The sequence below is a fragment of the Kitasatospora sp. NPDC036993 genome, from assembly GCF_055607525.1.
Map to the genome: position 1 here is coordinate 1 of NZ_JBVJRP010000015.1, position 216,023 is coordinate 216,023.

Here is a 216,023-nt window from a genome sequence, read left to right on the forward strand (position 1 = left end):
GGTGGCGGTGGAGCCGGTGAAGTGGATCCCGGCCAGCGCGGGGTGCCTGAGCGCGACCTCGGAGACGGCCAGGCCGTCGCCGGTCACCATGTTGACGACGCCCTTGGGCAGGCCGGCCTCCTCCAGCAGCCGCATCAGCAGGTGCGCGGAGAACTGCTGGGTCGGGGACGGCTTCCAGAGCACCACGTTGCCCATCAGCGCGGGCGCGGTCGGCAGGTTGCCGGCGATCGCTGTGAAGTTGAACGGGGTGATCGCGTAGACGAAGCCCTCCAGCGGGCGGTGGTCGCTGCGGTTCCACACGCCTTCCGAGGAGAGCGGCTGCTCGGCCATGATCTGGCGGGCGAAGTGCACGTTGAAGCGCAGGAAGTCGACCAGCTCGCAGGGGGTGTCGATCTCGGCCTGCTGGGCGGTCTTGGACTGGCCGAGCATGGTGGCGGCGGCCAGGGTCTCGCGCCAGGGGCCGGCCAGCAGGTCGGCGGCCTTGAGGAAGATCGCGGCGCGGGAGTCGAAGGAGAGCGCCTGCCAGGCCGGGGCCGCGGCCAGGGCGGTGTCGATGGCGTCCTGCGCGTCGGCCTGGGTGGCGTTGCGCAGGGTGCCGAGCCTGGCCGCGTGGTTGTGCGGCTGGACGACGTGGATCTCGGTGCCGCCGCCCATCCGGCGCTCACCGTTGATCGTCATGGTCAGCCGGACCGGCTCCTGGCCGCCCAGCTCCTTCAGCTTGGCCTCCAGACGAGCCCGTTCCGGGCTCCCGGGGGCGTAGCTGTGGACCGGCTCGTTCACCGGCGCGGGGACCTGGGTCACAGCGTCCATAGAGCGCACGCTCTCCTTCGGGGTTCTTCGGCCGCGCGGGCCGTCTGTGCGGAGGGAAGGGGGGTGGGTGGGATTGCGGGGGCTGGCACTACAGCGCCACGACCCAGCCACCGTCGACCGTCAGGGTGTGGCCGGTGACGTAGGAGGAGGCGTGGGAGGCCAGGAAGACGACCGCACCACCGAGGTCGCCCGGCTCTCCGACCCTGCCGAGCGGGATGTGGTCGCGGACGATCTGGTCCTCGACCTCGGGGGTGGGCAGCAGGTCGGAGGTCATGCCGGTGCGCATGTAGCCGGGGGCGATGGAGTTGACCCGGATGCCGTGCGGCCCCCACTCGTACGCCATGTTCCTGGTGACCTGCACGACGGCGGCCTTGGAGGCGTCGTACACCGAGGAGCGCGTACCGTCCACGACCAGGCCACCGATGGAGGAGAGGTTGATGATGCGTCCGCCGCCGCGTCGGCTCATCGTCCGGGCGGCGCGCTGCGCGGTGAAGTAGGTGCCGCGGAGGTTGACCGAGAGGGTGAGGTCGAACTCCTCCGGGGTGGCCTCCAGCGCTGAGTTGCGCAGTGACACGCCGGCATTGTTGACGAGGACGTCCGGGCTGTCGCCGTTGGCCTCCAGCGTGTCGAAGGCGGCATCGATGCTCGCCCTGGAGGTGACGTCCAGTTCCAGCGGGGCGCAGTCCACGCCCTGCTCGCGCAGGCGGTCGCAGGCGGTCGCGGAGGCCTCCGGGCTGACGTCCGAGGCGATCACCCGGGCCCCGGACCGGCCCAGTGCCAGGCACTGTGCCAGGCCCAGGCCGCCGGAGGCGCCGGTGACCAGGACCGTCTCGCCGGTGAGGGAGAAGAGGGAGTGCAGAGTCGCTTCGCTGCCCCGCATGGGGTCCTTCCTAGAGTCCGTAGTCGGTGAGGATGGTGACGATCTGCTGGGAGTCGTGCAGCACGTGCTCGCGGATGTGGGCGTCGGCGGTGGTGGCGTCGCCCTGGGCGATGGCCTCGGCGAGCGGACGGTGGTCGACACCGGTCCAGTCGGGGGTCTGCACCGCCTTCGAGCAGAAGTACCACTGGCGCAGTGCGAGGTTGAAGTGGATCTCGGCGGTGGTGATCAGGTAGTCGTTGCGGGTCATCCGGTAGAGGCTGCGGTGGAACGCCGCGTCCAGATCGATGCACTCCTGGAGTTCCGTGGTGCCGAACTGCTGTTCGGCGAGAGCGAGCAGTTCGTCCTTCTCCGCCTTGGAGCCGCGGGCGCAGGCCAGGGTGGCGGCCAGGCCTTCGAGCTGGAGTCTCAGCTCCATGACGGAGCGGGAGTCCTTCAGCGCGATGTCGGTGGCGAACGTTCCGCTGCGCGGAAAGATCACGACGAGCTGCTCGAACTCCAGCCTCCGGATCGCCTCCCGCACCGGCGAGGCCCCGAATCCGAGGCTGCTGCACAGCTCCGCTTCGCTGAGCCGCTCGCCGGGCATGATCTCGCATCTCACCAGCCGCGAGCGCAGGGCCGCGTGGGCCGACGCGCTGAGCAGGTTCGCTCCGATCTCGGCCTTGGCCGCGTGCTTGCCAGGGGCGTACGCAGGACGCACTGTGTTCAACTCTCTCTGTGGGTGGCGCCGCCGGCCTGCCCGGTGGCGCCACCGATGGATGACTCGGAAAGGCTATTCGCCGACGGCGCGCGCCCGCTGTGGCTGCTCTTCCGGACGATCCGCCAACAGGTCGTCGATCACCGTCGAGATCCCGTTCTCCACAGTGCAGGCGTAGTCGCCGACGGAGTACTCGCCGCCGAGCACGTCGACCACCTTGAGTCGGACGCCGTTGACGCTGAGCGCGCTCCCCAGCTCGATCTCGGCAGGGCCCCAGCACTTCCGCTGAAGGACGAAGTCCTTGGAGGTGTCGCGGGAGATGATCTCGAAGGTCTTGAAACCCGGGCCGTTGGCCTCCGGAAGGGCGTGCACCTGGAGGTGCGGGAACATCGACATATCGGCCCACGCCTCGTTGGAGTACCCCTCATCGGGCGCCATCGAGATGTCGAGGATCAGCTCGCCCGCGCGCCGCACCGTCCCGGCCACCCGGCTTGCGGAGTCGGTGAGTTGGATCTCCCCGAAGTGCTTGGGGTACCCCCACACCTCCCGGCCGAAGGCCACGCTCCAGGGCTGGTCCTCGTACTCGAAGTAGTAGTTCACACCGACGTGGTCCCGGTAGCGCACCGGAATGACGACACCGGAGTCGTAGAAGGCACCCGGAGTCGCGTTGGCGAAGTCCGCGATCTGCACCACGAACCGGTCGTCGGCGAGCTCGAAGGGAGTGGGCTCCAGCAGTTCCCGCAGATTGTCGGCGTCGCCCTTGCAGTACACCGAGAGGCTGCGCAGGTTCTCCGACCGGTAGGGCTGGTCGCCGCTGGGATATCCGAGGTAGGTGAAGAAGTCCCGGACGTCGTAGTTCTGCTTCATCGTCAACTCCAATAGGCGGAATGCGGTCAGTCCCGGCCGGCTTCGTGGATCCGGCGGAGGAACGTCTTCAACTCCGGGGTACGGGGGTGGTCGAAGATCTGCTCCGGGGGTCCCTCCTCCAGGATCGATCCCTGGTGGAGAAAGCAGATCTTGGAGGAGATCTCCCGGGCGAAGGACATCTCGTGGGTGGTCATCATCATGGTGATGCCGTCACCGGCCAGTTCGCGGACCAGGTTCAGCACCTCGATCACCAGCTCCGGGTCGAGCGCGGAGGTGATCTCGTCCAGCAGCAGCACCTCGGGGCGCATCAGCATGGCGCGGGCGATGGCCACCCGCTGCTGCTGGCCGCCCGAGAGCTGGTCGGAGTAGGCGTCGGCCTTCTCTCGCAGCCCGACCCGTTCCAGCATCACCCGGGCGTCGGCCTCCGCCCGTTCCTTGGAGGCGATGCCCGCCCGGACGGGGGTGAGGGTGCAGTTGCGCAGCACCGTCATGTGCGGGAAGAGGTTGTAGCTCTGAAAGACGATGCCCACCCGGCGGCGCAGCCTGACCAGGTCCACGCCCTCGCCCGAGATGACGTCTCCGGCGAGCGAGATGCGGCCGCCCTGGATGGCTTCGAGTCCGTTGACACAGCGCAGCAGGGTGGACTTGCCGGAGCCCGAGGCCCCGATGAGGGTGACCACGTCGTGTCTGGCGACGGCGAGGTCCACCTCGTTGAGGACGGTGTGGTCGCCATACCGCTTGGTGACCCGGTCGAGCAGGACAAAGGGGTCCGTCATGGTTCAGACTCTCTTCAGCTTTGTGCCGGAGCGGACCAGCAGGTAGTCGACGAAGCGGGTCTGCGGGATGGTGATGAGGACGAAGACGAAGCACACCGCAGTCACGGCGGAGAGGTTGAAGTCGTTCGCCGAGTAGATCTTGGCTTGGCTGAAGGCGTCGATGATTCCGACGACGATCACCAGTGCGGTGTCCTTCTGCAGCCCGATGAACTGGCTCAGCATCGGCGCGGCGATGTTCCTGGCCATCTGCGGCAGGATCACGAACCGGTAGACGTCCGGCTGGGAGAGCCCCATGGAGAGCGCCGCCGAGGTCTGGCCCTTGTTGATGGACTCGATGCCGGCCCGGTACAGCTCGGCGTTGTAGGCGCTGTACGTCAACGCCAGCGCCACGATCGCGTAGACGATCGGGTCACCCTTGCTGAGCACCGGCACGTCGGTGAGCGGCAGGCCGAAGCAGACCAGATAGATCAACACCACCGAGGGGATGCCGCGGAAGACGTCGATGTAGGCGACGGACAGCACGCGGACCGGCCAGAAGCCCTTGCCGGGGAGCAGCCGCCCGACGGCCAGCACCAGTCCGAACAGCATGGCCAGCAGTTGGGCGCCGACGGCGATCTCGATGTTGATGACCAGCGCCTGGAAGACGTCGCCGAGGCTTTTGGTCATGAAGGAGATGTTGAAGAAGGTCTTCTGTACCGCGCCGTCGTTGGTGAAGACCATGAGTCCCACCAGTGCGGCGACGGCGACGAATCCGGTCAGACCCAGCGAGGAGATCGAGGCGTCCCTGGACCGCGAGGCGGCGACCCGCGCCTCGGCGTACCTTTCCTCCTGCCACTCATGCTCCGAGTTCTTGCTGCGGCTGTACGCGAGGAGGAAGGGCCCGCCCAACACCAGGAGCGGGAGGACGGCCCCGAGCAGCAGGTGCGGCAGCTGGGAGCGGGTGACCGCGGTGCCCACGAACTGGTAGCACAGTACGGTCGCCAGCAGGACGAGGACCGCCGCGGCGCCGAGGTACCCGGAGGTGGCCAGCGGGGCGGCGGGAGCTGACTCCGAGGCTGCTGTCTCCGCTCCGGCAGCCCCCGCTCTCGTAGCGGATGCTCTGGTGGTCATGGTCAGACGCTCCAGTCGGGCAGCTGCCGGGGGTCCCCGCCGAGGATCGGGTTGAGCCACTTCTTCATGATCGCGTCCAGGGTTCCGTCCTTCTTCATGTCGGCGAGGATCCGGTTGACCACCTCCGCGTTGGGCGAGCCCTTGGAGAACAGCGCGGCCACGTTGCCGCCGACCGGGTACCTGCCGATCACTTCGAGCCTGCCGTCCGAGTTGGCGGCCCTCGGCATGACGGTGGCGGTGTCGTTCAGCGCCGCGTCGATCTGGCCCGCCAGTACCGCGTTGAAGAGGTCGTCGTTGGAGTTGAACACCCGTACCTGCTTGGGCTTCAGGGTGCTGTTCACGTACTCCAGTTGTACCGACCCGGCCAGCACGCCGACCGTCGCGCCCTGGACCGAGGAGCTGGTCAGGCCGGAGCCCTTCTTGACCAGGACGCCCGTCTCGTAGGTGTTGTAGGGGGTGGAGAAGTCCACCGCCCGGCGCCGCTCGGGGGTGTCGTAGATGTCCCAGAGGGCGAAGTCGAAGTTGGACGCCTTGGCGGTCACCAGCGCTTCGAAGGAGGCGTTGACCAGTTTGACCTTCTTGAGCCCTGCCCGGTTGGCGATCTCCGCGTCCAGGCAGTACATGTAGCCACCGTTGACGGACTCGAGCGTGTTCCCGCGATAGCCGGCCGGGTAGGGAAGCGAGGCAGCCACCGTCAGCGCGCCGCTCTCACGGGTGTCCATCGTGTGCACCGTCGGATTGTCGGTGATCTCGCACTCGCCGAAGGGGTGTCCCCCCTTGGCGTTCCCCGAATCCTGCGTGCTTGAGCAGCCGGTAAGGGCGAACAGCCCGGCGGCCAGCGCGGCGGCGCTTGCGCGCCAGAGCGATTTCTTCACTGGAACCTCGTCTCATAGGCCGTCTCGGCGGCACCGGAGCAACCGGCGCAGAGCCCCCCGACATCGCTGGAATTCCACTGGCATGTCAGTGATGTGAGCTAGAGGCTACCGAACGCCCACCCGCTTGACCAGAACCGGAACACAATCTTCCGAAAGCCGTTTCTCATCGCGCCGGGCGCTCGGACGGGGGCTGGCCCGTGCCCGGCCGCCGGCATGCTCCGCGGCCGCACGCCGGGGCGTCCGAAGCGCCGCCGCGCCAGGGCTCAGACGGATTCCGCCAAGCCGGTCAGCCGCAGTTCGCGCTGGGCGCGCTGGTAGGAGGTGGTGCGGCCGAGACGTAGCATGCGGGCCGCGGCGGGCAGCATCCCCACCTCGACGACGTCACCAGGGGTGACCTGGCCGACCAGGAGGCCGTCGGCCTCGATGGCGAGGTCACCACTGCTGCTGCGCGAGCCGCCGGTCCCGAAGGTCCGAAGGCGTGGCGCGGAGGCGGGAGGGCGTCCCTGAAGGGAGGCCGGTCCGGTCACGCCGGCGGGATCGGACCGAGGTAGGTGCCTCCGGAGGCGTCGATGGTCTGGCCGGTCACCCAGCGGCCCTGCGGGCCCGCCAGGAAACCCACGACGTCCGCGACGTCCTCCGGCCGGCCGATCCGGCCCAGGGCGGTGATCGACTCCAGCCCCGCCATCGCCTCCGGGGCGCTCGTCCACGCGGACGTCATGTCCGTGAGGATCACGCCGGGGTTGACGGTGTTCACGGTGATCCCGCGCCGGCCGAACTCGTTGGCGAGCGGTGCGGCGAGGGCCGCCAGCGCCGTCTTGCTGAGGGTGTAGCCGATCTGGAGGGGCGAGGCGACCCGGGCGGCCGCCGAGGCCACGTTCACGATCCGCCCGCCGTCCCGCAGCAGCGGCAGGGCCCGCTGGATCACGAAGACCGGCGTGCGCACGTTGACCGCCATCACCCGGTCGAACTCCTCCTCGGTGATCTGCCCGATCGAACCGGCCAGGTGGATGCCCGCGTTGTTGACCAGGACGTCCAGGCCGTCCTCGCCATGCTTCGCCAGTCCGGCCGTGAGGCCCTCGAACAGCCGGTCCAGCGCGCCGCTCGCACCGAACCGGGCCCGCACCGCGAACGCCCGGCCGCCGGACCCGGCGATCAGCTCCACGGTCTGCGCGGCGGCCTCCTCGTCGCCGCCGTAGTGCACCGCGACCAGCGCCCCGTCGGCGGCGAGCCGCAGCGCGACCGCCCGCCCGATCCCGCGCGACCCGCCCGTCACCAGTGCCGTCCTGCCGTCCGGTCCGCCCATGGCCGCCGCTCCCTCGTACCGCCCCGTACCGGCCCCGGCCGAATCCGGGCCCGGGTTGTCACGACCCGATGCCGGACAACCCCTCATGCATGCCCGGTACGGGAAGACCGATACCACCCGGCAGCGCGGCCACCGGGGCCGCCGCCGCTCCGGGCGCGGGGCACACAGCGCCTCCACCGCCGGGTCGCCGCCTGCCGCGTAGCGTGCGGGGCACGCCTCGGCCTCTCGGACTGGGCGGTGTCGGCCGGTGCCGAAGCCCTGGCCAGCGGCCACGCGAAGCAACGCTGGCCTCGACGCGTCGACCGGGGCCGCGCACATGGCGGGCAGCGGGATCGCGGTGGGCTTGGCGGACGTTGTCCTCGCCGTCTGGGACGGCCGGCCCGCCCGCGGGTATGGTGGGACAGCGGACGTTGTGGAGTACGCGCGACGGTCCGGCGTTCCTGTCCGGGTTCTGTGGCCCGAGGGTGCGGCAAGGCAGGTAGTCCTCCCCGCGTTCGCGGGGGTCAGCCGTGGCCCATCGTTGAGGCTGACGACGTCCGTCAGTCCTCCCCGCACTCGCGGGGGTCAGCCGGAGCAGTACCTCGGCCTACTCGACGCCCTGATGCCTCCCCAGCGCCCCTGGGGGTCAGCCGAACGCGCACCGCCGCTACACCAAGCACCGCGCGCCTTCCCCGCACTCGCGGGGGTCAGCCGGTGACGGCGGTAGCGGGCAGCTCTGCCCGTGTGTCCTCCCGGCATCCGCCGGGGTCAGCCGTGCAGTTCCAGGTCGTGACCGTTGAAGGTGGCTTCCCCGCGTCGGTGGGGGTCAGCCGATTCCCTTCGCCAAGGGCGGCTTCACCACCAGGGCCTCCCCGCACCCGCGGGGGTCAGCCGCCGCCGTGGCGGCGTGTCAGGTCCACGGGTCGGAACACATCCAGTGCCGGCCCGTGGTCCAGCCGAGGAGGAGCCGGCCCTTGCCCTCGCTCGCCGAGCCGCCGGCGGCCGCCTGGCCGAGGCCGGTCAGGGCTCGGGCGAGGCGGGCGGCGACGTGGGCGGGGTGGCGGGCCAGTTCCTCGTACAGTCCGGCGATGGTCCGTTCCTGTGACTCGACGGCGCACAGCGAGAGTTGGAACACCAGGTGCCGCCACGCGTACGCGGCGTCCTTGATCACCGGCCGGGGGCGCGGGTTGCCCTGGATGCGGGCCGTCTTGCGGCAGACCGTGGCGAAGCTGCGCCGGGCGAGGTCCTCCCAGCCGGGGCTCGGGCTGATGCCGACCCGGGCGACCAGGGTGGCCAGGTTGTGGGTGGTGAGGATCTGGGCCTGCTCGATGACCATCCCGTTGGCGGTGACCGACCACTCCGGGCCCGTCCCGGCGCGCCGGGCGCACAGTTCGGCGAACCGGCCCGGCCCCGCCTCCCCCGACTCCCGCAGCGCCGCGTAGTCGATGCCGTAGTACCGCTCGTACAGCGTGCCCTCCAGCAGGTCCGCCGCCACGCCCGCCGCGGCGACGAACTTCGGGCTGAAAGCGCCCATGAAGATGTCCGCCGCCAGTTCCTCCACCAGCGGCGCGTCGGTCCCGGACTGGCGGGCGAGGACGGCGAGTTCGCGTACCAGCGAGTTGGGCAGGAGCGTGCCGGGGAACGCCTGGACGGCCAGTTCGCCGAGCCGGCGCAGTGCGGCGCGCGCGGGCCCGCGGCCGTCCTCGTCGGCGCGGTGGGCGGCGACCGCCCGTACCCAGGGCAGTTCGTCGACCCGCACCTGCGAGGCGAGGTTCAGCAGGAGCAGCGAGCGGCGGTTGCGGAACGCCCGGTAGTTGGCGGCGGCGAGGGTGCGCAGCGCCGCGTCCGGATGGGCCTCGGCACTGGTGGCGGCGACGAGTTGGGGCACCAGTTCGGCCAGCACTTCCGCCGAGGGCACGACGCCGCGCTCGACGAGCGTGCCGATCGGGGCGCTCAGGGTCGCCTCCACGACGTGGCGGACCGCCGCGGGCACGACCGCGCCCACGGGCAGTCCGGTCTCCTCGGCCTCCTCGACCGTGACGTCGGCGACCAGCGGCCCGACCTCGGCCGCGCCCACCTCCTGGGGTTGCGTCGCGAGTCGGCGCAGCACGAGTTGGGCGAGGTCGTGGTGGGAGGGCAGGGCCGTCTGGACGGCGTGACGGGCGCGCAGGTCGCTGTGCGCGGCCGAGCCGGGGCGGCCGCGGCGGCGCAGCATGGAGTCCACCGCGTGCCGCAGCAGTCCCCGGCGGCGTGCGTCCAGCGCCCGGCCGGCGACGGCTTCCGCGAGGGCGCCGCGCAGGATGCCGAGGTTCTCCTTCGGGCTGCGGTGCCTGGTGCAGCGCGTGTGGGCCGCGGCCAGTTCCTCGTACTGGTGCAGGAGCAGCGCGCCGCGCTTCCGCCAGCTTCCGCCGGGCAGGCGTTCCGGCAACCGTCCGGTGTCGTCGGCCGCCTCCAGCCAGTGGGTGAGCAGCCGGTCGGCGAACGGCTGCCAGACGGCGAGCGCTTCGCGCTGTGTCTCGACGGCGGTGTTCGGCCGTCGGCTGACGAGGGTGGTGACGGCGTCGCCGACGGTGCGCCGGTGCACGGCCTCCGGGTCCGGCGGGGGCAGGGCGGCGGGCCGGGGTGTGAAGCGGAGCCGGGCGGCGAAGGGTTCGAGGGTGTCGAGGAGGTCGAGCGCGGCGGCCGTGTCCCCGGCCCGGAGCAGCCAGGAGACCGTCAGCAGTGCCGCCTCCTCGGGCACGGTCACCTCGTAGCAGCCGGTGTCGAGGAGGTCGTTCAGCCGGGCCAGGCCGGGTTCGGTGAGGCAGTGGGCGAAGAGCGCCGCGCGTTCGGCCGGCACCCCGGCGAGGGCCGCGGCCTCGCGCTCGTACGGCTGGAGCGGCCCTTCGGCGCTCGCGGCGGAGGTGGCGAACCCGCCCCGGACGACCTCGGGTGTCACCCAGGCGGGCAGCCCGGCCACGGGGGTGCGCGAGCCGACGGTGAGCCGCCCGTCGGCGGCCCCTGCGAGCACGGCGCGCCAGCGGTCGGCGCGGGCCTCGGCGCGGCGCCGGGTGTCGACGTCGGCGTGGGTCAGTGAGGTGAGGAGCGCCCGGGCCAGCTGGTGCCGCGGGTGGGCCGGGACCGTCCCGGGTGCCCCGGCTCCGGTGGGGTGCTGCTGGTCAGCGTCGTCGTCCATAAGCCGACGTGGCAGGTTCCGCCCCTGCGCCCTCCGGGGTCAGAGCCCGGTGCTCTGCTGCTGAGCTACACGTCGTTGACGTGAGAGTAGACGGTCGGCGCGCGGCCGCACAACGCGATTCCGCCGGACGGGACTGCCGGGGCGCCCCGGGAAATGCCGCAGGAACGGCGCCCGGGCCCATTCACCGGAATCAGCCCGGGCACGGGCAGATCACCGCCGGCCTACCGCGAGGGCCCGGGGGGGCGATTTCCCCCGGGCGGCCCGGATATCAGGCCTTTTCGAGGTAGAACTTCTCGTGCCCGCCGCCGTTCGCGTTGACCTGGCCGTTCACCGTCCCCCCGGGGCCGGTGGCGGTGGTCACCCCGTTGTCGGTCACCAGGCGCAGGAAAATGCCCGGAAAGGCACCCGACTCGAAGGAGAAGGAACCGTCGGCCTGGGTGCGGAGGTTGAACTTCTCGTAGGGAAAGGCACCGTACTGGCAGTTGACGACCCCTCCCCCGGCCATGTTGGCGGGGACCCCGGTGCCGTCCAACCGCAGGAACACGTTCGGGAAGGCCGCCGACTCGAAGGCGTACGAGCCGTCGGCCTGCGGCCGGACCTTGTACGCCGTCCAGGGACCGCTGCCGTACTGACAGTTGACCTTGCCGCCGCCGGGGCCGGTGAAGCTGGTCACCCCGGTGCCGTCCATGCGCAGGTAGATGTTCGGGAAGAACGTCGACTGGATCGTGATCGGTGCGTCTCCGAGCTTTGCGAGGTCAGCCGCCGACAGGGGCATGATGGCCTCTCCTTTCGTCTGGGCGTTTCACGGACGAACCGAAGCAGCGCCGCCGCCGACAGCCTTTGCGGCGCTGGATGAACACCGGGCCTGAGGGATGCGTCGGGTTCGGCATGTACGCCGTCGAAATGGCAAGGGGTTTCCGGGACGAGACGTGCGGGCACGCCGACTCTGCGAGCCGATTCCCGTGAGAAGAAACCCCGCCCCCCACCACCATGCACGACAGGACGGCATTGCGGCCGCCATTCGTGTTTCCCCGCCCCGCCCCCTCGTTTCTTTCCTGCTGCAGCAGGCCCGAAACTCACTGTATTTCCACGGGCACAACCTGTCTAGACGCAGTGCTTCGGCAATACCGCCCGGGCCCGGCGCCGACCCGCGGAATACTCCTTGACCTGGGATGACCGGCTCGCCGGAGAAGCGATTCCGACCACCGGGCCGGACCGCTCGCCGGTCCCGTCGAGAACGGCACCGGCGAGAACGGCACCGGAAGAACGGCACCGGCGAGCGCGGGGCCAGGTGCTACCGGCCGCCGGCCGCCGACTTCATGTAGGAGGTCCAGATCCGGGTCGGCACCGCCGAGTCGGGAGTGTCCGGCGCGGCTCCGCCCAGACCCTCCAGTGACAGCAGCTTCATGTCCTTCAGGTCCGCCCGGAACACGGTGACCGCCGTCGCCAGCTGCCCGTTGTAGCCGACCATCCACCCCGCCGTACGGTCCGGGGTGCTCCCCGGCTTGGCGGCCAGGCCCTGGCCGGCCTCCGCCACCGGCCTGGCGGCGCCGTCGCGCACCGAACCCTTGAGCGCCGCGTCCACCTCTCCCGCCACCGCGGCCGTCAGCACCTGGGCGGAGGCGGGCAGTTGCAGCGGGAGCGGCACGCCGTTGCGGGAGATCCCGAGCACCGAGTACGGGTCGGTGTGGCTGCCGCCCGCCGCGAAGGCGGCGTACGCGTCGGCGGCGCGGATCGCGCTGGGGGTGGAGTTGCCGACCCCGAGGGCCGGGACCAGTTCGCCCACGCTGCCCGGGAGCAGGCCGAGGTCCGTGGCGGTCTTCTGCACCTGGTCCAGGCCGACGTCCATGCCGAGCTGCATCAGCGGCCCGTTGACGGACTGCTCCACCGCGCCGCGCAGGGTGACCGGGCCCCAGTTGCGCTTGCCGTCGTTGGCGGTCTTGACGATTTTCCCGTCCCGCCCCCAGTACGGCCCTTCCGGCGTCATCACGTTCACGCCGTTGTCGCCGTTGTACGTCGTGGTGGGCGTCACCGGGGTGCGCTTGCCGCCCCGTTCCCGTTGCACGCCCTGACCGAGCCCGGCGGCGTACACCAGCGGGGTGAAGGCCGAACCGATCGGCACCGTGGTGGTGTTGGCGGTGTTGAAGCCCTGTTTCAGGTAGTCGACACCGCCGTAGAGCGCGACGATCCGGCCGTCGGGGGTGACCGAGGCGGCACCGACCTTCAGGAACTTGTCGGCCTCGCGGCCCTCCGGGTCGATCCCCGCGGTGCCCTCCTTCACGGCCGCGGCCAGGGCGTCGACCTTCGGCTTCTCGAAGGTGGTGCGGATCTGGTGGCCGCCCAGGTCGAACTGGGCCGGGGTGATGCCGCTGTGGGTCTCCACGTACGAGCGGGCCGTGTCCACCAGGTACCCGATCTGGCCGCTCAGGCCCGCCGACTTCGGCTGCGCCCTCGGCTCGGGGAACACCGTGTACCGGGCGCGCTCGGCGGCGGAGAGCTTGCCGACCTCCACCATCCGGTCCAGGGTCCAGGACCACCGCTCCTCGGCGCGCTTGCGGTTCTCCGCGCTGATCGCCGGGTCGTACTGTCCGGCGCCCTTCAACACGGCGGCCAGGAAGGCGCCTTCACTCGGGTCGAGCTGGGAGACGTCCTTGCCGTAGTACGCCGCGGCGGCGCGCTCGATGCCGTAACTGCCGCGCCCGAACCAGCTGGTGTTCAGGTAGCCGGCCAGGATGTCCTGCTTGCTCATCCGGTCGTCCAGCTTGATCGCGATGACGATCTCGCTGAGCTTGCGGGACATGTCCTGACGCTGGTTCAGGTAGATGTTCTTGACGTACTGCTGGGTGATGGTCGAACCGCCCTGGGTGTCACCACCCGTCACCATCTGAACGACGGCGCGGCCGATCCCGGTCACGGAGATGCCCGGGTCGGTGTAGAAGGTCGCGTTCTCGGCCGCCAGCACCGCCCACTGCACCGGCTCCGGAACCTGGCCGAGCGGCACCTCCTGACGGTTGGTCGGGCCGATCCGCGCCATCTCGGTGCCGTCCGCCCAGTAGTAGACGTTGTTCTGCTGGGTGGCGAAGGAGTTCAGGTCCTCCGGGACCGGGGTGTTCACGAAGAACCAGACCAGCCAGCCCGTGAGCACCGACATCGCGACACCACCCACCAGCAGCAGCTGGCGCCAGGACGGGAGCCAGCGGCGCAGCCCGCGCCGTTCGCCGCGCGGGTAGTCGATCCGCAGCGACGGGCGCCGCCACCGGATCCGCCACCCGAGCGGACGCCCTAACGATCGCCACCCCCGGCGCGTGGGCTTCTCCTCCTCGGCCCCGCCGTCTTGCTGAGCACGCACAGTCCGGTCTCCGATTCGCTCGTGGGACTGACCCTCCGTCCACGTAGACGCCATGAGAACGTCAGTACGTAGGCCTCGAACCGGTGTGATCATGGTCATATCCATGTGCCATCGAGGCCGACCGCCCAGGTCCGGACGGGTACGGCGGACGACGGACACAACCGACGACAGGCACAGCCGACGACCGGCACAGCCGACGACGGGCACGGCCGACCGCCAGAATGTCGCCATGAGGATGATCCAGACCGCGCTCGGCGCACTGCTGCTCCTGCTGATCGTCGGCAGCATCCTGCGCACGCTGGTCGTTCCGCGCGGGCTCTACTCGGCGCTGGTGATGCGGCTCTGGCGGGGACTGCGCCGGCTGCTGCGGCTGTTCGCCATGCCGGTCGGGGGCTACCACGCACAGGACCGGGCACTCACCTGGCTGGCACCGCTGGTGCTGCTGGGCATGCTCGGGGTGTGGCTCAGCGGCATGCTGACCGCCTACACCCTGCTGCTGCACGGCACCTCCGAGCTGAGCTGGTCGGTGTCCGTGCGCGAGGCCGGGTCCAGCCTGTTCACCCTCGGCTTCGCCAGCGGCGAGCGGCTCCAGCTCTCCGCGATCGACTTCCTGGCCGCGGCCAGCGGCCCGCTGGTGGTCGCCCTCCAGATCTCCTACCTGCCGACCCTCTACGCCGCCTACCAGCGCCGCGAGACCGAGGTGACGCTGCTCCAGTCCCGGGCCGGCGAACCCGCGTGGGGCCCCGAGCTGCTCGCCCGCCAGTCCCTGGTGGACACCGAGACCGCGCTCCCCCAGCTCTACCGGGACTGGGAGCGGCTGGCCGCCGACATCGGCGAGAGCCACTCCAACTACCCGGTGCTGCTCTCCTTCCGCTCCCCCCAGCCCAACCGCAGCTGGGTGGTCGGGCTGATCGCCGTGATGGACGCCGCCGCCCTCCACCTGGCGCTCTGCCCCCGCTCGGCCCCGCCCGAGGCCCGGCTGGTGCTCCGGGCCGGCTTCACCGCGCTGCGCGACATCGCCCGCGCCCTGCGGTTCGACTTCGACCCGGACCCCGACCCGGACGTCCCGATCCGGCTGACCTACGCCGAGTACCTGGGCGCCGTCGCGATGATCACCGCGGCCGGTTTCCCGCACGAGCGCCCGGTCGAGGACGCCTGGGCGCACTTCCGCGGCTGGCGGGTCAACTACGAGGCGCTGGCGTACGAGATGGCCCGGCGCGGCGACGCCGTCCCCGCCCTGTGGACCGGCCCGCGCGACTTCCGCTCCCCGGTCGTCCCGCCGGCCCGCCCCACCGACCGCCGCCCGTCCTCGGACCGTCCGCCGCTGCCGGACTGAGGCGGATGACGCGGCTGGGCCCGGTGCCGGATGCTCCTCCGCACCGGGCCCAGCCGCGTCACGCGCGCGTCGTCCGCTCGGACGGACCTGCTCAGACGGCCACCGTCGCACCGGTGGCCAGTGACCGCTCGGCGGCGGAGAGGATCTCCACCACCCGCAGGCCGAAGTCGGCCCCGCAGGGGTGCGGCTCGCCGGAGGCGGCCGAGGCCCGCAGGGCGTCCAGCGCCCGGTGCAGCGCCGCGACCGGGCCCTCGCCCCGCTCGGGCAGGTGCACCACGCCGTGCTCGCCGCGCAGCTCCATGCCCGTCCCGCCCGCCGCGAGCGGGGCGGTGAGGCTGAGCGCGAGGGTGCTGGAGGCACCGCCGGCGTGCCGCACCACCAGGTGCACGGTGTCCAGCGGGCCGAGCGCCGCCGTCACGTGCGCGGCGTCGCCCAGCACCGGCAGCAGGACGGACAGGGCGTGCGGGCCGACGTCCCACAGCGCGCCCTTCTCCACCCGCCACGGCGAGGCCGCGTACGGGCTGGTGCTGCCGGGTGCGAACACCGAGCCGAGCCAGTCCGAGCGGCCGGTGAACCAGCCGCCGAGTTCCGCCTGCCGCTCGATCCACGGGATCTGGTCGCCGCCGAAGCGCACGGTGAAGAAGACCACCGAGGCGACCGCGTGCTTGCGCACCGCCTCGGCCACCGCCCTCGCGTCCGGCACGGTCAGTGCGACCGGCTTGTCCAGCAGCAGGTGGCAGCCGGCCTCGGCGGCCCGGACCGCGAGGCCCGCCTGCACGGTCGGGGGCAGCGCGATGGAGACGGCGTCCACCTCGGCCAGCAGCCGGTCGAGGTCGGCGTACCCGGGCACGCCGTGGGCCGCGCCCAGTGCCTCGGCCGCCTCCGGCCGACGGCCCCAGACGCCGGTGAACTCCAGCCCGGGGTGCTCGGCCAGGACGGGCGCGTGCACCCGCTCCGCCCAGGGGCCGGTGCCCAGCAGTCCGATCCGCACGACGATGTCTCCGTTCTCCGGTGAGCGGGGTGAGAGGGGTTGATCAGGTTGCCGGGTTCAGCTCTGGACGCGGACCAGGGTGAAACCGTCGTAGCCCTTGCTGCCGACCGTCTGCACCGAGGTGGCAGTGACGCGCGGCTCGGCCGCGATCAGCTCGTGCACCGCCCGGGTGCCGATCACCGCCGGGTCGTCGCTGTCCGCGTCGGCGACCGCGCCGCCGCGCACCACGTTGTCGACGACGATCAGCGAGCCGGGCGCGGTCAGCTGGAGCGCCCGGCGGAAGTACTCCGGGTTGCTCGGCTTGTCCGCGTCGATGAAGACCAGGTCGAAGGGCTCCACGCCCTGCTCCACCAGCCCGGCCAGGGAGTCGGCGGCCCGGCCCAGCCGCACCTCGGCGACGCCGTCCAGCCCTGCGGCCTTCAGGTTGCCCCGGGCGACCTCGGCGTGCCGGGGGTCGAGCTCCAGGGTGATCAGGGTGCCGTCGGCGGGCAGCGCCCGGCCCAGCCAGATGGTGCTGTAGCCGCCGAGCGTGCCGACCTCCAGGATGCGCCTGGCGCCCTGGATCAGCGCCAGCAGGTGCAGCAGCTTGCCCTGGTTGGGTGCGACCGCGATCTTGGGCAGCCCGGCTTCGTCGGCGGCGGCCAGGGCGCCCGCCAGCACCGGGTCGTGCCCGACCAACGTCTCGGCGAAGTACGCGTCCACGGCATCCCACGTCGGCTGCGAAGCCATCGGGCCCTCCAGAGTGCAAGATCGGCAGGTACCCGGCCGATGCTACTCCGAGGGCCCGAGGGCACCGCGACGGTCACTGAGGGTCACTGTGGACGACCTCGGGGCCACCGGTCAGTCGGTGACCGGCTCCTTGGCGCCGGCAGCGGCCTTGGCCGCCTCCTCCGCCTCCAGCTTGGCGTGCGTCTTGGCGGCCCGGCGCTTCATGATCCAGGCCGACAGCAGGCCGATCACCAGGGCCGCGCCCAGGCCCGCCCAGGAGAACCGGGACAGCCACGGCTCGATCTTCTTGCCGACCTTGTAGATGAGCAGCGTCGTACCGCCGGCCCAGACGATGCCGCCCAGCACGTTGGCGATCAGGAACTTCCAGTACGGCATCTTCAGCGCGCCCGCGAGCGGTCCGGCGAAGATGCGCAACAGGGCGATGAAGCGGCCGAAGAAGACCGCCCACATGCCCCACTTCTGGAAGGAGCGCTCGGCGGTGGCCAGGTGCGACGGCCCGAAGTGCTTGGGGAACCTGCGTCCCAGCTTCTCGAAGAGCGGCTTTCCACCCTTGCGCCCGATCGAGTAGCCGATCGAGTCTCCGATGATCGCGCCGAGGATCGCGACGATCGCGACGCCCCACGGGCTCACCACACCCTTGACGGCCATCAGGGAAGCCGTGACCAGGGCGATCTCGCCGGGCAGGGGAATGCCCAGCGACTCCAGCCCGATGATCAGACCGACCACGGCGTACACCGCTGTCGGCGGAATCCCCTCGATCCAGGCGTCGATGTGCAAGGCCAGTCCCTCCGTGGCAGGACGGGACCGGCCGTGCTCCCCCTGGAGCCGCGGCCGGTCCCGGCAGTTCGTCCGATGGCGGCAACGACGCCGCTCCCCCTCAGGGCAGGGTAACGTGCCGGGCGGCCTGTCCCCCTGGCCGCTCACCCGTGGTTACGACGTGCGGCCGGGTGCCATGGTTCCAGTCGGACCAGCGTTTCCTCAAGATTCGGCAAAACGCAGTGCGATGACCGACGGGCGCTGCTTGATCCGGCGCGCGAACGGCAGCAGGGCGCTCAGCGGCCGGCGCCCGCCCTGGGGGTACACCTCGCGCACGTCGGTGACCGCGGGGTGGGCGCCGGCCAGCTTGCCGCGCTCGTCCGCGTCCATGCCGAACGGCATCGGCGGCGCCTGGTAGTACCGGTCCCGCAGCTTGCCCTCGACGGCCCGCCGGCTGAACCAGCGCGGCACCGCGTCCAGCACCAGGGCCCCGCCGGGGAAGCGCTCGGCGCAGGCCGCGATCAGGTCGCGGACCTCCTGCGGCCGCAGGTACATCAGCAGCCCTTCGGCGGCGATCAGCACCCCGTTCGCCGGATCCACCTCGTCCATCCAGCCCGGGTCGGTGGCCGAGCGGGCGACGATCCGGTGCCGCTCGTCCGGCGGCAGCAGCCGCTCGCGCAGCGCGGCGGTCTCCGGCAGGTCCACCGACAGCCAGTTCGCCCGGCCGTTGTCGACCCGCCAGGCCTGCGTCTCCAGGCCGTCCCCGAGCCCGACCACGGTGCCGCGCGGGTGGCGGGCCAGGAAGTCGGCCACCTCACGGTCGAAGCAGCCCGCCCGCAGCGCCTGGAGCTGGCTCACCAGCGCGCTCTCCCCGAACCGCGCCGCGAACGGGTAGTCGATCCGGCCCACCAGCTCGACCGCCTTCGGATCCGGCAGCACGCTGTCGGGCCGCCGTGCCTCCACCGCCCGGTGCCACAGCGTCCACAGCGCCGTCTCCGGCACCGGCCCCAGCTCCGGCCGCTCCCCGCCGCCACTCATCGCTCACTCCTCCGGAGGTGTTCCCGTCGCGTTCCCGTCATGGGCATGAACCCGCCGATTCTGACACCCCGTCCGCACCTCCCGTTCCGCCGACGCGCCGACCGACACGTACGGCGGCGGCAGCTCCGGGAGCCGCGCGGCCCGCGCCCGGCACCGACGAACCCACGGATCGGAATCCGGCAGAATGACGGCCATGGCCGAAATCCGGAACACCAGGACGACAGCCGCCGAGTCCAAGCCCCCGCTGACGGCCCACCCCCTCGTCGAACGAGTCACGCGGGAGGCGACGCAAGCGGCCTGATGTGTCATCAAAGTCAGATTCTCCTGACAGGCGCCAGGTTCTCGGTTCACCATGGACACCCCTGCAAATCTCGCGACCCGTGCAGAGAGTGGGCCGGCATGTCGCTACGGTTCATCGCAAAGGACCCGAACTCGCCGGACGGCGACTCGCCGACGGTGTGGGTGGACGAGGAGAACAACGACCTGGTGTTCCAGGGTTGGAAGGCCGACGCCACCACCATGGCCGAATGCCGGAAGGTCGGCAACATCCCGGACCACGAAGGTGTGTTCCGAGTGCCCGCGCGTCTTGCGCAGGCGATCAGGGAGGCTTGCGATGTCGCAGAACGGAACACGGATTGACGAGTTGCTGAGGCGTACTCGGCAATCTGCCGTCCACCTGGAGATGCGGGACGGCTACATGCAGGAAGATCCGGCCCTCCATGCCTGGCGGGCCGGGCATCGGCTCGACCCCGACGACCGGGCATCCTGGTGGCGGCCGTGGCTGGACGTGATCGCCGAGGCGACCGGCCGAGGCGTCCGGATCCGGCGCGCTCGGATCGTCTCCGAGCCGGTGAGCGAGTACATCCGGTACGAGTACGACGTGACGTTCCCGAACGTTGCGGCAGGTGAACAGGTCCGCTGGCTGCCGAGGCGCGATGCATCGACTCTCGCGCTGCCCGGCAACGACTTCTGGTTGTTCGACGGCAGGCTGGTCCGCTGGGGCCACTTCTCCGGCGACGGGGACTCCCTGGGTGGCGAACTGACCGAGGACCCAGCGGCGGCCCGGCTCTGCGCCGAGTCGTTCGACGCGGTGTGGGACCGGGCCGTCCCACACGACGAGTACAGCGTCTGACCAACGGCGAGAAGGCACTGAACAGCGGATCCATCACCCATGTCATACACGCCGTCGTCAAGCGTTGTCGCCGCCCGCAAGGCCGTGGCCTCACGTCTCCGAGATCTCCGAAAGGACGCCGGCCTCACGGGCAAGGGGCTTTCGGAACTGTGCCGCTGGAATCCGTCCAAGACCTCTCGTCTTCAGGACGGGAAGGCTGCGCCGTCCGAGGCCGACATTCGGGCCTGGTGTCATGCCTGCGATGCTGACGACCAGACGGATGAACTCATCGCGGCGTCCCGGGCCGCCGATTCCATGTACGTCGAGTGGCGGCGAATGGAGCGTTCCGGGCTCCGTCAGGCCCAGGATTCGGTATTCGGTCTCTACCAACGCACGCGATCGTTTCGTGTCTACGCCAGCCGAGTTGTGCCGGGCATGGTCCAAACCCGTGCCTACACGACGGCGGTCCTCGACGCCGTGCAGCGGTCCCGCGTCACGCTGGATGACGTAGCGGCGGCAGTGGACGCCCGCATGGAGCGCCAGCGGATGCTGTTCTCGGGCGGACGGACTTTCGCACTGATTGTCGAAGAAGGCGTCCTGCGGAGTGCCGTGTGCGACTCGGACACCATGACCGGCCAGCTCGGACACCTGATCACGATGAGCAAGCTGGCGACCGTCAGCCTCGGCGTGATCCCCCTGACGACGGACCGCAACCGGTCGCCGGCTGAGGACTTCTACATGTTTGACGATGTCCAGACCTCAGTCGAACTCGTCTCCGGCTACCTGAGATTGACGCAACCGAACGAGGTCTCCATGTACGCCCGAGCCTTCAATGAGCTGTCAGCCATGGCCGTGTACGGGGTGAATGCCCGCGCGTTGATCACATCGGCGATCAACGCTCTCCGGTGATCCGCTCGCAATAAGTCGCAAGCTTCTGGAGGGTGGCTCACTCGGCTCTCTAACGTCTGATCCGTAGCCGCCCGAACCGAGCGGAGGGAGACGGCGATGAGCGTGCCGCGAGTAGCGCAGGCCTCCGAGCTCCAGCCCCGCCAGGGGCAGGCTCCTGCAAGGCAGTGCGCCACCGAAGAGAGAGGTACGAACCATGGCCGTTGCGCTCGAAACGCCCACGGAGACCAAGTTCCGCGACCCCCGCGCGCTCCTCAACGCGGTCCGGCCGTACGTCAAGGAGCTGACGTACAACGTGTTCGAGGGGCCCGGCAACACCGGAGACCTGTACGACCGGGAGATCGCGCTGTTGCTCCGCGACAACACCATGGTTCGCAACATGGCTGAGCGGATCCTGGACAACGCCATCGCGTACACGATCACCGCCATGGAACACCCGGAGGTGCACCTGGGCGTCGGCAAGGTCGTGGACACGGGAGTGCACCAGCTCCTGTTGGACACGCCCGTGTACTTCGCCATCTGCGCGGCGTACAACGCCGGGCAGTACAAGCACCACGCCCCGCTGATCCAGCGACGCGGCGACGGCATCGTGATCCGTACCGCCGAGTTCCTGCGCGGCAACGGCTTCGACGCTGACGAGGAGCTGTGGGCGATCGACGGGGCGAACTGTTCCCCGTGCGACGACAAGGTGCCCGACAGCCACTGATCGGGCGCCAGGGTGCCGCCGCCCCTCCCCGGGGCAGCGGCACCGACCCGCCAACTCCTCTTCAAGGGAAGTCCGTTGCCCGCACAGCATGACATCGAATCCGAGCGCGAGCTCTGGGACACGTACGCATCCGGGATCAAGGACGACGTGTTCGACGCCGGGCCCGATCTCCGCTGGACCCAGTACGCCGGCCACGGGCCCGGCCCGGAACTGCTCGGGTCACCGGCCAGTGCCCTGGAGCTCGGCTGCGGCACCGGGCGTGCGCTGGCCGCGCTGGCGGAGCAGGGTGTGAAGGTGACGGGTGTGGATCTCTCGCCGGTCATGGTCGCGAGGGCCGCCGAGCGTTGGGGACCTGCCGGGGTGCGGGTCCACTGTGCCGAGGTGCTGAACTACCTCGGCAGCACCGACGAAACGTGGGACGCGGTGTACTCGGTGTTCGGAGCGGTCTGGTTCACGGACCCGCTGAGGCTGCTCCCCCTGATCGCCGCCCGGCTCAATCCCGGTGGCGTCCTGGTCTTCTCCCAGCCGCCCGCCATCCCGGGTGCCTACGGCCCGCAGGGCATGTACAAGGGTGGCTTCGCCGGGAGGGCTCTCTACACGTACCGCTACTCCTACACGCCGCGCAGGTGGGCCGGTCTGCTGCTGCGGAGCGGGTTCGATTCGGCGGAGGCCCGCGTGCTCGACGCCCCGACCGACGGGCACATCGGAACGCTGATCGTCTCGGCCGGGACGCCGGGCCCCTCGGGAGGGCTCAGCCGATGCTGAAGGCGCCGTCCGGCGGGGGCGGGGAGTCGGTGGCGTCGGCGTCCGTGACCGGGGCGGTGCGGCCGACCAGGGCGGCCAGGTCGTCGCCCTCGGTGAGGCGGGCCGGGAAGATGTCGCCCGCGAGCAGCCGGGTCAGCTCGGCCACCGGCAGCGGCGCCGTCGATCCGGCCAGCAGGATGTTGCCGTACCGGCGGCCGCGCAGCACCGGGGCCTCCGCCACCAGGCAGACGTACGGGAAAACCGCCCGCACCGTCGCCGCCTGGGCCTTGGCGAAGGCCAGCGGCGGGCCGTCCGCCAGGTTCGCCGCGTAGCAGCCGCCGGGGCGCAGCGCGGCCGCCGCCAGCCGCAGGAACTCGGCCGAGGTGAGGTGGGCGGGGGTGCGCGAGCCGTGGAAGACGTCGGCGATCACCAGGTCCTGCGAGCCGGCCGGAGCGTCGGCGAGGGCCGCCCTGGCGTCGCCGACGGTCGCGGTGATGTCGGCGCCGGGGCCCTGCCAGGGCAGGTGCCCGGCGACCAGGTCGAGCAGTGGTCCGTCCACCTCCGCGACCCGCTGCCGGGAGCCGGGGCGGGTGGCGACCAGGTAGCGGGGCAGGGTGAGCGCGCCGCCGCCGAGGTGCAGCACGTCCAGCGGCTGACCGGCGGGGGCGAGGGCGTCGGCGAGGTGGCCGAGGCGCCGGGTGTACTCGAACTCCAGGTGGGTGGGGTCGGCGAGGTCCACGTAGGACTGCGGGGTGCCGTCCAGGGTGAGCAGCCAGCCACCGTCCCGGTCGAGGTCGGGCATGAGCTTGGCGAAGCCGAGGTCGGTCTGCCGGCCGACCGGCACCGGCTCGTCGTGCCCCTCATGGCCGGGCGAGTCGTCCGCGTCGTGCCCCTCGTGCCTGTCCGAGTCGTGCGAGTCGTCCGAGTCGTGCCCCGAGGTCACGCGTGCTCCCCGACCGGCCGCACGTCCAGGTACGCCGCGAGCCAGTCGTCCAGCTCGGCGAAGACCCGGGTGCGGGCCTTCTCGCCGGACAGCACGAGGTCGTGCATGCCGCCCTCGATCCGGACGATGGTGACGTGCCGCCCCAGCCGCGGCCCCTGCGCGGCGATGTCGTCGGCGCGCAGCACGGCGTCGGCGTGGTGCAGCGCGTTGTGCCACTTGGTGGTGGAGACGGACCTGGTCGAGGCCATCAGCAGCACCGGCACGTCGATCCCCAGGCCCCGGTGCAGCCGCCGGTGGCCCTGGTGGATCGCCGACAGCCATCCCGCGTACAGCGGGAAGCTCTCGGGGCGCTTGAGGGTGAGGTCGAAGTCCCACTCGCCCTGGTGGTCCTTGTGCAGGCTGTGGGTGTAGTGGGGGTTGAGCGCGGACGGCAGGACCCGGGTCGGCGCCAGTCGCCCGAGCGCGGTGACGGCGGGCCCGCCGAGCGTGCGGACCGCGGGCGCGGCCGGCATCGACAGGAACGGGCTGTTCAGGAACAGCCCGTCCACCAGCCCGCGCCCGGCGCGCCGGCCCGCCCACAGCGCGCCGATCAGGCCGCCGGTGGAGTGCCCGTTGAGCAGCAGCTGCCGGTGCCCGTCGGTCTCCCGGATGATCCGGACCGCCGCGTCGATCTCCTCGTCGTACTCGGCGAGGTCGCGCACGAAGTTCGGCGACTGGTGGGGGCGCAGCGAGCGCCCGTACTTGCGCAGGTCGAGGGCGTAGAAGGAGAACCCGAGCGCGGTGTAGTGGTCCGCGAGGTTGGTCTGGAAGAAGTAGTCGTTGTACCCGTGGACGTAGAGCACGGCCCGTTCCGCCCCGGGCACGAGCCTGCGCACGAGCGTCGCGCACACGGCCCCCTCCTCGTCCGGCCGCAGCGTCAGTTCGGCCGCCTCGTAGGGGGCACCCAGGATGTCTTCACGGAACTCCATGGACCCGACTGTACTGGCTCCGCCCTGCTCCGCCCCGGCGCCGCCGACCTGCTGGGATGTGATGATCGCAATGCTTTCGACTCCGGTCGGGGCGGGCTCCCTGGTGCGCACCGGCGCGGGGTGGCCGCCCGCGCCTCCTGGCAGCTCCCTCGTGCGCCTGCTGTGCGCCGGTGGTTGTGTGGAACGCTTCCCGGACAGACCAGGCGAGTTGGGGAGTTTGCATGCAGCACGGGCATTCCGATCCGTCGCTCTACCGTTCGGCGGCCGAGGCGATCGCCGCGCCGCCGGAGCGGCTGGCGTACGTGGCCGGGTTCGACCGGTCGGGGCAGCAGCCGGACGCGTTGCTCAGCGTCGACACCGATCCGGCTTCGGCGAGCTACGGGAAGGTGCTGAACTTCGCCGAACTGCCGACACTGGGCGACGAGTTGCACCACTTCGGGTGGAACGCCTGCTCCAGCGCCCTCGCCCACGCCTGCCACGAGAACCCGGAGCGGCGCTACCTGCTGCTGCCCGGGCTGCGCTCCTCCCGGCTGCACGTGCTGGACACCCGCCCCGACCCGGTGCGCCCGCACCTGGTGAAGACGATCGAGGCGAAGGAGCTCGCCGCCAAGGCCGGCTACTCGCGCCCGCACACCCTGCACTGCGGTCCCGACGGCGTGTTCCTCTCCTGCCTGGGCAGCGCCGAGGGCGACGACGGCCCGGGCGGGGTGGCGCTCCTCGACCACACCACCTTCGAGGTGCTGCGCGCCTGGGAGACCGAGCGCGGCCCGCAGAACTTCGCGTACGACGTCTGGTGGCACCTGGGCACCAACGTGGGCATCACCAGCGAGTGGGGCACCCCGTGGATGGTCGAGGACGGGGTGGTGCCCGACCTCCTGCTCGGCCGCAAGTACGGGCACGCGCTGCACTTCTGGGAGCTGGACTCCGGGCGCCACCTCCAGCGGGTGGACCTGGGCGACCAGTACCAGATGGTGCTGGAGCTGCGCCCGGCGCACGACCCGCAGGCGGAGTGGGGCTTCGCCGGGGTGGTCACCAACGTCGAGGACCTCTCCTCCTCGGTCTGGCTCTGGTACCGGGACGGGCCGGCGTTCACCGCGCGCAAGGTGATCGAGATCCCCGCCGAACCGGCCAAGGCCGAGGACCTGCCGCCCGCGCTGCAACCGTTCGGCGCGGTGCCGCCGCTGGTCACCGACATCAACCTGTCGGTGGACGACCGCTGGCTGTACGTCTCCGCGTGGGGCACCGGCGAGCTGTTCCAGTACGACGTCTCGGACCCGTTCCACCCCCGGCTGGCCGACTCCGTGCGGCTCGGCGGGATCGTCGCCCGCACCCCGCACCCCGCCGAGCCGGACCGTCCGCTGAGCGGGGCGCCGCAGATGGTGGAGATCAGCCGGGACGGCCGCCGGGTGTACCTCACCAACTCGCTCTACGGCGCCTGGGACGACCAGTTCTACCCGGACGGCATCGAGCCCTGGATGGTCAAGCTGGACGCCGACCCGGAGGCCGGCGGGCTGAGCGTCGACGAGCGCTTCTTCCCGCACGGCGCCGACTTCCGGGGCCTGCGCGTCCACCAGACCCACCTGGCGGGCGGCGACGCCTCCTCCGACTCCTACTGCTTCCGCTGAGCGCCCGGGGCCGGACACCGCACCGGACACCGGGCCGGCCTCACCGGAACAGCGCCTGGTCGAACCGCACCTGCGTCGGCGGCAGCCCCGCCGCCGCCAGCCGGGTGCGGACGGAGCCGACCATGCCGACCGGGCCGGTCACGCAGGCCAGGTGCTCGCGCCAGTCGCCGGCCGCCGCCACGGTGTCGGCGAGTTCGCCGACGGTGACCGGGGTGACGCTCAACCACGGCTTGTGCGAGCCGAGTTCGGCGAGCGCCCGCCAGTCGTAGAGGTCCGCGCGGTCCCTGGCACCGACGAACAGGTGGACCCGGCGGCCGGTCGGCCGGTGGGCGGCCTGCTGCTCGACGATCGCCTTCATCGGGGCGAGGCCGGTGCCTCCCGCGACCAGCAGCAGGTCGCGGGCGTCGCCGTCGGGCAGCAGGCTGCCGCGCGGCGGGCCGAGGCGCAGCCGGTCGCCGACCCCGGTGTGCTCGACCAGCGCGGCGCTGACCCCGCCGGGGCCGGTGCGGCGGACGTGGAGCTCCAGCTCGTTGTCGGCGCGCGGGGCGCAGCCCATCGAATACTGCCGCCAGGTGTGCGGCAGCGCCGGGTGCTCGACGGTGCCGTACTGCCCGGCCAGGTACGGGTACGGCTCGCCGGTGCGCACCCGCAGCACGGCGAGGTCGGGACGGCGGCGCTCGTGGCCGGTCACCACGGCGTGCCAGTACGGGGGTTCGGTGAGCGCCGAGTCGGCGCCGGCGACCATCGCGCCGACGGCGAAGCGCAGCATCCGCACCCAGGCGCCCTCCAGCTCCTCGGTCCAGCGTTCGCCGGCCCGGTGCCGGACGGCCGCGCACAGAGCCTCCTCGAAGGCCTCGTAGTGCACCGGCCGGACGCCCAGCTTCCGGTGGTCCCGGCCGAGTTGTCGCAGTGTCTGCTCCAGTTCGGCGGGGCGGTCGAGGTGGTCGATCAGGTGGTGGAAGATCCGTTCCAGGTGGAGCTGCTGGAACTCCATGGAGGCGGGGAAGAGCGGGCGCAGATAGGGGCGGTGGCTGAACATCACCGCGTAGAGGTGGTCGATCAGGTCGGCGAGCGGGGAGATCAGGTCGAGGTCGCGCCGGATCAGGTGCTGGTCGGCGGCGCCGTCGTAGCCGCCGTCCTCGCCGTACGCCCCGTGCGCGCCGTACCCGAAGTCGCCGCCGGCCGAGGCGGACGGGGCGAGGAGTTGGCGTCGCAGGCGCATCGCGTGATGGCGGGCGATCAGGCGGTCGTACTCGGCGGTGGCGGGAGAGACGGCGGTGGCGGTGCCAGTGCTCATGCTGCTGCTGTTGTCCATGTCCCGCCCAGTGAACTGCCGACCCGTCGAGCGCGAGAAGGGCCGATCGCCCCGGACGGACCCGGGACCTTCGACCCCTTGCGGATGTGACGGTCGTTACGCGACGGTGTTCGGCCGCCGCCGCGCGCGGCAGGGCCGACGAATCCGCCCGGAACGCCGGAAACCGGTGGTGACGCGGGCGCCGCAACCGATGCCAGGGCCGGCCGCGGGACCGACGGAAGGGTGCCCCACGTCCCGGCGCTCTCCGCCACCAGGACCCGGGGCACCGCCGTCAGGCTCCGGCCCGGCGCGCCTCCCGACGTTCCAGCCGCCGCTGCCGGCCCTGGCGCAGCGGCTGGTCGGGCAGCCACCCGAAGGTGAGGCAGGCCCCGACCACTCCGAGCATCATCCCGATCAGGAATCCGCCCAGGTTGGAGGTGACCCAGCTGGCCAGCGAGGCCAGCACGGCGAGGATGGAGTAGAACAGCCGCTGAGCCGGGTTGAACAGGATCAGCAGGCCGCACAGCAGCATCACCGCCGGCACCAGGTACCCGGCCATCCCTGCCACCCCGATGTGCAGGATGACGGGCAACGGGGCCTTCAGGGTGAACAGGACCTCGGCGCCGCCGAGCGTGACCAGCAGCCCGCCCCAGAACGGCCGCCCGCCCCGCCAGTCGCGCTTGACCGGGCGTGCGGCCGGGTCGGCGGCGGGGGATGCCTCGGCCTGGACGGGCGTGGCCGCCGTCCCCTCGGCCGCCACCTCCTCGGCCCGTGCCGCGGCGCCCTCGCCGGTGCCGGCCGGTTCCGGTACGGACTCCTTCACGGTCAGCAGCCCGTGGAGCTGAAGCTCAGCCGCAGGTTGGGCAGTTTGAACCCGACGGCGGTGCTCGCGTAGTTGTGCTGGTTCAGGTGGGTCAGCGTGACGTGGTCGGCCTGCTGGCCGAAGACGCCGGGGTTGCCCTTGCCGACGGGGCCGGCCTTGGTGAAGGTGCTGGCGTCGCCGCCGATCTCGATGTTCCTGAACTCCGCGTCACCGGACAGCAGGTCGGAGTCGGTGGTGAGGTCGGAGGCGGTGACGGGGGTCGCGCCGTCGCCCGCGTGGATCACCAGGTTGATGCCGCCGAGGTCGACGCTCTGGCACAGGTTGGTGATCTCGGCCTTCTTGATCGCCGACACCGCGACCAGCACCTGGCCGCCGGTGGAGCCGGCGTTGGGGCTGTCGGGGATCATCGAGTCCAGCGAGCCGAACTGGGCGAAGCCCTCGCCGTCCAGCTTGTCGGCGGTGATGGTGAACGGCATGCCGGAGATGGAGAACTGGGCGGCGAGCACGCCCTGGGCGGTGAGCGCCATCAGGACGCCCCCGGCCGCGACGGCCGGTACGGCCATCAGGGCGGTCCGCTTCATCCGTACCCGGCCCCTTCTCGGCCCGCTCGGCGTCTGTGGGGTGTCGGCCGCCGCGGCGGCGTCCTCGGACATGGCCATGTGTGCTCCCTGTGGGTGGGTGGGTGTGCAGGCACTGGCACGTTGTCCTGGCGCGGACAGCGTTCCCCGCACCGGCCGGGCCGTCCGCCCCTCGGCAGCGGGGCACGTCCGGTCGGCACGCGGTGGGTAACTGGGAAGCTACTGCCCGGTATTGGCCGGGTCAATACGGGTGCACGGAGGATCTTCACCAATCCGCGACCCGCTTCGGCCAGTCCCTCACCCCCAGCCGCTCGGCCGCCTCCGCCGGGCCGAGGAAGGGCGACAGGCAGAACATGCTCAACACCGGCAGGAGGTCCAGGAGTTGTTCGGTCCGGCCGGAGTCGATCCACCGGTAGACCGCGCTGTACACGCCGCCCACCACGGCGTCCACCACCTCCTTGGACTCCAGCCCGCCGGGCAGTTGGGGCACCTCGGCGAAGAACGCCCGGAACCTGGTGAGCAGTTGGGCCCGCGCACGCCGACCGGCCGGCCCGACCGCCTCGACCTCGATCACCGCCATCGTGGCGAACGCGGGCGTTCCCGCGAGCAGTTGGAGCATCACACCGAGCCCCTTCCGGACGGCCCGGCACCAGTCCTGCTCGGCCGCGAAGGCCACCGTCATCCGCTGCACCACCACCCCGGTGCCGTATCGGTGCGCGGCCAGGAAGGCGTCCTCCTTGCCGCTGAACAGCTCGTAGAAGACCGGCCTGGTCACGCCCGCGGCACGGCAGATGTCGCTGATCGTGGCGTGCTGGTAGCCGCGTTCGGCGACGGTCCGCACCAGCCCGTCCAGCAGCCGCTCGCGCTGGGTCGCGGCGACCACGCCCGCGGGCAGCCGGCGCGGCCCCGGCTTGATCGAGCGGGCCGGGTCACGGCCGGTCCTGGCACCCGGCAGCAGGACCACGTCGACTCCGCGGGGGTACTTCCGATCCATCACCAACTCCTGTGTGCTGTCTTGACATTGACGGAAGACCGGGTTTACAACACTGACAGGTTTCCAACCGGCGGGCGAGCAGGCCCCCGCCGGCCGGAACCTCCGGGGGCTCCGTCGGCCCGGGGCGAGAGCCCAGGCCACGGGACCACGGCGGCGCGGGCTCGCGACGGTGGCAGCCGTCCATGCGCCCGCGCGGCACCGCACGTCCCCGACCGAACGGCGCGGTGCCGCGGTGTTCCACGCCGCCGTCCGTACGCAAGGCCGTACCACCGCACCGCCGCACGCCGATCACCGCGTGCGTCGCACCGCCGTACGCCCACCCTCGCGTACGTCCGCACCGCCGTACAGCCGTACCGCACCGCCGTACCGCACGGACGGGCCCGTGGCGCCGGGCCCGCCCGCCCCTCGGCCTGCGCCGAAACCTCCGGTACGACACTTCCGGTACGACACCTCCGGCATCCTCTGCCCCTCCCCCGTCGTGCACACCACCACACCCGCACGTCGGGATTCCCCCACCCGTCCAACGGACGGAGAGAGGTACCCTCATGCGCATCCGTCGCACCCTCGCCACCGCCGCCCTCGCCACCCTCGCCCTCACCGGCGCGGCCGTGGCACCCGCCCAGGCCGCCGGCGCGGTCCTGACCACCGGCAGCCCGACCGGCCCGGCCGTCGCAGTCGGCGACGTGCTGACCGCCAACCTGGTCTCCGGCTCCTTCGCGACCTTCTACAACAGCGCCACCGGGACGAGCGGCATCAAGTGTGCCGCCTCCGCCTTCTCGGCGACCGTCACCTCCAACCCGGCCGCCCCCGGCAGCGCCGTCGAGCGGCTCGACGCCCAGACCTTCGGCTCCTGCACCTCCAACGTCCTGGGCGTCACGGGCGTCAAGAGCATCACCGTCACCAACCTGCCGTGGACCAACACGGTCAGCGACGCCCCGGGCAACCCGGTCAAGCTCACCCCCGGCACGTCCGGCGCGATGGGCACCACCGTGGTGCTCAGCACCATCCTGGGCAGCGTCAACTGCAACTACCAGAGCGCCACCGGGATCAACGGCACCACCTCGAACACCGGCAACACCATCGGCTTCGCCGGCCAGCCGTTCGCCCTGGTCTCCGGCCCGAGCCTGTGCTTCGCGACCGGCTACTTCAGCGCCACCTACGGCCCGGTCGTCGACAGCAGCGTCGCCGGCAGCCCGCTCCTGTTCGTCAACTGACGCCCGGACGCGCCTGAGGGCCCACCAGGCTCGCCAGACCCACCCGGCGTCACCGGGCCCGCCCTGACGACGGCGGCGTACGGCACCCGCACCGGGCCGTACGCCGCTCCGCCGCACCCGACCCCCACCACCGCCCGGGGCCCCGACGCCCACCCCCGAGACAGCGAAGTGACCGGCCGGTAGGGTGGCGCCGCACGCGGACGGCGAACCGGAACGGGGCAGGCGGATGAGCAGCAGCGACGGGCACGGCACGGGCTTCTTCACCTCGGTGGCGGACGCCGCCGACCAGCTGGCCGCCACCGGCTACCTGGCCTCCCCCGCCGTGGCCACCACCGTCTTCCTCGCCGACCGGCTCGGCAAGCCGCTGCTGGTCGAGGGCCCCGCCGGGGTCGGCAAGACCGAACTCGCCAAGGCGGTGGCCGCGATCGGCGACGCCCGCCTCGTCCGGCTCCAGTGCTACGAGGGCATCGACGAGGCCCGCGCGCTCTACGAGTGGAACCACGCCAAGCAACTGCTGCGGATCACCGCCGGCCGCGACGAGGGCTGGCAGGAGGCCCGCACCGACATCTTCGGCGAGGAGTTCCTGCTCACCCGCCCGCTGCTCACCGCGATCCGCGGCGAGGAGCCCACGGTGCTGCTGATCGACGAGATGGACAAGGCCGACGTCGAGGTGGAGGCGCTGCTGCTGGAGGTGCTCAGCGACTTCCAGGTCACCGTCCCCGAACTGGGCACCATCACCGCGAGCCGCCGCCCCTTCGTCCTGCTCACCTCGAACGCCACCCGCGAGCTCTCCGAGGCGCTGCGCCGCCGCTGCCTCTTCCTCCACCTCGGCTACCCCGAGGCCGAGCTGGAGCGCCGGATCGTCCGGCTCAAGGTGCCGGGACTGGACGCGACGCTGGCCGAGTCGCTGGTCAGGGTCGTCGGCGCGCTGCGCGCGATGGAGCTGCGCAAGGCGCCGTCCGTCGCCGAGACCATCGACTGGGCCCGCACCCTGCTGGCCCTCGGCGCCGACACCCTGGACGAGACGGTCGTCCGGGACACCCTCGGGGTGATCCTCAAGCACCAGGACGACGTCCGCAAGGCCGCCCACAAGCTCACCCTCGCATGACCGCCCCGGCCCCGGCGGACACCGCCGCCCGGCTCACCGGCCTGGTCCGCGCCCTGCGCGGGCACGGCCTGCGGATCGGCCCGGCCGAGACGGTCGACGCCGCCGCCGTCCTGGACGTCCTCGGCTTCACCGACCGCGAGCGGATACGGGCCGGCCTGGCCGCCGCCCTGCTGCGCGCGGAGAGCCAGCGCACGGTCTTCGACGCCTCCTTCGACCTGTTCTTCCCGCTCGGCGTCGGCACCCCCGAGGCCGTCCGGGCCGATCCGCCGCCCGTCCCCGACAACCCGGAACCGCCGCGCTTCGGCCGCCCTGACCCGCTGCGCGAGCAGCTGCGCGACCGCCTCGCCGCCGCCCTGGCCGCCGACGACCGGGCCGCCCAGGCCCGGCTGGCCGGCGAGGTGGTGGAGGCCTTCGGCCGGTACGGCGCCCCCGGCACCGACGGCACCGACGGCTGGTCCGCCCAGCAGGCGCTCGGCCGGCTCGCCCCGGAGACGCTGCTCGCCCGCGTCCTCGCCGCGCTGCGCGATCGCCAGGGCGCCCAGGACCTCTCCGACCGGGTGCTCGCCGACGAGATCCGCCGCCGGATCAGGGACTTCCGCGCGATGACCGCCGGCGAAGCCCGCCGCCGGGTCGCCGAACTGCGCGGCCCCGAGCGGATCGCCGAACGCGCCGTCGCCCCCACCGCCGACCTGGTCGACTTCCTCTACGCCGGCCGCGACCAACTCGCCGAACTGCGCCGCACCGTCCACCCGCTGGCCCGCAAGCTCGCCACCCGGCTGGCCGCCCGGCGCCGCCGCGCCGCCCGCGGCGAGATCGACCTGCGCCGCACCCTGCGCCGCTCGCTGACCACCGGCGGGGTGCCGCTGCGCCCCGCGTACCGGCTCCGCCGCCCGGCCCGCCCCGAGCTGGTGCTGCTGTGCGACGTCTCGGGATCGGTGGCGGGCTTCGCCGACTTCACCATGCTGCTGGTGCGGGCGATGAGCGAACAGTTCGGCAAGGTCCGGGTGTTCGCCTTCGTCAACCGCACCGCCGAGGTCACCGGCCTGCTGCGCGGCGGGGACGACCCGGCCCGCCTGGCCGCCCGGATCCTCACCGAGGCGAAGGTGACGGGCTACCACGGCAACAGCGACTACGGCACCGCGCTCGGCGAGTTCGCCGAGCGCCACCTGGACGCCGTCGGCCCGCGCACCTGCGTCCTGGTCCTCGGCGACGCCCGCACCAACCAGCGCGACCCGAACCCGGACGCGCTGCGCCGGATCGCCGGCCGGGCCCGCCGGGTGTTCTGGCTCAATCCCGAACAGCCCTCGCTCTGGGCGACCGGCGACTCCGCCGCGCTCGCCTACGCGGGCGTGGTGGAGATGCACTCCTGCCGCAACGCCCGCCGGCTCGGCGAGCTGATCGGCCGCCTGCTGCCGGTCTGACGCCGGGCCCCGGGCACCGGGCCGGACACCAGGCACCAAGCGGCGGGCACCGCCCTGCGCGGGGCGGTGCCCGCCACCGGCTACTCCGCCAGCTGCGCCAGGAAGTCCAGCAGCGCCTCGGTGACCTCGGCCGGACGCTCCTGCTGCGTCCAGTGCCCGGTGTCCGGCAGCCGGACGTGCCGGTGCAGCCTCGGCGTCAGGTTCTTCAGCAGGTACTCGACCGCCTCCGGCGCGATCATCGCGTTCACCAGGTCCTGCTCGCCGACCACGTACAGCGCGGGCACGTCGATCCGCTGACCGACGAACGCCGTCATCAGCTCGCTGTTCCGGTCGATGTTGCGGTACCAGTTGAGGCCCCCGGTGAAGGCGCGCTCGCCGTGCCGGGCGTAGTCGGCGGCGAACGCGTCGAGGTCCGCGTCGGTGAGCCAGTCCGGCAGGTGGTCCGGCTCCGGGATGGTGTCCAGCAGGGTCTTCCCCTCGGGGACGACCCACGGCCGCGGCTCGCCGCCGGGCTGGAGGCCGCAGAGGACGCGCCGCAGGCTGGACTTCACGTCGGCCCCCAGCTCGGCGTCGGCGCGGCCCGGCTCCTGGAAGTAGATCTGGTAGAAGCCGTCGCCGAAGTTCTCCCGGGCGGCCGACAGGGTGCCGGGCCCGGCCGGCAGCGGCGGCACGCTCAGCCCGGCCACCCCGCGCACCAGGTCCGGCCGCAGCGCCGCGGCGGCCCAGGCCACCGGCGCGCCCCAGTCGTGCCCGACCACGACCGCCCGCTCCTCGCCCAGCGCGCCGATCAGCGCGACCGCGTCGCCGACCAGGTGCAGCAGGGTGTAGGCGTCCACCCGCTCGGGCTGCTCGCTGCGGGCGTACCCGCGCTGGTCCGGCGCGACGACCCGGTAGCCGGCCTCGGCGAGCGGCGCGAACTGGTGCCGCCAGGAGTACCAGCTCTCCGGGAAGCCGTGCAGCAGCAGGACCAGCGGCCCCTCGCCCTGCTCCGCGTAGTGCAGCCGGACGCCGTTCACCTCGGCCTCGCCGTGCTTGATCGCGTCGTTCAACTCACAACTCCCCATCCGGTGAAGACATCCGTTCACCCCGACCCTGCCCGGCTCACCGCCTCCGGAATCCCGTCGGCGGCCGGAGTCCGAAGCGGCCCAGGTCGGAAGACGGCCGGGGCCGGAGTCGGCCCGCCGCCCGGAACGGCCGAGGCCGCCCCGGAACCTCCCGGGGCGGTCTCGGACCGAGCGGATCCGACGCGGGATCAGTTCACGGTGTAGCTGTACGGGATCGCCGCGAGCACCGAACCGGTGGTGTTCAGGACGTTGTTGGCGGTGGCCACGCCGGTCGGTCCCGACACCAGGTACAGCACGCCCCTGACCGTGCTGCCCTTCGGGCCGGCCGGGGTCAGCGTCACCTGGAGCGAGCCGGTGGCACCGGGCGCGACGGTCACCGGGGTGGCGGCCGGGGCCGAGGCGTTCACCGCGGCGGCGTACGGGTCACCGGTGCTGGAGGTCAGCGCCGGGTCGAAGGCCTGGGTGTGCGCGGTGGCCGTGAGGGTGGAGGTGCCGGCCGGCGCGCCGCCGGTGCCGAACGGGCCGATCTGCTGGACGAAGGTGGTCCAGTTCCCGGGGACGACCGGCTGCTCGGCGGTGCCGTTGTCGGTCGCGACCGAGATGGCCGAGCCGTCCTGGGCCTTCTTCAGGTCGCCGAACAGGTCCGGCGATCCCGCGGTGGCGCTCAGCTCGATCTGCGCCGGTGTCGAGGACGCCGCCACGGCCTTGAGCCGGTCGGTGCCCGGCGGCACCAGGAAGGACGGCACCGTGGAGCTGAGGGTCAGTGGCAGGGCGACGGTCGCCGAGGAGCCCTGCGGCACCAGCGGCAGGTCCGCCCTGCGGTCCAGCCGGCCGTCGGCCGCGATCCGCTGGGTCGCGACGGTGTTGTTGGTGTAGTCCACCCGCACGGTGACCGGCTTGCCGACGGCCAGCCCGGTGCGCACGTCGTTCGGCAGCCCGGCCGCCGTGGCCTGGTTCCGGTCGAACGCGACGGTGCCGGTGAAGTCCTGGGCGAGCTCCTGGCCGCTGACCGGGCCGAGCACGTTCAGGACGAACCGCCAGCGGCCGGCGGCCGGCTTGACCGCGGTGGCCGAGACGCCGTCACCGGTGCCGGTCAGCTGCCCCTGGGCGTCGAACAGCCCGTTGCCCTCGATGTCGACCGGGGTGCCGTTCGGGCTGATCAGCGCGCCCTGCATGAGCAGCTTCGAGTCCTTGCCGACGGTCAGGCCGACCCGCAGGTCCTGCCGGCCCTTCGGGACGTCGAAGGCGTACGAGAAGCTCTGCGTCGGCGAGGCGTTGCGGGCGTTGCCACCGGTGACGGTGCCGGTGAAGGTGCCCGTGCCCTGGTTCACCGGGACGAGGCTGCGCAGCGCCACCGGGACGCTGGTGGTGCTGCCGTCGGAGCCGGAGACCAGGACGGCCTCGCTGGAGTCGCCGCTGGCGGCCGGGGTGGTGAGCCGGACCTTGAGGGTCTTGGTCTGGCCCGGCTTCAGGTCGGTGGTGCCCGGGCTCACGGCGCCGGCCGGTACCGCGCGCTGGGTGGCGGTGCCCAGCTGGACGGCTCCGCCGTAACCGGCCTGGCCCGCCGGGGTGTAGAGGACCGCCGTCCACTCGCCGGCCACCGGGTGCGGGACGTCCACCAGGCCGAAGTTCGCCGGGGTGGCGCCGCCCTGCGGGCGGGTGTTGGTCTCGAAGCGGCCCGAGGGGTCGAGCAGCGTCATCCGGACCACCGGGCCGTTGGTGACCGGGTTGGGCGCGCCCTGCCAGGCGATCGAGGCCGCGAGGCGGTCGGCGCCGGCCGGCACGGTGAACTTCACCTGCTTCTGCACCCAGTCCGTGCCGTTGGTCGCGTACTTGAAGGTGTCCTTCGAGGACGGGTCCAGCTGGACGGTCTGCCGGTTGCTCGACTGCGGGACGAAGCCGCGGGTCGTGGCGCTGACCGTCCGGGTGGTGTCACCGGTGTTGGTGACGGTCACGTCGGCGGTGTGGGTCGAGCCGGGGGCGCCGGCGATGTCGATCTGCCCGGTGGTGACCAGGACGGTCTTCGCGCCGTCGGTGCCGTCCCCGCCGGCGTAGCCGCGGGCGGCCTCGACGGCGGCGCGGACGTTCAGCAGGCCCGCGCCCTGCTCCTCGGCTGGGACGCCGAGGTCGGTGGCGGTGCCGGTGAGGAACTTCTTCACCAGCGCCGGGGCCGGCGAGTCGCCGCCGTGGGTGTCGCGGTAGGCCTGGATCACCAGGGCCGCGGCGCCGGTGACGAACGGGGCCGACTGGCTGGTGCCGCCGAACGGCTGGATCGGTGTGGGCTTGCCGTTGTAGCCCGTGCAGTCGGTGTACCTGCTCGGGTCCGGCGTGCAGAGCGCCCAGTCCGACTCGCCCGGCGCGACCAGGTCGACCGTCCGGCCGGCCTGGGTGAAGCCGCCCGAGGAGAGCGCGGAGATCCGGTTGTCGCTCCAGGTCCTGTTCGAGAACCGGGAGGCCGCGTAACCGGTCTGCTGGTAGTTCTGGTTGTCGGTGGAGGCGCCGACCGCGATCACGTACGGGTCGGTGGCCGGGGTGCCGATCGTGCCGCTGATCCCGGCGTCGCCGGTGGAGACCGCGACGGTGACCCCGGCCTTGGCGGCCTGCTCGTTGAAGAGCGAGATGGTGTCGTGCGCGCCGCTGTCCGGGGTGACGTTGCCGCCGAAGGACTCGTTCAGCACGTCCACGTGGGCGACCCGCACCGCGTAGTCGATCGACTGGAGGATCGAGGAGTTGGCCATCATCTCGCCGCCGGCCTTCAGCGCGACCAGGTCGGCGTCCGGGGCGAGGCCGCGGATGCGGATGGTGCAGCCGGCCGGGAGCGGCTGCGAGGAGTTCACGAACTGGGAGACGTCGTAGACCTGACGGCCCTGGGCGATGACCGCCGAGGCGTCGCCGAAGGCCTCCGCCGCGCCGGTCGGCGCGTTCCAGCCGTCGCCCGCGAAGTCCTGGAAGTCGACCACGGCGTGGGAGCCGTCGGCCCGGATGAAGTCCGGGTTGTCCGGGTCCAGTCCGTCGGCGATGTAGGCGACCTTGACGCCCTTGCCGGTGGCCAGGTCCTCGACGCCGGGCTTGCCGTTGCCGGTGACGGCCCGGGTCGAGTAGAGGCCCTCGGGCTCCAGCAGCGGCTTGGCCGGGTCGGAGGGGCAGACCGTGTTGGTCGCGTTCTCCTCACCGCCCTGGCTGTTGCCGACCAGCCCGTTGCCGTTCTGACCGTTGCCGTTCTGACCGTTGCTGCCCGAAACGGCCTGCGGGGCGGCGTCGGCCTTGGCCGCCCCGGTACCGGCGGCGTCCTTGGCCGCCTTCGCCTTGCCCGCGCCCGCCGGGGCGACCTGGACCTGGGTGTCCGCCACCACGGCGGAGACCGCCGGGTCCGCCTGGAGCCGGTCCCGCAGCGCGGGGCTGACGGTGGCGGAGAAGGCGTTGCCGACCACGAAGCTCTTGATGTCGGTGCCGCCGGCCGCCCTGACCTGCTTCAGCAGCGGTGCCTGCGCGTCGGCGGTCTTCTGCTGCCGGGCGCCGAGGTGGCCGTGGTCGGCCGGGGCCTCCGCGATCTGGTCCTTCAGGATCACGATCACCGGCACCGGGGCTTCCGCGGACGCCGTCGGGGCGTTCCGCGGTGCGGGGGCCGGAGCCGCGCCCGCGGCCGTCCCGAGGCTCAGGACCATGGACGCGGCGGTGATGGTGACGGCACTTGCTAGCTGGGTTTTCCGCCAGCCGATCATATAAATCCTCTCGTCAGATGACAGCTGACGCATTCCAACGCACCTGAGAGGATCACGACAAGGGGGTAAATCCCCATCAGAAAGTAAAGTTGACCATCAGTCAGTAAAATCCACGAAGGAAATCGGGCCGAATCCGCATCTTTCAGCCGATCGGCCCTTTCCGCGCCCGGCCGCTCCCCTGGTCGGCACCCGGCCGACCGGTCAGTACCCGGCCAGCCGCTCCTGGGCGTCCGCCAGGTCCTCGTCGGTGGGCGCGTCGTCCTGGGTCAGCCGGTGGCGCCAGTAGCCGGTGAAGTCGATGGACGCCTTCGGCACCCCGCGCTCCTCGACCAGGTGACGACGCAGCGCCCGGACGGCTCCCGCCTCGCCGGCCAGCCAGGCGAACGGCCGGCCCGCGGGCAGCCCGGCGGACCTGACGGCGCCTGCCAGCACGGTGCCGGGGGCGGCCCCGTCGCGGTGCAGCCAGTGCACGACGAGGCCGTCCCCGCCCTCCAGCGGCTGCCGCTCGGCCTCGTCCGCGACCTCGACGTACGCCAGCGCCGGCACCCCGGCGGGCAGTGCCGCGACCAGCGTCGCGATCGCGGGCAGCGCGGTCTCGTCCCCGGCCAGCAGCACCCAGTCGGCCGCCGCCGCGGCCTCGGCGAACGGCACCGGCGGGGCGTACAGCGCGGAGGGGCCGACCATGCCGAGCCGGTCCCCGGGCGCGGCCCGCAGCGCCCAGGCGGTGGCCGGTCCCGTGCCGCCGTGCAGCACGAAGTCGATCTCCACCAGCCGGCTGCCGGGGTGCCGGTGACGCAGGGTGAAGCTGCGCAGCAGCGGGCGCTCGGCCTCGGGGACGGCCAGGTAGGCCCGGTACCAGCCCATCGGGTCGTCCTGCCGGGCGGGCAGCACCGGCTCGCGCTGCCCGGGGCACGGGAAGCAGAGCTTGAGCTGCTGGTCGGGGGCGGTACCGACGGTGTCGGGCAGCTCGTCGGCGGCGAAGGTGATCCGCGTGGTGCGCGGCGTGATCCGGCGGACCTCGACGACCTCGGCGAAGGTGACGGGCAATGTCATCGCGAAACTCCTTCGGTTGGTAACCTTACGGCATAAAGAGTTGCCGCCGCGGCGATACTTTACGCCATAAGGAGATGCCGGATGACCGTCTACGCCGGGCAGGGCGACGCCCATCGCTCGCTCGCCCTGCTCTGGGGTGCGCCCGAGGAACCGCGCACCGGACGCAGCGGCCCCAGGCCGGGTCTGAGTGTGGACGCGATCGTGTCCGCCGCCGTCGCGGTGGCCGACGCCGAGGGCATGGCCGCGCTGTCGATGCGCGCCGTGGGCGAGCGGCTCGGCCGCACCGCGATGGCGCTGTACACCTACGTGCCGGGCAAGGCCGAACTGCTCGACCTGATGCACGACCGGGCACTCGCCGAACTCCCCACCGGGCAACCGCCGGCGGCCGGCTGGCGGGAGTCCGTCACCGCCTGGGCCGAGGGCCTGTACGCCTGCTATCTGCGCCACCCCTGGGTGCTCCAGGTCTCACAGGCCCGCCCGGTCCTCGGCCCGGCCGAACTCGCCGCGATGGAGGCGCTGTTGGGCGCGTTGCGACCGGCCGCACTGGCGCCGCCGCGGCTGCGCGGGGCGGTCGCCGCGCTCTGGCAGTTCGTCCGCGGCCTGGCCGCCACCACCGCGGACGCGCGCGGCGCGGCGGCCGCGACCGGCGTCACCGACGAGGAGTGGTGGTCCGCCCGGTCCGCCCGGCTGGCCGAGCTGGCACCGGACTTCGCGGAGCGCTTCCCGCTGCTCGTGGCCCTGCGGAGCGAGGGCGGCGGCGCCCCGGAGGACACCCACCGGGAGGCCTTCCGCACCGGCCTCGCCGTCCTGCTCGACGGCATCGAAGCGGGGGCCCCACAAAGGGCCTGAGCACGGGCCTGCGAAGGAGCCTGAGCACGGGACGGGCCCGGCCGTGTGGGTGACACACGACCGGGCCCCGCCGCGTCCACCCGCTCACTCGTGGGCGCGGCCGCGGGCGTAGGTGTACGAGGCCAGCAGGATCCGCCAGGCCACCTCGATCTCGTCCCGGTCGCGCGGGCCGAAGAGCAGCAGGGTGTTCTGGATCGGGTGCGGGATCCCCCAGCCCGCGTCGGTGACGTGCTTCTTGGTCGCCGGGGGCAGGGTGAGGTGCACGCTGCCGTCCTGCGGCGGGTGCTGGTGGGCGAACTCCCGGCTCTGCCGGATGAAGGCGTCGTCGGGCCCGGTGCCGAACTCGGGGGCCAGGTGGATGGCGCGGGCCTCGGGGTAGGGCACGTGGGTCGGGGCGAGGTAGACGCCGCTGAGCGACCGCATCCGCTGCCAGAACTCCTCCTGAAGCGGCGTCGGGGCGATCTGGTCGAGCTGACCGTGGGGCACCGGGCCGCGGGTGCGGGGGGCCGGTCCGGGGCGGTCGGGAAGGTTCAGCAGGGACATCGCTTTCCTTTCGTCATTACGACATCGAACAGTTCTCGGCTACGCTCTGGGCATGGAGGAGAAGCTTTCGAACGCTCCCGCACTGGTGGAGGGGGCCGTCGCCCTGCCGGTCATCGACCGGCTGCTGCGCGTCTCACGCCAGGCCGAGCTGCGCTTCGGTCGCACGTGCTCCCGCTTCGGGCTTCAGGCCTGGGAGTTCGACGTGCTCACCACGCTGCGCACCCAGGCGCCGGTCCACGAGATGTGCCCGGGCAACATCGCCGACCGGCTGCTCATCTCGAACAGCACCATGACCAACCGCGTCAACCGGCTGGAGCAGGCCGGTCTGGTCGAGCGCCGGCTGAGCCCGGAGAACCGGCGGATCGTGATCGTCCGGCTCACCGACAAGGGCCGCGAGGTCGTCGACCAGGTGATCGCCGCCCGGAAGCAGACCGAGCGCGAGGTGCTCGGCAGCGGGCTCTCCGAGGAGGAGGCCGGCCAGCTGTCCGCGCTCCTCGGCAAGCTCGACACGGCGCTCGTCAGCCACGACGCGTGAGCTCCAGGCGCTGGTAGCGCCTGCCGTGGTAGATCAGCGGCTCGCCGGGGGCGGTGCGCACGTCGAGCACGTCGAGCAGCAGGACGCTGTGGTCCCCCGCGTCGACGGTGCGCGCCCGCCGGCACCGGACGGCGGCGAGGGCGCCCGGCAGCACCGGGGCCAGGCCCTCGGCGTACTCGAAGCCGGTACCGGCGAACTTGTCGTCCGCGGACGTCGCGAACCGCTCGGCCACCGGCCGCTGTCCGGCCGCCAGCACGTTGATCGCGACCGGCCCCGCCCCGGCGAACAGCCGGTACGAGCGCGAGGACTTGGCCTGGCAGACCAGCATCATCGGCGGGTCGAGCGACACCGACGTGACGGAGGTGGCGGCGAAGCCGTAGGGCGTGCCGTCGGGCCCGGTCGTCGTCACCACGCACACGCCGCCGGCCAGCGCGGCCATGGCGTCCTTGAAGTGCGACCTCAGGTCGTCGGACGGCGCGAGCAGCGATTCCCGGCTCATCGCCCGGCTCCCGCCAGGGCGGGCACGCCCGCCTCCAGCCAGCGGCCGTCGGGGCGGCCGAAGACGGCGGTGCCGTCCGCTCGGCGGGCGTAGACCTCGCGGCCCTGCCGCAGGGTGCGCTCGACGCGGCCGGTGAAGGTCCAGCCCTCGTAGGCGGACCAGCCGACCTTGGCGTACGCCTCGTCGGCGCGCAGCCACCAGTTGGTGTCGGCGGAGACGAGGACGAGGTCCGCGTCGTGGCCCTCGGTGAGGGCGCCCTTGCGGCCTTCCAGCCCGAAGAGCCGGGCCGGGCCCTCCGCCATGACCCGCACGGCGATCGTCAGGGCCTGCTCGGCGTCGCCGCCAGGGAGGCGCCGGCGCAGCCCGGTGAGCAGCGCGGGGAAGAGCTCCTGCACCCCGGGCAGCCCCGGCGGGGCGTCGGGGGCTGGCAGCGCCTTGTCGGTGAGGGCGTGCGGGGCGTGGTCGCTCCCGACACTGGCGACCTCGCCGCGGATGACGGCCTGCCAGAGCCTGTCCTGGTCGGCCTGGTCCCTGATGGCGGGGCTGAGCCGGATGCGCGGGCCGAGGCGCAGCGTGTCCTCGGTGGTGAAGGAGAGGTGGTGCCCGGTGACCTCGAAGGTGATCGGGATCCCGGCCGCGCCCGCCGCGGTGAGCAGGTCGGCCTCCTCCTTGCTGGACACGTGCAGGACGTGCACGTCGGTGCGGTGCCTGCGGGCGAGTTCGATGAGCTTGGCGACGGCGACGATGCCGCCGCTGCGCGGCCGGTGGGCCTCGTACGAGCGGTAGGCCAGGGGTTCGCCCTGCCACTGGTCGAGGAGGGCGAAGACGTCGTCGTCCTCGGCGTGGAAGAGCAGCCGCAGGTTCTTCGCGGCGGCGAGCCGGAAGAGGTCGTCCAGCCTGGCGGGGTCGCGCAGGACGTGCGGCGCGGTGTGGTGGCCGGTCAGGAAGGCCTTGGCGGAGGTCGCCTCGCGCGGGGTGAAGTCGTCGAGGAGCGTGACCTCGTCCGGGTTGACTCCGGCGTGGAAGCGGTAGTCGACCAGGCTGGTGCCCTCGATCAGGGCGTGCTTGGCGTGGGCGTCGGCGGGGGTGAAGGTGGCGGGCCTGGTGTTGGGCATGTCGATGACGGTGGTGACACCGCCCGCGACGGCCGCCCGCGAGCCGTTCGCCCACTCCTCCTTGCCGGTGAGGCCGGGAGTTCGGAAGTGCACGTGGGAGTCGATGAGGCCGGGCAGCACGTACCGGCCGGAGGCGTCGACCGTCTCGCGGGCCTCGGCGGGCGCGCCGGGCGCCAGGACGGCGGCGATCCGCCCGTCGCGCACGGCGAGGTCGGCGCGGGTGGCCCGGCGGCCGTCGACGAGCGTGCCGCCCCGGACGAGGAGGTCGTAGGCCGGGGTGGGGTTCACAGGGTCCACAGGGTTCACAGGGTCCACGGGGTGCTCACCAGCTCCCTTGCGAGGTCGTTCGTCGGTCCCATGAGCGCCACGGCGCGGGCGTCGCGGGCCATCCGGTTGATGGGGTTGGAGATCACGTAGCCGGCGCTGCCGAGCAGCCGGGCGAGGGTCTGCACGACCTCCTCGGCGACCTCGGCGGCGAAGATCTTGCTGTGCAGGGTGACGGCGCCCGGGTCGGGGGCGTCGCACCGCCCGGCCCGTTCGACCAGTGCGCGCGCGGCCTCGATCCGGGTGCGGACCTCGGCGAGCCGGAAGCGCAGGCCCTGGTGGTCGAGCAGGCCGCGCTTGCGGGCGGCCGCGAAGGCGTGGTCCCAGGCGGCCTCGGCGATGCCGACGGCGACCGCGCCCAGCGTCGCGCCGGACTGGCGGACGCCGGCGATGACGCGGTTGGCGCCGTCGCGCGGGCCCAGCATGGCGTCCGCGGGCACCACGCAGTCCTCCAGCTCGATGAAGCCGGTCGCCGAGGCGCGCATGCCGACCAGGTCGAGGCCGGTGTCCGGGGTGATGCCGGGGGTGTCGGCGGGGATGAGGAAGAAGCTCTGGCCCGAGGAGCCGTAGACCTCGCCGTCGTCCTCCACCCGGGTGGTCTGGGCGAGCACGAGGTAGACGTCGGCGAGGCCGGCGCCGGTGGTGAAGGCCTTGCCGCCGCTGATCGACCAGCTGCCGTCGGGCCGTTCCTCGGCGACGGTGGCGAGGTTGCGCTTGGCGGCGCCCGCCCCGGACTCGCTCCAGGCGGAGGCCGCCAGCCACTCGCCGGAGGCGAGCCTGGGCAGCAGCTCGCGCTGCTGCCCGTCGGTGCCCCACTCGACGATGCGGCTGGAGACGGCCAGGTGCTGGAAGACGATGATGGCGGTGGAGGGGTCGTGGCGGGCGATCTCGGCGACGCGCCGGTTGACCGCCAGCTGCGCGGCCCCGGCGCCCCCGAGGTGGGTGGGCGCCACCAGGCCGGTGACGTCGGAGGCGCGGACGGCCGCCAGCACCTCGGGGAACGGCCGGCCCTCCCGGTCGGCCGCCGTCGCGTGCTCGGCGAGGGTGGCGAGCAGACTCTCGCGGCCGGTCGCCGCGGTGTCGCCCAGCCCGGCGGTGGGCAGTTCAGCGGTGGGCATGGGAGAGCGCCTCCTTCTGGGCGTAGGGCCGAAGCCGTTCGAGGGTGAGCGAGCCGGTGAACTCCACCGACTTCTGGGCGACGCTCACCCAGGCGAGGGTGTCCGCGGGGGTGTTGCCGGTGACCGCGGCGCGCACGGCGGTGGTGCCGCCCGCCGTGCGGACGGTGAGCGGCTCGCCGGGGGCGGCGGCGCTGCCGGCCAGCGTGTACGGGACGGTGCCGGCCATCTTGCTCGCCGCGCCGAGGCAGACCGCGCCGGTCAGCGCGATGGTGGGGTGCCAGCCGGGCACGGAGATCGGGCGGGCGGCGATGGTGCCGTCGCCGTCGGGCAGCAGCGCCGCGATCTTCGGGAAGGCCCCGCCGCGGGGCAGCCCGTAGACGTCGGCGGCGGCGCTGCGGATCTGCTGGAGGACCTCGAACAGGTGCGGGTCGTCGGTGAAGAGCTCGTCGGCGTCGCGCACCCCGAGGTCGGCCGCGTTGACGAAGACGTACGGGTTGCTCACCGACACACAGCTCGCGGTGATGCTGCCGTCCTCGTAGACGAGCGAGGTGGTGGGCCCGCCGCCGTGGGTGAGGGCGTCCAGGCAGACCGCCGGGTGGTGCATGAAGTGGGCGGTGAAGGTGGCGCGGTCGCGCTCGCAGTCGTCGACCTCGCACACCACGTGGTCGCCGTTGTTGAGGACGTTGACCCGCACCCGGTGGCCGGGGGCGAGCCGGTGCACCCAGCCGAGCCGGCTGGCGGCCATCACCGAGGAGAGCACCGAGTGGCCGCAGCTGCCGTGGAAGTCGAAGCGGGGCTCGGGCCCCGGCATGACCTGCACGAAGCGGTAGTCGATGTCGAACAGGGGGTGCGCGGAGGGGGCGATGAGCGCGATCTTGGTGATCTTCTCCAGGCCGTGGCCCAGCTCCGCGAGGTGGCGTACGGCCTCGCGCAGCGCGGGCTCCAGCTCCTCCGGGCGCTCGGGCAGCCCGTCGGCGGGCAGGGCGAGGGTGGGGCTGGGGCTGCCCTTGGCGTAGGCGATCTGGGCCTGCATCACGCCGCCTCCCTCACCGGGAGCGCGCCGGTGCGCGGGGTGCCGAGCTGCTCGCGCCAGATCTGGTGGACCATCAGCGACCAGATGGCCAGCGCGCTGGTGTCGCTGGGGCGCTCGATCTGGCTGCTGATGAGGTTCTGCACGGCGGTGGCGTCGAGCTGTCCCCCGGCGCGCAGCGCGGCGGGCGACAGGGTCTCCCTGGCGTGGTCGAGCAGCGCCTCGCCGGGGCGCAGCATCGCGGTGATGGGCAGGGTGAAGGGCTGCTTGGGCCGGTTGAGGACGGAGTCGGGCAGCAGTCCGCGGGCCGCCTGGTACAGGGCCCGCTTGCCCTCCTGGCCGCGGACCCGGAACTCCTCGGGCAGGCCGAGGGCGAACCGGGTGACGGCGGGCTGGCAGAACGGCAGCCGGACCTCCACCGAGCTGGCCATGGACAGGTGGTCGACGCGGCGCAGGTGGTAGGCGGGCAGCCGTTCGTCGACCTCGAAGGCGGTGATGGCCGCCAGCCGGTCGCCGGTCTCGCCGTACTTCTTGCCGAGGGTGTCGCGCAGGGTGTCGTACGCGCCGCCGTGCTGCGCCAGGTAGGCGCGGTAGTCGTCGGTGTAGAGCGACCGGCGCAGTTCGCCCGGGATCGCGGCGAGGGCTTCGAGGTAGTTGTGGGCCCAGTCGCCCTCGCCGTCGAGGAGGGCCTGTTTGATGCGCCCGTACCCGCCGAAGATCTCGTCGGCGGCGTCGCCGGTGACGGCGACCTTGAAGCCGGCGTCGCGCACGGCCTGGAAGAGGAGGTAGGTGCTGATCGAGATGGGGTCGGCGTTGGGCTGGCCGAGGTGCCAGACCACGTCGTGCAGCAGCTCGGGGAAGCGGGCCGGGTCGGCCTCGACCTGGTGGTACCTGGTGCCGTGGCGCTCGGCGACCTCGCGGGCGAAGTGCCGCTCGTCGAAGGGCCAGTCGCCCTGGTAGGCGATGTTGAAGCTGGTGAGGTCGGACACGGTCTCGGCGAGGAGCGCGGTGACCAGGCTGGAGTCGAGGCCGCCGCTGGTGATCGCGGAGATCGGCACGTCGGCCAGGGCCAGCAGCCGCGTCTGCTCGCGCAGCACCTCCTGGAGCCGGGCTCCCGCGCTCTCCAGGTCGCCGAACCGCTCGTCGGAGGTGGCGTCGGCGCGGCGGACGGTGCGCAGCCCGCCGGCGGCGGTGAAGGAGGCGGTGGTGGCGCGGGGCAGGACCTGCACCGAGTCGACCATCGTCTGTTCGCCGAAGGGGGTCTTGCTGGCGAGGTAGGCGTCGAGGCCGGGCAGCCACGGGTCCCAGCTGATGCCCGGCAGCGAGAGCAGGGCGGGCAGTTCGGAGGAGAAGTGGAACGTGCCGCGCTGCCGGTCCCACCGGTAGTAGAGCGGTTTCATCCCGGCCTGGTCGGTGGCGAGCACCAGGGTGGGCTCGTGGTGCAGGTCGAGGACGGCGACGGCGAACATGCCGTCGAGGTGCTCGGCGAAGCCCTCGCCGTAGTGGTCGTAGAGCGCCGGGAGGATGCTGCCGTCGCAGTGGTCGTGGAAGGTGTAGCCGAACGACCGCAGCCGGGCGCGGAGTTCGTGGTGGTTGTAGATCTCGCCGTTGAAGACGACCTTGATGCGGTCGCCCAGGGTGTAGGGCTGGTCGCCGTGGTCGAGGTCCATGATGGCCAGTCGGTTGTTGCCGAGCGCCCAGTCGTCGCCCGCGGCCAGGTACTGCGCGTCGGGGCCGCCGTGCCGCTGGAGCAGTGCGACCGTGCGCAGGTGGTTCGCGGAGTGCTCTCCGCCGAAGTGTCCGTATATCCGGCACATGGCTGTGGGTTACCTCACTTCACATCAGGGGAGACGCCGGCGGCGTGGTACAGCGCCGGATCGAAGGGGGTGGGCCCGCCGCAGGTGGTGAACGGCTCGGCGTCGGGGCCCGTGTGGGGGTTGCGGGCGCCGTGCGGAATTCCGGGGGGCGCGTACAGGACGTCGCCGGGGAGCACGTCGTTCCACTGGTCGTGCATGTAGAGCTGTCCGGCGCCTTCGACGGCGATGAACGCCTCTTCGCTCTCGGGGTGGATGTGCACGTTGAAGGTCTGGCCGGGCTGCTGGACACCGCAGTGCAGGCACAGCCGCGCGGAGCCGCTGCCGGGCCAGAACACGAAGTTCATGACCGCGCCCTCGCCCTCGGTGGGGGCCTCGCCGATGCCGGAGAAGCCGCGCAGCTGGGAATCGCTGTCGGTGAGGGCGCCGGCGGTCTTGGGGGACGCGCCCTCGGGCTCGCCGCCGGCGAGCTTGCTGCGCCAGACGTAGGCGGTCAGGCCCTCGGCTCCGGCGGTGAGTTCGAGCGTGCGGCCGGTGGGCGAGTAGAGCGCGGAGGTGCGGCGCAGCCCGGTGCGCGCGCTGCCGACGTCGCCGTGGCCGGATCCGGCGAACACGACGACGACGTTCTCCTCCTCGAAGGACCAGCCCTGCCGCCAGACGGCGTTCGGGGCGACCTCGACGACGTTGAGCCTGACCTTCCGTGCGCCGATCGCCGGCCCCACGGGCTCCGCGACCCGGCCCCAGTCGAACGCCGAGAATGCGAATTCCTCGCGACGGATTATCGCGCCCTTGACAGTTTCGGCACTCACGCCGAGCCTCCTTGTAATCGACCGGACTCGAACTTCCCTTTACTCGGGCTGGCCCTGGAGAATCTAGGTGGAGGGACGGTGGAACGCCAAGGAAAATCGCGTGCGGCCAAGATTTCTCCCCGCACGCGAAGGGCCGACCGCCCCCTCGGCCGAAATGTCTCCCGGCGCAATGCGCGGTTCACCCGCGGACACGCGAAAAGGGCCGCCCCCCGCAATGCGGGGGGCGGCCCTGCCTGCTGACGCCGGCGACTAATCGGGGATAACCGAGAGGGCGGTGTCGACGATGGCCGCGAGTTGCTTCTCGTCCGGCATCGAAATACTCATGACGCGCAACGCCTGAACCATGGCCGTGAGGAATCCGGCGAGGGAATCGACATCGGCTTCGGCGGAGATCTCGCCGGCCGCCCTGGCGGCGTGGAGGGCGGCGGCGAAGGCGCCCTTGAGCGCCTCGATCGCGTCGCGGGCGATCCGGGCGGCGCCCGGGTCGTGCGGGACGCGTTCGACCACGGCGCTCACCAGCAGGCAGCCGGGCCGCTCGGGGGCGCCGAGCGACTGGGCGATCCGGTCGAGCAGCAGATCCCGGACGGCCTGCCGGAACGGGACGCTGCGCAGCAGTTGGGCCTGGAGGTCGTGCGTCGTGAGCTTCACGTAGTGCCGCAGGGCCCGCTCGTACAGCTGCTGCTTGCTGCCGAACGCGGCGTAGAGCGAGCCCTTGCCCAGGCCGGTGACGGCGCACAGGCCCTGGACGGAGGTGGCCTCGTAGCCCTGGCGCCAGAACAGCTCCATGGCAGCGCTCAGCGCCTCGTCCGTGTCAAAGCCTCGGGGTCGAGCCATGCCGTGGAGCGTAGGTGGTTGTGGACCGATCGGTCAACCAAGTCCCTTGGCAGAGCGGGCATTCAGGACCGGAGCGGCTGGTTCGCGCCAATTTTCTGTACCGACCGGTCCACCTCGGTGACGTCTTGACAGCGGGCGACGACGCTGCGATAGCGTACATTCCCACATCGAACAGTTCGTCATTGAACGCTGACTGTCCGCCGGCCCACCCCTCACCACACCCACGAGGAGCCCCACCATGTCCGACGTCGTCCGCCGCGCCTCCGTCAGCAGCGAGCTGGCCCAGAAGATCATCCAGGCCGCCGCCACCGCCGCGCTCGCCGGCGACAAGCGCTTCGGCATCTCCGTCGTGGACGAGAGCGGCCACCTGAAGGCCTTCCTCCGCCAGGACGGCGCCAAGCTCATCACCCTCCAGGTCTCGCAGGACAAGGCCTACACCGCCGTCGCCTCCCAGCTCTCCACCGAGCAGTGGTCGGAGAACCTCAGGAAGGACGAGGTCATCGGCAACGGCGCGCCCACCGGCATCGCCCGCCTGGTCGCCCTCGGCGGCGGGCTGCCGATCGTGGTCGACGGCGAGGTCGTCGGCGCGATCGGCGTCTCCGGCGGCCACTGGACCGACGACGTCAAGATCGCCGAGGCGGGCCTCGCCGTCCTGGGCTGACCACCCCGTCCGCCCCGCCCACCGGCCTCTCCCCGCACCCCCGTCGGGGAGAGGCCCCCCGCCCCGCCTCCGGTCGGACCCACTTCCCGCCCTCGCGCCCTTCCTCCGGGAGAAGTCGCCATGCCCATCGCCCTGTTCATCCTGGGCCTCACCATCTTCGGCCTCGGCACCACCGAGTTCATGATCGCCGGCCTGCTCCCCGAGCTGGCCGAATCCTTCGATGTGACGGTCCCCCAGGCGGGCCACCTCATCTCGCTCTTCGCCATCGGCGTGACCGTCGGCGCCCCGCTGATCACCATGCTGGCCTCGCGCGTCCCCCGCAAGGCCACCCTGGTCACCCTGCTGGTGGTCTTCCTGGCCGGCGAGCTGGTCGCCGCGACCGCGCAGAGCTACGGCGTGCTGATGGCCGCCCGCCTCATCACCGCCGTCGCCCACGGGGCGTTCTTCGGCATCGGCGCCGTCGTCGCCGCCTCGCTGGTGGAGCCGGCCAAGCGCGCCCGCGCCATCGCCATCATGTTCGGCGGCCTGACCATCGCCACCATCGCCGGCGCCCCGCTCGGCGCGTTCCTCGGCCAGCACTTCGGCTGGCGCGCCCCCTTCTGGGCGGTCTTCGCCATCGGCGCCGTCGGCCTCCTCGGCGTCATCACCCTCATCCCGCACCAGCCGCGCGAGGAGGGTGCGAACCTGCGCGCCGAACTCGCCGCCTTCCGCCGCGTCAACGTGTGGCTGGCCCTGGCCACCACCCTGCTCAGCCAGGCCGCGCTGTTCGCCGCGTACACCTACGTCACCCCGCTGCTCACCGACATCACCGGCTTCGGCGAGGGCGCCGTGCCGCTCCTGCTGACCCTCTTCGGCGTCGGCACGTTCTGCGGCAGCTGGCTCGGCGGCAAGTTCGCCGACCGCAACCTGATGCGCACCCTGTGGACCGGCATGATCCTGCTCGGCGGGATGCTGCTGCTCTTCCAGGTCTCCGCACACAACAAGATCGCCATGGTCGTCACCCTCGCGGCCTTCGGCATCGCCAGCTTCCTGATCAACCCCGGCCTCCAGACCCGGGTGATGAACGAAGCCGGCGAGGCCCCCTCGCTGGCCAGCGCCGGCAACATCTCGGCCTTCAACATCGGCAACGCGGTGGGCCCGTGGGCCGCCGGCCTGGCCATCACCGGCGGGCACGGCTACCTCGCCCCCGCCTGGGTCGGCGTGGCCTTCGCGGCCGCCGCCCTGGTCGCCGCACTGGCCTCCACCGCGCGCGACGCCTCCGCCCGCCGCACCGCCGGCGCGGCCGGGCCGGCCTCGGCGCCCGCCCCGGCCGAGGCGGCCGTCGCCGCCGCGCCCGCGGGCCGGCAGTGATCCCGTCCCGCCCCTGAGACCGCCCCGGCCGACGTCCCAGGACCGCCCCAGCCCGAACCATCGGAAGGAACTCCCGTGCCCGTCGTCAACATCGCCCTCTGGAAGGGCAACACCACCGACCAGCGCCGCGAGCTCGTCGCCGAGCTCACCGACTCCGTCGCCCGCATCGCCGACTGCCCCAAGGAGGCCGTCACCGTCATCCTCACCGAGGTCGAGAAGGACCACTGGGGCAAGGGCGGCGTGCTCGCGAGCGAACTCTAGAGCCGCATCCGCGGCGAGGTGACGCGCCGTCCGGGAGCCCGAGGGCAGGCCCCGGGGCGGCGCGGCTGCCGCCGGGGCGTCCCGGCGGCGGAAACGAGCGACCGACGACAACGACGGCATCGACGACGAGGAACAGCGCCCGTGGCGCCCCCCGAGACGGCCCCCGGCCGACCAAGGAGAAGAACGATGGAGCAAGCCAGCGGCGGCGCGGCAGCGCCGACGGTGCGACCGGGCGACCCCCGCTACCCCGTGCTCACCAGCGGCATCAACCAGCGCTGGCGGGCCACCCCCGGCCGGATCCGGCTGCCCCGCACCACCGCCGAGACCGTCGCGGCGGTCCAGGACGCGGTGGACGCGGACGCCCGCCTGTCGGTGCGCAGCGGCGGGCACTGCTTCGAGGACTTCGTCTTCCACCCCGACGTCGAGGCGCTGCTCGACATGTCCGCGATGAACGCCGTCGGGTACGACGAGGAGCACCGCGCCTTCTCGGTCGGCCCCGGGGCCCGGCTGCTCGACGTCTACGAGGCCCTCTTCCTGGGCTGGGGCGTGACCGTGCCGGGCGGGGTGTGCGCCACCGTCGGCGCCGGCGGGCACGTGGCGGGCGGCGGCTACGGCCTGCTGTCCCGCTCGCTCGGCCTGGTCGTCGACCACCTCCACGGCGTCGAGGTCGTCGTCGTGGACGCCGCCGGCCGGGCCCGCGCGGTCGTGGCGACCCGCGAGGACTCCGGGGCGCTCGGCGACCTGTGGTGGGCGCACACCGGCGGGGGCGGCGGCAGCCTCGGCATCGTGACCCGCTACCTCTTCCGCAGCCGTACGGCCCGGGGCCGGGCGCCCTCCGACGCGCTGCCGCAGCCGCCCGCCGAGGTGCTGGTGAGCGCGGTCGCCCTGCCCTGGGACCGGCTGACCCCGCGGGGCTTCGCCGGGCTGCTCGGCGCGTACGGCGCCTGGCACCAGGAGCACGCCGCCCCCGGCTCCCCCGAGACCGCCCTGGGCAGCCTGCTGATGCTCAACCACCACGCCAACGGCTCGGTCGGCCTGCTCACCCAGGTCGACGCCACCGCGCCCGGCGCGGAGAAGCTCCTCACCGGCTACCTCGACCGGCTCGCCGACGCCGCGGGCGTCCGGCCGCAGCCCGTCCACGGCCCGGTCGGCGAGTTCGGCCCGATGCCCGAACTGCTGCGCCCCAAGCGACTGCCGTGGCTCACCGCCGCCCGCTACATCGGCACCAACACCCCGGTCCTCAACGACCCGACGCTGCGCGGCAAGCACAAGTCGGCGTACGCGCGCACCGCCCTGACCGAGGAGCAGCTGCACACCGTGCACGCCCACCTCACCCGCGTCTCCCCCGGCACGCGCCCCAACCCGCAGTTCATGCTGGTGGCGATGTCCTACGGCGGCGAGATCGCCGCCACCGCGCCCGGCGCCACGGCGGTCGCCCAGCGCGACTCCGCGTACAAGCTGCTCTACCAGGCGTTCTGGACCGACCCCGAGGACGACGCGGCCAACGTGGCCCGGGTGCGGGAGCTGTACCGCGACGTGTACGCGCGGACCGGCGGGGTGCCCGTGCCGGGGCCGCGCTCGGACGGCGCGTACGTCAACTACCCGGACGCGGACCTGGGCGACCCCGGACACAACACCTCGGGCGTCCCGTGGTCCGCCCTCTACTTCAAGGACAACTACCCGCGGCTCCAGGCGGCCAAGGCGCAGTGGGACCCGGGCGACCGGTTCCGGCACGCCCAGTCGATCGGACTGCCGTCATGACCGGGCGCACCTCCGTGCTGATCGCGGGCGGCGGGCCGGTCGGGATGCTGCTCGCCGCCGAACTCGGCCTCTGGGGCGTCGAAGCCGTCGTCGTCGAACCCCACCCGCACACCCAGGACACCCCCCGCGCGGGCACCCTGCACGCGCGCAGCGTCCAGTCGCTGCTGCGCCGCGGCCACCTGCGGCTGCGCGGCCGGGGCAGCCTGGAGGAGGAGCGGGAGACGTCGTTCCACTTCGGCGGCGCGCCGATCCTGCGGATCGCCACCCCGACCGCCGAGGGCCCGCCGATCCACGGGCAGTCGCAGGCCGCCCTGGAACAGGCCTTCGAGACGCGCGCCCTGGAGCTGGGCGCCGTGGTCCGGCGCGGCCACCGCTTCAGCGCCCTGCGGCAGGACCGTGGCGGGGTGACGGCGACCGTCGAGGGCCCCGACGGCCCGTACGAGCTGACCGCCGACTACCTGGTGGGCTGCGACGGTGCGCGCAGCGACGTGCGGCGCGCGGCCGGCTTCGCCTGCACGACCCACGAGGCGACCTTCGCCGCGATCGTGGGCCTGGTGCGGCTGCGCGACCCGTACGCCGTGCCGCCCGGCTGGACGCACACCGCCGAGGGCTGGCTGCTCGCCAACGTGAACCCGGCGGGCCACAGCCGCGTCATCACCCACGACTTCCGGCTGCCGCTGCCCGCACGCGGCTCCCGCGCCACGCTGGAGGAGCTCCAGGGCACCCTCTCGCGCATCCTCGGCCGGCCGGTCGCCCTCGGCGACCCGGCGTACCTGGACCGCTTCAGCGACTTCACCCGCGTCGCCGACCGCTACCGCGCCGGCCGGGTGCTGCTGGCGGGCGACGCCGCGCACGTGCACGCCCCGCTGGGCGGCCAGGGGCTCAACACCGGTCTCCAGGACGCCTTCAACCTCGGCTGGAAGCTGGCCCTGGTCGCCCGCGGGGACGCGGACGGGCGCCTGCTGGACAGCTACGACACCGAGCGCAGGCCCGTCGCCGAGGCCGTCGTCGCCAACACCCGGGTGCAGGCGGCCGTGATGCGGCCCGGGCCCGAGAACGACCACCTGCGCGAGTTCACCGCCCGGATGTTCCGGCACCCGGACGTCAACCGCGAGGCCGCCGACGTCATCAGCGGCCAGGGCATCGCGTACGGGCCCGGGGGCGCGGCGGACCCCGCGGTGGGGCGGTTCCTGCCGAACCTGGCGCTGCGCACGCCCCACGGCCCGCGGACGGTGGCCGAACTGCTCACGCCGGGACGGCCGCTGGTGCTGCTGCGGCCCGAGGTCGCCGACGCGCTGGAGCCGGTGGCGGCCGGCTGGGGCGAGCGGGTGTCGACGCTGCGCGTCGATCCCGAACCGGACTCGGCCGAGCTGCGCCTGGGCACGGGCGCGCCGGTGCCGTGGAGCGCCCTGGTGTGCCGCCCGGACGGCTACCTCGTCTGGCGAGCGGACCGGGCTGCCGGGGATGCCGGAGCGGCTGGGGCTTCCACGGCCGACGGCGCGGGGCTGCGGGAGGCGCTGGAGGGCTGGTTCGGGCCACTGCACGACCGCGTCGAGGTCTGAACGGCGAGCGTCTGAACAGCGAGTCCCTGGACGGGAGTTCGCCCGTTGCGGCACCGGGGGTGCCGCAACGGGCGGCGGCTCAGTCCTTGCGCCCCGTCCTGGCCTGGGACGCCAGGATGCCCCGCTCCAGACCGCTGAGCAGCTCGTCCAGGACACGCAGCCCCTGACGCGGGACGTGCTGGAGGGCCGCGCGCTGGATCCGTGCGGTCTCGGCCGCGAGGCGGTCGGCGATCGTCCGGCCCGCCTCGGTGAGCTGGACGCGCAGGGCCCTGCGGTCCTGCGGCTCCTGACAGCGCAGCACGAGCCCGGCCTGCTCCAGGCGGTCGATGCGCGCGGTGATGCCACCCGAGGTGAGCTTCACCCCGCGGGCCAGTCTGCTGGCCGACATGCCCTCCTCCCTGCCGCACTCGCGCAGCAGGACGAGCACCTCCACGTCGCGGCTGCGCAGCCCGTAGTCCGCGCAGAGGGTGATCAACACGTTCTGGTGGGCCTGCACGATGGACGTCAGCCGGCCGAAGACGCCGCCGGGCGTGACGGACTGGACGGCCGGGGAAGCGGAGGCGGGGAGCACCCGATGCAGGCCTGAGTGGTCTACCGGTGGTGCGTTCATGAGTGTTTCCGTCAGTCCTCTCTTGAATGGTCTACCGGTGTCGGGGGGAACGGGCTGCGGGCAGCCCGGCCGGCACGGTACGGACCGTGCCGGCCGTGTCCTCGTTGCGTACGGACTCACTGTGGAACCGCTGACGGGGCGCGCCGGGGCCGAGGTGGACCCGGTGCGCCCGGCGGCGCGGGTGCGCCGGAACTCCGCGAGGGCGCCGCCGCGGTGTTCCGGCGTCACCCGCACGCGCGGGTCAGTCGGCGAAGGCGCCGACGAGGTCGGCGGTGAAGCGGACCTGGCCGTCCTGCACGGCCGTGATCCGCCTCCCCCCGGCCGCCTGACCGGCCCGCCGCGGTCCGGACCCGAGCGGGGCGGTGGCGATGGTGCAGGGGGCGTCGAGCTCGACGAACCGGTGGAAGGTGCAGTCGAGGCTTCTGACGGTGCCGCCGGCCGCCTGGTGACATGCCTCCAGCAGCAGCACGCCGGGCACGTGGTCGACGGGGTGGTCGAAGTAGATCGGGTGGCCCGGGTCGACCCGCAGCCGCCGGCCGCCGTCGGCGCCGGGAGCGCCGAGCACGACGTCCCCCGCCCGGCGACGGCCGGTACCGGCGCACGGCGCGGGACCGGGAACGGGTACGGCCTGCGCCATCGCGGCCTCGGCATCGGCGTGCGCACCGCGCACCCGCTGGTACACGGCCCTGGACTGGACGGCGAACCGCGCCTCGGCCGTGGCGACCCGCACGGCGCCCCAGCTGATGTCCACGCGCAGGGACAGGGTCGCCGGACGCCTGCCGCGGTACGACAGGTCGAAACAGCGGACCCCCAGCTCCAGTTCGGGGCCGCGGTCGATGCCGGCGTACGCGGCGTCGTCGACCTCGTAGCGGAGGTGGTCCCAGATCAGCTGGTGTCCCGGCGGCACCTCGTAGGCGGCGTGACACAGCAGCGGGAAGGTCTGCCGGACGGTCTCGCAGAGCAGGAGCGGGTCGAAGTCGGACCCGACCCGGTAGAGCGGGTGCTCCTGCGGACGCCGGGCCCGGATCCGGAAGGCGTCGGGCCCCGTCCGCTGCCAACGGGTGAGGTACACCTCGTCGGAGCGCAACTTGTGCACCTGCCAGGGTTCGACGGGGACGGCTGTACAGACGGCGCCGGCGAGGACGGCAGCCGTGGTGCGGAGATGGCCGGCGTCCATGGGGCGGTAGCGGTCGAGTTCCTCGCATACAGACAAGAGGGTCCCCCTACGAAAGGCCCGGGGGCGTTCGACCCCGAGGCGCGATAGTTCATGTGTAACATAGAGAGCGTTCGGTATGTAGAGGGTTTCTCGTAGAGACCATGACAGGCAGATGAGCACGCGCATGCGCAGAGGGCACAAGCACGAGCAGGCCTTGAAGACACGGGCGGCACTGGTCCGCGCCGCGGCCGAGGTCTTCGACCAGGTCGGCTACCACGGCGCGGGAATCAACCGGATCCTGACCACGGCGGGCCTGACCTCCGGAGCGATGTACTTCCACTTCAAGTCCAAGGAGGATCTGGCCCGGGCCGTCATGCTGGAGCAGGCCAGCGACCTGCGGCTCCCCGAGGAACCCCGCGGCCTGCAACAGCTCGTGGACGTCACGCTGACCCTCGCCGCGGAGTTGCAGAGCAACACGCTGCTGCGGGCCGGGGTCCGCCTGGCGGTCGACCAGAGCGGTCTCGCCCAGAGCGACGACTCGGCGTACGACTGGTGGGCGGAGCGCTTCCACCGCGAACTCGTGGTGGCCCGCGAACGGGGCGAGCTGCGCGAGGAGGCCGACGAGCGGGAGTTCGCGGAGGTGCTGGTGGTCGCGTTCACCGGCACGCAGCTGAAGTCGCAGATCTCGGCGGGCTGGTCCGACCTGCCCGAACGCATCGTCTCCCTGTGGCGCTACCTGCTGCCCGGAGTCGCCTCCGCCGACGCGCTGGCCTCCGTCCGCGTCGACCCGAAGCGGAGCCTGGATCCGGTGTGACGCCCCGCCCGGTGCCACCGGCTCACCGGCCGGCCTCCGGCACCACGGCAGTACCACGACGGCGCTGCCGGCCTCGGGACGGTCGGCAGCGCCGTGAGAGGCGCCGTCAGCCCCGCCGGGCGGCGGGGAAGGCCAGCAGGGCACCGAGCACCAGCAGGGTCGCGTACCCGGCGGTCTCGTGGGCCGACGGCACCAGGAACCGGACGAATCCGAACAGCCGGAAGCCGCCGGTCCAGCCGGACAGCAGACCGGAGGCGCCGCCCGCGATCAACACGAAACCGAGGTAGCCGAGCAGGGTCTTCATGCCCCCGAGCCTAGGAAGCGGCCCCCGGTCGGGCATCCGACTTTCGGCGCGGGCCGGCGCCACCAAAGTCGTCCGCCGGCGGCCCGCCCCTTCGCGGACCCGCCCGCCGCGAGCGCGTCCGCCGTGAACTCCCGCCCCGCGCCGAGGCTCCGGACGGAGCAGCACGCCCGGCGGCCCGGCGACGGCCCGGGTACGTTCGCGGTGTGCTCCCCACGCGCATCCAGCAGAAGCCGTCTTCCGTCACCGCCGCCGCGGCCGGCGCCGCCGCCTGCGCCCTCGCGCTCGCCGTCGCCGCCCCGGCCGCCGTCGCCCAGGCCGCCGTCACCCAGGATTCCGTCCCCGCCGTGGGCGGGGAGCGGCTCGGCCGCCCGGCCGTCCAGGTCGCGCCGCTGGCCGGGGCGCCCGCACTGCCCGCCGAGCTGACCGGGCGATCCTGGCTGGTCGCCGACGCGGCCACCGGCGAGGTGCTCGCCGCCCGCGACGCCCACCTGCCGCTGCCCCCGGCCAGCACGCTCAAGATGCTGTTCGCGGACACCGTGCTGCCCAAGTTCGACCGCTCGGCGGAGCACCGGGTCACCACCACCGAACTCGCCGAACTCGGCACCGGCAGCAGCCTGGTCGGCGTCAAGGAGAACCTGCCGTACCGGGTCGAGGACCTCTGGCGGGGCGTCTTCCTCAGCTCCGGCAACGACGCCGTCCACGTCCTCGCCCACATGAACGGCGGCATCCAGCGGACCGTCGGCGAGATGCAGGACCGCGCCCGGGCGCTCCAGGCCCGCGACACCAAGGTCGTCTCCCCCGACGGCTACGACATGGACGGCCAGGTCTCCTCCGCCTACGACCTCACGCTGTTCGCCCGGGCCGGGCTGCGCAACGCGGACTTCCGCTCCTACTGCGCCACCCGCACCGCGCGCTTCCCCGGCGGGCTCGACAAACTCACCGGCCAGCGCACCAGCTTCGACATCGCCAACACCGACCGGCTGCTCGGCAAGTACCCGGGCCTGATCGGCGTCAAGAACGGCTACACCACCAACGCGGGCGCCACCTTCACCGGGGCCGCCGAACGCGACGGCCGCACCCTGCTGGTGACGGTGATGCACCCGGAGGCCCAGGGCAAGGTCTACGACGAGGCGGCCAGCCTGCTGGACTGGGGCTTCGCGGCGGCCGGGAAGGTCCAGCCGGTCGGCAGGCTGGTCGACGAGGCCGTCCCGCCCTCCCCCGCGGCGACGCCCGGGGCACCGGCGCAGGCGGAGGCCGACGAGCAACTGCCGCCCTGGTCCCGCCCGCCGGTGACCGGCGGCTCCGGCTCCGGCCTCGCCCCCGCCGTCTGGTCCGCCGCCGTCCTCGGCACCGCCCTCGCCGCCTGGGTCACCGCCCGCACGGCCGCCCGCCGCCGCACCGCACCCGCCAGGACCGCCCCCGCCCCGGCGTACCACGGGGGCGGCGCGACCGCCCTCGGCGGCGCCAGTGGCATCGGCGGCGGCCGGCGCCGCCTCACCCGCCGCGCCCGCGCCCTGCTCCGCGGCGCCCGTACCGTCCGGCACCGCGGGCCCCGGCCGCCGCGCTGACCGGCCGGCCGGACCGGGCACCGCGCGCCCTCTAGACTTCCGGCCATGACCACGCCCGACCCCTCCCCCGCCGCGGACCGGCTCGCCCGGATCGTGCGGCTCTCCGCCGGGAGCTACCTGCTCGTCACCACGTACAAGAAGGACGGCACCGCCGTGCCGACCCCGGTGTGGGTGGTGCGCGACGGGGAGGCGCTCGGCGTCTGGACCGTCGCGGACTCCTGGAAGGTCAGGCGGATCCGCAACCGCGCCGACGTGCTGGCCGGGCCCTGCGACGTCAAGGGCCGCCCCACCGGCGAGCAGTACCCCGCCACCGCCGAGATCCTCGGCCCCGAGCGCACCGCCGCCTACCGGACCCTGCTGCGCCAGAAGTACGGCCTGCTCGGCGTGCTCACCCTGCTCGGCAGCCGGCTGCGCCGGGGCGAGCGCGGCACCGTCGGCATCCGGATCACCCTGGCGGACTGACTACGGGTGCGGGTTCGCCAGCACACTGGGCAGCCCGACGAACTCCGACTCCGGCCCGAACCGCTCCTCCAGCCCGTCCGCCAGAGCGTTCAGCGCGGCCGCGCCGTCGCCCTGGAAGGAGGATCCGTGCATGACCGCCAGGGTGCGCGGACGCAGCTCGGCGAGTGAGCGCAGCGAGGCCGCGGCCGCCGTCAGGCAGGAGGTCTGGCGGAAGAGCCGCTCGGATTCCAGGGCCGGTTCGACCAGGTCGGCCTGTCCGCGGCGGGCGCCTGACATGCCGGGGGTGTCCCCGTTTCGGCGCAGCCGCGCGCCCGGTGGTCCGGCTGGGGAGCGCCCCCGCAGGACCTGCCGCCGGGCGTGGCAGGCTGGCGGCCATGGAACAGAACGAGGCCGCGCCGCCGCCCCTGCTGGTGGTGGACGGCGCGAACGTGGTCGGCTCCGTGCCGGACGGCTGGTGGCGGGACCGGCGGGGCGCCGCCGAGCGGCTGCGGGACGCCCTGGTCCCGCTCACCGCCCGGGGCCTGCCCGAGCTGCCGGGGCCGCTGGAGGTGGCCCTGGTGGTCGAGGGCGTCGCCCGGGGCGTCGCCGGGGTGCCCGGGGTTCGGGTGGTCGAGGCGAGCGGCAGCGGGGACGACCGGATCGTGGAGCTGGTCCGCGCCGCCCGTACCGAGCACCCGGAGCGGGCCTGCGTGGTCGCCACCGCCGACCGCGAACTGCGCTCCAGGGTCGGCGTGTTGGGAGCCACCGTGACCGGGCCGCGCAGTGTGCGGCCCTGATCCGTGATCAGGCCAGGGCGGCGCCGGCGACGTGATCGCCGCTCTCCAGCAGCGGGATCAGTGCGAAGGACGCGTCGCTGAGGCCTCCGAAGGTGTGGCGGTGCGGGCCGGGAGCGGTGTGGCCGGTGGCGTAGCCGGCCAGGTTCCAGGTGTAGACCGGGACGGCCGCGGGGACGGGGGCGAACGGGTCACCACCCGACCGTCCGGCCTGCTCGTCGGTCACCACGACCACCCGGTCGTGCTCCCGGTAGCGCTTGAGCACGGCGGCGGCGGTGCGGGTGCCGCCCAGTGCGCGGAAGTGCCCCAGGGTCTCCAGCACCGACGGGCCGGGGACGACCGGCCAGCTGCCGCTGCCGAACTGGACCAGGTCCGCCCGCTCGGCCCGCATGGCCAGCGCGGTGCCGAAGACGGCGGCCGTGTCCGCCCGGTTGAGCCGGGTGCGGGCCGACGGCAGGTCGAACATCGAGTCCGAGCGGTCGACCAGCACCAGGGTGCGGCCGGGCAGTGCGGGCACCCTCGCCAGCGAGTGGCCGAGGGCGGTCTCCAGCGCCTCGGCCCAGCGGGGCGACGGCGCGGCCCGGTGGGCGGCCAGGAAGCGGAACGGGAACTGCCGGGAGCGCCGCACCTCCCCCGGGTCGGCGATCCGGCGGGCCACCTCCGCAGCCACCTCGTCACGGACCCCGGCCTGGTCGAAGGTGCGCAGGTTGCGCACCAACGCCATCGGGCCCATCGAGGGGATGACGGCCTCCCAGACGGCGGCGTCCAGCGGGCCCTGCAGCCAGCCGGCCAGGGCCTCCCAGGTCATCCCGGCCTCGGCCAGGCGCCGGGCGCCGCCGGGCCCGGTGACCAGCGCGCGGCGGTCGGCCGGCGGGACGCCGAGCAGCGCGTGGTGGGCGCTCAGCAGGTGCTCACCGGCGGGCGGCAGGGCGCGGTCCGGGTGGTGGCGGCGGTCCAGGGCGTACCGGAACAGCGGGCCCTGCCAGGGCTTGGCCGGGTCGGGCGCGGGGTGGGTGAGCTCCAGGACGTCGCCGAAGCGGACGGCGTGCGACGGGGTGTCGTACTTCAGCAGGGCGCGGCCGGTGTAGAGCCGGCGGACGGCGTCGCCGATGCCCCGGCGCAGCGGCTGGGGCAGCCGGCGCCCGTACCTGGTGATCCAGTGGGACAGCAACTCGCCCGGCTCATCCGGGCGTTGGAGCACCGCGTCGACGGCCTGCCGGGAGTACCCGGCGGCACCGGCGGCGGCCCTGGCGTGGACGAACTCGACGGCCCCGGCCAGCGCCGCGGTACGGATGTGGGCCTCGGTGCGCATCCGGCGCAGCAGACCGAGCGTCCCCCCGGGGTCGCTCACCGCGTGCTCGCGGATCAGCCGCAGGTAGCGCTCGTCGCGGTCGGCGGCCGACTCGTAGAAGCTCGCCTGGCCGGACAGGTGGGAGACCGCGAGCAGGAACAGCTCCGACTTCGGTTCCCTGACGTAGCCGGTGCCGCCCTGGTGGTTGGCGACGCCCCGGCGGCGGACGACCGGCGGCGGTGGCGAGCGCAGGTGCCGGATCTCGGGGACCGGCCACAGGCTGTCGGTGGCGAGCGGGAAGGACCGCCCGCGCCTGGTGAGTCCCGGTAGTTCTCGCTGGATCTCGGCCCTGGTGTCGGCCTTGGTCCGTTGGCGGTTGAACCGGGTCATGCAGAGGTCCCCCTGGTGGGCGGTCGGACTGGGCCGGGACAGGACGGGCTGAGAGGGGCGGGGCGCGGGTGGGGGCGCGCGGGCCGGAGCGGGCGCCTCCCGGGATCAGAAGTGGCACCGGTGGCACTTGTTTTCGTCAGGAAGTAACCGGGGCCGGGCGCATCGGGAGGCGCCGTCCCGGACGCTACCGGTCGGGCCGCGGTCCGTCATCCGATTATTCGCGCGGGATTCCGGAGCGGGATTCCGGAGCGGGACTTCGGTGCGGGACTTCGGTGCGGGACTTCGGTGCGGGACTTCGGAACGTACGGGAACCGATCGCGGTGCCCGTCCGACTGCTGGAGGGTGAGTGCGAAGTCGCCGGGTGTCCGGCCGTTGAGTGTGCTGGCGGGATTCCTCCTGTTGCTGGTGGTGGTGTTCGTGGTGGCCTACGGGGTGGGCCGGCAGGTGGGGCCGGTGTCGCCGGGCCTGCGGCCGGGGAACGGCGGCGGCGCGTCGCCGGGGATGGGTGGGCACGACATGGGCGGGATGCGATGAGTGCGGTCACCGAGCCCGTGGTCGCCACCGATCTGGCGGTCGGCGGGATGACCTGCGCCGCCTGCGTGGGCCGGGTGGAGAAGCGGCTGGCCCGGATCGAGGGGGTGAGCGCCGGGGTGAACCTGGCGACCGGACGGGCCCGGGTGCTGCACCCGGCGGGAGTGCCGGTCGCGGAGCTGGTGGCCGCGGTCGAGCGGGCCGGCTACACCGCCGAGCCGCTGCCCGCGGGCGCGCCGGTCGGTGTGGCCGCGGAGGAGCCGGACGAGCGGTGGCGGCTGCTGGTGACGGCCCTGTTGGCCGTCCCGGTGCTGGTGCTGTCGATGGTGCCGTCGGCGCAGTTCACCGCCTGGCAGTGGGTCTGCTTCGCGCTGGCCGTCCCGGTGGTGACCTGGGGGTCGGCCGGCTTCCACCGCAGGGCCTGGCAGGGGCTGCGGCACGCGGCGGCGACCATGGACACCCTGGTCAGCCTGGGCGTGGTGGCCTCCTTCGGCTGGTCGGCGTACGCGCTCTTCCTCGGCGGGGCCGGCGATCCGGACATGCGGATGCCGTTCTCACTGACGGCCGACGGCGGTGGCGCCGCGCACGTGTACCTGGAGGCGGCGGTCGGCGTGCCGCTGTTCGTCCTGGCCGGGCGGCTGCTGGAGGGCCGGGTGCGCCGGCGCAGCGGTTCCGCGCTGCGGGCGCTGGCGGAGCTGGGCGCCAAACAGGTGTGCCTGCGGACGGCGGACGGCCGGGAGCACCTGGCACCGATCGAACTGCTGCTGCCCGGGCAGGAGTTCGTGGTGCGGCCGGGCGAGCGGGTGGCCACCGACGGGGTGGTCGTCGAGGGCGGCTCGGCGCTCGACCTGAGCCTGCTGACCGGGGAGAGCATGCCGGTCGAGGTGGGCCCCGGGGACCGGGTGGCGGGCGCGACGGTGAACGTCGGCGGTGCGCTGGTGGTCCGGGCCACCGCGGTCGGCGCGGACACCCAGCTGGCCAGGATCACCGCGCTGGTGGCGGAGGCCCAGGCCGGCAAGGCGCGGGCGCAGCGGCTGGCGGACGCGGTGGCCGGGGTGTTCGTGCCCTGCGTGCTGGCGGTGGCGGCGAGCGTGCTGGGCTTCTGGCTGGGCGCGGGCGCGGCCCCGCAGGCGGCGGTGACGGCGGCGGTCGCGGTGCTGGTGGTCGCCTGCCCGTGCGCGCTCGGGCTGGCGACGCCGACGGCGCTGCTGGCGGCCACCGGGCGGGGCGCGGAGCTGGGCGTGCTGGTGCGCGGCCCCGAGGTGCTGGAGAGCCTGCGCCGGGTGGACACCGTGGTGATGGACAAGACCGGGACGCTGACCACCGGCCGGATGGAGCTGGCGGTCGTCACCACGGCCGAGGGCGTGGCCGAGGACGAGGCGCTGCGGTTCGCCGGCGCGGTGGAGCACCGCTCCGAGCACCCGATCGGCCGGGCCGTCGCGGAGGCGGCGCGCGAGCGCTGCGGGCCGCTGCCCGCCGTGGACGGCTTCCGGGCCGCCACCGGGCTCGGGGTGTCCGGAACGGTCGGGGGCCGGGCCGTCCGGGTGGTACGCCCCGACGACACCGTCCTGCCGCCGGCCCTCGCCGAGGCCGTCGACCGGGCCGGGCAGGCGGGCCGCACGGCCGTCGTGGTCGAGCTGGACGGGCGGCCGACAGCCGTCCTCGCGGTCGGCGACACGCTGCGCTCCGGCAGCTGGCGAGCACTCCACCAGCTGCGCGGACTGGGCCTGGAGACCGTGCTGCTGACCGGGGACGGCCCCGGCGCGGCCCGGGCGGTGGCCGCCGAGCTGGGTATCGAACGGGTGCACGCCTCGGCCTCGCCCGAGCTCAAGGCCGCGGTGGTGGCGGACCTGCGGGCCGCCGGGCGGACGGTGGCGGTGGTCGGCGACGGCGTCAACGACGCGGTGGCGCTGGCCTCGGCGGACCTCGGGGTGGCGCTGGCCTCCGGCAGCGACGCCGCGATCGGCGCGGCCGGGCTGACCCTGGTGCGCGGCGACATCGAGGCGGTGGTGGACGCCGTACGGCTGGCGAGGCAGACCCTGGCGACCATCAGGGCCAACCTGCTCTGGGCCTTCGGCTACAACCTGGTGCTGATCCCGCTGGCGGCGGTCGGGCTGCTCAACCCGATGCTGGCGGCGGTCGCGATGTCGCTCAGCTCGCTGCTCGTGGTGGGCAACAGTCTGCGGCTGCGCACCTGGGAGCCGAGGCGGGCGAAGCGCCGGGGAGGACGTCGATGAGGGTGTCGGAGCGGTTCAAGGTGGCCGGCCCGCCGGTCGGGGCGGCGGCGCTGGCGCTGGTCCTGCTCACCGGGTGGACGGCGGTCGGCGGGGCCGGCCGGGCCCGCCAGGTGGAGGCCGGGCCCGGCTGGGTGCTACTGCCGACGGCGGGCGCGGCCCCCGCGACGGCGGCCTTCTTCACGATCCGCAACCCGGGCGACGTGCCGGACGAACTGGCCGGCGCCACATGGGAGTTCGGTGGCCGGATCACCCCGAAGCGGCACCTCCACCAGGGTGCGGCGGGCCGCTGGGAGCCGGCCGCGGCCCTGCCGGTGCCGGGCCGCGGCGAGCTGCGGATGACGCCGGAGGACGCGGACCTGATGATCGCCGACCCGCCGCCGCTGCGGGCCGGCCAGTGGGTGGAGTTCACCCTCACCTTCCGGCACAGCCCGCCGCTGCGGCTCGGCGCCCGGGTGCTGCCGGCGGCCGAGCGGCCGCGCTGACCGGTCCGGGGGCTGACCAGGAGCCGGACGGCCCGGACGCCGGACGGCATGGACGGCGGACGGCCCGGAGCCGTCGCTCAGGAGGGGCCCTCGCCGAGGGTCTCCTCCACCGCCCGGCGCGGGGTGGCCGCGCCGGGCGGGCCGTAGCCGGTGCGCAGCACCAGCTGGACGTGGCTCGGCCCGGCGGCCGGGTCGCGCAGCGCCCAGCGGGTGTCCGGCCACTCGATCGCCTGGTGCCAGACGGTGAGCCGGACGCCGTGCAGCGTGGCCAGCAGCCAGACCCGCTCCAGCGCCTGCCCGGTGCGCAGCCAGTCCAGCGGGCCGTCGCCGGGGGTGGAGAGGGTGCACAGCTGGGGCAGCGCCTCGAAGCGCCGGGAGGGCTGCGCGGACAGCTCCGGCGGGTGGCCGGCGAACTCGCGCATCGGCACCCGGGCGTCGTGGTCCTGCGGGCCGAGCGCGGCCCGCGGGATGCCGTCCTCGGCGGTGCCGTCGTCGGTCCGCAGCCAGCCGCGGGACTCCGCGGTGCGGGCCGGGTCGGCGGCGTTGCGGCGTTCGGCCTCGGCGGTGAGCGCCTGCACCCGCCGTACGCCCTCCTCCTCCAGCGCGGCCAGCGCGACGCCCTCCTCGCGGGCGGCGTCGATCAGCTCGCCGATCACCGCCTCGGGCACGTCGCGCTGGGTGAAGGGCTCCCGGCTGGAGTGCCGGGCGGCGATGGCCGGGTAGAGGTCCCGGCCGAAGGGCGTGAGGGCGGCGGCCGGGCGGGAGAGGTCGAGCACGGCGAGCAGCTCGGGCTCGGCGACGTCCGGGAGCAGCCGGACCAGCGGTTCGCGGTCCAGCTGCCCGGCCGCCACCCGCAGGTTGAACACGGCCGCGCCGACCGCGACGTGCACCCCGGCGCCGACCGGGTCGGCCAGCGGTACGGTGCGCCCGGTGTCGGCGTACACGGCGAGCCCGCGCCCGTCCGGGGTCGGCACGAAGCGCCAGGGCTGGCTGTTGTGCAGCGACGGCGCCGCGCCGCCGGCGGTGGCGAGCAGGCGCAGGTCGGCTTCGGTGAGCATCTGGGTGAGGGCCGGGTCGAGCGTCATGGCGATCCACTCCTTCAACCGCGGGGCTTCTTCAACCGCGGGGCTTCGGCTTCGATCGCGGGGCCCGGCCGCACAGGCCCTGAGGTCCCGTGCTTCCGAGGGTGCGCGCCCGGCCCCGGTGGGCGGCAGGGCCCAAGGGCCTGTTCCCGGACTCCCCGGCCCGGGGGAGGACGGGCCCCCAGTGGGCCCGTCCGGTGGATCGTGACGGGGGTGGATCCACCGGACGGGCCGTCCGTCACCCGTGCGGGACGACCGCGACGGGAGCTTCGGCGTGGTGCAGGACGGCGTGCGCGACCCGGCCCACCCGGGGGCCGAAATCGATCTGGCGGCGGCCCCGGCCGACCACCACCAGGGCGGCGCCGGCCGAGGCCTCGACCAGGGCACGGGCGGCGCCCAGCTGCACGTCCTCGACGACCTCGACGTCCGGGTGCCGCTCGCGCGGCTCGGCCAGGGCGAGCGTGAGCAGCTTGGCCTCCAGCGCCTCCAGCTGGCCGAGCTCGGCCGCGGGGACGGCGCCGCCCGCGTAGCCGAACACCGGCGGCAGGTCCCAGCCGTGCACCGCCCGGACCCGGGCGCCGCGCAGGGCCGCCTCGCGGAAGGCGAAGTCGAGCACCTCGGCCTCGGGGTCGTGGGCGTCGACGCCGACCACGATCTCGGCCGCGCGAGCCTCGTCCGCCGTCCCGGCTTCGCGCACCACGACCACCGGCACGCTGCTGCGCCCGGCCACCGACATGCTGACGGAGCCGAGCAGCAGCCCGGTGAAGCCGCCGCGGCCGCGCGAGCCGAGCACCAGCAGCTCCGCGTCCGCGGCGGCGGCCACCAGACCGTCCACCGGCGCGTCCAGGACGGCGTCGGTCTCCACGGTCAGGCCGGGGTGCAGGCCGCGGATCTCCTCGGCGGCCTCGGTGAGGGTGCGGCGGACGGCCTCGGGCAGGTCGTCCGGCTCGGCGAAGGACGACACCCCGTCGGTCAGCCACGGCCAGGCGTGCACCAGGTGCAGCGTGGCGCCCCGGCGCGCCGCCTCGGCGGCGGCCCAGTGGGCGGCCGCGGCGCTCTGCGGCGAGCCGTCGACCCCGGCCAGCACGGTTGACGTCATGAGTCTTCCTCCACACTGTCGACACGCTGTCGACGCTCGGCGGTTCGGTGCGGGCCGCGGTGCGCTCTGACGCCCCGTCCGCTCGCCCCCAGCCTGGCAGCCGCCCGCGGCCCGGCGGGAGGGGCCTCAGGACCCTCCGGGACGGGACGAAAGGCCCGCCCGACGGAGCCTACGGCCGACCCCGCCGTCCCCACCCCCGACACGTGGGCACTACCGTGAACACGGCAATCCCGCTGGTCGGACGGCGCCCGGGCCGGACGGTGCGGCGGGGAGCCGCCGTCCGCGGGGCGGATGCGGCGCGTCCGGAGGACGGACGGGCCGGTCAGGGCAGGACGACGAGGAGGACAGCGGTGGGCGGAGCGGACGGCAGCGCGGCGGGTGGCGGCGCGCGGATGCCACGGCTGCGCCTGGACGAGCTGCTGGGGGAGCTCCAGTGGCGGATCGACGCGGCGCGCGGCACCCAGAACCGGGTGCACAACCTGCTGGAGGCGGTGCTGGCGGTCGGGCGTGAGCTGGACCTGGCGCAGGCGCTGCACCGGATCGTGGAGGCCGCCGCCGACCTGGTGGACGCCCGGTACGGGGCGCTCGGCGTGATCGGCCCCGACGGGCACACGCTGTCGCAGTTCCTGACGGTGGGCCTGTCGGAGGAGGAGATGGCCGAGATCGGCCCGCCGCCGTCGGGCCGGGGCATCCTGGGCGAGCTGATCCGCGAGCCGCAGCCGCTGCGCTGCCCGGTGCTGTCGGACCACCCGGCCTCGGTCGGCTTCCCGCCGAACCACCCGCCGATGCACACCTTCCTGGGGGTGCCGGTGCGGGTGCACGGCGAGGTGTTCGGCAACCTCTACCTGACCGACAAGCGCGGCGGGCTGGACTTCGACGAGGACGACGAGGCGGTGATCTCGACCCTGGCGGTCGCGGCCGGCGTGGCGATCGACAACGCCCGGCTGTACGAGGAGGCGCAGCTGCGCCAGCGCTGGCTGCGGGCCAGCACCGAGATCACCCGCAGCCTGCTGTCGGGGGCGCCGCGGCTGGAGGTCGTCGAACTGATCGCCCGCCGGGCCCGGGAGATCTCGGGCGCCGAGCTGGCGGACGTCTCGGTGGCGCTGGCGGGCCCGGAGGAGCGGGCCGAGGAGCTGACCGTGGAGGTGGCGCTGGGCGGCACACCGTCCGCCCGGCTGGGGGTGACGGTGCCGGTGGACGGCACGCTGTCCGGCGCCGCGTACGCCTCGGGTTCGCCGGCCACCAGCGACGAGCTGGCCTGCGACCCCCGGTTCTCGGCCGGCCCGGCGGGCCGCTTCGACGGGCTGGGCGCGGCGGTGGCGGTGCCGCTGGGCACCGGGGCCGGGTACGGGCGGGGCGTGCTGCTGCTGGCCAGGGCGCAGGGGCAGCCGGCCTTCGGCCCCGAGGAGACCGGCCCGCTGCTGGGCTTCGCCGACCAGGCCGCGCTGGCCCTGGAGCTGGCCGAACGGCGGCGCGACGCCGAGCAGTTGAACCTGCTGGAGGACCGCGACCGGATCGCCAGGGACCTGCACGACCTGGCGATCCAGCGGCTGTTCGCGACCGGGATGACGCTGCAGAGCGCGGGCCGGCTGATCGAGAGCCGGGCCGCCGCGGACCGGGTGGCCAGGGCGGTGGCCGACCTGGACGAGACCATCAAGATCATCCGCTCGACCATCTTCGGCCTGCGCGCCCACAGCGAGCCCGACCGCGGGCTGCGCGCCCGGGCCTCCCGGGTGGTCACCGAGGCCCAGGGGCCGCTCGGTTTCGCGCCGCGGCTGAGCATGGAGGGCCTGCTGGACACCGACGTGCCGCAGGAGCTGGCCGGGCACGTGGTCGCCGTCCTGGCCGAGGCGCTCAGCAACGCGGTCCGGCACGCCGGGGCGTCCCGGGTCGAGGTGACGCTGCGCGCCGTGGCCGGCCGGGTCGCGCTGACCGTGACGGACGACGGCGTGGGGGTGCCCGAGGGCGGGCGGCGCAGCGGGCTGCGCAACCTGGCCGAGCGCGCCGAGCGGGTGGGCGGCGACTTCACCGTGGAGCCGGCCGAGGGCGGCGGCACCCGGCTGGCGTGGGAGGCCCCGATCGGGTCCTGAGGCCTCCGCACCCAGGGGCCCTCGGGGGGCGGGCGCTCCTCAGGCCCGCAGGGCGCGCCGCTGTCGAAGAAGGACAGGTCAGCAGGGGAAACGGTGACGGCCGGCTCAGTCATGACGCCAATTTTAGGTCGGGTGACCTATATTTGCCTCCATGAGCACCGAACCCGTTGCCGACGGCCTGCCCGTGCCCCCGTCCGCCCCCGCCGTCAGGCTCGCACAGGACCTCGTCCCGCACGACCGATTCGCGCACGACCGCCTCGTCCACGACCCCGAAGGCCCCGTGCTGCTGGTCGGCGGCTACGGCACCGTCGGCACCGAACTCGCCCGACTCGCCTCCCCCGACTGGCCGTTGCTGCTGACCGGCCGCTCCGAGCAGCGCGGCGCCGCCCTCGCCGCCCAGCTGGACGACGCCGCCGCCCGGCGCTGGGACCTCGCCGACCCCGAGCCGTTCACCGCCGCCGTGCGCGCGGTGGTCGGCGTGGTCAACGACCCGGACGACCGGGTGCTGCGGGCCGCCGTCCGCGCGGGCGTCCCGTACGTGGACGTCACCCGCTGGACCGCCCGGCTCCAGCGCGCCGCCACGCTCACCGCGCTGCTGCGCCCGACGGCCCCGGTGCTGCTCTCCTCCGCCTGGATGGGCGGGGTGACCAGCCTGGTCGCCGCCGCCCTGGCCGAGCGCCTCGGCGGGGCCGAGCAGGTGGAGACCGCCATCCGCTGGGACCTCGCGGACCGGGCCGGCGCCGACTCGGTCGAGTTCATGGACCGCCTCGGGCTCGACTACGAGGTGGTCCAGGACGGCCTGCGCCGCTCCGTCGCCCCGCTCAGCCGCCCGCGCACCGTCCGGATCGGCGACACCCCGACCCTGGTGGCCGGGATCGACACCCCCGAGCAGTTCACCCTCCCGCTCACCCTCGGCGCCACCACCGCCGCCACCCGGATCGGCTTCAGCTCCCGCTCCTCCACCACCGCCCTGCTGGCCGCCCGGCGCGCCGGGCTCTTCCGCTGGGGCCGCGGCGAGCGCTGGGAGCCGGCCCGCCGCGCGCTGCTCTACTCCCCCGGCGAGGGCGGCACCGCCCGGCTGCGCACCGACGTCGGCAACGGCGGGCGCGTGCTCACCGCCACCGTCGAGGACCGGGCCGGCCAGGCCCACCTCACCGCCGTCGGCGCCCTGCTGGCGCTGCGCCGGGCGCTCGGCGCGGACGGCGCCCCGCCGCCGCCCGCCGGGGTGTGCTTCCCCGAGCAGACCCCGGTCCCCGAGCGGGTGCCGGCGGACCTGGCGGCGCTGGGCGTCACGGTCGCGGTCGCCGAAGGGCGGCGCGGCGTCGGGGCCGCGGCATGAGCGGCGTCCGGGGCCTGAGCGGCAAGGGCGCCCAGCGGCGGGAGCAACTGCTCGACACGGCGGAGGAGTTGCTGGTCACCGCGGGCGGCACCGAACTCTCCATGCGAGCGGTGGCCACCGCGGCGGGCGTCCGCCTCGGCCATCTCCAGCACTACTTCCCGACCCACGCCGAGCTGGTGGCCGCCGTACTGGACCGCGTCCTCGCCCGTTCGGTGGAGCGCCTCGCCCCGCTGCTCGACCCGGCCCGCGAGGAGGACGCGCTGGTCCGCGAGATCCTCGCCGACCAGGAGGACCCGCGGCTGGTCCGGCTGTTCGCCGAACTGTGGGCCCTGGCCGCCCGCGACGCCTCGGTGGCCGGCGCCGTCCAGGCCTTCTACACCCGCTACCGGGAGCTGGTCGCCGCCTTCCTGGCCGAACGCCACCCGGCCCTCGGCGAGGAGGAACGGCACGCCCGCGCCCGGGTGTTCATCATGCTGGTCGAGGGCGCCTCGCTCTTCCGCTCCGGCCTGGCCGGCACCCGGGACGAGGCCGCGGACGCCGAACTCCTGCGCACCGCGCGGGCGTTGCTGGGGCCGTGAGGAGGCTCCGGCGGGGCCGGCTCAGCTCAGGCAGCGGCCGATGACCAGTTCGGGGCGGATCCGGATGCGGACCGTGCCGCCCGGGTCGGCCGCCTTGCCGGCCGGGCGGACCTGGGCGCGGCCGAGGACGGTGACGAACCAGCCGGAGCCATCCCGGCCGTCCACCTCGTCGGCCTCGAAGGCGATCACGGCGCCGTCGACCGCGCGGGCCAGTTCGGAGCCGGCCGGGGCCGAGAGCAGGACGCCGCCGTGGGCCAGCCGGAAGGGCACCGGGAGGACGGCCGGGAGGGCGTCGACGGTGTAGACCACCCGGCCCACGGCGGCCCGGCCCAGCAGTTCCAGGGCCCGCTTCCGGTCGAGTTCACGGAGTCCGGGAAAGTCGGGACGGTCGTACGAGGAGGGCCGGGGGGACGGGACGCGGTCGCGGTTCATGCGAGCGATGCTCGCCCGGGCCCGGGGCCGGTCGCGAGGGCCGATGGTCCCGGCGGGGCCCGGGCGGGGGCCCCGTCCGGCAGGTCTTCGGCCCCGGGTCCTGAGCCCGGGGCCGAAGGCCCGTTCGGCCCCGGACGGAGCCGAACGGCAGGGGTCAGTACCGGCCGGAGCGCAGCACGGAGGGCTGGGCGGCGGCGGTCTGACGCAGCTCGGTGGCGATCAGGGCGGCCTGCACCCGCCGCTCGACGCCCAGCTTGGCGAGCAGCCGCGAGACGTGGTTCTTGACGGTCTTCTCGGCGAGGTAGAGCCGCTCACCGATCTGCCGGTTGGTCAGACCCTCCCCGATGAGTTCGAGGACCTCCTGCTCGCGCGTGGTCAGGCCGGGCCCTGTGGTGACCGGCTGGGCCGGCTCGGCGTCGCTGCGCAGGCGGTTGAGCAGCCGGGTCGCGGCGCCGGGGTCGAGCATCGAGCGGCCGGAGGCGACGGTCCGGACCGCGGCGACCAGGTCGGTCCCGCTGATCTGCTTGAGCACGTACCCGGCGGCGCCCGCCATCACGGCGTCCAGCAGCGCCTCCTCGTCGTCGAAGGAGGTCAGCATCAGGCAGGCCAGCCCGGGCATCCGCGAGCGCAGCTCGCGGCAGACCGAGACGCCGTCGCCGTCGCCCAGCCGGACGTCCAGCACGGCCACGTCGGGCCGCAGCGCGGGCACCCGGACGAGCGCCTGCTCGGCCGTCGCCGCCTCCCCGACCACCTCCAGGTCCGGCTCACCGTCCAGCAGGTCGTGCACCCCGCGGCGCACCACCTCGTGGTCGTCCAGCAGGAACACCCGGACCGGCGCCGGGGCTCCGGCACCCTCCGTCTTGGTCGCCATCACGCGGCTCCACCTTCGTCACCCCCGCACACTCCCAGCGGGGCCCAGGGCATCATCCCCCGGCCCCGGCCGCGAACCCAGGGCCCAACGGCCCCATTCGGACCGGGCCACAGTGCCCGGGGAGCCGGGGCGCGGGCGCCCTCAGCGCCCCTGGCGCCGTACGTTGCCCAGCCCCACCAGCAGGAAGGCGAGCGCGACGCCCACCCCGCAGACCGCCGCGAGCGCCACCCTGGGCACCACGGCACCGCCGCCCGAGAGCAGGATCGCCACCGCCCCGAGCGAGGCGACGGCCGCGCCGACCACCAGCCAGCCGGCCAGGGCCAGCGTCGGCGGCCGGTCGGAGCGCGGGGCGGGCCCGGCGTCCAGGGCCTCCCAGCGGGCCGCCGTCTCCCGCACCTCGCGGTACCGGTCGAACAGGGCCCGCAGCCGCAGCGCCGCGCCGCCGACCAGTCCGGCGAGCGCGATCTGCGCGGCGGGCCGCCAGTCCGCCACGACGAGCAGCAGCCCGCCCGCCAGCGCGAGCCCGGCCCACCAGAGCACACAGGCCGCGGCGGCCGTACGGGTGGAGCGGGGCCGGTCGGCGCCGGCCTGGAGGTCGGCGATGGCGGGCAGGTACCAGACACAGCCGCTCGCGGTGAGGGCGGCGGTGCCGATGGCGAGAACGGTGTGGTTCACGACCCGGCCTTCCTGGTCACGAAGGGGTGGGAGAAGGGGGGCCGTCCCCGCCCGCCCGGGGGCAACGGTGGGCGGGGACGGCGTTCGGGGGGAGCGGCCTCAGCCGCCCGCGCCGGGTGGGCCGGCGGGCCCGGACGGCCCCGCGGGCAGGTCGGCGGCCGCCGCCGCCCGCGCCCGGTCCGCCCGGCTCAGCGGCCGGTCGTACTTCGCCGGCTCCACGTCGCCCAGGTGCTTGGCGGGCTCGCCGCTGTGCACCAGCACGTCCTGGGCCGCGATGTCCGGGTGGTGGAGGTCGAAGGCCGGGGACTCGGAGCGGATCCGCGGCAGCTTGACGAAGTTGTGCCGGGGCGGCGGGCAGGAGGTCGCCCACTCCAGCGAGCGGCCCCAGCCCCACGGGTCGTCCTCGGTGACCTTCCCGCCGTACTTGGCGGTCTTCCAGACGTTGTAGAGGAACGGCAGGATCGACAGGCCGAGCAGGAACGAGCCGATGGTCGAGACCGTGTTCAGGGTGGTGAAGCCGTCCGACGCCAGGTAGTCGGCGTAGCGGCGGGGCATGCCCTCGGCACCCAGCCAGTGCTGGACCAGGAAGGTGCTGTGGAAGCCGACGGTCAGGGTCCAGAAGGTGATCCTGCCGAGCCGCTCGTCGAGCTTCTTGCCGGTCATCTTCGGCCACCAGAAGTGGAAGCCGGCGAACATCGCGTAGACCACGGTGCCGAACAGCGTGTAGTGGAAGTGCGCGACCACGAAGTACGAGTCGGAGACGTGGAAGTCGATCGGCGGGGCCGCGAGCAGCACGCCGGTCAGGCCGCCGAACAGGAAGGTGACCAGGAAGCCGACCGTCCAGAGCATCGGGGTCTCGAAACTCAGTGAGCCCTTCCACATGGTGCCGACCCAGTTGAAGAACTTCACTCCGGTCGGGACGGCGATCAGGAACGTCATGAAGGAGAAGAACGGCAGCAGGACCTGTCCTGTGACGTACATGTGGTGCGCCCACACCGTCACCGACAGGCCGGCGATGGCCACCGTCGCGGCGATCAGGCCGGAGTAGCCGAACATCGGCTTGCGGCTGAAGACCGGGATGACCTCCGAGACGATCCCGAAGAACGGCAGCGCCAGGATGTACACCTCCGGATGCCCGAAGAACCAGAACAGGTGCTGCCAGAGCATCGCCCCGCCGTTGGCGGGGTCGAAGACGTGTGAGCCGAACTTGCGGTCGCACTCCAGCGCCAGCAGCGCGGCGGCCAGCACCGGGAAGACCAGCAGCACCAGCACCGAGGTGAGCAGCACGTTCCAGCAGAAGATGGACATCCGGAACATGGTCATTCCGGGTGCGCGCATGCAGATGATGGTGACGATGAAGTTGACGGCGCCGAAGATGCTGCCGAAGCCGGACAGCGTCACGCCCATGATCCACATGTCCGAGCCGACGCCGGGCGAGTGGATCGCGTCGGACAGCGGCGCGTAGAGGAACCAGCCGAAGTCGGCGGCGCCCTGCGGGGTCGCGAAACCGGCCGCGGCGATCAGCGAGCCGAACATGAACAGCCAGTAGGACAGCATGTTCAGGCGCGGGAAGGCGACGTCGGGGGCGCCGATCTGGAGCGGCATGATCCAGTTGGCGAAGCCGGTGAACAACGGCATCGCGAACAGCAGCAGCATCACCGAGCCGTGCATGGTGAAGGCCTGGTTGAACTGTTCGTTGGAGAGGATCTGCGTTCCGGGCCGGGCCAGTTCGGCGCGCATGACCAGGGCGAGGATGCCCCCGATCAGGAAGAACGCGAACGAGGACACCAGGTACATGGTGCCGATCGTCTTGTGGTCGGTGGTGGTCAGCAGCCTGACCAGGGCCGAACCGGGCCGCCTGGCCCTGACCGCCGCGGCCGGAAGGGCCGTCGGCGGTGAGGTGGGGTCGCCCTGTGCCTGAGTGGCGCTCAAGGACGCACTCCTTCGGAACATCGTGCGGATGGATGGCGATCCATGATCCGAACTGGCCGCCCCCGCACCCCAGGGCCGTTGGGCCCGGCCGTCCCGGGCCGCTGGGCCCGAGTTCCCCGGCCCCCGCCGGGACTTCCCGACCGGGCGCCCAGGGACCTCCTGACCCGCCGTCGGGTGCCCGACCCCCGGCCCGCGTCCGCTCGGGCCGCGCTCACCGCGGCGCGGAGCCCCGGTCGAGAACCGCCGGAACGCCTCCCTCCCCACGGCGCCGGACGCCCGCCCGGCGGCTCCCCGCGCACCGTTCGTCCAGCGGGCGCGGCCGGCCGCCGTCACTCCGTCCGATCGCCCCCGCCGAGGCCCTGGACCTGCTCGGACGGATCGTCGGCACCGGCCGGACCGGCGCCGACCGCGCCGCCGCCCTCGGCCTGCTCGCCGACCTGGAGGAGCTGCTGCGCCGTCAGTAGCCCCGGGCGTCCAGCCGGGCGAGCTGCCCGCGCTCCAGCGCCGCGTACACCGTGCCGTCCGGGGCGACGGCGATGCCGTGGGGCTCGGCGCCCTCGCCCGGGACGGGGTGGCCGTCCAGCCGCCCGTCCGGGGTGAGCACCCCGATCCGCCCGGCGCCCCACTCGGTGAACCAGAGCCGGCCGTCCGGCCCGGCCGCGATCGCGTGCGGCCTGGCCGAGCGGTCGGCCAGCGGGTGCTCCGTCACCTCGCCGTCCACGGTGATCCGCCCGACCAGCCCGCCGCCGATGCCGACGTACCAGAGCGCCCCGTCCGCCCCCGCGGTGATGCCGACGGGCGCGGTGCCCCCGGTCGGCAGCCGGTGGACGGTCACGTCGCCGTCCGTCCCGATCCGGGCCACCGCGTCGGCCTGGTTGAGGGTGCACCACAGGGCGCCGTCCGGGCCCGCGGTGATCAGCGACGGGAAGGCCCCGGCGAGCGGCAGCGGGTACTCCGTCACCTCGCCGTCCACGGTGATCCGCCCGACCCGGTCCGCGTTCAGCTCGGTGAACCAGAGCGCTCCGTCGGGCCCGGCGGCCACCCCGTACGGCCCGGCCCCCGCCTCGGCCACCTCGATCAGTTCCATCCGACCCCTCCCCCAGCTATTGCGACTATTGTCGCGTTAATGATCCTTCCACGCCCGCCGCACCGACGGCAACCGACAATCGGGCGGCGCCCTCCTACTCCCCCGCCTCCACCGCCCGCCCCGGGTCGGCGCGCAGGACCGAGATGACGCCCACTCCGGCCGCGCAGACCGGGACGGCGAGCAGGGCGCCGATGATCCCGGCGATCCCGGAGCCGGCCACCACGGCGACCATGATGGTGGCCGGGTGCAGCTCCACCGTGCGGCTCTGGATGACCGGCTGGAGGACGTTGCCCTCGATCAGCTGCACCGCGAGGACCACCCCGAGCGCCCAGAGCGCCGTGCCGAGGCCGCCGTCGGCGAGGGCCACCAGGACGGCCACCGTGCCGGACAGGAAGGCGCCGACGAACGGGATGTAGGCGCCCATGAAGACCAGCGCGCCCAGCCCAGGCGCGCCCGGCACCCCCAGGGCGACCAGGCCGATGGTGATGAAGCTCGCGTCGATCAGGGCGATCATCGTGGTGCCGCGCATGAACCCGGCCATCGCGTCGAACGCCCGCTCCGCGCAGGCGATCACGGTCGCGGCGCTGCGCTCGGGCAGGTAGGAGCGGATGGCGTCGCCGGTACGGTGGCCGTCCCTGAGGAAGAAGAACACCAGGGCGAGCGACAGCACCCCGCCGGCGATCAGCTGGGTGAGCAGGCCGAGCCCGGAGAGCACCCCGTTGGTGAGCGTGGACACCAGCGAATTGGTCTCGCCCTTGGCGTTGCTCAGCGCGTGCTGGATCTTCGCCCCGAGCGGGCCCAGCCAGTCGGCCAGCCGCTCCCCGGCCTCCTGGAGCGAGGAGGCGATCTGCGGGGCGCTGTGCACCAGGGAGTTGACCAGCAGCGCGATCACCCCGCCGACGGCGGCGACCAGCACCGTGCAGGTCAGCCCGGCGGCCAGGCCCCGCCCGACGCCCCGGCGCACCAGCCACGGCACCACCGGGTAGAGCAGTGAGGCCCCGAGCAGCGCCAGCACGAACGGCACGGTGGCGGCCCGCAGTTCGACCAGCGCGAAGACCACCAGTGAGGCGACGGCGAGCAGCAGGATCACCGCCACCGACCACGCCGCCGCCTGCCGCAGGCCCGGCGGCAGCATCAGGTACGGCCTGCGGTGGTCCGGCCGCCGCTGCTCGCCGGGCGCGCGTTCCACGGACACGGCCACCTCCGCCAGGGTCGTCGACGATTGGGAACCGACCCAGCTCAGCAGAGGTTCGGGGGGCCCGCCCGCCGGATCGGCCGCGAGCACCCGAACGGGTTACCCGACCGCCTCGACCCGTACCACGCCGCCCCCGCCGGCCCCCGCGAAGGCCAGCACCCGCTGCGCCTCGGCCTCCGCCGCCTGCCGGTCGGCCCGGCCCAGCGGCGCGAACGGCACGACGGTCACCTCCTGGTCGCCGGCCAGGCGCCAGGTGCCGGCGACCAGCCCGTCCACCAGCAGCGTCCCGTGCACGATCCCGTTCTGGGTCATCACCCGGCCCCGGTGCTCCTCGGACAGCACCCGGGTGCGGTCGGCGTGCGAGAGCAGCAGGTTGTCGAACGGGGCGACCAGCCGCACCGGCGCCGGGGTGTCCGCGTCCGGCCTGGGCGCCTCGGGCAGGTCGTACAGCTGCCGCCCCTGCTCGTCCCGGAACGCCGCCAGGTCCGGCGCGAGCCGCCGCAGCACCGGGGCGAGGCCGGCCAGGCCGCACCACTTGCGCAGGTCGGCGGCGGAGGCCGGACCGAAGGCGGCGAGGTAGCGCCGCACCAGCTCGTCCTGGCCGGACGAGGGGTCGAGCGGGCGGCCGAGCCAGGCCTCGGCGGTGGTGTGGGCGGCCGGGCCGCCGCGCCCCCACAGCCCGCGCGGCGGGACCTGCACCAGCGGCAGCCGGCAGCGGGCGGCCTGGGCGAGCGCGGCCGGGTCGCGGTCGGGGCGGCTCGCGGCGAGCAGCGCGCCGAGCTGCTGGAAGGTGCGGGGCTCCTCCTCGACCAGGGTGCGGGCCTCGGCGGCGAGCGCGTCCAGGTCCAGCCCGGTGAGCGGTTTGCCGTAGGTGGTGCGCAGCGCCTGGTCGAGCATCGGCTGGAGCAGCGGGCGCAGCGTCAGGCAGTCCTCGGCGGTGACCAGGTGGATGGTGCCGCGCTGGAGGGCGATCCTGACCACCGCCCGCTGCTCGATCAGTGTGCTCAGCTGCTCGGGCGTGAAGCCGTCGATCCGGGCGAGCAGGCCGAGGTAGGGCGGCTGGGGCGCCGCCTGGGCCTGGAGCCCGCCGAGGTGGTGGACCAGCGCGGCGGGCGCCAGGTGGCCGCGCGTGAGCAGGTGCTGGCGGGCCAGCAGGGCCCGGCCGAGCGCCCGCCGGCCCAGGACCGGTCCGCTCACCGGCCGCCGTCCAGCACCGAGCGCAGCACACCGATCCGGTTGGAGGTGAGGGAGGCGACGCCGGTGTCGCGCAGCCGGCGCATGGTGCGGCGCAGGTCGACGGTCCAGGTGGAGACGGCGAGCCCGCGGTCCGCCGCGGCGGCGGTGAAGTCGGGGGTGACCAGGCCGAACGGCGGGTTGAGGTAGCGCGGGCGCAGGTCGTCCAGCAGGGCCCGTACGGGCATCCCCGGCTGCTTCCAGGTGAGCGCGATCTCGGCGTCCGGGCTCAGCTCGCGCACCGCGAGCATGGCGGTGGTGGGGCCGCAGAAGGCGACCAGCCCTTCGGCGCCGAGTCCGGCGACCACCGACCAGGCGGCGGCGACCGGCCCCGCGTCGTCCAGGTCGATCAGCAGCCGGCGGCCTTCGGCGTCGGCCACCGCCTTGAGCGCCTCGGCCAGGGTGGGGACGGCGAGCGGGCCCTGCCGCAGCTCCTCCAGCTGTTCGGCGGTGACCCGGTCGATCGCCCGCGGGTCGCCCCAGAGACGCTCCAGGGTGCGGTCGTGCAGCAGCACGGGCACCCGGTCGCGGGTGAGCCGGACGTCCACCTCGACGGCGTCCGCCCCGGCGGCGAGCGCGGACTCGACGGAGGGCACGGTGTTCTCGCGGAAGCGGTACGGGTCGCCGCGGTGGGCGACGGCGAGGGGCTTGACGAGGGGCCGGCCGAGCGGCTGGGCGACGGCGTTCATCGGATCCTTCCCGAGAGCCAGGGGGTGAGGCTGTGGACTCCGACGCCCTCGCGGTAGCTCGGCTCCCCGGGGACGGTGACGACCAGCGTGGTGGACGGCGGGAAGGTGCGCACCCGGATGTGCACCAGGTCGGACCAGACGGCGTTCAGGAAGCCGGGGACGCGGTCGCGGTCGACGTCGAAGGCGATGCCCTCGACCGTCACGGCGACCTCGTCGTGGGTGAACAGCCGGACGGTGACGGCGGGGCTGCCGTCGAACTCCAGCAGCGCCTCGTGCGGGATGTCGTCCAGCTGTTCCCATCCCTGACCGCCCGGGCCGCCGGGCCCGTCCGGGCCGACCAGCCCGGCGAAGGTCCGGTCGCGGCCGATGTCGTGCTGGGCGCGGACGGTGCGGCCGTGCCGCCCGGCCACGGCCTCGATGGCGGTCACGGCGCTCTGGGTGGTCGGCAGGTGCGGGGGTGTCATCCGGTCCTCTCGCTTCGGCTTCGGGCGGTTCGGCTTCGGGTCGTTCGGCTTCGGGCTGTTCGGCTTCGTCCGGCGCGTCCGCGGACGCCCGGGTGGGCCCTCAGCGCCGTTCGATCATCACGTTGGTGGACTTGATGACCGCCGTCGCGGGCGCGCCGGGGACCAGGTTGAGCTCCTCCGCCGACTCCCGGCTGATCAGCGACACCACCCGGAACGGACCGGCCTGGACCTCCACCTGCGCCGCCACGTCGCCGAGCACCACGTCGGTGACGATCCCGGGGAAGCGGTTGCGGGCCGAGGACGGCCGGCCCTCGGCCTCGGCGGTCTCCGGCCTGGCCAGCTCCCGGGCGAAGGCGGCCAGCTCGGCGCCCGGGATGATCCGGTGGCCGTGCTCGTCCCGCGCGGCGGCGACCCGCCCGGCGTCCACCCAGCGCCGCATGGTGTCGGCGCTGACGCCGAGCAGCGCCGCGGCCTCGCCGATGCGGTACGGGTTGGCCGGCGCGTCGGGCTGGCCCATGTGCGTCTCCTGACGGTGGTTCGGGGTCGGAGGGCAGGTGCCCCCGCGCCATCCTGCCGTACCGGTGGCGCGGGCGGGAACGCGAGGGCGGCCGGCGCCGCCGGTGGCCGTCACGGTTCGCCGAAGAGGTCCCGCCGCACCGCGTCCCCCGCGGTCAGCACCGCCCCGGCGAGGATCGCGCCGCCGCCCGCTGTCCCGGCCCGCACCTCGGTGCTCAGCGGGGAGAGCTCGGCCAGCCGGCGCTCGACCCGGCCGGCCAGCTCGGGCCCGCCGGCCCGGCCGATCTCGCCGCCGAGCACCACGCAGCCGGGGTCCAGCACCACGCAGACGCTCGCCGCGCCGATCGCGACCCGCTCGGCCAGCCGGTCCAGGAACTCCTCGCCCGCCGGGCCGGCGGCCAGGGCGGCCCGGACGGCGGCCTCGGCGGCGGGCGCGTCCCCGGCGCGGCCGACGGGCAGCCCGTGGGCGCGGGCCAGCGCGCAGATCGCGGCGCTGCCGGCCAGGTCGTGGAAGCCGCCCTCGCAGCTGTCGGCGCTGGGCAGGCCGACGGTCCCGGGGACGGGCAGGAAGCAGATCTCGCCGGTGCCGCCGGAGAAGCCCCGGCGCAGCCGCCCGTCCAGGATGACGGCGGCGCCGACGCTGTGGCCGAGCCAGAGCAGGACGAAGGTGTCGCGGTCGCGCGCGGCACCGACCCGGTACTCGGCCCTCCCGGCCAGGTTGACCTCGTTCTCCAGGATCACCTCGGTGCCGGGCAGCTCGCGCAGCGCGCCGAGCAGTCCGGTGTGCCAGCCGGGGAGCTTGCCGGTGTTCCGCAGCCGCCCGGTGGCCGGGTCGACCAGGCCGGGAGCGCCGACCGCGACGGTGTGCAGCCGGTCGACGCCGACGCCGCGCGCGGTCTCCAGCAGAGTGGCGACGATCGTGCCCGCGGTGTCCGGCCCGCCGCCGTCCTCGACCGGGACCTCGGCGGTGGCGAGGCTGCGCCCGGCCAGGTCGGCGACGACCAGGCTGACGCCGCCGGAGCGGACGTCGAAGGCGGCGATGTGGGCCCGGGAGGCGACCAGCGCGTAGAGCCTGGCGTTGGGGCCGCGCCGCTGCTCGCCGCGCTCCCCGACGACGGCCACCAGGCCGGTGCGCTGGAGGCGTTCGAGCAGGTCGGCGACGGTCGGCCGGGACAGGCCGGTGAGGTCGCGCAGCTCGGTCGCGGTCAGGGGGCCCTGTTCGAGCAGGAGGTTGAGCGCCAGCCGGTCGTTGATCGCCCGGGCGGTGCTCGGCGTTGCCGTACGCGCGGTGGTCATGGAGGTTCATCCTTCCAGAGTGTTTCTATCAGGTTCCCTTCCTGATAATTTATCGCCATCAACAGGGCACTGTCGCGCCCCCACCGCGCGACCGGGAGGGAACACCGAATGAGCGGGACCACCGCACCACCGCCGCCGGAGCCGCTGACCGCACCGCGCCGGGCCCGGGCGAGCATCGCCCTGGTCTTCTGCGTCCACGGGGCCGTCAGCGGCAGCTTCGTCACCCGCATCCCGTGGATCCAGGACCGCCTCGACCTCTCCACCGGCCAGCTCGGTCTGGCCCTGGTCATGCCCGCCGTCGGCTCCTCCCTCGCCATGCCGCTGGCCGGCCGCTTCGTGCACCGCTACGGCGGCCGGGCCGCGGTGCGCGGACTGATCTCGCTCTGGTGCCTCGCCCTCGCCCTGCCCGCGCTCGCCCCCTCGCTGCCGGTGCTGTGCGCGGTGCTGCTGGTGTACGGCGCCACCGCCGGGATGGCGGACGTCGCGATGAACGCGCAGGGCGTGGAGGTCGAGGAGCGGCTCGGCCGCTCGATCATGTCCGGCCTGCACGGGATGTGGAGCGCGGGCGGCCTGCTGGCCTCCGGCTTCGGCATCCTCGCCGCCCACCTGGACCTGGACGCCAGGATCCAGCTGGCCGTCACCGCGCTGGTGCTGCTCGCCCTCGCCCAGCCCGTCTGCCGCGGCCTGCCCGACATCCGGGCGCACGAGGGCGCGGAGGAGCCGCCCCGGTTCGCGCTGCCGCCGCGCAGCTCGCTGGTGATCGGGCTGGTCGGCTTCTGCGCGGTGTTCGCCGAGGGCGCCTCGATGGACTGGAGCGGTGTCTACCTGCGGGACGTCACCGGCGCCTCGGCCACCGTCGCCGCCGCCTCGTACACCGCCTTCTCCCTCACCATGGCCGTCAGCCGGCTCGCCGGGGACGCGGCGATCCGCCGCCTCGGGGCCGTCCGCACCACCCGCATCGGCGGCGCCGTCGCCACCGTCGGCGGCCTGCTGGTGGTCGCCGCCGACAGCCCGGCGCTGGCCATCCCCGGGTTCGCCCTGATCGGCGTCGGCATCGCGGTGATCGTCCCGCTCGCCTTCGCCGCGGCCGGCCGGATCGGCACCAACCCCAGCCAGGCCATCGCGGGCGTCGCCACCGTCACCTACACCTCGGGCCTGGTCGCCCCCGCGATCATCGGCGCGCTCGCCCAGGCCACCTCGCTGACCGTCTCCTTCGGCCTGGTCACCGCCCTCGCCTGCGCCCTGCTGCTGAGTGCCGGGGCGCTGCGGCTGGCCGAACGGAATTCCACCGGGGAGAACGTGACCGCAATGTCACCGGAAAAGCCTTCCGGAAAAGATCTCTCTTCGATATGATCGTGAATTCCCGAGGGAATTCCCCGCTAAGGTCTCGAACCGCCGGGCGCAGCCGCGCCCGGCGGTTTTTCCGTGCCCCCGACTCCGTGCCCCCGTTTCCGTACCCCCGCGAGAGGGATTCCCCGTGTGCTACGACCCGGACGCCGCCCCGCCCGCCTTCAGCCCCGCCCTGTGGCCCCTGGCCGAGGCCGCCCCACTCACCCTGACCTCGGCCGACGGCACCGAATTCGGCGCCTTCCTGGCCCGCCCCGAGGTCGCCACCGGACCGGGCGTACTCGTCCTGCCGGACAACCGGGGCCTCTCCCCGTTCTACCGGCACACCGCCGCCCGGCTCGCCGAACAGGGCCACCCGGCCCTCGTCCTCGACTATTACGGACGCACCGCCGGAGCCTTCCCGGAAAAGCGTCCGGCGGAATTCGGCGAACTGCCCGGCCTGCTCCCCCACCTGCTCGCGCTCACCCCCGGGGGCCTGGACGCCGACCTCACCGCCGCGCTGGAGCGGCTGCGCGCCGTCGGGCCGGCCGAGGTGGTCGCGCTCGGCTTCTGCTTCGGCGGGCGGCAGGCCTTCCGCGCCGCCGCCCCGCGCTTCGGCCTGGCCGGCGCGGTCGGCTACTACGGCTACCCGGACACCCTCGCCGGCGCCCCGGGGCCCACCCAGCTGGCAGGGGAGCTGACCGCCCCCGTCCTCGCGTTCTGGGGCGGCGCCGACGAGCACATCCCGGCCGCCGCCGTCGCGGCCTTCGACGCGGCGCTCACCGCCGCCGGCTGCCCGCACGAGTTCGTCAGCTATCCGGGTGCACCGCACAACTTCTTCGAGCACGCCGCGGTCGAACACGCCGGGGCGGCCCTGGACTCGTGGCAACGTCTGCTGCGCTTTCTCGCCCGGCCGCACTGACCCGCCGCCCGAGCGCACTCAATCCCCCCTTTCACGGAGGTCGACCCGATGTCCCGTCGAACCCGCCTCTCCGCCATCACGGCACTCACCGCCGCCGTCCTCGCCACCGCCGCGGTGGCCCTCACCGCCCCGCCCGCCGCCGCGGCCGACTTCGGCCCCGCCGAGATCCGCACCGGCGGCTACCCGGGGCCGGACGACCTCTGCCTGGAGGTCGCCGACTGGCGCGTCGACGACGGCGCCCCGGTCCGGATCTGGACCTGTACCGGCGGCGACAACCAGAAGTGGACCCAGACCGACCGGGGCTGGATCAACCAGCACAGCGGCAAGTGCCTGGAGATCCCGGCCTTCAGCACCACCTGGGGCACCCAGGCCGACCAGTGGACCTGCAACGGCGGCGACAACCAGAAGTGGAGCGACCCGCCCGCCAGTCACCCCGGCACCCCGCGCCGGATCGTGAACGGCCACAGCGGCCTGGTGCTCGACGTCGCCGGCGGCCGTCTCGCCGACGGCACCCCGGTGATCCAGTGGGAGTACCAGGCCGGCGCCAACCAGTTCTGGCACTACAACCCGGCGAAGGACCCGTACAGCTGAGCCGCCGCCCGGGCCGGGGCAGGGGCCGCGCGCGGGCACCGGTTACGCTTCGGCGGTGTCCGAGCCCGATGCCGCCCCCGCACCTCCCGCCGCGACCCGGCCGCCCGCCGGCGCGCCGCGTTCACCGTGGTGGCGGTTCGCGCTGCTGGTGGCGGTGCTCGCGGCGACGGCCGGGTCGCTGCTGCTGTGGAGCCCGACGCAACTGCTGTCCGACGGGCCGGCGGACCGGATGCCGGCGTACTGGTCCGGCCCGCTGTTCGCGCTGGTCTACGCGGTGGGGACGCTCGCCTTCGTGCCCCGGCCGGCGCTGAACGCGGCGGCCGGGCTGCTGCTCGGCATCCAGCAGGGCGTGGCGCTGGCGGTGCTCGGCACCACGCTCGGCGCCGCCCTCGCCTTCGCGCTCGGCCGGGGCCTCGGCCGCGACGCGCTCCGCCCGTACCTGCGCGGGAAGGTGCTCGGCTCGCTGGACCGGCGGTTCACCGAACAGGGCTTCCGCAGCGTGCTGGTGCTGCGGCTGCTGCCCGGCATGCCGTTCCAGGCGGCCAACTACGGCGCGGCGTTCTCCGGGGTCCGCTTCCTGCCCTTCGTGGCCGCCACCGCGGTCGGTGTGGTGCCGACCACGGCGGTGTACGTCACGGCGGCGGCCAGCGCGGGCCGGCCCGGCTCGGCGGCGTTCCTGCTGTCGGCGGGGGTGATCGCGCTGCTGGTGCTGGGCAGCGTGGTGGGGCTCTGGCGGACGGCCCGGGCCCGCGGCCGGGCTGCGGCGGGCTGAACCACCCCACCGGCCCGGCGCCGCAAAATCGTTCGCGCCCCCGGTCACGGGAGGCCAGGATGGCGCGCATGACCGGACTCGACCCGCGGGTGGACCCGCCGATGACGGCCGACGAGGCCGCCACCCTGACCGCCTTCCTCGACTACCACCGCGGCACGCTCGCGCTCAAGTGCGCGGGCCTGACCGACGACCAGCTGCGACTGCGCTCCGTCCCGCCGTCCAACCTCTCGCTGCTGGGCCTGGTCCGGCACATGGCGGAGGTGGAGCAGTACTGGTTCCAGTCCGTCCTGCTCGGCCGGGAGATCACCGACCACTACTGGAAGCCGGAGAACGAGGACGGCGACTTCGACGACGTCGACACCGCCGACGCGGCGGCCGACTTCGCCGTCTGGCAGGCCGAGATCGAGGCCGCCCGCCGCGCGGTCGACGGCCTTCCGCTGGACACCGTCGGCAAGAACCCTCGCCGCGGGCAGCCGGTGACGCTGCGCTGGATCCTCGCCCACATGGTCGAGGAGTACGCGCGACACAACGGCCACGCGGATCTTCTGCGCGAGTTGGTCGACGGCTCGACCGGCGAGTGAACCGACGGGTGAAATCGTTTCCGCATTGTTGACAGAAGGTCAATTACCCGGTGACCGCGACCGATAAGGTCAACGCGCGCAACCGTACGGTGCGGCGCCGCGTCAGTGAGGAGTGCCCGGGTTCGCCCGGGTTTCCGGCGCGGCACGACTCGTACGGGGGTCGCGAGCGGGCACGGGACCGGTGAACAGTGCGATACTCGGACAGTTCCGACGAGTGGATGACGTGTCAAGAACGGCACCCACCCCCGGGGGACCAGGACGGGACGAGGCAGGGAGGCGCGGCATGGGAGCACTTCGCGACGAGCACCACAACGGGTGGCTGATGCCCTCGGGACACTACCCGGCCGCGGTGTACGACGACGAGTGGGTCGACCAGGAGACGGTTCCGGCCGCCCCCGCGCCCACGAAGATCGTCTCCCTGCGGCCGACGGGGTTCGAGGCGGCCCGGACGGTCGGTGAGCACATCCGGGCGAGCACCCCGGTGGTCATGGACCTCACCGAGATGGCGGAGGCCGAGGCCAAGCGCATGGTCGACTTCGCCTCCGGACTGATCTTCGGCACCCAGGGCGGCATCGAGCGGATCGCCAAGAGGGTCTTCCTGCTCACCCCTGCCGACGTCGAGGTCATGGTGATCGACCGCCCGATGGACGACACCGGCTTCTACAACCAGAGCTGAGCCGCCGCCCCGCGGCCGACAGCGGCAACCCCCGGAACCGGGGACGGTACACCCACCGTCTCCGGTTTTTTGCCGCCCTCCCGCCGCGACCCCACGCATCACCTGAGATCCCAGGCGCATGAATGAGACATGGATGTCTCACATGAACTATAATCGGCGCATGGCCACCGATCGCGACACCGTCCTGGAAGCCGCCGTCGGTGTGCTCTCCCGCCGCCCGACCGCCCACCTGGACGAGATCGCGCGCGCCGCCGGCATCAGCCGCGCCACGCTGCACCGGCTCTTCCCCGGTCGCGACGCGCTGATCCGCGAGGTCGGCCTGCTCGGGCTGCGCCGGTTCGCCGCCGCCCTGGACACCGCCGAGGTCGAGGAGGGCGACGCCGAGGCGGCGCTGCGCCGCCTGGTGGACGCCGCCGTCCCGGACGCCATGCTCTGCGCCTTCCTGGCCGGCGAGAACCAGCTCTACGAGCACGACGACATCAACGACCTCTGGGAGGTCCAGATCGCCCGGCTGCACGCGCTCTTCCTGCGCGGTCAGCAGCAGGGCGTGTTCCGCATCGAGCTGAGCGCCGCCTGGCTGAGCGAGGCCTTCTTCGACCTGGTGGCCGGCGTCGGCTGGTCCATCCAGGACGGCCGGCTCGCCCCGCGCGACGCCGCCTTCTCGCTCGCCGAGCTGTTCCTCGGCGGCGCGCTGCGCAGACCGGACGCCCGCACCACCACCCCCGTTCCATCCGTCCCCGTTCCCACCACCCACAGCACCGCCGACCACAGGCCGGACACCGATAAACCATGAACACCCTGACCGCCCGCCAGCGCTGGACCGGCCTCGCCGTCCTCGTCCTGGCCGTGACCGTGGTCGCCCTGGACGCGACCGTGCTCTCCCTCGCCATCCCGTCGATCAGCGAGACGCTGCGCCCCAGCGGCACCCAGCTGCTCTGGATCGGCGACTCCTACTCCTTCGTGCTGGCCGGACTGCTGGTCAGCATGGGCGCCCTGAGCGACCGGATCGGCCGCAAGAAGCTGCTGCTGGCCGGGTCCGCCGCCTTCGGCGTCGCCTCGCTGCTGGCCGCCTACGCGCCGAGCCCGGGCTGGCTGATCCTGGCCCGCGCGCTGCTCGGCGTCGCCGGGGCGACGATCATGCCCTCCACGCTCTCGCTGATCCGCAGCCTCTTCCCCGACGACCGGGAGCGGGCCACCGCGATCGGCATCTGGGGCGCGGCCGCCACCGCCGGCGCCGCGCTCGGGCCCGTGGTCGGCGGGGTGCTGCTGGAACACTTCTGGTGGGGCTCGGTGTTCCTGCTGAACATCCCGGTGCTGATCCTGCTGCTGGTGTTCGGCGCCTGGCTGCTGCCGGAGTCCAGGGACCCGAAGCCCGGCCGCTGGGACGTGCTGAGCGTGCTGCTGTCGCTGGCCGGTGTGATCGGCGTGGTCTACGCGATCAAGGAGGCCGCCGCGCACGGCGTGGACCGCTGGGACGTACCGGTCACCTTCGTGCTGGGCGCCGCCGCGCTGTTCGTCTTCGTCCGCCGCCAGCTGCGGCTGGAGACCCCGCTGCTCGACGTCAGGCTCTTCCGCGACCGGCGGTTCACCGCGGCCGTCTCGGCCTCGCTGATCTCCCTGGTCGGGCTCTCCGGCGTGATCTTCGTGGTCTCCCAGTACCTCCAGCTGGTCCGCGGCTACCAGCCGCTCCAGGCGGGCCTGGCCGAGCTGCCGGCCTTCGCCGGCTCGGTGGCCGGTGGCCTGCTGACCGCCCGGATCGCCCGGCGCTTCGGCGCCCGCAGGGCGCTGACCGCCTGTCTGCTCGCCATGGGCCTGGGCGTCGGCGCGCTGGGCTGGCTCCAGCAGGACACCACCTACCTGCTGCTGGCCGTGTCCTTCCTGGTGGTCGGAACGGCCGAGGGCGTGGTCTACACGCTCGGCGCCGACCTGGTGCTGGGTACCGCGCCCGCCGACAAGGCCGGCGCCGCCTCGGCGGTCTCCGAGACCGCGTACGAGCTGGGCACCGCGCTCGGCATCGCGCTGGTCGGCTCGGTGGTCGGCACGATCTACGCCGGCGGGCTGGTCGTCCCAGCCGGGGCCTCGGCGGAGACCGCGGCCCGGGCCGGCGAGTCCCTCGGGGCCGCCGTGGAGACGGCGAACGGGCTGCCGGCCGACCTGGCGCAGCCGCTGCTGGCGAGCGCGAGGGACGTCTTCGTGCACGGCATGAACAGCGCCGGGCTGCTCGCCGGGGCCCTGCTGGTCGGCGCGGCCGTCCTGGCCTGGCGCCTGCTGCGCGGCCTGTCCGCGCCGACGGCGGCGGAGCCGGTCGAGGTCGAGGTCGCCGCACCGGAGAAGGCCGACGCGTAGCCGGGACTTGAGAAGACCCGGAGGCCCGGAAACCCGGAAACCCTGAGAACGGCCGTTCCCCCGGAGGGAACGGCCGTTCTCGTTCACGGAGCGTTCGTTCTCTACGAGGCCCCGAAGGGGAGTTCCAGCTCGGCCCAGACCACCTTGCCGTCCCGGGTGAGCCGGCTGCCCCAGCGCTGGGCCAGCTCGCTGACCAGGAACATCCCGCGCCCGCCCTCGTCCTGCTCGGCGAAGGGGCGCAGCTGCGGCGCCTGCCCGCCGGCGTCGGCGACCTCCACGGTGAGCACCCGGTCGCGGAACAGCCGCAGCCGGCGCGGGGCGTCGGCGTGCAGCAGGGCGTTCGTGACCAGTTCGCTGACCAGCAGTTCGGCGTAGTCGGTGAGCGCGGCCAGGCCCCAGGCGTCCAGGGTGGCGCGGGTGAAGCGGCGGGCCGTGCCGGGCAGCCGGCCGCCGCCGCTGAGCGGCAGGGTGGCGATCCGGTCGGCGGGCAGCGGCAGCACCCGGGCCATGATCATCGCGATGTCGTCCTCGGTGCCGTCGGTGACCAGCGCCCCGAGCACGGCGTCGCAGCTCTCCTCCAGGGTCCGGCCCGGCCCGGACAGGGTGCGGGCGAGCCGGTCGATCCCGGCGTCCAGGTCCTGGCCGCGCCGCTCGACAAGGCCGTCGGTGTAGAGCGCGACCATGCCGCCCTCGGGGATGGTGAACTCGATCGACTCGAAGGCCACCCCGCCGACGCCCAGCGGCACCCCCGGCGGCACGTCCACGACGGCGGCGGTGCCGTCGGGGGCGACCCGCACCGGCGGCAGGTGCCCGGCCGAGGCGACCTGGACGGTGTGCTCCAGCGGGTCGTACACCGCGCAGATACAGGTGGCGAACTGGCCCTCGCCGATTCCCGAGGCGGTCTCGTCCAGCCGGGTGAGGACCTGCTCGGGCGGCATGTCGAGGGTGGCCAGGGTCCTGGCGACGGTGCGCAGCTGGCCCATCGTGGCGGCGGCCCTGATGCCGTGGCCCATCACGTCGCCGACCACCAGGGCGACCCGCCCGCAGGACAGCGGCACCACGTCGAACCAGTCGCCGCCGACCTCGCTGACCACGCTGCTGGGCAGGTAGCGGTAGGCGATCTCCAGGCCGAGGGTGCGGTGCACCTCCTGCGGCAGCAGGCTGCGCTGGAGGGTGAGCGCGGTCTCCCGCTCGCGCCGGTAGAGCCGGGCGTTGTCGAGCGCCAGCGCGGTGCGGGCGACGAGTTCCTCGGCGAGGGCGACGTCGGCGGCGGTGAACGGCTCGGGGTTGCGCATCCGGATGAACTCGGAGCCGCCGAGCACCATGCCCCGGGCGGTGATCGGCACCATCAGGTACGAGTGGATGCCCGCCGCCATCCCGGGCGCCACCCGGTCCTCGCTGGCCACCAGTCCGCGCAGCGCCTCCTCGTCCACGTGGGCGCGCAGCAGCGGCTTCCCGCTGCGCAGGCACTGGACGTAGCTGCGGTCGGGTGAGTACTCGGAGGTTTCGCCGACGATGTCCACGGCGCTCGCGAGGCCGGTCTCGTAGGACTCCCCGACGGCGACGGCGCGCAGCGTGATGGTCTTGTCGGAGGGGATCGCGGTGGGCTCGGCGCCGCGCAGCACCGGTTCCAGCAGGTCGACGGTGGCGAAGTCGGCGAACTTCGGGACGACGGCCTCGATCAGTTCCTCGGCGGTGCGCTGGAGGTCGAGGGTGGTGCCGATCCTGGCGGTCGCCTCGGCGATGGTGGCGAGCCGCTCCTGGGCCTTGGCGGCGCGGGCCTCGGCCTGGAAGCGCTCGGTGACGTCGATGATCGAGGAGCAGACCCCGAAGATCCGGCCGGTGGAGTCCTCCAGCCGGAAGTAGGAGGCGGACCAGGCACGGTCCCGCGTGGGGTCGCCGGGGACCCGGCCGTGCGAGCGGGCGTCCACCACGGGTCTGCCGGTCTTCAGCACCTGGCGCATGATCTGTTCGATCTCGCTGCTGTTGATGCCGGGGAGCACCGCCGATATCCGGCGGCCGAGGTGGGCGGCCACCGGCACGCCGTTCATCAGGGCCAGCGACTCGTTGATCCGGACGTAGCGCAGCCCGGTGTCGTAGACGGCCATGCCGATCGGTGAGCGGTCGAAGACGCCGTCCAGCACCGCGAGGTCGGCCTCCACGGCGTGCAGGGCGCGGGTGTCGGAGGCGGTGGCGAGCAGCAGCAGGGTGCCGGCCGGGCCGGCGATGGGGTAGGTGCGGAACTCCAGGTCGACCTTGTGTCCGTCGCGGTGGCGCACCGGGAACACGCCGGACCACCCGGGGCCTTCCATGATCCGCTGGAACAGGCCGAGCACCTCGGTGCGGTCGGACTCGTCGGTGAGCAGCCGGGCGGCGTGGCTGCCGACGGCCTCCTCGGCGGGGTAGCCGAGCAGGGCCTCGGCGTCCTCGCTCCAGTGCAGGATCAGTCCGTCGTCCTGGAGCAGGGCCGTCGCGAGCGGGACGAGGCGGTGGCCTTCGGGACGTTCGCCCCCGGGGCGTGCGGGGTCGTCGCCCGGTGCCGGGCCGGCGGCGTCGGTCGCGTCCCACTCGTGTCCGTGCATGATCAGGCAGCACCCCGGTTCGGCTCGTGCCCGGCCGGGTGGGCCTCGCGGTCGGTGCCGGCCGGGGTTCTTCTCCAGACTGCACGGACATCGGCCGCCCGGCGACCCCTTGGTCAGGGGGCGTCCGGCCGCTCCGGGTGTACGGGCGTCATGGGCGTACCGGCCGCAGCGTACTCTCCAGAACGCCCGCCCACTGCCGGATCACCCCGGAACGTCGGTGGCTGTCGTCGGTGAGCAGGTTGGCGAGGCCGAGACCGCGGGCGAGGTCCAGCGTGGCCTGCACCGATTCGCGCACTCCGGGGCGGCTCTCGTCGGCGTCCAGGAACTCCACGGCGGCCCGGTGGGCCTCCCTCCCGACGTGTCCTTCCAGGGCGACGATCCGCTCGCGCAGAGCCTCCTCGGTGGCTGCGGCGGTCCACAGGTGCAGGGCGGCCCGGAACAGCGGGCCCGTGTAGAGGCGCACGATCATGTCGACGACGGCCCCGGTGCGGTCGGGCCCGGCGGCCGGCAGCGCGTCCGCGTGGGCGCGGACGGCGGCCAGCCGCTCGGCGGTGACGTGCTCGACGGCCGCGGTGAAGAGGCCCTCGCGGGTCGGGAAGTGGTGCTGGGCCGCGCCCCGGGAGACCCCGGCCCGCTCGGCGACCACGGTGACGGTGGAGCCGTGCCAGCCGAGTTCGGCCAGGCAGTCCACGGCCGCCGCGAGCAGCCGGGCCCTGGTCGCTCGGCTGCGGTCCTGCTGGGGGGTGCGACTGGCGGGGTGGCTGGTCATGGCGGCGGGCGGTTCCTGTTCCGGTCGGGGCGCGGCGGGTTCCGGTCGGCGCGCGGCGGGAGGATCCGCCGCGGCGGGAAGATCCTCACAGACGCGCGCCGGTCTTCGACCGCCGGGGCGGCCCCGGCCGGTCAGCGGACGGCGGCGCGCCCGGCCTCGCGGGCGCGCAGTTCGCGGCGGAGGATCTTGCCGGCCGCGGACTTGGGGACGGCGTCCACGAACTCCACCGCGCGGACCTTCTTGTACGGGGCGACCTGTCCGGCGACGTACCCGGCGACCTCCTCCTCGGTCAGGGCGCTGCCCGGGGCGCGGACCACGAAGGCCTTGGGGCACTCGGTGCCCTCGGCGTCCGGGACGCCGATCACGGCGGCGTCGGTGATCTGCGGGTGGCCGAGCAGCACGGCCTCCAGTTCGGCGGGGGCGACCTGGTAGCCCTTGTACTTGATCAGCTCCTTGACCCGGTCGACGATGTGCAGGTAGCCGCGCTCGTCCACGAAGCCGACGTCGCCGGTGTGCAGCCAGCCCTCGGCGTCGACCACCGCGGCGGTCTCGGAGGGGCGGCCGAAGTAGCCCTTCATCACCTGGGGGCCGCGGATCAGCAGCTCGCCGCGCTCGCCGGGCCCGAGGTCGCCGTCGGTGCCGTCCAGGGCGGTGACCCGCAGCTCGGTGGAGGGGACCATCCGGCCGACCGAGCCGGGCGACGGGTCGCTCTCCTGCGGGGAGACGATGTGGCTGACCGGGGAGAGTTCGGTCATGCCGTAGCCCTGGAGCAGGTGCGGGAGGCCGAGGCGCCGGGCGCAGGCGTCGGCGAGTTCTCGGTCCAGCGGGGCGGCGGCGCACAGCAGGTACTCGACCGAGGAGAGGTCGTACTCGTCCACGATCGGGTGCCTGGCCAGCGCGAGGGCGATCGGCGGGGCCACCACCAGGGCCTGGACCCGGTGTTCCTGGATCGTGCGGCAGAACTGCTCCAGGTCGAAGCGGGGCAGCACGACCACGGTGGCGCCGCAGCGCAGCGGCTGGTTGAGCAGCGCGGCCAGGCCGTAGATGTGGAAGAACGGCAGGACGGCGAGCACCCGTTCGCCCTCGGCGGGGTGGTAGAGGGCGTCGCACTGGGCGAGGTTGGTGGCGATCGAGCGGTGGGTGAGCATCACGCCCTTGGGCAGGCCGGTGGTGCCGCTGGAGTACGGCAGCACGGCGATGTCCTGCGCCGGGTCGATGGCGACCTCGGGGGCGGGGCCGGTGGCGGCGAGCAGGTCGGTGAGCGAGCGGTGGCCCTCGGCGCCGTCCAGAAGGATGATCTCGGCCAGCGGGCGGCCCTGTTCGGCGAGCAGTTCGGCGGCCGCACGGGCGGTCGAGAGGAAACGGGCGACGGTGACCAGCCAGCGGGCGCCGCTGTCGCGCAGTTGCCCGGCCAGGTCGGTGGGAGTGGCGAAGGAGGAGACGGTGGTGATGGTGGCGCCGGCCCTGGTCGCGCCGTAGTAGGCCATCGGATAGGCGGTCGAGTTGGGGCTGAAGAGGGCGACGACGTCACCGCGGCGCACGCCTGTCTCGGCCAGCCCGGCGGCCACCCGCTCGACGGCGGCGGCGAGTTGGGCGTGGCTGACCTGCGCTCCGGTGACGCCGTCGATCAGGGCCGGCCGGTCTCCGTACCGGGATGCGGCGCCGAGCACCGCCTCGTGGATGGGCAGGTCGACCACGGGGACGTCGGGGAACTCGCTTCGGAACACCAAGGTGAGCCTCCAGTAAGGAAGTTGACGTGGCAACAAAACCGGTGCGCGTTTCGGTGCGGGGCGCGTTCAGGAGCATACGGACAGTCAGGGGTCTGGCTCGGCCATTGTGGGGAACCGGGGGCGGGGCACGGGGTGGCGCGGTTGCTCCCGGGGGGCGCCCGATCGGAGGGCGCGCACCACGGCCACCCGCCCCCCGGACCGGCCCCGCCCCTGGAGCACCCCCACCGTACGGCCTCTCCCTCCGCCGCTTCCCCCGCCTCTTCCCCGGCGCTGCCCCGGGCCCGGTCCCCGGGCGCGCCGGTACCGGCCGGCTCGGTCACCGTCCGCCACGGCGCCGGTCCACCACGGCGCCGGTGCGACGGGCCGCCGGGGACTCCGTCCGGGTGTTCCCGGAGCGGGACTCCCCGGACGCGCCGGTCCCCGGCGGCGCTCCGGCCGCCGCACCGGCCATAAGGGCGGCACCGTGCCGCTCGCTCACCCGTCCGCCGGCCGGCGGCTCAGTACGACTTCGGCAGCCCGAGGGTGTGCTGGGCGACGTAGTTGAGCACCATCTCCCGGCTGACCGGGGCGACCCGCCCGACCCGGGTGGCGGCCAGCAGCGCGCCGAGCCCGTACTCCTGGGTCAGGCCGTTGCCGCCGAGGGTCTGCACCGCCTGGTCGACGGTACGGGCGGCGGCCTCCCCGGCGGCGTACTTGGCCATGTTGGCGGCCTCCCCTGCGGCCAGGTCCTCGCCCGCGTCGTAGAGCAGTCCGGCCTTCTGGGTCATCAGCCGGGCCAGCTCGATCTCCACCGCGCACTGGGCGAGCGGGTGGGACAGGCCCTGGTGGGCGCCGATCGGGGTGGACCAGACGGTGCGGGTCTTCGCGTACTCGACGGCCTTGCCGAGGGCCTGGCGGGCGAGGCCGAGCGAGAACGCGGCGGTGAGGACGCGCTCGGGGTTGAGGCCGGCGAACAGCTGGAGCAGGCCCGCGTTCTCGTCGCCGACCAGGGCGTCGGCGGGCAGCCGCACGTCGTCCAGGAACACCTGGAACTGCTTCTCGGGGGCGACGAGTTCCATCGGGATCGCCCGGTACTCGAAGCCGGGGGTGTCGCGCGGGACGACGAACAGGCAGGGCTTCAGCTTGCCGGTGCGGCCCCCACCGGTGTCCGCAGTCTCCGTACGGGCCACGAACAGCACCGCGTCGCAGTGGTCGATGCCGGAGACGAAGACCTTGCGGCCGGTCAGCAGCCAGTCCTCGCCGTCCCTGCGGGCGACGGTGGATATCCGGTGGGAGTTGGACCCGGCGTCCGGTTCGGTGATGCCGAAGGCCATCCTGCGGCTGCCGTCGGCCAGGCCGGGCAGCCAGTGGCGCTTCTGCTCCTCGGTGCCGTAACGGGCGATCACGGTGCCGCAGATCGCCGGGGAGACGATGAGCAGCAGCAGCGGGCAGCCGGCGGTGCCGAGTTCCTCCAGGACGATCGCGAGGTCGGTGATGCCGCCGCCCCCGCCGCCGTACTCGGCCGGCAGGTTGACGCCGAGGTAGCCGGCCCTGCCGGCGTCCGCCCACAGTTCGTCGGCGGGCTCCCCGGCCCTGGCCTTGGCGAGGTAGTAGGCGGAGCCGTAGCGGCGGCCGAGGTCGCCGACGGCCCGGCGCAGGGCCTGGCGTTCGGGGGTCTCCAGGAGCTGACTGCCGATGGTGGACATGGCGGGTCCTTCCTCAGGCTTCGGTGGGCCGGACGACAGCCAGCAGGGTGCCGGTTTCGACCTGCCGGCCGGGGGTGACGCGCAGTTCGACGAGGGTGCCGTCGGCGGGGGCGGCGACGCGGTGCTCCATCTTCATCGCCTCCAGGACCAGCAGCGGCCGGCCGGCGGTGACGGCGTCCCCGACGGCGGCGGTGACCCGGACGACGGTGCCGGGCATCGGGGCGAGCAGCGCGCCGGGGTCGGTGCGGACGACGGGGTCGGGGAAGCGCGGCAGGGCGGTGAGCGCGGTGCCGCCGGCCGGGGTGTCGACGTGCACCCGGTCGCCGTACCGGGCGACGCGGTAGGTGCGCCGCAGGCCGCCCTCGGACAGCACCACCCGGTCCGGCGCGGCCTCGACGAGTTCGGTGTCCGGGTGGTCCTCGGCCGCCAGGCCGGTGCGGGTGAGCCGGTAGCGGACGGCCGTCTCGGTGCCGTCCGCGGCCCGGTAGCGCCTGAGCTGCGGCTGGGAGGGCAGGTTGCGCCAGCCGGAGGGGAAGGCGCCGCGGCGGGCGGCGGCGTCGGCGAGGGCGGCGGCCAGCGCGGCGCGCCCGACGCCCTCGGTGTCCGGGGCGGTGAGTCCGGCCGCGTGTTCGGCCAGAAAACCGGTGTGCAGGTCCGCGGCCAGGAAGGCCGGGTGGCGCAGCGCGCGGACCAGCAGGTCCCGGTTGGTGGCCGGGCCGTGGATGCGGGCGCGGGCGAGCGCGTCGGCGAGCCGGCGGGCGGCGGCCGCGCGGGTGGGCGCCCAGGCGATCACCTTGGCGAGCATCGCGTCGTAGTGCGGGGTGATCTCGCCGCCGGCCGCCACCCCGGAGTCCAGCCGCAGCCCGGCGCCGGTGAACTCCTGGTACGGGGAGGTGAGTTCGAGGCGGTGCAGGGTGCCGGTGGCGGGCTGCCAGTCCTTGGCCGGGTCCTCGGCGTAGAGCCTGGCCTCGATCGCGTGGCCACGGGGTGCCGGGGGCTCGGGCGGCAGCCGCTCCCCCTCGGCGACGGCGAGTTGCAGGGCCACCAGGTCCAGTCCGGTGACCGCCTCGGTGACCGGGTGTTCGACCTGGAGTCGGGTGTTCATCTCCAGGAAGGCGAACCGGTCGTCCCCGGTGAGCAGGAACTCGGCGGTGCCCGCGCCGACGTAGCCGATCGCCTTGGCGGCCTGGCCGGCAGCGGCGTGCAGCGCGGCGCGCACCTGGGCCGGCAGGCCGGGCGCGGGGGCCTCCTCGATCACCTTCTGGTGCCGCCGTTGCAGCGAGCAGTCCCGGTCGCCGACCGTCCAGACGGTGCCGTGGGCGTCGGCCAGCAGCTGGACCTCGACGTGCCGCCCGGCGGGCAGGTAGCGCTCGCAGAACACCTCGTCCGAGCCGAAGGCCTTGGCCGCCTCGGCGCGGGCGGCCGCCAGTGCGCCGGGCAGGTCGGCCAGGCTCCGGACGACGCGCATGCCCCGGCCGCCGCCGCCCGCCGCGGCCTTGACGAGCAGCGGCAGGTCGGCCTCGGTGGGCTCGGTGAGGGCGCCCAGCACCGGCACCCCGGCCTCGGCCATCAGCCGCTTGGCGGCGGTCTTGGAGCCCATCGCGGCGATCGCGGCGGGTGGCGGGCCGACCCAGACCAGGCCCGCGTCCAGGACGGCCCGCGCGAACCCGGCGTCCTCGGAGAGGAAGCCGTAGCCGGGGTGGACGGCGTCGGCCCCGGCGGCGAGGGCGGCCCGGACGATCAGGTCGGCGCGCAGGTAGGTGTCGGCGGGAGCGGCGCCGGGCAGCCGGACGGCGGCGTCGGCCTCGCGCACGTGCGGGGCGGCCGCGTCCGGGTCGGAGTGGACGGCGGTGGTCGCGATGCCGAGCTCCCGGCAGGTGCGGAAGACCCGGCGGGCGATCTCGCCCCGGTTGGCGACCAGCAGGTTGGTGATCGGGGCCTTGGAAGTCATCGTCGGGGTTCCCTCACAGTCGGAAGACGCCGTAGCCGCGCGCGCCCTCGACCGGCGCGTTGTGGACCGCGGACAGGCAGAGGCCGAGCACCGTACGGGTGTCGCGCGGGTCGATCACGCCGTCGTCGTAGAGCCGGCCGGAGAGGAACACCGGCAGCGACTCGGCCTCGATCTGCTGCTCGACCATCGCGCGGACCGCCGCGTCCGCGTCCTCGTCGTACGGCCGGCCCTTCGCCGCGGCGGACTGCCGGGCGACGATCGACAGCACCCCGGCGAGCTGCTGCGGGCCCATCACCGCGGACTTGGCGCTCGGCCAGGAGAACAGGAAGCGCGGTTCGTACGCCCGGCCGCACATGCCGTAGTGCCCGGCGCCGTAGGAGGCGCCCATCAGCACGGACAGGTGCGGGACGGTGGAGTTGGCGACCGCGTTGATCATCATCGCGCCGTGCTTGATGATGCCGCCCTGCTCGTAGTCCTTGCCGACCATGTAGCCGGTGGTGTTGTGCAGGAAGAGCAGCGGGGTGTTCCGCTGGTTGGCCAGCTGGATGAACTGGGCGGCCTTCTGGGACTCCTGGCTGAACAGCACGCCCTGGGCGTTGGCCAGGATGCCGACCGGGTAGCCGTGGAGGCGGGCCCAGCCGGTGGCCAGGCTGGTGCCGTAGAGCGGCTTGAACTCGTCGAAGTCGGAGCCGTCGACGATCCTGGCGATCACCTCGCGCGGGTCGAAGGGCACCTTGAGGTCGCCGGGGACGATGCCCAGCAGCTCCTCCTCGTCGTACTCCGGCGGCCGGGCCAGCGGGTCAGGGCCGGGGCCGGGCCTGCGGTGGTCGAGCCGGGCGACGATCCGGCGGGCGATCCGCAGCGCGTCCGGCTCGTCCGCCGCGACGTGGTCGGCCAGTCCGGAGACGCGGGCGTGCATCTCGGCGCCGCCGAGCGACTCGTCGTCGGCCTCCTCGCCGGTGGCCATCCTCACCAGCGGCGGGCCGCCGAGGAAGACCTTGGCGCGGTCCTTGACCAGCACGGTGTGGTCGGACATGCCGGGCACGTAGGCGCCGCCCGCGGTGGAGTTGCCGAACACCACGGCCACGGTGGGGATGCCGGCGGCGGACAGCCGGGTGAGGTCGCGGAACAGCGCGCCGCCGGGGATGAAGATCTCCTTCTGGCTGGGCAGGTCGGCGCCGCCGGACTCGACCAGGCTGACCAGCGGAAGGCGGTTCCGCAGCGCGATCTCGTTGGCCCGCAGCGCCTTTCGCAGGGTCCACGGGTTGCTGGCGCCGCCGCGCACCGTCGGGTCGTTGGCGGTGATCACGCACTCGACGCCCTCGACCGTGCCGATGCCGGTGACCAGGGCCGCGCCGACCGGGTACTCGCTCCCCCAGGCGGCCAGCGGGGACAGCTCCAGGAACGGGGAGTCCTGGTCGACCAGCAGCTCGATCCGCTCGCGGGCCGGCAGTTTGCCGCGCTCGCGGTGGCGCTCCAGGTACGTGGGGCCGCCGCCCGCCAGCGCCTTGGCGTGCTCGGTGCCGAGGTCGGCGAGCTTGGCGAGCATCGCGGCCCGGTGCTCGGCGTGCTCGGGCCCGGCCGGGTCGACGCGGCTGGTCAGGACGGTCACAGCAGGACCTCCGGGATGTCGAGGTGGCGGGCCCGCAGCCACTCCCCGAGGGCCTTGGCCTGCGGGTCGAAGCGGTGCCGGGCGGCGACGCCTTCGCCGAGCAGACCGGTGATGGTGAAGTTGACCGCGCGCAGGTTCGGCAGCAGGTGCCGGGTGACGGGCAACTCGGCCGCCTCGGGCAGCAGTTCGCGCAGCGTCTCGACGGTGAGGGCGTGCGCCAGCCAGCGCCAGCCGTCCTCGGAGCGGGCCCAGAGGCCGAGGTTGGCGTCGCCGCCCTTGTCGCCGCTGCGGGCGCCGGCCACCAGGCCGATCGGGGCCCGGCGGGTGGGGCCGGCCGGCAGCGGTTCGGGCAGTTCGGCGTCCACCGGGTGGGCCTGGGCGGTGACGGGCGGCGGCGGTACGGCGATCCGGCGGCCGTCCGCCAGGACGGCGGTGTGCTCGACGACCTTGGCGTCGATGTGCGCGGTGCTGAACACCCCGTACGGCGCGCCCGGCCCCGGCGGGGCGGTGAGATGGAAGCCCGGGTATCCGGCCAGCCCCAACTCCACGGCCGCCTTGCCGAGTTCGCGCCCGACCCGGGCCGGGTCCGGATCCCGGGCGGCCAGCCGGAGCAGGGCGGAGGCGGCCTCCTCGGTCGGGGCGTCCGGGTGGTCGGTGCGGGCCAGCGTCCAGCGCAGTTCGGCGGGGCGGGAGCCGGGCGGCAGCGCGTCGGCGAACTGCCGCCGCACCAGGGCGGCCTTGGCCTCGATGTCCAGGCCGGTGAGGACGAACACCACCTCGTTGAGGTGGCCGCCGAGCCGGTTGAGGCCCGCCTTCAGGGTGGGCGGCGGGGCCTCACCGCGCACGCCGTCGATCCGGACCCGGTCCTGGCCCTCCCCGGTGAGCCGCACGGTGTCCAGCCGGGCCGTGACGTCCGGGCCGAGGTAGTGCGATCCGCCGGTCTCGTACAGGAGTTGGGCGGTGACGGTGCCGATGGTGACGGCGCCTCCGGTGCCCGGGTGCTTGGTGATCACGCTGGAGCCGTCGGCGTGCAGTTCGGCGAGCGGGAAGCCCGGCCGGGTGACGTCGTGCTCGCGGAAGAAGGCGTAGTTGCCGCCGGTCGCCTGGGCGCCGCACTCCAGGACGTGCCCGGCCACCACGGCGCCGGCCAGCGCGTCCAGGTCTTCCGGGGTCCAGCCGAAGCGGGCGATCCCGGGGCCGACGACCAGCGCCGCGTCCGTGACCCGGCCGGTCACCACCACGTCGGCGCCGCCCGCCAGGCAGGCCGCGACGCCGAACCCGCCGAGGTAGGCGTTGGCGGCCAGCAGGCCCTTCGGCAGGCCGAGTTCGGCCCGCCGCGGGAGCAGGTCGTCGCCCTCCACGTGGGCGACGGCCGCCTCGATGCCGAGCCGCCCGGCCAGGGCGCGCAGCTCCTCGGCGAGCCGGGCCGGGTTGAGCCCGCCCGCGTTGACCACGATCTTCACGTCGCGCTCGCGGGCCAGGCCGAGGCACTCCTCCATCTGCCGCAGGAAGGTCCTGGCGTAGCCGAGCGAGGGGTCCTTGAGGCGGTCGCGGGCGAGGATCAGCATGGTCAGCTCGGCGAGGTAGTCCCCGGTGAGCACGTCCAGCGGTCCGCCGGTGAGCATCTCCCGCATCGCGGCGAAGCGGTCCCCGTAGAACCCCGAGGCGTTGCCGATCCGCAGTACCGCGTCGTCGCGCGCCAATGCGCCTCCCCTGCCGATGAGTTGGGCGTACCCTCGGACGGGTTGCGCCGGGCAGCAGCGTGGCACCGGCGACAGAAATAAGCAATCACGCCTGCTTGTTTTCCCCCGGCGACCGCCCGGCCGTGCCTAGGGTGGCGATCATGACGGACTCGTACGCCGATCCGGGCACTCCGGATCACCGAAGCGCGGCACGCTACCTGTGGTGGCTGACCATCAGTCAGCGCCGGCGGGTCGCGGGCGGCGCGCTGCTCGGCACCCTCTGGATGGTCTGCCTGATGCTGCCGCCGTACCTCATGCAGCGCGCCATCGACGACGGGCTCCAGCCGGGGAGGACGGGCGTCCTGGCCGGCTGGGTGGCCGCTCTGCTCGGCGTCGCGGTGCTCAACGCCTGGCTGGGCATCATGCGCCACCGCACCATGACCCGGGTGCGGATGGACGCCACCTTCCGGACGGTCAAGGTCGTGGTCGCGCACGCCACCCGGCTGGGGGCGGCCCTGCCCCGGAAGGTCTCGGTCGGCGAGGTGGTCAGCATCGGGACGGGCGACGTCGCGCAGATCAGCCGGACGCTGACGATCACAGGACCGGGCGTCGGCGCCGTCATCGCCTACCTCGTGGCGGCCGCACTGCTGCTGTCGGTCTCCGTCCTGCTCGCCGTCGTCGTCCTGCTCGGGGTGCCGCTGCTCGCGCTGGTGATCGGGCCGCTGCTGGAGCGGCTCCAGGGCGCGGAGTCGAGGTACCGCGAGCAACAGGGCGTGCTGACGGCCAGGATCGCGGACATCGTCGGCGGCATGCGCGTCCTCAACGGCATCGGCGGCAAGGAGCTGCTGGCCGGCCGCTACGTCGACGGTTCGCGGAGCCTGCGGGCCGAGGGCTACCGGGTCGGCGCCGTGACCAGCTGGATCCAGGCCCTCTCGGTCGGCCTGCCCGCCCTCTTCCTCGCCCTGGTGACCTGGCTGGCCGCCCGGATGGCCGCCGAGGGCACCATCACGGTCGGCACGCTGGTCGCCGTCTACGGCTACGCCGCCGTCCTGGTGGTGCCGGTCGCCTCCTTCATCGAGGGCGGGTACGACCTCACCAGGGGCCTGGTGGCCGCCGGGCGGGTCGTCCGGGTGCTCGACCTGGCACCCGCCGTCGAGGACGCCGCGACCGTCCGCCCGGCTCCCGCCGGCCCGTCGGCGCTGCACGACCCCGACAGCGGGGTGGCGGTGGCCCCCGGGCAGTTGACCGCGATCGTCAGCGCCCGCCCGGCCGAGTCCGCCGCCGTGGTCGACCGGCTCGGCCGGTACAGCGCGTCCGCCGCCACCTGGGGAGGCGTTCCGCTCGCGGACGTCGCCCTGGCCGAGGTCCGCGGCCGGATCGTGGTGGCGGACAACGACGCCGACCTCTTCTCCGGCCCGCTGCGCACGGTGGTCGGGGGCCGGACCGAGCACACCGACGCGTCCATCGCCCGGGCCGTCCGGGACGCCGCCGCACAGGACGTCGTGCAGGCGCTGCCCGACGGTCTCGACACACCCGTCGAGGCCCGGGGCAGCAACCTCTCCGGCGGGCAGCGCCAGCGGCTGCGGCTCGTCCGCGCCCTGCTCGCCGACCCCGAGGTGCTGCTGCTGGTCGAGCCCACCTCCGCCGTGGACGCCCACACCGAGGCCGCCATGGCCGCCGGGCTGCACCGGGCCAGGGCCGGGCGCACCACCGCCCTCACCTCGACCTCCCCCGTCCTGCTGGAGCGGGCCGACACCGTCTGCTACCTCGCCGACGGCCGCCTGGTGGCCGCCGGCCCGCACCGGGCGCTGCTCGCGTCGGAGCCCGGCTACCGCGCGCTGGTGGCCCGCGGCGGCGACGGACCCGACGCCACCGCGTCCGCCCACTCCGAGGAGGCCGCCCGATGACCGCCCCCACCGAGACCGCCCGCGGGCTCCCGGTCGCCGGGGCCGCCGAGGCCCGCCGTGCCGCCGTGCGCCTGGTGCGCGAGGACGGCCGCGCGGTCGTCGCGATGCTGGCCCTCAACGGGCTCGCCGCGGCGGCCGGGCTGGGCGGGCCCTGGCTGCTCGGCAGAATCGTCGACGACGCCAGGGCCGGGGCCGGAACCGGCCACGTCGACCGGCTCGCCCTGGGCATCCTCTGCTTCGCCCTGGCGCAGCTGCTGCTGGGCCGCTTCGCCCGGTACGCCGGGTACCGCTTCGGCGAGCGGACCCTGGCCCGGATCCGCGAACGGTTCGTCGAGCGGGCCCTCGCCCTGCCCGCCTCGGTGGTCGAACGCGCGGGCACCGGCGACCTGATGACCCGTGGCACCGCCGACGTCGCCACCGTCGGCACCACCCTGCGCGACGCCGCGCCCGAGGTCTCCGTCGCCCTCGTCCAGGTCGTCCTCATCCTGGCCGCCATGCTCGCGGTCGACCTGCCGCTGGGCGTCTGCGGGGTGCTCTGCCTGTCCGGGATCTGGTTCGCCACCCGCTGGTACCTGCGCCGCGCCCACACCGGCTACCTCGCCGAGGGCGCCGCCGACTCCGCGCTCGCCGAGGTGCTCGGCTCCACCGCCGCCGGGGCCAGGACGGTCGAGGCGCTGGGCCTGGAGGAGCGCCGGATCGCCGCCGCCGCCGAGGCGATCGAGAACTGCCGGGCCGCCCGCACCCACACGCTCAACCTGCGCAGCGTGCTCTTCCCTGTGGTCGAGTTCTCGTACGTCGCCCCGGTCGCGGGCATCCTGCTGATCGGCGGCGCCCTGCGCGGCACCGGCGCGGTCGGCATCGGAGCGGTCGTCTCCTGCGCCCTCTACGTCTGGCAGCTCGCCGAGCCGATGGACAAGGCCCTGCTCTGGCTCGACCAGCTCCAGCGCAGCAACGCCTCCTTCGCCAGGGTCGAGGGCGTCGGCCGGATCGACGCGCCGGTCGTGACCGGTGGCGCGCGGCCCGCCGACGACCGGATCGACGTGGTCGGCGTCCGGTACGCCTACCAGGGGGAACGGGACGTCCTGCACGGCGTCGACCTGACGGTCCGCCCCGGCGAGCGACTGGCCGTGGTCGGCCCCTCGGGTGCCGGAAAGTCCACCCTGGGCCGGCTGCTGGCCGGAGCCGAGGTGCCGCGCACCGGCCGGGTGACGGTCGGGCGGGTCCCCGTCGCCGAGCTGGACCCGGCACAGCTGCGCCGCCACGTCGTCCTGGTCTCCCAGGAGCACCACGTCTTCCTCGGCACCGTCCGGGACAACCTCGGGATGGCCGCGCCCACCGCCGGCGACCAGGAGCTGCGGGCGGCGCTGGCCGCCGTCGGCGGCGACTGGGTGGACGAGCTGCCGGACGGGCTGGACACCGGACTCGGCGCCGGAGGGCACCGCCCGGACGCCCAGCAGGCCCAGCAACTCGCCCTGGCCCGCGTGGTCCTGGCCGATCCGCACACGGTGATCCTGGACGAGGCGACCTCGCTGCTCGACCCGGCCACGGCCCGGCACACCGAGCGCTCCCTGGCGGCCGTGCTCAGGGGCCGCACCGTGATCGCCATCGCCCACCGCCTGCACACCGCGCACGACGCGGACCGGGTCGCGGTGATGGACGGCGGCCGGGTGACCGAACTGGGCAGCCACGACGAGCTGTTGGCGGCCGACGGCGGCTACGCGGCGCTGTGGAGGTCCTGGCACGGCGGCTGAGGGCGCGGCCCGGCGGGTCCGGTTGCCGCACGCCGCCCGGCCCCGCGGGTCCGGTCACACCGGGCCGGCCAGCGTCTCGATCGGGTCCGCGGCCCACGGATCGGGCTCGCGGCCCACGGATCGGGCTCGCGGGTGAGGCTCGCCAGTTCCTCGGGCGGTTCGCTCCCGTCCCGGACGGCGGCCACGTAGGCCCTGGCCTCCCGCAGGCCCAGCCGCGGGGCCCGCCGGCGCAGGTGCCGCATGGCGGCGGCCGGCCCGGCACCGTCCGCGAGGCGCCGGACGTCCGCGGCGAGGGGGTCGGGCGGTCGGATGCCCCTGACCCGCCTGAGGTAGTCCTCCTCCCAGTCGTCCCGCCACTCGGTGCCGGGGACGAAGTGGATGCTCCCGTCCTCCCGGTCGACCAGGCAGGGGCCGCCGAGGAGGGTCCCGCGCAGGGCGGGGTCGCGAGCGCCCTGCCGAGGTCCAGTGGACGAGCCAGCCGACCGACCGCTCCTCGACGGCGTACGCGGCCAGCTTCGGGATCCGCCGCGCCCACGCCCAGCCCGGCCGCTCGCGCTCCAGACAGGACTCGACCAGCTCGACCGCTCGCTCCCGGGAGATCACGCCGCCCATTCTTCACCCCCGGTCAACCGGGATTCCGGCCCCTTCCGTGCTCGGTCCGCCGGCGCGGGAGCGCGCGCGTCGGCGGCCGTTCACCCCCGGGCGGGACGCCGTACAGATGCCGGTCGCCATACCCCTGACCTGCGAAGAAACAGGTGTTCGGAGCACAGGAAGTGTGTGCACGACAGCCATTGACCCGGAGTCAGGGATTCCGAAAGGATGCGCGACCATGACTACTACGCGCGTAAACCTTCTGTCGAGACGGTTGATCGCCCCGCTGCGCTGGGCGGCCCTGCTGTCGCTGCTGGTCTCGGTCGGAGTGTTCTTCGCCGGCGCCGGCGAGGCCCAGGCGGCGCCCTCGTGCGCGGTGCTCTCCACCGGTGCCGCGCCGCAGGCGAGCGCCGCCGTCCGCTCCGCCTGCGGGCTGATCGGCACCCCGTACTCGTGGGGCGGCGGCCACGGCGGGCAGCCCGGCCCGACGTACGGCCTCTGCGACCCCGCCAACGGCGCGCCCGACGACTGCCACGTCCGCGGCCTGGACTGCTCCGGCCTGGTCCGCTACGCCTACGACCTGGCCGTCGGCGAGGACGTCATCAACGGCACCACCCGGACCCAGTGGCCGACCTCCCGGGCGGTCGCCCGCTACTACCGGGCGGACGGCACCGCACCGCTGCTCCCCGGCGACCTGGTGTACTTCGGCAACACCGCCTCCACCATCCACCACGTCGCGATGTACCTCGGGCAGGGCTGGATCGTCGAGGCCCCGTACTCCGGCGGCTACGTCCGGGTGGCGGCGCTCTCCTCGCACGGCGACTACTACGGCGCCATCCGGCTGTACGGCCCCGGCAACTCCGGCACGACGCCGCCCACGCCCCCGTCGGGCGACGGCAGGTACTGGGTGGACACCTACGCCAACGCGCCGGTGTACGGCTCCCCGGCCTCCACCACCGGCACCGGGACCCTGTACCAGGGGACGAACTACGTCTACTGCAAGGCCTGGGGCCGCGAGGCGTCGAACGGCTCCGGCTACAACCACTGGTGGCTGAAGACCGACCCCGACGCGGGCCCCGGCGGCCAGTGGGTCTCCGCCCTCTACCTGTCCCGCTGGGGCAACGACACCGCCAAGGACAACAACGGCACCACCATCCCGAACTGCCCGGGCGGCGGCACCCCGCCCGCCACCGGCAAGTTCTGGGTCGACACCTACGCCAACGCGAACGTCTACCCCTCGCCGACCTCCACCTCCGCCAGCGGAACGCTGTACCAGGGGACGAACTACGTCTACTGCAAGGCCTGGGGCCGCGAGATGTCGAACGGCTCCGGCTACAACCACTGGTGGCTGAAGACCGACCCCGACGCGGGCCCCGGCGGCCAGTGGGTCTCCGCCCTCTACCTGTCCCGGTGGGGCAACGACACCGCCAAGGACAACAACGGCACCACCATCCCGAACTGCTAGGTCCGCCCGCATGCCGCCCCGGGCCGGTCGCGCGGACCGATCAGGATTCGAGAAGCGCCCGGCCCGGGTGCGCGCCTAGCGTTGCAGTCATGAACGAGATCACCATTCACTGGACCTTCCTCCCGCACACCGACCCCGAGGCCTCCCTCGCCTTCTACCGCGACCTGCTCGGCTTCGAGGTGCGCAGCGACGTCGGCGGCGGCCCGATGCGCTGGATCACCGTCGGCCCCGCCGGCCAGCCCGACGTCTCCCTGGTGCTGGAGCCGGCCTCCGCCGACCCGGGCCGCACCGAGGAGGAGCAGCGGACCATCACCGAGATGATGGCCAAGGGCACCTACGCCCGGCTCGTCCTGGGCACCCCCGACCTGGACGGCGTCTACGACCGGCTGAAGTCCGGCGGCGCCGAGCTGGTCCAGGAGCCGACCCGGCAGCCGTACGGCGTCCGGGACTGCGCGTTCCGCGACCCGGCGGGCAACATGGTCCGCTTCAACGAGGTGCGCTGACCCTCGCCGGTACCGGGCCCGTCCTGCCCGCCGCCGGACGTGCGCGAACCTGTTCGACCCCGGCCGGAAATGGTTGGATCGGGGGGTTCGAGCACACCGACGGCGGCCGGACCGGGCGGGCCCACCGGTCCACCACCTGTCCCAGAGAACCGCCGAGAGCCAGGGAGCGAAGAGAACGATGCCCAAGCGGACGGACGCGCAGCCGCACGTCGCCGACAGCCACGACCTGATCCGCGTGCACGGCGCCCGCGAGAACAACCTCAAGGACGTCAGCGTCGACCTCCCCAAGCGCCGGCTGACGGTGTTCACCGGGGTGTCCGGCTCGGGCAAGAGCTCCCTGGTCTTCGACACCGTCGCCGCCGAGTCCCAGCGGCTGATCAACGAGACCTACAGCGCCTTCGTCCAGGGCTTCATGCCCACCCTGGCCCGCCCCGAGGTGGACGTCCTCGAGGGCCTCACCACCGCGATCATCGTCGACCAGCAGCGGATGGGCGCCGACCCGCGCTCCACCGTCGGCACCGCCACCGACGCCAACGCGATGCTGCGCATCCTGTTCAGCCGCCTCGGCACCCCGCACATCGGCTCCCCCAAGGCGTTCTCCTTCAACGTCCCGTCGATCAGCGGCGCCGGCGCCGTCACCGTCGAGCGCGGCGGCAAGACGGTCAAGGAGCGGCGCAGCTTCAGCATCACCGGCGGGATGTGCCCGCGCTGCGAGGGCCGCGGCAGCGTCTCCGACATCGACCTCACCCAGCTCTTCGACGACGGCAAGTCGATCTCCGAGGGCGCGATCACCATCCCCGGCTGGAAGACCGACAGCTGGTGGACGGTCGGCGTGTACGCCAACTCCGGCTTCCTCGACCCGGACAAGCCGATCCGCAGGTACACGAAGAAGGAGATGCAGGACTTCCTGTACCGGGAGCCGACCAAGGTCAAGGTCAACGGCGTCAACCTCACCTACGAGGGCCTGATCCCCAAGATCCAGAAGTCCATGCTGGCCAAGGACAAGGACGCGCTCCAGCCGCACATCCGGGCCTTCGTGGAGCGCGCCGTCACCTTCACCGCCTGCCCCGACTGCGGCGGCACCCGGCTCAGCGAGGCCGCCCGCTCGTCCAGGATCGCGGGCGTCAGCATCGCCGACGCCTGCGCGATGCAGATCAGCGACCTCGCCGCCTGGGTCGCCGGCCTCGACGAGCCCTCGGTGGCACCGCTGCTCGGCACGCTCCGCCAGGCCCTCGACTCCTTCGTGGAGATCGGCCTCGGCTACCTCTCGCTCGACCGCCCCTCCGGCACCCTCTCCGGCGGCGAGGCGCAGCGGGTCAAGATGATCCGCCACCTCGGCTCCTCGCTCACCGACACCACGTACGTCTTCGACGAGCCCACCACCGGCCTGCACCCGCACGACATCGAGCGGATGAACCGGCTGCTGCTGCGCCTGCGGGACAAGGGCAACACGGTGCTGGTGGTGGAGCACAAGCCGCAGACCATCGCGATCGCCGACCACGTGGTGGATCTCGGCCCCGGGGCCGGCGCGGCGGGCGGCACGGTCTGCTACCAGGGCGACGTCGAGGGGCTGCGCACCAGCGGCACGGTGACCGGCCGCCACCTGTCCGACCGGACGGCGCTGCGCGGGACGGTGCGCGAGCCCACCGGCCGGCTGGAGATCCGCGGCGCGAGCACCCACAACCTGCGGAACGTGGACGTGGACGTCCCGCTCGGGGTGCTCACCGTGGTGACGGGGGTGGCGGGCTCCGGGAAGAGCTCGCTGATCCACGGGTCGCTGTGCCGACCGTCGGGGGCCGGGAACGAGGGCGTGGTCTCCGTCGACCAGGGCGCGATCAAGGGCTCCCGGCGCAGCAACCCGGCCACCTACACCGGGCTGCTCGACCCGATCCGCAAGGCCTTCGCCAAGGCCAACGGCGTGAAGCCGGCCCTGTTCAGCGCGAACTCCGAGGGCGCCTGCCCGACCTGCAACGGCGCCGGGGTGGTCTTCACCGACCTGGCGATGATGGCCGGGGTGGCCACCACCTGCGAGGACTGCGAGGGCAAGCGGTACCAGCCGGCGGTGCTGGAGTACCACCTGGGCGGGCGGGACATCGCCGAGGTGCTGGCGATGTCGGTGACCGAGGCGGAGGAGTTCTTCGGCTCGGGCGAGGCGAAGCTCCCGGCCGCGCACCGCGTCCTGGAGCGGCTCGCGGACGTCGGGCTCGGCTACCTCAGCCTCGGCCAGCCGCTCACCACGCTCTCCGGCGGCGAGCGGCAGCGGCTCAAGCTGGCCACCCACATGGCGGACAAGGGCGGTGTCTACGTCCTGGACGAGCCGACCACGGGGCTGCACCTGGCCGACGTCGAGCAGCTGCTCGGGCTGCTGGACCGGCTGGTCGAGTCCGGGAAGTCGGTGATCGTGATCGAGCACCACCCGGCGGTGATGGCGCACGCCGACTGGATCATCGACCTGGGCCCCGGCGCCGGGCACGACGGCGGGCTGGTGGTCTTCGAGGGCACCCCGGCCGAGCTGGTCGCCGCGCGGTCCACGCTGACCGGCGAGGCGCTGGCCCGGTACGTGGGCTGAAGCCGCGCGTGGGCTGAGCCGTACGTGGGCTGAGCCGAGGGCTCTCCCGGCGGGCCGGTCAGTCCAGCGGGAGGGCCATCTCCAGGATGCGCACCGAGGCGTCCAGCACGTACGGCGTCGCCTCCCCGGTGTACGCGAACCCGCGCCGCAGGTAGAAGGCGGCGGCGCGGGGGTTCGCCTCGTGCACCCCGAGCAGCAGCCGCCCGGCGCCCCGGACCCGCGCCCAGGCGAGCACCGTGTCCAGCAGGGCGTCGGCGACGCCGCGCTCGCGGCCGCGGTGTGCCGGGTCCACCCAGACGCCGATGACGTCCAGCGCGGAGGCCTGGACCCGGTTCGGGGCGGACAGCATGGTGGCGACCCACTCCCCCGCGGTGTCCACCGCGACCAGGCCGAGCCGGTCGGGCTCGTTGACCCAGTCGCACCGGGCCCGCCACTCGCCCTCGCCGTGGCGGGTCGCGGTCTCGTGGGTCTCGCCGAACGCGAGCGGTGTGTCGAGGAGTTGGGCCAGCCGCACCTTCCGCAGCCGCTGCCAGTCGGCGCGCCCGATCCGCTCGATCCTGCACTCCATCGCTTCGGCTCCCCCGTCGCACGGCACTGCCTCCGCCGCCGGTGATCACCGGCGGCGGAGGCAGGATATCCGGGGCGCCGGTCACGGCTTGATGCGGACCACCTGCGGGTCGTGGTCGCTGGCCTGCTGGGCGAACTCGGCGTTGATGTGCACCACGTCGTACTTGGCGTAGCCGACCTCGGGACTGACCAGGATGTGGTCCAGCACCTGCGAGTTGCCCTGGTAGACGTACGAGTACTGCTCGGTCTCCGGCAGCTCGTTCACCAGGTCGCGCAGCACGCCGTCCTTGGTGAGCGCGGCCAGCGCGGGCGAGAACTGGTAGTCGTTGAAGTCGCCGAGGGAGACGACCCTGGCCTCCTTGTCGGCGGCCAGCAGCTTGGCGACGAAGGCCTGCTCGATGGTGGCCTGCTTGATCCGCTGCACCTCGGAGCCGCGGGTCGGCTGCTGGAAGCGACTGTCGATGCCCTGGTCGCCACCCTTGCTGTTGAAGTGGTTGGCGATCACGAAGACCTTCTTGCCGCGGAAGGAGAACTGGCCGACCAGCGGCTTGCGGCTGGTGGTCCAGGCCTCGTCGTTCGGCTCGATCCGGCCGGGCGAGGCGGTCAGCGCGGTGCTCGCGCCGGTGCCGGTCACGCCGACGGCGGTGGTGGCGTCGCCGCCGGGGATGTCGGTGAAGGACACCCGCTGCGGGTTGAACAGGAAGACCTGGCGGATGTTGCCGCCGGGCTCGCCGCCGTCCTTGCCGTCCTGCGGGTCGACCGAGCGCCAGTCGTAGGCCGGGCCGCCGGCCGCCCTGATGGCGGCGACGAACTTGGCGACGGTCCGGCTCGCGTCCACCGTGCCGTCGTTCGTGGCCCCGTTGTCGTCCTGGATCTCCTCCAGGGCGACGATGTCGGGCGAGCGCAGGTTGGTGACGACGCCCTGGGCCAGCTCGGCGAACTTGGCGTCCGGGTTGCCCGGGGCCAGGTTCTCCACGTTGTAGGTGGCGAGGGTGAGTTCGCGGTCGGCCGGCTGGGCGGTGACCTCGCGCTGGAGGTGGTTGTCCTTCAGGGCGCCCATGGTGCCGGCGACCAGGGTGTAGCCGCCGAAGTTGTTGTAGTCCAGCGGGCCCGCGGTGGTGCCGGTCAGCTCGTCGCCGACGTTGGCCACCGGGAACGGCTGCTGGCCGACCGGGGCCTGCTGCTGGATCATCAGGCGGCCGACGTTTGGCTCGCGGTAGGACTCGTACAGCACGCCGCCGCGCTTGCTGCGCTGGTCCTGCTTGTCGGCGGCGACCCACAGCTCGTTGTACTTGTCGGTCGCCTGGACCACCCGGACGTCCTTGACCTGGACGAGCATGCCCTCCAGGGACTCGTAGAAGTCCAGGGCGTACTTCTCCGGGTCGAGCGCCACGGCGTCGATGGAGCCGTCCGCGGCGGCCGGCGGGGCGTAGGTGCCGGGGATGTTGCGGGTGTCCACGGTGACCGGGGCGGGCAGCGGGTTGCCGGCCGACAGCACCGTGATGCCGGGGGCGGTGATCTCGGTGATGGACTGCGAGCCGCCGCCGAAGTTCGGATAGTACTCGGTGACCTTGCCGCTCACCAGCACCGAGTCGCCGGCCTTCACGGTCGGGTTGCCGCCGGTGAAGACGAAGACGCCCTCGCTGGTGGCCGGGTCGGCGTCCGGGTTCGGGTCCTGGATCCAGAAGCCCTTGGAGCTGCCGTAGGCGCGCACGCCGGTGACGATGCCGGGCACGCCGGTGACGGGCTTGCCGGCCTGCGGGGATATCCGGGTGCCGCCCTGGACGTCGTGGATGCGCAGCGGGCCGGCCTCGGTCGGGGCGGGGGTGGCCGCGGCGGCGTTCGCCACCGGCAGCGGGACGAGCACCAGCGAGGCGGCCAGCGAAGCCGGGATCAGGGCGGCGCGCAGCAGGGCTCTGCGGGGGCGGGGAGCGGAGGCGGTGGTCACCGGGGCAGGACTCCTAGCTCCGTCGTGCGGCACTGGTGGCGCGCGACGGTCCGGGCGGAGGCGCGAACGGGCGCGCGCTACTCGCGGAGAGGGAAAGCGGAGGACGGACACCCGCCCCCCGCGGCGCCCCTCAAGATACGCGCGTAGAAAATGCCCCGACAAGACCCTGCCGGTGAACTGTCGGTTCCTCGCAGGTGACGTGACCTCCGGTCAGGCCGGGCCGCTCACAGCCCGCTCCCAGCGGACTCCCAGGAAGCCTCGATCCGCTCGACGACCAGCTCGCACAGCTCGTGGGTGCGCAGCGCGTCGTGGGCGTCCAGGGTGTGCCCGGCGCGGACGGCGGCCAGGAAGGCGAGCACGCACTGCTCGATGCCGCGCTGACGGGCCACCGGCACCCAGTCCCCGCGGCGGCGGACGGTCGGCTGGCCGCGGTGGTCGATCACCTCGGCGAGGTTGTGCACCTCGCGCTTGGAGTCGCCGCCGGAGACCTCCAGCACCTCCTCGGTGGAGCCGGAGACCCGGTTCATGATGCCGAGCGCGGTGAACCCGTCCCCGCCGAGGGTCAGCACCACGTGCTCGACCAGTCCGTCGCGGCTGCGGGAGCGGACGTCCACGTGCTCGATCTCGCCGGGGGCCAGGAAGCGCAGCACGTCCACGACGTGGATGAAGTCGTCGTACACCAGGGTGCGGGCGGTCTCGGCCAGGCCCTCGCGGTTCTTCCGCAGCACGATCAGGTCGCGCGGGCGCTCCCTGGCCTGGGCGTAGCCGGGCGCGTGGCGGCGGTTGAAGCCGACCATCAGCGAGCGGCCGGTGCGGTCGGCCAGGTCGACCAGCCGGCGGGCGCCGTCCAGGGTGTAGTCGAGCGGCTTGTCCACGTAGACGTCCACGCCCGCGGTGAGCAGCTGCTCGACGATCGGGACGTGCTGGTCGGTGGCGGCGTGCACGAAGGCGGCCCTGATGCCGCTGCCGATCAGCGCGCCGAGGTCGGTGAAGCGGTGTCCGGGCGCGATCCGGTGGGTCTCGCCGAGGCGGTCCAGCTTGGCCGCGTCCCTGGTCATCAGCCGCAGGTCCAGCCCGGGCAGGGCGGCGAGCACCGGCAGGTAGGCCTTCTGGGCGATGTCGCCGAGGCCGATCACCCCGACCGGGAGCGGGGTCTCGGTCGTTGCGCTCGCGTTCATCGGGTGCCTCCTGCCGGTGGGATGGTCGTACGGGTACACCCTAGAGGGCGGGCCGATCGGCCCGGCGGTCGGCGGCGCGACGGTCGGCGGCCCGGAGGAAGGCCGCGCCCGCCGGGAGCAACGGGGGCAGCGGGGCGGCGGCCGGGTGCCAAGGCGCCTCGTACTCCCAGCAGACCCAGGCGTCCGGCGGCAGCAGGCGCAGGCAGTCGGCGATCGGCAGGACGCCGGCGCCGAGCGGGAGCGGGGTGCGGTCCTGGGGGTCGGCGATGTCCTTGACCTGCACGTGGCCGAGGTACGGGGCGAGCGCCGCGTGGCTCCCGGCGGGGGTCTCGCCGGCCAGGTGGGTGTGCATCAGGTCCCACAGGGCGCCGACGGCCGGGTGGGCGACCCGGGCCAGCAGCCCGGCCACCGCCCGGCCGCCCCGGTGGGAGTCGTGGGTCTCGACGAGCACCCGCACGCCCAGCCGCCCCGCCTCCTCGGCGACGTCCGCGAGCCGCCGGGCGGCCCGGTCGTCGGCCTCGGCGCGCGGGCCGTCGCCGCCGCGCGGGAAGACCCGGACGGCGCCCGCGCCGAGGTCGGCGGCGAGCCGCAGGTGGGTGCGGAGCGAGCCGGTCACCGGGGCGTCCGGGCCCGGGGCGGCGACGCCCACGTAGGAGGCGAGCGCGAGGGGGGTGAGGCCGTGGGCGCGCATGGTGCGGGCGGCCTCCCCGCGCTCCCCCCGGGTCATCGCCGGGTGGACGGACTCGCCCTCGGCGCACCGCAGTTCGAGCCCGTCCCAGCCGTGGCCGGCGGCGAGCCCGGCGGCCTCGGCCAGCGGGAGCCCGGGGACGCCGAGCGTGGAGTAGGCGAGCGGCATGGCGGCTCCGTGAGGTGTCGGGCGGCCCGGGGCGGGCCGGGCCAAGGATATATTCAAGCTGAGACAAAGTCCTGACCAGCCACCCGGGCCCGGTCAGGTCCGAGGAGCGCGCGATGCCCACGAGCCGCACCCCCGCCACCGCCACGACGCAGACCGTCGCCCAGGTGAACCAGACCGTCCTGCTGGAGGTGCTGCGGCGGCACGGCACGCTGTCCCGGCAGCGGCTGGCCGCCGAGAGCGGGCTGAGCACCGCGACCGTGCACCGGCTGGTGGAGGTACTGCGCGCCGAGGGGCTGGTGGAGGTGGAGACGGAACGGGCGCCGTCCGGTGGCGGCCGGCCGCCGCAGCTGATCCGGTACAACGCCCGCGCGCAGACCGTGCTGGCGGTCGCGGTGCGCCCGCGCCGGATCGTCGGGGTGGTGGCCGCCCTGGACGGCACGGTGCTGCACGAGGCCGAGCACCACTGGGAGTTCGCCGGCTCGGACCGGCCGCGGGAGATCGCGTCCGCCGACCTGACCGGCCCGCTGCTCGCGCTGGTGGACGGGCTGCGGGACTGGGCCGGGCGGCACGCGGGGGCTCCCCGCGCCCTCGTCACCGGCGTGCCCGGAGTGGTCAGGGACCGCACCGGGCTGGTGGAGTTCGCGCCCGCGCTGGACTGGCCGGGGCTGCGGCTGGGCGTGCTGCTCCAGGAGCGCTACGGCGTCCCGGTGGCGGTCGAGAGCAACGTCAACCTGGTCGCGCTGGCCGTGCGGCAGTCGCCGGCCGCGGCCGGTGTGAGCGACCTGGCGGCCGTCGTGGTGGGCATCGAGGTCGGCGCCGGGATCGTGCTGGACGGCCGGCTGCACCGCGGCCGGCTGGGGGCGGCCGGGGCGCTCGGCCATCTGATGTCCGGGCACGCGGCGCTGGACCGGCCGCTCGGGCGGACCGGCGACACCCAGGCGGGGATCGGCGACCACGCGGTGGACCGGCGGATCACCGAGGCCGGCCTGACGGTGTCCGGCACCCCGGCGGAGCGGGTGGCCGGGCTGTTCCGGCTGGGCCGGGAGGGCGATCCGGCGGCGGTCCGGCTGATCGGCGAACTCACCGACGACCTGGCGCTGCTGGTCGCCAACCTGAGCGTGGTGCTCGCGCCGGAGCTGATCGCCCTCGGCGGGCGGCTGTTCTGGGAGAGCGGGGGCGAGCTGCCCGCCGCGATCGAGAGCCGGCTGCAGGGACGGGTGCCGGTGCTGCCGCGCCTGGTGGTCGTGCACAGCACCACCACCGAGCTGGTCGGCGCGGCCGCCGCCGCGGTCCGGCTCGCGGACGGGGCGACCTTCATCACCCGGTGAGCGGGCCGACCCACCCTCGTCACTATTTCTCACTGTGATAGAAACTCCTCGTGCGCCAGAGTTCCGGCGCGTGCGCCAGCGACCCGAGGAGAACCGGATGCCCACCGCCGCCTTCGCGATGGACCCGGAGCGCTTCCCCGACGTGTACGGCCCGGAGGCCCGCGCCCGGGTCGCCGCCCACGCCGGGCTGACGGCCGACCCGGCCTCGCCCCACGGGGTGTGGAGCGCCGAACGGCTGGCCGCCGCACCGGAGGCACTGCGCGACGTCGAGGTGCTGTTCACCGGCTGGGGCGGCCCGGTCCTGGACGCCGCCGCCCTGGCCGGGCTCCCCCGCCTGCGACTGGTGCTCTACGCCGCGGGATCGGTGCGCCGGATCGCCGGCGAGGCGTTCTGGGCCACGGGCATCCCGATCGTCACCGCCGCGCACGCCAACGCCGTCCCGGTCGCGGAGTTCACCGTCGCCCAGATCGTCTACGCGCTCAAGGGCGGCTGGCGCCACGTCCTCGCCGCCAGGGCCGCCCGCGCCGCCGTCCCGGCCGCCCGCACCCCGGGCGGGTACGGCTCCACCGTCGGCGTCCTGTCGCTCGGCGCGGCCGGCCGGCTGGTCTGCGAGATGCTGCGCGGCTACGACGTGCGGGTCCTCGCGCACGACCCGTACGCCCCGGTGCCGCCCGGGGTGCGGGCCGTCGGCCCGGACGAACTCTTCGCCACCGCCGACGTGGTGAGCGTGCACACCCCGCTGCTGCCCGAGACCCGCGGACTCGTCGGGCGGCGGCTGCTGGAGTCGATGAAGCCCGGCGCCACACTGGTCAACACCTCGCGCGGAGCCGTCCTGGACGAGCCCGCACTGCTCGCGGTCCTCGCCGAGCGCCCCGACCTCTTCGCCGTGCTCGACGTCACCGACCCCGAGCCGCCGCTGCCGGACTCGCCGCTGTTCACCCTGCCCAACGTGGTCGTCACCCCCCACCTGGCCGGCAGCCGGGGGCTGGAGCGCCGCCGCCTCGGCGACCTGGTGGTCGACGAGTTCGAGCGCTGGCTGCGCGGAGCCCCGCTGCGCCGGGCACTCGACCCGCACACCTACGAACGGATGGCCTGACCCGTGCCGAAGCCCCGCAACCCCGACGTGGTGGTCGTCCTGACGGACCAGCAGACCGCCGACGCGATGAGCGCCGCGGGCAACCCGTACCTGCGCACCCCCGCGATGGACTCGCTGGCCGCCGCCGGCACCCGCTACCCCCACGCCTACTGCGCCCAGCCGCTCTGCACCCCGTCCAGGGCCAGCCTGATGACCGGCCGCCTGCCCAGCACGGTCGGCGTCACCGGCAACACCGGCGGCCCCGAGGACCCGCTGCTCGGACGGCTGTTCACCGAGGCCGGGTACGACTGCGGCTACGGCGGCAAGTGGCACCTGCCGGAGCTCGACCTGCCCGAGGGCCGGGGCTTCCGCCGGATCCACCCGGCGGGCGGGGACGACGCCGGACTGGCCCGCGCCGCCGCCGAGTTCGTCCGCGCCCCGCGCGAGCGGCCGTTCCTGCTGGTCGCCTCCTTCCTGGAGCCGCACGGCATCTGCGAGTGGGCCCGCGGCCAGGACCCGCGCACCGGCCCGCTCCCGCCCGCGCCGCCCGTCGCCGAACTCCCGCCGCTGCCCGCCAACTTCCCGGTCGGGCCGTACGATCCGGCACTGCCCAGGCTCGCCCGGCAGGCCCAGCCGCACACCCATCCGACGGCCGAGTGGCGGGAGGACGACTGGCGCCGCTACCGGCACGCCTACTACGCGCTCGTGGAGCGGGTGGACCGGCACGTCGGACAGCTGCTGGCGGCGCTGGAAGGGCGGGGCAGGGAGACGGTGGTGGTGTTCGGCTCCGACCACGGCGACGGCGCGGGCGCCCACCGCTGGAACCAGAAGTGGGCGCTGTACGAGGAGTGCGTACGGGTGCCGCTGGTGGTCACCGGTCCCGGGGTGGCCGCCGGCGCGGTCGACGAACGGCTGGTCGCGGTCGGCCTCGACCTGATCCCGACGCTCTGCGACCTGGCCGGCATCGCCGCGCCCGAGGGCCTGCCGGGCCGCAGCGTCCGCGCGGCGCGCCCGCACACCAGCGTGGTGGTCGAGACCCGCTGGGAGATCCCCGGCTTCAACAACGCCCTGGGACGGATGGTCCGCGCCGGACGGCACAAGTACGTCTGCTACGCCTGGGGCGACCACCGGGAGCAGCTGTTCGACCTCGCCGCCGACCCCGGCGAGCTGGTCAACCTCGCGGTGGACGCCCGGCACGCGGCGCTGCTCGACCGGTTCAGGGACCTGCTGGCCCGGCACTGCGCCGGCGTCGCCGACCCGTTCGCGCGCTTCGTCCCGCGGGCCGGGCGCTGACGAGGGGGCCGGCCCCCTCGTCGGCTCCGGGGAGCTACGGCCGGACGGCGATCAGCTCCCGCCCGCGCAGCGTGTAGAGCACCCCGTGCTCGTCCGCGGCCAGCCGGGCGCCGCTGTACCACTCGGCGTCCAGATCGACCAGCACGGTGGCGGCCAGGGTGTCGCGGTCCAGCCGGAACAGGGAGCGCTCGCTGACCCCGTACAGGACCCCGCCGAGGGCCAGCAGGCGCGGGTTGGCGCCGACCGCCGGGCCCAGGTCGGCGCGCCGCCCGACCGTCGGAACGAACCCGGGCCGCCGCGAGCCGCGCAGGTCGACGGTGAACGCCCGGCCGTTCACGGTCAGGCCGTACAGGGTGTGCCCGTGCACCGCCAGGCTGCTGACGCCCGCGCCGAGGTCGGTCGCGGTGCGCCACAGCTCGCGCCCGGCCACCGGGTCCCAGGCGGCCAGGTCGCCGCGCGGGCCGGTCGGCCTGGCGTTGTCGCCGCCGAGGAACGCCTGCCCCTGCCCGGCGGCCACGGCGCGGACCAGCTGCCCGGGGCCGAGCGGGTCGGTGTGCACGGCCGGCCGGCCGCTGCCGGGGCGGTAGGTGACGAAGGAGCCGCCGCCGGTGGTGTCGGCCTGGACGCCGAGCAGCAGCAGGCCGCTGTCCGGGTCCCTGCGGATCACCTGCGGGCGGTTCTGCTCCTGGGGCAGCGCGGCCTCCTGCACGGGCGCCCGGTCCGCCCCCGGCCGGTAGCGCCAGATGCCCTGCGAGGAGTAGACGGCCAGGTAGAGGGTGCCGTCGTCGAGGACCACGGTGTCCTTGGCCTCGCCCGGCACCGGGAGCTTGCGGACGGTTCGCGCCGTCAGGTCGTGCAGGGCGACCGAGCCGTTGCCGCCGACGTACACCCGCCCGGCGCGGGCCGCCACCGACATCCCGAGCTGGGCGGCGGCGGGCGCGCCCGCCTCGACCAGGTCCCGGGTGGCGACGGCGCCGGTGCCGAGGTCCAGGGTCCACACGGTGCCGCCCTCGGTGACCCCGGCCAGGGTGTCGCCGAGCCGGCCGAGGCCCCAGGAGTTGCCGTCGGGTACGGGCACCGCGAGCCGGTCCAGGGCGCCGGTGGCGAGGTCGTGGCGCCACAGCACGCCGTGCTCGGTGGAGGTGAACCAGAGGGTGTCGCCGCGCCGCTGGAAGTTGGTGACGCTCTTGGTGCCGGGGACGGCGAAGGCGCGCAGCACCCGGTGGCCCGCCGGGTCGAGGAGCGCCACGTGGGCGGGCGCGCCCTCGGTGGACACCGCCAGCAGGTCGTCGCCGAGGACGGTGATCCGGCGGATGATCGTGTCGCCGCGCAGGTCGGGCGGGGTGATGTCGGTGACGGCGCCGGTGGCCCGCTCGACGGCGTACAGGGTCGCCCCGGCCGCTCCGCCGCCGCCCGCCAGGTTGCTGCCGACGCCGAGGTAGGCGTGGGTCGCGGTGGCGGCGACGGCGCGGCCCTGGGTGGCGTTCGGCGCCGGGGAGGCGACCTCGGTGACGGCGCCGGTGTCCGGAGCCCAGGCGTACAGGCCGGGGCCGGCGGCCCTGTCCTTCTGGCGTCCGGTCGCGTAGACCGTGCCGTCGGGCGCGACCGCCACGTCGCGGACGTCGGCGCCGGGGACGTTGCCGAGCGCGGTCAGCGTGCCGTCGTAGCGGTAGAGGTTGGCCGCGCCGGGGGCGTCGGTGACGCCGAGGTGGAGCACGCCGGCGTGGGCGGCCGAGCCCTGGACGAAGTTGCCGGTCGGCAGCTCGACGGTGGTGGTGACCCGGCCGGTCGGCAGGTGGTAGCCGATCACCCTGGCGGGCGCGAGGTTGCGCGAGCCGATCCACAGGGTGTCGCCGATCAGGGTCGCGCTCATCAGCGGGAAGTCGGTGTTCCCCGGGCCGAGTCCGGTGACCCGGGGGCCGGGCGGCGGGCCGGCGGCGGTGACCGCGGTGGTGGCCGCGGCGGTCGGGCCGAGCGCCGAGAGCGCGGCCACCGCGCCGGTGCCGAGCAGGAGTCGGCGGCGCGAGGGGTTGACGGCAGGCATGGGGCTCCAGAGTCCGGTCATGGGCGGGGCGTGGGGCGGGGCGTGGGGCGTGTCGTGGGGAGGGGTGGGGCAAGGGGCAGCGGGCCGGGGGCGCCGGCGGCCGCCAGCAGCTCCCGGGTGTACGGGTGGGCGGGGGCGGCGAACAGCTCGGCGGCGGGCGCCCGTTCGACCACCCGGCCCCGGCGCAGCACCAGTACCTCGTCGCACAGGTGGCGGACCAGCGCCAGGTCGTGCGAGATGAACACCAGCCCGATGCCGGTCCGTTCGCGCAGTTCGGCGAAGAGGTTGAGGATCTGCGCCTGGACCGAGACGTCCAGTGCGGAGGTCGGCTCGTCGGCGACCAGCACCCGCGGGCCGACGGCCAGGGCCCGTGCGATCGCGACCCGTTGGCGCTGGCCGCCGGAGAGCCGGTGCGGTCTGGCGTCGAGCACCGCCTCCGGCAGGCCGACCAGCTCGCACAGCCCGCGCGGGTCCCGGTCCCGCAGCCCGTGGGTCACCAGCGGTTCGGCCAGCGCCTCGCGCACCGTCATCCGGGGGCTGAGCGAGGCGTACGGGTCCTGGAAGACGAGCTGCACCCGGCGCCGCAGCTCGCGCTCCTCGGCGCGGCCGGCCCCGGCCCAGGAGCGGCCGTCCACCCGTACCGTCCCGGCCTGCGGGCGCACCAGCCCGAGCAGTGCCCGGGCCAGGGTGGACTTCCCCGACCCGGACTCGCCGATCACCCCGACCGCCCGGCCGGGCGCGGCGCTCAGGCTCACGCCGTCCAGTGCCGGGGGGCGGCGGCGGCCGTAGCGGACGGTGAGGTCCTCGGCGACCAGGACGGGCTCGGCGGCCGGCCCCTCCGGTCGCTTCTCGCTCTTCTGACGTTCCGTCACCACTACTTGGTTCACCGGGAGATGGCAGGCGAAGCCGGCCGCGCCGGTGCCGGTCCACTCCGGCGCCGAGGTGGCGCAGCGGGCCTCGGCGGCGGCGCAGCGCGGGGCGAAGGCGCAGCCTCCCGGCGCCTCCCCGGCCGCCGGCGGGCGCCCGCCGATGACGGTGAGCGGCACGCCGGTCGGGCCGTCCATCCGGGGCACGCCGGCCAGCAGCCCGGCGGTGTACCGGTGCCGGGGTCCGGCCAACAGGCCCGTAGTGGGGCCGCGTTCGACGATCCGGCCCGCGTACATCACCTGGACGGTGTCGCAGCTGCGGGCCACCACGCCGAGGTCGTGGGTGATCAGCAGGACGGCCGTGCCGGTCTCGTCGCGCAGCCGGACCAGCAGGTCGAGGATCTCCACCCGGGTGCTCGGGTCGAGCGCCGTGGTCGGCTCGTCGGCGATCAGCAGCTGCGGGCGGTTGGCCATCGCCATGGCGATCAGCACCCGCTGGCGCATGCCTCCGGAGAACTCGTGCGGCCGGTCCCGGTAGCGGCGGGCGGACTCGGCGATGCCGACCAGGTCGAGGAGTCCGAGCGCCCGGGCGCGGGCCTCGCGGCGGCTCGCGCCGTGCACCAGGGCGGCCTCGGCGAGCTGGCGGCCGACCGGCATCCGGGGGTTGAGGTGGGCCAGCGGGTCCTGGAAGACCATGCCGATGCGCCGCCCGCGCACCGCGCGCACGGCGGGCTCGGGCAGGGCGAGCAGGTCGGTGCCGTCGAACCGGACGGTGCCGCCGGTGGTGCGGCAGCCCGGTGGCAGCATCCGGTTGACGGCCAGCGCGGTGAGGGTCTTGCCCGAGCCGGACTCGCCGACCAGGCCGAGGATCTCGCCGGGCCGCACGGTGAAGTCCACGCCGCGCACCGCTTCGCCGCCGCCCGCCGTGACGCGCAGGCCGCGCACCTCCAGCAGCGGCGTGCCGGTCGCCGGTGCGGCACCGGTCGGGGCCTTGACGGCATCGGTCGTGGTCACCGCAGTCTCTCCCGGTTGAACGAGTCGGCGAGCAGGGTCAGGCCGAACACCAGCAGGCCGAGCAGGACGACCGGCGTCAGGGCGTAACCCGGGTGCAGGAACAGGTACTTGGAGCCGGTGTTGATCATCGTGCCGAGCGAGGGGGCGGGCGGCTGGATGCCGAGCCCGAGCACGCTCAGGCCGCCCTCGGTCTTGACCGCGTGCGCCATCGCCACGGCCAGCAGCGCGGTCGTGGCGTCGACGACGTTCGGCAGCACGTGGCGGCGCAGGATCCGGCCGCGCGGCACGCCGAGCACCCGGGCCGCCACCACGTGGTCGCGGGCGAGCTGGCCGAGCAGCGCCGCCCGCGCCTGGCGCCCGAAGGAGGGCAGCGCGCTCAGCACGATGGTGGCCACCACGGTGCCCGTCCCGGGGCGCACCAGCAGGGCGAGCGCGAGTCCGAGCAGCACCCCGTGCAGGCCGAGCAGCAGGTCGAACAGCCGCTGGACGGCCTCGCCGAGCAGCCGGTTCAGGCCGCCGAGCAGGCCCAGCGCGGTGCCGAGCACGGCCGCCGCGGGTACCGCCAGCAGGCAGACCAGCAGCTCGGTGCGGATGCCGGCCAGCGCCCGGGCGAGCAGGTCCCGCCCGACCTCGTCGGTGCCCAGCAGGTGGGCGGCCGACGGTCCGGCCAGGGCGTCCTGGCTCTGCCGGTACGGGTCCGCGGCCAGCAGCGGGCCGAGCAGTCCCAGCAGCACCACCAGCAGGACGAGGAGCGCGCCGGTGCGCCCGCGCCGGGTGCGCAGCGCGGCCGGGAGCGCGGGCGGGCGCAGCCGTCGGCCGCGGGCGGGGGCGGTGGTGGCGGTCACCGGTCCTCCCCGGTGCCGGCGCGGGCGATCCGCGGGTCGAGCCGGCCGACGAGCAGCTCCGAGCCGAGCTGCACGAGGACGGCGACCGCGACGGCGAGCATGATCAGGGTCTGGGCGACGGGGTAGTCCCGCTGGTTGATGGCGTCCAGCAGCAGCTGGCCGAGGCCGTGCCGGGCGAAGAGCTGTTCGGCGACCACCGCGCCGCCCAGCAGCTCACCCAGGTGCAGGCCGAACTCGACGCAGAACGGGGCCAGGCTGTTGGGCAGCACGTGGCGTGCCAGGACCCGCCGGGGCGAGGCCCCCTTGGCGACGGCGGTCAGCACGAACTCCTCCTGACGGGTGCGGCGCAGCTCGGTGGCGAGCAGCCGGGCCAGCACCGCCGAGCCCGGCAGCGCGAGCGCGACGGCGGGCAGCGCGAGGTACTGGACGGCGAGGTCAGGCGCGGCGAACAGGTCCCGCTCGCCCCCGGCGGGCAGCAGCCGCAGCAGCACCGCGAAGACGAGGACGAACAGCACGGCGGTGACGTACACCGGCAGCGCGAGCAGGGCGGTGGCCAGCGGGTCGAGCACCCTGGCCAGGCGCCCGCGGCGCTCGGAGGCCAGGGCGACGCCCAGCAGCAGGCCGAGGACCAGCATCAGCAGCCCGGCGGCGAGGGCGAGCTGGACGGTGCTGCCGACGCTCTGGCCGATCAGGCGGGTGACCGGTTCCCGGTAGTGGAAGGAGCTGCCGGGGTCGCCGGTGAGCAGCCCGTGCAGCCAGCCCAGGTACTGGACGGGCATCGGCCGGTCCACGCCGAGGCTGTCGGCGAGCCGGTCGCGCTGCTCCTGGTCGGCCTCGGCGCCGAGCGCGGCGGACACCGGGTCGCCGGGGGCGAGGCGGAGCAGCAGGAACACGGCGACGGAGGCGAGCCAGAGCGTGGCCAGCGCTCCGGCCGCCTTTCTGGTCCAGTAGGGCACGGGGGGCTCCGGGTGGTGGGGACGGCGGGTTCGCCGGCCCCGGACGGTGGGGGGCGTCCGGGGACGGCGCTCGTGAGGGCGCGTCAGGCGGTGCGCCGGGTGTCGTCGAGCCGCAGGTAGCCGAGCGCGCTGGTGGCCACGCCGCGGACGGAGGAGGCGAGGGCGTAGGTCTCCCAGGCGTGCGCGAGGGTGATGTGGAAGGACTCGGCGAGCAGGTACTCGGACAGTTCGTGGTTGACGTCGGCCCTGGACTGCTCGTCGGCGGCGGCGAAGGCGCGGGACTGGAGGTCGGCGTAGGCGGGGTCGGTGACGTGCGAGGTGTTCCGGCCGACCTGGAGGGGCCCCGAGACGGTGATCCCGCTCAGCGGGGAGACGCTGACCATGCCGTGGTTGGCGATGAACAGCCCCTCCAGCGTGCCCTGCTGGATCTTCGGCTGGAGCGCGGCGTTGTCCATCAGCTGGACGTCGACGCCGAACCCGGCCTGTTCCAGGTCGTACTTGACCAGTTCCACGAGGGAGGCGAAGACCGGCGAGCTCGCGGCGGTGAGCGGCACCCGGGTGCCCTCCGCGCCGGCCTCCCTGAGTAGTCCGCGGGCCTTCTCCGGGTCGTGCGGGTAGCGGGTGACCTGGTCGGGGGTGACGCCGGGGGTGTGGGAGGGCCAGGGCAGGCTGCTCGCCTCGGCGTGGCCGCCGTACACCTGGGCGACGATGCGGTCGCGGTCCACCGCGTACTGGAGGGCCTGGCGCACCCGGCGGTCGTCGAAGGGCCTGCTGGTGACGTTCACCCCGAGGAACGCCTGCTGGTACGAGGACCTGGCGGACTGCACGGTGAAGGCCGGGTTCCCGGCCAGCACCTTGAGGTCGCGCCCGGGCACCGCGCCGATCAGGTGGGACTGCCCCGACTGGAGGGCGGACAGCGCGGCCTGGCTGCTGGTCACCGAGCGGACGGTGATCCGCTCGAGGTGCGGCCGGCCGCTCTGCCAGTAGTGGTCGTTGCGGGCCAGGTCGAGCTGGTTGCCGCCCTTGAACGCCTGCCAGGTGAACGGCCCGGTGCCGTTGACCTTCTCAGCGGCCTTGCCGTCCACGTAACTGCGGGAGTCCACCACGGGGTTGAAGGCGAGCGCGTCGAACAGGTTGCTGGTGGGCTTGGCGAGGGTGAGGGTGACCTCGTGCGGGGCGCTCGCCCTGATGTCGGCGAGCCGTTCCAGCAGCGGCTTGACCTGGGAGGTCTTGGCCGCGCCGGTGAGCGAGAAGACGACGTCGTCCGGGCTGAGCGGGCGGCCGTCGTGGAAGGTGACGTCCTCGCGGAGCTTGAGCACCAGCTTGGTCCGGTCGGCGTTCCACTCCCAGGCGGTGGCGAGCCAGGGCACCGGCTGGAGGGTCTGCGGGTCGAGGTCGACCAGCCGGTCCAGCACCAGGTTGACGAAGACCGGGGTGTCCGGGCCGCGGTGGAGCAGCTGGGTGGGGTCGGGGGCGGCGCCGTAGACGATCTGGAGGTCCGGCGCGGTGGTGGTGGCGGAGGCCGCGGCCCCGCCGGCGGCGTCCTCGGTGGCCGAGCGGCAGCCCGCCGCCAGCAGGACCGCTCCGGCGCTCAGGCCGAGGAAGCCTCTTCGGGGCAGGCCGGTGGGACGGGCTGCGTCGCTCATGGTGGTGCTACCTCTTCGGTTCTCGGGTTCCGGGGTGGGTGGTCGCGGGTCAGTACCTGGTCACGACGACGCTGTCGCTCCAGGCCACCACGTCGGGGCCGCCGGTCGGGTAGGGGATGTTCTTGGCCGGGTTCCAGTTGGCCCGGTAGATGCCGGTCTTGAAGTACGGCGACTGGTTCTGGTGGTAGTTGTTGAGGCCGGTGTGGGCGCCGACCTGGACGCCGTCCCGGAACACGGTGACGGCGCCGGGGGTGGTGTCGGTGGACCAGGTGATGTCGAAGGCCCACTGGTTCCAGTGCCCGAACTGCACGGCGCCGAGCGGGATCACCGCCTCCTGGACGGTGCTGGGGTCGGACAGCCAGTGCACCTTGAGCCGCCAGCTGCCGTCCTTGACGGTCAGGGCGATCGGCGGCTTGGTGTCGCTGCCGTCGGCGAGCGGGTAGCCGTGCCACTGGGCGAGGATCGTCTCGGTGGAGGTCGGCACCCAGTCGGCGGGCAGGTAGTCGGCGAGGGCGAAGCGGTAGCTGCCCCAGCCGAGGGAGTTGACGGCGACCTCGGAGCGGTAGGAGGCGCCGTCGTTCGGCACGCTGAAGCGGGCGGCCTGGCCGGTGCCGCCGGCGGGGGCGGGGGCCACGGTGATGCTGCCGTTGCCGTCGATGCGCTGGCGGGTCCAGGCGGAGACGGTGCCGGACTCGAAGCCGTCGGCGAAGACGTCGACGGACGCGGTGACGGGGGCGCCGGGGGCGGCCTGGGCGGAGGTGGCGTGCGCGGGGGCGGCGGCGGTCACGGCCAGGGCGGCGGTGAGCGCGGCGGCGGCGAGGCGGCCGGAGAGGCGGGACATCGTGGTTCTCCTTCTCGGGTTCGGGGCTGATCGACCGGGGGTGACGGCCGGTTGACCGGTTGCGCGGTCAGCCGGCCCGGCGACAGGAGCCGGCCGGTCCCACCCAGGTCGGGCTGGACCAGGCCCACTGGTCGTTCAGCTGTCGTACCCGGACGTGGTAGAAGTCCCCGTCGCCGCCCGGGCGTTCGTCGGTCAGCTCGAAGTCGGCGGCCGTCTCGTGCTCGGGCACGGCCCGGTCGAAGCGGTAGGCGCCGGAGACGAACCCGCCGGTGAAGCCGGTCCGCGCGCCCTCCAGGAGTTCGCCGACGGCGTGGACCGTCTCGACGCCGTTCACGACGGCGACCAGCCGGGTGCGGGCGTCGCCCTCGATCCGCAGCGAGAAGCCCTGGGTGCTGTCGGTGGCGGTGTTGGGGTTGCCGTCGGTGACCGTCCACAGCCGGACCTCGCCCGGCCCGCCGCGCTCCCACCGGGACGGCCGGTAGGTGTCCGGCTCGGCCTCGGCCGGCGCGACCGTCTCCGGGCCGCGCAGGCGGGGCTGGACGTCCAGCAGCCGCCCGCCCTCGACCCGCAGGGTGACGTCCCACCGCACCGGTTCGCCGCGCCGGCCCCAGCCGACGGCGAAGCCCAGGGTGCCGGTGAAGGCGTCCGACGCCCGTGCGCCGGCCAGCAGTTCGGGGCGGCTGACCCGGTGCAGCGGCACGCCGTTGCGCAGCACCTCCACGTGGTCGAGGGCGTCCCTGCCCCGCACCGTCACCCGGATCCGGCGCCGGTCGGCGGAGCCGGTCACGGCGCCCATCGGCGCGCCGTTGACGGAGGTGGCGAGCAGGATGCGGTCGCCGGTGATCGCGTAGGTGCGGCGCTGCTGGACGGCCGTCCAGATCCCGTCGCGGGTCAGCTCGGGGGCCCAGACGGCGACCCGGCCGTGCCCGTGGCTGCCGGGGAAGGCGCTGTGGTGGTCGGTGGAGCCGATCAGCCCGAAGCGGTGGCCCAGGCGCAGGCCGTGGACGGCCGTCCCGGCGGCGGCGCGCGGGCCCATGGTGTGCAGGTAGCCGCGCGGCGCCTCGTCGGACTCGGCGCAGCCGTGCATCGACACCATCTCCACCACCGGGGCGAACTCCTCGGTGTAGGAGGCCCAGTCGATGCCGCGGCGGGCCGGCCCGTAGCCGATGTGGTGCGGCAGCGCCCAGGTGCGGACGCCCTCGGCGGCGAGCCCGCGCAGCCGGGCGCGCAGTGCGTCCAGGTCGGCCGCCCTGATGATCTCGCCGCGCGGGCCGTCGAAGTACACGCAGTGGTCGCCGTACGCGAGGCTGTGCCACTCGAAGGACTGGAAGGTGACGAAGCGGCCGTCCTCGTGGGCGGCGGCGGTGACGTCCTGGACGTGGTCCCAGAGCCGGGCCAGCCGGGCGAAGCCCTCGGTGTGGTAGTCGACCAGGCTCGCCAGCTCGGGGGTGCGCTCGGGCAGGTCGTGCCACCAGCCGTGGCCGGTGACGCTGGCGAAGTCGAGCTGGAGCCGGGCGTTGGCGTAGGCGTCCTCGATGCTCCCGTGGCCGTAGCTGATGCCGCAGTGGTTGTGGAGGTCGCCGACGTACAGGCCCAGGCCTGCGTAGCCGGGCGCGTCGGTGGTGGGGGCGGTCATCGGGGCGGGGGCTTCCTCGGGTCGTGGTCGCGGAGGTCGGGGCTCCGGGCGACTCTGGGCGGTCCGGTCGACCCAGGGCATTTGATCGACTATGAGAAGAAGCTAGCCGCGATCTCCGGGGGCGGGTCAAGGGTCGACCATGCGGTGTCGTGCGATCGCCATCGGGCGAAACATGACCTTCACAGAAGACCAGCAGGTGGAGAGGGGGGATTCCTGGTCAGCGAGGCGGCCAGGGCGCCGCGGGGTCGGCTCAGACTTTTGATCGATCTGATAGAAACTCCCGGAGATACCTCCCGAGGTACCTCCCGACATCCCCACCCGACATCCCCTCCCGAAGAACGGCCGAACGATGCCGCACCCCGCCCTGCCCGCCGCACCCGACCTCGGCGCCTCCCTCCTCGTCCGCGCCCCCGAACGCCCCGAACCCGGCTACTGGGCCGGCTGCCCGAGCGTCCGCTACGAACCGGACCACGACCGCTTCCTGCTCACCTACCGCGAGCGCCGCCCGCGCGGCGCCGCCGGCGGGCCCGACCGGGGCTGGCGCTGCGCCGTCGCCGAGAGCCCCGACGGCATCGCCTTCCGCGACCTGTGGTCCGTCCGCAGCGACGAACTGGGCTCCCCCTCGATGGAACGCCTCGCCCTGCTGCGCCGCCCGGACGGCTACCTGCTCCACCTCAGCTACGTCGACCCGGCCGACAACCGCTGGCGCGTCGACGCCCTCACCGCCGACGCCCCCGAGTCCTTCGACCTCGCCACCCGCACCCCCGTGCTCACCGCCGCGACCACCGGCACCGAGGGCGTCAAGGACCCGTACCTGCTCGAAACCGGCGCCGGCGTCCACCTGTTCTCCACCGTCTCCCGCGCCCGCCCGTTCACCTCCGAGGAGCAGGCCCGCGCCCACGCCACCGCCGACATCCACACCACCGGCCTCACCGTCCAGCCCACCGCGCTCGCCGTCTCCCCCGAAGGGCTGCGCTTCACCGCCCCGCAGGGCCGCGCCGCCGAGGTCCTGGACGTCGGCCCGGCCGGGGCCTGGGACGGCTACGAGTCCCGGATCACCACCGTCCTCCCCGACGGCCAGGGCGGCTGGCTGGCGCTCTACGACGGCTCGGCGGAGGCCGCCGGCAACTACGAGGAGCGCTGCGGCCTGGCCGCCTCCGCCGACCTGCGCGCCTGGCACCGCCTCACCCCGGACGGCCCCTGGCTGGACGTCCGGTACGCCGACCTGGTCTCCGCCCGCGGCCGCTGGTACCTGTACTACGAGCAGAGCCGCCCGGACGGCGCCCACGAACTGCGGGTAGCCGTGCTGGACGAGTTCGCCGGAGTCCGCCCCGACGGCGGCCCGGCGGCGGCCCGTAGCCGCTGACAGCCCGCCGGAGCCATACGGAACCGGGTCAGGCGCTCGCGGCGGCCGCCTCGGCGAGCGAGTCGAGGACCGGCCGGATCAGCGGGTGCCCGTCGGCACCGGCCCGGACGGCCGCGAACACCCGGCGGGTGGCGAGCTCGCTGTCCACCGGGCGCACCGCGACCTGCCCGAGGTCGACGCCGCGCAGCGCCGAACGAGGCACCAGGGCCACGCCGAGGCCCGCCGAGGCGAGCGCGACCACGGCCCTGAAGTCGTCCGAGGAGTGCAGCAGCCGGGGCTGGAACCCGGCGTGCTCGCAGGCCAGCAGGACCACGTCGTGGCACGGGTTGCCCGGGTACGGCCCGATCCACGGCTCGTCGGCCAGCGCGGCGACGGCCAGCGGGCCGGACTCGGCGGCCAGCCGGTGACCGAGCGGCAGCACGGCCTCGAAGGGCTCGGCGTACAGTGCCACCCTGGTCAGCCGGGCGTCGTCGGCCCGTGGGGCGCCCCGGTACTCGACGGCGACCGCGAGGTCCGCCCGGCCCTCCAGGACCATCGGCAGGCTGGCGTCGCCCTCGGCGTCCAGCACCTTGAGCCGCACGCCGGGGGCGCGCCCGGCGAGCAGACCGACCGCCGGGGCGAGCACGGAGGCGATCGCGGTCGCGAAGGAGGCGACGGTGACCTCCCCGGAGACGCCCGCGCTGTACGCGGCGAGGTCGGCCTCGGCGCGCTCCAGCTGGGCGAGCACCACGTCGGCGTGGCCGAGCAGGATCTCCCCGGCGGCGGTCAGCCGCACGCCCCGGCCCTCCCGGGCGAGCAGGTGGTGGCCGGTCTCCTGCTCCAGGGCGGCCAGCTGCTGGGAGACCGCGGAGGGGGTCAGGTAGAGGGCGGCCGCCGCGGCGGTCACGGTGCGGTGGTCCGCCACGGCCCGCAGGGTCCGCAGCCGTCGTGCGTCGATCACGGTCCAATTCTGCCAGCGCGGCGCGGCGGACCGGCCCGGGCCCGGCGGGCTTGAGCAGGCGGGCGGGCCCGGCGGGCTTGAGCAGGCGGGCGGGGGCAGGCGCACCGGCGGTTCCGGCCGGAGCTACGACCGGTGGCGTATTTCCGGCCGAGATCGTTCCCGGTCGTTGACCACCCGCCGGGGCCGGCGCTTGGCTCTTCCCACCGGGCCGGCTGGGGCCGTGGGCCCGGGACCGTCACCAGGGGAGGACGATCCATGACCACCGCACGCACCCGCCGCCGGCTCGCCCGCACCGCCGCCGTCCTGCTCGCCACCGCCGTGGCCGGCGCCGCGATGCCCGCCGCCCAGGCCAAGCCGCCCAAGGGCGACACCGCCCGGGTCAGCGAGGGCGCCAAGGGCGAGGCGCTGGACGGCGCCTCCCTCGCGCTGGGGCTGAGCGGCGACGGCCGCTACGCCCTGTTCTCCTCGGCCGCGACCAACCTGCTGCCGGGCGGGGCCGGGGCCGTGGGCGACGTCTACGTCCGGGACCTGCGCAACGGCCACACCGAGCGGATCAGCGTCGCCCCCGACGGCTCCGCGCTGGACGCCGGCAGCAACGACGCGGCGATCAGCGGCAACGGCCGGTACGTGGTGTTCTCCAGCTACGCCGGCAACGTGGTGGCCGGGCAGCCGAAGCACCCCTCCGACGTCTTCGTCCGGGACCGCTGGACCGGCCGCACCGAACTGGTCACCACGGGCGACGGCAGCTCGGGCGCGGGCGACGACCAGAGCGGCCGCAACGCCTTCAACGCCGCCGTCAGCTGGGACGGCCGCTACGTGGCCTACTCCTCCGACCGCACCGACCTCGCCCCTGGCGTGCACCGCGGCAAGTTCAACGTCTTCGTCACCGACCGCTGGGCCCACACCACCCGGGTGGTCAGCACCGGCGCGGACGGCACCCCGGCCGACAACAACTCCTACCGTCCGACGATCAGCGCGGACGGCAGCGTCATCGGCTTCACCTCGCGGGCCGGCAACCTGCTCCCGGCCGACCGGACCCCGCCCGCCTCCCCGGCCGCGGCCGGCACCGACGGCTCCGCGGCCACCGGCCCCGGCAACACCGCCGACGGCTCAGCCGACACCGCCGAGGCCGCGCAGGCCGCCCGGACCACCGCCGACCACGCCGGGCCGGCCGCCATCCGCGCCTACCCGTACTACGTCTGGAACGCCCGGACCGGAAGGATCACCGGCGCCAGCTACGACGAGGCCGGCGAGCTCACCGGCAGCGGCAACGACGCCCGAGTCAGCCCCTCCGGCCGCTACGCGCTCTACACCGTCTTCGCGGAGGGCGGCCGGCCCGGCTCGCACGGCCTCCACCAGGACGTCTACGTCCGTGAGCTGGCCACCGGCACGTCCACCAAGGTCGGCAAGCCGCTGTCCGGCGCCGCCGGCCTGGACTCCTCCTACGACCCGGCGATGTCGCTCACCGACCGCTGGGTGTACTTCACCTCCGACGTCACCGACCTGGTGCCGGGCGACACCAACGGGCAGGCCGACATCTTCCGCACCGAGCTGTCGACCGGGCGCACCGAGCGGGTCACCCTCACCCAGGACGGCTCGCAGAGCACCACGTCCGCGTTCTTCCCGCAGGTCGACGCCTTCGACACCACGCTGCTGTTCAGCGCAGAGGACGGCAACCTGGTGCCGGACGTCGCGAACACCACCACGGACGTCTTCCGGCGCCGCCTGTGACGCCTTGGCCCCCCGACGCCCTGCCTCCCCGACTCCCTTGCGGCATACGCCCGTTGGCGTATTTCCCGAACCGGATCACCCCCGGCCGTTGACCCTCCGGCCCTCCCGGCGGTTGGCTCTGCGGAAGCCCGCCGCCGGGAGGGAGTCCGGCCGGGCGATCCCAGGGGAGGACGACCCATGACCACCGCACGCACCCGCAGACGGCTCGCCCGTACCGCCGCCGTCCTGCTGGCCACCGCCGTGGCCGTGGCCGCGATGCCCGCCGCCCAGGCCAAACCGCCCAAGGGCGACCCCGCCCGGGTCAGCGAGACCACCAAGGGCGAGCAGCTCGACGGCTACTCGTCGGGGCTCGGGCTGAGCGAGGACGGCCGCTCCGCCCTGTTCCGCTCGGCCGCCACCAACCTGCTGCCCGAGCCGGGTACGCCGAACTCCGACGAGGTCTACGTCCGGAACCTGCGCAACGGGCACGTCGAGCGGATCAGCGTCGCCCCCGACGGCTCTCGGCTGAACGCCCCCACCGCCGACGCCTCGATCAGCGGCGACGGCCGCTACGTGGCCTTCAGCACCAGCGCCACCAACGTGCTGCCCGGGCAGGCGGCGCACCAGAGCGACGTCTTCGTCCGGGACCGCTGGACCGGCCGCACCGAGCTGGTCACCGCCGGCGGCGTGCCCGGCGCCGGCGACCAGAGCCTGTTCAACGCCACGAGCCCCAGCATCAGCCGGGACGGCCGGTACGTCGCCTACGTCTCCAACCGCTCCGACCTCGTCCCCGACCCGAACGTGCGGCGCGGCAAGAACAACATCTACGTCACCGACCGCTGGACCCGCACCAGCCGGCTGGTCACCGTCGGCGCGGACGGGGATCCCGCGAGCGACAACTCCTCCGAGCCGTCGATCAGCGCGGACGGCGCCACCATCGCCTTCACCTCCAGAGCCGGGAACCTGCTCCCGGACGACCCCGCCACCAGCGGCCCGGGATCCGCCGATCCGGGCTCCACCGACCCCGGGTCCGGCCCCGGCACCGAGCCGGGCACCGGGTCGCCCGAGCTCGCGAGCGGGCCCCGCTACTACTCCTCCTACGTCTGGAAGGCCGACACCGGCAGGATCGCCGTCGCCAGCCTGGACGGCACCGGGCAGCGGGCGGGCAGCCGCTACGGCCGGATCAGCCCGGACGGCCGCTACGCCGTCTACAGCCTCGCCGTGCGGAACAGCGGGCTGCCGGGCCACGGCAGCGTCCGGCTGGACGTGTACATCCACGAGTTGGCCACCGGCAAGGTCACCAAGATCAACACCGGCCTGCCGGACACCTTCGCGAACGGCTCCGCGTCCGGCGCCGTCATGTCGGCCGACGGCCGCTGGGTCTACTTCGACTCCTACGCCGACAACCTCGTCCCCGGCGACACCAACCAGGCCACCGACCTGTTCCGGCACGACCTGTGGACCGGCCGGGTCGAGCGGATCAGCCTCACCCGGGACGGCGGGCAGAGCGACACCCCTTCCTACGACCCGTTCGTGGACGCCACCGGCAGCACCGTGATCTTCGACGCCCTCGACGGCAACCTGGTGCCGGAGGACACCAACACGCTGCTGGACGTCTACCTGCGCCACCTGTGACACCGGCCTGACTCCCCTGCGGGGAAAGGCCGTTGACGCCTCCCCCCGCAGTCACGCACTCGTCGGACGGTTCTCGGCCGGAGGTACGAACAGTGGCGTATTTCCGGCCGGGAACGCATTGACCGAACACGCTCACGACGCTTGGCTCGTCCCTGACCGGGCCGCGGGGGCCATGGGCCCGGGACCGTCACCAGGGGAGGACGATCCATGACCACCGCACCCACCCGCCGCCGGCTCGCCAGGGCCGCCGCCGTCCTGGCGGCCACCGCCGTGGCCGTGGCCGCGATGCCCGCCGCCCAGGCCAAGCCGCCCAAGGGCGACACCGCCCGGGTCAGCGAGACCACCAAGGGCGAGCAACTCACCGGCCACTCGTCCGCCCTCGGGCTGAGCGACGACGGCCGCTCCGCCCTGTTCCGCTCGGCCGCCACCAACCTGCTGCCGAACCCGGACACCCCGAACACGTACGAGATCTACGTCCGCAACCTGCGCAACGGGCACGTCGAACGGGTCAGCGTCGCCGACGACGGCTCCGCGCTGAACGCCTCCACCACGGAAGCCTCGATCAGCGGCGACGGCCGCTACGTGGCCTTCAGCACCGGCGCCACCAACGTCGTCCCCGGGCAGCCGGCGCACCAGAGCGACGTCTTCGTCCACGACCGCCGGACCGGCAGCACCGAGCTGGTCACCGCCGCGGCCGTGCCGAGCGCCGACGACCAGACCATCCGAGGCGCCGTGCACCCCAGCATCAGCCGGGACGGCCGCTACGTCGCCTACGCCTCCAACCGCACCGACCTCGTCCCCGACCCGAACGTGCGGCGCGGCAAGAAGAACATCTACGTCACCGACCGCTGGACCGGCACCACCCGGCTGGTCACCGTCGGCGCGGACGGCGGGCCCGCCGACAACCACTCCCTCAGCCCGACGATCAGCGCGGACGGCTCCACCGTCACCTTCACCTCCCGGGCCTACAACCTGCTCCCGCGCCCCGAGCCGGCCCCCGTAACCGATCCCGCGCCCGACGCGGAGACGCCCGACGCCAGGCCCCTGCTCGAACGCGGGCCCCGCTACGACGCCGTCTACGCCTGGAACGCCGACACCGGCACGATCATCGGCGCCAGCCTGGACGCCACCGGGAAGCTCTTCGGCACCTGGGACGCCCGGATCAGCCCGGACGGCCGCTTCGCCCTCTACAGCGTCCCCGCCTACGAGGTGCCGATGCCGCCGCACCGCGCCAAACCGCTGCGCGTGTACGCCCACGAGCTGGCCACCGGCAAGGTCACCAGGATCGACACCGGCCTGCCGGGCACCACGTCCACGGAACACTCGTTCGCTGCCGCCATGACGGGCGACGGCCGCTGGGTCTACTTCCGCTCCACCGCCGACAACCTCGTCCCCGGCGACACCAACGGCGTCAGCGACGTGTTCCGCCGCGACCTGTGGACCGGCCGGATCGAACGCGTCAGCCTCACCCGGGACGGCGAACAGAGCAACGCCCCCGCCGAGAACCCGTACGTGGACGACTCCGGCGACACGGTCGTCTTCGACGCCGAGGACGGCAACCTGGTCCCCGGGGACACCAACGCCGCCACGGACGTCTTCCTGCGCCGCCTGTGACATTCGCCGACTCCCTCACGTGGAAAGGTCGTTGACGCATCCACCCGCCGTCCCGCACCCGTCGGCGGGTTCTCGGCCGGAGGTACGAACAGTGGCGTATTTCCGGCCGGGAACGCATTGACCGAACACGCTCACGACGCTTGGCTCTTGCCCAGCCCGGGCCGCGGGGGTCGAAGGCCCGGGACCGTCACCAGGGGAGGACGATCCATGACCACCGCACCCACCCGCCGCCGGCTCGCCAGGGCCGCCGCCGTCCTGCTGGCCACCGCCGTGGCCGGCGCCGCGATGCCCGCCGCCCAGGCCAAACCGCCCAAAGGCGACACCGCCCGGATCAGCGAGACCGCCAAGGGCGCACAGCTCAACGGCGCGTCGAGTGCGCTCGGGCTGAGCGACGACGGCCGCTTCGCGCTGTTCACCTCGGCCGCGACCGACCTGCTGCCCGGGCCCGGCACCCCGAACACGGACGAGATCTACGTCCGGGACCTGCGCAACGGCCACGTCGAGCGGATCAGCGTCGCCGCCGACGGCTCCCGGCTCAACGCCCCCACCACGGACGCCTCGATCAGCGGCGACGGCCGCTACGTGGCCTTCACCACCGCCGCCACCAACGTGGTGCCCGGCCAGGTGGCGCACGACAGCGACCTCTTCGTCCGCGACCGGTGGACGGGGCGCACCGAGCTGATCGCCACGGACGGCAACTCCACCAGTCCGAGCCTGAGCCGGGACGGCCGTCACCTCGCCTACGTCTCCACTCGCACCGATCCCGACCCCGAGCTGAACCGGCCCCACTCCGACGTCTTCGTCACCGACCGCCGGACCCGCACCACCCGGCTGGTCTCGGCCGGAGCGGACGGCGGCGCCACCGACGATTCCTCCTACAACCCGACGATCAGCGCGGACGGCTCCACCATCGGTTTCAGTTCCCGAGCCCACAACCTGCTCCCGGACGCCCCGGCCGTGACCGACCCCGGCGAGACCACCGCCGACGCAGCGGCCCCGGGGCTGGCCCAGCCCCGCTTCTACCCGTACTACGTCTGGAAGGCAGGCACCGGCAGGACCTCCGGCGCCAGCCTGGACGACGAGGGCTACCTGCGCGGCGTCGGCGTCGGCGCCCGGATCAGCCCCGACGGCCGCTACGCGCTCTACCTCGTACCGGCCTTCGGCTCCGGGCAGCCCGGTTCGCCCCGCCTCCGGATGGACGTGTACACCCGCGAACTGGCCACCGGCACGCTCACCCGGATCAACACCGGCCTGCCCGGCACCGCGACCACCGGCCACTCCTTCGCCCCCGTCATGACGGCCGACGGCCGCTGGGTCTACTTCGAATCCCTCGCCGACAACCTCGTCCCCGGCGACACCAACGGTGTCAGCGACGTGTTCCGCCGCGAGCTGCGGACCGGCCGGATCGAACGGGTCAGCCTCACCAGGGACGGCGAGCAGGGCAACGCCCCCGCCGAGAACCCGTACGTGGACGCCGGCGGCGACACGGTCGTCTTCGACGGCGGGGACGGCAACCTGGTGCCCGGCGACACCAACGCCGCCAAGGACGTCTTTCTGCGCCGCCTGTGACGGCCCGGCAGCCTGACGGCAGGATGGCCTGATTCTCTTTCCGCATACGCCCGTTGACGTATTTTCCGCCGAGATCACCCGCGGACGTTGACCCCGGGCCCTCCCGACGATTGGCTCTGCCGAAAGCCCGTCGCCGGGAGGGAGCCCGGCCGGGTGATCGGAGGGGAAGACCTTATGACACGCACCATCCGCAACCGGTGGCCGGCCGGCGCCGCCGGCGCGCTGGCCGCGGCCGCCCTGCTCGCCGTCACCGCCGCGCCCGCCCAGGCCGCCCCGCTGCCGCGCGGCACCGTCCAGGTGAGCACCGGGGTGAACGGCGCCGCGCCCGACAACCAGTCCTTCGGCCTGGGCGTCAACGCGAACGGCCGCTACGCGCTGTTCAGCTCGTGGGCGACGAACCTGGTGTCCCAGCCCGCCCGGGGCGGCCGCGACGTCTACCTGAAGGACCTGCGGACCAACCGTGTCGAGCGGGTCAGCCTGGCGGACTCGGGCGAGGGACAGGCCGGCTGGTCCGAGGAGGCCGCGATCAACGCCGACGGCCGCTACGTCGCCTTCGTGAGCAACGGCGAGGACGTGGTGCCCGGCATGCAGGTCAGGGGCCGCACCGAGGTGTACGTCCGGGACCGGCGGACCGGCCGCACCGAGCTGGTCAGCGGCGGGCTCACCTCCACCGATCCCGACCGGTTCCACTACTCCTACGCGCCCTCGATCAGCGCCGACGGCCGGTACGTCGCCTTCGTGTCCTCCCGGAAGGACCTGGACCCGACCGTCGTGGACCCCGAGCCCGAGCCGGAACCCGAGCCCTCGCTCGCCAGGCCCTACACCTGGAAGCTCAACATCTACCTCACCGACCGCCGGACCCACACCACCCGGCTGATCTCGCGCGACGCGGCCGGCAAGCCCGGCGAGAGCACCTCCTTCCACCCGAAGCTCAGCGCGGACGGCCGCACCATCGGCTTCGGCTCCCTCTCGGACCTGCTGCCGCCCGAGCAGCCCCCGGCCGCCGCGCCGGCCGCCGGGACCGCCGACGTGGACCTGCCCCCGGGCGCCGAGAAGTACCTGCCCGCCGGGGCGCAGCCGAGCCTGGCCCGCCCGACGAGTGCCGTCTACTACACGTACGACGTGCCCTCGGGGAAGCTCTCGCCCGCGAGCTTCGACGTCGGCGGCTCGCTCGCCTACGCGGCCTTCGACGCCACGATCAGCCCCGACGGGCGGCGCGCGGTCTACGCCCTGTCCGAGCCGGGCGGCTCGACCGGCGGCCACCGCTCCCACACCGTGCTGCACGTCCGGGACCTGCGGACGGGCGTCGTGACGAAGGTCAGTGCCGGTCTGCCCGGCACCAGTTCGGTCGGTTCCTCCGGCCACGGCTCGATCACCGCCGACAACCGCTGGCTCTACTTCGAGTCCGCCGCCGACAACCTGGTGGCGGGCCCGCAGCACCCGGGCTGGGACGTCTACCGCCAGGACCTGCGCACCGGTCGCACCGAGCGGGTCGCCACCGCGCCGGACGGCTCGTTCGGCAACGGCTCCTCGAAGCAGCCGTTCGTGTCGGCCAACGGCAGGACCGTGGTGTTCGAATCGTCCAGCGGCAACCTGGTCGCCGGCACCGACGTCCCGGCGGCCGAGGGCTACCAGGTCTTCGCCAAGCCGGCCCGGAGCCACCACGGCGTCGCCGACGACCAGGGCCTCGCCGACGACCAGGGCGAGAACGAGGACGACTGACCGGCCCGCGCCGCCCGGGAACCACGACGGGGGCGGGACGTCGGCCTGGGCCGGCGTCCCGCCCCCGCGGTGGGAGGGTGGGGCAGGTGGTCGGTGGGCCGTGTGGCAGGGCGGATCGATTCGCCTCCGCCGCACGGCGGTGGTGAGCCCGTGGGCCGGTCCGGTTCCGAGCGGTCCGGCCCACGGGCGGTCTGGTCGGGCCTGGGGCGGCCCTGGGTGGGAGGGTCAGCCCTCCATCGCGGCGCGCGCGTCCACGAAGGCCGCGACGGCGCGCTCGACGTCCTCGGTGGAGTGCGCCGCGGACAGCTGCACCCGGATCCTGGCCTTGCCGTGCGGCACCACCGGGTAGGAGAAGCCGATCACGTACACGCCGCGCTCCAGCAGCAGCTCGGCGAGCCGGCCGGCCACCGCCGCGTCACCGATCATCACCGGGGCGATCGGGTGGTCGCCGGGCAGGATCTCGAAGCCGGCCTCGGTCATCTTCGTCCGGAACAGCGCGGTGTTGGCCGCCAGCCGCTCGCGCAGCTCGTTGGACTTCTCGACCAGGTCGAGCACCTTGAGCGAGGCGGCCGCGATCACCGGGGCCAGCGAGTTGGAGAACAGGTACGGGCGGGAGCGCTGGCGCAGCAGGGCGACGATCTCCCTGCGGGCCGCGACGTAGCCGCCGGAGGCGCCGCCGAGGGCCTTGCCGAGGGTGCCGGTGATGATGTCCACGCGGTCCGTCACGCCGTGCAGTTCGGGGGTGCCGCGGCCACCCGCGCCGACGAAGCCGACGGCGTGCGAGTCGTCCACCATGACCATGGCGTCGTAGCGGTCGGCCAGGTCGCAGATCTCGCGCAGCGGGGCGACGTAGCCGTCCATCGAGAAGACGCCGTCGGTGACGATCAGCCGGCGGCGGGCGTCCTGGGTGTCCTGGAGCTGCTTCTCCAGGTCGGCCAGGTCGCGGTTGGCGTAGCGGTGGCGGCGGGCCTTGCTGAGCCGGATGCCGTCGATGATGCTGGCGTGGTTCAGCGCGTCGGAGATGACGGCGTCGCGGTCGTCCAGCAGGGTCTCGAAGACACCGCCGTTGGCGTCGAAGCAGGAGGAGTAGAGGATCGTGTCCTCCTGGCCGAGGAAGGCCGAGAGGCGGTCCTCCAGCTCCTTGTGGACGTCCTGGGTGCCGCAGATGAAGCGGACCGAGGCCATTCCGTAGCCCCAGCGGTCCAGCGCGTCCTTGGCGGCGGCGAGCACCTCGGGGTGGTCGGCCAGGCCGAGGTAGTTGTTGGCGCAGAAGTTCAGCACCTCGCCCGGGCGGCCGCCGGCGGTGACGGTGACCGCGGCGCTCTGCGGGCTGCCGATCACCCGCTCGGGCTTGAACAGACCCGCCTCGCGGATCTCGTCCAGGGTGGCGGCGACGTCGGCACGCACGTTGTCGAACACTGCGGGTCTCCTTGGCAGTTCGGCGGGAGCGGTTCGGGCGGGAGCGGTTCGGCGGGGTTCAGGCGGGCGGGTTCGGCGGGCGGGGTCCGGCGGGCCGGGGCTCGGACCGGGCGGGGTTCAGGCCGTCCAGTCGAGGATGATCTTGCCGCAGTTGCCGCTCGCGGCGTCGTCGAACGCGGCCTCGTAGTCGGCGGCGGCGTAGCGGCCGGTGATCACCGGGCTGAGGTCCAGGCCGCCCTCCAGCAGCACGGACATCGCGTACCAGGTCTCGAACATCTCGCGGCCGTAGATGCCCTTGATGGTGATCATCGAGGTGACGATCGAGGCCCAGTCCACCGGGAACTGCTCGGCGGGCAGGCCGAGCATGGCGATCTTCCCGCCGTGGGTCATGTTGGCGATCATCGACTGCATCGCCTCGGGGCGGCCGGACATCTCCAGGCCGACGTCGAAGCCCTCGCGCAGGCCGAGCTTCTGCTGGCCCTCCTCGATGGTGTGCTGGGAGACGTCGAGCGCCAGCGTCACGCCGACCTCGCGGGCCAGGTCGAGGCGGTACGACGAGACGTCGGTGATCATCACGTTGCGGGCGCCGGCGTGCTTGGCGACGGCGGCGGCCATGATGCCGATCGGTCCCGCGCCGGTGACCAGCACGTCCTCGCCGATCAGCGGGAAGGACAGCGCGGTGTGCACGGCGTTGCCGAACGGGTCGAAGATCGCGGCCACGTCCAGGTCGACCGGCACCCGGTGCACCCAGACGTTGGAGGCGGGCAGCGCCACGTACTCGGCGAAGGCACCGTCCCGGTTGACGCCCAGGCCGACGGTATTGCGGCACAGGTGGCGGCGGCCGGCCAGGCAGTTGCGGCACTTGCCGCAGACCAGGTGGCCCTCGCCGCTGACCAGGTCGCCGACCGTGATGTCCGCGACGCCGGCGCCGATCTCGGCGACCTCGCCGACGAACTCGTGACCGAGCACCAGCGGGGTCCTGATGGTCTGCTGCGCCCAGCCGTCCCACTTGCGGATGTGCAGGTCGGTGCCGCAGATGCCGGTCCGCAGCACCTTGATCAGCACCTCGCCGGGGCCGATCTCGGGCATGGGGACGTCCATCAGCCAGAGCCCGGGCTCGGCCTGCTGCTTGACGAGTGCCTTCACGGCGGGCTCCTGACGTGCGGGTGGGACGGCCCGCGGGTGCGGGCAGGCCGAAGGGGCCCGGTTGGGCCGCTCCTGACGGGCGCGCACTCCGGACAGGCAGAAATCTGCCTGGTGGGGGCGGGTGCGGTCCATCGAGGAATTCTTAACGGCGGCCGCAGCTGGGCTGAACGATCGTGCCCGAGCAGCGGCCGGCGGCGGGCGCGGCGTGCCGGTGCTCACCCGTCCGGCCGAGCGCGGGGCGGCCCTCGCGACACCGCCCGCCGGCCGTCCCCGGGTGCTTGACGCCCGGGGTGCCCGGCCACGGTCCGCCAGCGGGGCGCGGCACCCGGCTGACGGTGCTCCCGTTCGGGTCAGCCCGGCGCCGACCCGCGCGCGGCCGCCCGGCCCCGGTGCTTACGGTGACGACGCTCCCCCCGCGGCCCCGTGGAGAGGCGCTCCGGCCCCGCCGAGCAGCACGCCGGGGCCCTTCGCCAAGGGGCCGTCCGCCCCAGAGAGGCCCCTCCGCCGATGACCGACACCCGACGGCCGCGCCCGGCCGTTCCCTGCTCCCCGCGCGTCCCCCGCCCGCCGCACACCGCCGTCCCCCGCTCCGTACGGGTGGCCTCGGCCGCCCTCGCGCTGGCCGGCCTGCTCGCCGTCTCCGCCTGTTCCGGGGACTCCAAGCCCGCCCGGCCCGCCGCCGGCGCCGCGGTCACCGCCGAACCGGCCGCGCTCAGCCCGTCCCCCACGCAGGGCGGCAGCCCGTCCGGCGGGGTGGTGGCCCTCACCCCGGCCGTCCAGGCGAAGCTGGACGCCGCGATCAAGCAGGTGATGAGCCAGGTCTCCATCCCCGGCGTGATCGTCGGCTACACCACCCCCGACGGCAGCTACCAGCGCACCTTCGGCGTCGCCGACAAGGCCGCGGGGACGGCGATGTCCCCCGACCTGTACATGCGGATCGGCAGCGTGACCAAGACCTTCACCACGACCGGCATCCTGCGGCTCGTGGACCAGGGCAAGCTGGGCCTGGACGACCCGGTCTCCAAGTACGTCCGGAACGTGCCCGGCGGCGACGGGATCACCCTCCGCCAGCTCGGCGAGATGCGCAGCGGCCTCTTCAACTACACCCTGGACTCCGGCTTCCAGCAGGCGTTCTTCAGCGACCCGAGCCGCCCGTTCACCCCGGACCAGCTGCTCGGGTACGCGTTCAAGCACCCGGCGAACTTCTCCCCGGGCAGCAGCTACGAGTACTCCAACACCAACCTGATCCTGCTCGGCCTGGTCGTCGAGAAGGTCGGCGGGCAGCCGCTCCAGGACTTCCTGACGCAGCAGGTGTTCACCCCGGCCGGGCTCACCAAGACCAGCCTGCCGACCGACGCGGCCTTCCCCGACCCGCACGCCCACGGCTACACCAACCAGACGCTCAGCGGCCAGGTCGAGGACTCCACCACCTGGAACCCGTCCTGGGGCTGGGCCGCCGGCGCCGCGATCTCCACCGTCGCCGACCTCCAGACCTGGGCCAAGGTGCTGGCCACCGGTGAGCCGCTGCTCAAGCCCGCCACCCAGGCGGAGCGGCTCAAGACCGTGCCCGTCGGGCCCGACCCCGACCTCGGCTACGGCTTCGGGGTGTTCGACACGCACGGCTGGATCGGCCACAACGGCTCGCTGCCCGGGTACGAGAGCGTGGTGCTCTACCTGCCGCAGGCGAAGGCCAGTCTGGCCATCCTGCTCAACACCGACATCACCCACGACGGTTCGGAGCCCTCGACGTTCCTGGCCCGGGCGATCACCCGGATCGTCTCGCCGGACAACGTCTACACGCTGCCCACCCCACCCGGCTCGGGCTCGCCCACCGCCTCCCCGTCCCCGTCCCCGTCGCCGTCGGTCTCGCCCACGGCCTCCCCCACGCCGCTGGTCTCCCCCACAACCTCCCCCACCGCGACCGGTACCGTCACGCCGCACCTCTCCTGAACCCGGGAGCACCGCGCGAGGCCCGGCCCGGACGACCGGGCCGGGCCTCGCGGCGCGCCGTCGAGTCCCCGGCGTCGACTCCCCGGCTTCAACTCCCCAGCACCCTGGCCAGGTCGTACGAGACCGGCTCCTCCAGCTGCGCGGAGGTACAGCTCTCCGGCGTGCGGTCCGGCCGCCAGCGGCGGAACTGCGCGGTGTGCCGGAACCGGGTGCCCTCCATGTGGTCGTAGGCGACCTCGACCACCCGCTCGGGGCGCAGCGCGATCCAGGACAGGTCCTTGCCGCCGGTCCAGCGGCTGACCGCGCCGGGCAGCCGGCCCTCGGCGTGCGCGGCCTCGTCCGCCCAGCCGCCCCAGGGGTGCCTGGCGATGTCGTCCATCCGCAACGGGGCCAGCTCCTCGGCGAGTTCGCGCCGGCGGGCCATCGGGAAGGCCGCGCAGACACCGACGTGCTGGAGCCTGCCCCCGTCGTCGAAGATGCCGAGCAGCAGCGAGCCGACCACCGGGCCACTCTTGTGCTCGCGGTAGCCGGCCACCACGCAGTCGGCGGTGCGCTCGTGCTTGATCTTGTACATGGTCCGCTCCCCCGGCCGGTACGGCTGGTCCAGCGGTTTGGCCACCACGCCGTCCAGCCCGGCGCCCTCGAACTCGGCGAACCAGGTGCCGGCGAGGTCGAGGCCGGTGGTGGCGGGGGCGGTGAACACCGGGTCCGAGGCGTCCGCGAGCGCGGCCTCCAGCGCCGGGCGGCGCACCGACAGCGGCTCGTCCAGCAGCGAGTCGTCACCGAGGGCGAGCAGGTCGAAGGCGACGAAGGAGGCCGGGGTCCGCTCGGCGAGCAGCTTCACCCGGCTCGCGGCCGGGTGGATCCGCTCCAGCAGTTCCTCGAAGCGCAGCCGGCCGTCCCGGGCGATCACCACCTCGCCGTCCAGCACGCAGCGCGGCGGCAGCTCCCGCCGGAACGCCTCGACCAGCTCGGGGAAGTACCTGGTCAGCGGCTTGCCGGTGCGGCTGCCGAGCTCCACCTCGTCGCCGTCGCGGAACACGATGGAGCGGAAGCCGTCCCACTTGGCCTCGTACTGCATTCCGGGCGGGATCCTGGCCACCGACTTGGCGAGCATCGGCGCCACCGGCGGCATCACGGGCAGGTCCATGGGTCCGATGGTCGCCCCGATGGCCTCGGGGCGCGCGTCGGGCGCGCGGCGCCTAGCGTGAGGGGCATGGGCTCAGCCGTGGAACTGGATGTCGCCGGGCGCACCGTCCGGCTGTCGAACCCGGACAAGGTGTACTACCCCGAGCGCGGCTTCACCAAGCTGGATGTCGCCCGGTACTACCTGGCCGTCGCCGACGGGGTGCTGCGCGGGCTGCGTGACCGGCCGACCACCCTGCAGCGCTTCCCGGACGGGGTGGACGGCGAGTTCTTCTACCAGAAGCGCGCGCCCAAGGGCCTGCCGGAGTGGCTGCCCACCGCCCGGATCGCGTTCCCCAGCGGCCGCTCCGCCGACGAGATCTGCCCCACCGAACCGGCCGCCGTGCTGTGGGCGGCCAACCTCGGCTGCCTCACCTTCCACCCCTGGCCGGTGCGGCGCTCCGACACCGATCACATCGACGAGCTGCGGATCGACCTCGACCCGCAGCCCGGCACCGACTTCCACGACGCCGTCCGGGCCGCCCACGAACTGCGCGCCCTGCTGGAGGAGCACGGGCTGCGGGGCTGGCCCAAGTCCTCCGGCGGGCGCGGCCTGCACGTGTACGTGCCGCTGGCGCCCGAGTGGACCTTCACCGACGGACGGCACGCGGTGATCGCGCTCGGCCGGGTCCTGGAGCAGCGGATGCCGGGGAAGGTCACCACCGCCTGGTGGAAGGAGGAGCGCGGCGAGCGGATCTTCGTCGACTACAACCAGATGGCGCGCGACCGCACCATCGCCTCCGCCTACTCGCTGCGCGCCCGCCCCCGGGCCACCGCCTCCGCCCCGCTGCGCTGGACGGAACTGGACGACGCCGCCCCCGAGGACTTCGACCTGCGCACCGTCCCCGCCCGGTTCGCCGAACTCGGCGACCTGAACGCGGAGATGGACGACCGGGCGTACCGGCTGGAGGGCCTGCTGGAGCTGTACGGGAAGCAGCTGCGCGACGAGGGCCTCGGCGAACTCCCCTACCCGCCCGACCACCCCAAGGCGGCCGGCGAGCCCACCCGCGTCCAGCCGAGCCGCGCCAGGAGGACCGACCGGCCGGGCCGCGCGAAGGAGGAGTAGCGCCGTACGGCCGGCCTCAGCTCCGCGCGCCCGCCGGGGCCAGCCCGGCGACGATGCGGACGGCCTCGGCGATCTGCCCGTCCGTCAGGTCGCCGCGGGCGGTGAGCCGCAGCCGGGAGATGCCGTCCGGGACGGACGGCGGGCGGAAGCAGCCGACGGCGAGGCCCGCCCGGCGGCAGTCGGCGGCCCAGGCGACGGCGGCCTCGGGGCCCGGGGCGCGGACGGAGACCACCGCGGCCTGGGGGTCGCAGCTGTGCAGGCCGGCGGCGGTGAGCTGCCGGGCCAGGGTGCGGGCGACCTCGCGGGCGCGCTCGGCGCGGGCGGGCTCGGCGCGCAGCAGCCGCAGGGCGGCGAGGGCTGCGCCGGCGGCGGCCGGGGCGAGGCCGGTGTCGAAGATGAAGGTGCGGGCGGTCTCGGTGAGGTGGCGGATCACCCGGCGCGGGCCGAGCACGGCGCCGCCCTGCGAGCCGAGCGACTTGGAGAGGGTGACGGTGGCGACGGTGTCCGGCTGCCCGGCGAGCCCGGCCGCCGCGAGCGCCCCGGTGCCGCCGGGGCCGAGCACGCCGAGCCCGTGGGCGTCGTCCACCAGCAGGGCGGCGCCGTGCGCGCGGGCGGCGGCGGACAGCTCGGGCAGCGGGGCCGCGTCCCCGTCCACCGAGAACACCGAGTCGGTGACCACCAGCGCCCGCGGCCGGGCCCGCCCGGCGAGCGCCTCGGCGACCGCCGACGGGTCAGCGTGCGGGGTGCGGTGGACGTCGGCGCGGGAGAGCCGGCAGCCGTCGATCAGCGAGGCGTGGTTGTAGGCGTCGGAGACGATCAGGGTGTCGGGGTCGGTGAGCGCGGTCAGCGCCGCGAGGTTGGCCGTGTACCCGGAGGAGAACACCAGCGCGGCCTCCACCCCGCAGAACTCGGCCAGCTCCTCCTCCAGTTCGGTGTGCAGCGCGGTCGTCCCGGTCACCAGGCGCGACCCCGTCGACCCGCCGCCCCAGCGCAGCGCCGCGTCCGCCGCCGCCCGGGTCACCACCGGATGCCTGGTCAGCCCCAGGTAGTCGTTCCCCGCGAGGTCCAGCACCCCGTCCTCCGCCGCCCGGCTGCGCAGCGTCCGCGTCAGCCCGGCCTCGGCCCGCATCGCGGCCGTCTCGTCGAGCCAGTCGAACACCTGCGCCGGAGCGAGGACGGAGGGGCGCGGCTCGGCCGCGAGCGGATGGTTCATGCCCGGCACTCTGGCACGGCCTTCGAACCGGGATCAATGTGCCGCTCGGCACAGGATCGGCACGTCCGGCTGGCCGGTCACCACAAGAGGGCCACCCGCCCGCCGCGGCCCCGGGCTTTGCCCGGGGTGGCGGCGAGCAGGCAAGATAGCCGGGTGACCCTCCTTGATCTGATGCCGAAGCCCGCCACCCCCGACGCGCTGTACGAGACGTTCGCAGCCTGGACGGAGGAGCGGGGGATCACGCTGTACCCGGCGCAGGAGGAGGCGCTGATCGAGCTGGTGTCGGGGAACAACGTGATCCTCGCGACGCCGACCGGGTCGGGCAAGAGCCTGGTGGCGGCGGGGGCGCACTTCGCGGCGCTGGCCGAGGGGCAGCGGACCTTCTACACCGCCCCGATCAAGGCGCTGGTCTCGGAGAAGTTCTTCGACCTGGTGAAGATGTTCGGCACCGAGCAGGTCGGCATGATGACCGGCGACGCGAGCGTGAACCCGACCGCGCCGATCATCTGCTGCACCGCCGAGGTGCTCGCCCAGATCGCGCTGCGCGACGGCGCCAAGGCGGACATCGGCCAGGTGGTCATGGACGAGTTCCACTTCTACGCCGAGCCGGACCGCGGCTGGGCCTGGCAGATCCCGCTGCTGGAGCTGCCGCAGGCGCAGTTCCTGCTGATGTCGGCGACGCTGGGCGACGTCCGCCGCTTCGAGGAGGACCTGACCCGCCGCACCGGCCGTCCGACCACGGTGGTGCGCAACGCGACCCGCCCGGTGCCGCTGTTCTACGAGTACCGCCGCACCACGATGCACGACACCCTGGAGGAGCTGCTCCAGACCGGCCAGGCCCCCGTCTACGTCGTGCACTTCACGCAGAAGGAGGCGGTGGAGCGGGCCCAGTCGCTGATGAGCATCAACATGTGCTCGAAGGCGGAGAAGGAGGCCATCGCCGATCTGATCGGCGGCTTCCGCTTCACCACCAAGTTCGGCCGCAACCTGTCCCGTTACGTGCGCCACGGCATCGGCGTGCACCACGCGGGCATGCTGCCGAAGTACCGCCGGCTGGTGGAACGCCTCGCCCAGGCGGGCCTGTTGAAGGTGATCTGCGGCACCGACACGCTCGGCGTCGGCGTCAATGTGCCGATCCGCACGGTGCTGTTCACCGCCCTGTCCAAGTACGACGGACAGCGGGTGCGCATCCTGCGCGCCCGTGAGTTCCACCAGATCGCCGGCCGGGCGGGCCGGGCCGGCTTCGACACCGTCGGCCAGGTGGTGGCGCAGGCGCCGGAGCACGTGATCGAGAACGACAAGGCGATCGCGAAGGCCGGGGACGACCCGAAGAAGAAGCGCAAGGTGGTGCGCAAGAAGGCCCCGGAGGGCTTCGTCGGCTGGACGGAGGAGACCTTCGAGAGGCTGATCGGCGCCGACCCGGAGCCGCTGGTCTCCCGGTTCAAGGTCAGCCACGCGATGCTGCTGTCGGTGATCGGCCGCCCGGGCAACGCCTTCGAGGCGATGCGCAAGCTGCTGACCGACAACCACGAGGACCGGGCCGCGCAGCGCCGCCACATCCGCACCGCGATCGCCATCTACCGCTCGCTGCTGCAGGGCGGCGTGGTGGAGCGGCTGCCCGAGCCGGACGCGGAGGGCCGGATCGTCCGCCTCACCCTGGACCTCCAGGAGAACTTCGCGCTCAACCAGCCGCTGTCCACCTTCGCGCTGGCCTCCTTCGAACTGCTCGACCCGGCCTCGCCCTCGCACTCGATGGACGTGATCTCGGTCGTCGAGGCGACCCTCGACGACCCGCGCCAGATCCTCGCCGCGCAGCAGAACAAGGCGCGCGGCGAGGCCGTCGGCGAGATGAAGCGGGACGGCATCGAGTACGAGGAGCGGATGGAGCGGCTCCAGGAGATCACCTACCCGAAGCCGCTGGAGGAGCTGCTCACCCACGCCTACGAGGTGTACCGCACGGCGCACCCGTGGATCGGCGACCACCAGCTCCAGCCCAAGTCCGTGGTCCGCGACCTGTACGAGCGGGCGATGACGTTCTCGGACTACGTCGGCTTCTACGAGCTGGCCCGCACCGAGGGCATCGTGCTGCGCTACCTGGCCGGCGCGTACAAGGCGCTGGAGCAGACCGTCCCCGAGGACGTGAAGACCGACGACCTCAAGGACGTCATCGCCTGGCTCGGCGAGCTGGTCCGCCAGGTCGACTCCAGCCTGCTGGACGAGTGGGAGCAGCTGGCCAACCCGACCGAGCCGCAGGCCGCCGAGGTGTCGCTGGACGACAGGCCGGCGCCGGTCACCGCCAACGCCCGCGCCTTCCGGGTGCTGGTGCGCAACGAGCTGTTCCGCCGGGTCGAGCTGTGCGCGCTGGAGCACTACGAGGAGCTCGGCTCCCTGGACGGCGAGTACGGCTGGGACGCGGACCGCTGGGCGGACGCCATGGACGGGTACTGGGAGGAGTACGACGACCTCGGCACCGGCCCGAACGCGCGCGGCCCGAAGATGCTGATCATCGAGGAGGAGGACTCCTCCTGGCGGGTCCGGCAGATCTTCGACGACCCGGAGGGCGACCACGACTGGGGCATCAGCGCCGAGGTCGACCTGTACGGCTCGGACGAGGAGGGCCGGGCGGTGCTGCGGGTGACCTCGGTGGACCGGCTCGGCGGCTGAGCCCGGGCGGACGCCGTGACTCCCCCGGGGAGTCACGGCGTCCGCGGGTCACATCCAGACGAAGGGCGAGCCCGCCGCGTAGGAGAGCGCCCTGGTGGCCTCGTCCAGGTTCTGCTCGCTGCCCGGCCCCGTACCGGTGGGCGCCGTGACCGGCGTGGTCGGCGCCCCGGTGCCGCCCGTGGCGGAGCCCGCGGGACGGCCGTCGCCCGGCCGCGAGCTGGTGACCGTCACGTAGTGGCCGACCGCCTCGATCCGCGGCTCGCCGCCCGCCTTGGCCCCCGCGGCCTGGGCGGGGGCGGTGGAGGCGTCGGCGAGGATGAAGGCGACCGCGCCGGGCTTGGCCCGCAGGGCGTCGGCGGCCTTGGCGGCGGAGGCCTGGTCGGGGAAGCGCAGCAGGGTGACGCTGCTGAGCACCGGGCGGTCCTGGCCGGTGAAGCTGACGGTCAGGTAGGCCTGGCAGCCGCTGTCCTTCAGCGGGTCCTGGGCGCGGTCCTGGAGCACCTCGACGCAGTTCTCGCCCTGCCGGACGCCGTTGCGCCGCGCCTTGTAGGCGCCGACCTCGACCGGCCGCTGGGCGGGGAAGAGGTTGTCGACGTTGAGGGCCCCGGGGTCGGTGGGCGGCGGCGGGGCGCCCACCACCCGCGGCGTCTTCTCGGAGTCCTTGGTGGACGGGCCGAGCCCGGGTATGTAGTCGCCGGGCATCGGGCGGGTGATGATCCATCCGCCGGCGGTGACCACACCGACCACGGCGACCCAGCCGACCGCCCGACGTGCCGTCAACCGCCGTCCCCGTCTGCGGCCCGTCCCACCGTCGGTGCCGGCGCCCCCGCCGACCCGCTGCCCTGCCCGGCCGTCCCGGCCCTCTCCCGGAGTCGGGGTGCGCTCCCCCTGCGTGGTCATGGCGCAGATTCTAAGCACCCCTCGGGTGGCGTGGATCACTGGGTCGGGGGTTGTGGATCACCGATGGACCACGGGCGTCCCGGCATCCACGGACGCCACCTTCCTACTCATCGGTAACCGGATGCCGGGGTTCCCGTCAAGCGCGTGACCAGCGGCGGAGCCGTGACCTTCGACACTGTGGCAATCGGCACATCCTCGCGCCGATCTTCTGGCGGATTTGCTCTGGCGCCGCCCGATCGCCACCAGGCAGGATCGCCCCATGGATCTGCTCGATACCCTGACCGCCAAGGGCCTGCGCGGCGAAGTCCCGACCCGCGAGGAGGCCCTCGCCGTCCTCGCCACCACCGACGACGAGCTGCTCGACGTGGTCGCGGCGGCCGGCAAGGTGCGCCGCCGCTGGTTCGGCCGCCGGGTCAAGCTCAACTACCTGGTGAACCTCAAGAGCGGGCTCTGCCCGGAGGACTGCTCCTACTGCTCGCAGCGGCTCGGGTCCAAGGCCGAGATCCTCAAGTACACCTGGCTCAAGCCGGACCAGGCCGCCGACGCCGCCCGCGCCGGGGTGGCCGGCGGTGCCAAGCGGGTCTGCCTGGTCGCCAGCGGCCGCGGCCCGACGGACCGTGACATCGACCGGGTCACCGACACCATGGCCGCCATCAGGGACGCCGACCCCGAGGTCGAGATCTGCGTCTGCCTCGGCCTGCTCTCCGACAACCAGGCGGAGCGGCTCAAGGCGGCCGGCGCCGACGCCTACAACCACAACCTCAACACCTCCGAGGGCACCTACGGGACCATCACCAGCACCCACACCTACGCGGACCGGGTGGACACCGTGCAGAAGGCCCACGGAGCGGGCCTGTCCGCCTGCTCCGGCCTGATCGCCGGCATGGGCGAGAGCGACGAGGACCTGGTCGACGTGGTGTTCGCGCTGCGCGAGCTGGGCTCGGACTCCGTCCCGGTCAACTTCCTGATCCCGTTCGAGGGCACCCCGCTCGCCAAGGAGTGGAACCTCACCCCGCAGCGCTGCCTGCGCATCCTGGCGATGGTCCGCTTCGTCAACCCGGACACCGAGGTGCGGATCGCGGGCGGGCGCGAGGTGCACCTGCGCTCGATGCAGCCGCTCGGCCTGCACATCGCCAACTCCATCTTCCTCGGGGACTACCTGACCAGCGAGGGCCAGGCCGGCCAGACCGACCTCGACATGATCAAGGACGCCGGCTTCGACGTCGAGGGCGCCGGCGAGGCCACCCTGCCGCGCCACCGCGCGGACGTCGCCGAGGCGGCGCAGACGGCGGGCGGCTGTGGCAGCGGGGCCTCGGCCTGCGGCAGCGCGGCATCGGTGTCGGCATCGGCCTGCGGCAGCGGCGGCGGCTGCGGGCCGTGCGGCGGCCACGCGCACGCCGCGCCGGAGGCCGCCGTCCCGGAGAGCGCCGACGACGAGCTCCGCGGCGACCTCGTCAAGGTCCGCCGCCGCGGCGCCGGCACCCGACTCGCCCCCAACGCCTGACCGTTCCACCGTTCTGGAGAGTCACCCACCATGTCCCAGCCGTCCGCGGCCGCCCTGCTCGCCCTCGACCGCGCCCACGTGTGGCACCCGTACGGGCCGATGCCCGGCACCGTCACCCCGTACGTGGTCGAGTCCGCCTCGGGGGTGCGGCTGCGCCTGGCCGAGCCCGTCGCCGGCGGGCAGCGCGAGCTGGTCGACGGGATGTCGTCCTGGTGGGCGGCGATCCACGGCTACCGGCACCCGGTGCTGGACGAGGCCGTGCGCGACCAGCTGGGGCGGATGAGCCACGTGATGTTCGGCGGGCTCACCCACGAGCCCGCCGTCCGGCTGGCCGCGACGCTGGTGGAGATCACCCCGGGGCCGCTGCAACACGTCTTCCTCGCCGACTCGGGCTCGGTGGCCGTCGAGGTCGCGATGAAGATGTGCCTCCAGTACTGGCAGTCCGTCGGGCGGCCGGCCAAGCGCCGGCTGCTCACCTGGCGCGGCGGCTACCACGGGGACACCTTCCACCCGATGTCGGTGTGCGACCCGGACGGCGGGATGCACCACCTGTGGGGCGGGGTGCTGCCCGGGCAGCTCTTCGCCCCGGAGCCGCCGGCCGGGTTCGACGCGCCGCTCGATCCCGAATACGCCGCGCGGTTCGAGGAGTTGATGGCCCGGCACGCCGACGAGCTGGCCGCCGTCATCGTCGAGCCGGTGGTCCAGGGCGCGGGCGGGATGCGCTTCCACTCGCCCGCCTACCTGCGGATGCTGCGCGAACTGTGCGACCGGTACGGGGTGTTGCTCGTCTTCGACGAGATCGCCACCGGATTCGGGCGCAGCGGCGCACTGTTCGCCGCCGACCACGCGGGCGTCTCGCCGGACGTGATGTGCCTGGGCAAGGCGCTGACCGGCGGCTACCTGACGCTGGCCGCCACGCTGTGCACGAGCGAGGTCGCGGACGGGATCAGCCGCGGCGAGGTGCCGGTGCTCGCGCACGGGCCGACGTTCATGGGCAACCCGCTGGCCTGCGCGGCGGCCAACGCCTCGCTGGAGCTGCTGCTCGGGCAGGACTGGTCGACGGAGGTCAAGCGCGTCGGGACCGGGCTGGCCGAGGGCCTCGCGGCGGCCGCGGACCTCCCCGGCGTGCACGACGTACGGGTCCGGGGGGCCATCGGCGTCGTGCAGTTGGACCACCCGGTGAACGTCCCCGCGGCGACCGAGGCGGCCGCCCGCGCGGGCGTCTGGCTGCGGCCGTTCCGGGACCTGATCTACACCATGCCGCCCTATGTGACGGAGGACGAGGACGTGGCACGGATCGCCGCCGCCGTGACCGCCGCGGCGGTGGCCGGATGAGCGCGCGCATCCTGTTCGTGACGGGGACGAACACGGACGTCGGCAAGACGGTCGCCACCGCCGCCGTCGCCGCGGTGGCGCTGCGGGCCGGCCGGAAGGTCGCCGCGCTCAAGCCGGGGCAGACCGGCGTCTCCCCGGGCGAGCCCGGCGACGCGGCCGAAGTCCGGCGACTGGCAGGCGATCTGACGTTCCGTGAACTGGTGCGCTACCCGGAGCCGCTGGCGCCCGACACGGCCGCCCGGCGGGCCGGCATGGCGTACCTCTCCCCCGCCGAGGTGGTCGGGGCCGTCGCCGAGCTGGCTTCCACGCACGACCTGGTACTCGTGGAGGGCGCGGGCGGGCTGCTGGTCCGCTACGACGACGAGGGCCGCACGCTCGCCGACCAGGTGCGCGCCGTACTGGACGCCGGGCTGCCGGCCGAGGTGCTGCTGATCGCCTCCGCCGGGCTCGGCACTCTCAACATCGTCTCCCTCACGGCGGAGGCCCTGGCGGCCCGTGAACTGCCGCTCACGGGCGTCGTGGTCGGCTCCTGGCCCGATTCGCCGGGCCTCGCCGAGCGCTGCAACCTCGCGGACCTGCCCCGCTCCGCCGGCGCCCCGCTGCTCGGCGCGCTGCCCGAACGGGCCGGCGGCGCCGAGGACTTCGCGGACCTCGCCGCCACCGCGCTGGCCCCCGCGCTCGGCGGCACCTGGAACGCCGAGCACTTCGCGCAGGCCCACCGGGCCGTTTCGGCCCCGCTTCGCTCGAAGGGGTGATCCCGGCTTCCGGCCCTGTCGGAAGCCGGGACGGCTCAATACCGTTCCTTCCATGACAGACGGGCTCACCGCAGACGAGGCCCTGCGGGCCTTGGCCGCCCTGGAGGCGGCGTGGAAGGACGACGACGAGGCGCTCTCCGCCCTGGCGGCGGGCAGCCCCGGTGAACGGCCGCTGCCGGCACTGGTCGCCGCGTACGGCGAACACGCGATGGACACCCTGATGGCGCTGGCCTTCGGGCTGCGCAGCACCATGAGCGACGAGGAGCTCGCCGAGATCTCCGACGCGGTCAGCTCCAACATCGGCGCCCGGATGAGCGCCCTGCTCACCCAGACCCTGAAGGCCTGGGGCACCCTCGCCCCCTCGGAGGACCTCTCGGTGACGAAGATCATCGCCCACACGGTGATCGACGCGATGCGGGCCGTCACCGAGGATCCCAGCAAGACCGAGGTGCTGCCGCTGCTGGCCACCTTCCGCAGCTACGCCCTCAACGGCACCTGAGCAGAAGGAGTTTCGGTGCGGGCTTCGAGTCACCTCGAAGCCCGCACCGCCGTGTCCGCGCTCTCTCAGGCGCTTGAACTCCTGCCCTGCGAGCATGAACGCACGTCCACCGGCCCTGCCCCTCCGGCACCGGTCAGCCCTCGCCGGCCTGCTTCGCGGCCGGGCGGGGACGCAGCAGGGCCGCGGCCATGAGTGCGGTGCCCGCCAGGCCGATCGCCGCGATCACCGCCACCGCGGTGAAGCCCCGGTCGTAGGCCTGCCGTGCCGACCGCAGCACCGCGTCGGCGGTCAGGGACGGCAGGTGCGTCACGACGTCCTCCGCCGCGGCGAACGACTCCCCGGCCCTGGCCTGCTGCTCCGCGGAGAGGCCCGGCACGTCGGGCAGGCCGGTGCGGTACACGGCGGTCAGGACGGCCCCGAGGACGGCGACGCCGAGCCCGGCGCCGAGTTCGAAGGACGTCTCCTGGATCGCGGCCGCCTCCCCGGACCGCTCGGGTTGCGCGGCGCCCATGATGGAGTCGGCGCCCAGGGTCATGACGATGCCGGCGCCGTACCCGGCGGCGAGCAGCGGGACGAGGAGTACGCCGTAGTGCCCCGCGTCGCCGACGGCCGCGATGGCGGCGCACGCGAGGGCGAAGAGGGAGAGTGCTCCGGTGAGGGCCCAGCGGTTGCCCCACCGGTTCGCCGCCCAGGGGGCCGTGACCGCGCCGAGGGCGTTGGCGCCGGCCAGCGGCATCAGCGCGAGCCCGGCGCGCACCGGCGAGTACCCGCCCACCTGCTGGAGCCACTGGGTGAGGAAGAACAGCAGGGCGACATAGCTGCCGAAGCAGCCGATGACACACAGCGTGGCCGTGCTGAAGCGGCGTTCACGGAAGAGGGTGAAGTCCAGCAACGGCTCCCGGATGCGCCGTTGGCGTCGTACGAAGGCGTAGAGCAGGACGCCGCCGGCGAGGGCCAGGAGGACGATGACGGCGCTCACCCCCGCGTGCTCGCCGGCCTGCTTGAGCGCGTAGACCACGGCGGCCAGGCCGGTGACGGACAGCGCGACGCTGGTGACGTCCCAGCGGCGGGGTTCGGGGTTGCGTGACTCGGGGATGACGCGGACGCCGACGGCCAGGATGACGACGATGACGGGGACGTTGATGAGGAACACCGCTCCCCAGCCCCACTTCTCGGTGACCAGGCCACCGGCCAGTGGACCGATCGTGGCCCCGACGCTGTGCGCGGAGGTCCAGATGCCGAGCGCCATGGCGCGTTCGCGGTCGTCCGTGAAGACGACCCGGATGATCGCCACCGTGGACGCCATGATCATCGCCGCGCCGACGCCCAGTGCGGCCCGCGCGGCGATGAGTTGTGCGGTCGAGGTCGCGAACGCGGCCGCCGCGGAGGCGAGACCGAAGGCGAGGAAGCCGCTGAGCACCATCCGGCGCCGGCCGATGCGGTCGCCGAGGGTGCCGCAGGTCACCAGGAGGGCGGCCAGGGTCAGCGAGTAGACGTCGACGATCCACAGCAGCTGGGCCGGGCTCGGTTCGAGGTCCCGGCTCAGGCTCGGCACCGCGACGTGCAGGACGGTGAGGTCGATGCCGCACAGGAAGAGGCTCCCCGACACCACGGCCAGCACCAGCCACCGCTGCCGCGCGGGAAGGGCCGGTCCGCCCGGCTGCCCCGAGTCCGTCGAATGCCCCGCACGCTCTTTCCCGGCGGCTCGTCCGGCCGCGACGGGGGCCTTGCTCTCTGTCATAGTCTCAGCTTCCGGAAGTACCGACGCGGGCCGCAAGTACGGTCTTTTGTGTCCCCTGGTGCCACGCTGTATACCAATGGAGGTCAGGTGCGTTCCAACGTCGAAGAATCCTCGGACGACTGCGCGGTCGAGTTCGCCATGGAGCTCCTCGGCGGCCGGTGGAAGCTGGCCATTCTCAAGCAACTGGTCTCGGGAACCCACCGGTTCGGCGAACTGCGGCGCGCCCTGCCGGGTGTCACCCAGCGCATGCTGACCCGCCAGCTCCGGGAGCTGGAGGCGGACGGGCTGGTGGAACGGACGGTGTACCGGGAGGTGCCCCCTCGGGTCGAGTACGCGCTCACCGACGCCGGCCACACGCTGGACTCCATCACGGAGCAGCTGGACACGTGGGGCCGCTGGTACCGCGACACGGTGCGCGGTGCGGTGCCGTCCGGTCCCGGCGGGTCCGCCTGACCGTGGCGCGGTGGGCGGACGCCGGGACCGGACGGCTCTCACCGGGTGCGGCGGGGCTGCTCAGAACTCCGCGAGGTTCTGCCGCAGGGTGTGGCCGGGGGTGTACGTGCTCCGGGTCAGCCCGCGGCGCTGGAGCGCGGGCACGAGTCCGTCGGTGACATCGGCGACCCAGTGGCGGTTCAGCCGCAGTACCGGCGTCGTCAGCATGAAGCCGTCCCCTCCGACCTCCTCCATGACCTCCCCCATCCGCTGCGCCACCTGGTCGGGTGTGCCGATGAGTTCCACCGAGGAGACCAGCCCGCCGGCGGCGTCCAGCACCAGTTCCCGCAGCGTCTTGCCGCTGCCCCACTGCTGGAGCTGGTCCAGTGAACCCTGCTCGCCATTGGTCTTCAGCCGGTACGGCAGGGGCTCGTCGAGGTCGAACCGGGCGAAGTCGATCTCCGTGAGCGCGGAGGTCTCGGCGAGGATGTCGTGGATGAACTGGGGCGACGAGATCATCCGCTCGTACTTGGCCCGTGCGTCCTGCTCCGTCTCGCCGAGCGTGGGCGTCACGCAGAACAGGACCTTGACCTCGTCGGGGTCACGGCCGGCCGCTTCGGCGTGTTTGCGCACGTCGTCCCTGAACTCCTTCATCCCCTCCACCCCGTTGGCGATGGCGATGACCGAGTCGGCGTTGCGCGCGGCGAAGACCCGGCCCCGGGGCGAGGCCCCGGCCTGCACGAACGCGGGCCGGTGCTGCGGGGAGGGCACGGTGTTCAACGGACCCCGCACGCTGAAGTGTTCGCCCTTGAAGTGGATCGGCCGGACCTTGGTGTGGTCGGCGTAGATCCCCTTCTCCCGGTCGAGTACGACGGCGTCCTCGTCCCAGGAGGCGAAGAGCTGCCGGACGACGTCGACGTACTCGTCGGCCATGGCGTAGCGGACGTCCCGTGACGGCAGCTTCTCCAGTCCGAAGTTCCGCGCGGCCAGGTCCTCGGCGCTGGTGACGATGTTCCAGCCGAAGCGCCCGCCGAGCATGCTGTCCATCGTCGAGGAGAGGCGCGCGGTCATGAACGGCGGGTACGCCAGGGTCGACAGGGTCGCGACGATTCCCAGGTGGGACGTGGCGAGGCCCATCGCGACGGCCAGCGGGACCGGGTCGTGCTTCGGGACGACCATGCCCTGCCGCAGTGCCCGCTCGGCGGAACCGCCGTAGCTCTCCGGGACCATCAGCTTGTCCTCGATGATCACGTAGTCGAAGCAGGCCCGTTCGAGCGCCTGGGCCACCTCCGTGTGGAACTTTCCGTCCCAGGGTGAGCCTCCGGTGCCGAAGGGGCCCTGCCAGTCGTCCGGGGTGAAGTTGAAGATACAGGCGAGGTGGAACTTCCGGGTCACGGCTGCTTCCCTTCGGGATGTGCGGCGGGTCGGCGCTGCGGGTCCGGACGGCGGCGGTCCGGGCGGGTCCGGGCGAGGAGCAGCCCGTCGCCGTCGCGCACCATGGCCGTCGCCTCGTCCACGACGTGGCGCAGCAGCTTCTCCCCGAGGCCCGCGTCGGCGCCGGAGGTCGAGGACAGGACTCCGCGGTTGGTGGTCCGTCCGACGTCGACGGGGTGCAGGTAGACACCCGCTCGAGGCGGATCGTCGTGGTCGGGGCGCTCGTCGGTGACGAGGTCGGGTCGCAGGTGGAGCATGAGGCTCGTCTCGGTGACGCCCGCGTGCTCGGCGTGCCAGCCGGGGAACCGGGGGACTTCCGCGTCGGTCCAGGTGTCCCTGACCAGGCTCCACCAGCTGAACGCGAAGACCTCCGTGCTGTCCAACAGGCCCTGCTCGCGCACCTGGTCCAGCGCCTCGAAGAGGAACGGTTCGTTCTCGTAGTGCCCGTTGACCACGATCAGCCGGGCCATGGGCAGCGCCGACAGCGCGGTGAGCGTCTCGCGCAGGAAGCGGACGAGGGTGTCGCCGGCCACGTAGACCGTGCCGGGAAAGTGGAGCCCGCCGCCGCTCTGGGGCAGGGACCGCGCGCCGACGGCCTGCGCGGGCAGGGTGAACGCGTCGAGTTCCTTCGCGATCCCGGTGGCGAACGCCTCCGCGAGGATCAGGTCGACGGACAGCGGCAGGTGCGGCCCGTGCTGCTCGATCGCCCCGATGGGCCACACGACGGTGCGTCCGCGCACGGTGTCGGCGACCTGGGCGCTGGTCAGGTCGGTGAGCAGCCGGGGGCCGGAGGGTCGGGCGGTCATATCGCCACCTCCTGAGGTGCGCCCTGAGGTGCGCCCTGAGGTGCCTCCCGGGTCGCTTCCGGCAGGAGCGGGGCGGCGGCGGAGGAGCCGATGAGGTCCCGGGTCTCCGCCACGATGCGTTCGAGCGTCTCGTACATGTCGGTGTGCAGCGCCGAGTAGACCTGGACCACGTTCGCTCCGACGCTGAGGTAGTCGGCCACGTCGCGGCCGCTGCTCACTCCTCCGCAGCCCATGACGGGCAACTCGACGCCTCTCCTGCGCAGTTGCCAGAGGGCGGCGAGGACGAGCGGTTTGAGGCCGGGGCCGGAGTACCCGAAGACGCCGTTCAGTTCGAGCCCCCCGGTCGCGGGGGACACGGCCGCGCCGCCGATGGTGTCGCTGAGGGTGACGGCATCGGCTCCGCCCTCGATGGCGGCGTGCACCCGGCCCTGGAGCCCCTCGCCGACGGCCAGCTTGACGGAGATCGGCAGCGCCGTCCTGCCCCGGGTCTCGGAGGTGTAGGCGTAGACCCGGTCGGGGTTGTCGTCCTCCAGCCCCTCCTCCTCGTTGAGGCAGGAGATGCCGAGTTCCAGGGCCCGGCAGCCGGTCGCCTCGACGTCCTTGGCCAGGGCGGCGAGTTCGGCCGGGGTGTCGGCGTGCAGGGAGGCGATGACGGGCAGCCGGTCCTCGGCGAACGAACGCAGCACGCCCAGCCAGTGGTTGACCGGCCGCTTGGAGTAGGTGGTGCTGTTCAGCAGCCCGACGGGCAGCCGGATGATCCGCTCGTCGAGGCCTTGCGGCGGGTTGGGGTGGATGGTCTTGGTGACGACGGCTCCGGCGCCCCGCTCGACGAGTCGGCGGATGTTGCGCTCCTGGTCCGTCAGCAGTCCGGATCCGACGATCACGGGGTTGGCCAGCGGCAGGCCTAGGATCGACGCGTCGGGCACTCGATGTCTCCGTCCGTCGGTGGGGCAGGTGGGGGTGTGCCGGCGGGTGCCGGTCAGGCGACGAGGCTCGCGCCGATGGCCTCGCGCTGGCGCTCCGTGGCGGCGAGCACGGCGTCGATGAGCAGCGCCGGCTTCTCGGTGAACTCGTCGAAGTCGATGGTCTGGACGAAGCCGACCCGGTGCAGGCCCTTCAGGAGGTGGCTCGCGGAGTCGACGAAGGGCTGCTTGGTGATCAGGACGATGGGACGCCCCAGGGCCGTGGCCCAGCCGAGTTCGACGTGGGTGCCGTCCGTGCGTCGCAGGGTGCCGTCCTCCAGTACCGGCAGGACGGGCACGAAGACGTCGCACTTCTTCATCCAGCGCAAGTCGCGCACGGAGACCTGCTCCGGGGTGAACGACGCGGTCTCGGCCCCGAACTTCTCCACGAGGTGCGCCGAGAAGACGTTCGCTCCGTTGTCCCGGACGGCGTCGATCGCCGTGGTGATCGCGTCCTGCAGGTGGCCGACGAAACCGTTCTCCAGGATGGCGTGCTGGATCGGTCCGCCGACGAAGACGTCGAGCCCCGTGAGCAGGCCGGACTGTCGCGCGGGCGTCGCTTCGGCGCGCGTGCCGGGCTTCGTTTCCATGACGGTGTCTCTCCTCGTTCGTTCGGGGTGGGTGTGCCCTGCATCGGGCACGGTGGTGTGCGGTGGGGCGGGCCGCGCGGGCGGGCCAGGCGTACCGGCGTCGCGGGCGTCGGCGATCGGTGCGTACCGGCCGCGGTGGTACAGCAGGCGCTGTGGTGACTCGGCCGGCGCCTCGGGTCGGATGCGACAAGCTCTCCAGGCGCCACTCCGGCGATGGATCTGCGAGTCTGCCTCAGCTGATTGATCCCGACAACATCCATCGCTTTTCTGACAAAGATCCTGCCATCATTGCGGCGTGATGAACGATTCAGACGTCAGTGACGACCTTGACCAGCGCATCGTGGCAGCGCTCCAGATCAACCCCCGCGCCGGAGTCGCAGAGTTGGGGCGCATCCTCGGCGACCACGAGCGCACGGTGGCACGGCGCATCCAGCGGCTCCTGAGCACGGGGACCATCCGCTGCACGGCCGACTACGACCCCCTGTACAGCGGACGGGGACACTCCGTGCACCTTCGGCTGCGGACCGCGATGGGTTGTCTGGAAACCATCCCTCAACGATTGGCAAAGCTCCCCGGGGTGCTTAACGTCGCCGCTGTGAGCGGAGGGGCCGGCCTGTGGTGCCACCTGCTCGTGGAGGGACGGCCACGCCTGCCCTCCCTGCCGCTGGAGGAAGTACCCGGTCTCCCCGAAACCACGGTGCTCAGCTCACACATCACACTGCGCTCGTTCCGAACCGAGGCCGAGTGGCACGCCCCTGTCCTGGCCGAGGAGGAGGAGAAGCGCTTGCGGGCAAGCCTGGTCCAGCCCTTGCCCGGACCCGCACCCCGGCACGACCTCACGCCCACCGACCGCCGCGTCGCCGATGCCCTGACGAGGAACGCCCGCATCAGCCTCACCGATCTCGGCAGGGACCTCGGCTTCTCCACCGCCACGGCGGGGCGGCGGGTGGCCTCCCTGCTGGAGCGCCGGGTGCTGCGGCTGCGCACCGTCGCCGACCCGGCCTTCCTGGGCCGCCCCGTGGAGGCACGGGTACGGCTGAAGGTCCATCCGGCGGGCATCGAAGTCGTCGGTACCGCCCTGTCCCGATGTCCCGAGGTGTCCTTCTGCGCAGCGGTGACGGGGTGTCACAGCATCCTGGCCGACGTGTGCGTCGAGGACGAGACCAGCCTGTACCGCTTCGTCGTCGACACGATCGGAGCGCTACCGCACATCCTCGACTGCGACACGGAGATCCTCACCCGCGTCTCCGGACCCGGATCCGCTGTGCCCGACGCGCCCTGAGGAGCCGTGCCTCCCCCTCCCCCTGCCAGCCGCGACCACGGGAGCCCTCTCTTGGCCATGCCGCCGAAATCCACGACGACCAAGCACCTCTTCGTCACCGGGGGTGTCGCCTCCTCGCTCGGCAAGGGGCTCACCGCCTCCAGCCTGGGCATGCTGCTGAAGGCCCGCGGCCTGCGCGTGACGATGCAGAAGCTCGACCCGTACCTCAACGTGGACCCGGGCACCATGAACCCGTTCCAGCACGGCGAGGTGTTCGTCACCGACGACGGCGCCGAGACCGACCTCGACATCGGCCACTACGAGCGCTTCCTCGACCGTGACCTGGACGGCACCGCCAACGTCACCACCGGCCAGGTCTACTCGACCGTGATCGCCAAGGAGCGCCGCGGCGAGTACCTGGGCGAAACCGTCCAGGTCATCCCGCACATCACCAACGAGATCAAGCACCGCGTCCGGTGCGTGGCGACGGACGCGGTGGACGTCGTCATCACCGAGGTCGGCGGCACCGTCGGCGACATCGAGTCGCTGCCGTTCCTGGAGACCGTCCGCCAGGTCCGCCACGAGGTCGGCCGGAACAACGTCTTCGTCGTGCACATCTCCCTGCTGCCCTACATCGGCCCCTCGGGCGAGCTGAAGACCAAGCCCACCCAGCACTCCGTCGCCGCCCTGCGCAACATCGGCATCCAGCCCGACGCGATCGTGCTGCGCGCCGACCGCGAGGTCCCGCAGGCGATCAAGCACAAGATCTCGATGATGTGCGACGTGGACGAGGCCGCCGTGGTCGCCTGCCCCGACGCCCGCTCGATCTACGACATCCCCAAGATGCTGCACGCCGAGGGCCTGGACGCCTACGTGGTGCGCCGCCTGGACCTGCCGTTCCGCGACGTCGACTGGACCACCTGGGACGACCTGCTGGACCGCGTCCACAACCCCGATCACGAGATCCTCCTCGCGCTGGTCGGCAAGTACGTCGACCTGCCCGACGCCTACCTGTCGGTCACCGAGGCGCTGCGCGCCGGCGGATTCGCCAACAGGGCCGGCGTGAGGATCAAGTGGGTCGCCTCCGACGACTGCGAGACCCCGGCCGGCGCCGAGGCCCGGCTCGGCGACGTCGACGGCATCTGCATCCCCGGCGGCTTCGGCGACCGCGGCGTCAACGGCAAGGTCGGCGCCATCACCTACGCCCGCGAGAACAAGATCCCGCTGCTCGGCCTCTGCCTCGGCCTCCAGTGCGTCGTCATCGAGGCCGCGCGCAGCCTGGCCGGCCTGCCGGACGCCAACTCCACCGAGTTCGACCCGGCCACCGCCCACCCGGTCGTCTCCACCATGGCCGAGCAGCTGGCCGTCCTCGACGGCAAGGGCGACCTGGGCGGCACCATGCGCCTGGGCCTGTACCCGGCCAAGCTCGCCGAGGACTCCATCGTGCGCGAGGTCTACGGCGGCCAGGAGTACGTCGAGGAGCGCCACCGCCACCGCTACGAGGTCAACAACGCCTACCGCGCGGACCTGGAGAAGACCGGCCTGGTGTTCTCCGGCCTCTCACCCAAGGGCGACCTGGTCGAGTACGTCGAGTACCCGCGCGAGGTGCACCCCTACCTGGTCGCCACCCAGGCCCACCCGGAACTGCGCTCCCGCCCCACCCGCCCGCACCCGCTCTTCACCGGGCTGGTGAAGGCGGCCGTCGAACGCCTCACCGGCCGCCACCGACTCGAAGCGCAGTCGACGTGCCCGCCTCGAAGCGGGGAGGAGCCCGGTCTCCGCCACCTCTGACGGCCCGCACCGGGCCGAACGCCGTTGACCGGGACAGCAGTTCGTCCGCCGCCCCGGCCGTCGGAGACTGCGGCGCACCCGGCACCACGGCAGCCGACCGAACAGGCTCCGGCGGGACGTCGTACACCGCTTGCCGGCCTCCGGGTCGTCAGCGGCCGTCAGCGACCAGGAAGCGCCCGGAGTTCCAGTGCAGCCGGGCCGGGCCGCCGGTCGGCCAGTCGTGGTTGAGGCGGCGGCGGTCGCGGCCGAGCGCGCCGAGGCCGCGCGGTCGCAGGGTGCCGGCGGTCAGGCCGGTGGCCTCGTCGGCGGTCACCGGCATGATCGTCACGTACTGGGCGTCGTCCCCGCCCATCCAGTCGACGACCTCGGTGAAGATCCAGACGAACCGCTGCGAACAGTCCCGGCAGCGCCGCAGGTTGACCGCGAAGCGCGAACCGTCCACCACCGCCGTCTCGTGCTCGAACCCCACCTGCTGCCGCCGCCACACCGCCTGCTCGTCCTCGCCGTAGCACTTCGCGCAGCCGAACTCCGCCATCGGCCTACCCATCGGTCGACTCCCTGTCCCGCGACGTCCCGGTCGCGGCCCATGATGCCCGCAGAGCCCCGGAGGCGGCTGGGCTGTCACTCTGACCGGTGAACAATTCACAGTGAGTTCCCGCACCGTTGGCGCCCGGAGGTGGATCCCGCGCACGCCGGTTGACGGCCGCGCCGCCGTCGCCGCCCGGGCCTTCCGGCGCCCGGGCCCGCGGCGCTCAGCCGGGCCGCAGCGTCGCGGTGGCGATCTCCAGGAAGTCGCGCAGCACCCTCTCCCGCCGGTCCGCGCGGGCGACCAGGCAGGTCACGATCCCGGGGGCGTCCGTGACGGGCCGGTGGGAGGTCGGGGCGGGTGCCATCCGCTCAGCCGAACTCCAGCAGGACGGCCGGGAGCGCGGCCTCCCGCACCTGGGCGCGTGGCAGGGTGAGCCCGAAGTGGCGGCCGATCACCTCCAGGCTCGTCCGGTGGAGGTCGTCGCCCGCACGGTCGTGGTCGGGCACTCCGGCGGCGGCCGGCTCGGCTGCCAGGGCCGCGGCGGTGGCCGGCTCGCCATCCACGCCGTCGGAGCCCCAGCTGCGGTCCCCGCCGTAGGCGATCGACTGGGATTCCGCGAGCCAAGTGAGTGCGTCCGTCATGATGATCATCCTGCCGCACTCGCCGCCCGTTCGGTATTGCGAACGATCCGGCGGTGCGCCGAACCACCCGGGCCGCTCAGTGCCAGAGCCCCCACGCGGCCGGCCGGGCCGTCTCGGCGAGGTGGCGGTGCTGCTCGGCCCGGTACTGGAGCACCAGCACCGAGCGCACCGGCTCGCCGGCCACGGCGGTGTAGCTGTGCGGCAGCGAGGCGTCGAAGCCGATGTAGTCGCCCGGGCCGAGCTCGACCTCCTGGCGCCCCGCCCGCACCCGCAGCCGGCCGGCCTGGACGACGGTGTGCTCGGTCCCGCTGTGGCCGCCGGAGATCTGGGTGCCGTCGGTGCGCACCACCTGGTCGTACAGCTCGAACACCGCGTCCCCGGACTCGATCCGGCGCAGCGGGCGCAGGTCCACGCCCCGTCCGCTGAGCACCTCGGCCTCGGCCGCGCGCACCACCGTGACCTCGCCGGCCGGCCTGGCCTCGACCAGGTCGGAGATCGGCACGCCGAGCACCCGGGAGAGCCCGAGCACGGTCTCCAGGGTGGGATTGCCCGCCCCCGACTCCAGCTGGGAGAGCGTCGCCTTGCCGACCCCGGCCCGCCGGGACAGCTCGGACAGCGACAGTCCGCGCTGGGCCCGCACCCGCTTCAGGTTGGCGGCCAGGACGCCCCGGACGGATTCCTCGGCATCGTTCACGCTCGAACCTCTTCTCTCCCGGCATTGTTCGATATACCGTACGGGACGCACACCGACGGACGGGGCAGCGTAGCGAAGCACCGCGCTTCCCCCACCCTCACCAGGAGACCGCAGTGACCGAGCCCGCCGAGACCATCAAGTACCGGAAGAACGGCCTGACCCGCGGCGTCACGGACGAACTCGCCGCGAGCATGACGCAGGGCTGGGCCGACACCGAGCGCACCGCCCTGGAGCCGATCCCGCAGGCCGCGCACACCGCCCGCCGCCGCGCGGAGCTGTCCGCCGCCTTCCCTGGCGAGCTGCTGGTGGTCCCGGCGGGCAACCCCAAGGTGCGGGCCAACGACACCGACTACCCGTTCCGCCCCTCCTCCGACTACGCCTACCTGACCGGCGACCAGTCCGAGGACGCCGTCCTGGTGCTCACCCCGGCCGGGGACAGCGGCCACGAGGCCGTGCTCTACCTGCGCGACCGCTCGCGCACCGACAACGGCGAGTTCTGGCTGGACAACCACGGCGAGCTGTGGGACGGCCGCCGCAACAGCCTGACCGAGAGCGAGCGGCTGTTCGGCCTGCCCTGCCGGGACGTCCGCACCGTCCGCGCCGACCTGCGCGCCGCTACCGGCCCGGCCCGCGTGCTGCGCCGCCACGACGCGGGAGTGGAGGCGGCCCTCGCCGACCGGGCGGTCGCCGAGCGGGACGCGGAGTTCGAGGTCTTCCTGTCCGGACTGCGCCTGGTCAAGGACGAGTTCGAGATCGAGGAGCTGCGCTTCGCCTGCGCCGCCACCGCCCGCGGCTTCGAGGACGTGGTGCGCGTGCTGGGCACCGACTCCGCGACCTCCGAGCGGCTGATCGAGGGCACTTTCTTCGTCCGCGCCCGGATCGAGGGCAACAGCGTGGGCTACAGCACCATCGCCGCGGCCGGCCCGCACGCCACCACCCTGCACTGGGTGCGCAACAACGGCCACGCCAGGCCCGGCGACCTGCTGCTGCTCGACGCGGGCGTGGAGACCGACCACCTCTACACCGCCGACGTCACCCGCACCCTGCCGGTCAGCGGCCGCTTCACCGACCTCCAGCGCAAGGTCTACGACGCCGTGTACGCGGCCCAGGAGGCCGGCATCGCCGCGGTGAAGCCCGGCGGGCGGTTCCGCGACTTCCACCACGCCGCCCAGCGCGAGCTGGCCGAACACCTCACCGCCTGGGGCCTGTTCGGCGACCTGAGCGCGGACAAGGTGTACGAGCTGGGCCTGCACCGGCGCTTCACCCTGGCCGGCACCGGCCACATGCTGGGCATCGACGTCCACGACTGCGCCCACTCCCGCACCGAGGAGCACGTCGACGGCCCGCTGGAGCCCGGCATGGTGCTCACCGTCGAGCCCGGCATCTACTTCCAGGAGAACGACCTGACGGTGCCGGAGGAGTACCGGGGCATCGGGGCGCGGATCGAGGACGACATCCTCGTCACCGAGGACGGCAACGAGAACCTCTCCGCCGGCCTCCCCCGCCGCTCCGACGAGGTCGAGGCCTGGCTGGCCCGGCTGCGCGGCTGAACACCGCTCTCTCCCACGGTGGTTGCTCCCGTCCTGACGGGGACGGGAGCAACCGCCGCGGCGGCCGTCAGGCGGGCAGCGGCTTGAGCCAGCGGCTCCACCGCGGCTCCGGGTGGCAGCCGGCCGCCTGCCAGGTGCGGTGGCCGAGCGCGTTGTCGTCCAGCACCATGGCGTCGGCGCGCCGCGCGATCCGATCGGTCATGCGGGCCTGTCTGGGGCGTGTCTGACAATTGGCGTCGGATCAGGGCGCGGCGTTGGGGTGCGTGCATCGCAAGGCGGAGGTGGGGGCACCTCCCGGCCGAAGGCTGGGGGCGGAGCCACTGCGGTGGGGGCACCTCCCGGCCGCCAGGCTGGGGGCCATTGGCGACCGACGACAACGCGGCGAGGTGCGTGCCCTGGGGGTACCTCCCGGCCGAAGGCTGGGGGCGCGTCGCGCACCCGGCGGGAATTGTCAGACACGCCCCAGCAGCCGCCCCCGCCACACCGCCGGGAATTCCACGGCCCGGGCGGGCCTCCCCCGATGTGACGTACCGTCAGCCGAGCCGCCACACCGTGGTGGTCTTGACCGCGGTGTCCTCCAGGTCCGCGACCACCGGCACCTGGTAGGCCGCGACCGCGGTGAACCTGTCCCGGGGCAGGTAGGCCCGGCCGGGGTCGCCGACGATGACGGTCGCGCCGCGAGCGACGGCCCGCTCCAGGAAGGGCAGGAAGCGGGCGGCCATGGCCCGTTCGTAGAAGACGTCCCCCGCGAGCACCACCTCGGCCGGACCGCCGTCGCCGTCCACCAGGTCCACCAGGGCGCCCTCCACCCGCACCCCGTTCGCCTCGGCGTTCACGCCGATCGCGGCCACCGCGTAGGCGTCGATCTCGGCGGCGCGCACCTCGGTCGCCCCGCGCAGCGCGGCGGCCACCCCGACCAGTCCGGAGCCGGCCGCGACGTCCAGCACCCGGCGGCCGGCCACCAGTTCGGGATGGTCCAGCACGTAGCGGGCGACCGCCACCCCGCCCGCCCAGGCGAAGGCCCAGAACGGCGGCGGCAGCCCGGCCCGCCCGCGCTCCCGCTCGGTGGTCTCCCACAGGGCGATGGCGTCCTCGGCCATGTACAGGCTGATCTCGGGCACGAAGGGGACGGGCTTCAGCTCGGTCTCCCGCCGGACGAAGGCGAGGTCCTCGACGGGCTGAAGAGTACGCAGCTCACTCGGCATGCCCCGCAGCATAGGGCCCGCGCGGGGGTGTCCACGCCCGCCCGGCCGCCCGCTCCGTCGCCCGCCCCGCCTCCCGGCATGGCTCCCGGCATGACGGCGCGTCGGGTTCAACGCCGCTCGTCCACCACGCGCTTGATCTTCCCGACCGAGCGCTCCAGCGTGTACGGGTCCACCACCTCGGCCGCGACGGTGATCCCGACCCCGTCCTTCACCGCGCCGACGATCGCCGCCCGCGCCGCCTCCCGCAGCTCGGTGGAGGCGTCCGGCCTGGCCTCGACCCGGACGGTCATGTGGTCGAGCCGCCCCTGCCGGCCGAGCCGCAGCTGGAAGTGCGGCGCGACACCGGGGGTGCGCAGCAGGATCTCCTCGATCTGGGTCGGGAAGACGTTCACCCCGCGCAGGATGATCATGTCGTCGCTGCGGCCGGTGACCTTCTCCATCCGCCGGAAGGCCGGCCGAGCGGTGCCGGGCAGCAGCCGGCTGAGGTCGCGGGTGCGGTAGCGGACGACCGGCAGCGCCTCCTTGGTGAGCGAGGTGAAGACCAGTTCGCCGCCCTCGCCGTCGGGGAGCACCTCGTCGGTGAACGGGTCGACGACCTCCGGGTAGAAGTGGTCCTCCCAGATGTGCAGCCCGTCCTTGGTCTCCACGCACTCCTGGGCGATGCCGGGGCCGACCACCTCGGAGAGGCCGTAGATGTCGACGGCGTGCAGGTCGAGCCGCTCCTCGATCTCGCGCCGCATCTCCTCCGTCCAGGGCTCGGCCCCGAAGATGCCCACCCGGAGCGAGGTGCCGCGCGGGTCCACGCCCTGCTTCTCGAACTCGTCCAGCAGGGTCAGCAGGTAGGACGGGGTGACCATGATGATCTCGGGCTCGAAGTCCAGGATCAGCCGGACCTGGCGGGCCGTCATGCCGCCGGAGGCCGGGATGACGGTGCAGCCTGCCCGCTCGGCGCCGTAGTGGGCGCCCAGGCCGCCGGTGAACAGCCCGTAGCCGTAGGCGATGTGCACCTTGTGGCCGGGCCGGCCGCCGGCCGCGCGGATCGAGCGGGCGACCACGTCGGCCCACATCGAGAGGTCGTCGTCGGTGTAGCCGACCACGGTCGGCAGTCCGGTGGTGCCGCTGGAGGCGTGGATCCTGCGGACCCGCTCCATCGGGACGGCGAACATGCCGAAGGGGTAGCCCTCGCGCAGGTCGGCCTTGGTCGTGAAGGGGAAGCGGGCGAGGTCGGCGAGGCTGCGGCAGTCCTCCGGGCCGACTCCGGCGGCGTCGAACTTGCGGCGGTACAGCTCGACGTTGTCGTACGCGTGCCGCAGGGTGGCCCGCAGCCGGGTGAGCTGGTGGGCGCGCAGTTCGTCCGGGCCCATCCGCTCACCGGCGTCCAGGAGCTCGGGCGGGATCGGCTCCCCGAGGCGCCTGCGCGGGACGGGTGCGGTGCCGGTCATCGTCGCTCCTTCGCTGCTCTGCCCGATCGGAGCCACCTACCGATCGTTCGGTCAGGCTCGTCGGGCTCCATTGATCCAGTACCCGAACCAGCTGTCAAGGGATCGCACCAGCCTTCCGGAATGTGAACTTCCGGCCACTTCACGGTGCCCTCACCCCGACAGCTTGGCTGTCCGATATGAAAATCATTACCGAAGTTTGACTTGCTCACGCCCCTTCCCACCTCGAACGCGTGGTTCAGTGGTGCGGTTTCTGCCCGAGCCCGGTTACCGCCCGAGCCCGGCCGCTGCCCGAGCCCCCGGAGTGATCACCGTGCCCACGACCCCTGCCCTGGTCAGCGCGCTGCGCGAGCTCGGCGAACGGCCCGCCGTCGTCGCCGACGGGCGCGCGATCAGCGGCATCGGCCTGCTGCTCGGCGTCTCCCCGCCGGGCGGCCTGCCCCGGGCCCTCGCCCAGCGCGTCGCCGAGCACGCCACGCTGCCGCCCTCCGCCACCCGGGCCGCCGAGCAGCGGCTGCGCTACTGGGCCGGCGTCCTCGGCACGCCCCCGATCCGCCACACCGTGCTGCACCCGGTCACCGACCTCGCCGTCGACCTCGCCCTCGCCACCCTGCTGGCCGGCGGCACCGTCCACTGCGGGGACCCCGACCAGCACCCCGACCAGCAGCTCGCCGCCGTCGCCGCCAGCCGCAGCACCCACCTCAGCCTGCCCTCCGCACTGCTCTGGCGGCTCGGCCGGCAGCCCGGCCTCGCCGCCCACGACCTCGCCGCGCTACGCCTGGTCCTGCACATCGGCCCCGAACCCCGCCAGGAGGACGTGTACGCCGCCGTCGACGCGCTCGGCGCCGTCCTCGCCCACGTCCGCGCCCCCGACAGCAACGCCGAGGCCGCCGACCGCCGGCTGCGCGCCGACGCCGAGAGCGCCTCCGCCGCCGCCTGGAAGCACGGCATCGGCGTCACCGCCGAGCAGGTCCACGCGTTCGGCGCCCACCTCGACCGGGCCGTACTCACCACCCTGCTGCACACCCTCCAGCAGGCCGGCGTGCTCACCGACCCCGGGCGCGGCCACCCCGGGGCCGAACTCCTGGCCACCGCCATGGTCACCCCCGCCCAGCGCCCCCGGGTCAGCCACTGGCTGGACGCGCTCGCCCGGCGCGGCCTGATCACCCGCCAGGACGGCGGGGCCCAGGGCCCGGTCTTCCGCGGCGGGCCCGGGCCCGGCACCGCCGAGGTCCGGCAGGCCTGGCGCCCGGCCGTCGAGGCCTGGGACGACGGGCTCGGCCCGGCCGCCGCCCTGGACCGGGTCCGGCGCGGCGCGCTGCGGCTGCCCGGGCTGATCACCGGCCAGGAGGCGCCCCGGGCGGCCGCCACCCCGGTCCGCTGGGCCGCCGCCCGCGGCTTCCTCGGCGCCGCCCTCGGCGCGATGGTGCGCGGCACCGCCGAGGCCCACGCCGGGCCCGTCCCGCTGCGTGTCCTCGAACTCGGCGCCGAGGACTCCGAGACCGCCGTCGCCCGTGCCCTCTCCGCCGGGCCGCCCCGTCAGCACACCGAGCACCACCGCGCCCCCGACGGCGGCCGCTACGACCTCGTGGTCGCCACCGCGGCCGCGACCGGGCGGCCGGAGGAGGTGGTGCCCGCGCTGGTCCGCCGGCTCGCCCCCGGCGGCCGGCTGCTGCTGCTCGCGCCCACCGCCGAACAGCTCGACCTGCTGATCACCGGCGACGTCGGCGGCGGCATCGCCCACCCGGCCGCGCAGTGGCGGGCGGCGCTCACGGCCGCCGGCTGCCCGACGGTGCTCACCCTGCCGGAGGACGGACACCCGATGGGCCTGCTGGGGCAACGGCTGTTCGCGGCCCGGGTGAACTGAGCGCCCGGGTGCGCTGAGGCCCGGGTCGACTGAGCGCCCGGGGCGGGCCGACTGCGGGCGCGGGGGCGGGGCGGGCTGGCTACGATCAAGGGCATGACCGCTTCCGCACGTCCGGCTCCGCCCTCCCACGGCTCGCTCGGATCCATCGGCTCCATCGGCTCCATCGGCTCGGTGCTGTCGATCGGTTCGGTCGGCTCGGTGCTCTCCATCGGTTCGGCCGGATCCGTCCTCTCGATCGGTTCGGCCGGATCCGTGCTGTCCATCGGTTCGGCCGGGTCCGTCCTCTCCATCGGCAGTCTGCTGTCCATCGGCTCCGTCGGCGCGGCCTGTTTCGCCTTCGGCGCCCTGACGGCCGGCTCCCGGCGCGGCCTCGGCTCACTGCCGGCGGAGCGCTCCCGCCGGTCGGTGCGGTCCCCGCGGCCCGGGCGCGGGCCGACCGTGGCCAGGCGGTGAAGCCCGGGTCACGCACCGCCACCCGATCCGTACCATTTCGATACCGAAGCCGGGATGAGCTGCGAAGATCCTCGCCGCCCGGGCCCGTCCCCGGGTAGGCTCCCGCATGTCCTCCGGCCCTCGCGCAGGCGGCCCCCTGCCGCCCTGCCGCGTTCTCCGGGGGCGCTCCCCCGCGGGCCATTCGGTGGGCACCGCGCACTCGACACCGCGCGCCAGGGCAGTCGCGCGAACGGCGAAGGGCATCGCATTGGCGGATCGGCTCACCGGAGGAGACTCCTCGCTGCTGCGGCGGATCAACGCGGCGGTCACGCTTCGGGCGCTGCGGAACGGCCACTCCGTGACCCTCACCCAGCTCGTCGGCGAGACCGGGCTCTCCCGCCCGACGGTCGAGGGCGTGATCGAGGGCCTGGTCGAGACCGGGCTGGTCGCCGAGGTCGAGCAGCCGAGGGAGGACGGCCAGCCGGGCACCGGCCGCCGGGGCCGCCCGGCCCGCTGGTTCCGCTTCCGCGCCGAGGCCGGACACATCCTCGGCATCGAGATCGGCGTCCATGACATCCGGGTCATCCTGGCCGACCTCACCGGCGAGGTGGTGGGCAGTCACTTCAAGCCGGTGGACGAGACCCTGGAGGCCGAGGACCGGCTCGCCGCCGTCCGCACCGCCGTCGCCGAGGTGCTGCGCAAGGCCGGCATCTCCCGCGACAACCTGTGGTCGGTCGGCATCGGCACCCCCGGCATCGTGGACCGCGAGGGCACCATCCAGCTGGGCACCGCGATGGCCGGCTGGACCGGACTCGACCTCGGCGCCAAGCTGCGGCGCTCCTTCCGCTGCCCGGTCCTGATCGAGAACGACGCCAACCTGGCCGCCATCGCCGAGCACTGGCAGGGCTCGGCGGTCGGCGCCGACGACGTCGTCTTCGTGATGGCCGGCCTCAGCCCGGGCGCCGGGTCCCTGATCGGCGGCAGGCTGCACCGCGGTTTCGGCGGCGCGGCCGGCGAGATCGGCGCCCTGCACCTGCTCGGCCAGGAGGTCACCCCCGAGCGCCTGCTGTCCACCACCGGAAAGCCGCTCAACCCGCTGGACGAGGCCGCCGTGGCCCGCGTCCTGCGGCTGGCCAGGGAGGGCGACGAGATCGCCAAGGTCGCCATGGACCGCTTCCTCACCCGCCTCGTCCAGGGCGTCGCCGCGCTCGTCCTGGCCATCGACCCGCAGCTGGTGGTCATCGGCGGCTGGGCGGCCGGCCTCGACGGCGTCCTGGGCCCGCTGCGCGAACGCCTGGCCCAGTTCACCCTGCGCGCCCCGGAGGTCGCCCTCGCGGCCCTCGGTTCCGAGGTGGTGGCGATGGGCGCCCTGCGCGTCGCCCTCGACCACGTCGAGGAGCAGCTCTTCGCCGTCGACCCGCCCCGGGCGTAGCCGCGCGACCCGCGGGGCGCTTCGCCGCCCCGCGGACTCATCCCCACGGGCGACGCTCCGCCACATCGAGCGCCCGGCCGGAGGCCCGCCGCCGCCGCGTCCTCCCGCGGCCCGCCCTCGGGAACGGCGACCACGCCGTCCGGTCGACGGCAAAGGCCCGGACGCCGATCGGCGCCCGGGCCTCGACCTGAGGGTTTCCGGAAAATGGTTCAGGGGGCGGTGCCTCGGACTGTGACGCCTCGGACCGCCGTACTTCGCGAAGCCGTACTTCAGGAAGTCGGCTTCAGGAGGCCGTACTTCAGGAGGCCGTGCGGACCGCGGCCGCCGCACCGACCGGGGTGACCTCGACCAGGCCGGTCTCACCGAAGGTCAGCTTGCAGGTGTCCGCCCGGTAGGTGGCGATCGCCAGCGCCGCGAGCCGGCCGGCCGAGGCGTACTGGGTGATCAGGACCAGGACCGGCGAGCCCGGCGGGCGCTCCAGCAGCGCGGCCTGCTCGGCCTCGGCGACACCCAGCTCGACCGAACGGGACTCACCGTCCACCTCCAGGCGCTCCAGCTGGCGCAGCACCGAACGGGCGCGGTCGCTCTCGGCCCGGAAGCCCGGCAGGTGCGGCAGCGCGGCGGCCGGGACGTGCAGCGACTCGGTCGCCACCGCACGGCCCTCGACCATGCGGACCCGGCGCACGGTGTGCACGGTGGCGCCCTCCGCGATGCCGAGGCCCTGCGCCAGCTGCGCGGAGGCGGGAGCGGTGGTGCAGTCCACCACCCGCCAGGCCTGGCTGCGCGCGGCGCCGGGCCAGCCCTCCTCCTGCCGGTTGACCGGGACGCCGACCCGCGGGGCGGCGACCAGGGTGCCGATCCCCCGACGGCGCACCAGACGGCCCTCCAGCTCCAGCTGGTCGAGCGCCTGCCGCAGCGTCGCCCGCGCCACGCCGAAGCGGGCGGAGAGCTCGCGCTCGTTGGGCAGCACCTGACCGGTGGAGAACTCCGAGTCGATGGCCCGCAGCAGCACCGTGCGCAGGTGCCAGTACTTCGGCTCCGGCACCGCAGAAAGCTGTCCCGTCGTACCCACCGTGTCCTCCACCCTGATGTTGTCCGCCCTGCGACAAGGAGGCCGGATCCCGGGCCCACTGCTCGCTGTTGCGGCAGGTGGGAGAGCGGTCCTTTATCCGTCCTTCTTTATTAAAGGTCCTTGCAGTAAGTGACCCTAGGGGCTCCATCCGGAGATGGTCAAGACCAATGCCGAGGCTTGGTGTGACCGTCGCCCATATTCATGCCACGTTCACGACATCTCCTGTCAGTCACTGTCACCATTGCGGCGGGAGACGGCCGCCCGCCGCGCGTCACGGTTCGGGCCGGGGGTGACCAGTCGGTAGGCTGCCCGGGTGATCGTGGTGACGAGTGTGAACGTGAACGGAATCCGGGCGGCGGCCAAGAAGGGCTTCGTCGAGTGGCTGGCCGGCACCGAGGCGGACGTGGTCTGCCTCCAGGAGGTGCGCTCCGAACCCGGGCAACTGCCCGTCGAACTGCGCGACCTGGACGGCTGGCACGCGATCTGGGCCCCCGCCGCCGCCAAGGGCCGGGCCGGCGTCGCCGTCCTCTCCCGCGAGGAGCCGCAGCGCACGGCGATCGGATTCGGGTCGGATGAATTCGACAATTCGGGCAGGTATGCCGAAATCGACCTGCCCGGCCTGACCGTCGCCAGCCTCTACCTCCCCTCCGGCGAGGTCGGCACCGAGCGCCAGGACGAAAAGGAACGCTTCATGGCGGAATTCCTCGTCCACCTCACCGCCCTGCGCGCCCGCGCCGCCGCCGACGGCCGTGAGGTCGTCGTCTGCGGCGACTGGAACATCGCCCACCGGCCCGAGGACCTCAAGAACTGGAAGGCCAACCAGAAGTCCGCCGGTTTCCTCCCCGAAGAGCGCGCCTGGCTCTCCCGCGTCCTCGACGAGGCCGGCTACGTCGACGTCGTCCGCGCCCTCCACCCCGACCGCACCGGCCCCTACTCCTGGTGGTCCTACCGCGGCCGCGCCTTCGACAACGACTCCGGCTGGAGGATCGACTACCTGATGGCCAGTCAGAAGCTCGCGGACACCGCCGTCAAGGCCTACGTCGAGCGCGCGGCCTCCCACGCCGAGCGCTGGAGCGACCACGCCCCCGTCACCGTCGAGTTCGACTTCGGGGACAACTGACCTACGGGTAGCCGGAGTTGGTCAGGTCCCGGGAACGGCCGCCCCGCCACCGCGGTGGCGGGCACGGCCGCCCCCGATCAACGGTGCGCCCCAGACGAGGTCGGCCCGCGCCGGCCGACGAGGCCTGCGATCTCGCCCGGGCCGGTTCGACAAGTCGATGCGTCGCACCGTCTCCCACCCGACCGCCGACTGACGAGAAGGCCATGCGGCACCACCAGGGGATCAGGCAGAGTGACTCTCCCACATCCCCCACTGGCGTGCTCTCGGCAACGAGAGTGCGCCAGTGGGGGACGGCGTCTGCTTCACATCACCACATCGAACACGGTCGAGCCGCTTGTCGACGCCGGCGGTCTCAGCCGAACCGATGCCCGGCAGCGATCACCGGGACACCAGGTCACCGGGTCACCAGGTCACCTGGCCGCCGGAGGCCACCCCGTCACCGGATCACCCCCACGGCACCTCCACCGATCGGTGGTACTGCCACCCGAGCCCGGACCACCGCGGCGCGTGCGTGGCAAGCCGTACCCGGTACTCCTCCCATGCGCGGGCGCGGGCGGCGTGGCGGGCGCGGTGCGGCCGGGAGCCGCGACGGCGGGAGAGGTGAGGTGGGCGGCCCCGGCGAGACCGACGGCGCCGGTGATGAGGATACTGCGGCGGCGGTTGTGCTGCATCGTTCGCGCTCCTCTCAGGCCAGGGTGAGGTGGGGTTCGAGCGTCACCTCGAAGAGGCGGTCCCAGGGCAGTTCGATGTGGACGCCGCTGACGGCGGCGAGCTTGGCGGTGCGGGTGGTCGCGCCGCGGTAGCCGAGGACGAGGCGGTGGCCGGCGAAGTGGTCGGTGAAGTACTGGCGGGTCGTCGGGGCGAGGCGGTCCCGGACCCAGCCGTCGAAGAGGGCCTTCTGCTCGGCCGTCAGGTTCAGCGGGTTCCACCCCTTGGACCTGGCCTCCGCGTAGGCGGCCTTCTGGAGGACGTTCTTCCAGTGGTCGTCCTTGACGAACCGGTAGAGCAGGTACTCCGCGTGCGCCCGGCCCGGGTCGGTCAGCGCCGGCACCCCCATTCCGCTGGTCGAGCGCTTCAGGAAGGCCCAGCGAGCGGTGCCGTGGGCCAGGGCCAGACCGAGGGCGTTGCCGCCGGTGTTCCAGCCGGAGTACGAGAGCAGCGCGGCCAGGTCGACGCGCTGTTCCAGCTCGGCCACCAGGTCGTGGTCGGCGCGGTTGACGAAGGTCGGGTCCACCACGACGACCGACTCCCCGGCCGCCGTCAGCCCGGCGACCCGGCGGGCGAACGCGGCGAGGTCGGCCGCCCGCCGGTCCTTGTCCGCCGAAGGGGTGTTGACCATGAGCACCAGGTCGGCGCGGCCGTCGACGACGGTGCCGCCGACGGACTTCACGTGCCGGCGGATGTTCTCCGCGAACGGGATGCCCTCGAGTTCCGCCGTCCACTGCTCGCCGGAGATCCCGGCGTACTCCACCCGGTAGGTGGGCGAGGTGCCCGCGGCGATCAGCCGGGCGACCAGCAGCGCGTCGACCTCGTCCGCGCCGGGGAAGACCTCGACCCGCCGGCCGACTCCCGACTGCTCGACCAGCTTTTCGAGTTCGACGCGTTCGGCCCGGGCCAGGCCCACCGGGGCGGTGTCGTCCTCGGAGAGCACCAGATGGCTGATGGTGCCGTCGGCGACCCACTCGACCATCTGCCGGTTGACCTCGTGGTTGCGGGCCCGCGCCTTCAGGTAGTCGTCGACCACCGCGTCCGGGATGGTGGCCCGCACTGCCGTGAGCCGGGGCCGCAGGTCCTCCCGGCCGAGGTTCTCCACCTGGTCGTACAGCTTGGCCCACTCGACCAGCGCGGCCACGTACTGTTCGAGGTCGGGGTTGCCGGGGGTCAACGCGAGGCGCTGGATGGTGTCGTGGACCACGATCTGCGCGCTCGGCCGGGCCGCCCGCAGGGCCCGGATCGCCGCGATGTTGGCCCGCGCCGACTCAAGCGTGGGCGTGCCCGTGCGGGAGGCGATCAGGCCGCCGTACGCGAGCATGCTCACCGAGATCACGTACTCGTCGGCGCCGGCCGAGCCCAGCCAGCGGGCGACGGCCGCGCCGTCCCCGGGCTGGAAGAAGCGGCCGAGGGTATTGCGCGGCGGCAGTACCAGGTCGACGCCGGCGACGGCGGCGGTCATGGTCGGGCAGTAGACGTTGACGGGCCGGTCGTCCAGGGGGACGAGGGCGATCCGGCGGCTCGGACGGGGGGCCGCGGTGGCTGCCTGCGGGGTGAGGCCCAGCAGCGGGGCGGCCAGGACGGCGGCTCCGGCGGTCAGGACCGTGCGTCTTCTCATCAGGGGTGCGCTCCGTTCGCGTCGGTGTGAGCGGGAACCGACCGGGCCAGCTCCCTGGTCAGGTACAGGGGTGAGGTGATGGCGTTGCCCACCACCACGGCGTGTGCCCCCGCGGCGTAGGCGCGTCGCAGGTCGTCCGCTGTGCGGTAGCGGCCTTCGGCGATCACCGGCACGGACAGCCGCGTGACCAGGCGTTCCAGCAGGCCGAGGTCGGGCCCCGGGGTCTTCGGGGTGTGCGGGGTGTAGCCGGAGAGCGTGGTGGCGACGGCGTCGGCGCCCGCGTCGGCCGCGGCCTGTCCCTCCGCCTCGGTGGACACGTCCGCCAGGACGAGGGCGCCGGCCGCGTGCGCGGCGGCGACGACGGCCGCGAACGGCTCGGGTCGCGAACGGTCGGTGGCGTCGATGGCGACCAGGTGCGCCCCGGCCTGCGCGACGGCTCGGGCGTGCCTGCCGGTCGGCGTGATCACGACCGGCCCGGGGCCGTCCTTCCACAGGCCGATGACCGGCACGTCCACCGCCGCCCGCACGGCGGCGATGTCCTCGGGGGCGTTGGCGCGGATTCCGGCCGCGCCGCCGAGGACCGCGGCGGCGGCGACCCTCGCCTGCACGGCTGCGTCGCGCATCGGGTCGGCGGGTTCGTCCGGCAGCGGCTGGCAGGAGACCACCAGGCCGCCGCGGAGGGTGTCGAGAACGTTCACTGTGGCTCCGTTTCGGTGGTGCGCGGGAAGGTGACCGACCGCGGCCGGCTGCCGGGTCCGGCAGGACCGGGACCGGCAGACCCGGGACCGGCCCGCCCAGGACCGGCAGGCCCCGGATCGGACGGCCCCGGATCGGACGGCCCCGGATCGGACGGCGGGCTCATGGCCCGCCGGGTCATCGCCGCCCGGGCCGCGCCGACGGCGACCGCCGCGTCACCGAGCGCGGCCGGGACCAGCGTCACGTCGGCGTGGACCGGCAGCCGCTCGGCGGCATACGCGCTTCGGGCGTACGGCAGCAGCGCTCTGCCGGCGCCTCCGGCCACCACCACCGTCTGCGGATCGAGCAGCGCCACCAGACCAGCGAGGGCCCGGCCGAGGGCGTGGCCGGCGGTGGCGAGGACCTCCACGGCGGCCGCGTCGCCGGCGGCGCAGCGGGCGGCGACCTCGCGGCCGGTGACGTCCGCCCCGGTGCGCAGCCGGTAGGCGCGGGCGAGACCCGTGCCGGAGGCCACGCCCTCCAGGTGTCCGGTGCGCCCGCAGCCGCAGGTCAGCTCGTCGGCCTCCGGCGACGGAAGATGGGCCGTCTCTCCGGCGCCGCCGCGCGCCCCGTGGTCGACGGCGCCGCCGCGGACCAGGCCGCCGCCGAGGCCGGTGCCGACCGCGACCAGCAGCACGTGTGCGTGACCGCTGGCGGCCCCGGCCCAGCTCTCGCCGAGGGCGGCGGCGTTGACGTCGTTGTCCACCACGACGGGCCGGCCGATGCGCCGGGCCAGCGCGTCGGCCACCGGTGTGCCGGCCCAGCCGGGCAGGGAGTCGGTGGCGTACCGGACGACGCCGGTGGCCGGGTCGATGAGACCTGCGGCGCCGACGCCGACCGGACCGGCGCCGCCGAGGCGCCGGGCCAGGTCGGCGGCGGTCCGCAGCACCGCGTCCGGGCCCCGCGCGGCCGGGGTGTCGGCTCGAGCCTGGTCGAGCACGGCGCCGTCGGGTCCGACGAGGGCGGCCAGCGTCTTGGTGCCGCCGATGTCGATGCCGAGTGTGGCGTTCACTTCAGCCCCGTGTGGGCGAGGCCCTCGATGAACTGCTTCTGGGCGATGACGAACACGATCAGCACCGGGATCGCGGTCAGCGACGCCGCGGCGAGCTGGACGTTCCACATGGCCCCGCCGTAGGAGTCCACGTACTGGGTGAGCGCCTGCGGCAGGGTGAACTTCTCCGGCGAGGAGAGGTACACCACCGGTTCCAGGTAGAGGTTCCAGCTCTGCAGGAAGGTGAAGATCGCGACGGCGCCGAGCGCCGGCTTGGCGAGCGGCAGGGCGATCCGCCGGAACGTGCCGAAGTAGCCGATGCCGTCGATCCGGGCGGCCTCCTCCAGTTCGTCGGGCAGGCTGATGAAGAACTGCCGCATGATGAACGTGGCCAGGACGCTCGGCGCGCCGAGCACCGGCACCAGGATCAGCGGCCAGTGGGTGTTGATCAGGCCGAGGTCGTTGAACATCTGGAAGAGCGGGACGATGGTGACCTCGCTCGGGATGAGCAGGCCCACCAGGACCACCAGGAACAGCGCGTTCTGGCCACGGAACCTGATGCGGGCGAAGGCGTACCCGGCGAGCGAGGAGACGATCATCGTCCCCACCGTCACCAGCGCGGCGATGTAGAGGCTGTTGACGTACTGCTGGACGAACGGGCGCCCGTCGAAGACCTCCTGGTAGGCCGAGAGCGTCGGGTTGGTCGGGAAGAGCTTCGGCGGGTAGGAGAAGATGTCGCCGATGGGCTTGAACGACGACGTCACCATCCACCAGGTCGGGAAGACGAAGGGGATCGCGAGCACACAGAGCAGGCCGTACATGGCGACTCGGGCGCGCAGCGGGATTTTACGATTCATGGAAGACCCACCTCTTGCGCATCTGCCACTGCAACACGGTGAGCGCCAGCACGACCAGCAGCAGGAGGATGGACAGGGTCGCGCCGTAGCCGAAGTGATGGAACTGGAAAGCCTGCTGGTAGAGGTAGTAGACGAGCACGGTGGTGGACAGCTTCGGGCCGCCCTGGGTGAGCACCGCGATCTGCGCGAACACCTGGAGCGAACCCACGATGGTGATCACCGACGTCAGCAGGATCGTCGGGCTGATCAGCGGCAGGGTGATGGACCGGAACCGGATCCACGCGCCGGCCCCGTCGACCCGGGCCGCCTCGTACAGCTCCTTGGGCACGCCCTGGAGCGCGGCCAGGAACAGCACCATGTTCAGACCGACGTTCTTGAACACCTGCACGACGATGACCGAGAGCATGGCGGTGCCCTCGCCGCGCAGCCAGTTGGGTCCGTCGATGCCGACGGTGCGCAGCAGGCCGTTGATGCCGCCGTTGGCCTGGAGCAGGAAGCCCCACACGATGGTCCAGGCGACCAGCGACACCACGACGGGAGAGAAGAACAGCGTGCGGAACACCGTCATTCCGCGCAGCTTCTGGTTGAGCAGGACGGCGAGCAGGAGGGCCAGGGAGAGGTTGAGCACCACCAGGCCGACCGAGAACAGGGCCGTGGACCTCAGTACCTCGGGCAGGTTGGCGTCGTCCAGCAGCTGGGTGTAGTTGTCGCCGCCCGTGTAGTGGAAGTCGCCGGCCAGCACGTTCCACTCGTGCAGGCTGTACCGGAAGACCAGGGCGATGGGCAGCAGCACGAAGACGGCGCAGCCGATGAGTTGGGGCGAGATGAACGCGAGACCGGCGAGCTGGTCACGTCGGCGCCGGGTCCAGAACGGACGTCGCGTCGGCTGCCCCGCGGTGGCGGACCCGCTCCTGGGCGGGTCTGCCACCGCTGTTCGCGGGGAGACGGGCATGGTCACTTCTCCAGCAGCGGGGAGATGTTCTTGCACAGGTCGCCGAGAACGCCCTTGACGTCGGCGTTCGGCTGCCACAGCGGGTCCAGTCCGGCGCGGACCCGCTGGGCGAGTTCGGCCTGGCCGGCGTGGCCCGGCTTGACCACACCCTTCTTGACGCCGTTGACGACCACGCTTTCGAGCTGCTCGTTCTTCAGCAGCGGGTTGGTCTTGGCCAGGTTCTCCGCGGTGAGCTGGGATTCCCGCGGCGGCGGGAAGTAGGCGGCGAGCTTGGCGGAGTTCTGCGGGTTGGTGAAGTAGGCGAGGAAGTCCTTGGCCTGCTTGGTGTGGCCGCCCCGCTTGACCACGCCGACACCGGCCTGGCCGATCACCGAGTAGTCGCCGCTCGGTCCGGCCGGCAGCGGCACCAGGTCCCAGTCGAACTTGGCGCCCTCCAGCAGTGACGCCCGGCTGATCTGGGTGATGGTCATCGCCGCGTCGCCGGTGAAGAAGTCGGCGGACTCGCCGGGGCCCGGCATCGCCTTGTCCTCGAAGGCCGCCTTGTGCAGGGTGGTCATCGCGTCGACCATCGGCCGGCTGTCGAAGGTGCAGGTCTTGCCGTCGGCACTCCAGGGCTCGGCCTTCCAGCCGCCCCAGAAGGTGGCCGCGTTGCCCCAGTCCTTGTACTCGAAGTCACGGATCACGATGCCGGCCTTGCCGGTGGAGCGGTGCACCTCGGCGCCCTCGGCGAGCACGGTCGTCCAGTCCCACGTGCCCGCCTTGATGAGCTCGTCCGGGGTCTTCTGGCCGGCCTGCTTCAGCAGGTCGCGGTTGACGAAGACACCGAACGGCGAGGTGGAGAACGGGTACGCGTACAGCTTGTCGTCGCTCTTCCAGAGCTTGGTGGTGCTCGGGATCAGGTCGTCGTACTGGTAGCCGCTGGTCTGCTTCAGGGTGTCGTCGAGCGGCACCAGGGCCCCGGAGCTGACGAAGTCGGCCGCGTCCTTCTCGAAGACCCACGCGAGGTCGGGGGCGTTGCCGCCGGTCATCTGGGTGGTGAGCGCCGTACTGTAGCTGTCGAACGGCAGCGGGTCGAACTTGACGTCCTTCACCTCGGGGTGGGACTTCATGTACTCGGCGGCGATCTCGTTGAAGAGCTGAAGGTGCGGCTTGTTGGACGTCCAGACCGTCATCCGCAGGCTCACCGGCCCCTTGTCGTCCCCCGAGCCCTCTCCACCGCACGCGGCCAGGACGAGCGTTGCGGACATCGCGGCGGCGGCCGTGGCCAGCCCTCTACGTATCATCATGGTGTTCTCCCTCAGTGGTGCGTGGAGGCCTAGTAGCCCGTGATGTCGGGCCAGCGCAGTTCGACGCCGGCCGCGGTGAGCTCGTCCTGGAAGGCCGAGAGCAGCTCGGGGTTCTCCCGGACCGCGCGGGGGCGGGTGCCGTGAGCGAGGCAGAAGGCGGCGAGCGCGCCGGCGGCCTCCCCGATGTTCCACTCGACCGGGTGGACCCGGTAGGCGCCGTTGGTGATGTGGGTGGTGCCGATGTTCTTGCCGGCGGGCAGCAGGTTCTCGACCCGCTGCGGGAGGAGCGCGCCCAGCGGGATCTCGAACGGGCTGCAGCCGACGTCGATGTAGTTGTCGCCGCCCGTCGAGGGGTGCAGGTCGATCCGGTACATGCCCAGGCCGACGGAGTCCGGGTACCGCACGGCGCCCCGCTCCCCGCGGACGGCGAGCGAGAGGTCCTGCTCGACGACGGTGTAGTCGGCCTTGATCCGGCGCGCCTCGCGGATGTACGGGGCCTGGGCCAGGCCGTCGGTGCCGCCGGTGATGTCGCCTCGCAGCCGCAGCCCCGGGAATCCGGTGCCGCCGTCAGGGCGGGGCGCCTCGGTCTGCATCCAGTACAGGAAGGCGAAGCTCAGCTCCCTGGCCCGGCGCAGGTGGTGGGCGGCGTCGGGGACGTCGAGGACCGGGCCTTCGAGGTAGTCGATCATCGGCCAGTTGACCAGGGTGATGTCGCTGGCGTAGGCGCCGTCGGTGAAGGTGCGTCGGGCGGCGATCCGGCGGAACGTCCACAGGTTGGCGTTGCCGGGATTGACGCGCTGGTCGGCGATGACCGCCAGCGGGTCGTCGCTGGGGTTGGGGCTGAAGTCGTGCCCGACCCGCTCCAGCGTCCTGGGGTGCGGGTACTGCCAGGACAACAGCGGTCCGCCCCACACCTCGGGCTGGTAGGACCGCCAGAAGTCGTAGTCCGCGGGCTTGTCGATGGTGTGGTCGCCGTCGACGTGGTCCATGGCGAAGCACACCGACACGGCCTGCATGTTCAGCGGCTGGGCGACCTGCGGGGCGCTCGGCTCGCCGGTGTCGGCGGCGGACTCGAAGCCGGTGACGTACTCGGTGCCGGTGAGCGGCAGCAGGTCGCCGGTCTCGGTGGCGTCCAGCACGTAGGAGGCGGTGGCGTGGACCTTCTCGCCGGTGTCGCGGTGGGTCAGGGTCACCGAGGTCACCCGGTCGCCGTCGGTGTCGGCGGCGGTCGGCCGGTACGGCTGGAGGACGGTGAGCCGCCCGCCGGCGCGGTAGGGCGCGAGCATCGCCTCGATGACCGCCACCGCGACCCGCGGTTCGTGGCAGAGCTTGCTCACCCAGCCCCCGCCGGGGTTCAGTTCGAGGCGGGCCCTGGCCCGTTCGGTGAGCGGGTAGTGCCGGCGGTAGTAGTCGCGGATGCCGTCGCGCAGGGCCCGGTAGCCGGCCGTGACGCCGAACTGCTCCACCCAGGAATGCTCGTCCGGCGGCACCGCCTGGCTGGTGAGCTGCCCGCCGATCCAGTCGAACTCCTCGGTCAGCACCACGGTCCGGCCGGCGCGGGCGGCGGCGAGGGCCGCGGCGACGCCGCCCAGCCCTCCGCCGACCACCAGCACGTCGCTGCGTATCTCAGTCAAAACGGTCCTTTCTCGGTTCGCCGAGGGTCCGTCCCTCGACGAAGTGGCACGGCAGGAGCCGCTGGAGCGGGGTGGCCGACTCGTCTTCCAGTAAGGCGGCGAGGAGTTCCACCGACTGCCAGCCCATCTCCCGGCGCGGAATGCGAAAGCCGGTGCTCGCGATGTCGGCGTCCGGCGACTCGGCCGGTACGCCGGTCACCACGACCGACAGGTCACCGGGCACGTCGACGCCTCGTTCCCTGGCCGCCCGGATCAGCGCGACCCCGTCGCCGTAGCCCTCGACCACGGCGGTGGTCACCCCGGCGGCGAGCAGCGCGTCCAGGGTCTCCCCCGCGGATCGGCCGGCCGTCCGTTCGTGCCGGCCGCTCCCCCGGGTGCCCGCGCGGAACCCGTTCATCCGGTCGTCGGCGGACTCCGCTCCCTCCCCCGCCCCGACGTAGGCGAACTCCCGGTGCCCGAGCTCCCGGGCCCGCTCGACCAGCTGCTCGGTGGCGGCGGCGTAGTCCGCCCCCACGCAGGGCACCGGGCCGCCCGCGTCGTCGCGTCGGCCGACCGCCACGAACGGGTAGTTCTCGCGGTTCAGCCGGGCCAGCTCGTCGTGCGGGATGTCCCGGCCGAGCAGGATGCAGCCGTCGGCGATCCGCAGCCGGTTGTTCTCGTGGAACACCTTGCGCCGCCCGTCGGTGACCGGAGCGCTGGTGAACAGCAGCAGGTCGCGCCTGAGCTGCTCGGCATACTCCTCGATGCCGCGCAGGAACGGGTAGTAGAAGTCGGCGCTGGTGCTCGGGAACACCGATTCGTAGGTGAACACGCCGATGATCTGGTTGAGCTGACGCACCATGCGGCGGGCCACCGGGTCGGCCGCGTACCCGGTCTCCCGGATCACGTCGAGGACACGCTGTCTGGTCTCGGGAGCGATGCGGGTCGTCGCGTCGGTCCTCTTGTTCAGCACGAGCGAGACCACCGCCTGGCTGACGCCGGCGAGGCGAGCGATGTCACGCTGCGTGATCCTTGACACGGGGGAACTCCTCCGGGGCTACTGAAGCCATCGCTGATAATACGTATTATCAACTCGGTGATCAGTGACGCTACTCGGGGCGTTACGCGGTGTCAACGGTCCTGGTGGACTTCGTCAGGGAACTTGAAAAATTCAGGCAGGTGGTCGATATGTCGTGACACTGATCGATTTGCCCCTCCCCCGCGTTCCCGAGGTGGCAAGCGTCCGTTCATCCGGTGTTCGGCAGAGCGGTACCCGAGCACCCGCGACCTCCCCTGGGCCCTGGCACCGACTACCCCCTGTTACTCGAAGAAACAGGCGAGTGCGGCGGCGGCCGGCCGGGGACTTGTCGGTGGGGCTCGCTAACGTTCGTCTCCTGATCATCGGTTCGAGGAGAGGGGCGGGGCCGTGCGGCGCTGGGAGTTCGTCGAGGGCGGCTCGGACAAGTTCTGGGAGGCCGCGGTCGACGGTGCCGCGGTGACCGTCCGGTACGGGCGGTCCGGTACGGACGGCCGGGAGCAGGTCAAGGCGTTCCCGACCGCGGAGGAGGCGCGGGCGCACGTCGCCAAGGCGGTCGCCGAGAAGGAGCGCAAGGGCTACCGCGAGATCTGCGCGGGGGCGGGCACGAAGCCGGGCGCCGCGGCGGATCCGGTGCCCGTGGCGCGGCCCGGCGTGTCCGCGCCCACGGCCGAGGCCCCCGGTCCCGAGGACGAGGACGTCTTCGTCATGCCGGACGCCTGGCGCCGGGCCCTGGTCCCGCGCCGGGGCGGCATTCCCCGGAAGCCGTCCGCGCCGGGCAAGGCCCCGGTGACCGCGTACCGCGACGGCCTGCGGCAGGTGGGTGACTGGCTGGAGCAGACGCTCGCCTCGGAGCACAGCGACCCGGAGCTGGTCGCGGCCGCCCGCGCCCACCGGTCCGGCAGCCGGGACCCACTCGGTGCGGCGGTGCTCGCCGCCGTGTTCTCGTATCCCGGCAACAACGGGATCCGCGCCGCCGTGGACGCCTGGGTCGCGGAGTTCGGCCTGCCGTTCGCGGCCAGGGCCACCGTCGAGCTGTTCACGACGGCCGTCGAGACCGACTGGATCCACCAGAGGTCCGTCCACCCCCGCGTCCGGCGCGGGGCCAACCAGCGGCACGCCGTGTACCGCCCCGCCGCGGACCGGGTCCGGTCGCTGCTGGCGGCCTGCGACGGGGAGACCCACCGCGCGACGGTCGAGGCCCTGGCGGGCTGCCGGAACAACCTGACCCGCCTGGTGGTGGCGGCGTACCTGGTGCCGTCCGAGACCGCCTGGGTCGAGGAGTGCGTCGCGTCCGGCTCCCGGCCGGCCGCCGTCGAGTGGTCGATGCTGCTGTGCTCGCTCTCCTCGGCGGAACCGCTGGAGAAGCTCTCCCCACTGCCGAGCCTGGGCTATGACGGATGGTCAACCGAGATCATCGCGACCGTGGCGGAGGGCCTCGGCAGCGCCGCGGCACCGGTGATGCTGCACGACCTGACCACCGGCTACCACTACAAGGAGGGCAAGAAGCGGATCCTGGACGCGCTCGCCGAACTCCCCTCCGACGAGGGCTTCCGGGGGCTGCTGGCCCAGCAGGACGGCATCAAGTCCACCCGCGCCGCCCTCCTGGCCGGTCTGCGCCGCTTCCCCCGGCGTGCCGTGCGCCTGCTCGCCGAGGCCGCGGTGGCCTCCACCGACCCGGCCGCGCGGCAGCTCGCCCGGCAGCTCCTCACCGGCCACGTCGCCGTCCACCGCGCGACGGCCCTCGAACTGCTGCCGGAGCTGACGCCGGAGCAGGCGGCCCTGGTCGAACCGCTCACCGACCTCGGCGAGCGGGTGCCGGAGGTCGGCCCCGACTCGCTGCCGGAGCTGTTCACCAGCCCGCCGTGGACGCGGCCGCGCTCCGCCGGCAGGCCCCGCGTGCTGACCGGCCTCGCCGTGCCGCGGGAATCGCGGGTGCGGTGGCTGCCGGGTGAGCGCGAGGCGTGGGCGGCGACCTCCGAGTCCTGGTACACGAGCTGGTCGGACGAGGACTGGCAGCGGGTCGCGGCCACGATCCGGGCCCGGATCGGGCAGCCCGAGGACGCCCGGCTGCGCGGCGGACAGCACGCCGAGCTCGCGCTGTTCGCTTACGGCGACGAGGAGTTGGCCCGGCCCCTGCTCGCGCAGTGGCGCGTCGGTGAGCGCATCTGGGACTCCGGGGACTCCCTGCGCCGGGTCGCCGCCCGATTCGGGACGGACGCCGTCGAACCGATCCGGGCCGCCGCGGTGGGGCACCCGTCCACGCACGCGCCCCTGCTGCTTCCGTACCTGGACGCCCGAGTGGCCGAGACCATGACGGACTGGCTGGTGCGCCTCAAGTCGGCCGGGAGCACCGCGCGTTCCTGGTTCGTCCGGCACGGCGTGGACGCGGCCCGGCTGCTGGTGCCCGCCGCGCTCGGGAAGGCCGGGGCGGCCCGGCTCGGCGCCGAGCAGGCCCTGCGGGTGGTCGCCGAGGCCCACGGCGCGGCGGCGGTCCGCGCGGTGGCCGCCGAGTACGGGCCGAAGGCGGAGGAGGCCGTGGGCGCGCTGCTGTCGGCCGACCCGCTGGTGACCGCGCTCCCGGCGAAGCTGCCCCCGCCCTGCGACTGGGCGGAGCCGGTGATGCTGCCCCAACTCCTGCTGCGCGGCGGCGAGGGCGCCCTTCCCGCCGAAGCGGTGCGGCACGTGCTCACCATGCTCGCGCTGTCCGCGCCCGGGGCGTTCTACCCGGGCCTCGACGAGGTCGTCCTGCTGTGCGAGCCGCGGTCGCTGACGGAGTTCTGCTGGGCGGTGTTCGAGCAGTGGCGGCTGGTCGGCATGCCGGCCCAGGACGGGTGGGCGCTGCACGTGCTCGGCCGCTTCGGTGACGACGAGACGGTCCGCCGGCTGACGCCGGTGCTCCGCGCCTGGCCGGGCGAGGGGGCGCACCACCGGGCGGTGGACGGCCTGGAGGTGCTGGCCGCCATCGGCACCGACACGGCCCTGCTGCACCTGCACGGCATCGCACAGCGGGTGAAGTTCAAGGCGCTCAGGACCCGCGCCCAGGAGAAGATATCCGAGGTCGCGGCCGGTCTCGGCCTGACCGGGGAGCAGCTGTCCGACCGTCTCGTCCCGGACTTCGGGCTGGACGCCGACGGGACCACCGTCATCGACTACGGCCCCCGGACGTTCACGGTCGGCTTCGACGAGCAGCTCAAGCCGTACGTGCTGGACGCGGCCGGCGCCCGTCGCAAGGACCTGCCCGCCCCGGGGGCGCGGGACGACGCCGAGCTGGCGCCCGCCGAACGCAAGCGCTTCGCCGCGCTGAAGAAGGACGTCCGCGCGGTGGCGGGGGACCAGGTCCGGCGCCTGGAGGAGGCGATGGTCACCCAACGCTCGTGGACGGCACAGGAGTTCGACCGGCTCCTGATCGGGCATCCGCTGCTGTGGCACCTGGTGCGCCGCCTGGTGTGGCTGTCCGAGACGGACGGCACGGTGACGGCCTTCCGCGTCGCCGAGGACCGCACCCTGGCGGACGTCCGGGACGAGGCGTTCGCGCTGCCGGCCACGGCCCGCGTCCGGCTGGCGCACCCGCTCCTGCTCGGCGAGGGCCTCGCCGACTGGTCGGAGCTGTTCGCCGACCACGAGATCCCGCAGCCGTTCCGTCAGCTCGGCCGCCCGGTGTACGCGCTGAGCGACGAGGAGCGGGCCGGCCACCGCCTGACCCGCTTCGAGAACGGTCCGGTGCTGCCCACCACCCGGCTGGTCGGCATGGAACGGCGCGGCTGGCGGCGCGGCGAGCCCCAGGACAACGGCGTCGAGCGCTGGCTGTCCCGCCGGATCGGGCCCGACCTCTACGTGGTGATCGCCCCGGAGGACGGCATCGCCATCGGCGGGTTCGACGCGTACCCCGAGCAGCGGGTGGAAACGGTGTGGCTCGACAGGCGCCCGGACGACTACTGGCCCCGCAACCGCACCTTCCCGACCTTCGCCGAACTCGACCCGGTGATCGCCTCCGAGGTGATCGCCGACCTCACCGAGCTGACCACGCTGTGACCCCTCGCCACCGCGCCGACGACCAGTCGGGACAGCACGCGGAAGCGGGCCCCGAGCTGATCGGATGCGATCAGCCCGGGGCCCGCTCGCGTCGACCCGAGCGGCCCGCCGGGGCCGGCGCTCCGGCGGGCCGGTCCGGTCCGGCTGTCAGGCGGTCAGGCTGCCGTCGAGCCGGACGTCGTGGAGCCTGAGCCAGGCGTCCAGCCGGACCGGGGGCTCCGTGTACACCGAGCGCTGCATCATGGAGTAGGCGTTCTCGACCGGCGCGGCGAGGTGGGCCCGGACGGCGTCGAGGTTCAGCAGCGGCTGCACCGGGGCGTCCCGGTCGGCGGCGATCCGGGCGAGCTCGCGGTTGATGGCCTGGTCGTAGCCGAGGTCCTGGGTCGAGGGGTACGGGGCCTTGCGGCGCTGCACGATGGACTGCGGCAGCAGGTCCTTGGTGGCGTGGCGCAGCAGGCTCTTCTCCCGCCCGTCGAAGGTCTTGAACGCCCACGGCGTGTTGTAGACGTACTCGACGAGCCGGTGGTCGCAGAACGGCACCCGGACCTCCAGGCCGGTCGCCATGCTCATCCGGTCCTTGCGGTCGAGCATCATCTGGAGGAACCGGGTGATGTTGAGGTGGCTGGCAAGGCGCATCCGCCGTTCGAGGTCGCTGTCGCCGGGCAGGTGGGTGACCTGGCCGACGGCCGTGCGGTACTCGTCTGCGACGTACTCGGCCAGGTCGAGGGACTTGACCAGGCCCGGGTCGAGGAAGCTGGTCGCCTGCTCGCTCACCGGCACCCGGTTGATGGCGTGCCAGGGGAAGGTGTCGGCCTGCGAGGCCACCGGGTCGTGGAACCAGAGGTACCCGCCGAAGACCTCGTCGGCCGACTCGCCGGAGAGGGCGACGGTCGAGCTCTCGCGGACCGCCTTGAACAGCAGGTAGAGCGAGGGGTCGTGGTCGCCGATGCCGTAGGGCAGGTCCCAGGCCCGCAGCACGGTGTCGCGGACGCCGGGGTCGACGAGCTGGGCGGTGTCGAGGAGGATCTCGCGGTGCTCGGTGCCGACGTGGCGGACGAGTTCGGCGGCGAACGGGGCGTCCGGCGCCTCCCGGAACTGCTCGGGCTTGAACTCCCCGGCCAGTCCGACGAAGTCGACGGAGAAGGTCCGGACCCGGCTGCCGTCCTTGGCGTCGAGCGAGCGCTGGGCCAGTGCGGTGAGGGCGCTGGAGTCGAGGCCGCCGGAGAGCAGCGCGCAGAGCGGCACGTCGGAGACCATCTGCCGGCTCACCGCGTCCTCGATGAGCTCGCGGACGGTGGAGACGGTGGTGGCGAGGTCGTCGGTGTGCGGGCGGGTCTCCAGCGACCAGTAGCGCTCCTCGCGCAGCCCGTCGCGGCCGACCCGCAGGATGTGGCCCGGCCGCACCTCGTAGAGGTTCTTCAACGGGGTCCGGCCGGGCACCCGGGCGAGGGCGAGGGCATCGCGCAGGCCGTCCGGGTCGAGCGTCGCGGTGCTGCGCGGGTTGGCCAGGACGGCCTTCGGCTCGGACCCGAAGAGCACCCCGCCGTCGATCGGGTAGTAGAACAGCGGCTTGACGCCGAGGCGGTCGCGGACCAGGAGCAGCTCCTGCGTCCGGGTGTCCCAGATGGCCAGGCCGAACATGCCGTTGAAGCGGTGGACGAACTCGCTCCCCCACTGGAGGTACGAGCGCAGCACCACCTCGGTGTCGCTCCGGGTCAGGAAGCGGTGGCCGAGCAGGACCAGTTCCTCCCGGATCTCCTGGAAGTTGTAGACCTCGCCGCTGTAGCTGAGGACCACGAGCGGCTGCCCGTCCGGACCGGTCTCGGGAGTGATCATCGGCTGGGCACCGCCCTCGATGTCGATCACCGCGAGCCTGCGGTGGCCGAGCATCGCGTGCGGAGCCGTCCAGACGCCCTCGGCGTCGGGTCCCCGGCAGGCCATGGTGTCCGTCATGGCCTGCGCGGTCGCTCCCTCCCTGGTCAGGTCGCGACCGAAGTCAACCCAGCCGACTATTCCACACATCTCGGGCATGCCTTTCGTCGAGTGATCGAGGGCATTTCAGTGGTGCGTATCGACCTCCGACGGCTCCGCCGCCGGGGTGCGCGAGGACGCGGTACGCGAGGACAACCGGTGCGCCAGCTCGGACAGGCCCAGGGCGACCACGGCCAGCCCCACGCCGATGAAGCTGATCCGGTTCGCGCCGATCGAGCTCATGCCGACTGCCCCGATGACGCCGGAGAAGGCGATGGCGAGGTAGAGGAAGGCCGCGTTGAGCGAGATCAGCAGGGGTGCGGACTCGGGTTCGAGGGTGATCAGACGGGTCTGCTGCGGGGCCGTGATGGCCCAGGCCGCGACACCGTACGCGACGATGACGACCAGCGCGGCCGGGTAGGTGCCGGTGGACAGCGGGAGGACGAGGAGGCTGAGGGCCAGCAGCGCGATGGCGCCGCCCACCACCGGCCGGGCGCCGATCCGGTCGACCAGCGAGCCGGCGTAGAAGTTGCCGACCGTCCCGGTCAGACCGAAGGCGAACATGAGGATCGCCAGCCTGGTGCCGCTGCCGCCGGTCGCGGAGGAGAACACCTCGGCCATGTAGGTGTAGACGATGTACGCGGCGGTGAAGGCCACCAGCGTGGTCGCGAGCACGGTGACCACCCGGCGGTCGCCGAGCGGGGCGAGCCGCTGGCGCAGCCCGCCGGGAGCCGGCACCGACACCCGGGGCACCAGGGCCAGCACCCCGAGCAGGCCCAGCACGGTCAGCAACGTGATGAACCACATCGTCGCCCGCCAGCCGAGGACGCTGCCGACCACGGTGCCGATCGGCGCGCCCAGGGCCGTCGCCGCCGTCAGCCCGGTGGTCACCGCGGCGATGGCCCGGCCCCGGCGTTCGGGTTCGACCAGGCTGGCGGCCGTGACGCTGGCCGCGGGGATGTACAGGCCGGCGCCCGCCGCGGCGATCACCTGGGCAGCCAGGACGATCGCGAAGGACGGGGCGAGCCCGGTCGCGATCACGCCCGCCATGTACAGCAGGACGGCGAGCTTGAGCACCCGGTGGCGGGGCCAGCCCGCGGTCAGGGTGCCGAGGACCGGCGACATCACGGCGCAGGTCAGCGCGAACACCGTGACGGTCTGGCCGGCGGTGGCGATCGAGACGTCCAGGGACTTGCTGAACTCGGGCAGCACCCCGGCGAGCACGAACTCGTCCGTACCGAGCGCGAAGGTACCGAAGCCGAGCACCAGGACGGCTCGCCACGCACTCCTCGCCTTCGCCGCCCCGGCGTCGTCGTCGTCCACTAATGCTGTTCCCTCGTCGGAAGCGGTCAGCCGGGCCATGGGCCCTCCTTCATTCGGTACCGATCGGTTCTATTCAAGAGAACGGTACCGCTCGGTGCCGTTTGCGGTCAAGATCCGCTACCGTGGACCCATGGCGACCCATGCACGCGACCGTCTCCTCCAGACCGCGGAGGAGCTCTTCTATGCCGAGGGGATCCACGCCGTCGGCGTGGAGAGACTGCTGGCCGTCTCCGGAGTCGGCCGGGCCTCCTTCTACCGGCACTTCGCCAGTAAGGACGCCCTGCTGGCGGCCGTCCTGGAACGCCGGGACAAGAGCTGGCGCAGCTGGCTCGAAGACGCCGTGGACGCCCACGGGGGCGGACCACTGGCGGTCTTCGACGCCCTGGCGGAGGGGGCGACGGACGTCAACTTCCACGGCTGCGCGTTCATCAACGCCATGGCGGAGATATTCGACCCCGCCAGCGAGGTGTACCGGCTGGCGGGAGCGCACAAGCAGGCGGTGACCGACTTCCTCGACCGCCTGCTCGAAGCCGCCGGGCACAGCCGGCACTCCGAACTCGCCCCGCAGTTCGCCCTGCTGATGGACGGGGCCATCGTCACGGCGATGCGCGAGCGCGACGGCGGGCCCGCCCTGCTGGCCCGCCGGATGGCGGAGCGGCTCCTCGGCTGAGCGCCGCCCCCGGCCCGGGGCGGGCCGGTCCTCCGGTGGTCGTGACGGTCGTGACGGTCGCGGCACGGATTCTCCTCCTCTCACTGTCCGTTCGTCGGCCGGGGCCGGTGCCCGGCCCTGGCCACCGGCGCCGGAGCGTCGACCGCGGCACCGTCCGGTGTCCCGATCGCGGCGGCGATGACCAGGCCCCGCTTGTGCGTGATCGAGAGCCCGATGCGCGCGATGCCGCGCTCCCGGGCCCGCTGTGCGGCCCGGCCGCCGAGCCGGACCACCGGAGCCCCGCCGGCGGCGCGCAGGACGGCCACCTGCCGGGGGGTCACTCCCCCGCCGAAGCCCGTGCCGATCACCTTCAGCACGGCCTCCTTGCCGGCGAACCGGCCGGTGAGGAACTCCCGGGCCCGCTCGGCCCCGTAGGAGTCCGCGATCTCCAGCTCCGCCGGCGCGTAGGCGTACGCCCGGAACCAGGGCCGGCCGAGCAGCGCCGCCAGCTCGTCCTCCTGGAGGACGTCGACACCGATCCACACCGTCAGCCCACCTCCGGGCGCGGCGGCCGGACGCACCGGGCCCGCACGGCGCTCGCGGAGACCGGGCTCACCGGGCTCACCGGAGGAACGTGCCCTTGAGCACGCCCTGGAAGACGGCCAGCCGCTGGATGTGCCCGGTGCCCTCCATGAACTCGAAGGCCCGCGCGTCCCGGTACAGCTTGTCGAGCAGCGGATCCGCCAGCAGGGAGCCCGGGCCGAGCAGTTCGGCGGCGGCCAGGGTGCTGCGCTCGGCGAGTTCCGCCGCGCGCGTCTTGACCCCGGCGATCCGGTCCGCGCGCACCTCGCCCGCGTCGATCGCGGCGGCGACCTCGTAGTTCCGGTGCCGCAGCGCGGTGAGGGCGTCCACCAGATCGTCCAGCCGCAGCCGCGCCGTGCCGGTGAGCCGCGGGCGCTCCTCGCGCACGTGGTCCAGCACCGCGCGGACCAGCCCCAACGCCGTCCCGGCGAGCACCGGACGGAACCGCTGGAGGGTCCGGATGGCGCCGACCAGCCCGCGCCGGCTGGGCTTGAGCGTCTCGTAGCCGAGGATCTGCTCGCGCTCTACCCGTACGTCCTCGAACCGGATCGCGGAGATCCGCGCGCCGCGCAGGCCGACGGTCGGGATCAGCTCGGCCCGCAGGCCCGGCGCCGTGGTGTCCAGCAGCACCGCCTCGATGCCGAGCGGGCCCGGTGCCCGGCGGCAGAACACCACGCCCAGCTGGGCGAAGGCGGCGTTGCCCACGTAGCGCTTGGCGCCGTTCAGCCGGAATCCGTCCCCGTCCGGGGTGAGCGCCGTCTCCAGCTCGGTGGCGGCGGAGCCCTTCCCGGGCTCGGTCAGTCCGAAGAAGGTCCAGGTCGACCCGGGGGCCGCCACGCGCTCGTAGTAGGCCTGCCGCTGCTTGTCGTCCCCCAGCGCGGCGACTGCCACGCCGGACATCAGCGGGCCTGGGCAGGCCAGCATGAAGCCCGCGTCGCCGTAGCTCAACTCCTCGATGGCGATGGAGTGTTCGAGGCACGAACTCATGTCGAAGGTGTGTCCGCCGATGCGCAGGGGCTGCTCCAGGTACTCCACCGGGACGGTGGCCTTGCGCATGATGTCCACGGCGGGGAGGTGCAGCCAGCGGTCGATCGCCTCCGGATCGCGGTCGATCTCCAGGCCGATGCCGCGCAGCTCTCCCGCGAACTCCCGGATGTGGGACCTGAGCGCGGCTGTCCGGCGCGGGCTCGGCTCACTCATTCCCGTCCTCGTCTCGTTCTCGGCGGTCCGGCAGGAGGTAGGTGTTGCCGAGCAGTTCGGCGAGGTACAGCAGCCGGCCGGGCCCGTCGGCCACGAAGCCGCTCGCGCCGTACAGCTTGATCGCGACGCGGCCCGCGTCCACCAGCCCGCGGTGGATCCGGTGGCGGCGTGCGGCGGTGCGGTCGGGGATCGCCAGCAGGTCGGCCGCCTCGGTGAGGGCCAGCGCGACGTCGGCCACCGCGCTCCGCACCAGCTGTCGGTTGAGCAGGTTGGCGCCCTCCGAGGTGCGGTGGCCGAGCCGGACGACGACCGCGTCGAGCAGCTCGCGGAGCAGCTCCAGGTGGAGCCGGAGCAACCCGTCGGCGAACAGCTCCCGGTCCCGGTCCGGCGACGGCGTCCCCGAGCCGGTCGCCCGGAGCGCGCCGGAGCCGCCCGGCACCGGCGCGCCCTCCGGCAGGCGCCCGGCCGAGGCGACGGCCCAGCCGCCGGGCGAGGTGACCGGCGCGCCCGGACCGGCCTGCTCGTGGCAGGCGTCGAGCGCGGCGGCGAAGTCCCGCAGGGCCGCCGCGGCGGCCTCGGCTCCGTCGGTGCCGGCAGGGCCCGCGGGCGCGGTGCCGGGCAGGGTGTCCGCCGCCGGCATCAGAGCACCCCCTCGCCGGAGGCCCCGGTCTCGGCGGAGGCCCCGGTCTCGGCGGAGTCCGAGGACAGCACGGCCAGGTGGCTCTCGCCGGAGCGCGGGTCGGTGTCGCAGAGCAGCACCGTGGTGTACCGGTGCTGCCAGGAGCGCCAGTTCCGGGCCAGCGCCAGCCAGACGCTGGTGCAGTAGCTGCCGGGCTCCACCCGGTGCCGGGGGCCGTCCTGGTCCAGCCCGCGCTGGTCGAACCAGGGCCCGGTGACCACCAGCGTGCCCGCCGGGTCCTTGGCGGCGAGCTCCCCGATCCGGTCGAGGGGCGACTCGGTGGCGGGGATCGTCTCGACCCCCGCGACCCGGGGCCCGCCGGTGGTGCCGAGGACCAGCGCGACCCCGGAGTCGACCAGCCCGTTGTCGTGGACCAGCGGGAACCGGGTCGGCAGGGTGGTCTGTTCGAGGACGGCGAGCACCGCCGTACGGCTGCGGCCGGCCCGCTGGAAGGCGGAGACGACCCGCAGCGCGGTGAACGGTGCGGCCAGGCCCTGCTGGCCGATGCCGAGGTTGTTGGCGGACCCTCCGCCGAGCAGCCGGTCGAGGTAGGGCGCGATGGCGACGAACGGCGTCACGTCGGGCAGCGCCTGCGCCACGATCACCAGGTCGGGCGCGCTGTCGCGGATGCCCTCGATCGCCGCGAGCCGGTCGACGAGGTCGCGGTGGGTGACGTTCGGGGCGGAGCGCAGCAGGTCCTGCGCCACCTCCAGGCCGAAGGGCTCGACCAGGTCGCGGTAGTAGGAGAGCGTCGTCGGGTCCTCGTCGTACGGCCTGCTCGGCGGGGAGAGCACCGCGCCGGCGGCCTGGAGGGTCATGGACATCGCGGTCTCCCTCATGCCCCGTCGGCCTGGGACAGGACGTAGTCGGTGAGGGTTCCGACCGACTTGAAGTCGTCCATGTCCAGGGCCTCCGGGTCCACCGAGATGTCGACCGTGTCCTCCAGGACCATCAGCAGTTCCAGGACGGAGGTGGAGTCCAGGTGCAGGTCCTCGAAGAGCCGGGCGTCCTCGGTGAGGCCGGTGACGGCGCGCTCCAGGACCTCGCTGAGAGCGGTCTCCACCGCGGACACCACGTTCTGACGTTCCATGTGCCGGATCACTCCTCTGTGCCGGGGCTGTCGTGGGCTTGGTCGCGCGATCGGGGCTCGTCGCGCCGTGGGGGGCGGAACTACGGGGCGGGCCGGCGTCAAGGGCTGTCGTCAAGGGCTGCCGAAAGGGGCGGTCGGCCAGGGCGGCCGGTGCGCCCGCCGACCGGTCAGCCGAAGTCGACGAGGTGCTGCTTGGCGAGGATCTCCTCGTGCCGGTCCCGCTCCCGGACCAGGTGCGCGGCGCCGTTGTGGACCAGTACCTCGGCCGGGAACCCGTGGCTGAGGAAGAGTCCGGGGGAGGCGGTCGGCCCGTAGGCGCCGGAGCGTTCGACGCCCAGCAGGTCGCCGGCCTCGACCGGCGGCAGGGCGACCTTCTTGCCGATGACGTCGTTGGGCGTGCAGAGCGGCCCGGTGACGGTGTACGTGTCGCCGGCCTCGTCCCGGTACCTGGTCAGCGAGCGGATCGGGAAGTTGCGCTTGACGAAGCTGCCGACGCCGACCGCCGCCATGTGGTGGTTGGTGCCGCCGTCGGCGACCACGAAGCGCTCGCCGAGGGACTCCTTCACGTACAGCGCGCGCACCACGTACGTACCGGCCTGCGCGGTCAGGTAGCGGCCGAGCTCGTTGATCAGCCGGCAGCCGGGGTGCGCCCGGACGAAGGGCTCGACGACCTCGTTGATGCCGGCGACGACGGCCCCCAGGTCGAGGTCCTTCTCGTTGTCGAAGTAGGCGACGCCGAAGCCGCCGCCGAAGTCGACGGTCTCCAGGGGGATGCCGAGCGTCTGCGCCAGCTCCTCGGCGATCGCCAGGATCTGCCGGGTGTTGTGCACCAGGTCGTCGGCGTTCAGGAACCGGGTGCCCATGTAGGCGTGGAAGCCGCGGACCCGGACCCGGCGCAGTGCGTCGATCACCGGGCGGGAGCGGCGCAGCAGTTCCGCGTCGATGCCGAACTGGCGCGGTTTCCCGCTCATCGCGAGGCCCGAGCCCTTGGTGTGGAAGTCGGGGTTGACCCGGAGCAGGACCGGCACCTCCTCGCGCCCGGCCGCTTCGGCGATCTCCTCCAGGAGGCGCAGCTCGTCCAGTGACTCGCAGACGATGGCGTGCAGGTTCGCCGCGACGCACGCCTCCAGCTCGGCGCGGGTCTTGCCGGGCCCCAGGAAGATCACGTTCTCCGGCTCGATGCCGGCCCGTCGGACGGTCATCAGCTCGACCAGGGAGGAGATCTCGGCGCCGGCGCCGAGCGAGCCGAGGTATCCGCAGACGGAGACGTTGGGGTTGGCCTTGAGCGAGAGGAAGACGTCCACCGCCGGGTGGAGCCCCTCGCGCAGCGACTGGTAGACGGTGCGCAGCACCTCGGCGTCGTAGACGAACAGCGGGGTGCCGAACTCCTCGGCGATCTGCGAGACCGGTACCCCCTGCACCCTCAGTTCGCTGGTGTTCATGGCGTCCTTTCGGTGGTGCCGAGACGGTGGAGCGCCCCGGAGACCCTGCGGTCGAGGTCGCTGAGGCCGTTCCGGTCGGCGGCGAAGAGCAGGGTGTAGAGCCGGCCGTCGAACGGGAGCGAGGTGCCGGCCTGCGCGTTGACCGTGCCGAAGCAGGTGACGACCAGCCCGGTGCCGTCGACCGGCGGGCGGGTGAGGTCCCCGAGGGCGTGGGCCACCTCGTCGAAGGAGACCGGGGCGGACATCCGCAGCGGGTAGTGCTTCGCCAGCGCGGCCCCGCCGGGGGCGAGGAAGCGCTCGGTGACCTGCCCCTGGTAACTGGACATGTTCAGGCGGGCGTTGATCTCCAGGACGGGGTACACCAGGTCGTCCTGGCCGAGCAGCGCGTCCACGCCGACGACGCCGAAGAAGCCGTCCTCGTAGAGCCGGGCGCCCAGCCGCCCGGCGGCGTCGGCGAGGGTCTCGTGCTGGGCGGGCGAGAGCGCGGCGGGCATGACGTGCCCGAGGTGGACGCCGCCGGCGGTCAGTGCCTCCTTGGCGAAGTCGAACCTCACCCGCCCGTCCCTGGCGATGGTGAACTGGTAGTTGAGGTCGAACCGCTTGGGCAGGAAGCGCTCGACGACGACGTGGATCGTGTCGTCGCCGCTGGTGTGCGCCCGGCGGTCGACCATGCGCAGCAGCCGGTCGGCCTTCCTCCGGCTGTCGAGCACGATCAGGCCCTTGCCGGAGACGCCGTAGGCGTCCTTGACGATCACCGGTCCGCCGTCGCGCAGCGACTCGTCGAGCGCCCGGTGGAGTTCGCCCACCGTCTCGCAGGTGAAGCCGGGAATGGACCGCAGGCCGAGCTCCTCGGTCAGCCGGCGGCTGTAGATCTTGCTGTTGACCCGCGCCGAGGTCTCCGGGTCGGGCACCGCCGGGCGCAGTCCGGTCCGCCGGCAGATCTCCTGCTCCAGGGGGGAGTTGCCCATCGGCATCAGGTAGGCGCCGCCGCCCGCGAGCACCCGCAGCCGGTCCAGCAGCTCCGGGGAGTCGAGGACGGCCCGGCTGGTGCCACCCTCGCCGGCCGGGGCCCGGGTGATCAGTTCGGTGGGCGCGCCGAGCCCGGTCTTCTCCGTGTACGCGCGGTAGCCCGGGTCCAGCGGGCGGTCGAGCAGCAGGTGGTCGGTCGGCTCGGCGAGCAGCGCGCCGAGCTCCTCCATCCGCTGCACGGTCGCGGCGGTGGCGCTGATCCGCGCCGCCGGGAGCCCGGTGTGGCCGTGTGCCCACTGGTTCTCCACCTCGAAGTTGCAGAGCCAGACGAACCGCGCCTCGCGGTCGCCGGTGAGCGCCTCCTTGAGGTCCGCCGTGTAGGCGGTGCCGGTCATCGGGTGTCTCCCTCGCGGTGGGTGATGACCATGGCGCCGAAGGTGGCGCCCAGGCCGACCGAGACCAGCACGTAGTGGCCGCCGTCGACCAGCCGGCCCTGCTCGCGCAGGGTGGTGTAGTTGAGGAACACGTCCGAGGCGAAGCAGTGGCTGTAGAGCGGGATGTTGTCCAGGAAGAAGCGGTCCGGGTCGGCGCCCATCTGCTTGATGGTGTGGCGCCAGGAGACGGCGTTGACGTTGTGCGGGATGACCATGTCGATCTCGTCGAAGGTCAGGCCGGCCCGGCGGACGGACTCCTCGATGACCTCGCCGAGCACGGTGGCGTAGTCGTGGCCGAAGCCGTTGATCTCCTCCGGGGTCATCTCCAGGCCCGCCGCGTACTCGCCGAGGGTGCGGGTCAGGTAGGAGCGCACCTCGTCGCCGGGGCCGCCGACGGTCAGCAGGCAGGCGGAGGCGGCGTCCGCCATGATCGCGCTGTTCGGGATCAGCTGGACCTTCGGGGAGTACGCCCGCTCCCCCGTCACCATCAGCGCGTACGCGCCCTCGGGTGCCTCGGCCCGCAGCAGTTCGCCGGCCAGGTCGATGGCGCCGAGGCTGCTGACGCACGCCTGCTGGGTGAGGGCGAACGCCTCGGCGTCGTGCAGCCCCAGCTTCGCCCGGATGGCCCGGGCGGCGTCGATGTGCGGCGGTGCGAGGGTCTGCATGGTGTGGGCGTAGACGACGTAGTCGACCCGCCGTCCCTCGGGAAGTGCCGCCAGGGCCCGGCGGGCCGCGGGCAGCACCAGGTCCAGGAGGCCGGTGTCCGGGTCGAACCGCAGCCGGTCGAGGCCGTAGATCTTCCGGAACACGCCCACCTCGGCGCGGCGCAGCCCCAGGCTGTCGGCGAGGTCGTCGATCCGCACGCTCCGTTCGGGGAGGAACGACTCGATCCGCTCCAGTGTGGTCGCGCCACTCATCCGGGTACTCCTCTCATTCGCCTCTCCTCAGCGGCCGGAGAACTCGGCGCGGACCAGCCAGCTGCGCGCCACGCCCCGGCGGTCGCGGGGCTGCACCTCGTACGGCCAGCGCCCCTGGCCCGCGCCGGGCTCGCCCGGCTCGCGCAGTTCGCGGACCTTCCAGCCGGTGCCGGCCAGGAACTCCTCCGGCTCGTCGGTGCCGAAGAGCCAGGGCGTGCCGTCCTCGCGCAGTCCGGCCAGGAAGGCCCTGGAGAAGGGGCTGCGCAGCAGCGCCCGGCTGGCGAAGTCGACGGCCAGCCGGCTGCCGGGGGCCGAGACCGAGCCGAGGACACCGAGCAGGTGGGAGGCCTGCTCCTCGGTGAGGAAGAACATCAGTCCTTCCGCGACCCAGAGCGTGGGCAGTTCCGGGTCGAAGCCGGCGCCGTGCAGCGCGGGCAGCCACTCCGTGGCGAGGTCGGCCGACACCTCGCGGCGCTCCACCGTGGGCTCGGCGCCGAGCGCGGCCAGCCGGGTGCGCTTCTCGTCGATGAGGCCGCCGTGGTCGACCTCGTACACCGTGGTGCCGCTGGGCCAGGCCAGCCGGAACGCCCGGGTGTCCATCCCGGCGGCGACCAGGACGACCTGCCGGATGCCGCTCTCCTCCAGCAGCGCCTCGATGCTGTCGTCCAGGTACCTGGTGCGGATGGCGATGAACGGGATCAGGCCGCCGCCGCCGTACTTGTCGAGGAGTTCGAAGCCGCGCGGGGCCGCGAGGTCCCGCGCGAACCTGTCCTGGAACATGGCGTCGCCGGGACGCTCGGATTCGACGGCGCGGGCCGCGGCCGTCCACTGGGCCGTGTACGAGACAGCTTCCATGGAGACACCTCCTACGGGAGTCGGACCGGGGCGAAGAATGCCTTCTCGATCGACGAGAGGGTCTGGAGGTCCTGCATCTGGATGGTGTCGAAGTCGATCTCGACGCCGCTGGCGCCCTCGATCGTGTAGACCAGCTCCACGAAGGAGAGCGAGTCGACGAGGCGGCTCTCGATGAGGTTCTCGTCGGGCGCGATGGACTCCCGTTCCGGGTGCTTGGCCAGGATCCAATCGCGGACCTGGTCGATTCCTGCCGAAGCCATTGCCACTCCTGGGGTGTTGGGTCGATCCGGGCGTGCCCGGGCCGTGCCGGATGTGCTCGGGGGCGTACGGGAACTGCTCGGGGGGCTCCGCCCCTCAGGAGACCTGCCGGGCCGCGGTCCGCACCGCGTCCAGGGCCTCGACCGCGTCGCCGTGGTGCAGGTCGGTCAGGACGGAGAGCCATCGCTCCAGGCCGAACGCCACGCAGCTGGTGAAGGCGAACTCGTTCTCCGGCCCGCGGATGTCGCAGCGTTCGCCGAAGAAGTTGCGGTGCGTGTTGACGGAGGAGATGGCCAGGTCGCCGGCCTGGAACTCGTACTTGACCGGGCTGAGCTTCTGGAGCAGTGCGCGGGCGCCGTCGTTCTGGAAGAACGGGTCGAAGGCGGGGACCTTCTCCAGCCGCAGGGACAGCGCGTCGGCGAACGCGGCGATCCGCTCGGCGAAGGACTGGAGGACCTGCTGGGTGTGCTCGTACGAGCCGAGTGCGACGACCTCGCGCATCTGGAAGCTGAGCAGCCGCCGCAGGCCCTCGTAGTGCTCCTCGTTGCGGAAGCAGCGGTTGACCAGGGTGATCAGCTCGTCCGCGGCCACGACGGAGTTCTCGTAGTACAGGAAGGCGCTGTAGCAGGTCGCGTGCGACAGGCCGACCTGCGCGCCGCGCAGGGCGGCGGGTGCGAACGTGCCGTCGACGGGCTTGTTCTCGCCGCTCTCCAGGTCGAGCCCGGCACCGACGTAGGCCAGGTGCGGGAAGTTGGTGTAGACGTCGAACTTCTCCAGGTCCGACACCGGGTACAGCGGCGGCGGGAGGATCTCGCGGGCCCCGGCGGCGCGGCCCCAGCCGGCGAACGTCCGGTCGAGTTCGAGGAGCAGGTCGGTCTGGTCCGGGTCGAGGATGACCAGTCCGCGGGAGGGGTCGGCGGATCCCGGGGCGGTGCCGGCCATCAGATGAGACCCGTCTTCTCGAGGTACTTGGCGGTCTTGCGGAAGACGCTCTTCTCGAACTCGGCGCGCTGCGGGGACTCCAGGAGCTGCCGGCGCAGGTCGTGCGGCTTCTCGATGCCCGCGTCCCGGTAGACCTGCGGGCTGTACAGCGTCTCGAAGCTGTAGGTCATGTAGCGCCGGATGTAGGTGGCGACGTCCCGCATCTCCTCCTCGGTGGAGGTCTGCCTGACGTCGGTGGCCAGCGCGGAGACCAGTTCCCGGCCGAACGCGATGTGCCTGGACTCGTCCTGGTGGTGGATCCGGTTGATGCCCCGGATCGTCTCGTGCAGGCGGTCGTCCAGCGCCATCCGGGAGTTGAAGTGGTCGACCAGCTCCTCGAAGATCAGGATCCGGGCGAAGACCAGCAGGCTCTCCACGTTCGAGCGGGGGATCTCGACGGTCGCCCCGGCCGGCTGCCGGTAGATCCTCCCGCCGTAGCGCAGGCAGAACTCGGCGAAGAACCACATGTGCTCGTTCTCCTCACCGATGAAGTGGTGGAAGAAGTCCGAGGGCGTCTCGAAGCCGGTGGTGTGGATCCGCTTGGTGACCTCGATGAGGAGTTCCCGGATACCGTGCACATTGAGGCTGTAGAAATTGATGCTCTCGTAACGCGACAGCGCGTGGAGCTGCTTTTCGGTGAGCCGCCGGGCGGCCTCGGTCCCGTGGGTGGTGGTGAGTTCGGGACTCATCCACCACATCTCCTCGGGCAGGCTGTCCGGCCATTCGAAGAGCTTGTAGGGGTTGTAGTAGTCGTCGATCGACTTCGTGGTCAGACGGTCCAGGATTTCCAGGAACCGGCCGTCCTGGTCGATCAGTTTGCTGACCATGCTGGCGTTGACCTCCGAGTTTTCCCGGGCCACCCCGCGGTGATCGGTGGCTCCCGATGCCGTGCCGTTTTCCGGCACTCCTCGAAGGTAAGGACGCCCCGGCGGGCGCCGCAATGACCTGATGTGGTGTGGCCACATACGGCCATATCGGAGCGGCACGACGCCCGTCGGGAATGACGGCGCCCAACCGGTCAGCCGGCGGCGGCCCGGACCGGCAGGAGTCCGGCCTGGACGGCTGCCGCGCCCGCCTGGAACCGGCTCTCGGCGTTCAACTCGTCCATGATGGTGGCGAGGTGACGGCGGAAGGTGCGCGAGGACATGCCGATGCGCCGGGCCACCACCTCGTCCTTGAGCCCGGAGGCGAGCAGTTCCAGGATGGCGCAGCGGACCTCGTCCCTGGTCTCGCCGTACCTGACCACGTTCGAGTCGATGTCCGTGCCGGACGCCCAGGCGTGCTCGTAGGAGCGCACCATCCGGGCGACGATGGCCGGCTCGTAGACGACGGTGACGCCCCGGAGGTCCTCGTCGCCCCGGGGGTCGGTCAGGAAGGCCACCTCGCCGCCCACGATGACCAGGTGCTCGAACGCCTGGGTCGAGGTGCGGACCCGCGCGCTCGCCTCCGCCAGCGCCCGCAGGCTGCCGCGTGCGGCCAGGCTGCTGCGGGCGGTGTGCGGGTACAGGACCCGGATCGGGATCCCGGACGGCAGCGCCGACAGGCCCAGGGCGTGGGAGTCCTGCCCCTGGACCGGGGCGAGCGGTTCCATGACGAGGATCTCGGACGGGCGGTCGCGCAGGGCGTCCGCCATCCGCAGCCCGGTCTGCTCCGGATCCAGCCCGCTGAGCACCGGGTCCCTCCGCAGCCGAGTGCGCTGGAGGTTGCTGTAGGTGTCGACGAACGAGCCCAGCTTGTCCTGGAAGTCCGTCAGTTCCCGGCGCTTGTCGCGGATCGCCTGCTCCAGTGGCATGAGCAGCTCCAGTTGGGCGATGTCGGGGCTGCGCGCCGCGTAGTACCCCTGGTCCGGGCAGTACCTGACGAGTTTCAGGCAGCGCAGGGCGGAGAGCGCCTGTTCCGCCCGCTCCGCCGTGATGTCCAGGTCGGCGGCGAGCTCCGAGGAGGTCACCCCCTTGGTCGCCAGGAGCCGCTCGTAGGCCCGGACCGCCAGATCCTCGTCGATCGAGCAGAGTCCCCGCTTCACGGCCTTTTCCCGTCCTCTCGTCCGGTGGATCCGACACCCAGGTCCGCGGTGATCGTCCCGACCACCGCGGCCAACTGCTGATCGAGGAAGAAGTGCCCGCCGGGGAATGAGGTGAGCCTGAACTCCCCGGTGGTGTGGCTCTTCCAGGCGAGCGCCGCCGCCCGGTCGAGGTAGGGGTCCGCGTCCGCGAACAGGAAGCTGACCGGACAGGCCACGGTGGTGCCGGGCCGGGCGGTGTAACGGGAGTTGGCACGGTAGTCGTTGCGGATGACGGCGAGGATCGACTCCCGGTACTTCGGGTTGTCCAGCAGCCGCGCCGGGATCCCGCCCAGCTCCCGGAGTTCGTCCAGGATCTCGTCGTCCCCCTGGGGGATGTCCAGGCCGAGCCCGGCGGAGGGCGAGCGGCGGCCCGAGACGAGGAGCCGCACCGGGGCCCGCCCGGCCTCCTCCAGCCGGCGGGTCACCTCGAAGGCGACGACCGAGCCCATGCTGTGGCCCAGCACGGCCAGCGGCAGGTCGTCGAAGCCGAGCAGTTCGGTGCCGATCCGGTCGGCCAGCGCGCCGATGTCGTCGATCCCGCGCTCCCGGGTCCCCCCGCTCCGCCCGGGGTACTGGACCGACAGTGCCTCGACGCCGCCGGGAAGGGCGGCCGAGAGCCGGCGATAGGTTCCCGCGGAGGCCCCGGCGTGCGGGCAGCAGACCAGGCGCAGCTCGGCCTTCGGCGCGGGGTCGAATATCTGGATCCGTGTCGTGCTATTGGTCGGGCCTTGTTCTTCCATCCCAGTTGTCCGTCCTGTCCGATCGCTGAGCAGCGGAGAGGCAAAAAATCCACGCAGGTGCGGAAGTTCTTCGGTGGGGGGAGTCGGCAGAAGGCAGACGTGGCGCTTTCCTCGTGCCATGATGGCCGTCGGGGCGGAGTCGACGGCGGCAACTGGTGTTCTGTATCGTCAGGCCGCAACAACGTTTGCGGCCACGACAGTTGCCATGACGTCAGCTTACCTTGCGGCACATTCATGTCAACAATCAGAATCCGTGTGCGGCGTGTTCCCTGTGGGACTGTTGGTGAGGAGCGGAACGCAATGAAAGAACGCGCACCATCCTGCCCGGGCAAACTCGGGACGCGCCTCAACCACCTCTTCGCGACCATCCACCCCCGGGGTCGCGGCCCGTACAGCAACGACGAGGTGGCGAAGGCAATTTATCTCAATGGCGGAGATATCTCGAAGGCATATATTGCCTATCTACGCAAAGGCACCCGCAACAATCCGACGCTGCACCACCTGGAGGCCCTCGCGACCTTCTTCGGCGTCAAGCCCGCGTACTTCTTCGACGACGAGGTCGCCCAGGAGACCGACTCGGCGCTGTCGGCACTGGTCGCGCTGCGCGAGGCCGGCATCCGGCTGAGCGAGTGGGAGGTCTTCCGGGACACCGGGATCACGAAGATCGCGGCACGGGCGGACGGGCTCTCCCCCAGGGGCCTGATGGCGGCGGCGGCGATCATCGACCAACTGCGCGCGCTGGAGGGCCTGCCGCCCAAGAACTCCACCGGCGGCTGACCATGTGGACACGGCCGCCGGCACCGGGACAGCGCCTGTCGTACCGGCGTCTGCGCCGCCACTGCCGATCCATGCTGGACACCCTGGACCTGGCCGCGCCGTTCTCCCTGGAGGGGGTCTGCGCCCGGCTGGCCACCGCGCGCCGGCGGCCGATCCACCTGCACCCGCTGCCGCCCGGGGCCGCCGAGGCGGGAGCCTGCGGACTGTGGCTGGCCACCGGCACGGACGACTACATCTTCTTCGAGCAGCAGACCAGCCGCCCGCACCAGGAGCACATCGTGCTGCACGAGATCGGGCACATGCTGTTCGACCACCCGGCGCCCGCGGCACTCGGCGCCGTGGTGCCGATCGAACGGCTCGGCCAGGTCGACCCCGCCCTCGCCCGGCACCTCCTGGCGCGCACCGACTACACCACCCGTCAGGAGCAGGAGGCCGAGATGCTGGCGAGCCTGATCCGCACCCGCGCGGCCAGGGCGGAGGAGCCGGCCACGGAGCGGGGCCCGTGCGGCTGCACCGCCGCCTACAGCGCCATCTGTACTGGCTGCTGAACGGGCGGCCGAACCGGCGGCGGGCGGCGCGCACCGGCCCTGCCCTCCTCGTCACCGTCGCCCGCCCGTACCCGCCGAAGCACCACTGCCGCCGGTCGGAGCCGGGCCGATGGAGGGATCCCCGTGTTCAGCAGAGCCGTTCTCCGGATGTTCACCCTGAGCGTCACCGTCGCCGCCCTGGTGCCCGCGATGCCCGCCGCCGTCGCCCTCCAGCGCGTGTGGCGGGACGCGACGACCTTCTGGCTGCTCTGGCGGCTCTGGCGCGACCTGGTCGCCGCCGTACCGTCGGTGGCCCTGGCACCGCCCCGGCCCCGGGTGCTGGAACTGCTGCTGCCGAGGGCGCCCTGGCGGCTGCTGGTCTACCGGCAGGTGATCGAGATCCGGGACGCGATCCTGGTGCTGCGGGACTACGGGCCGCCCGGCGGCCGGCACGGCTGCCGGACCGCCGACCCCTGCGCGGTGCACGCGGCGGCGGTGGCCGCCTGGCTCCGGGCGGCGTGCCAGGCCAAGCGGTGCGGCCGGCGGCCGCTGCGGCCGGCGACGTTCGCCGTGGACGGCGCGCACGACCTGGTCGGCGAGACGGCGTTCCTGGTGATGGTCGCCCGGGCGTACGGCTCCGGTCCCGGCGGGGCCCCGCGCCCGGCCGCAGCCCCACCCGCCGGCGGAACGGGCGCCCGGTGACGCCCGGCCGCCGCCGCCCGGCGGCCTCACTCCGCGGCCGAGGACACCGGCTCGGCCGGGGTCCCGGCGGGAGCCGTGCGACCGGCGGCCCGGCCGGAGAACCAGGCGACGCCGGCCGCCGACACGGCGAAGGCCGCCGCGGCCGGCAACAGGTACCCGGCGGAGTCGAAGGCCTTCAGGCCGATCCCCCCGAGGACGCTGGACAGCGAGACCGCCAGGTACAGCACGGCCGCGTTGAGCGAGACGACGAGGGCCTCGGACCCCGCCGGGGCGAGCGCGATGATCCGCTGCTGCTGCGGCGCGGTCAGCGACCAGGAGGCCACCCCGCAGAACGCCACCGCCACCAGCGCGGCGGCGAACGAGTCCCTGGCTCCCAGCATCGCCAGGAACACGGCCGCGAGCCCCAGGGTGGCGGTGATCACCACCCGGCGCGGCCCGTACCGGTCGGCGAGGTTTCCGGCCATCAGGTTCCCGGCGGTGCCGGCCGCTCCGAAGACCAGCAGCAGTACCACCTGGCGCCCGCCGTGTCCCCCGATGGCCGGCGCGAAGACGGAACTGATGTACGTGTAGGGGAGGTAGACGCCGACGAAGGCCAGCAGGGTGCAGGCGAGCACGCCCGCCACCCGCCGGTCGGTGAGCGGGGACAGGCGCCGGCGCAGTCCGGCCGCGGTGCCGAGCCTGGTCTCGGGCAGCCGCAGCGCGATCACGGCGGCGACCGGGACGGCCAGGGCGGTGACGAACCACATCGTCGCCCGCCAGCCGGCCGCGTTGCCGATGGCGGTGCCCAGCGGAGCGCCGAGGGCGAGCGAGGCGGTCAGGCCCACGGTCACGACGGCGATCGCCCGGCCACGGTGGCGCGCACCGGCGAGCGCCGCCGCCGTGGCGCCCGCGTTCGGGGTGAACATCGCCGCGCCTGCCGCCGCGACCACCCGGGAGACCAGCACCAGCCCGTAGCCGGGGGCGACCGCCGTCACCACGTTGCCCACCCCGAACACCAGCAGCGCCGTGACCAGCACGGTGCGCCGTGACCACGTGCCGGTCAGGGCCGCCAGGACCGGGGAGAGCACCGCGTAGGCGATGGCGAAGACACTGACCAGCTGGCCCGCCCCGGCGACGTCGACGTGCAGCGAGCCGGCGATGTCGGGGAGCAGGCCCGCGATGACGAAGGCGTCGGTGCCCACGGCGAAGGTGCCGAGGGCCAGGAGCATCGCGGGGGGCCTCCAGGGGGCGGCCGGGGAGGCGTCGGCGGTGTCGGTCATGGTGCTGCTCCCTGTTCGATGAATTCCGCCCGTTACGACCGGCATCGTAACCATTGGGGGTTTCCGACTGGGTCCGCCGATGCGACCGACCGGTGGTTTCCGGCCAAACACCCCTCGGCGAAGGCCGGTTGAAGCCTTCCGCAACCTCCGGACGTGCCGCGCCGCCACTCCCCGGCGACGGCCGGAAAACCTCACAAGAGTCAATGCTCATCGGAAAAGCCGACTACTATCGGAGTGCGGAAAGGCCCCCGACCGGGCGGCCCGGACGGATGGGTATCGTCGGCACCGCTACACGGCCACACCGACGAGCAGGGCGGAGAGCGGATGCACGCGATCGAGGAGACCTGGCTGCCACAGCCCGACCTTGCGGCGGTGGACATCGGCACGGTACTCCAGGCGCTGGCCGATCCGGTGCGCCTGCAGATCCTCCGCGCGCTCGACGCCTCCGGCGAGGAGTCGTGCACGTCGCTGGACCTGCCCGTCAAGCGCTCGACCGTCTCGCACCACCTGCGCACCCTGCGCGAGGCCGGTGTCGTGGCGACCAGGCTGGTCGGCAACAGCCGGCTCAGCCGGCTGCGCCGGGACGACCTCGAAGCCCGTTTCCCCGGGCTCCTGACCTCGATCCTCGCGGCCGCCCCGGCGACCGTCCCCATCGGGTGACCCGGCGGGCCCGGTGATCCGGCCCGCCACCGCACCATCGCGTCCACCCACCCGCCCGACCGGCGAGAAGGAGCACAGCATGGGCCGCTACGCCCACCTGGCGTACACCGAAGAGGTCCGCCGGGTCCAGCGGGAACAGGGAAGCGAGTTATCGGCCATCCGCCAGCTCGCGCACGGCGACGAGCCCGAGGAGCTGACGGAGGCCGAGGCCGGCTTCATCCACTCCCGCGACGGGTTCTACCTGGCCAGCGTCAGCGAGACCGGCTGGCCGTACGTCCAGTTCCGCGGCGGCCCGCCCGGCTTCGCCCAGGTCGTCGACGAGCGGACGATCGCCTTCGCCGAGGTGCGCGGCAACCGCCAGTACATCAGCACCGGCAACATCCGCGCGGACGGCCGGGTGGCGCTGTTCTTCATGGACTACGCCCGCCAGGCCCGGCTGAAGCTCTTCGGCCGGGCCTCGGTGCAGGAGCTGGAGAAGGACCCGGAGCTCGACCGGCGCCTGCTCTCCACCCGGACCGGGGGGCGGGTGGAACGCCTGATGACCGTCCACGTCGAGGGCTTCAACTGGAACTGCCCCCAGCACATCACCCCGCGCTTCTCCGAGGCCGAACTCCGGCCCCACCTCGAACAGTTCCAGGACCGGCTGGCCGCCCTGGAGGAGGAGAACCGGGTCCTGCGGACGCGGCTGGAGCAGCAGGCCGGGTAGCCCCCGCCCGGGAAGGCACCGCGGAGCCGCGCCGGTCGCGGCGCGCCGGGCCCTCCGCGTCAGCGGGAGGGTTCGATCCCCCCGGCCGCGGCCCGGGCGGCGGCGGCCGCGCGGTTCGGAAGGCCGAGCTTGGCGAGGATGTGCTCGACGTGGGTCCCCACGGTGCGGGGCGTGATGTACAGCCGCGCCGCGATCTCCCGGTTGGTTCGGCCGGCGGTCAGTTCGGCCAGCACCTGGAGCTCCCGCGGCGAGAGCCCGCCGAGCCGGCCCGCGTCGGCGGCGGGGCCGGCGGCGGCCTGCCGGGGCGGCCGGCCCGGGCGGGGGGCGACGGCCGCGGCGAGGCTCTCGGTGAGCAGCGTGACCACGGCACGCGCCGGATCGGGCGCGCTCCGCGGCCGGCAGGTGCTGACGTTCAGCATGCCGACGTACCGGCCGTCGGCGGCGAACAGGCACTGGGACACGCCGTCCTCGACGCCGAGGGGGGACAGCACCTTCCGGAAGCCCGGCGAGGCCGCCAGCAGCTGCCGGGGGACGTCCCTGAGCCAGAGCCCGCCCCGGGCGGGGCTGCGGAGCACGGGGAACACCGGGTCGTGGTGGAGGCGGGTCTCGATGTAGGCCGTGGCGTCGTCCGGGTAGCTCCCGGCCAGGGTGGTGTGGCGCCGGCGCAGCGGATCCCATCGGGCCAGGGAGGCGTGGTCGTACTCCATCACCTCCGACAGTGCCGCCAGGACCGTGTCGAAGCCGGCCGTACCGGCCGTGGCGCTCCTGGCGGCCTCGCGGACCCGGACGGCCGCGTCCAGGATGTCCGCCCCACTCCGCTCCGGTGCCATCCCCCCAGGATGATCACGGACCAGGAGTACGTCAATCGCGGAGGGCGTCGTACACGACCTGCCCGTCCACGACGGTGAGGACGACGGGCATCGCCGGGATGTCGCGGGGGTCGGCGGCGAGCAGGTCCCCGTCGAGCACGCAGAGGTCGGCGGCCTTGCCCGGTTCCAGGGAGCCCTTCCAGTCGTCGGCGAAGTCCTGCCAGGCCGCGTCGATCGTGTAGGTGCGGATCGCCTCGGCCAGGCCGATGCGCTGCTCGGGACCACTGACCCGGCCGGCGGCCTTCGACTCGCGCAGCACCATGGTGGCGAGGCCCTGGCGCCAGTCAGGGAACGTGACGGGGGCGTCGGAGCCGCTCGCGACCCGCACGCCGGCGTCGATGGCGTCGCGGTAGGGCCAGGCGTACGCGGCCCGCTCGGCGCCGACGAACTCCTCCTCCATGTCGGCGACGGTCCACTTGATGGTGGGGTTCATGTTGACGCCGAAGCCGTGCGCGGCCAGCACCTCCATGCTGTGCGCGGTGAGGAAGTCGCCGTGGATGACGTAGTGGCGGGCGTCGGGCCGCGGGTGCTCGGCCACGGCCGCGGCGAAGGCGTCCGCGACGGTGTCGATGGCCCGGTCGCCGGTGACGTGGACGCCCAGCTGGTGCCCGGCGGTGTGGCCGAGCCGGATCATGGCGGCGATCTCGGCGGTCCGCTCGGTGTCCGTCCCGCCGCCGACGCACAGGGATCCGCAGCCGCCGCCGACGTACGGCTCGTGCATCCAGGCCGTCTTGTTGGGCACGACGCCGTCCGCGAAGACCTTGATCCCGTGGATCGCGAGGCGGCGCGGATCCTCGTCCCCGGCTCCGCCGAGGGCCGCGAGGCCCCGGGCGAACTCCGCGGTGGTGCTCGTCATTCCGGTGGGCAGGAGCAGGACGCCGACCCGGGCGGTCAGTTCGCCGTCGGCCAGCAGCCGGCGGTAGACGTCGAGGGTCTCCGCGCCGAGCGCGCCCCGCATGATGCCGGCGCCGCCGGGGCCGAGCCCGGGCTCGGTGTAGCTGGTCACACCGAGCCGGGCGAGCGTGGCGAGGGTCGACCTGATCGCGTCGGTCCGCTCCTGCCGGCTGAGCGGCGGCAGCGCGTGCTGGACGAGGTCCTGGGCCCCCTCGTGGAGCAGCCCGGTGGGCTCCCCGGTCTCGTCCACGACGATGGCCCCGCCGGGCGGGGCGACGGTGTGCCGGTCGATCCCGATGAGTTCCAGGGCCATGGAGTTGACCCAGGTCGCGTGCCCGGAGAAGGAGTACAGGACGACGGGGTGGTCTGGGCTCACGGCGTCGAGGTCGCGCCGTGAGGGCCGCCGCGACGGATCCAGGACGCACTCGTCGAGGTAGCCGGTGTCCCAGCCGTGCCCGGTGATCCACTGCCCGTCCGGGACTCGCCCGACGGCCTCCCGGACCGCCTCGGCCACGCCGCCGAGCGAGGACACGGCGGGGTGGCCGAGGTCGAGGGAGAGCGGCGGTGTCGCCATGCCGAAGGCGCATCCGTGCAGGTGGGAGTCGTTGATGCCGGGAAGCAGGGTCGCCCCCCGCAGGTCGACGACCCGGGTGCGGGGGCCGACGAGCGGCGCGACGTCGTCCCGCCCGCCGACGGCGCTGATGACGCCTCCGGTCACGGCCAGGGCCGAGGCCACGGAGAACTCCGCGTCGACCGTGACCACCCGCCCGTCGAGAAACACCAGATCCGCATGCGTGTCCATGGAAGGCCCTTTCGGAGACCGGGCGCACCGCGGCCACCCGCGAACGCCCTCCCCGGGACTATGGCCGCGCCCCCACCCTCCGCACATCGGTCATCCCACCGATACGGCGGCTGCCGTCCCCTCTCCGTCAGCGCGTCTTCGGCCGACGGAGTCAGGGCCGACGGGGTCAGGGGCGCGGGGTCAGGGGCGCGGGGTCAGCGGGGGCTCACGGCGTCGCCGCGGCTGGTCGCGGTGCCGGGCACCGGCTCGGCCGGGTCGTCGGTCCGGGCGAGCGGCCGGTTGGCGGCGTCCACCATCAGCACCGTGGGCACCAGCGCCTTGGCCTCGGCGTCGCTGACCGTGGTGTAGCTGATGATGATGACCAGGTCGCCGGTGTGGATCAGCCGGGCGGCCGCGCCGTTGATCCCGATGATCCCGCTGCCGCGCGGACCGGCGATGACGTAGGTCTCCAGGCGCGCGCCGTTGTCGATGTCGACGATGTGGACGAGTTCGCCGGGGAGCAGGTCGGCCTCGTCCATCAGGTCCTGGTCGATCGTCAGCGATCCCACGTAGTGCAGGTCCGCCTGGGTCACGGTGGCACGGTGGATCTTGGACTTGAGCATGGTGCGGGTCACGGCTGGTCTCCGTCTTCGTCGTGGTGGGGTGGCTGGGCGCCCCGCGCGGACCCGTGCGGCCGCCGGCCGTCCGCGTCCGGCCGCCGGAACCGGCGGCCGGCCACCAGCCGGGGCATCTCCTGGGTCGGGCGCTTGGCGTACTGGGGCAGCGCCGCGGCCAGCGCGGCGACGGTGGAGCGGTCGAACAGGGCTCGGACCGGTACGTCCAGCCCGGTCGCGTCGCGCAGCCGCAGCGCGATCCGGGTGGCCAGCAGGGAGTGGCCGCCGAGCTCGAAGAAGTTCTCGTGCACGCCGACGCGCTCGACACCGAGCACCTCGCACCAGGCACCGGCGACGAGCCGTTCCTGCTCGGTCCGCGGCGCCAGGTACGCGCCGGTGCGGGCGGCCTGGGCGGGGGCGGGGAGCCTGCCCCGGTCGACCTTGCCGCTGGGGGTCAGCGGCAGCGCGTCCAGCACGACGAAGGCCGCCGGGATCATGTAGTCGGGGACGAGCCGGCCCACCAGGTCACGCAGGTCGCCGCTGTCCGGCGGCGTGGCGCCGGGGTGCGGCTCCAGGTAGGCGACCAGTTCGGTCTCCCCCGCGCCCCAGGCGGTCGGGTGGACGACGGCGGCCCGTATCTCCGGGCAGCCCAGCAGCACCGCCTCGATCTCGCCGGGCTCGATCCGGTGGCCGCGGATCTTCACCTGGTGGTCCGCCCGGCCGAGCAGCTCGACCCGGCCGTCGTGGTGGCGGCGGCCGAGATCACCGGTCCGGTAGAGCCTGGCCCCTGGCTCCCGGCCGTGCGGATCGGGCACGAAGGCCCGCGCCGTGACGCCGGGCCGGCTGAGGTACCCCCTGGCCAGGCCGGCGCCGCCGAGGCAGATCTCGCCGGGGACGCCGACCGGCACCGGTTCCAGCCCGCCGTCCAGGACGTGCAGGACGGTCCCCGGCACCAGCGACCAGTGCGCCGGGGTGCCGTCCGGGTGCAGCCGGGTCACGGTGGTCCACACCGTGGTCTCGGTGGGGCCGTACAGGTCCAGCACCCGCGCGCCGTCGGCGGCGAGCCGGCGGGCCAGTTCGGTGGGCAGCCGCTCGCCGCCGCACAGCACCACCAGCCCGGCCGGGGCCGACCAGCCGCTGTCCAGCAGCATCCGCAGGGTGACGGGGGTGGACTGGACGATCGCGGGGGCGGTGGCGGTGATCAGCGCGGCCATCCGCAGCGGGTCCCTGACCTCCTCCGCGGTCGCGAGCACGACGGGGGCGCCGACCAGCAGCGGCAGGTAGAGCTCCAGGACCGACGGGTCGAAGGAGACCGTGGTCAGCGCGGCCACCGGCGCGCCGGGGGCCAGTCCGGGCAGTTCGAGCATCGCGGTCAGGAAGTCGGCCAGGCCGCCGTGGGTGATCATCACGCCCTTGGGCCGGCCGGTGGAGCCGGAGGTGTAGATGACGTACGCGAGGGCGTCCGGGTCGAGCCCGGGGCCGGCGAACACCGGGCTCTGCCGGGCGATCGCCTCCCGGTCCGCGTCGAGCCGCACGGTGGCCGGGCCGGCGCCGGCCGGTGGCAGCCCGGTGAGCCGCTCCTCCAGGCCGGTCCGGGTGACGATCACCGCGGCACCGGTGTCGGCGAGCACGAACGCGTTCCGCTCGGCGGGGTGGTCAGGGTCCAGCGGTACGTAGGCGCCGCCCGCGGCGAGCACGGCCAGCAGGGCGACCAGCAGCTCGGGACCGCGTTCGAGGTACACCGCGGCCGTCGAGCCGGGGCCCAGCCCCAGCTCCCGCAGGTGGCCGGCCAGTCGGGCGACCCGTTCGGCCAGGTCACGGTAGGTCAGCCGCTCGCCCGAGCAGAGCACGGCCACGGCGTCCGGGGTGCGGGTCGCCTGCTCCTCGAACAGCTCGACGAGGCTGCGCCCGGCAGTGGCCGGCGGCTCGGTGTTCCAGCGCTCCAGCAGCATCCGGCGGTCCGGCTCGGGCAGCGCGGTGCGGCGCGGGTCGGCCTGCGGGTCGGCGGCCAGGCCCGCCAGGACGTGCCGGTAGGTCCTGGCCAGCAGGTCGAGTTCGGCCGGGCCGACCCGGTCCGCGTCGGCCTCCAGCAGGAGCCCGCCGGTGACGGTGGAGACCGAGAGGCCGAACTCGTTCGGCGTGCGCTCCCCCGCCTCGTCCGCACCGACGGAGTCGCCGCCGGAATCACCGTCGGAATCGCTGTCGGAATCGCCGTCGGACACCGACAGGTCCGTGTGGTTGAAGAAGACGTCCACCAGCGGCGTCCGCTCGCCCCAGGCCCGCTGCATGGCGGCCAGCGGGTAGTGCCGGTGCGGCCACAGGGCGGTCTCCTCGGCGAACACCGCGCGGGCCAGCTCGGTCCAGCTCGGGGCGTCCAGCGTCTGCCCGAAGGGAACCGTGTTGAGGAACATGCCGCGCGCCCGGTCGCCGTCGACCGTCTCCGGCCGCACGTTGCAGACCAGGCCGGTGTGGAAGGCGGCCGGGCTCTCGGTGCCGCCCCTGACCATGCCCAGCACCGTGAGGTGCGCGGCCAGCAGGACGCTCTTCAGCGGCACCCCGGCGTCCCGCGCCACCGCTCGCAGCTCCGGCAGCAGGCCCCGCAGGTCGACCCTGGCCACCTCGCCGGCCCCCGCCCGCCCGGCCTCGCCGCCCGCGCCGGGCGGGGCCGCCCAGGCCTGCGGGACGGTCAGCGGGGTGAACCGGGCGACCCGGTCACGCCAGAACTCCTGGTCCGCGGCGGACCGCAGGGCCCGCTTCTCCAGGGCGACCGCGTCCGCGAACCGGGCCACCGGCGGGGCGGCCGGAGCCGGCTCCCGGCCGGCCCGGAGGTCCCGGTAGTAGCCCAGCAGCTCGGCGACCAGCGAGGTCTGGCTCCAGCCGTCCAGCACCGCGTGGCAGTTGCTGACCGACAGCTGCCAGTGCCGCTCGTCCAGCCGGTAGGCGGCCAGGCGCAGCAGCCCGGGCACCGCCAGGTCGAACGGCGCCAGCCGGTCGCGGGCGACGGCCGCGGCGAGTTCGGCCCGCTGCTCCGCCGCGCCCAGCTGCCGCAGGTCGTGGTGGGTGACCGCGATCGTCGCGGCGGGGTGCACCAGTTGCAGCGGCTCGGAGTACGAGGACAGGTCGATCGAGGTGCGCAGGATCTCGTGACGCTCCGTCAGCAGGGCTGCGGCGGCGCGCAGGGCGTCCGCCGAGAACGCGCCGTCGTCGCGGACCGGGTGGCTCAGGTTGTTCAGGTACGCGCCCCGGTCGGCGCCCGCGAGCATCTCGTAGACCATGCCGGCCTGGGCGAGCGAGAGCGGGTAGGCGTCCACCGGCCCCGTCGGCCCTGCCGGGAGGCGGTCGCGGTCGGCCTCGGCGAGCAGTTCGAAGGGGGCCGGCCCGGTCTGCTCCGCGCTCGCGTCACGGGGGGCGACGGCCTCGGCGAGCCGGGCGACCGTCTGGTACCGGAAGACGTCCTGGACGGCGATGTCGAGCCCGGCGGCGCGCAGCCGGCCGACCGCCCCGATGGCGCGGATCGAGTCGCCGCCGAGTGCGAAGAAGCTGTCGTGGATGCCGATCAGGTGCGGCTCGATGCCGAGGGCCTCGGCCCAGCCGCGGGCGATCAGGTGCTGGGCCGGGGTGCTCGCCGGGGTGCGGTCCGGCGCCTCGGCCGGTGTCTGGTCGGGTGTGGGGAGGTTGTTGCGGTCGATTTTGCCGTTGGGGGTGAGGGGGAGGGTGGGGAGGGTGTGGTAGTGGGTGGGGAGCATGTGGG

General features: G+C 73.6%; 188 protein-coding genes, 1 tRNA gene and 1 pseudogene. 72 read left to right on the plus strand and 118 right to left on the minus strand.

The window, feature by feature from the left end; translation table 11 throughout:
- From ACZ7C5_RS27920 to ACZ7C5_RS27960, 9 genes are all read right to left on the minus strand, one after another.
- The coding region (locus tag ACZ7C5_RS27920) for an aldehyde dehydrogenase family protein (protein ID WP_470323679.1) at window positions 1–810 on the minus strand (810 nt) is incomplete at its 3' end.
- A gap of 88 nt (window positions 811–898) precedes the next feature.
- Window positions 899–1,690 carry an SDR family NAD(P)-dependent oxidoreductase gene (locus tag ACZ7C5_RS27925; protein WP_401090343.1) on the minus strand — a complete coding sequence of 264 codons (792 nt, stop codon included), beginning with the start codon at window positions 1,688–1,690 and terminating at the stop codon, window positions 899–901.
- 10 nt (window positions 1,691–1,700) lie between these two features.
- The gene (locus ACZ7C5_RS27930) at window positions 1,701–2,387 is read right to left on the minus strand and encodes a GntR family transcriptional regulator (protein ID WP_401090341.1); all 687 of its coding nucleotides are present in this window, start codon (window positions 2,385–2,387) and stop codon (window positions 1,701–1,703) included.
- Between the two features lie 72 nt (window positions 2,388–2,459).
- The gene (locus ACZ7C5_RS27935; protein ID WP_401090339.1) at window positions 2,460–3,251 is read right to left on the minus strand and encodes an acetoacetate decarboxylase family protein; all 792 of its coding nucleotides are present in this window, start codon (window positions 3,249–3,251) and stop codon (window positions 2,460–2,462) included.
- Between the two features lie 26 nt (window positions 3,252–3,277).
- Window positions 3,278–4,027 (minus strand): amino acid ABC transporter ATP-binding protein, encoded by a 750-nt coding sequence (locus ACZ7C5_RS27940; RefSeq protein ID WP_401090337.1) that lies wholly within the window; start codon window positions 4,025–4,027, stop codon window positions 3,278–3,280.
- A 3-nt stretch (window positions 4,028–4,030) separates the two neighbouring features.
- Window positions 4,031–5,137, minus strand: coding sequence for an amino acid ABC transporter permease (locus ACZ7C5_RS27945; RefSeq protein ID WP_401090335.1), 1,107 nt, complete (start codon window positions 5,135–5,137; stop codon window positions 4,031–4,033).
- A gap of 2 nt (window positions 5,138–5,139) precedes the next feature.
- Window positions 5,140–5,859 (minus strand): ABC transporter substrate-binding protein, encoded by a 720-nt coding sequence (locus tag ACZ7C5_RS27950; protein ID WP_401090358.1) that lies wholly within the window; start codon window positions 5,857–5,859, stop codon window positions 5,140–5,142.
- Between the two features lie 416 nt (window positions 5,860–6,275).
- Window positions 6,276–6,539, minus strand: coding sequence for a hypothetical protein (locus ACZ7C5_RS27955; RefSeq protein ID WP_470323680.1), 264 nt, complete (start codon window positions 6,537–6,539; stop codon window positions 6,276–6,278).
- On the minus strand, window positions 6,536–7,315 hold the full coding sequence (locus ACZ7C5_RS27960; protein WP_470323681.1) for an SDR family oxidoreductase: 780 nt from the start codon (window positions 7,313–7,315) through the stop codon (window positions 6,536–6,538). Before ACZ7C5_RS27960 ends, ACZ7C5_RS27955 begins: the two co-directional genes overlap by 4 nt.
- A gap of 286 nt (window positions 7,316–7,601) precedes the next feature.
- On the opposite strand from ACZ7C5_RS27960, the pseudogene ACZ7C5_RS27965 reads away from it, so the two are divergent.
- Window positions 7,602–7,790: pseudogene (locus tag ACZ7C5_RS27965) on the plus strand (hypothetical protein); the annotation flags it as partial.
- A 414-nt stretch (window positions 7,791–8,204) separates the two neighbouring features.
- Here the strand turns inward: ACZ7C5_RS27965 and ACZ7C5_RS27970 are convergent.
- The 4 genes from ACZ7C5_RS27970 to ACZ7C5_RS27985 form a co-directional block, all read right to left on the minus strand.
- Entirely contained in the window at window positions 8,205–10,469 is a 2,265-nt protein-coding gene (locus ACZ7C5_RS27970; protein WP_470323682.1) for a hypothetical protein, read from the minus strand.
- Window positions 10,470–10,472: 3 nt separating this feature from the next.
- Window positions 10,473–10,544 (minus strand) — tRNA-Gln (locus tag ACZ7C5_RS27975).
- Between the two features lie 193 nt (window positions 10,545–10,737).
- Complete coding sequence (locus ACZ7C5_RS27980; RefSeq protein ID WP_401090331.1) at window positions 10,738–11,244, minus strand: hypothetical protein; 507 nt, start codon at window positions 11,242–11,244, stop codon at window positions 10,738–10,740.
- A 519-nt stretch (window positions 11,245–11,763) separates the two neighbouring features.
- The gene (locus ACZ7C5_RS27985; protein WP_401090329.1) at window positions 11,764–13,818 is read right to left on the minus strand and encodes a transglycosylase domain-containing protein; all 2,055 of its coding nucleotides are present in this window, start codon (window positions 13,816–13,818) and stop codon (window positions 11,764–11,766) included.
- A 229-nt stretch (window positions 13,819–14,047) separates the two neighbouring features.
- Between ACZ7C5_RS27985 and ACZ7C5_RS27990 the strand changes: the two genes are divergently transcribed.
- Window positions 14,048–15,154 carry a hypothetical protein gene (locus ACZ7C5_RS27990; protein WP_401090327.1) on the plus strand — a complete coding sequence of 369 codons (1,107 nt, stop codon included), beginning with the start codon at window positions 14,048–14,050 and terminating at the stop codon, window positions 15,152–15,154.
- Window positions 15,155–15,245: 91 nt separating this feature from the next.
- On the opposite strand, the gene ACZ7C5_RS27995 is transcribed toward ACZ7C5_RS27990, so the two are convergent.
- From ACZ7C5_RS27995 to ACZ7C5_RS28010, 4 genes are all read right to left on the minus strand, one after another.
- Complete coding sequence (locus ACZ7C5_RS27995) at window positions 15,246–16,145, minus strand: Gfo/Idh/MocA family protein (protein ID WP_401090325.1); 900 nt, start codon at window positions 16,143–16,145, stop codon at window positions 15,246–15,248.
- 57 nt (window positions 16,146–16,202) lie between these two features.
- Window positions 16,203–16,874, minus strand: a complete 672-nt coding sequence (locus ACZ7C5_RS28000; protein WP_401090323.1) for an O-methyltransferase — start codon at window positions 16,872–16,874, stop codon at window positions 16,203–16,205.
- 111 nt (window positions 16,875–16,985) lie between these two features.
- Window positions 16,986–17,651: a DedA family protein gene (locus ACZ7C5_RS28005; RefSeq protein ID WP_401090321.1), complete on the minus strand. Its 666-nt coding sequence runs from the start codon at window positions 17,649–17,651 to the stop codon at window positions 16,986–16,988.
- A 201-nt stretch (window positions 17,652–17,852) separates the two neighbouring features.
- Window positions 17,853–18,668 (minus strand): class I SAM-dependent methyltransferase, encoded by an 816-nt coding sequence (locus ACZ7C5_RS28010; protein ID WP_401090319.1) that lies wholly within the window; start codon window positions 18,666–18,668, stop codon window positions 17,853–17,855.
- A 399-nt stretch (window positions 18,669–19,067) separates the two neighbouring features.
- Between ACZ7C5_RS28010 and ACZ7C5_RS28015 the strand changes: the two genes are divergently transcribed.
- From ACZ7C5_RS28015 to ACZ7C5_RS28035, 5 genes are all read left to right on the plus strand, one after another.
- Window positions 19,068–19,307, plus strand: a complete 240-nt coding sequence (locus ACZ7C5_RS28015; protein WP_401090317.1) for a hypothetical protein — start codon at window positions 19,068–19,070, stop codon at window positions 19,305–19,307.
- A complete protein-coding gene (locus ACZ7C5_RS28020) occupies window positions 19,282–19,800 on the plus strand; it encodes a DUF6879 family protein (protein ID WP_401090315.1) in 519 nt (172 codons plus the stop codon). Before ACZ7C5_RS28015 ends, ACZ7C5_RS28020 begins: the two co-directional genes overlap by 26 nt.
- 39 nt (window positions 19,801–19,839) lie before the next feature.
- Window positions 19,840–20,688 carry a helix-turn-helix domain-containing protein gene (locus ACZ7C5_RS28025; protein ID WP_470323683.1) on the plus strand — a complete coding sequence of 283 codons (849 nt, stop codon included), beginning with the start codon at window positions 19,840–19,842 and terminating at the stop codon, window positions 20,686–20,688.
- 193 nt (window positions 20,689–20,881) lie between these two features.
- The gene (locus tag ACZ7C5_RS28030) at window positions 20,882–21,391 is read left to right on the plus strand and encodes a hypothetical protein (protein ID WP_470323684.1); all 510 of its coding nucleotides are present in this window, start codon (window positions 20,882–20,884) and stop codon (window positions 21,389–21,391) included.
- A gap of 75 nt (window positions 21,392–21,466) precedes the next feature.
- Window positions 21,467–22,156 (plus strand): class I SAM-dependent DNA methyltransferase, encoded by a 690-nt coding sequence (locus ACZ7C5_RS28035; RefSeq protein WP_401090309.1) that lies wholly within the window; start codon window positions 21,467–21,469, stop codon window positions 22,154–22,156.
- On the opposite strand, the gene ACZ7C5_RS28040 is transcribed toward ACZ7C5_RS28035, so the two are convergent.
- On the minus strand, window positions 22,143–22,937 hold the full coding sequence (locus ACZ7C5_RS28040) for a spermidine synthase (RefSeq protein ID WP_470323743.1): 795 nt from the start codon (window positions 22,935–22,937) through the stop codon (window positions 22,143–22,145). The genes ACZ7C5_RS28035 and ACZ7C5_RS28040 overlap by 14 nt on opposite strands.
- Window positions 22,938–23,074: 137 nt before the next feature.
- The gene (locus tag ACZ7C5_RS28045) at window positions 23,075–24,046 is read right to left on the minus strand and encodes an alpha/beta hydrolase (protein WP_401090307.1); all 972 of its coding nucleotides are present in this window, start codon (window positions 24,044–24,046) and stop codon (window positions 23,075–23,077) included.
- Between the two features lie 221 nt (window positions 24,047–24,267).
- On the opposite strand from ACZ7C5_RS28045, the gene ACZ7C5_RS28050 reads away from it, so the two are divergent.
- On the plus strand, window positions 24,268–25,671 hold the full coding sequence (locus ACZ7C5_RS28050) for a selenium-binding protein SBP56-related protein (protein ID WP_401090305.1): 1,404 nt from the start codon (window positions 24,268–24,270) through the stop codon (window positions 25,669–25,671).
- 40 nt (window positions 25,672–25,711) lie between these two features.
- On the opposite strand, the gene ACZ7C5_RS28055 is transcribed toward ACZ7C5_RS28050, so the two are convergent.
- The 4 genes from ACZ7C5_RS28055 to ACZ7C5_RS28070 form a co-directional block, all read right to left on the minus strand.
- Window positions 25,712–26,968, minus strand: coding sequence for a globin domain-containing protein (locus ACZ7C5_RS28055; RefSeq protein WP_401090303.1), 1,257 nt, complete (start codon window positions 26,966–26,968; stop codon window positions 25,712–25,714).
- A 289-nt stretch (window positions 26,969–27,257) separates the two neighbouring features.
- Entirely contained in the window at window positions 27,258–27,788 is a 531-nt protein-coding gene (locus ACZ7C5_RS28060) for a DUF6114 domain-containing protein (RefSeq protein ID WP_470323685.1), read from the minus strand.
- A 2-nt stretch (window positions 27,789–27,790) separates the two neighbouring features.
- Entirely contained in the window at window positions 27,791–28,447 is a 657-nt protein-coding gene (locus tag ACZ7C5_RS28065; protein ID WP_401090299.1) for a DUF6230 family protein, read from the minus strand.
- Window positions 28,448–28,631: 184 nt separating this feature from the next.
- Window positions 28,632–29,360, minus strand: coding sequence for a TetR/AcrR family transcriptional regulator (locus tag ACZ7C5_RS28070; RefSeq protein ID WP_401090297.1), 729 nt, complete (start codon window positions 29,358–29,360; stop codon window positions 28,632–28,634).
- Between the two features lie 545 nt (window positions 29,361–29,905).
- On the opposite strand from ACZ7C5_RS28070, the gene ACZ7C5_RS28075 reads away from it, so the two are divergent.
- From ACZ7C5_RS28075 to ACZ7C5_RS28085, 3 genes are all read left to right on the plus strand, one after another.
- Window positions 29,906–30,574 (plus strand): Tat pathway signal sequence domain protein, encoded by a 669-nt coding sequence (locus ACZ7C5_RS28075; protein WP_401090295.1) that lies wholly within the window; start codon window positions 29,906–29,908, stop codon window positions 30,572–30,574.
- 226 nt (window positions 30,575–30,800) lie between these two features.
- Complete coding sequence (locus tag ACZ7C5_RS28080; RefSeq protein ID WP_401090293.1) at window positions 30,801–31,682, plus strand: AAA family ATPase; 882 nt, start codon at window positions 30,801–30,803, stop codon at window positions 31,680–31,682.
- Complete coding sequence (locus tag ACZ7C5_RS28085) at window positions 31,679–33,103, plus strand: VWA domain-containing protein (RefSeq protein ID WP_470323686.1); 1,425 nt, start codon at window positions 31,679–31,681, stop codon at window positions 33,101–33,103. The genes ACZ7C5_RS28080 and ACZ7C5_RS28085 overlap by 4 nt, the downstream gene beginning before the upstream one ends.
- A gap of 80 nt (window positions 33,104–33,183) precedes the next feature.
- Here ACZ7C5_RS28085 and ACZ7C5_RS28090 read toward each other — a convergent pair whose 3' ends face one another.
- From ACZ7C5_RS28090 to ACZ7C5_RS28100, 3 genes are all read right to left on the minus strand, one after another.
- Complete coding sequence (locus ACZ7C5_RS28090; protein WP_401090290.1) at window positions 33,184–34,152, minus strand: alpha/beta fold hydrolase; 969 nt, start codon at window positions 34,150–34,152, stop codon at window positions 33,184–33,186.
- 203 nt (window positions 34,153–34,355) lie between these two features.
- Window positions 34,356–37,748, minus strand: a complete 3,393-nt coding sequence (locus ACZ7C5_RS28095; RefSeq protein WP_470323687.1) for a S8 family serine peptidase — start codon at window positions 37,746–37,748, stop codon at window positions 34,356–34,358.
- A 342-nt stretch (window positions 37,749–38,090) separates the two neighbouring features.
- Window positions 38,091–38,942: a siderophore-interacting protein gene (locus ACZ7C5_RS28100; RefSeq protein WP_470323688.1), complete on the minus strand. Its 852-nt coding sequence runs from the start codon at window positions 38,940–38,942 to the stop codon at window positions 38,091–38,093.
- A gap of 81 nt (window positions 38,943–39,023) precedes the next feature.
- Here ACZ7C5_RS28100 and ACZ7C5_RS28105 point away from each other — a divergent pair, with 81 nt between their 5' ends.
- Window positions 39,024–39,791: a TetR/AcrR family transcriptional regulator C-terminal domain-containing protein gene (locus ACZ7C5_RS28105; protein ID WP_401090284.1), complete on the plus strand. Its 768-nt coding sequence runs from the start codon at window positions 39,024–39,026 to the stop codon at window positions 39,789–39,791.
- 84 nt (window positions 39,792–39,875) lie between these two features.
- Here ACZ7C5_RS28105 and ACZ7C5_RS28110 read toward each other — a convergent pair whose 3' ends face one another.
- Entirely contained in the window at window positions 39,876–40,334 is a 459-nt protein-coding gene (locus tag ACZ7C5_RS28110; protein ID WP_401090283.1) for a luciferase domain-containing protein, read from the minus strand.
- Window positions 40,335–40,386: 52 nt separating this feature from the next.
- Here ACZ7C5_RS28110 and ACZ7C5_RS28115 point away from each other — a divergent pair, with 52 nt between their 5' ends.
- Window positions 40,387–40,869, plus strand: coding sequence for a MarR family winged helix-turn-helix transcriptional regulator (locus tag ACZ7C5_RS28115; RefSeq protein ID WP_188298450.1), 483 nt, complete (start codon window positions 40,387–40,389; stop codon window positions 40,867–40,869).
- Here the strand turns inward: ACZ7C5_RS28115 and ACZ7C5_RS28120 are convergent.
- From ACZ7C5_RS28120 to ACZ7C5_RS28150, 7 genes are all read right to left on the minus strand, one after another.
- On the minus strand, window positions 40,853–41,368 hold the full coding sequence (locus tag ACZ7C5_RS28120) for a flavin reductase family protein (protein ID WP_401090280.1): 516 nt from the start codon (window positions 41,366–41,368) through the stop codon (window positions 40,853–40,855). The two genes, ACZ7C5_RS28115 and ACZ7C5_RS28120, sit on opposite strands and share 17 nt — an antisense overlap.
- Window positions 41,365–42,771 (minus strand): dihydroorotase, encoded by a 1,407-nt coding sequence (locus ACZ7C5_RS28125; RefSeq protein ID WP_401090279.1) that lies wholly within the window; start codon window positions 42,769–42,771, stop codon window positions 41,365–41,367. The genes ACZ7C5_RS28120 and ACZ7C5_RS28125 overlap by 4 nt, the downstream gene beginning before the upstream one ends.
- Window positions 42,772–42,785: 14 nt before the next feature.
- Window positions 42,786–43,925, minus strand: coding sequence for an acyl-CoA dehydrogenase family protein (locus ACZ7C5_RS28130; protein ID WP_401090277.1), 1,140 nt, complete (start codon window positions 43,923–43,925; stop codon window positions 42,786–42,788).
- The gene (locus ACZ7C5_RS28135; RefSeq protein WP_401090275.1) at window positions 43,912–44,958 is read right to left on the minus strand and encodes a PrpF domain-containing protein; all 1,047 of its coding nucleotides are present in this window, start codon (window positions 44,956–44,958) and stop codon (window positions 43,912–43,914) included. Before ACZ7C5_RS28135 ends, ACZ7C5_RS28130 begins: the two co-directional genes overlap by 14 nt.
- Window positions 44,958–46,772 carry an asparagine synthase (glutamine-hydrolyzing) gene (gene asnB / locus ACZ7C5_RS28140; protein WP_401090274.1) on the minus strand — a complete coding sequence of 605 codons (1,815 nt, stop codon included), beginning with the start codon at window positions 46,770–46,772 and terminating at the stop codon, window positions 44,958–44,960. Before asnB (ACZ7C5_RS28140) ends, ACZ7C5_RS28135 begins: the two co-directional genes overlap by 1 nt.
- A gap of 14 nt (window positions 46,773–46,786) precedes the next feature.
- The gene (locus tag ACZ7C5_RS28145) at window positions 46,787–47,578 is read right to left on the minus strand and encodes a cupin domain-containing protein (RefSeq protein ID WP_401090272.1); all 792 of its coding nucleotides are present in this window, start codon (window positions 47,576–47,578) and stop codon (window positions 46,787–46,789) included.
- Window positions 47,579–47,827: 249 nt separating this feature from the next.
- Window positions 47,828–48,412: a TetR/AcrR family transcriptional regulator gene (locus tag ACZ7C5_RS28150; RefSeq protein WP_401090270.1), complete on the minus strand. Its 585-nt coding sequence runs from the start codon at window positions 48,410–48,412 to the stop codon at window positions 47,828–47,830.
- Between the two features lie 238 nt (window positions 48,413–48,650).
- Between ACZ7C5_RS28150 and ACZ7C5_RS28155 the strand changes: the two genes are divergently transcribed.
- The 5 genes from ACZ7C5_RS28155 to ACZ7C5_RS28175 all read left to right on the plus strand — a co-directional run bounded on the left by ACZ7C5_RS28155 (window position 48,651) and on the right by ACZ7C5_RS28175 (window position 54,007).
- A complete protein-coding gene (locus ACZ7C5_RS28155; protein ID WP_401090269.1) occupies window positions 48,651–49,073 on the plus strand; it encodes a GlcG/HbpS family heme-binding protein in 423 nt (140 codons plus the stop codon).
- A gap of 120 nt (window positions 49,074–49,193) precedes the next feature.
- The gene (locus tag ACZ7C5_RS28160) at window positions 49,194–50,423 is read left to right on the plus strand and encodes a Cmx/CmrA family chloramphenicol efflux MFS transporter (RefSeq protein ID WP_401090267.1); all 1,230 of its coding nucleotides are present in this window, start codon (window positions 49,194–49,196) and stop codon (window positions 50,421–50,423) included.
- Between the two features lie 75 nt (window positions 50,424–50,498).
- Window positions 50,499–50,684: a 2-hydroxymuconate tautomerase gene (locus ACZ7C5_RS28165; RefSeq protein WP_401090265.1), complete on the plus strand. Its 186-nt coding sequence runs from the start codon at window positions 50,499–50,501 to the stop codon at window positions 50,682–50,684.
- A gap of 186 nt (window positions 50,685–50,870) precedes the next feature.
- Window positions 50,871–52,445 (plus strand): FAD-binding oxidoreductase, encoded by a 1,575-nt coding sequence (locus tag ACZ7C5_RS28170; protein WP_401090263.1) that lies wholly within the window; start codon window positions 50,871–50,873, stop codon window positions 52,443–52,445.
- A complete protein-coding gene (locus ACZ7C5_RS28175; RefSeq protein ID WP_470323689.1) occupies window positions 52,442–54,007 on the plus strand; it encodes an FAD-dependent monooxygenase in 1,566 nt (521 codons plus the stop codon). The genes ACZ7C5_RS28170 and ACZ7C5_RS28175 overlap by 4 nt, the downstream gene beginning before the upstream one ends.
- A gap of 79 nt (window positions 54,008–54,086) precedes the next feature.
- On the opposite strand, the gene ACZ7C5_RS28180 is transcribed toward ACZ7C5_RS28175, so the two are convergent.
- Window positions 54,087–54,617, minus strand: a complete 531-nt coding sequence (locus ACZ7C5_RS28180) for a MarR family winged helix-turn-helix transcriptional regulator (RefSeq protein ID WP_401090259.1) — start codon at window positions 54,615–54,617, stop codon at window positions 54,087–54,089.
- A gap of 241 nt (window positions 54,618–54,858) precedes the next feature.
- A complete protein-coding gene (locus ACZ7C5_RS28185; protein WP_401090257.1) occupies window positions 54,859–55,830 on the minus strand; it encodes a ScbA/BarX family gamma-butyrolactone biosynthesis protein in 972 nt (323 codons plus the stop codon).
- Between the two features lie 127 nt (window positions 55,831–55,957).
- Between ACZ7C5_RS28185 and ACZ7C5_RS28190 the strand changes: the two genes are divergently transcribed.
- The gene (locus ACZ7C5_RS28190; RefSeq protein WP_401090255.1) at window positions 55,958–56,587 is read left to right on the plus strand and encodes a ScbR family autoregulator-binding transcription factor; all 630 of its coding nucleotides are present in this window, start codon (window positions 55,958–55,960) and stop codon (window positions 56,585–56,587) included.
- Between the two features lie 106 nt (window positions 56,588–56,693).
- Here ACZ7C5_RS28190 and ACZ7C5_RS28195 read toward each other — a convergent pair whose 3' ends face one another.
- Window positions 56,694–56,891 carry a hypothetical protein gene (locus ACZ7C5_RS28195; protein WP_470323690.1) on the minus strand — a complete coding sequence of 66 codons (198 nt, stop codon included), beginning with the start codon at window positions 56,889–56,891 and terminating at the stop codon, window positions 56,694–56,696.
- 203 nt (window positions 56,892–57,094) lie between these two features.
- On the opposite strand from ACZ7C5_RS28195, the gene ACZ7C5_RS28200 reads away from it, so the two are divergent.
- Entirely contained in the window at window positions 57,095–58,459 is a 1,365-nt protein-coding gene (locus tag ACZ7C5_RS28200; protein ID WP_470323691.1) for a D-alanyl-D-alanine carboxypeptidase family protein, read from the plus strand.
- A 45-nt stretch (window positions 58,460–58,504) separates the two neighbouring features.
- The gene (locus tag ACZ7C5_RS28205; RefSeq protein ID WP_470323692.1) at window positions 58,505–58,921 is read left to right on the plus strand and encodes a PPOX class F420-dependent oxidoreductase; all 417 of its coding nucleotides are present in this window, start codon (window positions 58,505–58,507) and stop codon (window positions 58,919–58,921) included.
- Here ACZ7C5_RS28205 and ACZ7C5_RS28210 read toward each other — a convergent pair whose 3' ends face one another.
- Complete coding sequence (locus tag ACZ7C5_RS28210; protein WP_401090247.1) at window positions 58,922–59,197, minus strand: hypothetical protein; 276 nt, start codon at window positions 59,195–59,197, stop codon at window positions 58,922–58,924.
- 98 nt (window positions 59,198–59,295) lie between these two features.
- Between ACZ7C5_RS28210 and ACZ7C5_RS28215 the strand changes: the two genes are divergently transcribed.
- Window positions 59,296–59,697, plus strand: a complete 402-nt coding sequence (locus ACZ7C5_RS28215) for an NYN domain-containing protein (RefSeq protein WP_470323693.1) — start codon at window positions 59,296–59,298, stop codon at window positions 59,695–59,697.
- A 7-nt stretch (window positions 59,698–59,704) separates the two neighbouring features.
- Here ACZ7C5_RS28215 and ACZ7C5_RS28220 read toward each other — a convergent pair whose 3' ends face one another.
- Window positions 59,705–61,375 (minus strand): TROVE domain-containing protein, encoded by a 1,671-nt coding sequence (locus ACZ7C5_RS28220; RefSeq protein ID WP_470323694.1) that lies wholly within the window; start codon window positions 61,373–61,375, stop codon window positions 59,705–59,707.
- A gap of 372 nt (window positions 61,376–61,747) precedes the next feature.
- Between ACZ7C5_RS28220 and ACZ7C5_RS28225 the strand changes: the two genes are divergently transcribed.
- From ACZ7C5_RS28225 to ACZ7C5_RS28235, 3 genes are read left to right on the plus strand one after another with little or no spacing between them, the layout of a single operon-like run.
- Window positions 61,748–61,909: a hypothetical protein gene (locus ACZ7C5_RS28225; RefSeq protein ID WP_401090241.1), complete on the plus strand. Its 162-nt coding sequence runs from the start codon at window positions 61,748–61,750 to the stop codon at window positions 61,907–61,909.
- Window positions 61,906–64,143 carry a heavy metal translocating P-type ATPase gene (locus tag ACZ7C5_RS28230; RefSeq protein WP_470323695.1) on the plus strand — a complete coding sequence of 746 codons (2,238 nt, stop codon included), beginning with the start codon at window positions 61,906–61,908 and terminating at the stop codon, window positions 64,141–64,143. Before ACZ7C5_RS28225 ends, ACZ7C5_RS28230 begins: the two co-directional genes overlap by 4 nt.
- On the plus strand, window positions 64,140–64,625 hold the full coding sequence (locus ACZ7C5_RS28235) for a copper chaperone PCu(A)C domain-containing protein (protein WP_470323696.1): 486 nt from the start codon (window positions 64,140–64,142) through the stop codon (window positions 64,623–64,625). Before ACZ7C5_RS28230 ends, ACZ7C5_RS28235 begins: the two co-directional genes overlap by 4 nt.
- 77 nt (window positions 64,626–64,702) lie before the next feature.
- On the opposite strand, the gene ACZ7C5_RS28240 is transcribed toward ACZ7C5_RS28235, so the two are convergent.
- Window positions 64,703–65,710 carry an Acg family FMN-binding oxidoreductase gene (locus tag ACZ7C5_RS28240; RefSeq protein ID WP_401090235.1) on the minus strand — a complete coding sequence of 336 codons (1,008 nt, stop codon included), beginning with the start codon at window positions 65,708–65,710 and terminating at the stop codon, window positions 64,703–64,705.
- A gap of 235 nt (window positions 65,711–65,945) precedes the next feature.
- Window positions 65,946–66,806: a universal stress protein gene (locus tag ACZ7C5_RS28245; protein ID WP_470323697.1), complete on the minus strand. Its 861-nt coding sequence runs from the start codon at window positions 66,804–66,806 to the stop codon at window positions 65,946–65,948.
- A gap of 392 nt (window positions 66,807–67,198) precedes the next feature.
- Here ACZ7C5_RS28245 and ACZ7C5_RS28250 point away from each other — a divergent pair, with 392 nt between their 5' ends.
- The 3 genes from ACZ7C5_RS28250 to ACZ7C5_RS28260 all read left to right on the plus strand — a co-directional run bounded on the left by ACZ7C5_RS28250 (window position 67,199) and on the right by ACZ7C5_RS28260 (window position 70,813).
- The gene (locus ACZ7C5_RS28250) at window positions 67,199–68,896 is read left to right on the plus strand and encodes a sensor histidine kinase (protein ID WP_401090354.1); all 1,698 of its coding nucleotides are present in this window, start codon (window positions 67,199–67,201) and stop codon (window positions 68,894–68,896) included.
- 280 nt (window positions 68,897–69,176) lie between these two features.
- Window positions 69,177–70,235 (plus strand): saccharopine dehydrogenase family protein, encoded by a 1,059-nt coding sequence (locus ACZ7C5_RS28255; RefSeq protein ID WP_470323744.1) that lies wholly within the window; start codon window positions 69,177–69,179, stop codon window positions 70,233–70,235.
- Entirely contained in the window at window positions 70,232–70,813 is a 582-nt protein-coding gene (locus ACZ7C5_RS28260) for a TetR/AcrR family transcriptional regulator (protein ID WP_470323698.1), read from the plus strand. Before ACZ7C5_RS28255 ends, ACZ7C5_RS28260 begins: the two co-directional genes overlap by 4 nt.
- A gap of 21 nt (window positions 70,814–70,834) precedes the next feature.
- Here ACZ7C5_RS28260 and ACZ7C5_RS28265 read toward each other — a convergent pair whose 3' ends face one another.
- From ACZ7C5_RS28265 to ACZ7C5_RS28315, 11 genes are all read right to left on the minus strand, one after another.
- Window positions 70,835–71,245, minus strand: coding sequence for a pyridoxamine 5'-phosphate oxidase family protein (locus ACZ7C5_RS28265; RefSeq protein ID WP_470323699.1), 411 nt, complete (start codon window positions 71,243–71,245; stop codon window positions 70,835–70,837).
- A 154-nt stretch (window positions 71,246–71,399) separates the two neighbouring features.
- Window positions 71,400–72,116 (minus strand): response regulator, encoded by a 717-nt coding sequence (locus ACZ7C5_RS28270; protein ID WP_401090228.1) that lies wholly within the window; start codon window positions 72,114–72,116, stop codon window positions 71,400–71,402.
- 141 nt (window positions 72,117–72,257) lie between these two features.
- The gene (locus ACZ7C5_RS28275; protein WP_470323700.1) at window positions 72,258–72,791 is read right to left on the minus strand and encodes a hypothetical protein; all 534 of its coding nucleotides are present in this window, start codon (window positions 72,789–72,791) and stop codon (window positions 72,258–72,260) included.
- Between the two features lie 99 nt (window positions 72,792–72,890).
- Window positions 72,891–74,744 (minus strand): aa3-type cytochrome oxidase subunit I, encoded by a 1,854-nt coding sequence (ctaD, locus tag ACZ7C5_RS28280; RefSeq protein WP_470323701.1) that lies wholly within the window; start codon window positions 74,742–74,744, stop codon window positions 72,891–72,893.
- Between the two features lie 436 nt (window positions 74,745–75,180).
- Entirely contained in the window at window positions 75,181–75,810 is a 630-nt protein-coding gene (locus ACZ7C5_RS28285; protein WP_470323702.1) for a Vgb family protein, read from the minus strand.
- Window positions 75,811–75,904: 94 nt separating this feature from the next.
- Window positions 75,905–77,011 carry an AI-2E family transporter gene (locus ACZ7C5_RS28290; RefSeq protein WP_470323703.1) on the minus strand — a complete coding sequence of 369 codons (1,107 nt, stop codon included), beginning with the start codon at window positions 77,009–77,011 and terminating at the stop codon, window positions 75,905–75,907.
- Window positions 77,012–77,104: 93 nt separating this feature from the next.
- Window positions 77,105–78,202, minus strand: coding sequence for a winged helix DNA-binding domain-containing protein (locus tag ACZ7C5_RS28295; protein WP_470323704.1), 1,098 nt, complete (start codon window positions 78,200–78,202; stop codon window positions 77,105–77,107).
- Entirely contained in the window at window positions 78,199–78,927 is a 729-nt protein-coding gene (locus tag ACZ7C5_RS28300; protein ID WP_401090216.1) for a glycerophosphodiester phosphodiesterase, read from the minus strand. Before ACZ7C5_RS28300 ends, ACZ7C5_RS28295 begins: the two co-directional genes overlap by 4 nt.
- The gene (locus ACZ7C5_RS28305; RefSeq protein ID WP_401090214.1) at window positions 78,924–79,391 is read right to left on the minus strand and encodes a hypothetical protein; all 468 of its coding nucleotides are present in this window, start codon (window positions 79,389–79,391) and stop codon (window positions 78,924–78,926) included. Before ACZ7C5_RS28305 ends, ACZ7C5_RS28300 begins: the two co-directional genes overlap by 4 nt.
- A gap of 100 nt (window positions 79,392–79,491) precedes the next feature.
- Window positions 79,492–79,908 (minus strand): TOBE domain-containing protein, encoded by a 417-nt coding sequence (locus tag ACZ7C5_RS28310; protein ID WP_401090212.1) that lies wholly within the window; start codon window positions 79,906–79,908, stop codon window positions 79,492–79,494.
- Between the two features lie 110 nt (window positions 79,909–80,018).
- Window positions 80,019–81,203, minus strand: a complete 1,185-nt coding sequence (locus ACZ7C5_RS28315; protein WP_401090210.1) for an ROK family transcriptional regulator — start codon at window positions 81,201–81,203, stop codon at window positions 80,019–80,021.
- Window positions 81,204–81,311: 108 nt separating this feature from the next.
- On the opposite strand from ACZ7C5_RS28315, the gene ACZ7C5_RS28320 reads away from it, so the two are divergent.
- From ACZ7C5_RS28320 to ACZ7C5_RS28355, 8 genes are all read left to right on the plus strand, one after another.
- On the plus strand, window positions 81,312–82,556 hold the full coding sequence (locus tag ACZ7C5_RS28320) for an MFS transporter (protein ID WP_401090208.1): 1,245 nt from the start codon (window positions 81,312–81,314) through the stop codon (window positions 82,554–82,556).
- A gap of 124 nt (window positions 82,557–82,680) precedes the next feature.
- Window positions 82,681–83,451: a dienelactone hydrolase family protein gene (locus ACZ7C5_RS28325; protein WP_401090206.1), complete on the plus strand. Its 771-nt coding sequence runs from the start codon at window positions 82,681–82,683 to the stop codon at window positions 83,449–83,451.
- A gap of 48 nt (window positions 83,452–83,499) precedes the next feature.
- Window positions 83,500–84,042: an RICIN domain-containing protein gene (locus tag ACZ7C5_RS28330; RefSeq protein WP_470323705.1), complete on the plus strand. Its 543-nt coding sequence runs from the start codon at window positions 83,500–83,502 to the stop codon at window positions 84,040–84,042.
- A gap of 55 nt (window positions 84,043–84,097) precedes the next feature.
- A complete protein-coding gene (locus ACZ7C5_RS28335; protein ID WP_401090203.1) occupies window positions 84,098–84,814 on the plus strand; it encodes a TVP38/TMEM64 family protein in 717 nt (238 codons plus the stop codon).
- Window positions 84,815–84,882: 68 nt separating this feature from the next.
- On the plus strand, window positions 84,883–85,395 hold the full coding sequence (locus ACZ7C5_RS28340) for a DinB family protein (protein ID WP_470323706.1): 513 nt from the start codon (window positions 84,883–84,885) through the stop codon (window positions 85,393–85,395).
- A 283-nt stretch (window positions 85,396–85,678) separates the two neighbouring features.
- Window positions 85,679–86,071 carry a cell division protein SepF gene (locus ACZ7C5_RS28345; protein ID WP_188299444.1) on the plus strand — a complete coding sequence of 131 codons (393 nt, stop codon included), beginning with the start codon at window positions 85,679–85,681 and terminating at the stop codon, window positions 86,069–86,071.
- Window positions 86,072–86,231: 160 nt separating this feature from the next.
- Complete coding sequence (locus ACZ7C5_RS28350) at window positions 86,232–86,864, plus strand: TetR/AcrR family transcriptional regulator (RefSeq protein WP_401090199.1); 633 nt, start codon at window positions 86,232–86,234, stop codon at window positions 86,862–86,864.
- Entirely contained in the window at window positions 86,861–88,417 is a 1,557-nt protein-coding gene (locus ACZ7C5_RS28355) for an MFS transporter (protein ID WP_401090197.1), read from the plus strand. The genes ACZ7C5_RS28350 and ACZ7C5_RS28355 overlap by 4 nt, the downstream gene beginning before the upstream one ends.
- Before the next feature lie 101 nt (window positions 88,418–88,518).
- Here the strand turns inward: ACZ7C5_RS28355 and ACZ7C5_RS28360 are convergent, their stop codons facing one another.
- From ACZ7C5_RS28360 to ACZ7C5_RS28390, 7 genes are all read right to left on the minus strand, one after another.
- Entirely contained in the window at window positions 88,519–90,999 is a 2,481-nt protein-coding gene (locus ACZ7C5_RS28360; RefSeq protein ID WP_401090195.1) for a SpoIIE family protein phosphatase, read from the minus strand.
- A 148-nt stretch (window positions 91,000–91,147) separates the two neighbouring features.
- Entirely contained in the window at window positions 91,148–91,768 is a 621-nt protein-coding gene (locus ACZ7C5_RS28365; RefSeq protein WP_401090193.1) for a TetR/AcrR family transcriptional regulator, read from the minus strand.
- Window positions 91,769–91,899: 131 nt separating this feature from the next.
- Window positions 91,900–93,498, minus strand: coding sequence for a 4-coumarate--CoA ligase family protein (locus ACZ7C5_RS28370; RefSeq protein WP_401090191.1), 1,599 nt, complete (start codon window positions 93,496–93,498; stop codon window positions 91,900–91,902).
- Window positions 93,499–93,995: 497 nt separating this feature from the next.
- Window positions 93,996–95,183, minus strand: a complete 1,188-nt coding sequence (locus ACZ7C5_RS28375) for an acyl-CoA dehydrogenase family protein (RefSeq protein ID WP_401090189.1) — start codon at window positions 95,181–95,183, stop codon at window positions 93,996–93,998.
- A 13-nt stretch (window positions 95,184–95,196) separates the two neighbouring features.
- Window positions 95,197–97,134, minus strand: a complete 1,938-nt coding sequence (locus ACZ7C5_RS28380) for an acetyl/propionyl/methylcrotonyl-CoA carboxylase subunit alpha (RefSeq protein WP_470323707.1) — start codon at window positions 97,132–97,134, stop codon at window positions 95,197–95,199.
- Window positions 97,135–97,147: 13 nt separating this feature from the next.
- The gene (locus tag ACZ7C5_RS28385) at window positions 97,148–98,746 is read right to left on the minus strand and encodes an acyl-CoA carboxylase subunit beta (protein WP_470323708.1); all 1,599 of its coding nucleotides are present in this window, start codon (window positions 98,744–98,746) and stop codon (window positions 97,148–97,150) included.
- Window positions 98,743–100,380, minus strand: a complete 1,638-nt coding sequence (locus ACZ7C5_RS28390) for an acyclic terpene utilization AtuA family protein (RefSeq protein WP_470323745.1) — start codon at window positions 100,378–100,380, stop codon at window positions 98,743–98,745. Before ACZ7C5_RS28390 ends, ACZ7C5_RS28385 begins: the two co-directional genes overlap by 4 nt.
- Window positions 100,381–100,589: 209 nt before the next feature.
- On the opposite strand from ACZ7C5_RS28390, the gene ACZ7C5_RS28395 reads away from it, so the two are divergent.
- The 5 genes from ACZ7C5_RS28395 (at window position 100,590) to ACZ7C5_RS28415 (ending at window position 109,214) form a co-directional block, all read left to right on the plus strand.
- Entirely contained in the window at window positions 100,590–102,335 is a 1,746-nt protein-coding gene (locus tag ACZ7C5_RS28395) for an ABC transporter ATP-binding protein (RefSeq protein WP_401090183.1), read from the plus strand.
- Window positions 102,332–104,086, plus strand: coding sequence for an ABC transporter ATP-binding protein (locus ACZ7C5_RS28400; RefSeq protein WP_470323709.1), 1,755 nt, complete (start codon window positions 102,332–102,334; stop codon window positions 104,084–104,086). The genes ACZ7C5_RS28395 and ACZ7C5_RS28400 overlap by 4 nt, the downstream gene beginning before the upstream one ends.
- Before the next feature lie 829 nt (window positions 104,087–104,915).
- The gene (locus ACZ7C5_RS28405; RefSeq protein ID WP_470323710.1) at window positions 104,916–106,142 is read left to right on the plus strand and encodes a C40 family peptidase; all 1,227 of its coding nucleotides are present in this window, start codon (window positions 104,916–104,918) and stop codon (window positions 106,140–106,142) included.
- An 89-nt stretch (window positions 106,143–106,231) separates the two neighbouring features.
- The gene (locus ACZ7C5_RS28410) at window positions 106,232–106,645 is read left to right on the plus strand and encodes a VOC family protein (RefSeq protein ID WP_401090177.1); all 414 of its coding nucleotides are present in this window, start codon (window positions 106,232–106,234) and stop codon (window positions 106,643–106,645) included.
- 178 nt (window positions 106,646–106,823) lie between these two features.
- A complete protein-coding gene (locus ACZ7C5_RS28415; RefSeq protein ID WP_470323711.1) occupies window positions 106,824–109,214 on the plus strand; it encodes an ATP-binding cassette domain-containing protein in 2,391 nt (796 codons plus the stop codon).
- Between the two features lie 58 nt (window positions 109,215–109,272).
- Here ACZ7C5_RS28415 and ACZ7C5_RS28420 read toward each other — a convergent pair whose 3' ends face one another.
- The 4 genes from ACZ7C5_RS28420 to ACZ7C5_RS28435 all read right to left on the minus strand — a co-directional run bounded on the left by ACZ7C5_RS28420 (window position 109,273) and on the right by ACZ7C5_RS28435 (window position 113,763).
- A complete protein-coding gene (locus ACZ7C5_RS28420) occupies window positions 109,273–109,782 on the minus strand; it encodes a GNAT family N-acetyltransferase (RefSeq protein WP_470323712.1) in 510 nt (169 codons plus the stop codon).
- A gap of 81 nt (window positions 109,783–109,863) precedes the next feature.
- Complete coding sequence (locus tag ACZ7C5_RS28425) at window positions 109,864–111,729, minus strand: endonuclease/exonuclease/phosphatase family protein (protein ID WP_470323713.1); 1,866 nt, start codon at window positions 111,727–111,729, stop codon at window positions 109,864–109,866.
- A gap of 224 nt (window positions 111,730–111,953) precedes the next feature.
- Window positions 111,954–112,907: a Gfo/Idh/MocA family protein gene (locus ACZ7C5_RS28430; protein ID WP_470323714.1), complete on the minus strand. Its 954-nt coding sequence runs from the start codon at window positions 112,905–112,907 to the stop codon at window positions 111,954–111,956.
- Window positions 112,908–112,947: 40 nt separating this feature from the next.
- Window positions 112,948–113,763, minus strand: coding sequence for a sugar phosphate isomerase/epimerase family protein (locus ACZ7C5_RS28435; RefSeq protein WP_470323715.1), 816 nt, complete (start codon window positions 113,761–113,763; stop codon window positions 112,948–112,950).
- Window positions 113,764–113,876: 113 nt separating this feature from the next.
- Between ACZ7C5_RS28435 and ACZ7C5_RS28440 the strand changes: the two genes are divergently transcribed.
- The 3 genes from ACZ7C5_RS28440 to ACZ7C5_RS28450 all read left to right on the plus strand — a co-directional run bounded on the left by ACZ7C5_RS28440 (window position 113,877) and on the right by ACZ7C5_RS28450 (window position 117,459).
- On the plus strand, window positions 113,877–115,091 hold the full coding sequence (locus ACZ7C5_RS28440) for an ROK family transcriptional regulator (RefSeq protein ID WP_401090166.1): 1,215 nt from the start codon (window positions 113,877–113,879) through the stop codon (window positions 115,089–115,091).
- A 70-nt stretch (window positions 115,092–115,161) separates the two neighbouring features.
- Window positions 115,162–116,187, plus strand: a complete 1,026-nt coding sequence (locus ACZ7C5_RS28445) for a hydroxyacid dehydrogenase (protein ID WP_401090164.1) — start codon at window positions 115,162–115,164, stop codon at window positions 116,185–116,187.
- Window positions 116,188–116,190: 3 nt separating this feature from the next.
- Entirely contained in the window at window positions 116,191–117,459 is a 1,269-nt protein-coding gene (locus tag ACZ7C5_RS28450; protein ID WP_470323716.1) for a sulfatase family protein, read from the plus strand.
- Window positions 117,460–117,493: 34 nt separating this feature from the next.
- On the opposite strand, the gene ACZ7C5_RS28455 is transcribed toward ACZ7C5_RS28450, so the two are convergent.
- The 7 genes from ACZ7C5_RS28455 to ACZ7C5_RS28485 all read right to left on the minus strand — a co-directional run bounded on the left by ACZ7C5_RS28455 (window position 117,494) and on the right by ACZ7C5_RS28485 (window position 127,307).
- A complete protein-coding gene (locus ACZ7C5_RS28455) occupies window positions 117,494–119,503 on the minus strand; it encodes an NHL repeat-containing protein (RefSeq protein ID WP_470323717.1) in 2,010 nt (669 codons plus the stop codon).
- Window positions 119,504–119,520: 17 nt separating this feature from the next.
- Window positions 119,521–121,383 (minus strand): dipeptide ABC transporter ATP-binding protein, encoded by a 1,863-nt coding sequence (locus tag ACZ7C5_RS28460; RefSeq protein ID WP_470323718.1) that lies wholly within the window; start codon window positions 121,381–121,383, stop codon window positions 119,521–119,523.
- Window positions 121,380–122,228: an ABC transporter permease gene (locus ACZ7C5_RS28465; RefSeq protein ID WP_470323719.1), complete on the minus strand. Its 849-nt coding sequence runs from the start codon at window positions 122,226–122,228 to the stop codon at window positions 121,380–121,382. Before ACZ7C5_RS28465 ends, ACZ7C5_RS28460 begins: the two co-directional genes overlap by 4 nt.
- Window positions 122,225–123,184: an ABC transporter permease gene (locus ACZ7C5_RS28470; RefSeq protein WP_188297993.1), complete on the minus strand. Its 960-nt coding sequence runs from the start codon at window positions 123,182–123,184 to the stop codon at window positions 122,225–122,227. The genes ACZ7C5_RS28465 and ACZ7C5_RS28470 overlap by 4 nt, the downstream gene beginning before the upstream one ends.
- An 83-nt stretch (window positions 123,185–123,267) precedes the next feature.
- Window positions 123,268–124,830 (minus strand): ABC transporter substrate-binding protein, encoded by a 1,563-nt coding sequence (locus tag ACZ7C5_RS28475; protein ID WP_470323720.1) that lies wholly within the window; start codon window positions 124,828–124,830, stop codon window positions 123,268–123,270.
- A gap of 49 nt (window positions 124,831–124,879) precedes the next feature.
- Entirely contained in the window at window positions 124,880–125,671 is a 792-nt protein-coding gene (locus ACZ7C5_RS28480; protein ID WP_401090151.1) for a polysaccharide lyase family 20 protein, read from the minus strand.
- A 67-nt stretch (window positions 125,672–125,738) separates the two neighbouring features.
- Window positions 125,739–127,307, minus strand: coding sequence for a DUF3604 domain-containing protein (locus tag ACZ7C5_RS28485; RefSeq protein ID WP_401090149.1), 1,569 nt, complete (start codon window positions 127,305–127,307; stop codon window positions 125,739–125,741).
- Between the two features lie 349 nt (window positions 127,308–127,656).
- Between ACZ7C5_RS28485 and ACZ7C5_RS28490 the strand changes: the two genes are divergently transcribed.
- Window positions 127,657–128,673 carry a glycoside hydrolase family protein gene (locus ACZ7C5_RS28490; RefSeq protein ID WP_401090147.1) on the plus strand — a complete coding sequence of 339 codons (1,017 nt, stop codon included), beginning with the start codon at window positions 127,657–127,659 and terminating at the stop codon, window positions 128,671–128,673.
- A gap of 28 nt (window positions 128,674–128,701) precedes the next feature.
- On the opposite strand, the gene ACZ7C5_RS28495 is transcribed toward ACZ7C5_RS28490, so the two are convergent.
- Window positions 128,702–129,613: a LysR family transcriptional regulator gene (locus tag ACZ7C5_RS28495; protein ID WP_188297988.1), complete on the minus strand. Its 912-nt coding sequence runs from the start codon at window positions 129,611–129,613 to the stop codon at window positions 128,702–128,704.
- A 255-nt stretch (window positions 129,614–129,868) separates the two neighbouring features.
- Here ACZ7C5_RS28495 and ACZ7C5_RS28500 point away from each other — a divergent pair, with 255 nt between their 5' ends.
- The 5 genes from ACZ7C5_RS28500 (at window position 129,869) to ACZ7C5_RS28520 (ending at window position 137,863) form a co-directional block, all read left to right on the plus strand.
- A complete protein-coding gene (locus ACZ7C5_RS28500) occupies window positions 129,869–131,344 on the plus strand; it encodes a TolB family protein (protein WP_470323721.1) in 1,476 nt (491 codons plus the stop codon).
- A gap of 177 nt (window positions 131,345–131,521) precedes the next feature.
- On the plus strand, window positions 131,522–132,958 hold the full coding sequence (locus ACZ7C5_RS28505) for a TolB family protein (protein ID WP_470323722.1): 1,437 nt from the start codon (window positions 131,522–131,524) through the stop codon (window positions 132,956–132,958).
- A 207-nt stretch (window positions 132,959–133,165) separates the two neighbouring features.
- The gene (locus tag ACZ7C5_RS28510) at window positions 133,166–134,572 is read left to right on the plus strand and encodes a TolB family protein (protein ID WP_470323723.1); all 1,407 of its coding nucleotides are present in this window, start codon (window positions 133,166–133,168) and stop codon (window positions 134,570–134,572) included.
- A 207-nt stretch (window positions 134,573–134,779) separates the two neighbouring features.
- On the plus strand, window positions 134,780–136,141 hold the full coding sequence (locus tag ACZ7C5_RS28515; RefSeq protein WP_401090138.1) for a TolB family protein: 1,362 nt from the start codon (window positions 134,780–134,782) through the stop codon (window positions 136,139–136,141).
- Window positions 136,142–136,315: 174 nt separating this feature from the next.
- On the plus strand, window positions 136,316–137,863 hold the full coding sequence (locus ACZ7C5_RS28520) for a TolB family protein (RefSeq protein WP_401090136.1): 1,548 nt from the start codon (window positions 136,316–136,318) through the stop codon (window positions 137,861–137,863).
- 225 nt (window positions 137,864–138,088) lie between these two features.
- On the opposite strand, the gene ACZ7C5_RS28525 is transcribed toward ACZ7C5_RS28520, so the two are convergent.
- The gene (locus tag ACZ7C5_RS28525; RefSeq protein WP_401090134.1) at window positions 138,089–139,282 is read right to left on the minus strand and encodes a glycine C-acetyltransferase; all 1,194 of its coding nucleotides are present in this window, start codon (window positions 139,280–139,282) and stop codon (window positions 138,089–138,091) included.
- A gap of 117 nt (window positions 139,283–139,399) precedes the next feature.
- Entirely contained in the window at window positions 139,400–140,428 is a 1,029-nt protein-coding gene (gene tdh / locus ACZ7C5_RS28530) for an L-threonine 3-dehydrogenase (RefSeq protein ID WP_188297981.1), read from the minus strand.
- A 507-nt stretch (window positions 140,429–140,935) separates the two neighbouring features.
- Between tdh and ACZ7C5_RS28535 the strand changes: the two genes are divergently transcribed.
- On the plus strand, window positions 140,936–142,378 hold the full coding sequence (locus ACZ7C5_RS28535) for a serine hydrolase domain-containing protein (RefSeq protein WP_470323724.1): 1,443 nt from the start codon (window positions 140,936–140,938) through the stop codon (window positions 142,376–142,378).
- Between the two features lie 88 nt (window positions 142,379–142,466).
- Here ACZ7C5_RS28535 and ACZ7C5_RS28540 read toward each other — a convergent pair whose 3' ends face one another.
- The gene (locus tag ACZ7C5_RS28540) at window positions 142,467–143,528 is read right to left on the minus strand and encodes an ATP-dependent DNA ligase (protein ID WP_401090130.1); all 1,062 of its coding nucleotides are present in this window, start codon (window positions 143,526–143,528) and stop codon (window positions 142,467–142,469) included.
- 66 nt (window positions 143,529–143,594) lie between these two features.
- On the opposite strand from ACZ7C5_RS28540, the gene ligD reads away from it, so the two are divergent.
- A complete protein-coding gene (ligD, locus tag ACZ7C5_RS28545; RefSeq protein WP_401090128.1) occupies window positions 143,595–144,629 on the plus strand; it encodes a non-homologous end-joining DNA ligase in 1,035 nt (344 codons plus the stop codon).
- Window positions 144,630–144,645: 16 nt separating this feature from the next.
- Here the strand turns inward: ligD and ACZ7C5_RS28550 are convergent, their stop codons facing one another.
- The gene (locus tag ACZ7C5_RS28550; protein ID WP_401090126.1) at window positions 144,646–145,842 is read right to left on the minus strand and encodes an 8-amino-7-oxononanoate synthase; all 1,197 of its coding nucleotides are present in this window, start codon (window positions 145,840–145,842) and stop codon (window positions 144,646–144,648) included.
- A 171-nt stretch (window positions 145,843–146,013) separates the two neighbouring features.
- Between ACZ7C5_RS28550 and ACZ7C5_RS28555 the strand changes: the two genes are divergently transcribed.
- Window positions 146,014–148,506, plus strand: coding sequence for a DEAD/DEAH box helicase (locus ACZ7C5_RS28555; RefSeq protein ID WP_401090349.1), 2,493 nt, complete (start codon window positions 146,014–146,016; stop codon window positions 148,504–148,506).
- 48 nt (window positions 148,507–148,554) lie between these two features.
- On the opposite strand, the gene ACZ7C5_RS28560 is transcribed toward ACZ7C5_RS28555, so the two are convergent.
- The gene (locus ACZ7C5_RS28560; RefSeq protein ID WP_401090124.1) at window positions 148,555–149,406 is read right to left on the minus strand and encodes a hypothetical protein; all 852 of its coding nucleotides are present in this window, start codon (window positions 149,404–149,406) and stop codon (window positions 148,555–148,557) included.
- Between the two features lie 259 nt (window positions 149,407–149,665).
- On the opposite strand from ACZ7C5_RS28560, the gene bioB reads away from it, so the two are divergent.
- From bioB to ACZ7C5_RS28580, 4 genes are read left to right on the plus strand one after another with little or no spacing between them, the layout of a single operon-like run.
- Window positions 149,666–150,910, plus strand: a complete 1,245-nt coding sequence (gene bioB / locus ACZ7C5_RS28565; RefSeq protein ID WP_470323725.1) for a biotin synthase BioB — start codon at window positions 149,666–149,668, stop codon at window positions 150,908–150,910.
- Window positions 150,911–150,940: 30 nt separating this feature from the next.
- On the plus strand, window positions 150,941–152,245 hold the full coding sequence (locus ACZ7C5_RS28570) for an adenosylmethionine--8-amino-7-oxononanoate transaminase (RefSeq protein WP_401090120.1): 1,305 nt from the start codon (window positions 150,941–150,943) through the stop codon (window positions 152,243–152,245).
- The gene (gene bioD, locus ACZ7C5_RS28575; protein WP_470323726.1) at window positions 152,242–153,000 is read left to right on the plus strand and encodes a dethiobiotin synthase; all 759 of its coding nucleotides are present in this window, start codon (window positions 152,242–152,244) and stop codon (window positions 152,998–153,000) included. Before ACZ7C5_RS28570 ends, bioD begins: the two co-directional genes overlap by 4 nt.
- Before the next feature lie 52 nt (window positions 153,001–153,052).
- Window positions 153,053–153,499, plus strand: coding sequence for a hypothetical protein (locus tag ACZ7C5_RS28580; protein ID WP_401090116.1), 447 nt, complete (start codon window positions 153,053–153,055; stop codon window positions 153,497–153,499).
- Between the two features lie 133 nt (window positions 153,500–153,632).
- On the opposite strand, the gene ACZ7C5_RS28585 is transcribed toward ACZ7C5_RS28580, so the two are convergent.
- Window positions 153,633–155,240: an MFS transporter gene (locus ACZ7C5_RS28585; RefSeq protein WP_401090114.1), complete on the minus strand. Its 1,608-nt coding sequence runs from the start codon at window positions 155,238–155,240 to the stop codon at window positions 153,633–153,635.
- A gap of 87 nt (window positions 155,241–155,327) precedes the next feature.
- On the opposite strand from ACZ7C5_RS28585, the gene ACZ7C5_RS28590 reads away from it, so the two are divergent.
- Window positions 155,328–155,693 (plus strand): winged helix-turn-helix transcriptional regulator, encoded by a 366-nt coding sequence (locus tag ACZ7C5_RS28590; RefSeq protein ID WP_401090112.1) that lies wholly within the window; start codon window positions 155,328–155,330, stop codon window positions 155,691–155,693.
- 60 nt (window positions 155,694–155,753) lie between these two features.
- Here ACZ7C5_RS28590 and ACZ7C5_RS28595 read toward each other — a convergent pair whose 3' ends face one another.
- The 4 genes from ACZ7C5_RS28595 to ACZ7C5_RS28610 are packed head-to-tail and all read right to left on the minus strand — an operon-like array spanning window position 155,754 to window position 159,464.
- Window positions 155,754–157,067 (minus strand): NtaA/DmoA family FMN-dependent monooxygenase, encoded by a 1,314-nt coding sequence (locus ACZ7C5_RS28595; protein WP_401090110.1) that lies wholly within the window; start codon window positions 157,065–157,067, stop codon window positions 155,754–155,756.
- On the minus strand, window positions 157,064–157,912 hold the full coding sequence (locus ACZ7C5_RS28600; protein ID WP_401090108.1) for a creatininase family protein: 849 nt from the start codon (window positions 157,910–157,912) through the stop codon (window positions 157,064–157,066). Before ACZ7C5_RS28600 ends, ACZ7C5_RS28595 begins: the two co-directional genes overlap by 4 nt.
- Window positions 157,909–158,838 (minus strand): beta/alpha barrel domain-containing protein, encoded by a 930-nt coding sequence (locus tag ACZ7C5_RS28605; protein WP_470323727.1) that lies wholly within the window; start codon window positions 158,836–158,838, stop codon window positions 157,909–157,911. Before ACZ7C5_RS28605 ends, ACZ7C5_RS28600 begins: the two co-directional genes overlap by 4 nt.
- Before the next feature lie 53 nt (window positions 158,839–158,891).
- Window positions 158,892–159,464, minus strand: coding sequence for a nucleoside 2-deoxyribosyltransferase (locus ACZ7C5_RS28610; RefSeq protein WP_401090104.1), 573 nt, complete (start codon window positions 159,462–159,464; stop codon window positions 158,892–158,894).
- Between the two features lie 298 nt (window positions 159,465–159,762).
- On the opposite strand from ACZ7C5_RS28610, the gene ACZ7C5_RS28615 reads away from it, so the two are divergent.
- Together ACZ7C5_RS28615 and ACZ7C5_RS28620 are read left to right on the plus strand one after the other, a co-directional pair.
- The gene (locus tag ACZ7C5_RS28615) at window positions 159,763–160,746 is read left to right on the plus strand and encodes an Lrp/AsnC family transcriptional regulator (protein ID WP_470323746.1); all 984 of its coding nucleotides are present in this window, start codon (window positions 159,763–159,765) and stop codon (window positions 160,744–160,746) included.
- Between the two features lie 57 nt (window positions 160,747–160,803).
- Entirely contained in the window at window positions 160,804–162,516 is a 1,713-nt protein-coding gene (locus tag ACZ7C5_RS28620; RefSeq protein ID WP_470323728.1) for a CTP synthase, read from the plus strand.
- 148 nt (window positions 162,517–162,664) lie between these two features.
- Here the strand turns inward: ACZ7C5_RS28620 and ACZ7C5_RS28625 are convergent, their stop codons facing one another.
- The 4 genes from ACZ7C5_RS28625 to ACZ7C5_RS28640 form a co-directional block, all read right to left on the minus strand.
- Window positions 162,665–163,063: a hypothetical protein gene (locus ACZ7C5_RS28625; protein ID WP_401090098.1), complete on the minus strand. Its 399-nt coding sequence runs from the start codon at window positions 163,061–163,063 to the stop codon at window positions 162,665–162,667.
- A 205-nt stretch (window positions 163,064–163,268) separates the two neighbouring features.
- Window positions 163,269–163,409, minus strand: coding sequence for a hypothetical protein (locus ACZ7C5_RS28630; RefSeq protein WP_470323729.1), 141 nt, complete (start codon window positions 163,407–163,409; stop codon window positions 163,269–163,271).
- Window positions 163,410–163,413: 4 nt separating this feature from the next.
- On the minus strand, window positions 163,414–163,686 hold the full coding sequence (locus tag ACZ7C5_RS28635) for a hypothetical protein (RefSeq protein ID WP_470323730.1): 273 nt from the start codon (window positions 163,684–163,686) through the stop codon (window positions 163,414–163,416).
- A gap of 76 nt (window positions 163,687–163,762) precedes the next feature.
- Window positions 163,763–164,380, minus strand: a complete 618-nt coding sequence (locus ACZ7C5_RS28640; RefSeq protein WP_401090092.1) for a helix-turn-helix domain-containing protein — start codon at window positions 164,378–164,380, stop codon at window positions 163,763–163,765.
- 113 nt (window positions 164,381–164,493) lie between these two features.
- On the opposite strand from ACZ7C5_RS28640, the gene ACZ7C5_RS28645 reads away from it, so the two are divergent.
- Complete coding sequence (locus ACZ7C5_RS28645) at window positions 164,494–165,930, plus strand: aminopeptidase P family protein (RefSeq protein ID WP_470323731.1); 1,437 nt, start codon at window positions 164,494–164,496, stop codon at window positions 165,928–165,930.
- A gap of 67 nt (window positions 165,931–165,997) precedes the next feature.
- On the opposite strand, the gene ACZ7C5_RS28650 is transcribed toward ACZ7C5_RS28645, so the two are convergent.
- The 3 genes from ACZ7C5_RS28650 to paaK form a co-directional block, all read right to left on the minus strand.
- Window positions 165,998–166,132: a hypothetical protein gene (locus ACZ7C5_RS28650; RefSeq protein WP_401090088.1), complete on the minus strand. Its 135-nt coding sequence runs from the start codon at window positions 166,130–166,132 to the stop codon at window positions 165,998–166,000.
- 331 nt (window positions 166,133–166,463) lie between these two features.
- Window positions 166,464–167,135 carry a class I SAM-dependent methyltransferase gene (locus tag ACZ7C5_RS28655; protein ID WP_401090086.1) on the minus strand — a complete coding sequence of 224 codons (672 nt, stop codon included), beginning with the start codon at window positions 167,133–167,135 and terminating at the stop codon, window positions 166,464–166,466.
- Window positions 167,136–167,242: 107 nt separating this feature from the next.
- Window positions 167,243–168,577, minus strand: a complete 1,335-nt coding sequence (gene paaK / locus ACZ7C5_RS28660) for a phenylacetate--CoA ligase PaaK (RefSeq protein ID WP_401090084.1) — start codon at window positions 168,575–168,577, stop codon at window positions 167,243–167,245.
- A gap of 310 nt (window positions 168,578–168,887) precedes the next feature.
- Here paaK and ACZ7C5_RS28665 point away from each other — a divergent pair, with 310 nt between their 5' ends.
- The 3 genes from ACZ7C5_RS28665 to ACZ7C5_RS28675 all read left to right on the plus strand — a co-directional run bounded on the left by ACZ7C5_RS28665 (window position 168,888) and on the right by ACZ7C5_RS28675 (window position 172,305).
- The gene (locus ACZ7C5_RS28665; protein ID WP_470323732.1) at window positions 168,888–170,441 is read left to right on the plus strand and encodes a hypothetical protein; all 1,554 of its coding nucleotides are present in this window, start codon (window positions 168,888–168,890) and stop codon (window positions 170,439–170,441) included.
- A gap of 93 nt (window positions 170,442–170,534) precedes the next feature.
- Window positions 170,535–170,894 (plus strand): hypothetical protein, encoded by a 360-nt coding sequence (locus ACZ7C5_RS28670; protein WP_401090082.1) that lies wholly within the window; start codon window positions 170,535–170,537, stop codon window positions 170,892–170,894.
- Window positions 170,895–171,141: 247 nt separating this feature from the next.
- Window positions 171,142–172,305 carry an ROK family protein gene (locus tag ACZ7C5_RS28675; RefSeq protein WP_223244575.1) on the plus strand — a complete coding sequence of 388 codons (1,164 nt, stop codon included), beginning with the start codon at window positions 171,142–171,144 and terminating at the stop codon, window positions 172,303–172,305.
- A 298-nt stretch (window positions 172,306–172,603) separates the two neighbouring features.
- Here the strand turns inward: ACZ7C5_RS28675 and ACZ7C5_RS28680 are convergent, their stop codons facing one another.
- Window positions 172,604–173,377, minus strand: coding sequence for a GntR family transcriptional regulator (locus ACZ7C5_RS28680; RefSeq protein WP_470323747.1), 774 nt, complete (start codon window positions 173,375–173,377; stop codon window positions 172,604–172,606).
- 313 nt (window positions 173,378–173,690) lie between these two features.
- On the opposite strand from ACZ7C5_RS28680, the gene ACZ7C5_RS28685 reads away from it, so the two are divergent.
- On the plus strand, window positions 173,691–174,497 hold the full coding sequence (locus ACZ7C5_RS28685) for an exodeoxyribonuclease III (RefSeq protein ID WP_401090078.1): 807 nt from the start codon (window positions 173,691–173,693) through the stop codon (window positions 174,495–174,497).
- A gap of 685 nt (window positions 174,498–175,182) precedes the next feature.
- Here ACZ7C5_RS28685 and ACZ7C5_RS28690 read toward each other — a convergent pair.
- The 8 genes from ACZ7C5_RS28690 to ACZ7C5_RS28725 are packed head-to-tail and all read right to left on the minus strand — an operon-like array spanning window position 175,183 to window position 184,299.
- A complete protein-coding gene (locus tag ACZ7C5_RS28690; RefSeq protein WP_470323733.1) occupies window positions 175,183–176,826 on the minus strand; it encodes a DUF4127 family protein in 1,644 nt (547 codons plus the stop codon).
- Window positions 176,826–177,524, minus strand: a complete 699-nt coding sequence (locus ACZ7C5_RS28695) for an N-acetylmannosamine-6-phosphate 2-epimerase (protein ID WP_401090074.1) — start codon at window positions 177,522–177,524, stop codon at window positions 176,826–176,828. The genes ACZ7C5_RS28690 and ACZ7C5_RS28695 overlap by 1 nt, the downstream gene beginning before the upstream one ends.
- Window positions 177,521–178,573 (minus strand): ROK family protein, encoded by a 1,053-nt coding sequence (locus ACZ7C5_RS28700; RefSeq protein ID WP_470323734.1) that lies wholly within the window; start codon window positions 178,571–178,573, stop codon window positions 177,521–177,523. Before ACZ7C5_RS28700 ends, ACZ7C5_RS28695 begins: the two co-directional genes overlap by 4 nt.
- A complete protein-coding gene (locus ACZ7C5_RS28705; RefSeq protein WP_401090071.1) occupies window positions 178,570–179,409 on the minus strand; it encodes a carbohydrate ABC transporter permease in 840 nt (279 codons plus the stop codon). Before ACZ7C5_RS28705 ends, ACZ7C5_RS28700 begins: the two co-directional genes overlap by 4 nt.
- Window positions 179,399–180,361: a carbohydrate ABC transporter permease gene (locus ACZ7C5_RS28710; protein WP_401090069.1), complete on the minus strand. Its 963-nt coding sequence runs from the start codon at window positions 180,359–180,361 to the stop codon at window positions 179,399–179,401. Before ACZ7C5_RS28710 ends, ACZ7C5_RS28705 begins: the two co-directional genes overlap by 11 nt.
- 2 nt (window positions 180,362–180,363) lie before the next feature.
- Window positions 180,364–181,644: an ABC transporter substrate-binding protein gene (locus ACZ7C5_RS28715; RefSeq protein WP_401090347.1), complete on the minus strand. Its 1,281-nt coding sequence runs from the start codon at window positions 181,642–181,644 to the stop codon at window positions 180,364–180,366.
- A 32-nt stretch (window positions 181,645–181,676) separates the two neighbouring features.
- The gene (locus tag ACZ7C5_RS28720) at window positions 181,677–183,272 is read right to left on the minus strand and encodes an FAD-dependent oxidoreductase (RefSeq protein WP_401090345.1); all 1,596 of its coding nucleotides are present in this window, start codon (window positions 183,270–183,272) and stop codon (window positions 181,677–181,679) included.
- A gap of 1 nt (window position 183,273) precedes the next feature.
- A complete protein-coding gene (locus ACZ7C5_RS28725; RefSeq protein ID WP_470323735.1) occupies window positions 183,274–184,299 on the minus strand; it encodes a LacI family DNA-binding transcriptional regulator in 1,026 nt (341 codons plus the stop codon).
- Window positions 184,300–184,686: 387 nt separating this feature from the next.
- Between ACZ7C5_RS28725 and ACZ7C5_RS28730 the strand changes: the two genes are divergently transcribed.
- On the plus strand, window positions 184,687–188,331 hold the full coding sequence (locus ACZ7C5_RS28730; RefSeq protein WP_470323736.1) for a WGR and DUF4132 domain-containing protein: 3,645 nt from the start codon (window positions 184,687–184,689) through the stop codon (window positions 188,329–188,331).
- A 147-nt stretch (window positions 188,332–188,478) separates the two neighbouring features.
- Here the strand turns inward: ACZ7C5_RS28730 and asnB (ACZ7C5_RS28735) are convergent, their stop codons facing one another.
- On the minus strand, window positions 188,479–190,353 hold the full coding sequence (gene asnB / locus ACZ7C5_RS28735) for an asparagine synthase (glutamine-hydrolyzing) (RefSeq protein WP_188299623.1): 1,875 nt from the start codon (window positions 190,351–190,353) through the stop codon (window positions 188,479–188,481).
- 36 nt (window positions 190,354–190,389) lie between these two features.
- The gene (locus tag ACZ7C5_RS28740; protein WP_470323737.1) at window positions 190,390–191,664 is read right to left on the minus strand and encodes an MFS transporter; all 1,275 of its coding nucleotides are present in this window, start codon (window positions 191,662–191,664) and stop codon (window positions 190,390–190,392) included.
- A 91-nt stretch (window positions 191,665–191,755) separates the two neighbouring features.
- Here ACZ7C5_RS28740 and ACZ7C5_RS28745 point away from each other — a divergent pair, with 91 nt between their 5' ends.
- Entirely contained in the window at window positions 191,756–192,295 is a 540-nt protein-coding gene (locus ACZ7C5_RS28745; protein ID WP_188299621.1) for a TetR/AcrR family transcriptional regulator, read from the plus strand.
- Window positions 192,296–192,375: 80 nt separating this feature from the next.
- Here ACZ7C5_RS28745 and ACZ7C5_RS28750 read toward each other — a convergent pair whose 3' ends face one another.
- From ACZ7C5_RS28750 to ACZ7C5_RS28815, 14 genes are all read right to left on the minus strand, one after another.
- Window positions 192,376–192,819, minus strand: a complete 444-nt coding sequence (locus ACZ7C5_RS28750; protein WP_401090059.1) for a holo-ACP synthase — start codon at window positions 192,817–192,819, stop codon at window positions 192,376–192,378.
- 76 nt (window positions 192,820–192,895) lie between these two features.
- Window positions 192,896–194,056, minus strand: a complete 1,161-nt coding sequence (locus ACZ7C5_RS28755) for an acyl-CoA dehydrogenase family protein (RefSeq protein WP_401090057.1) — start codon at window positions 194,054–194,056, stop codon at window positions 192,896–192,898.
- A complete protein-coding gene (locus ACZ7C5_RS28760; RefSeq protein WP_401090056.1) occupies window positions 194,049–194,696 on the minus strand; it encodes a hypothetical protein in 648 nt (215 codons plus the stop codon). Before ACZ7C5_RS28760 ends, ACZ7C5_RS28755 begins: the two co-directional genes overlap by 8 nt.
- Entirely contained in the window at window positions 194,696–195,559 is an 864-nt protein-coding gene (locus ACZ7C5_RS28765; protein WP_470323738.1) for a hypothetical protein, read from the minus strand. Before ACZ7C5_RS28765 ends, ACZ7C5_RS28760 begins: the two co-directional genes overlap by 1 nt.
- Window positions 195,560–195,570: 11 nt before the next feature.
- A complete protein-coding gene (locus ACZ7C5_RS28770; protein ID WP_188300238.1) occupies window positions 195,571–195,825 on the minus strand; it encodes a phosphopantetheine-binding protein in 255 nt (84 codons plus the stop codon).
- A gap of 167 nt (window positions 195,826–195,992) precedes the next feature.
- Window positions 195,993–197,267: a type III PLP-dependent enzyme gene (locus ACZ7C5_RS28775; RefSeq protein WP_401090053.1), complete on the minus strand. Its 1,275-nt coding sequence runs from the start codon at window positions 197,265–197,267 to the stop codon at window positions 195,993–195,995.
- Entirely contained in the window at window positions 197,264–198,631 is a 1,368-nt protein-coding gene (locus tag ACZ7C5_RS28780; protein WP_470323739.1) for a preATP grasp domain-containing protein, read from the minus strand. Before ACZ7C5_RS28780 ends, ACZ7C5_RS28775 begins: the two co-directional genes overlap by 4 nt.
- Window positions 198,628–199,587 carry a 3-oxoacyl-[acyl-carrier-protein] synthase III C-terminal domain-containing protein gene (locus tag ACZ7C5_RS28785; protein WP_188300241.1) on the minus strand — a complete coding sequence of 320 codons (960 nt, stop codon included), beginning with the start codon at window positions 199,585–199,587 and terminating at the stop codon, window positions 198,628–198,630. The genes ACZ7C5_RS28780 and ACZ7C5_RS28785 overlap by 4 nt, the downstream gene beginning before the upstream one ends.
- Before the next feature lie 27 nt (window positions 199,588–199,614).
- The gene (locus tag ACZ7C5_RS28790; RefSeq protein ID WP_401090049.1) at window positions 199,615–200,442 is read right to left on the minus strand and encodes an SAM-dependent methyltransferase; all 828 of its coding nucleotides are present in this window, start codon (window positions 200,440–200,442) and stop codon (window positions 199,615–199,617) included.
- Between the two features lie 11 nt (window positions 200,443–200,453).
- Window positions 200,454–200,702, minus strand: coding sequence for a phosphopantetheine-binding protein (locus ACZ7C5_RS28795; protein WP_401090047.1), 249 nt, complete (start codon window positions 200,700–200,702; stop codon window positions 200,454–200,456).
- 94 nt (window positions 200,703–200,796) lie between these two features.
- Window positions 200,797–201,642, minus strand: coding sequence for a class-II aminoacyl-tRNA synthetase family protein (locus ACZ7C5_RS28800; protein ID WP_401090045.1), 846 nt, complete (start codon window positions 201,640–201,642; stop codon window positions 200,797–200,799).
- The gene (locus ACZ7C5_RS28805; RefSeq protein ID WP_401090044.1) at window positions 201,642–202,508 is read right to left on the minus strand and encodes a diiron oxygenase; all 867 of its coding nucleotides are present in this window, start codon (window positions 202,506–202,508) and stop codon (window positions 201,642–201,644) included. The genes ACZ7C5_RS28800 and ACZ7C5_RS28805 overlap by 1 nt, the downstream gene beginning before the upstream one ends.
- A gap of 191 nt (window positions 202,509–202,699) precedes the next feature.
- Window positions 202,700–203,704, minus strand: a complete 1,005-nt coding sequence (locus tag ACZ7C5_RS28810) for a LuxR C-terminal-related transcriptional regulator (protein WP_188300246.1) — start codon at window positions 203,702–203,704, stop codon at window positions 202,700–202,702.
- Complete coding sequence (locus ACZ7C5_RS28815) at window positions 203,701–204,483, minus strand: thioesterase II family protein (protein WP_188300247.1); 783 nt, start codon at window positions 204,481–204,483, stop codon at window positions 203,701–203,703. The genes ACZ7C5_RS28810 and ACZ7C5_RS28815 overlap by 4 nt, the downstream gene beginning before the upstream one ends.
- Before the next feature lie 300 nt (window positions 204,484–204,783).
- Between ACZ7C5_RS28815 and ACZ7C5_RS28820 the strand changes: the two genes are divergently transcribed.
- The 3 genes from ACZ7C5_RS28820 (at window position 204,784) to ACZ7C5_RS28830 (ending at window position 206,489) form a co-directional block, all read left to right on the plus strand.
- On the plus strand, window positions 204,784–205,260 hold the full coding sequence (locus ACZ7C5_RS28820) for a helix-turn-helix domain-containing protein (protein ID WP_401090041.1): 477 nt from the start codon (window positions 204,784–204,786) through the stop codon (window positions 205,258–205,260).
- Between the two features lie 71 nt (window positions 205,261–205,331).
- Window positions 205,332–205,808 (plus strand): zinc metalloprotease, encoded by a 477-nt coding sequence (locus tag ACZ7C5_RS28825; RefSeq protein WP_401090039.1) that lies wholly within the window; start codon window positions 205,332–205,334, stop codon window positions 205,806–205,808.
- Window positions 205,809–205,931: 123 nt separating this feature from the next.
- Entirely contained in the window at window positions 205,932–206,489 is a 558-nt protein-coding gene (locus ACZ7C5_RS28830; RefSeq protein WP_470323740.1) for a DUF6545 domain-containing protein, read from the plus strand.
- A gap of 26 nt (window positions 206,490–206,515) precedes the next feature.
- On the opposite strand, the gene ACZ7C5_RS28835 is transcribed toward ACZ7C5_RS28830, so the two are convergent.
- Entirely contained in the window at window positions 206,516–207,748 is a 1,233-nt protein-coding gene (locus ACZ7C5_RS28835; RefSeq protein WP_401090036.1) for an MFS transporter, read from the minus strand.
- Window positions 207,749–208,072: 324 nt separating this feature from the next.
- Between ACZ7C5_RS28835 and ACZ7C5_RS28840 the strand changes: the two genes are divergently transcribed.
- Window positions 208,073–208,408: an ArsR/SmtB family transcription factor gene (locus ACZ7C5_RS28840; RefSeq protein ID WP_188297063.1), complete on the plus strand. Its 336-nt coding sequence runs from the start codon at window positions 208,073–208,075 to the stop codon at window positions 208,406–208,408.
- Between the two features lie 79 nt (window positions 208,409–208,487).
- The gene (locus tag ACZ7C5_RS28845) at window positions 208,488–209,114 is read left to right on the plus strand and encodes a pyridoxamine 5'-phosphate oxidase family protein (protein ID WP_401090034.1); all 627 of its coding nucleotides are present in this window, start codon (window positions 208,488–208,490) and stop codon (window positions 209,112–209,114) included.
- Window positions 209,115–209,173: 59 nt separating this feature from the next.
- Here ACZ7C5_RS28845 and ACZ7C5_RS28850 read toward each other — a convergent pair whose 3' ends face one another.
- The 4 genes from ACZ7C5_RS28850 to ACZ7C5_RS28865 all read right to left on the minus strand — a co-directional run.
- Window positions 209,174–209,944 (minus strand): helix-turn-helix transcriptional regulator, encoded by a 771-nt coding sequence (locus ACZ7C5_RS28850; RefSeq protein ID WP_401090033.1) that lies wholly within the window; start codon window positions 209,942–209,944, stop codon window positions 209,174–209,176.
- A 31-nt stretch (window positions 209,945–209,975) separates the two neighbouring features.
- Window positions 209,976–211,679, minus strand: coding sequence for an amidohydrolase (locus ACZ7C5_RS28855; RefSeq protein ID WP_470323741.1), 1,704 nt, complete (start codon window positions 211,677–211,679; stop codon window positions 209,976–209,978).
- Window positions 211,680–211,873: 194 nt separating this feature from the next.
- Window positions 211,874–212,293 carry an aspartate 1-decarboxylase gene (gene panD, locus ACZ7C5_RS28860; protein ID WP_188297067.1) on the minus strand — a complete coding sequence of 140 codons (420 nt, stop codon included), beginning with the start codon at window positions 212,291–212,293 and terminating at the stop codon, window positions 211,874–211,876.
- Window positions 212,290–216,023, minus strand: a 3,734-nt coding sequence (locus tag ACZ7C5_RS28865; protein WP_470323742.1) for a non-ribosomal peptide synthetase, incomplete at its 5' end; no start/stop codon positions are given. The genes panD and ACZ7C5_RS28865, both read right to left, overlap by 4 nt.

Coding starts and splice junctions, on each gene's coding strand:
- ACZ7C5_RS27925 (WP_401090343.1), bottom strand. CDS start 1,690: ATGCGGGGCAGCGAAGCGACTCTGCACTCCCTCTTCTCCCTCACCGGC.
- ACZ7C5_RS27935 (WP_401090339.1), bottom strand. CDS start 3,251: ATGAAGCAGAACTACGACGTCCGGGACTTCTTCACCTACCTCGGATAT.
- ACZ7C5_RS27940 (WP_401090337.1), bottom strand. CDS start 4,027: ATGACGGACCCCTTTGTCCTGCTCGACCGGGTCACCAAGCGGTATGGC.
- ACZ7C5_RS27945 (WP_401090335.1), bottom strand. CDS start 5,137: ATGACCACCAGAGCATCCGCTACGAGAGCGGGGGCTGCCGGAGCGGAG.
- ACZ7C5_RS27950 (WP_401090358.1), bottom strand. CDS start 5,859: ATGGACACCCGTGAGAGCGGCGCGCTGACGGTGGCTGCCTCGCTTCCC.
- ACZ7C5_RS27960 (WP_470323681.1), bottom strand. CDS start 7,315: ATGGGCGGACCGGACGGCAGGACGGCACTGGTGACGGGCGGGTCGCGC.
- ACZ7C5_RS27970 (WP_470323682.1), bottom strand. CDS start 10,469: ATGGACGACGACGCTGACCAGCAGCACCCCACCGGAGCCGGGGCACCC.
- ACZ7C5_RS27980 (WP_401090331.1), bottom strand. CDS start 11,244: ATGCCCCTGTCGGCGGCTGACCTCGCAAAGCTCGGAGACGCACCGATC.
- ACZ7C5_RS27990 (WP_401090327.1), top strand. CDS start 14,048: ATGAGGATGATCCAGACCGCGCTCGGCGCACTGCTGCTCCTGCTGATC.
- ACZ7C5_RS28000 (WP_401090323.1), bottom strand. CDS start 16,874: ATGGCTTCGCAGCCGACGTGGGATGCCGTGGACGCGTACTTCGCCGAG.
- ACZ7C5_RS28010 (WP_401090319.1), bottom strand. CDS start 18,668: ATGAGTGGCGGCGGGGAGCGGCCGGAGCTGGGGCCGGTGCCGGAGACG.
- ACZ7C5_RS28015 (WP_401090317.1), top strand. CDS start 19,068: ATGTCGCTACGGTTCATCGCAAAGGACCCGAACTCGCCGGACGGCGAC.
- ACZ7C5_RS28020 (WP_401090315.1), top strand. CDS start 19,282: ATGTCGCAGAACGGAACACGGATTGACGAGTTGCTGAGGCGTACTCGG.
- ACZ7C5_RS28025 (WP_470323683.1), top strand. CDS start 19,840: ATGTCATACACGCCGTCGTCAAGCGTTGTCGCCGCCCGCAAGGCCGTG.
- ACZ7C5_RS28030 (WP_470323684.1), top strand. CDS start 20,882: ATGGCCGTTGCGCTCGAAACGCCCACGGAGACCAAGTTCCGCGACCCC.
- ACZ7C5_RS28040 (WP_470323743.1), bottom strand. CDS start 22,937: ATGCCCGACCTCGACCGGGACGGTGGCTGGCTGCTCACCCTGGACGGC.
- ACZ7C5_RS28045 (WP_401090307.1), bottom strand. CDS start 24,046: ATGGAGTTCCGTGAAGACATCCTGGGTGCCCCCTACGAGGCGGCCGAA.
- ACZ7C5_RS28050 (WP_401090305.1), top strand. CDS start 24,268: ATGCAGCACGGGCATTCCGATCCGTCGCTCTACCGTTCGGCGGCCGAG.
- ACZ7C5_RS28055 (WP_401090303.1), bottom strand. CDS start 26,968: ATGAGCACTGGCACCGCCACCGCCGTCTCTCCCGCCACCGCCGAGTAC.
- ACZ7C5_RS28065 (WP_401090299.1), bottom strand. CDS start 28,447: ATGGCCATGTCCGAGGACGCCGCCGCGGCGGCCGACACCCCACAGACG.
- ACZ7C5_RS28070 (WP_401090297.1), bottom strand. CDS start 29,360: ATGGATCGGAAGTACCCCCGCGGAGTCGACGTGGTCCTGCTGCCGGGT.
- ACZ7C5_RS28075 (WP_401090295.1), top strand. CDS start 29,906: ATGCGCATCCGTCGCACCCTCGCCACCGCCGCCCTCGCCACCCTCGCC.
- ACZ7C5_RS28080 (WP_401090293.1), top strand. CDS start 30,801: ATGAGCAGCAGCGACGGGCACGGCACGGGCTTCTTCACCTCGGTGGCG.
- ACZ7C5_RS28085 (WP_470323686.1), top strand. CDS start 31,679: ATGACCGCCCCGGCCCCGGCGGACACCGCCGCCCGGCTCACCGGCCTG.
- ACZ7C5_RS28100 (WP_470323688.1), bottom strand. CDS start 38,942: ATGACATTGCCCGTCACCTTCGCCGAGGTCGTCGAGGTCCGCCGGATC.
- ACZ7C5_RS28105 (WP_401090284.1), top strand. CDS start 39,024: ATGACCGTCTACGCCGGGCAGGGCGACGCCCATCGCTCGCTCGCCCTG.
- ACZ7C5_RS28110 (WP_401090283.1), bottom strand. CDS start 40,334: ATGTCCCTGCTGAACCTTCCCGACCGCCCCGGACCGGCCCCCCGCACC.
- ACZ7C5_RS28115 (WP_188298450.1), top strand. CDS start 40,387: ATGGAGGAGAAGCTTTCGAACGCTCCCGCACTGGTGGAGGGGGCCGTC.
- ACZ7C5_RS28120 (WP_401090280.1), bottom strand. CDS start 41,368: ATGAGCCGGGAATCGCTGCTCGCGCCGTCCGACGACCTGAGGTCGCAC.
- ACZ7C5_RS28130 (WP_401090277.1), bottom strand. CDS start 43,925: ATGCCCACCGCTGAACTGCCCACCGCCGGGCTGGGCGACACCGCGGCG.
- ACZ7C5_RS28135 (WP_401090275.1), bottom strand. CDS start 44,958: ATGCAGGCCCAGATCGCCTACGCCAAGGGCAGCCCCAGCCCCACCCTC.
- asnB (WP_401090274.1), bottom strand. CDS start 46,772: ATGTGCCGGATATACGGACACTTCGGCGGAGAGCACTCCGCGAACCAC.
- ACZ7C5_RS28150 (WP_401090270.1), bottom strand. CDS start 48,412: ATGGCTCGACCCCGAGGCTTTGACACGGACGAGGCGCTGAGCGCTGCC.
- ACZ7C5_RS28155 (WP_401090269.1), top strand. CDS start 48,651: ATGTCCGACGTCGTCCGCCGCGCCTCCGTCAGCAGCGAGCTGGCCCAG.
- ACZ7C5_RS28160 (WP_401090267.1), top strand. CDS start 49,194: ATGCCCATCGCCCTGTTCATCCTGGGCCTCACCATCTTCGGCCTCGGC.
- ACZ7C5_RS28170 (WP_401090263.1), top strand. CDS start 50,871: ATGGAGCAAGCCAGCGGCGGCGCGGCAGCGCCGACGGTGCGACCGGGC.
- ACZ7C5_RS28175 (WP_470323689.1), top strand. CDS start 52,442: ATGACCGGGCGCACCTCCGTGCTGATCGCGGGCGGCGGGCCGGTCGGG.
- ACZ7C5_RS28180 (WP_401090259.1), bottom strand. CDS start 54,617: ATGAACGCACCACCGGTAGACCACTCAGGCCTGCATCGGGTGCTCCCC.
- ACZ7C5_RS28190 (WP_401090255.1), top strand. CDS start 55,958: ATGCGCAGAGGGCACAAGCACGAGCAGGCCTTGAAGACACGGGCGGCA.
- ACZ7C5_RS28195 (WP_470323690.1), bottom strand. CDS start 56,891: ATGAAGACCCTGCTCGGCTACCTCGGTTTCGTGTTGATCGCGGGCGGC.
- ACZ7C5_RS28205 (WP_470323692.1), top strand. CDS start 58,505: ATGACCACGCCCGACCCCTCCCCCGCCGCGGACCGGCTCGCCCGGATC.
- ACZ7C5_RS28210 (WP_401090247.1), bottom strand. CDS start 59,197: ATGTCAGGCGCCCGCCGCGGACAGGCCGACCTGGTCGAACCGGCCCTG.
- ACZ7C5_RS28215 (WP_470323693.1), top strand. CDS start 59,296: ATGGAACAGAACGAGGCCGCGCCGCCGCCCCTGCTGGTGGTGGACGGC.
- ACZ7C5_RS28220 (WP_470323694.1), bottom strand. CDS start 61,375: ATGACCCGGTTCAACCGCCAACGGACCAAGGCCGACACCAGGGCCGAG.
- ACZ7C5_RS28230 (WP_470323695.1), top strand. CDS start 61,906: ATGAGTGCGGTCACCGAGCCCGTGGTCGCCACCGATCTGGCGGTCGGC.
- ACZ7C5_RS28235 (WP_470323696.1), top strand. CDS start 64,140: ATGAGGGTGTCGGAGCGGTTCAAGGTGGCCGGCCCGCCGGTCGGGGCG.
- ACZ7C5_RS28240 (WP_401090235.1), bottom strand. CDS start 65,710: ATGACGCTCGACCCGGCCCTCACCCAGATGCTCACCGAAGCCGACCTG.
- ACZ7C5_RS28245 (WP_470323697.1), bottom strand. CDS start 66,806: ATGACGTCAACCGTGCTGGCCGGGGTCGACGGCTCGCCGCAGAGCGCC.
- ACZ7C5_RS28250 (WP_401090354.1), top strand. CDS start 67,199: ATGCCACGGCTGCGCCTGGACGAGCTGCTGGGGGAGCTCCAGTGGCGG.
- ACZ7C5_RS28260 (WP_470323698.1), top strand. CDS start 70,232: ATGAGCGGCGTCCGGGGCCTGAGCGGCAAGGGCGCCCAGCGGCGGGAG.
- ACZ7C5_RS28265 (WP_470323699.1), bottom strand. CDS start 71,245: ATGAACCGCGACCGCGTCCCGTCCCCCCGGCCCTCCTCGTACGACCGT.
- ACZ7C5_RS28270 (WP_401090228.1), bottom strand. CDS start 72,116: ATGGCGACCAAGACGGAGGGTGCCGGAGCCCCGGCGCCGGTCCGGGTG.
- ctaD (WP_470323701.1), bottom strand. CDS start 74,744: ATGTTCCGAAGGAGTGCGTCCTTGAGCGCCACTCAGGCACAGGGCGAC.
- ACZ7C5_RS28285 (WP_470323702.1), bottom strand. CDS start 75,810: ATGGAACTGATCGAGGTGGCCGAGGCGGGGGCCGGGCCGTACGGGGTG.
- ACZ7C5_RS28300 (WP_401090216.1), bottom strand. CDS start 78,927: ATGAACGCCGTCGCCCAGCCGCTCGGCCGGCCCCTCGTCAAGCCCCTC.
- ACZ7C5_RS28305 (WP_401090214.1), bottom strand. CDS start 79,391: ATGACACCCCCGCACCTGCCGACCACCCAGAGCGCCGTGACCGCCATC.
- ACZ7C5_RS28310 (WP_401090212.1), bottom strand. CDS start 79,908: ATGGGCCAGCCCGACGCGCCGGCCAACCCGTACCGCATCGGCGAGGCC.
- ACZ7C5_RS28315 (WP_401090210.1), bottom strand. CDS start 81,203: ATGACCACCGCGCGTACGGCAACGCCGAGCACCGCCCGGGCGATCAAC.
- ACZ7C5_RS28320 (WP_401090208.1), top strand. CDS start 81,312: ATGAGCGGGACCACCGCACCACCGCCGCCGGAGCCGCTGACCGCACCG.
- ACZ7C5_RS28330 (WP_470323705.1), top strand. CDS start 83,500: ATGTCCCGTCGAACCCGCCTCTCCGCCATCACGGCACTCACCGCCGCC.
- ACZ7C5_RS28340 (WP_470323706.1), top strand. CDS start 84,883: ATGACCGGACTCGACCCGCGGGTGGACCCGCCGATGACGGCCGACGAG.
- ACZ7C5_RS28345 (WP_188299444.1), top strand. CDS start 85,679: ATGGGAGCACTTCGCGACGAGCACCACAACGGGTGGCTGATGCCCTCG.
- ACZ7C5_RS28350 (WP_401090199.1), top strand. CDS start 86,232: ATGGCCACCGATCGCGACACCGTCCTGGAAGCCGCCGTCGGTGTGCTC.
- ACZ7C5_RS28355 (WP_401090197.1), top strand. CDS start 86,861: ATGAACACCCTGACCGCCCGCCAGCGCTGGACCGGCCTCGCCGTCCTC.
- ACZ7C5_RS28360 (WP_401090195.1), bottom strand. CDS start 90,999: ATGCACGGACACGAGTGGGACGCGACCGACGCCGCCGGCCCGGCACCG.
- ACZ7C5_RS28365 (WP_401090193.1), bottom strand. CDS start 91,768: ATGACCAGCCACCCCGCCAGTCGCACCCCCCAGCAGGACCGCAGCCGA.
- ACZ7C5_RS28375 (WP_401090189.1), bottom strand. CDS start 95,183: ATGTCCACCATCGGCAGTCAGCTCCTGGAGACCCCCGAACGCCAGGCC.
- ACZ7C5_RS28380 (WP_470323707.1), bottom strand. CDS start 97,134: ATGACTTCCAAGGCCCCGATCACCAACCTGCTGGTCGCCAACCGGGGC.
- ACZ7C5_RS28390 (WP_470323745.1), bottom strand. CDS start 100,380: ATGCGGGAGATGCTCACCGGCGGACCGCTGGACGTGCTCACCGGGGAC.
- ACZ7C5_RS28395 (WP_401090183.1), top strand. CDS start 100,590: ATGACGGACTCGTACGCCGATCCGGGCACTCCGGATCACCGAAGCGCG.
- ACZ7C5_RS28400 (WP_470323709.1), top strand. CDS start 102,332: ATGACCGCCCCCACCGAGACCGCCCGCGGGCTCCCGGTCGCCGGGGCC.
- ACZ7C5_RS28405 (WP_470323710.1), top strand. CDS start 104,916: ATGACTACTACGCGCGTAAACCTTCTGTCGAGACGGTTGATCGCCCCG.
- ACZ7C5_RS28410 (WP_401090177.1), top strand. CDS start 106,232: ATGAACGAGATCACCATTCACTGGACCTTCCTCCCGCACACCGACCCC.
- ACZ7C5_RS28415 (WP_470323711.1), top strand. CDS start 106,824: ATGCCCAAGCGGACGGACGCGCAGCCGCACGTCGCCGACAGCCACGAC.
- ACZ7C5_RS28420 (WP_470323712.1), bottom strand. CDS start 109,782: ATGGAGTGCAGGATCGAGCGGATCGGGCGCGCCGACTGGCAGCGGCTG.
- ACZ7C5_RS28430 (WP_470323714.1), bottom strand. CDS start 112,907: ATGAACGCGAGCGCAACGACCGAGACCCCGCTCCCGGTCGGGGTGATC.
- ACZ7C5_RS28435 (WP_470323715.1), bottom strand. CDS start 113,763: ATGCCGCTCGCCTACTCCACGCTCGGCGTCCCCGGGCTCCCGCTGGCC.
- ACZ7C5_RS28440 (WP_401090166.1), top strand. CDS start 113,877: ATGCCCACGAGCCGCACCCCCGCCACCGCCACGACGCAGACCGTCGCC.
- ACZ7C5_RS28455 (WP_470323717.1), bottom strand. CDS start 119,503: ATGCCTGCCGTCAACCCCTCGCGCCGCCGACTCCTGCTCGGCACCGGC.
- ACZ7C5_RS28475 (WP_470323720.1), bottom strand. CDS start 124,830: ATGAGCGACGCAGCCCGTCCCACCGGCCTGCCCCGAAGAGGCTTCCTC.
- ACZ7C5_RS28480 (WP_401090151.1), bottom strand. CDS start 125,671: ATGTCCCGCCTCTCCGGCCGCCTCGCCGCCGCCGCGCTCACCGCCGCC.
- ACZ7C5_RS28485 (WP_401090149.1), bottom strand. CDS start 127,307: ATGACCGCCCCCACCACCGACGCGCCCGGCTACGCAGGCCTGGGCCTG.
- ACZ7C5_RS28490 (WP_401090147.1), top strand. CDS start 127,657: ATGCCGCACCCCGCCCTGCCCGCCGCACCCGACCTCGGCGCCTCCCTC.
- ACZ7C5_RS28500 (WP_470323721.1), top strand. CDS start 129,869: ATGACCACCGCACGCACCCGCCGCCGGCTCGCCCGCACCGCCGCCGTC.
- ACZ7C5_RS28505 (WP_470323722.1), top strand. CDS start 131,522: ATGACCACCGCACGCACCCGCAGACGGCTCGCCCGTACCGCCGCCGTC.
- ACZ7C5_RS28510 (WP_470323723.1), top strand. CDS start 133,166: ATGACCACCGCACCCACCCGCCGCCGGCTCGCCAGGGCCGCCGCCGTC.
- ACZ7C5_RS28515 (WP_401090138.1), top strand. CDS start 134,780: ATGACCACCGCACCCACCCGCCGCCGGCTCGCCAGGGCCGCCGCCGTC.
- ACZ7C5_RS28520 (WP_401090136.1), top strand. CDS start 136,316: ATGACACGCACCATCCGCAACCGGTGGCCGGCCGGCGCCGCCGGCGCG.
- ACZ7C5_RS28535 (WP_470323724.1), top strand. CDS start 140,936: ATGACCGACACCCGACGGCCGCGCCCGGCCGTTCCCTGCTCCCCGCGC.
- ACZ7C5_RS28540 (WP_401090130.1), bottom strand. CDS start 143,528: ATGGACCTGCCCGTGATGCCGCCGGTGGCGCCGATGCTCGCCAAGTCG.
- ligD (WP_401090128.1), top strand. CDS start 143,595: ATGGGCTCAGCCGTGGAACTGGATGTCGCCGGGCGCACCGTCCGGCTG.
- ACZ7C5_RS28550 (WP_401090126.1), bottom strand. CDS start 145,842: ATGAACCATCCGCTCGCGGCCGAGCCGCGCCCCTCCGTCCTCGCTCCG.
- ACZ7C5_RS28555 (WP_401090349.1), top strand. CDS start 146,014: ATGCCGAAGCCCGCCACCCCCGACGCGCTGTACGAGACGTTCGCAGCC.
- ACZ7C5_RS28560 (WP_401090124.1), bottom strand. CDS start 149,406: ATGACCACGCAGGGGGAGCGCACCCCGACTCCGGGAGAGGGCCGGGAC.
- bioB (WP_470323725.1), top strand. CDS start 149,666: ATGGATCTGCTCGATACCCTGACCGCCAAGGGCCTGCGCGGCGAAGTC.
- ACZ7C5_RS28570 (WP_401090120.1), top strand. CDS start 150,941: ATGTCCCAGCCGTCCGCGGCCGCCCTGCTCGCCCTCGACCGCGCCCAC.
- bioD (WP_470323726.1), top strand. CDS start 152,242: ATGAGCGCGCGCATCCTGTTCGTGACGGGGACGAACACGGACGTCGGC.
- ACZ7C5_RS28580 (WP_401090116.1), top strand. CDS start 153,053: ATGACAGACGGGCTCACCGCAGACGAGGCCCTGCGGGCCTTGGCCGCC.
- ACZ7C5_RS28585 (WP_401090114.1), bottom strand. CDS start 155,240: ATGACAGAGAGCAAGGCCCCCGTCGCGGCCGGACGAGCCGCCGGGAAA.
- ACZ7C5_RS28600 (WP_401090108.1), bottom strand. CDS start 157,912: ATGACCGCCCGACCCTCCGGCCCCCGGCTGCTCACCGACCTGACCAGC.
- ACZ7C5_RS28610 (WP_401090104.1), bottom strand. CDS start 159,464: ATGGAAACGAAGCCCGGCACGCGCGCCGAAGCGACGCCCGCGCGACAG.
- ACZ7C5_RS28615 (WP_470323746.1), top strand. CDS start 159,763: ATGAACGATTCAGACGTCAGTGACGACCTTGACCAGCGCATCGTGGCA.
- ACZ7C5_RS28620 (WP_470323728.1), top strand. CDS start 160,804: ATGCCGCCGAAATCCACGACGACCAAGCACCTCTTCGTCACCGGGGGT.
- ACZ7C5_RS28625 (WP_401090098.1), bottom strand. CDS start 163,063: ATGGGTAGGCCGATGGCGGAGTTCGGCTGCGCGAAGTGCTACGGCGAG.
- ACZ7C5_RS28630 (WP_470323729.1), bottom strand. CDS start 163,409: ATGGCACCCGCCCCGACCTCCCACCGGCCCGTCACGGACGCCCCCGGG.
- ACZ7C5_RS28635 (WP_470323730.1), bottom strand. CDS start 163,686: ATGACGGACGCACTCACTTGGCTCGCGGAATCCCAGTCGATCGCCTAC.
- ACZ7C5_RS28650 (WP_401090088.1), bottom strand. CDS start 166,132: ATGACCGATCGGATCGCGCGGCGCGCCGACGCCATGGTGCTGGACGAC.
- ACZ7C5_RS28655 (WP_401090086.1), bottom strand. CDS start 167,135: ATGCCGAGTGAGCTGCGTACTCTTCAGCCCGTCGAGGACCTCGCCTTC.
- paaK (WP_401090084.1), bottom strand. CDS start 168,577: ATGACCGGCACCGCACCCGTCCCGCGCAGGCGCCTCGGGGAGCCGATC.
- ACZ7C5_RS28670 (WP_401090082.1), top strand. CDS start 170,535: ATGACCGCTTCCGCACGTCCGGCTCCGCCCTCCCACGGCTCGCTCGGA.
- ACZ7C5_RS28690 (WP_470323733.1), bottom strand. CDS start 176,826: ATGAGAAGACGCACGGTCCTGACCGCCGGAGCCGCCGTCCTGGCCGCC.
- ACZ7C5_RS28705 (WP_401090071.1), bottom strand. CDS start 179,409: ATGAATCGTAAAATCCCGCTGCGCGCCCGAGTCGCCATGTACGGCCTG.
- ACZ7C5_RS28710 (WP_401090069.1), bottom strand. CDS start 180,361: ATGCCCGTCTCCCCGCGAACAGCGGTGGCAGACCCGCCCAGGAGCGGG.
- ACZ7C5_RS28715 (WP_401090347.1), bottom strand. CDS start 181,644: ATGATACGTAGAGGGCTGGCCACGGCCGCCGCCGCGATGTCCGCAACG.
- asnB (WP_188299623.1), bottom strand. CDS start 190,353: ATGTGTGGAATAGTCGGCTGGGTTGACTTCGGTCGCGACCTGACCAGG.
- ACZ7C5_RS28740 (WP_470323737.1), bottom strand. CDS start 191,664: ATGGCCCGGCTGACCGCTTCCGACGAGGGAACAGCATTAGTGGACGAC.
- ACZ7C5_RS28745 (WP_188299621.1), top strand. CDS start 191,756: ATGGCGACCCATGCACGCGACCGTCTCCTCCAGACCGCGGAGGAGCTC.
- ACZ7C5_RS28755 (WP_401090057.1), bottom strand. CDS start 194,056: ATGAGTGAGCCGAGCCCGCGCCGGACAGCCGCGCTCAGGTCCCACATC.
- ACZ7C5_RS28760 (WP_401090056.1), bottom strand. CDS start 194,696: ATGCCGGCGGCGGACACCCTGCCCGGCACCGCGCCCGCGGGCCCTGCC.
- ACZ7C5_RS28765 (WP_470323738.1), bottom strand. CDS start 195,559: ATGTCCATGACCCTCCAGGCCGCCGGCGCGGTGCTCTCCCCGCCGAGC.
- ACZ7C5_RS28770 (WP_188300238.1), bottom strand. CDS start 195,825: ATGGAACGTCAGAACGTGGTGTCCGCGGTGGAGACCGCTCTCAGCGAG.
- ACZ7C5_RS28775 (WP_401090053.1), bottom strand. CDS start 197,267: ATGAACACCAGCGAACTGAGGGTGCAGGGGGTACCGGTCTCGCAGATC.
- ACZ7C5_RS28780 (WP_470323739.1), bottom strand. CDS start 198,631: ATGACCGGCACCGCCTACACGGCGGACCTCAAGGAGGCGCTCACCGGC.
- ACZ7C5_RS28785 (WP_188300241.1), bottom strand. CDS start 199,587: ATGAGTGGCGCGACCACACTGGAGCGGATCGAGTCGTTCCTCCCCGAA.
- ACZ7C5_RS28790 (WP_401090049.1), bottom strand. CDS start 200,442: ATGGAAGCTGTCTCGTACACGGCCCAGTGGACGGCCGCGGCCCGCGCC.
- ACZ7C5_RS28795 (WP_401090047.1), bottom strand. CDS start 200,702: ATGGCTTCGGCAGGAATCGACCAGGTCCGCGATTGGATCCTGGCCAAG.
- ACZ7C5_RS28800 (WP_401090045.1), bottom strand. CDS start 201,642: ATGGCCGGCACCGCCCCGGGATCCGCCGACCCCTCCCGCGGACTGGTC.
- ACZ7C5_RS28805 (WP_401090044.1), bottom strand. CDS start 202,508: ATGGTCAGCAAACTGATCGACCAGGACGGCCGGTTCCTGGAAATCCTG.
- ACZ7C5_RS28815 (WP_188300247.1), bottom strand. CDS start 204,483: ATGGAAGAACAAGGCCCGACCAATAGCACGACACGGATCCAGATATTC.
- ACZ7C5_RS28820 (WP_401090041.1), top strand. CDS start 204,784: ATGAAAGAACGCGCACCATCCTGCCCGGGCAAACTCGGGACGCGCCTC.
- ACZ7C5_RS28825 (WP_401090039.1), top strand. CDS start 205,332: ATGCTGGACACCCTGGACCTGGCCGCGCCGTTCTCCCTGGAGGGGGTC.
- ACZ7C5_RS28835 (WP_401090036.1), bottom strand. CDS start 207,748: ATGACCGACACCGCCGACGCCTCCCCGGCCGCCCCCTGGAGGCCCCCC.
- ACZ7C5_RS28840 (WP_188297063.1), top strand. CDS start 208,073: ATGCACGCGATCGAGGAGACCTGGCTGCCACAGCCCGACCTTGCGGCG.
- ACZ7C5_RS28845 (WP_401090034.1), top strand. CDS start 208,488: ATGGGCCGCTACGCCCACCTGGCGTACACCGAAGAGGTCCGCCGGGTC.
- ACZ7C5_RS28850 (WP_401090033.1), bottom strand. CDS start 209,944: ATGGCACCGGAGCGGAGTGGGGCGGACATCCTGGACGCGGCCGTCCGG.
- ACZ7C5_RS28855 (WP_470323741.1), bottom strand. CDS start 211,679: ATGGACACGCATGCGGATCTGGTGTTTCTCGACGGGCGGGTGGTCACG.